The sequence below is a fragment of the Acinetobacter sp. V110_1 genome (genome assembly GCF_031798975.1).
In the GTDB taxonomy this organism is placed as follows: Bacteria; Pseudomonadota; Gammaproteobacteria; order Pseudomonadales; family Moraxellaceae; genus Acinetobacter; species Acinetobacter nosocomialis_A.
In genome coordinates this window covers 173,015-403,700 of the sequence record NZ_JAVQNN010000030.1, presented here as the reverse complement: position 1 = coordinate 403,700, position 230,686 = coordinate 173,015, and the positions used below count along the sequence as shown (strand labels likewise).

220 protein-coding genes and 3 pseudogenes (1 of these 223 only partly in view) are annotated in these 230,686 nt (G+C 38.0%); 89 read left to right on the top strand and 134 right to left on the bottom strand.

All coding sequences use genetic code 11. The features are described 5' to 3' along the window. A protein-coding gene (locus tag RMA95_RS12845) for a transcriptional repressor (protein WP_311071083.1) crosses the window boundary here: on the top strand, nt 1–10 show its final stretch. 392 nt of this gene lie to the left of the window's left edge; the window shows 10 of its 402 coding nt (coding positions 393–402); its start codon lies off the left edge, out of view; the stop codon is at nt 8–10. Between the two features lie 74 nt (nt 11–84). Here RMA95_RS12845 and RMA95_RS12840 read toward each other — a convergent pair whose 3' ends face one another. Further along, nucleotides 85–1,866, bottom strand: coding sequence for a bifunctional metallophosphatase/5'-nucleotidase (locus RMA95_RS12840; protein WP_311071081.1), 1,782 nt, complete (start codon nt 1,864–1,866; stop codon nt 85–87). A 307-nt stretch (nt 1,867–2,173) separates the two neighbouring features. Here RMA95_RS12840 and ppk1 point away from each other — a divergent pair, with 307 nt between their 5' ends. The 9 genes from ppk1 to RMA95_RS12795 all read left to right on the top strand — a co-directional run bounded on the left by ppk1 (nt 2,174) and on the right by RMA95_RS12795 (nt 10,048). After that, nucleotides 2,174–4,249, top strand: a complete 2,076-nt coding sequence (gene ppk1 / locus RMA95_RS12835; RefSeq protein WP_311071078.1) for a polyphosphate kinase 1 — start codon at nt 2,174–2,176, stop codon at nt 4,247–4,249. A gap of 223 nt (nt 4,250–4,472) precedes the next feature. Continuing rightward, nucleotides 4,473–4,547: a pyrroloquinoline quinone precursor peptide PqqA gene (pqqA, locus tag RMA95_RS12830; RefSeq protein WP_001982218.1), complete on the top strand. Its 75-nt coding sequence runs from the start codon at nt 4,473–4,475 to the stop codon at nt 4,545–4,547. A gap of 75 nt (nt 4,548–4,622) precedes the next feature. After that, the gene (pqqB, locus tag RMA95_RS12825) at nt 4,623–5,534 is read left to right on the top strand and encodes a pyrroloquinoline quinone biosynthesis protein PqqB (RefSeq protein WP_263613723.1); all 912 of its coding nucleotides are present in this window, start codon (nt 4,623–4,625) and stop codon (nt 5,532–5,534) included. A gap of 8 nt (nt 5,535–5,542) precedes the next feature. Next, on the top strand, nt 5,543–6,301 hold the full coding sequence (gene pqqC, locus RMA95_RS12820) for a pyrroloquinoline-quinone synthase PqqC (RefSeq protein WP_311071076.1): 759 nt from the start codon (nt 5,543–5,545) through the stop codon (nt 6,299–6,301). Further along, the gene (gene pqqD, locus RMA95_RS12815) at nt 6,298–6,582 is read left to right on the top strand and encodes a pyrroloquinoline quinone biosynthesis peptide chaperone PqqD (RefSeq protein ID WP_200002390.1); all 285 of its coding nucleotides are present in this window, start codon (nt 6,298–6,300) and stop codon (nt 6,580–6,582) included. The genes pqqC and pqqD overlap by 4 nt, the downstream gene beginning before the upstream one ends. Continuing rightward, nucleotides 6,579–7,733, top strand: a complete 1,155-nt coding sequence (gene pqqE, locus RMA95_RS12810; RefSeq protein ID WP_200002391.1) for a pyrroloquinoline quinone biosynthesis protein PqqE — start codon at nt 6,579–6,581, stop codon at nt 7,731–7,733. Before pqqD ends, pqqE begins: the two co-directional genes overlap by 4 nt. 16 nt (nt 7,734–7,749) lie before the next feature. Beyond that, nucleotides 7,750–8,802, top strand: a complete 1,053-nt coding sequence (locus tag RMA95_RS12805) for a dipeptidase (protein ID WP_311071074.1) — start codon at nt 7,750–7,752, stop codon at nt 8,800–8,802. A gap of 580 nt (nt 8,803–9,382) precedes the next feature. Beyond that, complete coding sequence (locus tag RMA95_RS12800; RefSeq protein WP_311071072.1) at nt 9,383–9,559, top strand: hypothetical protein; 177 nt, start codon at nt 9,383–9,385, stop codon at nt 9,557–9,559. A gap of 252 nt (nt 9,560–9,811) precedes the next feature. Continuing rightward, a complete protein-coding gene (locus tag RMA95_RS12795) occupies nt 9,812–10,048 on the top strand; it encodes a hypothetical protein (RefSeq protein WP_311071070.1) in 237 nt (78 codons plus the stop codon). Nucleotides 10,049–10,121: 73 nt separating this feature from the next. Here the strand turns inward: RMA95_RS12795 and RMA95_RS12790 are convergent, their stop codons facing one another. After that, nucleotides 10,122–13,229, bottom strand: coding sequence for an efflux RND transporter permease subunit (locus tag RMA95_RS12790; protein ID WP_311071068.1), 3,108 nt, complete (start codon nt 13,227–13,229; stop codon nt 10,122–10,124). Beyond that, a complete protein-coding gene (locus tag RMA95_RS12785) occupies nt 13,226–14,392 on the bottom strand; it encodes an efflux RND transporter periplasmic adaptor subunit (protein WP_311071066.1) in 1,167 nt (388 codons plus the stop codon). Before RMA95_RS12785 ends, RMA95_RS12790 begins: the two co-directional genes overlap by 4 nt. 142 nt (nt 14,393–14,534) lie before the next feature. On the opposite strand from RMA95_RS12785, the gene adeR reads away from it, so the two are divergent. The 3 genes from adeR to RMA95_RS12770 all read left to right on the top strand — a co-directional run bounded on the left by adeR (nt 14,535) and on the right by RMA95_RS12770 (nt 17,024). After that, nucleotides 14,535–15,266 (top strand): efflux system response regulator transcription factor AdeR, encoded by a 732-nt coding sequence (gene adeR, locus RMA95_RS12780; protein WP_311071065.1) that lies wholly within the window; start codon nt 14,535–14,537, stop codon nt 15,264–15,266. Then, nucleotides 15,256–16,341, top strand: a complete 1,086-nt coding sequence (gene adeS, locus RMA95_RS12775; protein WP_311071063.1) for a two-component sensor histidine kinase AdeS — start codon at nt 15,256–15,258, stop codon at nt 16,339–16,341. The genes adeR and adeS overlap by 11 nt, the downstream gene beginning before the upstream one ends. A gap of 95 nt (nt 16,342–16,436) precedes the next feature. Next, nucleotides 16,437–17,024 (top strand): uracil-DNA glycosylase family protein, encoded by a 588-nt coding sequence (locus tag RMA95_RS12770; protein WP_311071061.1) that lies wholly within the window; start codon nt 16,437–16,439, stop codon nt 17,022–17,024. Nucleotides 17,025–17,033: 9 nt separating this feature from the next. Here RMA95_RS12770 and RMA95_RS12765 read toward each other — a convergent pair whose 3' ends face one another. Further along, the gene (locus RMA95_RS12765) at nt 17,034–18,593 is read right to left on the bottom strand and encodes a phospholipase D family protein (RefSeq protein ID WP_311071059.1); all 1,560 of its coding nucleotides are present in this window, start codon (nt 18,591–18,593) and stop codon (nt 17,034–17,036) included. Nucleotides 18,594–19,028: 435 nt separating this feature from the next. Here RMA95_RS12765 and RMA95_RS12760 point away from each other — a divergent pair, with 435 nt between their 5' ends. After that, complete coding sequence (locus RMA95_RS12760; RefSeq protein ID WP_311071057.1) at nt 19,029–19,496, top strand: hypothetical protein; 468 nt, start codon at nt 19,029–19,031, stop codon at nt 19,494–19,496. Between the two features lie 785 nt (nt 19,497–20,281). Further along, the gene (locus tag RMA95_RS12755; RefSeq protein ID WP_311071054.1) at nt 20,282–20,647 is read left to right on the top strand and encodes a hypothetical protein; all 366 of its coding nucleotides are present in this window, start codon (nt 20,282–20,284) and stop codon (nt 20,645–20,647) included. A 92-nt stretch (nt 20,648–20,739) separates the two neighbouring features. Here the strand turns inward: RMA95_RS12755 and RMA95_RS12750 are convergent, their stop codons facing one another. Beyond that, complete coding sequence (locus RMA95_RS12750; protein ID WP_311071053.1) at nt 20,740–21,900, bottom strand: catalase family protein; 1,161 nt, start codon at nt 21,898–21,900, stop codon at nt 20,740–20,742. Nucleotides 21,901–22,083: 183 nt separating this feature from the next. Between RMA95_RS12750 and RMA95_RS12745 the strand changes: the two genes are divergently transcribed. Next, nucleotides 22,084–23,955, top strand: coding sequence for a phage capsid protein (locus tag RMA95_RS12745; protein WP_311071052.1), 1,872 nt, complete (start codon nt 22,084–22,086; stop codon nt 23,953–23,955). 228 nt (nt 23,956–24,183) lie between these two features. Further along, the gene (locus RMA95_RS12740) at nt 24,184–25,293 is read left to right on the top strand and encodes an S-(hydroxymethyl)glutathione dehydrogenase/class III alcohol dehydrogenase (protein WP_311071050.1); all 1,110 of its coding nucleotides are present in this window, start codon (nt 24,184–24,186) and stop codon (nt 25,291–25,293) included. A gap of 55 nt (nt 25,294–25,348) precedes the next feature. On the opposite strand, the gene RMA95_RS12735 is transcribed toward RMA95_RS12740, so the two are convergent. The 6 genes from RMA95_RS12735 to RMA95_RS12710 form a co-directional block, all read right to left on the bottom strand. Further along, nucleotides 25,349–26,317 carry a DUF4882 family protein gene (locus tag RMA95_RS12735; RefSeq protein ID WP_311071049.1) on the bottom strand — a complete coding sequence of 323 codons (969 nt, stop codon included), beginning with the start codon at nt 26,315–26,317 and terminating at the stop codon, nt 25,349–25,351. Nucleotides 26,318–26,425: 108 nt separating this feature from the next. After that, nucleotides 26,426–27,436 (bottom strand): fimbrial protein, encoded by a 1,011-nt coding sequence (locus RMA95_RS12730; RefSeq protein ID WP_311071047.1) that lies wholly within the window; start codon nt 27,434–27,436, stop codon nt 26,426–26,428. Continuing rightward, nucleotides 27,433–29,991 (bottom strand): fimbria/pilus outer membrane usher protein, encoded by a 2,559-nt coding sequence (locus RMA95_RS12725; protein ID WP_311071046.1) that lies wholly within the window; start codon nt 29,989–29,991, stop codon nt 27,433–27,435. The genes RMA95_RS12730 and RMA95_RS12725 overlap by 4 nt, the downstream gene beginning before the upstream one ends. Before the next feature lie 59 nt (nt 29,992–30,050). After that, a complete protein-coding gene (locus tag RMA95_RS12720; protein WP_311071044.1) occupies nt 30,051–30,785 on the bottom strand; it encodes a fimbria/pilus periplasmic chaperone in 735 nt (244 codons plus the stop codon). Between the two features lie 87 nt (nt 30,786–30,872). Beyond that, the gene (locus RMA95_RS12715; protein ID WP_000731816.1) at nt 30,873–31,406 is read right to left on the bottom strand and encodes a fimbrial protein; all 534 of its coding nucleotides are present in this window, start codon (nt 31,404–31,406) and stop codon (nt 30,873–30,875) included. 463 nt (nt 31,407–31,869) lie between these two features. Further along, a complete protein-coding gene (locus RMA95_RS12710) occupies nt 31,870–32,160 on the bottom strand; it encodes a hypothetical protein (protein WP_311071042.1) in 291 nt (96 codons plus the stop codon). A gap of 672 nt (nt 32,161–32,832) precedes the next feature. Between RMA95_RS12710 and RMA95_RS12705 the strand changes: the two genes are divergently transcribed. The 3 genes from RMA95_RS12705 to RMA95_RS12695 all read left to right on the top strand — a co-directional run bounded on the left by RMA95_RS12705 (nt 32,833) and on the right by RMA95_RS12695 (nt 36,006). Then, nucleotides 32,833–33,207, top strand: coding sequence for a hypothetical protein (locus RMA95_RS12705; RefSeq protein WP_263613742.1), 375 nt, complete (start codon nt 32,833–32,835; stop codon nt 33,205–33,207). A 751-nt stretch (nt 33,208–33,958) separates the two neighbouring features. Continuing rightward, entirely contained in the window at nt 33,959–34,954 is a 996-nt protein-coding gene (gene adeT1 / locus RMA95_RS12700) for a putative multidrug efflux protein AdeT1 (RefSeq protein WP_311071038.1), read from the top strand. A gap of 161 nt (nt 34,955–35,115) precedes the next feature. Beyond that, nucleotides 35,116–36,006 (top strand): alpha/beta fold hydrolase, encoded by an 891-nt coding sequence (locus RMA95_RS12695; protein ID WP_311071037.1) that lies wholly within the window; start codon nt 35,116–35,118, stop codon nt 36,004–36,006. A gap of 25 nt (nt 36,007–36,031) precedes the next feature. Here the strand turns inward: RMA95_RS12695 and RMA95_RS12690 are convergent, their stop codons facing one another. The 3 genes from RMA95_RS12690 to RMA95_RS12680 all read right to left on the bottom strand — a co-directional run bounded on the left by RMA95_RS12690 (nt 36,032) and on the right by RMA95_RS12680 (nt 39,138). Next, nucleotides 36,032–36,550 (bottom strand): GNAT family N-acetyltransferase, encoded by a 519-nt coding sequence (locus RMA95_RS12690; RefSeq protein WP_311071034.1) that lies wholly within the window; start codon nt 36,548–36,550, stop codon nt 36,032–36,034. 37 nt (nt 36,551–36,587) lie between these two features. After that, entirely contained in the window at nt 36,588–38,279 is a 1,692-nt protein-coding gene (locus tag RMA95_RS12685; RefSeq protein WP_311071032.1) for a hypothetical protein, read from the bottom strand. A gap of 298 nt (nt 38,280–38,577) precedes the next feature. After that, nucleotides 38,578–39,138: a TetR/AcrR family transcriptional regulator gene (locus RMA95_RS12680; RefSeq protein WP_311071031.1), complete on the bottom strand. Its 561-nt coding sequence runs from the start codon at nt 39,136–39,138 to the stop codon at nt 38,578–38,580. 134 nt (nt 39,139–39,272) lie between these two features. On the opposite strand from RMA95_RS12680, the gene RMA95_RS12675 reads away from it, so the two are divergent. Next, nucleotides 39,273–39,404 carry a hypothetical protein gene (locus tag RMA95_RS12675; RefSeq protein WP_311071029.1) on the top strand — a complete coding sequence of 44 codons (132 nt, stop codon included), beginning with the start codon at nt 39,273–39,275 and terminating at the stop codon, nt 39,402–39,404. 541 nt (nt 39,405–39,945) lie between these two features. On the opposite strand, the gene RMA95_RS12670 is transcribed toward RMA95_RS12675, so the two are convergent. Beyond that, the gene (locus RMA95_RS12670; protein WP_272374729.1) at nt 39,946–42,933 is read right to left on the bottom strand and encodes a DEAD/DEAH box helicase family protein; all 2,988 of its coding nucleotides are present in this window, start codon (nt 42,931–42,933) and stop codon (nt 39,946–39,948) included. A 401-nt stretch (nt 42,934–43,334) separates the two neighbouring features. Here RMA95_RS12670 and RMA95_RS12665 point away from each other — a divergent pair, with 401 nt between their 5' ends. Beyond that, nucleotides 43,335–43,775 (top strand): HD domain-containing protein, encoded by a 441-nt coding sequence (locus tag RMA95_RS12665; protein WP_049065179.1) that lies wholly within the window; start codon nt 43,335–43,337, stop codon nt 43,773–43,775. Nucleotides 43,776–43,973: 198 nt separating this feature from the next. Here the strand turns inward: RMA95_RS12665 and RMA95_RS12660 are convergent, their stop codons facing one another. The 19 genes and pseudogenes from RMA95_RS12660 to RMA95_RS12570 form a co-directional block, all read right to left on the bottom strand. Beyond that, on the bottom strand, nt 43,974–45,137 hold the full coding sequence (locus tag RMA95_RS12660; RefSeq protein ID WP_311071026.1) for a hypothetical protein: 1,164 nt from the start codon (nt 45,135–45,137) through the stop codon (nt 43,974–43,976). Beyond that, nucleotides 45,130–46,458, bottom strand: coding sequence for a TolC family protein (locus RMA95_RS12655; RefSeq protein ID WP_223857221.1), 1,329 nt, complete (start codon nt 46,456–46,458; stop codon nt 45,130–45,132). Before RMA95_RS12655 ends, RMA95_RS12660 begins: the two co-directional genes overlap by 8 nt. Further along, nucleotides 46,455–48,041 (bottom strand): GH3 auxin-responsive promoter family protein, encoded by a 1,587-nt coding sequence (locus RMA95_RS12650; protein ID WP_311071023.1) that lies wholly within the window; start codon nt 48,039–48,041, stop codon nt 46,455–46,457. Before RMA95_RS12650 ends, RMA95_RS12655 begins: the two co-directional genes overlap by 4 nt. Next, on the bottom strand, nt 48,038–48,826 hold the full coding sequence (locus RMA95_RS12645; RefSeq protein ID WP_171057761.1) for a hypothetical protein: 789 nt from the start codon (nt 48,824–48,826) through the stop codon (nt 48,038–48,040). Before RMA95_RS12645 ends, RMA95_RS12650 begins: the two co-directional genes overlap by 4 nt. A 188-nt stretch (nt 48,827–49,014) precedes the next feature. Continuing rightward, entirely contained in the window at nt 49,015–50,562 is a 1,548-nt protein-coding gene (locus RMA95_RS12640; protein ID WP_311071021.1) for a DHA2 family efflux MFS transporter permease subunit, read from the bottom strand. Between the two features lie 25 nt (nt 50,563–50,587). Then, entirely contained in the window at nt 50,588–51,649 is a 1,062-nt protein-coding gene (locus RMA95_RS12635; protein WP_311071019.1) for an HlyD family secretion protein, read from the bottom strand. Nucleotides 51,650–52,332: 683 nt separating this feature from the next. Continuing rightward, nucleotides 52,333–53,793: an indoleacetamide hydrolase gene (gene iaaH / locus RMA95_RS12630; protein WP_311071017.1), complete on the bottom strand. Its 1,461-nt coding sequence runs from the start codon at nt 53,791–53,793 to the stop codon at nt 52,333–52,335. Between the two features lie 92 nt (nt 53,794–53,885). Further along, nucleotides 53,886–54,605: a response regulator transcription factor gene (locus RMA95_RS12625; protein ID WP_263613758.1), complete on the bottom strand. Its 720-nt coding sequence runs from the start codon at nt 54,603–54,605 to the stop codon at nt 53,886–53,888. Between the two features lie 244 nt (nt 54,606–54,849). Continuing rightward, nucleotides 54,850–55,113 carry a hypothetical protein gene (locus RMA95_RS12620; RefSeq protein ID WP_025469128.1) on the bottom strand — a complete coding sequence of 88 codons (264 nt, stop codon included), beginning with the start codon at nt 55,111–55,113 and terminating at the stop codon, nt 54,850–54,852. A gap of 81 nt (nt 55,114–55,194) precedes the next feature. Then, complete coding sequence (locus RMA95_RS12615) at nt 55,195–55,995, bottom strand: hypothetical protein (RefSeq protein WP_311071015.1); 801 nt, start codon at nt 55,993–55,995, stop codon at nt 55,195–55,197. Nucleotides 55,996–56,094: 99 nt separating this feature from the next. After that, entirely contained in the window at nt 56,095–56,649 is a 555-nt protein-coding gene (locus RMA95_RS12610) for a hypothetical protein (RefSeq protein WP_311071013.1), read from the bottom strand. A 211-nt stretch (nt 56,650–56,860) separates the two neighbouring features. Next, nucleotides 56,861–57,160: a hypothetical protein gene (locus RMA95_RS12605; RefSeq protein WP_311071011.1), complete on the bottom strand. Its 300-nt coding sequence runs from the start codon at nt 57,158–57,160 to the stop codon at nt 56,861–56,863. Between the two features lie 67 nt (nt 57,161–57,227). Then, on the bottom strand, nt 57,228–57,419 hold the full coding sequence (locus tag RMA95_RS12600) for a hypothetical protein (RefSeq protein ID WP_311071009.1): 192 nt from the start codon (nt 57,417–57,419) through the stop codon (nt 57,228–57,230). 62 nt (nt 57,420–57,481) lie between these two features. Beyond that, nucleotides 57,482–58,876: a methylenetetrahydrofolate reductase C-terminal domain-containing protein gene (locus RMA95_RS12595; protein ID WP_311071007.1), complete on the bottom strand. Its 1,395-nt coding sequence runs from the start codon at nt 58,874–58,876 to the stop codon at nt 57,482–57,484. 72 nt (nt 58,877–58,948) lie between these two features. After that, the gene (locus RMA95_RS12590; protein WP_311071005.1) at nt 58,949–59,716 is read right to left on the bottom strand and encodes an NrtR DNA-binding winged helix domain-containing protein; all 768 of its coding nucleotides are present in this window, start codon (nt 59,714–59,716) and stop codon (nt 58,949–58,951) included. Nucleotides 59,717–59,776: 60 nt separating this feature from the next. Next, entirely contained in the window at nt 59,777–61,270 is a 1,494-nt protein-coding gene (locus tag RMA95_RS12585) for a nicotinate phosphoribosyltransferase (protein ID WP_311071003.1), read from the bottom strand. 11 nt (nt 61,271–61,281) lie between these two features. Further along, nucleotides 61,282–62,166 carry a phosphoribosyltransferase family protein gene (locus tag RMA95_RS12580; RefSeq protein WP_311071001.1) on the bottom strand — a complete coding sequence of 295 codons (885 nt, stop codon included), beginning with the start codon at nt 62,164–62,166 and terminating at the stop codon, nt 61,282–61,284. Between the two features lie 182 nt (nt 62,167–62,348). Continuing rightward, nucleotides 62,349–62,453, bottom strand: a pseudogene (locus RMA95_RS12575) (sulfite exporter TauE/SafE family protein); the annotation flags it as partial. Between the two features lie 77 nt (nt 62,454–62,530). Further along, nucleotides 62,531–63,127 carry a TetR/AcrR family transcriptional regulator gene (locus RMA95_RS12570; RefSeq protein WP_311070999.1) on the bottom strand — a complete coding sequence of 199 codons (597 nt, stop codon included), beginning with the start codon at nt 63,125–63,127 and terminating at the stop codon, nt 62,531–62,533. A 180-nt stretch (nt 63,128–63,307) separates the two neighbouring features. Between RMA95_RS12570 and RMA95_RS12565 the strand changes: the two genes are divergently transcribed. Genes RMA95_RS12565 through RMA95_RS12555 form a run of 3 tightly spaced genes read left to right on the top strand, consistent with a single transcriptional unit; the run spans nt 63,308 to nt 66,176 of the window. Then, the gene (locus tag RMA95_RS12565; RefSeq protein ID WP_311070997.1) at nt 63,308–64,360 is read left to right on the top strand and encodes a sugar phosphate isomerase/epimerase family protein; all 1,053 of its coding nucleotides are present in this window, start codon (nt 63,308–63,310) and stop codon (nt 64,358–64,360) included. A gap of 21 nt (nt 64,361–64,381) precedes the next feature. Further along, nucleotides 64,382–65,281 (top strand): alpha/beta hydrolase, encoded by a 900-nt coding sequence (locus RMA95_RS12560; RefSeq protein ID WP_311070995.1) that lies wholly within the window; start codon nt 64,382–64,384, stop codon nt 65,279–65,281. Continuing rightward, a complete protein-coding gene (locus tag RMA95_RS12555) occupies nt 65,265–66,176 on the top strand; it encodes an alpha/beta hydrolase (protein WP_311070993.1) in 912 nt (303 codons plus the stop codon). Before RMA95_RS12560 ends, RMA95_RS12555 begins: the two co-directional genes overlap by 17 nt. A gap of 78 nt (nt 66,177–66,254) precedes the next feature. Here RMA95_RS12555 and RMA95_RS12550 read toward each other — a convergent pair whose 3' ends face one another. Beyond that, on the bottom strand, nt 66,255–67,064 hold the full coding sequence (locus RMA95_RS12550; RefSeq protein WP_311070991.1) for a sulfite exporter TauE/SafE family protein: 810 nt from the start codon (nt 67,062–67,064) through the stop codon (nt 66,255–66,257). A 97-nt stretch (nt 67,065–67,161) separates the two neighbouring features. Here RMA95_RS12550 and RMA95_RS12545 point away from each other — a divergent pair, with 97 nt between their 5' ends. Further along, nucleotides 67,162–67,950: a helix-turn-helix transcriptional regulator gene (locus RMA95_RS12545; RefSeq protein ID WP_311070989.1), complete on the top strand. Its 789-nt coding sequence runs from the start codon at nt 67,162–67,164 to the stop codon at nt 67,948–67,950. On the opposite strand, the gene RMA95_RS12540 is transcribed toward RMA95_RS12545, so the two are convergent. From RMA95_RS12540 to RMA95_RS12525, 4 genes are read right to left on the bottom strand one after another with little or no spacing between them, the layout of a single operon-like run. Further along, the gene (locus tag RMA95_RS12540) at nt 67,945–68,433 is read right to left on the bottom strand and encodes a GNAT family N-acetyltransferase (RefSeq protein ID WP_409187560.1); all 489 of its coding nucleotides are present in this window, start codon (nt 68,431–68,433) and stop codon (nt 67,945–67,947) included. The genes RMA95_RS12545 and RMA95_RS12540 overlap by 6 nt on opposite strands. A gap of 2 nt (nt 68,434–68,435) precedes the next feature. Further along, on the bottom strand, nt 68,436–69,200 hold the full coding sequence (locus RMA95_RS12535) for an ABC transporter ATP-binding protein (protein ID WP_311070988.1): 765 nt from the start codon (nt 69,198–69,200) through the stop codon (nt 68,436–68,438). Further along, the gene (locus RMA95_RS12530; protein WP_311070986.1) at nt 69,197–70,207 is read right to left on the bottom strand and encodes an iron ABC transporter permease; all 1,011 of its coding nucleotides are present in this window, start codon (nt 70,205–70,207) and stop codon (nt 69,197–69,199) included. Before RMA95_RS12530 ends, RMA95_RS12535 begins: the two co-directional genes overlap by 4 nt. A 2-nt stretch (nt 70,208–70,209) precedes the next feature. Continuing rightward, nucleotides 70,210–71,229, bottom strand: coding sequence for an ABC transporter substrate-binding protein (locus RMA95_RS12525; protein WP_311070984.1), 1,020 nt, complete (start codon nt 71,227–71,229; stop codon nt 70,210–70,212). 641 nt (nt 71,230–71,870) lie between these two features. On the opposite strand from RMA95_RS12525, the gene RMA95_RS12520 reads away from it, so the two are divergent. After that, nucleotides 71,871–73,418 carry a tyrosinase family protein gene (locus RMA95_RS12520; protein WP_311070982.1) on the top strand — a complete coding sequence of 516 codons (1,548 nt, stop codon included), beginning with the start codon at nt 71,871–71,873 and terminating at the stop codon, nt 73,416–73,418. 143 nt (nt 73,419–73,561) lie between these two features. Then, nucleotides 73,562–75,424, top strand: coding sequence for a multicopper oxidase family protein (locus RMA95_RS12515; protein WP_409187559.1), 1,863 nt, complete (start codon nt 73,562–73,564; stop codon nt 75,422–75,424). Between the two features lie 64 nt (nt 75,425–75,488). Here the strand turns inward: RMA95_RS12515 and RMA95_RS12510 are convergent, their stop codons facing one another. Next, on the bottom strand, nt 75,489–76,121 hold the full coding sequence (locus RMA95_RS12510) for a TetR/AcrR family transcriptional regulator (RefSeq protein ID WP_311070977.1): 633 nt from the start codon (nt 76,119–76,121) through the stop codon (nt 75,489–75,491). Between the two features lie 166 nt (nt 76,122–76,287). On the opposite strand from RMA95_RS12510, the gene RMA95_RS12505 reads away from it, so the two are divergent. Further along, a complete protein-coding gene (locus tag RMA95_RS12505; RefSeq protein ID WP_311070976.1) occupies nt 76,288–77,865 on the top strand; it encodes an MFS transporter in 1,578 nt (525 codons plus the stop codon). After that, a complete protein-coding gene (locus tag RMA95_RS12500; RefSeq protein ID WP_311070974.1) occupies nt 77,862–78,950 on the top strand; it encodes an HlyD family secretion protein in 1,089 nt (362 codons plus the stop codon). The genes RMA95_RS12505 and RMA95_RS12500 overlap by 4 nt, the downstream gene beginning before the upstream one ends. A 130-nt stretch (nt 78,951–79,080) precedes the next feature. On the opposite strand, the gene RMA95_RS12495 is transcribed toward RMA95_RS12500, so the two are convergent. Then, nucleotides 79,081–79,812 (bottom strand): GntR family transcriptional regulator, encoded by a 732-nt coding sequence (locus RMA95_RS12495; RefSeq protein ID WP_311070972.1) that lies wholly within the window; start codon nt 79,810–79,812, stop codon nt 79,081–79,083. Between the two features lie 111 nt (nt 79,813–79,923). Here RMA95_RS12495 and RMA95_RS12490 point away from each other — a divergent pair, with 111 nt between their 5' ends. From RMA95_RS12490 to RMA95_RS12480, 3 genes are read left to right on the top strand one after another with little or no spacing between them, the layout of a single operon-like run. Then, a complete protein-coding gene (locus tag RMA95_RS12490; RefSeq protein WP_311070970.1) occupies nt 79,924–81,213 on the top strand; it encodes an SLC13 family permease in 1,290 nt (429 codons plus the stop codon). Between the two features lie 7 nt (nt 81,214–81,220). Beyond that, nucleotides 81,221–82,033 (top strand): amidohydrolase family protein, encoded by an 813-nt coding sequence (locus RMA95_RS12485; RefSeq protein ID WP_311070968.1) that lies wholly within the window; start codon nt 81,221–81,223, stop codon nt 82,031–82,033. Between the two features lie 9 nt (nt 82,034–82,042). Further along, entirely contained in the window at nt 82,043–83,383 is a 1,341-nt protein-coding gene (locus RMA95_RS12480; protein ID WP_311070965.1) for an MFS transporter, read from the top strand. Nucleotides 83,384–83,578: 195 nt separating this feature from the next. On the opposite strand, the gene RMA95_RS12475 is transcribed toward RMA95_RS12480, so the two are convergent. Further along, nucleotides 83,579–83,719, bottom strand: coding sequence for a hypothetical protein (locus RMA95_RS12475; RefSeq protein ID WP_016654037.1), 141 nt, complete (start codon nt 83,717–83,719; stop codon nt 83,579–83,581). Between the two features lie 347 nt (nt 83,720–84,066). On the opposite strand from RMA95_RS12475, the gene RMA95_RS12470 reads away from it, so the two are divergent. From RMA95_RS12470 to RMA95_RS12455, 4 genes are read left to right on the top strand one after another with little or no spacing between them, the layout of a single operon-like run. Continuing rightward, a complete protein-coding gene (locus tag RMA95_RS12470; RefSeq protein ID WP_311070962.1) occupies nt 84,067–84,801 on the top strand; it encodes a hypothetical protein in 735 nt (244 codons plus the stop codon). A gap of 23 nt (nt 84,802–84,824) precedes the next feature. Next, the gene (locus tag RMA95_RS12465; protein WP_311070960.1) at nt 84,825–85,358 is read left to right on the top strand and encodes a PAAR domain-containing protein; all 534 of its coding nucleotides are present in this window, start codon (nt 84,825–84,827) and stop codon (nt 85,356–85,358) included. 5 nt (nt 85,359–85,363) lie between these two features. Further along, entirely contained in the window at nt 85,364–85,975 is a 612-nt protein-coding gene (locus RMA95_RS12460) for a hypothetical protein (protein WP_311070958.1), read from the top strand. Nucleotide 85,976: 1 nt separating this feature from the next. Next, entirely contained in the window at nt 85,977–86,429 is a 453-nt protein-coding gene (locus tag RMA95_RS12455) for a hypothetical protein (protein WP_262750135.1), read from the top strand. A 90-nt stretch (nt 86,430–86,519) separates the two neighbouring features. Here RMA95_RS12455 and RMA95_RS12450 read toward each other — a convergent pair whose 3' ends face one another. From RMA95_RS12450 to RMA95_RS12430, 5 genes are all read right to left on the bottom strand, one after another. Further along, the gene (locus RMA95_RS12450) at nt 86,520–87,317 is read right to left on the bottom strand and encodes a hypothetical protein (protein ID WP_311070955.1); all 798 of its coding nucleotides are present in this window, start codon (nt 87,315–87,317) and stop codon (nt 86,520–86,522) included. 179 nt (nt 87,318–87,496) lie between these two features. Beyond that, nucleotides 87,497–89,896, bottom strand: coding sequence for a membrane-bound PQQ-dependent dehydrogenase, glucose/quinate/shikimate family (locus RMA95_RS12445; protein ID WP_311070953.1), 2,400 nt, complete (start codon nt 89,894–89,896; stop codon nt 87,497–87,499). A gap of 313 nt (nt 89,897–90,209) precedes the next feature. Beyond that, complete coding sequence (locus RMA95_RS12440; protein WP_262750125.1) at nt 90,210–90,821, bottom strand: glutathione S-transferase family protein; 612 nt, start codon at nt 90,819–90,821, stop codon at nt 90,210–90,212. 68 nt (nt 90,822–90,889) lie between these two features. Further along, entirely contained in the window at nt 90,890–91,309 is a 420-nt protein-coding gene (locus RMA95_RS12435) for a DoxX family protein (protein WP_017403364.1), read from the bottom strand. Nucleotides 91,310–91,321: 12 nt separating this feature from the next. Then, the gene (locus tag RMA95_RS12430) at nt 91,322–91,894 is read right to left on the bottom strand and encodes an FMN-dependent NADH-azoreductase (RefSeq protein WP_017403365.1); all 573 of its coding nucleotides are present in this window, start codon (nt 91,892–91,894) and stop codon (nt 91,322–91,324) included. 158 nt (nt 91,895–92,052) lie between these two features. Between RMA95_RS12430 and RMA95_RS12425 the strand changes: the two genes are divergently transcribed. Beyond that, the gene (locus RMA95_RS12425) at nt 92,053–92,970 is read left to right on the top strand and encodes a LysR substrate-binding domain-containing protein (protein WP_000654049.1); all 918 of its coding nucleotides are present in this window, start codon (nt 92,053–92,055) and stop codon (nt 92,968–92,970) included. Nucleotides 92,971–93,024: 54 nt separating this feature from the next. Here RMA95_RS12425 and RMA95_RS12420 read toward each other — a convergent pair whose 3' ends face one another. The 3 genes from RMA95_RS12420 to RMA95_RS12410 form a co-directional block, all read right to left on the bottom strand. Beyond that, nucleotides 93,025–94,086, bottom strand: a complete 1,062-nt coding sequence (locus tag RMA95_RS12420; protein WP_262750115.1) for an MBL fold metallo-hydrolase — start codon at nt 94,084–94,086, stop codon at nt 93,025–93,027. A gap of 193 nt (nt 94,087–94,279) precedes the next feature. Further along, on the bottom strand, nt 94,280–94,456 hold the full coding sequence (locus RMA95_RS12415) for a hypothetical protein (protein WP_262750112.1): 177 nt from the start codon (nt 94,454–94,456) through the stop codon (nt 94,280–94,282). Nucleotides 94,457–94,559: 103 nt separating this feature from the next. Further along, entirely contained in the window at nt 94,560–95,111 is a 552-nt protein-coding gene (locus RMA95_RS12410) for a TetR/AcrR family transcriptional regulator (RefSeq protein WP_311070946.1), read from the bottom strand. Nucleotides 95,112–95,823: 712 nt separating this feature from the next. Between RMA95_RS12410 and RMA95_RS12405 the strand changes: the two genes are divergently transcribed. Further along, nucleotides 95,824–96,258, top strand: coding sequence for a helix-turn-helix domain-containing protein (locus RMA95_RS12405; protein WP_311070945.1), 435 nt, complete (start codon nt 95,824–95,826; stop codon nt 96,256–96,258). Nucleotides 96,259–96,340: 82 nt separating this feature from the next. Here RMA95_RS12405 and RMA95_RS12400 read toward each other — a convergent pair whose 3' ends face one another. From RMA95_RS12400 to RMA95_RS12390, 3 genes are read right to left on the bottom strand one after another with little or no spacing between them, the layout of a single operon-like run. Continuing rightward, the gene (locus RMA95_RS12400) at nt 96,341–97,051 is read right to left on the bottom strand and encodes an SDR family oxidoreductase (protein WP_200001523.1); all 711 of its coding nucleotides are present in this window, start codon (nt 97,049–97,051) and stop codon (nt 96,341–96,343) included. Nucleotides 97,052–97,078: 27 nt separating this feature from the next. Next, a complete protein-coding gene (locus RMA95_RS12395) occupies nt 97,079–97,375 on the bottom strand; it encodes a YciI family protein (RefSeq protein ID WP_005040298.1) in 297 nt (98 codons plus the stop codon). Nucleotides 97,376–97,423: 48 nt separating this feature from the next. Next, nucleotides 97,424–98,230 (bottom strand): SDR family NAD(P)-dependent oxidoreductase, encoded by an 807-nt coding sequence (locus RMA95_RS12390; protein ID WP_005040297.1) that lies wholly within the window; start codon nt 98,228–98,230, stop codon nt 97,424–97,426. A gap of 176 nt (nt 98,231–98,406) precedes the next feature. Here RMA95_RS12390 and RMA95_RS12385 point away from each other — a divergent pair, with 176 nt between their 5' ends. After that, nucleotides 98,407–99,453 carry an AraC family transcriptional regulator gene (locus RMA95_RS12385; protein WP_228253392.1) on the top strand — a complete coding sequence of 349 codons (1,047 nt, stop codon included), beginning with the start codon at nt 98,407–98,409 and terminating at the stop codon, nt 99,451–99,453. A 14-nt stretch (nt 99,454–99,467) separates the two neighbouring features. Here the strand turns inward: RMA95_RS12385 and RMA95_RS12380 are convergent, their stop codons facing one another. Genes RMA95_RS12380 through RMA95_RS12365 form a run of 4 tightly spaced genes read right to left on the bottom strand, consistent with a single transcriptional unit; the run spans nt 99,468 to nt 103,062 of the window. Continuing rightward, the gene (locus RMA95_RS12380) at nt 99,468–100,718 is read right to left on the bottom strand and encodes an NADH:flavin oxidoreductase/NADH oxidase family protein (protein WP_263613785.1); all 1,251 of its coding nucleotides are present in this window, start codon (nt 100,716–100,718) and stop codon (nt 99,468–99,470) included. 8 nt (nt 100,719–100,726) lie between these two features. Continuing rightward, on the bottom strand, nt 100,727–101,113 hold the full coding sequence (locus RMA95_RS12375) for a helicase (RefSeq protein WP_288102378.1): 387 nt from the start codon (nt 101,111–101,113) through the stop codon (nt 100,727–100,729). A gap of 47 nt (nt 101,114–101,160) precedes the next feature. After that, nucleotides 101,161–102,024 carry an alpha/beta hydrolase gene (locus RMA95_RS12370; protein WP_311070937.1) on the bottom strand — a complete coding sequence of 288 codons (864 nt, stop codon included), beginning with the start codon at nt 102,022–102,024 and terminating at the stop codon, nt 101,161–101,163. Between the two features lie 24 nt (nt 102,025–102,048). Next, entirely contained in the window at nt 102,049–103,062 is a 1,014-nt protein-coding gene (locus RMA95_RS12365; RefSeq protein WP_151988262.1) for an alpha/beta fold hydrolase, read from the bottom strand. A gap of 236 nt (nt 103,063–103,298) precedes the next feature. Here RMA95_RS12365 and RMA95_RS12360 point away from each other — a divergent pair, with 236 nt between their 5' ends. Next, complete coding sequence (locus tag RMA95_RS12360) at nt 103,299–104,102, top strand: oxidoreductase (protein WP_282496607.1); 804 nt, start codon at nt 103,299–103,301, stop codon at nt 104,100–104,102. A gap of 54 nt (nt 104,103–104,156) precedes the next feature. Next, nucleotides 104,157–105,155 carry an NADP-dependent oxidoreductase gene (locus RMA95_RS12355; RefSeq protein WP_311070933.1) on the top strand — a complete coding sequence of 333 codons (999 nt, stop codon included), beginning with the start codon at nt 104,157–104,159 and terminating at the stop codon, nt 105,153–105,155. Nucleotides 105,156–105,307: 152 nt separating this feature from the next. Here the strand turns inward: RMA95_RS12355 and RMA95_RS12350 are convergent, their stop codons facing one another. Genes RMA95_RS12350 through RMA95_RS12330 form a run of 5 tightly spaced genes read right to left on the bottom strand, consistent with a single transcriptional unit; the run spans nt 105,308 to nt 109,881 of the window. Then, on the bottom strand, nt 105,308–106,177 hold the full coding sequence (locus RMA95_RS12350) for a metal-dependent hydrolase (protein WP_311070931.1): 870 nt from the start codon (nt 106,175–106,177) through the stop codon (nt 105,308–105,310). A gap of 35 nt (nt 106,178–106,212) precedes the next feature. Continuing rightward, complete coding sequence (locus tag RMA95_RS12345; RefSeq protein WP_311070930.1) at nt 106,213–107,439, bottom strand: NADH:flavin oxidoreductase/NADH oxidase family protein; 1,227 nt, start codon at nt 107,437–107,439, stop codon at nt 106,213–106,215. Nucleotides 107,440–107,463: 24 nt separating this feature from the next. After that, entirely contained in the window at nt 107,464–108,321 is an 858-nt protein-coding gene (locus RMA95_RS12340; protein ID WP_311070929.1) for a metal-dependent hydrolase, read from the bottom strand. A gap of 13 nt (nt 108,322–108,334) precedes the next feature. Continuing rightward, on the bottom strand, nt 108,335–109,081 hold the full coding sequence (locus tag RMA95_RS12335; protein WP_311070927.1) for an acetoacetate decarboxylase family protein: 747 nt from the start codon (nt 109,079–109,081) through the stop codon (nt 108,335–108,337). Further along, nucleotides 109,078–109,881 carry an SDR family oxidoreductase gene (locus RMA95_RS12330; RefSeq protein ID WP_134263095.1) on the bottom strand — a complete coding sequence of 268 codons (804 nt, stop codon included), beginning with the start codon at nt 109,879–109,881 and terminating at the stop codon, nt 109,078–109,080. The genes RMA95_RS12335 and RMA95_RS12330 overlap by 4 nt, the downstream gene beginning before the upstream one ends. Nucleotides 109,882–109,988: 107 nt before the next feature. On the opposite strand from RMA95_RS12330, the gene RMA95_RS12325 reads away from it, so the two are divergent. The 3 genes from RMA95_RS12325 to RMA95_RS12315 all read left to right on the top strand — a co-directional run bounded on the left by RMA95_RS12325 (nt 109,989) and on the right by RMA95_RS12315 (nt 112,845). Next, entirely contained in the window at nt 109,989–111,035 is a 1,047-nt protein-coding gene (locus RMA95_RS12325) for an AraC family transcriptional regulator ligand-binding domain-containing protein (RefSeq protein ID WP_311070924.1), read from the top strand. 80 nt (nt 111,036–111,115) lie between these two features. Further along, nucleotides 111,116–111,685: a TetR/AcrR family transcriptional regulator gene (locus RMA95_RS12320; RefSeq protein ID WP_077169814.1), complete on the top strand. Its 570-nt coding sequence runs from the start codon at nt 111,116–111,118 to the stop codon at nt 111,683–111,685. 140 nt (nt 111,686–111,825) lie between these two features. Further along, nucleotides 111,826–112,845 carry an MBL fold metallo-hydrolase gene (locus tag RMA95_RS12315; RefSeq protein ID WP_311070922.1) on the top strand — a complete coding sequence of 340 codons (1,020 nt, stop codon included), beginning with the start codon at nt 111,826–111,828 and terminating at the stop codon, nt 112,843–112,845. Nucleotides 112,846–112,914: 69 nt separating this feature from the next. Here the strand turns inward: RMA95_RS12315 and RMA95_RS12310 are convergent, their stop codons facing one another. Next, nucleotides 112,915–113,613, bottom strand: coding sequence for a type 1 glutamine amidotransferase domain-containing protein (locus tag RMA95_RS12310; protein WP_311070920.1), 699 nt, complete (start codon nt 113,611–113,613; stop codon nt 112,915–112,917). Between the two features lie 156 nt (nt 113,614–113,769). Between RMA95_RS12310 and RMA95_RS12305 the strand changes: the two genes are divergently transcribed. Further along, nucleotides 113,770–114,186 carry a MerR family transcriptional regulator gene (locus RMA95_RS12305; protein WP_263613800.1) on the top strand — a complete coding sequence of 139 codons (417 nt, stop codon included), beginning with the start codon at nt 113,770–113,772 and terminating at the stop codon, nt 114,184–114,186. Nucleotides 114,187–114,277: 91 nt separating this feature from the next. On the opposite strand, the gene RMA95_RS12300 is transcribed toward RMA95_RS12305, so the two are convergent. The 4 genes from RMA95_RS12300 to RMA95_RS12285 all read right to left on the bottom strand — a co-directional run bounded on the left by RMA95_RS12300 (nt 114,278) and on the right by RMA95_RS12285 (nt 118,365). Beyond that, the gene (locus RMA95_RS12300) at nt 114,278–114,853 is read right to left on the bottom strand and encodes a dihydrofolate reductase family protein (protein WP_311070916.1); all 576 of its coding nucleotides are present in this window, start codon (nt 114,851–114,853) and stop codon (nt 114,278–114,280) included. 200 nt (nt 114,854–115,053) lie between these two features. Next, complete coding sequence (locus RMA95_RS12295; protein ID WP_311070914.1) at nt 115,054–116,121, bottom strand: saccharopine dehydrogenase NADP-binding domain-containing protein; 1,068 nt, start codon at nt 116,119–116,121, stop codon at nt 115,054–115,056. Between the two features lie 15 nt (nt 116,122–116,136). Further along, nucleotides 116,137–117,375 carry an NADH:flavin oxidoreductase/NADH oxidase family protein gene (locus RMA95_RS12290; protein WP_311070912.1) on the bottom strand — a complete coding sequence of 413 codons (1,239 nt, stop codon included), beginning with the start codon at nt 117,373–117,375 and terminating at the stop codon, nt 116,137–116,139. A gap of 159 nt (nt 117,376–117,534) precedes the next feature. Beyond that, nucleotides 117,535–118,365, bottom strand: a complete 831-nt coding sequence (locus tag RMA95_RS12285; protein ID WP_263613805.1) for an alpha/beta fold hydrolase — start codon at nt 118,363–118,365, stop codon at nt 117,535–117,537. A gap of 319 nt (nt 118,366–118,684) precedes the next feature. Here RMA95_RS12285 and RMA95_RS12280 point away from each other — a divergent pair, with 319 nt between their 5' ends. Continuing rightward, entirely contained in the window at nt 118,685–119,593 is a 909-nt protein-coding gene (locus tag RMA95_RS12280) for an acetoacetate decarboxylase (RefSeq protein ID WP_263613806.1), read from the top strand. A 91-nt stretch (nt 119,594–119,684) separates the two neighbouring features. Here RMA95_RS12280 and RMA95_RS12275 read toward each other — a convergent pair whose 3' ends face one another. Beyond that, a complete protein-coding gene (locus RMA95_RS12275; RefSeq protein WP_311070909.1) occupies nt 119,685–120,479 on the bottom strand; it encodes a TorF family putative porin in 795 nt (264 codons plus the stop codon). 81 nt (nt 120,480–120,560) lie between these two features. Further along, nucleotides 120,561–121,475: a LysR family transcriptional regulator gene (locus RMA95_RS12270; RefSeq protein WP_311070907.1), complete on the bottom strand. Its 915-nt coding sequence runs from the start codon at nt 121,473–121,475 to the stop codon at nt 120,561–120,563. Nucleotides 121,476–121,575: 100 nt separating this feature from the next. Between RMA95_RS12270 and RMA95_RS12265 the strand changes: the two genes are divergently transcribed. The 7 genes from RMA95_RS12265 (at nt 121,576) to pcaD (RMA95_RS12235) (ending at nt 127,980) form a co-directional block, all read left to right on the top strand. Then, nucleotides 121,576–122,682 (top strand): muconate/chloromuconate family cycloisomerase, encoded by a 1,107-nt coding sequence (locus RMA95_RS12265; RefSeq protein WP_311070906.1) that lies wholly within the window; start codon nt 121,576–121,578, stop codon nt 122,680–122,682. Between the two features lie 23 nt (nt 122,683–122,705). Next, nucleotides 122,706–122,996 (top strand): muconolactone Delta-isomerase, encoded by a 291-nt coding sequence (catC, locus tag RMA95_RS12260; protein ID WP_000897236.1) that lies wholly within the window; start codon nt 122,706–122,708, stop codon nt 122,994–122,996. A gap of 161 nt (nt 122,997–123,157) precedes the next feature. Next, nucleotides 123,158–124,078 carry a catechol 1,2-dioxygenase gene (catA, locus tag RMA95_RS12255; protein ID WP_013197704.1) on the top strand — a complete coding sequence of 307 codons (921 nt, stop codon included), beginning with the start codon at nt 123,158–123,160 and terminating at the stop codon, nt 124,076–124,078. Between the two features lie 135 nt (nt 124,079–124,213). After that, on the top strand, nt 124,214–124,885 hold the full coding sequence (locus RMA95_RS12250; protein ID WP_016137994.1) for a 3-oxoacid CoA-transferase subunit A: 672 nt from the start codon (nt 124,214–124,216) through the stop codon (nt 124,883–124,885). An 18-nt stretch (nt 124,886–124,903) separates the two neighbouring features. Next, nucleotides 124,904–125,557: a 3-oxoacid CoA-transferase subunit B gene (locus RMA95_RS12245; RefSeq protein WP_004792017.1), complete on the top strand. Its 654-nt coding sequence runs from the start codon at nt 124,904–124,906 to the stop codon at nt 125,555–125,557. 418 nt (nt 125,558–125,975) lie between these two features. Next, entirely contained in the window at nt 125,976–127,190 is a 1,215-nt protein-coding gene (gene pcaF, locus RMA95_RS12240; RefSeq protein ID WP_311070900.1) for a 3-oxoadipyl-CoA thiolase, read from the top strand. A 10-nt stretch (nt 127,191–127,200) separates the two neighbouring features. Continuing rightward, nucleotides 127,201–127,980, top strand: coding sequence for a 3-oxoadipate enol-lactonase (gene pcaD / locus RMA95_RS12235; RefSeq protein WP_311070898.1), 780 nt, complete (start codon nt 127,201–127,203; stop codon nt 127,978–127,980). Between the two features lie 65 nt (nt 127,981–128,045). Here pcaD (RMA95_RS12235) and RMA95_RS12230 read toward each other — a convergent pair whose 3' ends face one another. From RMA95_RS12230 to RMA95_RS12170, 13 genes are all read right to left on the bottom strand, one after another. After that, nucleotides 128,046–129,533 carry an NAD-dependent phenylacetaldehyde dehydrogenase gene (locus RMA95_RS12230; protein WP_311070897.1) on the bottom strand — a complete coding sequence of 496 codons (1,488 nt, stop codon included), beginning with the start codon at nt 129,531–129,533 and terminating at the stop codon, nt 128,046–128,048. Nucleotides 129,534–129,565: 32 nt separating this feature from the next. After that, nucleotides 129,566–130,783 (bottom strand): hypothetical protein, encoded by a 1,218-nt coding sequence (locus RMA95_RS12225; RefSeq protein WP_311072267.1) that lies wholly within the window; start codon nt 130,781–130,783, stop codon nt 129,566–129,568. 145 nt (nt 130,784–130,928) lie between these two features. Continuing rightward, nucleotides 130,929–133,244 carry a primary-amine oxidase gene (tynA, locus tag RMA95_RS12220; RefSeq protein WP_311070895.1) on the bottom strand — a complete coding sequence of 772 codons (2,316 nt, stop codon included), beginning with the start codon at nt 133,242–133,244 and terminating at the stop codon, nt 130,929–130,931. Between the two features lie 208 nt (nt 133,245–133,452). Further along, nucleotides 133,453–134,367, bottom strand: a complete 915-nt coding sequence (feaR, locus tag RMA95_RS12215) for a transcriptional regulator FeaR (RefSeq protein WP_004708584.1) — start codon at nt 134,365–134,367, stop codon at nt 133,453–133,455. A gap of 198 nt (nt 134,368–134,565) precedes the next feature. Further along, on the bottom strand, nt 134,566–135,522 hold the full coding sequence (locus RMA95_RS12210) for a p-hydroxyphenylacetate 3-hydroxylase reductase component (protein WP_003651976.1): 957 nt from the start codon (nt 135,520–135,522) through the stop codon (nt 134,566–134,568). A gap of 45 nt (nt 135,523–135,567) precedes the next feature. Beyond that, entirely contained in the window at nt 135,568–136,521 is a 954-nt protein-coding gene (locus RMA95_RS12205) for a PDR/VanB family oxidoreductase (protein ID WP_267530519.1), read from the bottom strand. Nucleotides 136,522–136,555: 34 nt separating this feature from the next. Then, nucleotides 136,556–137,293, bottom strand: a complete 738-nt coding sequence (locus RMA95_RS12200; protein ID WP_311070889.1) for an SDR family oxidoreductase — start codon at nt 137,291–137,293, stop codon at nt 136,556–136,558. 10 nt (nt 137,294–137,303) lie between these two features. After that, entirely contained in the window at nt 137,304–137,789 is a 486-nt protein-coding gene (locus RMA95_RS12195) for an aromatic-ring-hydroxylating dioxygenase subunit beta (RefSeq protein ID WP_311070887.1), read from the bottom strand. Nucleotides 137,790–137,799: 10 nt separating this feature from the next. After that, nucleotides 137,800–139,077: a Rieske 2Fe-2S domain-containing protein gene (locus tag RMA95_RS12190; RefSeq protein WP_009392122.1), complete on the bottom strand. Its 1,278-nt coding sequence runs from the start codon at nt 139,075–139,077 to the stop codon at nt 137,800–137,802. A 29-nt stretch (nt 139,078–139,106) separates the two neighbouring features. Beyond that, nucleotides 139,107–139,640, bottom strand: coding sequence for a nuclear transport factor 2 family protein (locus tag RMA95_RS12185; protein ID WP_311070884.1), 534 nt, complete (start codon nt 139,638–139,640; stop codon nt 139,107–139,109). A gap of 4 nt (nt 139,641–139,644) precedes the next feature. Continuing rightward, on the bottom strand, nt 139,645–140,004 hold the full coding sequence (locus RMA95_RS12180; protein WP_013197688.1) for a hypothetical protein: 360 nt from the start codon (nt 140,002–140,004) through the stop codon (nt 139,645–139,647). A gap of 29 nt (nt 140,005–140,033) precedes the next feature. Beyond that, nucleotides 140,034–141,182, bottom strand: coding sequence for an acyl-CoA dehydrogenase family protein (locus tag RMA95_RS12175; RefSeq protein WP_311072266.1), 1,149 nt, complete (start codon nt 141,180–141,182; stop codon nt 140,034–140,036). 36 nt (nt 141,183–141,218) lie between these two features. Further along, on the bottom strand, nt 141,219–142,328 hold the full coding sequence (locus RMA95_RS12170; RefSeq protein WP_311070882.1) for an amidase: 1,110 nt from the start codon (nt 142,326–142,328) through the stop codon (nt 141,219–141,221). Nucleotides 142,329–142,477: 149 nt separating this feature from the next. Between RMA95_RS12170 and RMA95_RS12165 the strand changes: the two genes are divergently transcribed. From RMA95_RS12165 to RMA95_RS12155, 3 genes are all read left to right on the top strand, one after another. Next, a complete protein-coding gene (locus RMA95_RS12165) occupies nt 142,478–142,945 on the top strand; it encodes a MarR family winged helix-turn-helix transcriptional regulator (RefSeq protein ID WP_004701395.1) in 468 nt (155 codons plus the stop codon). Between the two features lie 415 nt (nt 142,946–143,360). Continuing rightward, nucleotides 143,361–144,710 (top strand): MFS transporter, encoded by a 1,350-nt coding sequence (locus RMA95_RS12160; protein WP_311070879.1) that lies wholly within the window; start codon nt 143,361–143,363, stop codon nt 144,708–144,710. Between the two features lie 109 nt (nt 144,711–144,819). Beyond that, a complete protein-coding gene (locus tag RMA95_RS12155; RefSeq protein WP_311070877.1) occupies nt 144,820–146,076 on the top strand; it encodes an OprD family outer membrane porin in 1,257 nt (418 codons plus the stop codon). A 35-nt stretch (nt 146,077–146,111) separates the two neighbouring features. Here the strand turns inward: RMA95_RS12155 and RMA95_RS12150 are convergent, their stop codons facing one another. From RMA95_RS12150 to RMA95_RS12135, 4 genes are read right to left on the bottom strand one after another with little or no spacing between them, the layout of a single operon-like run. Continuing rightward, complete coding sequence (locus RMA95_RS12150; protein ID WP_001140456.1) at nt 146,112–146,855, bottom strand: SDR family oxidoreductase; 744 nt, start codon at nt 146,853–146,855, stop codon at nt 146,112–146,114. A gap of 15 nt (nt 146,856–146,870) precedes the next feature. After that, complete coding sequence (locus RMA95_RS12145; RefSeq protein WP_311070875.1) at nt 146,871–147,569, bottom strand: histidine phosphatase family protein; 699 nt, start codon at nt 147,567–147,569, stop codon at nt 146,871–146,873. Continuing rightward, nucleotides 147,566–148,687 (bottom strand): phosphotransferase family protein, encoded by a 1,122-nt coding sequence (locus tag RMA95_RS12140; protein ID WP_311070874.1) that lies wholly within the window; start codon nt 148,685–148,687, stop codon nt 147,566–147,568. Before RMA95_RS12140 ends, RMA95_RS12145 begins: the two co-directional genes overlap by 4 nt. Nucleotides 148,688–148,704: 17 nt before the next feature. Next, complete coding sequence (locus RMA95_RS12135; protein ID WP_311070872.1) at nt 148,705–149,949, bottom strand: acyl-CoA dehydrogenase family protein; 1,245 nt, start codon at nt 149,947–149,949, stop codon at nt 148,705–148,707. A gap of 88 nt (nt 149,950–150,037) precedes the next feature. Here RMA95_RS12135 and RMA95_RS12130 point away from each other — a divergent pair, with 88 nt between their 5' ends. Together RMA95_RS12130 and pcaU are read left to right on the top strand one after the other, a co-directional pair. Next, nucleotides 150,038–150,958: a LysR family transcriptional regulator gene (locus RMA95_RS12130; protein WP_013197679.1), complete on the top strand. Its 921-nt coding sequence runs from the start codon at nt 150,038–150,040 to the stop codon at nt 150,956–150,958. 42 nt (nt 150,959–151,000) lie between these two features. Further along, complete coding sequence (gene pcaU / locus RMA95_RS12125; RefSeq protein WP_004701378.1) at nt 151,001–151,813, top strand: IclR family transcriptional regulator PcaU; 813 nt, start codon at nt 151,001–151,003, stop codon at nt 151,811–151,813. A gap of 93 nt (nt 151,814–151,906) precedes the next feature. Here the strand turns inward: pcaU and RMA95_RS12120 are convergent, their stop codons facing one another. The 20 genes from RMA95_RS12120 to RMA95_RS12025 all read right to left on the bottom strand — a co-directional run bounded on the left by RMA95_RS12120 (nt 151,907) and on the right by RMA95_RS12025 (nt 171,393). Continuing rightward, nucleotides 151,907–152,773: an MBL fold metallo-hydrolase gene (locus tag RMA95_RS12120; protein WP_191011714.1), complete on the bottom strand. Its 867-nt coding sequence runs from the start codon at nt 152,771–152,773 to the stop codon at nt 151,907–151,909. A 4-nt stretch (nt 152,774–152,777) separates the two neighbouring features. Beyond that, a complete protein-coding gene (locus RMA95_RS12115; protein ID WP_039252260.1) occupies nt 152,778–153,191 on the bottom strand; it encodes a DUF6691 family protein in 414 nt (137 codons plus the stop codon). 4 nt (nt 153,192–153,195) lie between these two features. Further along, the gene (locus RMA95_RS12110; protein WP_151749351.1) at nt 153,196–153,609 is read right to left on the bottom strand and encodes a YeeE/YedE family protein; all 414 of its coding nucleotides are present in this window, start codon (nt 153,607–153,609) and stop codon (nt 153,196–153,198) included. Nucleotides 153,610–153,742: 133 nt separating this feature from the next. Next, a complete protein-coding gene (locus RMA95_RS12105) occupies nt 153,743–154,210 on the bottom strand; it encodes a DUF6438 domain-containing protein (protein WP_004701369.1) in 468 nt (155 codons plus the stop codon). A gap of 629 nt (nt 154,211–154,839) precedes the next feature. Next, nucleotides 154,840–157,269: a glucose/quinate/shikimate family membrane-bound PQQ-dependent dehydrogenase gene (locus tag RMA95_RS12100; protein WP_311070862.1), complete on the bottom strand. Its 2,430-nt coding sequence runs from the start codon at nt 157,267–157,269 to the stop codon at nt 154,840–154,842. 82 nt (nt 157,270–157,351) lie between these two features. Further along, nucleotides 157,352–158,671 carry a carbohydrate porin gene (locus RMA95_RS12095; protein ID WP_311070860.1) on the bottom strand — a complete coding sequence of 440 codons (1,320 nt, stop codon included), beginning with the start codon at nt 158,669–158,671 and terminating at the stop codon, nt 157,352–157,354. 56 nt (nt 158,672–158,727) lie between these two features. Further along, nucleotides 158,728–160,179: a right-handed parallel beta-helix repeat-containing protein gene (locus RMA95_RS12090; protein WP_311070858.1), complete on the bottom strand. Its 1,452-nt coding sequence runs from the start codon at nt 160,177–160,179 to the stop codon at nt 158,728–158,730. 19 nt (nt 160,180–160,198) lie between these two features. After that, nucleotides 160,199–161,026 (bottom strand): type I 3-dehydroquinate dehydratase, encoded by an 828-nt coding sequence (gene aroD, locus RMA95_RS12085; RefSeq protein WP_191017706.1) that lies wholly within the window; start codon nt 161,024–161,026, stop codon nt 160,199–160,201. 69 nt (nt 161,027–161,095) lie between these two features. Beyond that, nucleotides 161,096–161,725, bottom strand: a complete 630-nt coding sequence (gene pcaG, locus RMA95_RS12080) for a protocatechuate 3,4-dioxygenase subunit alpha (RefSeq protein ID WP_311070856.1) — start codon at nt 161,723–161,725, stop codon at nt 161,096–161,098. A 14-nt stretch (nt 161,726–161,739) separates the two neighbouring features. Next, entirely contained in the window at nt 161,740–162,465 is a 726-nt protein-coding gene (gene pcaH, locus RMA95_RS12075; RefSeq protein ID WP_000077913.1) for a protocatechuate 3,4-dioxygenase subunit beta, read from the bottom strand. 10 nt (nt 162,466–162,475) lie between these two features. Then, nucleotides 162,476–162,889: a 4-carboxymuconolactone decarboxylase gene (gene pcaC, locus RMA95_RS12070; protein WP_004701356.1), complete on the bottom strand. Its 414-nt coding sequence runs from the start codon at nt 162,887–162,889 to the stop codon at nt 162,476–162,478. 15 nt (nt 162,890–162,904) lie between these two features. Beyond that, nucleotides 162,905–164,260 (bottom strand): MFS transporter, encoded by a 1,356-nt coding sequence (locus RMA95_RS12065; RefSeq protein WP_019458798.1) that lies wholly within the window; start codon nt 164,258–164,260, stop codon nt 162,905–162,907. A 42-nt stretch (nt 164,261–164,302) separates the two neighbouring features. Continuing rightward, nucleotides 164,303–165,088, bottom strand: a complete 786-nt coding sequence (pcaD, locus tag RMA95_RS12060; RefSeq protein ID WP_311070852.1) for a 3-oxoadipate enol-lactonase — start codon at nt 165,086–165,088, stop codon at nt 164,303–164,305. Further along, nucleotides 165,085–166,443, bottom strand: a complete 1,359-nt coding sequence (gene pcaB / locus RMA95_RS12055; protein WP_311070850.1) for a 3-carboxy-cis,cis-muconate cycloisomerase — start codon at nt 166,441–166,443, stop codon at nt 165,085–165,087. The genes pcaD (RMA95_RS12060) and pcaB overlap by 4 nt, the downstream gene beginning before the upstream one ends. 2 nt (nt 166,444–166,445) lie before the next feature. Next, nucleotides 166,446–167,657 carry a 3-oxoadipyl-CoA thiolase gene (pcaF, locus tag RMA95_RS12050; RefSeq protein ID WP_311070847.1) on the bottom strand — a complete coding sequence of 404 codons (1,212 nt, stop codon included), beginning with the start codon at nt 167,655–167,657 and terminating at the stop codon, nt 166,446–166,448. A 12-nt stretch (nt 167,658–167,669) separates the two neighbouring features. Then, nucleotides 167,670–168,323, bottom strand: a complete 654-nt coding sequence (locus RMA95_RS12045; RefSeq protein ID WP_311070846.1) for a 3-oxoacid CoA-transferase subunit B — start codon at nt 168,321–168,323, stop codon at nt 167,670–167,672. An 18-nt stretch (nt 168,324–168,341) separates the two neighbouring features. Beyond that, a complete protein-coding gene (locus tag RMA95_RS12040) occupies nt 168,342–169,013 on the bottom strand; it encodes a 3-oxoacid CoA-transferase subunit A (RefSeq protein WP_013197703.1) in 672 nt (223 codons plus the stop codon). Between the two features lie 347 nt (nt 169,014–169,360). After that, a complete protein-coding gene (ispD, locus tag RMA95_RS12035) occupies nt 169,361–170,077 on the bottom strand; it encodes a 2-C-methyl-D-erythritol 4-phosphate cytidylyltransferase (RefSeq protein WP_311070842.1) in 717 nt (238 codons plus the stop codon). Beyond that, on the bottom strand, nt 170,043–170,432 hold the full coding sequence (gene ftsB, locus RMA95_RS12030) for a cell division protein FtsB (protein ID WP_004701341.1): 390 nt from the start codon (nt 170,430–170,432) through the stop codon (nt 170,043–170,045). Before ftsB ends, ispD begins: the two co-directional genes overlap by 35 nt. Before the next feature lie 232 nt (nt 170,433–170,664). After that, nucleotides 170,665–171,393: a sulfite exporter TauE/SafE family protein gene (locus tag RMA95_RS12025; RefSeq protein ID WP_311070838.1), complete on the bottom strand. Its 729-nt coding sequence runs from the start codon at nt 171,391–171,393 to the stop codon at nt 170,665–170,667. 265 nt (nt 171,394–171,658) lie between these two features. On the opposite strand from RMA95_RS12025, the gene RMA95_RS12020 reads away from it, so the two are divergent. Continuing rightward, nucleotides 171,659–172,336 (top strand): YetF domain-containing protein, encoded by a 678-nt coding sequence (locus RMA95_RS12020; RefSeq protein WP_311070836.1) that lies wholly within the window; start codon nt 171,659–171,661, stop codon nt 172,334–172,336. Between the two features lie 98 nt (nt 172,337–172,434). On the opposite strand, the gene eno is transcribed toward RMA95_RS12020, so the two are convergent. From eno to RMA95_RS12005, 3 genes are read right to left on the bottom strand one after another with little or no spacing between them, the layout of a single operon-like run. Beyond that, entirely contained in the window at nt 172,435–173,724 is a 1,290-nt protein-coding gene (gene eno, locus RMA95_RS12015; protein WP_004701335.1) for a phosphopyruvate hydratase, read from the bottom strand. Between the two features lie 45 nt (nt 173,725–173,769). Beyond that, nucleotides 173,770–174,627 (bottom strand): 3-deoxy-8-phosphooctulonate synthase, encoded by an 858-nt coding sequence (kdsA, locus tag RMA95_RS12010; protein WP_000080538.1) that lies wholly within the window; start codon nt 174,625–174,627, stop codon nt 173,770–173,772. A 30-nt stretch (nt 174,628–174,657) separates the two neighbouring features. Continuing rightward, entirely contained in the window at nt 174,658–176,295 is a 1,638-nt protein-coding gene (locus tag RMA95_RS12005) for a CTP synthase (protein WP_263613838.1), read from the bottom strand. A 223-nt stretch (nt 176,296–176,518) separates the two neighbouring features. Here RMA95_RS12005 and RMA95_RS12000 point away from each other — a divergent pair, with 223 nt between their 5' ends. Together RMA95_RS12000 and RMA95_RS11995 are read left to right on the top strand one after the other, a co-directional pair. After that, nucleotides 176,519–177,007: an internalin gene (locus RMA95_RS12000; protein ID WP_311070831.1), complete on the top strand. Its 489-nt coding sequence runs from the start codon at nt 176,519–176,521 to the stop codon at nt 177,005–177,007. Nucleotides 177,008–177,240: 233 nt separating this feature from the next. Then, entirely contained in the window at nt 177,241–178,086 is an 846-nt protein-coding gene (locus tag RMA95_RS11995; protein WP_311070828.1) for a metal-dependent hydrolase, read from the top strand. A gap of 54 nt (nt 178,087–178,140) precedes the next feature. Here RMA95_RS11995 and RMA95_RS11990 read toward each other — a convergent pair whose 3' ends face one another. The 4 genes from RMA95_RS11990 to RMA95_RS11975 form a co-directional block, all read right to left on the bottom strand. Next, nucleotides 178,141–179,235, bottom strand: coding sequence for an alpha/beta fold hydrolase (locus RMA95_RS11990; RefSeq protein WP_311070826.1), 1,095 nt, complete (start codon nt 179,233–179,235; stop codon nt 178,141–178,143). 19 nt (nt 179,236–179,254) lie between these two features. Further along, a complete protein-coding gene (locus RMA95_RS11985; protein ID WP_311070825.1) occupies nt 179,255–179,971 on the bottom strand; it encodes an SGNH/GDSL hydrolase family protein in 717 nt (238 codons plus the stop codon). A gap of 37 nt (nt 179,972–180,008) precedes the next feature. Beyond that, nucleotides 180,009–180,416 (bottom strand): nuclear transport factor 2 family protein, encoded by a 408-nt coding sequence (locus tag RMA95_RS11980; protein ID WP_240061649.1) that lies wholly within the window; start codon nt 180,414–180,416, stop codon nt 180,009–180,011. Between the two features lie 71 nt (nt 180,417–180,487). Continuing rightward, nucleotides 180,488–182,512, bottom strand: a complete 2,025-nt coding sequence (locus RMA95_RS11975) for an NADPH-dependent 2,4-dienoyl-CoA reductase (protein WP_311070821.1) — start codon at nt 182,510–182,512, stop codon at nt 180,488–180,490. 135 nt (nt 182,513–182,647) lie between these two features. Between RMA95_RS11975 and RMA95_RS11970 the strand changes: the two genes are divergently transcribed. Further along, nucleotides 182,648–183,208 (top strand): PadR family transcriptional regulator, encoded by a 561-nt coding sequence (locus RMA95_RS11970; protein WP_000056573.1) that lies wholly within the window; start codon nt 182,648–182,650, stop codon nt 183,206–183,208. A 2-nt stretch (nt 183,209–183,210) separates the two neighbouring features. After that, complete coding sequence (locus RMA95_RS11965) at nt 183,211–184,128, top strand: alpha/beta hydrolase (protein WP_311070819.1); 918 nt, start codon at nt 183,211–183,213, stop codon at nt 184,126–184,128. Nucleotides 184,129–184,177: 49 nt separating this feature from the next. Here the strand turns inward: RMA95_RS11965 and RMA95_RS11960 are convergent, their stop codons facing one another. The 6 genes from RMA95_RS11960 to argC all read right to left on the bottom strand — a co-directional run bounded on the left by RMA95_RS11960 (nt 184,178) and on the right by argC (nt 190,624). Continuing rightward, nucleotides 184,178–185,233 (bottom strand): 3-deoxy-7-phosphoheptulonate synthase, encoded by a 1,056-nt coding sequence (locus RMA95_RS11960; RefSeq protein ID WP_263613846.1) that lies wholly within the window; start codon nt 185,231–185,233, stop codon nt 184,178–184,180. Between the two features lie 426 nt (nt 185,234–185,659). Continuing rightward, nucleotides 185,660–186,022, bottom strand: a complete 363-nt coding sequence (locus RMA95_RS11955) for a YnfA family protein (RefSeq protein ID WP_107972808.1) — start codon at nt 186,020–186,022, stop codon at nt 185,660–185,662. A gap of 3 nt (nt 186,023–186,025) precedes the next feature. After that, the gene (gene clpA / locus RMA95_RS11950) at nt 186,026–188,302 is read right to left on the bottom strand and encodes an ATP-dependent Clp protease ATP-binding subunit ClpA (protein ID WP_263613848.1); all 2,277 of its coding nucleotides are present in this window, start codon (nt 188,300–188,302) and stop codon (nt 186,026–186,028) included. 9 nt (nt 188,303–188,311) lie between these two features. After that, nucleotides 188,312–188,725: an ATP-dependent Clp protease adapter ClpS gene (gene clpS / locus RMA95_RS11945; RefSeq protein ID WP_001260033.1), complete on the bottom strand. Its 414-nt coding sequence runs from the start codon at nt 188,723–188,725 to the stop codon at nt 188,312–188,314. A 9-nt stretch (nt 188,726–188,734) separates the two neighbouring features. Continuing rightward, a complete protein-coding gene (locus tag RMA95_RS11940) occupies nt 188,735–189,493 on the bottom strand; it encodes a DUF6776 family protein (protein WP_311072262.1) in 759 nt (252 codons plus the stop codon). A 75-nt stretch (nt 189,494–189,568) separates the two neighbouring features. Beyond that, nucleotides 189,569–190,624 carry an N-acetyl-gamma-glutamyl-phosphate reductase gene (gene argC / locus RMA95_RS11935; RefSeq protein ID WP_311070813.1) on the bottom strand — a complete coding sequence of 352 codons (1,056 nt, stop codon included), beginning with the start codon at nt 190,622–190,624 and terminating at the stop codon, nt 189,569–189,571. A 182-nt stretch (nt 190,625–190,806) separates the two neighbouring features. Here argC and RMA95_RS11930 point away from each other — a divergent pair, with 182 nt between their 5' ends. Continuing rightward, nucleotides 190,807–192,327: a hypothetical protein gene (locus RMA95_RS11930; RefSeq protein WP_311070811.1), complete on the top strand. Its 1,521-nt coding sequence runs from the start codon at nt 190,807–190,809 to the stop codon at nt 192,325–192,327. Here the strand turns inward: RMA95_RS11930 and RMA95_RS11925 are convergent. Together RMA95_RS11925 and rpiA are read right to left on the bottom strand one after the other, a co-directional pair. Next, a complete protein-coding gene (locus tag RMA95_RS11925) occupies nt 192,324–193,004 on the bottom strand; it encodes a SprT family zinc-dependent metalloprotease (RefSeq protein WP_311070809.1) in 681 nt (226 codons plus the stop codon). The two genes, RMA95_RS11930 and RMA95_RS11925, sit on opposite strands and share 4 nt — an antisense overlap. Continuing rightward, nucleotides 193,004–193,675, bottom strand: coding sequence for a ribose-5-phosphate isomerase RpiA (gene rpiA / locus RMA95_RS11920; RefSeq protein WP_000061060.1), 672 nt, complete (start codon nt 193,673–193,675; stop codon nt 193,004–193,006). The genes RMA95_RS11925 and rpiA overlap by 1 nt, the downstream gene beginning before the upstream one ends. Nucleotides 193,676–193,776: 101 nt before the next feature. Between rpiA and ilvA the strand changes: the two genes are divergently transcribed. From ilvA to RMA95_RS11905, 3 genes are all read left to right on the top strand, one after another. Further along, nucleotides 193,777–195,324, top strand: a complete 1,548-nt coding sequence (ilvA, locus tag RMA95_RS11915; RefSeq protein ID WP_171063662.1) for a threonine ammonia-lyase, biosynthetic — start codon at nt 193,777–193,779, stop codon at nt 195,322–195,324. Nucleotides 195,325–195,468: 144 nt separating this feature from the next. Continuing rightward, nucleotides 195,469–196,119 (top strand): TrkA family potassium uptake protein, encoded by a 651-nt coding sequence (locus RMA95_RS11910; protein ID WP_311070804.1) that lies wholly within the window; start codon nt 195,469–195,471, stop codon nt 196,117–196,119. Nucleotides 196,120–196,134: 15 nt separating this feature from the next. Next, entirely contained in the window at nt 196,135–197,472 is a 1,338-nt protein-coding gene (locus RMA95_RS11905) for a TrkH family potassium uptake protein (protein ID WP_311070802.1), read from the top strand. Nucleotides 197,473–197,514: 42 nt separating this feature from the next. Here RMA95_RS11905 and RMA95_RS11900 read toward each other — a convergent pair whose 3' ends face one another. The 3 genes from RMA95_RS11900 to RMA95_RS11890 form a co-directional block, all read right to left on the bottom strand. After that, nucleotides 197,515–198,666, bottom strand: coding sequence for a phospholipase A (locus tag RMA95_RS11900; protein WP_311070800.1), 1,152 nt, complete (start codon nt 198,664–198,666; stop codon nt 197,515–197,517). A 20-nt stretch (nt 198,667–198,686) separates the two neighbouring features. Next, nucleotides 198,687–201,626, bottom strand: a complete 2,940-nt coding sequence (locus tag RMA95_RS11895) for an insulinase family protein (RefSeq protein WP_311070798.1) — start codon at nt 201,624–201,626, stop codon at nt 198,687–198,689. A gap of 252 nt (nt 201,627–201,878) precedes the next feature. Further along, nucleotides 201,879–203,969, bottom strand: a complete 2,091-nt coding sequence (locus tag RMA95_RS11890) for a TonB-dependent siderophore receptor (RefSeq protein WP_311070797.1) — start codon at nt 203,967–203,969, stop codon at nt 201,879–201,881. Nucleotides 203,970–204,206: 237 nt separating this feature from the next. Here RMA95_RS11890 and RMA95_RS11885 point away from each other — a divergent pair, with 237 nt between their 5' ends. From RMA95_RS11885 to RMA95_RS11850, 8 genes are all read left to right on the top strand, one after another. Then, complete coding sequence (locus RMA95_RS11885) at nt 204,207–205,211, top strand: adenosine kinase (RefSeq protein ID WP_233929883.1); 1,005 nt, start codon at nt 204,207–204,209, stop codon at nt 205,209–205,211. A gap of 16 nt (nt 205,212–205,227) precedes the next feature. Further along, a complete protein-coding gene (locus tag RMA95_RS11880; protein ID WP_002050689.1) occupies nt 205,228–205,536 on the top strand; it encodes a Rieske (2Fe-2S) protein in 309 nt (102 codons plus the stop codon). Between the two features lie 25 nt (nt 205,537–205,561). Continuing rightward, nucleotides 205,562–206,170, top strand: a complete 609-nt coding sequence (locus RMA95_RS11875; RefSeq protein ID WP_086377691.1) for an OB-fold-containig protein — start codon at nt 205,562–205,564, stop codon at nt 206,168–206,170. A 382-nt stretch (nt 206,171–206,552) separates the two neighbouring features. Next, on the top strand, nt 206,553–206,747 hold the full coding sequence (gene cydP, locus RMA95_RS11870) for a cytochrome oxidase putative small subunit CydP (RefSeq protein WP_004701293.1): 195 nt from the start codon (nt 206,553–206,555) through the stop codon (nt 206,745–206,747). Next, complete coding sequence (locus RMA95_RS11865) at nt 206,747–208,333, top strand: cytochrome ubiquinol oxidase subunit I (RefSeq protein ID WP_263613858.1); 1,587 nt, start codon at nt 206,747–206,749, stop codon at nt 208,331–208,333. The genes cydP and RMA95_RS11865 overlap by 1 nt, the downstream gene beginning before the upstream one ends. Continuing rightward, nucleotides 208,330–209,475 carry a cytochrome d ubiquinol oxidase subunit II gene (gene cydB / locus RMA95_RS11860; protein ID WP_311070791.1) on the top strand — a complete coding sequence of 382 codons (1,146 nt, stop codon included), beginning with the start codon at nt 208,330–208,332 and terminating at the stop codon, nt 209,473–209,475. Before RMA95_RS11865 ends, cydB begins: the two co-directional genes overlap by 4 nt. A 13-nt stretch (nt 209,476–209,488) precedes the next feature. After that, on the top strand, nt 209,489–209,590 hold the full coding sequence (gene cydX / locus RMA95_RS11855) for a cytochrome bd-I oxidase subunit CydX (protein ID WP_000270276.1): 102 nt from the start codon (nt 209,489–209,491) through the stop codon (nt 209,588–209,590). Further along, nucleotides 209,591–209,890: a cyd operon YbgE family protein gene (locus tag RMA95_RS11850; protein ID WP_263614983.1), complete on the top strand. Its 300-nt coding sequence runs from the start codon at nt 209,591–209,593 to the stop codon at nt 209,888–209,890. Between the two features lie 12 nt (nt 209,891–209,902). On the opposite strand, the gene RMA95_RS11845 is transcribed toward RMA95_RS11850, so the two are convergent. From RMA95_RS11845 to RMA95_RS11820, 6 genes are all read right to left on the bottom strand, one after another. Next, complete coding sequence (locus RMA95_RS11845) at nt 209,903–210,427, bottom strand: GNAT family N-acetyltransferase (protein WP_263613860.1); 525 nt, start codon at nt 210,425–210,427, stop codon at nt 209,903–209,905. 77 nt (nt 210,428–210,504) lie between these two features. Further along, a complete protein-coding gene (locus RMA95_RS11840; RefSeq protein WP_039250578.1) occupies nt 210,505–211,176 on the bottom strand; it encodes a DUF2057 family protein in 672 nt (223 codons plus the stop codon). 223 nt (nt 211,177–211,399) lie between these two features. Beyond that, entirely contained in the window at nt 211,400–211,996 is a 597-nt protein-coding gene (locus tag RMA95_RS11835) for a nitroreductase family protein (protein WP_004701282.1), read from the bottom strand. Between the two features lie 187 nt (nt 211,997–212,183). Then, nucleotides 212,184–213,290 carry a signal recognition particle-docking protein FtsY gene (gene ftsY, locus RMA95_RS11830; RefSeq protein ID WP_019458763.1) on the bottom strand — a complete coding sequence of 369 codons (1,107 nt, stop codon included), beginning with the start codon at nt 213,288–213,290 and terminating at the stop codon, nt 212,184–212,186. Between the two features lie 107 nt (nt 213,291–213,397). Further along, complete coding sequence (locus RMA95_RS11825) at nt 213,398–213,724, bottom strand: hypothetical protein (protein ID WP_151683343.1); 327 nt, start codon at nt 213,722–213,724, stop codon at nt 213,398–213,400. A gap of 100 nt (nt 213,725–213,824) precedes the next feature. Next, nucleotides 213,825–214,184: a hypothetical protein gene (locus tag RMA95_RS11820; RefSeq protein ID WP_004701275.1), complete on the bottom strand. Its 360-nt coding sequence runs from the start codon at nt 214,182–214,184 to the stop codon at nt 213,825–213,827. Between the two features lie 215 nt (nt 214,185–214,399). Between RMA95_RS11820 and RMA95_RS11815 the strand changes: the two genes are divergently transcribed. The 3 genes from RMA95_RS11815 (at nt 214,400) to RMA95_RS11805 (ending at nt 215,898) form a co-directional block, all read left to right on the top strand. After that, nucleotides 214,400–214,633, top strand: coding sequence for a hypothetical protein (locus RMA95_RS11815; RefSeq protein WP_002121063.1), 234 nt, complete (start codon nt 214,400–214,402; stop codon nt 214,631–214,633). A 322-nt stretch (nt 214,634–214,955) separates the two neighbouring features. Further along, nucleotides 214,956–215,330, top strand: coding sequence for a DUF2750 domain-containing protein (locus RMA95_RS11810; protein ID WP_004701273.1), 375 nt, complete (start codon nt 214,956–214,958; stop codon nt 215,328–215,330). A 136-nt stretch (nt 215,331–215,466) separates the two neighbouring features. Beyond that, nucleotides 215,467–215,898: a CBS domain-containing protein gene (locus RMA95_RS11805; RefSeq protein ID WP_004701271.1), complete on the top strand. Its 432-nt coding sequence runs from the start codon at nt 215,467–215,469 to the stop codon at nt 215,896–215,898. A 52-nt stretch (nt 215,899–215,950) separates the two neighbouring features. Here the strand turns inward: RMA95_RS11805 and RMA95_RS11800 are convergent, their stop codons facing one another. Beyond that, entirely contained in the window at nt 215,951–217,159 is a 1,209-nt protein-coding gene (locus RMA95_RS11800; protein WP_311070783.1) for an aspartate aminotransferase family protein, read from the bottom strand. Between the two features lie 227 nt (nt 217,160–217,386). Between RMA95_RS11800 and grxD the strand changes: the two genes are divergently transcribed. After that, nucleotides 217,387–217,728, top strand: a complete 342-nt coding sequence (grxD, locus tag RMA95_RS11795; protein WP_000138830.1) for a Grx4 family monothiol glutaredoxin — start codon at nt 217,387–217,389, stop codon at nt 217,726–217,728. Between the two features lie 46 nt (nt 217,729–217,774). Here grxD and RMA95_RS11790 read toward each other — a convergent pair whose 3' ends face one another. Continuing rightward, nucleotides 217,775–218,098: a hypothetical protein gene (locus RMA95_RS11790; RefSeq protein ID WP_311070779.1), complete on the bottom strand. Its 324-nt coding sequence runs from the start codon at nt 218,096–218,098 to the stop codon at nt 217,775–217,777. 246 nt (nt 218,099–218,344) lie between these two features. On the opposite strand from RMA95_RS11790, the gene RMA95_RS11785 reads away from it, so the two are divergent. Continuing rightward, entirely contained in the window at nt 218,345–219,244 is a 900-nt protein-coding gene (locus RMA95_RS11785) for a LysR family transcriptional regulator (RefSeq protein WP_311070777.1), read from the top strand. A 54-nt stretch (nt 219,245–219,298) separates the two neighbouring features. On the opposite strand, the gene map is transcribed toward RMA95_RS11785, so the two are convergent. After that, the gene (gene map / locus RMA95_RS11780; protein WP_311070775.1) at nt 219,299–220,093 is read right to left on the bottom strand and encodes a type I methionyl aminopeptidase; all 795 of its coding nucleotides are present in this window, start codon (nt 220,091–220,093) and stop codon (nt 219,299–219,301) included. Nucleotides 220,094–220,445: 352 nt separating this feature from the next. Here map and brnQ point away from each other — a divergent pair, with 352 nt between their 5' ends. From brnQ to RMA95_RS11765, 3 genes are all read left to right on the top strand, one after another. Beyond that, complete coding sequence (gene brnQ / locus RMA95_RS11775) at nt 220,446–221,747, top strand: branched-chain amino acid transport system II carrier protein (protein ID WP_311070773.1); 1,302 nt, start codon at nt 220,446–220,448, stop codon at nt 221,745–221,747. 191 nt (nt 221,748–221,938) lie between these two features. After that, the gene (locus tag RMA95_RS11770; protein ID WP_212283806.1) at nt 221,939–222,358 is read left to right on the top strand and encodes a heme-binding protein; all 420 of its coding nucleotides are present in this window, start codon (nt 221,939–221,941) and stop codon (nt 222,356–222,358) included. Between the two features lie 258 nt (nt 222,359–222,616). Further along, entirely contained in the window at nt 222,617–222,862 is a 246-nt protein-coding gene (locus tag RMA95_RS11765; protein ID WP_311070769.1) for a hypothetical protein, read from the top strand. A gap of 38 nt (nt 222,863–222,900) precedes the next feature. Here the strand turns inward: RMA95_RS11765 and RMA95_RS11760 are convergent, their stop codons facing one another. Beyond that, nucleotides 222,901–223,356: a hypothetical protein gene (locus RMA95_RS11760; RefSeq protein ID WP_311070767.1), complete on the bottom strand. Its 456-nt coding sequence runs from the start codon at nt 223,354–223,356 to the stop codon at nt 222,901–222,903. A 137-nt stretch (nt 223,357–223,493) separates the two neighbouring features. On the opposite strand from RMA95_RS11760, the gene RMA95_RS11755 reads away from it, so the two are divergent. The 5 genes and pseudogenes from RMA95_RS11755 (at nt 223,494) to RMA95_RS11740 (ending at nt 230,105) form a co-directional block, all read left to right on the top strand. Then, nucleotides 223,494–224,354 carry an alpha/beta fold hydrolase gene (locus tag RMA95_RS11755; protein ID WP_311070765.1) on the top strand — a complete coding sequence of 287 codons (861 nt, stop codon included), beginning with the start codon at nt 223,494–223,496 and terminating at the stop codon, nt 224,352–224,354. A gap of 222 nt (nt 224,355–224,576) precedes the next feature. Beyond that, nucleotides 224,577–225,701, top strand: a pseudogene (fruB, locus tag RMA95_RS17660) (fused PTS fructose transporter subunit IIA/HPr protein); the annotation flags it as partial. Between the two features lie 63 nt (nt 225,702–225,764). Next, a pseudogene (gene ptsP, locus RMA95_RS17655) lies at nt 225,765–227,438 on the top strand (phosphoenolpyruvate--protein phosphotransferase); the annotation flags it as partial. A 14-nt stretch (nt 227,439–227,452) separates the two neighbouring features. Beyond that, nucleotides 227,453–228,400, top strand: coding sequence for a 1-phosphofructokinase (gene pfkB, locus RMA95_RS11745; protein WP_311070761.1), 948 nt, complete (start codon nt 227,453–227,455; stop codon nt 228,398–228,400). Beyond that, nucleotides 228,387–230,105, top strand: a complete 1,719-nt coding sequence (locus RMA95_RS11740; RefSeq protein WP_311070759.1) for a fructose-specific PTS transporter subunit EIIC — start codon at nt 228,387–228,389, stop codon at nt 230,103–230,105. Before pfkB ends, RMA95_RS11740 begins: the two co-directional genes overlap by 14 nt. Nucleotides 230,106–230,686 lie beyond the last annotated feature (581 nt).

Sequence of the window (230,686 nt, the reverse complement as noted above, 5' to 3'; positions counted from 1 at the left end):
TACTGAATAAAGAATCCCTTTTAAATTTTCATATAAAAAAATAAAGGACAGCTTCGTACTGTCCTTTATACGTCACTCAATCAATTACTTGATGACTTTAATTCGGGTTGTAGCCGGAATAATTAACGGTGAATTTTTAGCAACATAGCTCTCAAAGGCATCAATATCTTGACCACCACCAACACGGTTCTGGCCATCCTTTAACACCGTAAAGTTGTCACCACCATCTGCCAAGAAGCTATTGACTGTTACACGGTATACCTTGGTGTCAACCAATGGGGAACCAGCAATCATAATATTGCTTGCTCTCGGTGAAGCTGTTGTATTTGCTGAATATTGATAACTTAGCTCTTTAGAAGGCTGTAAAATTTTAGGTGAGTTTGCATTTCCACCAGTCCATTGCTGCTCAAGGACATCTCGAATTTGTTTACCGGTCAAACTCAGCGTCACAATCGAATTACCAAAAGGCTGAACTGCAAAAATATCACCAAAGGTAATTTGGTTATTTGTATTAATCAGTAAATCGGCACGTACACCACCTGGGTTCATGAGTGTAAAGTCTGAACCTTGGTCGCTTGCTTTAAGAGCAGAGGCTTGCTGTGCATCAGCAATCATATCGCCTAACGGACTTTCACCACTTTCGACTTGAGTACGGCTCACAACGGCAGTAGACGTTCCAACCACGCGCCCAGAAATAGTCGTTACTGCTTGACGGTATTTGTCTAAAATCGCTTCGATACTTGGTGTCTTACTAAATTTTTGATAAAGATCTGTAAGGCTTACAGTGGTGGTACCTGAAGTATAGGCCTCACTTTGAACCGGAACTTGTTTAGCATCTTTTTTAATGATGTCGCCGGTTTTACCATCTAGCTCAATCTTAATATCGGTAATCAGTGTGCCATATTGACCAGCTGAAGTCAGTAAGAATGGTTTAGCCGGATTTTTAGTTGCATAGTCACAAATATAAGATTGATGCGTGTGACCTGAAACAACAATATCAACTGCCGGATTTAAGCGATCTAAAATACCTAAAATAGGCCCACTTAAACCATCACATGTTTTTTGATTAAGCTTAGTACTTGGTGCTGCACCTTCATGGACAACCACCACAAAAGCCTGAATGCCTTGTTTTTGTAGTTCAGGAATTAGGGCATTTACCGTATCGGCTTCATCACGAAACTCAACGTCTTTAATGCCAGCAGCAGACACAATGCTTGGAGTCGCTTTAAGCGTTAAACCAATAAATGCAACCGGAATTCCGCCATAAGTTTTGACTTTATAGGCTGGAAAAATGGTTTTGCTTGCATCGTTTTTCATTGCGACGTTAGCGGCAAGGAAATTAAATTTTGCACCACTAAAGTTTTTATTAATTTGGCAGGGTGCTGTGCTTGTATATTGTTGACAGCCACCATTTTGCAAACGGCGTAACTCATCTGTACCGCGGTCAAACTCATGGTTACCCACAGCATTAAAGTCAATTTGAATATCATTCATGACATCAATGGTAGGTTCATCTAAAAATAGTGAAGAAGTCAGTGGGGAAGCGCTAATTAAGTCACCCGCTGAAACAACAGTATTATTGGGATTTTGAGCTCTAAGTTTCTTAATTGCGTCTGCAAAGTAACTCACACCCCCAACTGGAATACGTACTGTCTGAGATGCATCATTTGGGTTAGCTGCATCAACGTAGCGTTTAGGCGGTTCTAAATTTCCATGAAAGTCATTAAAAGCTAAAATATCGACAGTCTGATTACTTCGTGGTGCAGATGTATTTGAATCATTGTCATTGTTATCATTACAACCGGCTAATAAAGCCATCGCCAGACATAAAGATGTTGTCTTAAATAATATATTTAAAGTCGTCATTTTTTATCAATTGGTGAATTAAGATGCATAAAAAATACGCATACTGTGTGAATATTTGATGAAAACTAAATCTTAATCAAAATCAGATGATCTTTAAAAAAATAATGCTAAGATGGTGGTAGATAAGCATGATCAAAAGGAAATAGATAAGGCGCTAAAACAGACCGTAATTTTTAAGGTTTTCATAAAAAATTCATGAATTTGCAATAAAACAGTTACAAAATGTCCGGTGAATAAAATCGGTTATACATTATTAAATTAATCTTTTTTATTCATGTTCACTTTTTATCAATTATAAGAGTCAAGAATGACATCATTACCAACTTTATCTAGCTCAAACCAGCATAATTTAGAGACATATATTAATAGAGAACTCTCTTTATTAGAGTTTCATAAGCGAGTGCTTGCTCAGGCCAAAGATATTGAACACCCATTACTTGAACGTTTAAATTTTTTAATCATTTTTTCGCGCAATCTGGATGAGTTTTTCGAAATCCGTGTGGCAAGTTTAATCCAGAAAATTAGCTTAATGAGTCAAGCAACTGGGCCAGAAGGTTTGCCATTAGTAGAAGTATTAAAGCAAATTTCGAAAAATGCGCATGAAGCCGTTGAAGAGCAATATAACATTTTAAATTATACGTTGTTGCCACAGCTACAAGGTTATGGCGTTCACTTTATTCAGCACGGCGATATATTAGAAAAGCATAAAGACTGGATTAAAGAGTACTTTTTTAAAGAAGTACAACCTGTAGTTACTCCAATTAGTTTAGACCCTGCGCATCCATTTCCAAGATTGGTCAATAAAAGCCTTAATTTTATTGTGACTTTGGAAGGTAAAGACGCTTTCGGACGCCAAATTGATTTAGCTATTGTACCGGCACCGCGTTCGTTACCAAGACTTGTTAAAATTCCAGAACATATTTCTGGTGGTGCAGAGCATTACATTCTGCTCTCGGCTATTATTCATCAGCACATTTCCGATTTATTCCCCGGCATGAAAGCGACAGGCTGCCACCAATTTCGTGTAACCAGAAATGCCGATTTAACAGTTTCTGAAGATGTAGAAGACTTGGCAGCAGCTTTAAAGGGTGAATTGTCTTCACGCCGTTTTGGCCAAGCGGTTCGTTTGGAAGTAGCAAAAAAATGTCCTGAAGAAATTGCTAACTATTTATTAGAACAATTTGATTTAGATGCTGAACATCTTTATTACGTCGATGGTCCTGTCAACTTAGCCCGTTTTATTTCAAACTTTGATTTGCCAGATTTACGCTATAAACCGTATCAACAAGTTTTACCAAAACTTCTCTATAGCAAAAAGCCAATTTTTGATGTGTTAAAAGCAGGCGATGTTTTACTTCATCATCCATTTGACTCTTTTGCACCTGTTATCAAGTTCCTTCGTGAGGCTGCACAAGATCCAAATGTCTTGGCAATTAAACAAACCTTATACCGGAGTGGCGCCAACTCGGAAATCGTTCAACTTCTTGCAGAAGCTGCGCGTAATGGAAAAGAAGTTACTGCGGTCATTGAGTTACGGGCACGTTTTGACGAAGAGTCCAATATTGAAGTAGCCAACGTATTGCAAGAAGCGGGCGCGGTTGTGGTGTATGGCATTGTTGGCTATAAAACTCACGCTAAAATGATTTTGGTCGTTCGCCGTGAACAAGACAAAATGAAAAGATATGTCCACTTAGGTACAGGCAATTATCATGCGGTGAATGCCAAAATTTATACCGATTTTGGCCTGCTTACCAGTGATGCTGAAATTTGTGAAGATGTACATAAGATTTTCCAAGAACTGACTGGTATGGGCAAAATGGCGAAGCTTAAAAAACTTTTTCATGCACCTTTTACCTTGCACTCTCAGTTGCTAGAGCTTATTGAACAAGAAATTAAAAATAGCCTTGCTGGCAAAAAAGCACACATCATCATTAAAGTGAATGCGCTTACTGAACCACAGCTCATTAGCGCGCTTTATAAAGCTTCCCAAGCGGGTGTACAAATTGATTTAATTATTCGCTCAATTTGCTGTTTAAGACCACAAGTTGCAGGGTTGTCCGATAATATTCGAGTACGTTCAATTGTTGGACGCTATTTAGAACATACTCGGGTTTACTATTTTTATAATGATGGTGATACAAAAGTGTTTTGCGCTAGTGCAGACTGGATGGAACGTAATTTATTCTCGCGTATCGAAACCTGCTTCCCAATTGAAAGTAAAAAATTAAAGAAACAAGTGATTGAAGATGGGCTAAACAATTATCTAAAAGATAATCGTCAAGCGTGGGAACTACAAGCCGATGGAACTTGGGTGCAATGTCAGCCTAAAGAGGGGCAAGAGCTTTATATTGCGCAGCAACACTTAATGAACTTAGCCGTGTAAAACATCTGTCATAGCAGAATATACATCTGCTATGACCTTTTAATCGCCTTTGATTGATAAGGAGTTATTAAAATTTGGACAAAAAACACAATTATCGAACAATATCTTGTACCAAGCTTATCTACAAACGTGACATTTTTAATTAGAATAAATTTTTAATTGCTTTATAAGATTTGATCAAGTGATTCATTTCACAAGATTAATCCTGACTGGAGAAAAATTTATGCAATGGACAAAACCAGCTTTCACTGATTTACGTATTGGTTTTGAAGTAACAATGTACTTTGAAGCACGTTAATTATTTCTATTCAAATCTGTCATAAGCCCTAGTTTTGTTCTAGGGCTTATGTCTTTCTAATAAGATATTAATTTTATGTATATTTATATTTTAGGTTCAGCGGCTGGAGGCGGCTTCCCTCAGTGGAACTGTAATTGTCCTAATTGTCATGGTGTGCGTACAGGTACGATTAATGCCAAAGTACGTACTCAATCTTCAATTGCGATTTCAGAAAATGGCGTAGACTGGATTTTATTAAACGCATCACCAGATATCCGCCAGCAATTATTTGATTTTAAAGCAGCTCAACCTGCGCGTAAATTACGTGACACGGGCATTACCAACGTTATTTTAATGGATAGCCAGCTTGACCATACCACTGGACTGTTAACTTTACGCGAAGGCTGTCCAATGAATGTGTGGTGTACTGAAATGGTCTATCAAGACCTGACCACAGGTTTTCCAGTCTTTAACATGTTGAAGCATTGGAATGGCGGTCTTCAATACAATGAAATTAATCCTAAACAAGCTTTTAAAATTGATGGTTTCGAAAATTTAGAATTTTTACCTTTAATTATTCAAAGCGCTGCGCCGCCATATTCACCACATCGCCATGACCCGCATGAAGGCGACAATATTGCTTTAATCATCAAAGATCATAAAACGCAAAAACAGTTGTTTTATGCGCCAGGGCTTGGAAAGATTGACGATCAAATCATGCAGATTATGCAAAGTTCTGATTGTGTCATGATTGACGGTACACTTTGGACCGATGATGAAATGCAACAAACGGGTGTAGGTAAAAAAACTGGCCGTGAAATGGGGCATTTATATATTAGTGGTGAAGGTGGTTCACTGTCTTATTTGAACCAACTCAATACACCGAAAAAAGTGCTGATTCATATTAACAATACCAATCCGATTTTAAATGAAGACTCCGCTCAGTTTGCCGAACTAAAGGCAAATGGTGTAGAGGTTGCCTATGATGGCATGCAGATCGAACTCTAAGGTGAAACATGACACAGACACCTGAAGCTTTAACGACCGAACAATTTAAACAGGCCATTATTGATAAAGGTCAGTATTATCATATCTATCATCCATTTCATGTGATGATGTATGAAGGAAAAGCCACTCAACAACAAATTCAGGCTTGGGTTGCAAACCGCTATTATTATCAGATCAATATTCCGCTAAAAGATGCCGCGATCATGGCAAATTGCCCAGACCAACGCATGCGTCAGGAATGGATTCAGCGCATGATTGACCAAGATGGTGAATATCCTGACGGTGGTGGTCGAGAGGCATGGCTACGCTTGGCAGAATCTGTAGGTTTGAGTCGTGAGCAAGTGATTTCCGAAGAATTGGTGTTACCGGGTGTTCGCTTTGCTGTAGATGCCTATGTAAATTTTGCACGCCGTGCATCATGGCGTGAGGCTGCAAGTAGCTCTTTAACCGAATTATTTGCGCCTCAAATTCATCAGTCACGACTTGAATCATGGCCACAGCATTACTCTTGGATTGATGACAAGGGCTATGAATATTTCCGCTCTCGTTTAAGTCAAGCACGCCGTGATGTTGAGCATGGTTTAACAATCACGCTTGATTCATTTACTACCCATGAACAACAACAAAGAATGCTAGAAATATTACAGTTTAAACTGGATATTCTATGGAGCATTTTAGATGCCTTAACACTGGCATATGTACACAATGAAGCACCTTATCATAGCGTGACCAAAGAACGGGTATGGCACAAAGGACTATTTAAATGAATAAAGAACAATTTGATGTAAATCTTGTGCCGACATGGCGACAAGGTTATCGTTTCCAATTTGAACCCGCTCAAAATGGCTTTGTGATTTTATATCCTGAAGGCATGATCAAGTTAAATGAAAGTGCAGGAGCCATTGGACAATATATTGATGGGAAAAATAATGTCTCTGCCATTATTGCCCAGATCAAGCAACAATTTGGCGATATAGCTGAAATTGACAACGATGTTATTGATTACATGTTAGTTGCCCAGCAACAGCACTGGATTGATTTAGTATGACCAATGGTGTTGGTTTACCACTATGGCTACTAGCGGAGCTAACGTATCGTTGTCCGCTACAATGTCCATATTGTTCAAACCCTTTAGACTATGCACAGCATAAAAATGAACTGACCACGCAAGAGTGGTTTGACGTTTTCGATCAAGCGCGTCAAATGGGTGCTGTACAACTCGGTTTTTCGGGTGGTGAACCTTTAGTGCGTCAAGATCTGGAACAGCTTGTGGCGCACGCACACCAACTGGGGTTTTATACCAACCTCATTACCTCAGGTATGGGCCTTACCGAACAGCGTATTTCCCATTTAAAGCAAGCTGGTCTAGACCATATTCAAATTAGCTTTCAAGCAAGTGATCCTGTCGTTAATGATGCTTTGGCAGGATCAAAACATGCTTTTGAACAAAAGTATGAAATGTGCCGACTTGTTAAGAAATATGATTATCCGATGGTTCTTAATTTTGTGATTCATCGACATAACATTGACCAGATTGATAAGATTATCGAGCTTTGCCTTGAACTTAATGCAGATACAGTCGAGTTAGCAATTTGTCAGTTTTATGGTTGGGCATTTTTAAACCGTCAAGGTTTATTACCAACACAAGAACAACTCATACGTGCAGAGCGTATTACCAATGAATATCGCGACCAGTTAAAAGCACAAAATCATCCTTGCAAACTTATTTTTGTGGTGCCTGACTATTACGAAGAAAGACCAAAAGCCTGTATGAATGGCTGGGGCAAAATTTTCTTTACAGTAGCACCTGATGGTATGGCTTTGCCTTGTCACGCCGCTAGACAGTTGCCTATTTCTTTCCCAAATGTTCGTGAGCAAAGCCTTTCCAATATTTGGTATGAATCTACAGGTTTTAACCACTTCCGTGGCGATGCATGGATGCCAGAAGGTTGCCGTAGTTGCCCAGATAAAGACCGCGACTTTGGCGGGTGTCGTTGCCAAGCCTATATGTTAACAGGCGATGCAAGCAATGCAGACCCTGTCTGCGGTAAATCACCATATCATCAGCTGATTGAACAGGCACGTGCCGAGAGTGAGCTCGATTCCTCTCTAGAAAAACTAGTGTTCCGTAATACTAAAAATTCAAAGCAATTTACGGTTCAGCAAAACATTCCTGTTCAAAATATTGCAGATGAATAGTGGTGAGAACGTAAATATGAACCATAGCTCAATTCCTGTTTTTGATGGTCATAATGATGTACTAACGCGCCTTTGGTTAAGCGATCATCGCAATCCTGCTCAAGCTTTTATTCAGGAACGTTTAGCAGGGCATCTCGATTTAAAACGCTGTCAAGAAGCAGGCTTTGTTGGCGGTATGTTTGCTATTTTCTTACCACCTTTTGCCTATGTTCAGCAGCATCATCCCAACAAACTATTTGACCAAAACACATCTGACTTCACACAACATCAAATTGAACAAATTTGTCTGGAACAACTCGATTTAGCAAAACACCTCGCCGAGTATTCTAATGACATTCAAATTTGCACAACTGTTCAGGATATTCAGCACTGTTTAGCAAAACAAAAGTTAGCCATTGTATTGCATATGGAAGGCGCCGAAGCATTACAGCACAATCCAGATTTACTCGATGTATTTTATGATGCAGGGCTTCGTAGCATTGGACCGCTTTGGAATAGACCCAGTCGTTTTGGACATGGTTTAAATGCTAAATTTCCCCATTCACCCGATACGGGAGCTGGCCTTACACACGAGGGCAAAGCATTTATAAAGCGTTGTGCTGATAAAAAAATGGTGATTGATGTTTCCCATATGAATGAACGAGCTTTTTGGGATACAGCTCACATTCTTCAACAGCCCATTGTCGCGACTCATTCGAATGTCCATGCTTTATGTCCACAAGCCAGAAACCTAACAAATGACCAACTCAAAGCGATCAGAGACTCTAAAGGCATAGTTGGGGTAAATTTTGATGTGGCGTTTTTACGTAAAGACGGGCAACGTGATGCCAACACATCCATTGATGTACTTATTGAGCATCTTGAATATTTAATAGATCAAATGGGGGAAGATCATGTCGGTTTTGGTTCCGACTTTGATGGAGCACTCATTAGCCATGAAATTGAAGATGTGAGGGGGCTACAACTACTCATTGAAGCAATGCAAAATCGACATTATTCAAATGAAACTATAGAAAAAATTTGTTTTTCTAACTGGTTAACCGTACTAAATCGCATTCTAAGTAAATAATTTATTGCTAAACATATTGAAAATAGCGAATTATTTTGCATTTTTTATTGGCCGAAATGACTAAAAAAAGTACAAGTAGTTTAATTGTCAACCATTCGGTAAATTAATTAGAATCAGTTTTACTAAATGTAAGAACATTTGGTATTTCAGGTCTTTAGTGGTTTTCACGTGCGCCCATTTCTTTATGAGAAGTAGAAATGGGCGTTTTTTATTGCTCACTTGTAAAATGTGAATCTCATCACAAGAATGACCAATTAATTGCAAATGATCCCTTTCCCATCTTGACTAAAAGTTCAGCATTAAATACATTGGAATTGTATTTAAAGATAAATAAGATTGCTTAAAGCAATTAATAATACTGCTTAATCCTGAAATACAGTAGAAAGCCTATTCTATTTTTTAGAATAGGCTTTTTGCTTTGTATCAAAATTGATTTATGAAACTATTACACTCTTCAATTAACATAAAAATTAAATACCTTACAAAAGCGACTCAAATCAAAGCCCTTAAATAACAAAGAATATGCTATTAATTTAAGTTGATTTCTCAAAAGTTTCTCCGTCAACTGAAGAGGTGCAAAATGTTAAAATCAATTTTAGTGCTAGGAACAGGTATTGCTATTGGCATGTGCGTGTACAAGAAGAAGCAAAAAAACAGTAAGAGCTTTAATACCGATAGCGATACTGACTCTTTGATTAGTAAGGATAATAATAAAAATAAAGATGATAGTTCACTCGACAATGCTGTACAGGTTTAAAGCTAAATAAAGGGGTTCATACGTGGACCCTTTAAATATAGTCTTATAAATTAAATTTACTTAAAATAATTAAGCTTTTTTATAAGCTAATTTAATAATAACTCCTATTTTAAATAATTATTTCACTATTCATTTAATTATTAAATAAATATGTTTAAAACAAAAAAAACACTTCAAATGTTAAATTTTACATGTTGTAGCAAAACACCCTTTATTATTTTTAACGTTAAGAATAAAAAAATGGAGACTAAAATGTCTAAACGTCATATTTTAAAAGAAGTTAATGCAAAAAGTATGTGTGGTATGGAAATCGTGGTAGAGCAAATTTTTGAAAATGCACTTGAAAAAAATTTGGCTTCAACTGCAATAGAACAAAACTGGTTACCGCTTTCCAAGATTGTGATTTCAGACAAAGTCATCAATTTAGATCAAGACAATACTTTTGCTCATCCAAGAACAGGTAAAGTCTTTAAGGTCTTAAACTCTTAAACAATTTGGTTTTAGCATGAATATAAAAGAAATGATTGAGGCGAAACACTTAACTGTTTCGCCTCAATCAGTTTTATGGATTAGTTTTCTTCTTTAAAAATAGTTTTTCTGCGGCTCCCAATACAAAAATAAAGAAGACCGGCACGAAAAATACAGCCAGAATAGTCGCAGAGATCATACCTCCAAATACACCAGTCCCTAGAGCATGCTGAGTTTCTGAACTCGCACCACTTGCAATTACCAACGGAATCACACCACAAGTAAAGGCAAGGGAAGTCATTAAAATTGGACGTAAACGTAACTTCGCTGCCGCAACCGCTGCTTCAATTAAGCTCATACCTTCTTCTTTAAGCATTTTTGCAAACTCAACAATTAAGATCGCGTTTTTGGCAGATAAACCAATAATGGTAATCAGACCAATTTTGAAGAAAATATCATTTGGCATTCCTCTTAACATAATGGCCAAAATAGCTCCAAAAATACCTAAAGGAACAACCAACATAACGGAGAGTGGAATTGACCAACTTTCATAAAGTGCAGCTAACACTAAGAATACGACCAACATCGATAAAGCAATGAGAAATGCCATTTGCGATTCAGACTGTTTTTCCTGCAAAGAAATACCTGTCCATTCATAGCCAATTCCTTGAGGAAGTTTAGCAATCAATTTTTCCATTTCTCGCATTGCATCGCCTGAAGAAACTCCAATATTAGGAACCCCAGCAATACTTAATGAAGGACGGCCATTATATCGATTATATTGCTGCGGCAACTTGTTCCACTGTGGAGTAACCACCTCAGATAAAGACACCAGTTGTCCATTTGCGCCTGCAACCTTCAAGTTCAAAATATCTTTTAAATGCATGCGCGATTGTGCATTGGCTTGAACAATAACTTGCTGCATACGACCCTGATTTGGGAAGTCATTGATATACATTGACCCCATAGAAGTCGAAATAATATCTGAAACAGAAGCAAAGCTAACACCTAAGGTATTTAACTTCTCACGGTCTATTTTCAAACTAATATTGTCACCTTGTGGCAAGCCTTCTGGATAAACCATATAAAACTTTTTGTTTTGAGCGGCCATTTCCATGAGTTTTGTTTGCGCCGAAATTAAAGCTGGCATTCCTAAATTGGCCTTATCTTGTAAACGCAAGCTAAAACCTGAAGAGGTACCTAACTCATCAATGGCTGGAGGAAGTACCGACATCGTTGTACCTTCCTTACTTTTCGCCATTTCTGCATTAACAAAGTTGGTATAGTCAGTTGTAGATTTATCACGTTCACCAAAATCTTTTAAGGTTGTAAAAGCGAGCGCGACGTTTTGGCCAGCGCCACTAAATCCCCAACCCATAATTGAAATATTGCTTTTTACATCGGATTGTTCATTTAAATGACCTTCAAACTCTTTGACAATTTTTTGAGTTCGTTCTGCAGTTGCATCAGAAGGCAATTGGAACGAAGTTAAAAACCAGCCTTGATCTTCTTCAGGCATAAAGGCAGTTGGCCAATATTTCATACCGGCAAAAGTTAGGCCTGTAATCACCACAAAAATGATGAATGTAGGAATCGTATGTTTAACAACTTTTAAAAGAATAACTTCATACTTTTTTGTGACCTTATCAAAGCTTCGATCAAACCATGCATAAAATCCTTTCTTTTGATGGTGCGCATCAATTGGTTTTAGCAAGGTTGCACAAAGTGCAGGAGTTAGGGTTAAAGCTAAAAATGCCGAGAATAAAATTGAAACCGACATGGTAATCGTAAATTGGCGATAGATAATACCAACCGAACCACTTGCCAAAGCCATTGGTAAAAATACAGCCGCTAACACCAAGGTAATACCAATAATTGGGCTGGTAATCTCGGTCATGGCCTTAGAAGTCGCTTCTTTAGGCGATAAGCCTTCAGTTGCCATAATCCGTTCAACATTCTCGACCACCACAATCGCGTCATCAACAATAATCCCGATTGCAAGCACCATACCGAACATGGTCAACACATTAATTGAGTAACCTGTCAAAAGCATGATGGTAAAGGTGCCGAGCAGGGCAATTGGTGCCACGATCGCAGGAATTAAGGTATAGCGAACATTATGAAGAAATACATACATCACAATAAAAACCAGCACCATGGCTTCAAGTAAGGTATGAACTACTTTTTCTATCGAGATTTTAACGAAAGGTGCAGTGTCATAAGGAATACTAAATTGCATTCCTTCGGGTAGGTTTACTTTTAATTCATCGAGTTTCTGCTTTACCGCATCGGCTGTTTTTACTGCATTTGCACCAGGGCTAAGCTGAATTGCCGCAGCCGTTGCAGGTTTACCATTTTCTAAAATTGCAAAGCTATACGATTGCGCACCCATTTCTACATCGGCTACATCCGATAACTTAATATGAGCACCGCTAATATTGCTCTTTAAGCTAATATTCTTAAACTGCTCAACTGTTTCGAGTTGCCCTTGAGCAGATAAAGGTACTGTAATTAGCTGCCCGTTAACTAAAGGGCGGTCACCAAGCCGACCTGGTGCAATATCAATATTATTGCTGCGAATCGCATTGTTTACGTCACTAATCGATAGACCATAAGAAATCAATTTATTGGGGTCAACCCAAATCCGCATTGCTTTTTCAGCACCAAAAGACTGAATTTTTCCGACACCCTCAACACGTTTAAGCTCTTCGACCACATTACGAACTAAGTAATCACTTAAATCGACTTCTGAATAACGATGGTTAGGTGAGTTTAAACCAACCAGCATTAAAAAGCCCGAGGATGATGCTTCGACTGCTAAACCTTGTTGACGAACAACTTGGGGTAAGCGGGCTTCAACCGCTTTAATCTTGTTTTGTACGTCGACCTGAGCCATATCGACATCAGTGCCGGGTTTAAACGTTGCAGTAATTTCAGCGGTTCCTGACGAATCGGTTGTCGCGCTATAGTAGAGTAAGTTTTTTACTCCCGACATTTCCCGTTCAATGAGGGTAATAACGCTATCATTAATCGTTTTGGGAGTAGCGCCAGGATAGCTTGCAGTAATGTTCACCTGAGGCGGCGCAACACTCGGAAAGCGTGCAATAGGCAACTTTGGAATACTCAGTACACCAAATAAAATAATAAAAATCGCAATTACCCACGCAAAAACAGGGCGGCGAATAAAGAATTGAGACATCATTTAGCATCTCCTTGCTTCACCGTATTTTCTGCCGAGGCGACTTTCCATGCTGAAATCGCTAGCTTTTGGTTAGGCTGAATACGTTCTATTCCTTCAACGACAACTTTATCTCCAGCTTTCAAGCCCTTATTGATGAGATAAAATTGTTGATATTGTTGGCCCAGCTCTACAGGGCGTATATCTGCACCACCTTTGGCATTTACAACATAAACTTGTGGGTCGCCGTTCATATTGCGCTGAATAGCTTGTTCCGGAACAAGTAAAGCTTGTGGAACAGAAGCGCGTTCAATATTGACGCGAACATACATGCCCGGTAGTAATTTTCTTTCAGGATTGGTCACTTCAATACGGATGGTGACATCACCCGTTTCAGGGTCAACATTAATATCTTCAAAAAGCATTTTTGCCGACACGTTATAAGGTTGTCCCAAACTATTTAAAATTTGCACACCTTTTTGATTGTTGGCAGATAATTCTCCACTTTGTAAGGCTGCCTTTAAGCGCTCATATTCACCAATAGACTGTTTTACGTCGACATAAACTCGGTCAATTTGTTGAATGGTAGCCATCGTATTGCTATCAGCTTGGCTGACTAGAGCACCTTCGGTCACAAATGATTTACCAATACGACCCGAAATTGGCGCTCGCACTGTGGCGTACTGTAAATTAAGATTTTGGCGAGCAAGCAAAGCTTTCATTTGAGCAACATCTGCGATCGCTTGGCGATACTGCGCCTCAGCATTACTTACTTCTTGCTTACTAATTGCATTGCTTGGTAAGAGTTGCTGGTAGCGTTCTAGTTGTATTTTTAAACGATTAACTTCTGCTTCAGCTTTATTTAGACCAGCTCGATTACTATTTACATCAGCTTCAAAAATTTCCGAGTTTATTTTATATAAAGGTTGTCCAGCCTTGACTTCACTACCTTGGGTGAACAGAACTTTTTCAACAATACCGCCTACCTGAGGACGAATTTCGGCTGTACGGAAAGCCTGAACACGTGCAGGTAGATTTTCACTAAAGTTCACAGACTTCGGTTGAATTGCTAAAACAGTGACTTTAGCTTCTGGTGCTTGAGCTTGATCTGTCGTTTGTTCTTTACCACAGCCATGTAAAACAAGACTAATTGAGAATATGAATGGAACTAAAAAATGCTTCTGCACTTTTGTAACACCTAATGGATTTCTAGATGCTGGCATTATTTTTGATGTGTGTGTAACAAAAATTACTAATGTGTGGAAAAAGTGTGGAGATTTACGGAAAAATGCGCGTATCATAAATCAAATTTTCTTGCGTTTTATTGCTATGTTCGAGTCAACCTTTACGTTTAATTGTCAAGATAAGCTTATTCTTGTGGTAGAAGATGACTATGATATTGGCGATATTATCGAGCATTATTTAAAACGCGAAGGCATGCGTGTCGTACGTGCCATGAATGGTAAACAGGCCATTGAAATACATGCAACTCAGCCTATTGATTTGGTCATACTCGATATAAAAATGCCCGAATTAAGTGGGTGGGAAGTTCTAAATAAAATTCGGCAAAAAGCAGCTACACCTGTAATTATGCTGACTGCTTTAGATCAAGAAATTGATAAAGTTATGGCTCTAAGAATTGGGGCAGATGACTTTGTTGTAAAACCATTTAATCCCAATGAAGTGGTTGCACGCGTACAAGCAGTATTACGGCGCACCCAACAAAATCAGCAAATGTCTAACCGAAATCTGATTTATAAAAGTATTGAGGTTAATACCGAAATTCATACTGCTTATATATATTTAGGTAACAAGCAACAAGCACTTAATTTGACCCTGACCGAATACAAAATTTTGCTATTGATGCTACCCCATCCACATAAAGTTTTTACCCGTTCTGAACTGATGAATCATTGCTTACCAGATCGTGATGCGCTTGAGCGTACAGTTGATAGCCATGTCAGTAAGCTACGAAAGAAAATGGAAGAGCTAGGTTTAGAGAACATGCTAATTAATGTTCGTGGGGTAGGCTACCGTTTGGATAATCCGCATGAAAAATAAAACCGGCATTAGTAAACAACTGATTATTGCACTTAGCTTTACCAGTCTAATTGTTACGTTGAGTTCGCTCATATTAGGTTATGGTACCTATTATGTTGCGATCGAAGTTGGTCTTATTTCTCTAGAAAAATTAAAAGAGAGCGATGAGTTTTTCCACTATTTAGACGGCGTATGGTTATTCGCCGTGCTTCTATTTGGTACGGCATTTTCAATTATTTTAGGTATCAAACTTGCTCAACGTTTTATTGTGCCGATTAATCTATTAGCAGATGCAGCAAAAAAAATTAGTCAGGGTGATTTATCTGCACGTGTGGACAGTCCTATGCATCATACTTCCGAAATTGCTGAACTGATGCATAATTTTAATGATATGGCTCAAAAGCTTGAAACTTCTGTACAAAACGCTCATGTCTGGAATGCTGCCATTGCCCATGAGCTAAGAACACCTGTCACAATTTTACAAGGACGGCTACAAGGTATTATTGATGGTGTCTTTAAACCCGAGCCGGCTTTATTTAAAAATTTACTGAGTCAAGTTGAAGGATTATCGAACCTTGTGGAAGACTTACGTACTCTAAGTCTTTTTGAAAACCAGCAGCTCAGACTTAATATTGAAACGATAAATTTTAATGAGATTGCCTATAAAGTTGTGCATATGTTTCAAGAAAAACTACAGACTGCTCAACTTAAAGTAACTTTCAATATTCAAGCACCAGAAGTGAAGTGCGATCATAGACGAATAGAACAAGTTTTAATTGCTTTACTTGATAATGCCACGCGATATGCAAATCCGGGCAAGTTAAAAATTTCAACCCAATATCATCAACATGATTGGGTTTTAGAAATAGAAGATGAAGGGCCAGGTATTTCAGCTGAGCACCATAAAGAATTATTTAATCCTTTTTTTCGGCTTGAACAGTCAAGAAATAAAGAGCTAGGCGGAACTGGCTTAGGACTTCCAGTTGTACAGGCACTGGTGATTGCGCATAAAGGACAGGTTGATTACATCAATCAAAACTCACACAGTATTTTTAAAATTAGCATTCCTCAACAAGAGGAAAATGAAATAACTTAACGCTTTGATTAACAGAATTTGCATTTCTTGACTCGTGATTAACCTAAAAATGCGTTAAGTTACTTATAAATTTTTAAAGTAAATACTGATTTTTTATGATAATTGAGATAGAAACCCATCCACTACAGCCATTTTTACCTGAAAATGCCCGTTTATTAATGCTAGGGAGTTTTCCACCACCCCGTAATAAATGGAAGATGGACTTTTACTATCCAAACTTTCAAAATGACATGTGGAGAATTTTTGGCTTAATCTTCTTCCAAGATAAAACCTATTTTTTAAGTGAAAATCAGAAAACATTTAATGAAGAACGTATCCGAAATTTCTTAACTGAAACAGGAATAGCCATTTTCGATACGGCTTATCAAATTAAACGCCTCAAGGGTAATGCTTCCGATAAATTTCTGGAAATTGTGACTCCAACAGATTTAGCTGCTTTACTTCAGCAAATTCCTTTATGTCAGACGATTATGACGACAGGCGACAAAGCCACTGATACCTTAATTTCGGTTTTACCTGAAAACACTGAAAAACCTTTAATTGGGACATCGACATCAACTTACTTTGCAGACCGTAATATTCATTTATATCGGTTACCATCCTCTTCTAGAGCATATCCATTAGCTCTTGAGAAGAAAGCAGAAGCCTATCAAAAATTCTTTAGTGAAATTGGATTCTTGTAATATTCAAAATTACATCATCCATTCAATGGGCAGGTAAGAAACAGCTTTAATCATTGTTCTTTGAAAGCGACTAGTTCCCGGGTCTTTATCATATTCAATAACTTGCCCATTTGACTGATAATCTAGCCAGATAATTTGCCCTTGGCTATTTAGTTTTAGTTGATAGGCTACTTGCGGCAAATACCGATCTAACATGACCGAAATTTGGGTCTGTAGCTGGCTAGATTCGATTACTAAGCCAACTTCGGTATTTAAGTAAGTAGAGCGGGGGTCAAAGTTAAAAGAACCAATAAATACTTTGCCGTCTACATCAAAAAATTTAGCATGCAAACTTGATTTGTTTTTATCTTTTGCTGGTATAACGCTCCCCGTTACAATTTCGTACCAAGTTCTACGCCGCCGTTCTAGCACAGGTTTAAACTCATAAAGCTCAATGCCATTTTTAAGCATTTCTACGCGGTATTGGCTATAAAAAGCATGTACGATCGCAACATCATTTGCAGCAAAAGAGTTGGTTAAAGCACGAACTTTGATTCCTTCAACTCGCAGTTGCTTTAAATAATAAGTACCTTGTTGTGTCGGTACAAAATAAGCCGAAGCGAGTTCTAAGTGCTGCTTAGGTTTACCCATAATAGACATGACTTGCCCATAAAGCATTTCATGTTCGGTTGCAGTACCCAAAATCTTCTTGGGCGAGTCTGCTACAAAGTGTGCTTTAGACCACTGAATAGGGTTATGCTCTAAAAGCTCTTTTAAATAGCTCTGCGCATCATAAAGCTTATCTTCAGTAAGGCTATGGTCTTCATGGTGTAATTGTTCATAATGCTCTCTTAAAGCTTTTAAATGATGCTCAGCACAAGTTCCAATAATGTCAGTTGCATTTACACTTAAGGTACTTTCCCAAAAATCGGCAAATACAGCTTGGCCATGTCTTACGGCGTCTCCATAGAACAAAATATCCATATCTGTAAATTGAAACTTACTGCTTGCTTCAAAATATTCACTACTAATATTTCTACCGCCTGTTACTGCAATCGAAGCATCTGCAATAATGAGCTTGTTATGCATACGGTGATTTACTTTTTTGAAGCGAAAAATATAGTCAAAAATGCGTAGATATCGAAACTTATAAGGATTAAATAATCTAATTTCAAAATTGGTATGCTGTGAGAGACTTCTTAATATGCCATCAAGTTTTATGCCGTTTTGATCATCAATTAAAAGTCGAACTTTAATACCTCGATCTGCCGCCTTGAGCAATTCATGCAAAATGAGGTTACCCACAAAATCATTGGTCCAAATATAATATTGTAGATCTATCGTTTCCTTGGCATTTCTAATTAAATAGATACGTGAGGCAATACTCATAAATGCATCATCAAGGGCTACAAAGGCGGTAAGACCCTGACGCGTTTTTTCTTCTGCTGCATCATCATTCCACCAGTTATTTGTCTTTATCACTATATCTTTCTCATTAGGATCGTATCTATCTGTATAAGAAGGTAAATCAGTAAAACCCCAAGCACTTAAGGCCATATTACTATACTGTTGATATAGCTGATTGATCATGTAAGCATTTAATTCGCATCCAAGTTAGAGCTATCTGAGCATTCTTATATTCAATTTATATGTCAAAAATCACAATAACTGTATGATTTTGTTGTACTCTAAAAAAACCATAAAATTAAAATTTATATAAAACAATGTATTAAATGATATTTTTAAAACATCACAAGAGGTCTATTCAATGATCATTTTGCCAATGTGAGCTGCATTTTACTGCAAGAAATTATTTCGATAATTTAGGAGTTTTAGCGATAAAATAGTGTCGTAATTCTCATTATTTTTATAAGTTGTGCTTTAATAAATAATCGAGCTGCACAAATTCACATTACTTACAATGAGGTCACTAACAACTACATTAAAACACATGATTTCTATCATACTTCCTTAAAAAGCTGAGTAAGCAACCTCCCAAGAATAGGAAGGAAAAGGAGATAGGAAATGCCACAATATTTAATGATTGCTGAAAAGGTACATAAGAAAATTGAAGAACAAGATCTTTTCTCGGATAGTCCCACGGAACACCTGAATAACTTAATAGGCGTAATCCGTAAAGAAATTAAAGACACTAAATTTAAGCTTAAATATAACTTTATCGACTTCGAAGAATATCTGACAAAACCACTAGATGAATGCGCCGTTAAGATTGATATTAGTCTAATGCCTAGTCATAAAAATAAGGATGAATATATTTTATGGTTAGCAGGATTTATAGAAAGAATGACTACAGGTGGGGAGACACAAATTCCGCCTATTTCAAAATTTATTCCTCCAGATTTTAAATTTAATAGTGAGTTTGATAACTTTAAAAGTTCATCAGTGACGGCACAGACAAGTGATGATGGTGAACTCATCATCAACTACTTTAAATCAGAAGCTTTTATAAAAATGATAAAAGAAGAAAAATAACTTAAAGAATATAGAAGTGTTTCCACCACACTTCTATGTATCGCTGTCAAAATTCAGCGACCGCCTTCTGGGGCGGTTTTTTTTGACCTTAACAATCTATGTTGATATGGATCTATTCACATAAGTTTTCACTGTGAACATAACTTGCTTGTTCGCTATAAAAACAGATACAGAAATCAATGTTAGTTTTTAATTATCTTCACTCATGAAGGAGATATAGAAATTTTAAAATACATTTTTTTCCATTGAACCCGAGCTTTTCTCGTATTTTTCAAATAAAGATAGGGTAAAAGGCTCTCTTGTAGACAGTTTAGTCTAGATGTATTCTGAACCTAAAGAACTTTCATATGTGTTGGTTTTTTAAAAGGAGGTGTCTATGCTCCATAATTTTAGACAGTTTTTCTGTATGCACATCTGGGAATACGACTTTGATATTTCACATGATGAAGTAAGAGAATGCAGGAAATGTGGGAAAATTCATAAGATGAAGAATTCCCATAAAATGACTTAAGATTAAAGTATTATACTTTTAATCATATTAAGTAAATTAAAGATAAGCTCAATAATTAAAAAATATTGAGCTTATTTATGATTCATATAAAACCTATTAATTTACTTGGAATATAAATTAAAGTAGATCACAATTTAAAATAATAAATGGTTTCAACTTACATAATTTTATATTAAATTTAAAAATAAATAACATTTTAATAAAAACTAAAAACTTATTTTTATAACTTTGATTTTATACTCATATTTTATAAGAAATTAATAAGGAGATAGAAATGCCAAAATACTTACTATTAGCAGAAAAAATTTCTAAAAATATTAAACAAGATTACACGAACAATCATCTGAAAAACTTAAATAATTTAATTATAGAAATAAAAAAAGCTATTACGGGTACTGAGTTGAAGTTTTTATATAATTTTTTTGATTTCGGAGGTGCTCTTCTTAACTTTCAAGAGGAACTACCTTTTAAGTTTGATATTAGTTTGCTTCCCAACTATAAAAGCGAAGAAGATTTTATTTTATGGTTAGCAGATTTCATTGATCGAATCACTATCGATACAAGTAAAGGAGATTACACAATAAAAAAGAGGTTAGCCATTCCCAGCTCTATTGTTGAAAAACTGATATGTAGACCTTAACCATATAGCTATTTCTAATAAATAAAAATATAAAAAGAACTGCCTTACTTATCGGCAGTTCTTTTTATATTTAAGTGATGACTACTTGATTTCTAAGGTTCTTGTCGAGGTGCAGAGTTCATGTCATGTCTGACTTTACTTATATTTTCATAAATAACTTTACGCATTCTATTTATTGCACCTAAAGGTTTATGTTCAGGTAAAGCATGCCAAGGCGTAAAGGTAAGATTTTCACAAAATTGATTTTGTTCAGGCGTATCAAAGTTTTGCTTTGGAATACGAATAGTCGCAACTTGATAAAAAGGTGCTTCTTTTTCTTTCCATTCTGTCATTGCATCTTCAACTTGCATTTGAGTTGAAGTTCTTGGTTGTATTAAAAATTCCATACAAATCTCTTGCTTCTGCAAGCTATCTTTTAAAGCCTCTCTTAAAAAATTATGGTTTGGATGATCAGGTAGAGCTGTAGACACCGTTGAGCAATTTCTTACAGAGTACTTAACAGCTTGACGGTCACTACCCAAACCGAGTTGATAGGGCACCATAGACCAGTAACGTGCATATAAAGGATTAGAAATTTTAGAATTACGCGCTCCTAAGGCATTCATTGTTCCTTTAAGTCCTAAAGCAAACGGAATATGAAGCTTTCTAAAAGTACTTTTACTATTAATATCGTGCATAAAAGAAAGATATCTTTGTCCATCATTCACAAAAAAGACTGGGTGATTGATCATAATAAAATCTTGAGTTGTGGCTTCTTTTTCACTTTCTAAAATTTTCTCGCCGGGTACACCTAAAACTTTTATAGCCATGCCACGGGCATCTTTTTCAATATCCGCTTGAGAAGCATCCTTGGAAGCATTCGAAAAGCGAATCCATGCCTCATAGCTTTTATCGGGAACAAATACACCTTTTGCGAGTTGAGTTGGAATATTTTTAAGTACATGAAACTCGGCACGAACACAGCCATGTGCTTTAGGATGTGCATCTCTTAAGGCTTGTCCTGATGAGTATTCTTTTCGGATAGATTCTTCAATAACTGTCGATATTTGTTGTGCTGTCAGCTTTTCATTTGGCTGAAGTTTTTCACCCAAATATGTGTCTGGCTCTGAGTAAGATTTTGCAATACTAGAAGAAATAACAGTAGGTTTAGTATTCTTATAAAATGCGTTATCACTGCAACCACTTAATAATGATAGCGCTGGAGTAAAAATAAGTAATACTCTAAAGTGCCTTAACTGAGAAAAATTTGGCATTCATTGCTCCTTATTGCAAAGTCCACTTTAGAATTAAAATAATGTGTTATTTTCATATTATTTTAAAGACAATAAGAATTATCTACTGTTAATAGATTAAACTCAATTGTTACTTATCTGAACAATATAATTAAAATTATTATTTAATATAAAGCTTCTTAAAACCATTAAGAGCAATATGACATGATAAATAATTCAGAAAATGTACAAAATAATTCTACTGTTTCACCTTATCCCATTACTCAAAATATACTTATTGATCGGTTCAGCCCAAGCTATTGGAGAATAGATGGCCCACAAAGCATGTCTTTTGCCATTACCAATTATGGCAATGGTTTTGAAGCATCTTTCCGCTCACGCATGACCACAGACTTAGCTGGTATTAGTTGGGACTCTTACGACTCTAAAGATCATAAATTGCTAGCTTATGAAACCAAGTATAGCTATTCGGGTGTGATTTGGGACTTTGACATTGAGCTGTCATCGTCTATGCCTGTTTTAAATAATGAGTCATTAACCCCAACTTTAACGGTTTACTATAACGATAATGGGGTAGATAAAATTGCGTATATTGTTTTGTTCAACTATGCGAATACTCCATCTTCAAGATCTGCCCATATTCATATTAATTGGGATACAGTCAAAGCAGGTTTTTCGGCCACAGATAGCTTTCCTGTGACCAATATTCAGCGAATTTCATTTTCAGCGTTTACAAGTAGCTATAACGCACATTCGTCATTGCCTTTAAGTCAGGCGGAAGATGGTTATATTCGCATTACTAATTCAGTCGTGACAGGTGCAAATGCAAAATTAAATCTAAGCCGAGTGGTTGTACCTCAGCATAATTATGGTTTGTGTACCAGCTATGACGACCATTACGATCTGAATCCACAACGAATCGTCGATAACATGGCTGCTTTGGGATATCACGGTTTTATTAACCATTATTGTGGTATGTCGCACTATCCTGAAATGATCTGGAGAAGTGATATTAATAGATTTCAGATTCCAGATACCTTAGTGACCGGACAAGATGTTGTTAACCCATGTACCCGTAAATGGCATGAGAAATATGCCCAAGCTCTGCATAATGCAAATATGCAACCCGTTTTTGGGGTAAGTTTTGAAATGTATTCGCTAGGAGCAAATGAGTTCTGGGCACAGCGCGACTGGAATAGTAATTTGGGTAAAACAGGCTACCAGCCTCCAAGTTATTTCTTCAGTTTAAGCGATCAAAATGCTTTGGCATACTTACATAAAGTTTTTATTGAGTTTGCAGATACCATGGTGACGGGTGGATGTGATGTCAACATGCAAATTGGTGAGCCTTGGTGGTGGTATAACACTGATACAAACTTACCATGTGTCTATGACTATCCAACTAAGTTAGCTTTTAATGCAGATACAGGCTTATATGCGCCAGACTTAGGAACAATCTATGAGGCGATGAATAAAACAGGAACACCGTATGATGAATTTAAAACATGGTTAAGAAATAAGTTAGGGCAGACCTGCCAAGATATCCGAACAGCGATTAAAGCAAAATATGCAAATGCCCAAGTGTGTCCATTAATCTTTTTCCCATCTATTCGTTCTCCAATACAAACTCTTGCAACTTATATCAACTATCCAAGTGAACACTATTCTTATCCAAATTTTGATTACATCATGACTGAAGCCTATGATTGGCTTTTAGAGGCTAAATTAGATTTAGCTCATCAGGCTGTTTCACAAATACCAACTCAAGATTTAGGCTATCCTGTAAATAAAGTGGCTTATTTATCAGGCTTCGTACCAGATGCATCTATTGCTTATATCTACGGGTTCGATAAAAACAAACCGTATCGCACACCAATCTGGCAACGGATTTTTGGGGATATGAAAAACAATGTGTCTCTAGGGCTAATGAAGCAATTTATCTGGGCATACCCGCAAGTGATGTTTGATTCGATTACAATCGATACTACTCAAGCTCCAGACGGCTTCTTTGTTGAAAATACGCTCTATACACCTATTAGCGATAACACACCATATCCACCGGATATTTACCTATAAGTCAATATAAAGTGTTTAATATAAATGATTTGATCAGAGAAGCTTCTTAACATAAGAGGCTTCTTCTTTTTGAAACACGGGCTTGCTTAGACGTATCTGACTGGCTATGCTGTGATGGATTGCGATGAAAGCCAATTTTAATTCAAGCAAAATTAAGCTCTTGTATTACAGTTACATTATCTAATTTGCTCGACTATAAATACCGAATGATATAAAGGAAACCCAAAGATGAAATCTCGTGCAGCTGTCGCCTTTGCTCCAGGAAAACCTTTAGAAATTGTTGAAATTGATGTTGCACCACCCAAAGCGGGAGAGGTTTTAATCAAGATTACCCATACTGGTGTATGTCATACCGATGCTTTTACACTGTCTGGTGATGATCCTGAAGGTGTTTTCCCAGCAATTTTAGGTCATGAAGGTGCAGGTGTGGTTGTTGAAGTCGGTGAAGGTGTAACGAGTGTTCAACCGGGTGATCATGTTATTCCGCTTTATACAGCAGAATGTAAAGAATGCTTATTCTGTAAATCTGGAAAAACTAACCTGTGTGTTGCTGTACGTGCCACTCAAGGTAAAGGCGTTATGCCGGATGGCACCACACGTTTTTCATATAATGGTGAGCCGATTTACCACTATATGGGTTGTTCAACCTTTAGTGAATATACGGTAGTAGCCGAAGTATCTTTAGCTAAGATCAATCCTGAGGCAAATCACGAGCAAGTATGCTTGCTGGGCTGTGGTGTGACGACTGGTATTGGCGCCGTGCATAACACAGCTAAAGTACAAGAAGGTGATTCAGTTGCGGTATTTGGCTTAGGTGGTATTGGTTTAGCTGTTGTACAAGGTGCGCGTCAGGCAAAAGCAGGACGTATTATTGTAGTAGACACTAACCCAGATAAATTTGAACTTGCTAAACAGTTTGGTGCTACAGATTTCTTAAATCCAAAAGATTATGATCAACCTATTCAACAAGTCATTGTAGAAATGACAGGCTGGGGGGTAGATCACTCATTTGAATGTATTGGTAACGTCAATGTTATGCGCTCGGCTCTAGAGTGTGCACATCGTGGTTGGGGACAATCTGTCATTATTGGTGTAGCGGGTGCAGGCCAAGAAATTTCAACTCGTCCGTTCCAGCTAGTTACAGGCCGTAAATGGTTAGGTACTGCGTTTGGTGGGGTAAAAGGCCGCTCACAACTTCCTAAAATGGTCGAAGATGCTATGAAAGGTGAAATTCAACTCGAACCTTTTGTGACTCATACCATGCCTTTACAAGACATTAATACCGCTTTTGATTTAATGCACGAAGGTAAATCAATTCGCACAGTCATTCATTTCTAAATGAAATAAAAAAGGGCTGTGATTCAGCCCTTTTTACGCTTAATAGTTTTACATTTTAAATGGCATTACCACATATGTCAGTTGTACCCTGAGGGTAGTTAAACTGTAGCGCATTACGGTCAGTAATGAGTTCAGCAGTTAACTCTTGTCCAAAGAAGTTCGTAGAAAAGATTCCTACACTTTCATAAAGTGTAAAACCCGCATTCTGAAGTGTAGAAGGTAATGTAAATTGATATCCTTCATCGACCCCATTAAAGATAAAACCAACTTTTTTAGTATCTTGGTTAATATATATTCCTAAGCGTTGATACTCATTAGAATTATTTACCATATTCTTATTTTTGTAATACATATTTGTTGGACCATTATTATCACTAACTCGAGATGTTAAGTAATAATTTAAACTAGCGGGATTCTCACCAAAATCAGGATCATAAGTTCCAATATTAAAATTATAAAATGAACTAATCGTATAATTATTATTTGTTGTACCTGTAAAAGTGATATGGGATATATACGACGAGTTCCCAAATGATGAGCTACCCGGTGCTATTGTTGGCACCTTAAGCTCCATCTCTAAAGCAATTATGCCTGTTTGAGGCAATAAGAAATCTCCCATCTCACTTTTTGAAGTCAATTTTGCTTTACTTTTTGCTATATACGCTAAGTAATCGTAATTATCTTCTGCAATCGGATTTATTTTAAAACCGAACTTTTGTCCCTCAATAAGTGGAAACTTCTTCATTGGTAATTCATCAGAATGTTCACTATTCCATAAATCATAATCTTCTTGAGTTGCATCAAAATTATATTGGCAGACTGGGGCAGAATTAAGGGAGTTAGTTTGAGCCAATAGCATTTGAGTTGCCAGCTTTTCATTATTTGTATTGGCTGTAACTTTTTTAGGTGTTACTTTTTGGCCGGGTTCATTACGCAGTGTTGTATTGGTCTTATCAGAAGATACTTCATACATGGCCCAGCATAATGTAATTGCACTAACTGCAACGATACCTATTTTTTTCATAGATGTTCCTATAAAGTTAAGTATTAAGTTCTTAGAAAGTATTGATAAAAAGTTATTATTAGTTTTTAAATATCTGATATTTTTGAGTTTATAAACTATTGAATATGATTAATCATATTCAATAGTTACAGTTGCCATAGCACGAACTTTACCAGGTGTAACATTCGTTGCTGTTTGATAGTAGCGGGCAGTCATTGGTACGTTATATTGAAGTGTCTGGTTAGAAGACAATGTACCTAAAGCGAGCTTGTCTCCTTTTTTGATAACCTGATTTTTATTTTGATAATTCCAAAGTAACTGTACGCCCACACCATTTGCTTTTTCAGAAGCTGCAGCTGTATTCGCTAAAACCTGATTGTTTGTACCATCTTGAGTAAAGTCATAAGTCAAACTAATGAGGTTTTTCTCTTCATAACCAGTAGGGTTGATACCACCATTACACAGAATGTTCATATCAAAGGTTTGTTCGCCCTGCGTTGAACCCACACCTTTGAAGCCAGCCTTTGTAACAGTAGGAAGCTGTACAACTTTATTGATATTACCTTGTATTTCACATGAAGAAGATGCAATGGTAATCGCATTGGCATTAACAGTACTTGTTAAGAAAGGTTTATCTGGAAAGCCGCGAATATAATAACTACTATATCTACCAGGAACTAAAGTCCCTGAACCTGTTTGTGAGGCAATCTTAATGATTTCCACAACAAAATAGCCATCTGCTAAGTAACGATTACCTGAGATTCCACCACGCTGATAAGGGTAATAACCAGAAAAATTGGTATTATTATCTGCTTCACGATATAGGCGAATACCAATACCCGGAATATTCGTGGTATAGATGCTATTGCCTAAAGAACTTAATGGATAAGCTTGCGTTAATTCCGCGACTGCAACATCTCGACTATCACAATTATTCGCTTGTGTTCTAGTGCGCGTAATAGGAAAAGTCGCTTTTCTTAAAATAGCACCGACTTGATCACTAGGACGTACAACAACACGTCCCACCGCCATAAGTACATCATTTGCTTCATAATTAACTATATAGCACGCGGCATTAGCTTCACCATACACGCCAAAGCCAGCAGCAAATAGAGCACCCGTTAATAATATTCTTTTCATTTGCAGACAGCCTCCGTCATTACCACGCTTTGTTGCTTATTTTGTAGCTGGTTACTTACATTGTACTCAACCGAACAACGCTCATTACTTTCATCACCCCATTTTACATAGAGACTGTCTTGAGCTTGCGGGGTACGTAAATAAATCATACTACCTTGTGCAACAATACCTACAGCTTCGTCTTTTTGGTTAAAGACTTGTGCAGCAAACGGTAGACTGTTGCCATCTACAGTTTTACTTTTAATATAAACCGCATAACCAGTTTTGGTTGCAAAGTCTACTTTAGCAATTGCACCAGCAAATGGAGCAATACGTTGACTCGTTTCTTCAAGTTCTACTTTGCTAGACATTTCTTGAGGGTCAAGCGTAATGTCATTAAGACGGTATGGAGTAACATAAGGAACTACCGCATAACCTGCTTTGTTGACACTTAGACCAACCGTATTATTTACTTTTGCGCCAGCTGCATCAGGTGCATGTACAAGTACCATTGTTTGACCTTGTTCAGGGCCAAATAAGACACCTTCTGAGTGAGCAACAATACTACCGCTTAAGCTCACCATTGCTTGCTGATAAGAATCAGCTACGCTATAAGAACCACCAACAGTTGTATAGTTAGTACGATAACGACCATTGACGTTAAACGATGGGTTTGTATAGTCTTGATGCGACATAGAAGCACCATAACTAAAGCGATCACCCACCATACCACTTGCACCCACTGTACGACTATCTTCAGATGCAGTAATGTTGACATTGACTGAGTTCTTCTTGAAGTTCATTGGGAAAGACAATGTCATTAAGTACTGAGTATCACGTGATTGAGTGTTTGAACCATATTCAACTTGACGGTTAATCGCAGACAAGCCATAAGTTAAACCATGGTAATTGTTGCTATAACCAATTTGATACTGTTTAGTCGTTTCGCTACGATTCCAATAATCAACCCATGAACCTACCATGTAGAAGTTACCCCAACCCTCAGGAAGGCCTTGGTTTAAGGTAATTTGGAATTCACTACGTTGACGACCGGCAGAATAGGTATTTATGCCTTTGTCTTCTAAATCACGAATAAGAAGAGCATCACGCAATCTATAGAAGTTTTCAGTTGAGTAGCGATAAGCAGCAAGTGTTAAGTTCGTATTGGTTGGGGTAATTAATTTACTATAACTCAAACGGAAACTTTGCCCTGACTGAGAAGCTTGCTTTTCAAAGTCAGCTTCAGAGTGGGTAACGTCAAATGCAATTGCACCAACAGGTGTTGCAAAAGCGGCACCTAACAATAAAGCTGTATAATTTTCAGAAGCCTGAATTCCGGTATAACCTGTTAAATAGTTGTTAATACCTTGTTGATATTTACCCTGAACCACCCAAGGATTAAGATCAATATCACGGTCACGGAATTGACCTACAGTTAAAGAATAACGGTTCATACCAGGACGTAACATCTGTACAACAGATGCATAAGGCACGGCAAATTTTTGAATCTCACCATTTGCTTCAATAACAGTAACTTCAATCTCACCACCAAAACCAGTAGGGTATAGGTCGTTAATTTCAAAGTTACCTGGTGCTACTGTTGTTTGATAAATAAGTTGACCTTGCTGGCGAACTTCAATTTTTGCATTGGTTTTAGCATTACCACGAATACGTGGAGCATAGCCAAGCATACTATTCGGTAACATTCGATCATCACTTGAGAAATCGATACCGCGATAGCCATAAGAGTCAAATACTTCGCCGTTGGTAAAGCTATCCCCAAGTGTTAACACACCACGATATTTTGGAAATGCTCGCTGCAGGTAAGTACTTGTTTCTTCGTAACTTGATTTAGACTGATTTTCAGCAGGTGTATCTTGCCACTGCCACTGACCGTTATGACGTAATTGCCAGCCACCTAAATTTAGTCCGGCAGTGATTCCCATAAATGCATTTGACGTTTCACTTCTATCATTAGAATGAGTAAACGTCTTATAAGCACTACCACTATAAGATAAAAAGCCTGCATTAATACCACGATCCCACACACTTGGATCGACATAACCTTGCGCATTTTTTTGTAATGCGACTTGAGGAATTGAAATATCTACACGTAAGCGAGAGTTATCAAACTCATAAAATGCGTTTTCTACCCATTCTTCAATTTTGTAGCAAGTATTATTTTCTTTTTGAAGGGGAGCATGCTTAGTCAAAATCTCTTGTTTTACGCCGTATTCAAGAAGATTCATTCCTGTAAAGCAAGTCACCGCATTTTGCGTTGGATCTACAGCTTTAAAAACCATGCGGCGTTTACCAAACCATTGACCATTTACATATACGTCAACGTTGTATTCGCCAGGTAAAACAGGATTGCCATATTTAAAGCGAGAAATATCAACTTTTTTTGCATCGCCAATTAAAAAAGCAGAATCAAACTCAGCTTCCACAGGAGCACTCGCAGCTGTTTCTTCAGCGTGCACGAATACAGGCATTGTCATTGTAACAACACCAGAAGCCAAGTAATAACAAATATGGCGTTTTAATAATTTATAAGATTCTTGCCGTTTTTTTGGCATAGCTAAGTCCGCCTACTCACATAATAGGTGCTTAAAATTTATTAAAAATATAAATCTGATTATTGAAGTTTTATTGAGTGTTCGACTCGACCACCGTAGTCATTCACATTAATAAAACTCATATCCTGAAGATTGCCGTTCTTAAGCTGAACAGATGCATCAGAAAAAGGCTTAACCATGAGCCCTTCAGGTAATAAATCAACTTTTTTATCACCCACTTTCTGAAAAATAGAAGTCATCGTGATATGAAAAGGTGTTGGATTTCTTACCGTTAAGTTTTGACCAGATTTAACCCATTGAAGCTTATCTGCTGCTAAGTTCGCGTCATCTTTAATCGAAGCTGGACGATAGAAGAATTTAATACGTGAGCGAATGGCTAATTGCAGAAAATTATCAGGTGTCGTATCTGAACTCTTTGAAGTTGGTCTTGGAGGAATATCCAAAACGTTTAACCACAAAACAGTTTCTTGCTTCTGATTTAACTGAGAAGCAGTGGGTAAAGCAGTGATACGGAAAGTCTGACTTTTTGTTGCTTCAACACGAGAAATTGGAGGAGCAATCATAAAAGGAACTTTTGATTGATCCGGAGTACTTTTTGGGTCGCCTTCATCAATCCAAGCTTGGACAAGAGCTGGTTTTGAACCGTTATTGCTAACTTGTAGCGTAACTTCTCGGGCATCTGATGGATAAATTACACGAGTGCCATGAATTACAATTTCTGCATGAGAGGCAGGTGCGGCTACCGCTGAAGCAAATGCCAAACCTAACAAAAAATTATAACTGTTCAATTTCATTTCAGGAGTCTCAACCAAGGAAGTTCGGGAAAGCGTTACACAAAAATAGGGTCCCTATAGGAATATAGAAACCCTACCATCCATCAATTATTGATAGATAATTGTGTATTGAACAGAAGTGTTCACTTTACCAGCAGTAGAAGCGCCAGTTGCATAGTATTCAGCATAGTAGTTAAGGTCTGCACTACCAGCTTTAGCAACGTCAACCCACTGAGAGTTTGCTTGAGCGCCATTTGCACCAGCAGCAAGAACTGGAATTACTTGGTTGTTGCTACCTAAAAGTTGAACGTTAACGTTTTTAGCACCAGTAGCGTCTTGGTTAAGTAAACGACCAGTATTGAAGTCAACCGTTGCACCTGGTTCGAAGTAAGTCGCAACTTTACCTTCTGAACAGTTAGCTAATTTGATTTGGAAAGGAGTACGGCCAGCAACGTTACCAGCAGCAGCTAAAGTTTGTTTAGAAACAGTTGGAAGAGTAACTGTGAAGTCTTTACCAGCAGGTGTAACGATGTCACAAGTTTTGTCTGTTACTAAACCATTAATTGTAATTGTACCATCAGCAGCTTGAGCGTTCGCAATCCCTACAACTGAAAGAGCAGCGATCAAAGCAAGTTTTTTCATAGTGTTTTCTCAAAAGTCTGGATAAAAGTTTAATCTGTTACTTTTCCAGAAGTTGGCATCTTGAAAAGTAATGCGGCGATACTAACACTTTTTAAACAAAATGCAAACTTCATCACACTATTTTTCCGTAATAAGAAAAATTTTTGATCATTTGATTTACAATAATGAATACTATTTTTAATATAAACTACTGTTTTTAATATAAAAATTAAATAATATCTGGCTATAAAAACAACTGTAAAAGAAGCAATACAATTAAGGGAAATTATTTTAAGGAAAATTTAATGAAGTGATTATATAGAACTATTTATCTTTGTGTTTGAAAAAACGTGAATAATTTAACATTTTTTGGAGAAAAGAGCGAATTTTTAATTTCGGCTAGATTGCCATATGAAAATCGGAAATTCGCTCTTGAGCTATACCTATCTATTAAAGAGAAATAAGACTTAGTTGATGTGAGCTATCAATGATAGTTAACAAGAACAACCTTTTTATTAGCACTTATGGTTTCGATACTCGTATCCATTTTTTCAGTATGTCTTGCTAAGTTGAATACATTATCTTTGCTTAAATATTGAGTATCAATAGTCGTATTCAGAGTATTGATTTGAGCACACTCTTTTTCAACATTTATTGTAGAACAAGTATCTTCAACAATATTTCCTTTAATCATTATTGTGTTATTCGCATAACAAAATAGTGGGGAAGTGGAAAGTACCGCTAAAACTACCATTTTAAATATATTATTTTTCATTTTATATATACCTATTTATTAAATAGTTAATATAAGAGATACAATATTTTTTATTTAAAAACAATATGCAAATTCATTTTAATAAAAAATAAATAAATAACATGTGACCTATATCTCATTAATTATTTTATTTATATAAATAGTTATTATTTTACAGGTATTTTATTAAAAATGATAATCAAATCACATTTTGCAGTAATAATGAATCTTGGTTGATATAAAATTAAATTACTGATAATAAATACTTTAATTAAAATATTCTTAATTTTTATAAAATTAAGGGGTGGATCGAAATAATTTAACAATTAATATTATTTAATATAACAATATATAGTTGCCATAAGTTAATTATATAATTATAATTTCATCTCCAAGTTTTTTGATAATTATATAAATTAAAATAAAAGGCTTTAATTAATAAAAATAATATTGAATACATTTTAAACAATAACTAAAGCTAGTTAGTATTATTAAATAAATTGTCATTGTATAGTGTTAAGCTGTAATGCTGCCTAAGGTTATACAGTTTGATTTTTAAATAAGTACATTAAGTGAAACTAAGACAAGATTAGTGCAATGAGATTCACAAAAAGAAAAATTATTCAGTTGTCAATAAAATTTTTATTTAATTGTGTTATAATAAAAGTCTATATACTTTACAAGAACTTATAAATGAAACGCATACTAATTAGCTTGATTGGTCTATCATTATTTAACTTGGCTCAAGCGCAGGATTATCCAAATTATGAGGATGAAAAGAAATATCTGCAAATGTTAGAAAAAGTTTATCCACGGTTATCGGTGATTGTACATGGAAAACTGATACTAAATAGTGTAGAAAACGATATAAAAAGTCTCTCAGAAAAAGACAAAAGATATGTTTGTGATATGGCAAATGCAGCTATAACTGTTGATAAGATAGTTATAAATACACCAGTTCATGAATATTATTTTGAGTCAACAAACTATCTGCAAAATTTCATTACAACTGATTCAGCAAAAATTCTTAAAGCAGAATTACAACTAACAGGATATAACTGTGTTTAAATTTAAGTTTCAATTTTAATCGAAAGCATTGCATGACTAGATTCCCATCTAGTCATTAAAATCAAAGATCTAAGTGTAAATCATACAATAGTTCGTATAATGTATATTATGTTAAATAAGATATGTAGAAACCTACCTATATATGACTTTGGCTACTCTACGTTGCTACTGCACCGTTTATTCTTAACTGTGGTCAATTATTAAGCTTGCACCACTGTCTGCTGGGCCTTAGCGCTTTTAATTACTTTGGCAACCCTATTTCTAGTTTTAGCCAGAATAATTCTCTAGGCAGCCTTCTATAAAATGTAATTACACTTTATATTTGCCCTAGCAAGCTGAGTTACTCATTACATCCTAAAGATGCTTTTACGAGCTTGTATTCTGGTTTACTAGCCACCGTAAAGATTTCTTTTACTAGATTGCCTTTTGGCTACTAGAGTTATTAATTTGCTTAGGCTAAATTGCAATACACAAAATTTTCTCTATCTTATTGAATTTTATATAAATATTTATATAAACCCTCTTTACATGCTCTTAAAAACTGATATAGTACGTGTGTGCAGCTATTCTTTAAATTTAACTCACTGATAGTGCTCAAATTATATAAGCCATAGCTAAATCACAAAAAAATTAGATCCAACTCAAAGCTGTCTTTTGACTTTTTCTCTTTAAATTTTTATTGAAGTGTCATATCTAATCTAAGCCAGATTCATAAAATAATTTTTATAATTTAAATAATGGATAATTAAATATGGATCGTTTGAAAGTTATTTTATTTATTACAAGTACCTGTTTAACAACAACACTTTATGCCAAGCAACAAGTCGTCTGTGTGTTTGACCCAATTGGTAAATCTGGAGAAGCTTTTGCTTTAGCAAAGGATTATGCACTTGAAGCTAAAAATTGGGGAGCTGATCTATCTTTAAAAGCATATGTTGATGAACGTGTTGCGGCTGAAGATTTAAAAGTTGGAAAATGTGATGGAGCAATTATTAGTGGTTTACGTGGGCGCCAATTTAATAAATACACAGGATCTTTAGATGCTGTTGGCGCATTAACAAATATGAAAACGGCAATTAATGCCTATAAGCTGTTGTCATCACCCATGGCCGCCAAAAACATGGTGGTAGGCCCTTACGAAATTGCAGGTTTAGGGACTATTGGCCCTGCATATTTATTTGTAAATGATAGAAGTATCAATACTCTCGCTAAAGCTGCCGGTAAGAAAATTGGGGTATTTAAATATGATGAAGCTCAACCAAAGCTTGTGCAACAGGTTGGCGGTCAGGCTGTATCGGTAGACGTGACCAACGCTGGCGCAAAGTTTAATAATCATGAAATTGATATTGTGCCCGCTCCTATTGTGGCATTTAAACCTTTTGAACTACACAAAGGTTTGGGGGAGAAAGGAGCAATCATTCGTTTTCCTTTAACTCAAATTTCAGCAAACTTCATTATTCGTAAATACCAGTTTCCAGCAGGTTTTGGGCAAAAGTCACGGACTTGGGTAGCCAGCCAACTCAATAGAACGTTTGGCGTTATTGCTAAATATGAAAGTGATATTCCTTCAAAATATTGGATGGATATTCCTAAAAATGAACAATTAAACTATATGAAAATGATGCGCGAGGCACGTATACAGCTAACCAAAGCAGGTATTTACGACCCCAAAATGATGAATTTTTTGAAAAAAGTAAGATGTAAAGAAAACCCAAGTAATTTTGAATGTGCATTAAATGATGAATAAATTAAGCAAACTTCTTCTTTCATCATTAACTTAAACCAATTTTCTTACACGGATGTTTTTAGATATCCGTGTTTATTTAATTAAGTAATTTATATATTGATTTCCAATTTCAATAGTTAGAGAATCACTCGCAATCATAAATAACTACAATAGAGTTTTATATGCTTTCTAAGCAGAAAAAGAATATAGCCCTTTACTACATCTTTCCTTTAATTTTAGTGATTGGCTTCTATGCCTTTTTTCGTGTATCTATTCTGCCTTATATTTATACCAAGCAAGCGCAGCATCAACTTTTAACAGCAAATAATCAAACAACTGAGATTTACTGGAAAGAACCAGCCCTCTTAGCCGATAAAAAGTATCCAGCAATTATCTTTTTACATGGCATTCAGAAAGATAAACAAGGTGCTATAGCCTTTGTACGCTCAGGCTTGTTAAATGAATATAGTAAAAAGAACTTTTTTAGTTTTGCTGTATCTATGAGTGGATATGGTAAGTCATCTGGAAAATCAGACTTTTGTGCTAAAGCTTCACAAAATAATCTTGTACAAGCCATTAATTTTGCCCGATCACAGCCACATGTTGACCCAAACAAAGTTGCAGTCGTTGGTATTAGCTGTGGTGCTTCCATAGCAAATGTTGTGGCAAATTCTGGAAAGATAAATGCTTTGATTTTGGTATCGGGATTTTATGATTTTAAAGGTATGTATGCCGAGTGGAGTTCTAACACTAGAACACTACCGTCAAATGTAATGAATGAAATAAACCAAACCATTGCTGCTGAAAAAAATATAGAAACTGCATCTGCTGCTAGATCATCGCTACCAATTTCATCTCAATATCCACCTACTCTTATATTGGTTAGCACTAAAGACCCTATTGTTGACCCAAAGCAAAGTATTCAGCTACATCAATTACTTGATAGTAAAGGTATTCCAAACACCTTAGAACTTATTCAAGATGCCAAACATCCTGCGCCTGCTAATGTCTGGAAAACTAAAAGTGATTCATTTTTAGAAAAAACTTTGAATATAGAATTAAGTGATCAATGAGTTGCTCGATAGATACTTATAGCAACTAAACAAGCCTTTTATAATAAATCGCTGTTCCGTCATAGTTCCCGTTTGAACTTAATGCAAAACTTGGAATTACACCCACACGAACAAATCCAATCTTGCTATATAAAAGTTCGGACACATCGCCTTCACGCGTATCTAAGACAAGTAAGCGAAGACCTTTTTCTTTTGAAAAATTTTCTAGCTCATTCATTAGTAATGTTGCTATTCCTTGTTTTCTTGCTGCTGTAAGCACCATGAGTTTTTCAACTTCGGCTCTATGAACGCCGTTCTTTTTACTTACTAAGGATAATTGGACACTACCTACGATTTTTCCTTGTTGAATGGCAATCCATAGACGGCTATTACCTTGTGCTAATTTATTATTGACCTCACGCCAATAATTTAAGACTTGGTTCTTTTCTATAGGAGCTAAGAAACCTATTGAAGCTCCGCTATTGATAGAATCTTCTAACAATAGTGATAGGCCTTCTTCATAATCACCAATTTCATTGATCTCTAAAATTTCAATATCTTTCATATTTTTTCTCAAACTTCTTAAATTATATTAAATAAATTTATTCTAAAGATAACTGATCTATTGAGATATTTTCATTGTATATAGTTTCTGGAGATAAATTAAAGAGTTCATGAAGCAACGTTTCTATAGTTAAAACTGGAGCTTTATAAAAGCGAGGTTTAGAATAGTCAGCCTCACCGTTTTCTATAAAATCTAGATATTTATTTATATTATAAAGTAAAGTATTTTGAGTATGTCTATTTCCAGTACTTTGTAATTCATGAAAAGCAACTGTTGCACTTACAGCACTATAAGCAGTAAAAGAAAGCCTTCTAGCTGTAGATTGTATTGTTTCTATTCGCTCTATAACATTCTGATTAAGCTCAAAGTCATCTACCCAGCTATCTGAAACTTTAGCCAAATAATACTCATAAGTACTGTAGAAGTATCCTATATTAATCATTTTCCAAACTGATAAAATAGATTCTTTGACATCATTTCTATTTATGATTTCCTCTTTTATCAAAGATAAAGAAATTACTTTACTGTCTACAATTCCATTAATATTTAAATGAAATCTATTATTATTTATCAATTTATTAAAATCATACAATTCATCATCATTAATTTTATTAAAATCTTTTAAAGATATTTTTAAATAATCTTTTAAAATTAAATTTTTAAGAATTCTATAAACTAATTCTTTAGATGGAAAAATATACTTAATTCTACTCTCATTTAAAAGTACTCCCCAATCCTCCCCACTGTTTGAGACAACACTTGCTAAGAGAATAAGATCATCTGTTCTTATATTTTCTAACTCAATTTTTTGTATATTTTGAGGATGCAAAGGATGATCTAGTCTTTCTCTCTCTTTAAGGTATTTTGTTTCACCCTCCTCAAAAATTTTTAAAAAATCTTGACTTGAGCTTATTGGTTTACCACTAACGATAGATTTGAAATAAAAGAAATCATCCCATGCTGAAGCTCTAATTGCTGCTCTCAAAGTATTTGAATAAAGTGCATTATCATAAGAATATGTATTAGCTAAGTTATCAGAATAAATAAATATTTTTGCATATTCTATAGCTTTAGAGTCATTTCTTAACAAGTTATACAAGGATAAGAAAAACCACATAGTTTGGGTTATTCTATTCTTATCAACATTATCAAAGGCAAATTGAGTGAATCCTTCTAAATTTCTTGTTTTTGATTTAATAACTTCATGAAAGTATTCATAAAAATATAGCAAAACTTCTTGATTATTATAAGTTCCATATATTTTCTTAAATGCATTAACATATGTCTCTATTTTTTTATTGGAATCTATATTAAGTAAATAAGAAATAAATTTAAAGTATGGGTGAGCTACCTCTATTTCTACATTATCAATTGGCTTAATAATTTCATTAATATTGTCTTTAACCTTAAAGAAATCAGAAATATGGTTGATTAAATTTAATAATAAAACTGGTATACCTTCATCTTTTTTAAACAAAAGTTTTATTGTATTTTCACGCTGCCTACTATAATCTTTATTCATGACTGCTAAAACTGCACTAGCAAATAAAAATTCAGAAGATTGTTCTAAGTCATAATTATTATTGGTAATAGTATTAATTTGAACGCACATATCTATAAGTGAATTAGTACAAACTATTTTCTTTTCATAAAAGTAATGGCAGCTTCTAAAAGGTATAACTGATTCTCTTTTAATTAAGAAATTATCAATATCATATATATTAAGCATTTAAATATCTCTATAAAGTTTAATTAGATCCAAGTGTTTTCATTTCACTGTCATGAGTAGGTATCTGAATTAATCATGAATCTAATAACTGATATGCTCGAATAGTTTCAGACCTCGTCAAGATCTAAGTTTACTAGTTATAAAAAATCGTTAACTTATGTAACTATAACATTTTAAGTAACTTTTTTTAGATCTTTTATCATTTTTCCTTTACGTATGCCAGACAAAACTAACTCTTCACTACAGTCTACGTTAACCTTATGACTAGACTTAAAATATCTAAAAACTGCTCTACAACTTAAATCTTAATTGCCGACATCCCCCTCAAAAACACCTCCAACACCCTTTCATCAACTTCATCTGAACTTAAACGCTGAATGATTGCACCATCAATCATATATAAAAAGAGTTTGGCATCGGTAAAGGAAGCATCGGAGTTAAGTGTTCTAAACTGGCTATATATTTCGTTGGTGAGCCATGTTCTATATCTCACGGCGATTGTGTACGCGTTTGGGTAGTTATTTTTAGTTTCAAAAATGGCTTTAAATAACAAGTAATACAGCCCGTCTATGTCTGCGTGTAAGTCATAGAGCTTTTTGAGTTTATCGGCTGCGCTGGTGTATTCGTCGTATTCGACCATAGAAACTACTTTTTCTTGGAGTCGTTCTTTTTGTACGACTAGGCAAATATCAATAAAGCGTTCTTTAGAGTGAAAGTAGCGATAAAACGTCATTTTGGTTATTTCGGACTCGCTCGTAAGTCTGTCGATACCGACCAAATGAAAGCCGTGGTAATGGAACAGCTCAATTGCTTTATTTACGACGTTAAAAGCACGTGTTGGGAGAGTTAAATTTTGCATATTTTTACCGTTATAAATTAAATTTTTGTTGTATATAAATGAGATATAAAACCCTTCCACTTTTCTAAAGGTGAAAAAAAGGCGTAGCAAAGCCGTAAAGACTGTGCCGAGCACATCTCAAGTTTTAATTGTTGATGAAAGTTTTAAGTAATAACGAGCAAAAGCCTGAAAAGCCTTACGGCGATCAAGCTGCGTTAAATGTTTTAAGCTGTGTTGTTATAGCTTTTGGCAAAGGTTGCCAAGAAATACTGGATACGCAAAGCTAACTCCTTATATATGGAGTTCTGCCAGAGCATAAGATTTATGGTGGCAGAACGGAAGAGGGTTAGCAGACTTGGTAATACACAAGCACACCCGAAGGTGTCCCTCTCCCGTCCTACCGCTACGGGAGGAGACTAGGAGCTTACACACAAAACTATCCCTCAGAAAGGAATAATTCTGATGCGGTATTACAGGCGGTCTGCTAAAACCGACTGGCAATGTGGCCAGCAAGCAAATGGTAATCTTCAATATTTGAGGTGTCAATGTGAAATTGGCTAGAAATTATTTAAATAGTTATTATTTTTCATTTAATTAGATAATTAAGGAAACTCTTAAGTAATATTTACAATCATCTTTTATATCATTAAGTTAAAGTTTAAAAACTTAAGAGATAAAAATGAAATCTTAACTTTCATTCACCTCCACTGTATTTAATGCCTCTCTAACAAATCGAAAATTAATAGTTGCCTCACACAATGAAGGAATTAACTTTTAAACTGAAGAGGTTGTACAGATATAATTGTAAAATTATATCTGTACAATTTATTATCTATTAATAATCACCCTTAGTTTTACACCACTAATTTCATCTATATATGCAGCAGTAGCCCCGATCACTGTTAATTGATCATCAGACATTTTCACTTTGGAAATAGCAGGTTGAACAATAGCAATACCTAGCTGAAAGTCAGCATATCTAGCAATTTTCGCTAAATTGATTAAGTCCTCGAATTTTCCTTTATCAATTCTAGAAGCTTTCCCTTGTTTCAAACGTTCCCTCTCTCTTTCCATTAAACGCAAAATTAATCTTTCTTTATCTGCGAACCACTTAACACTTTTTTCTGCTTGACCTACAACTTGATATACATCATCGATTCTAGCACCAGGCGTAGCTACTCCATCTTTTTTGGAACAATATTTACAATGGAATAAGTCTATGATTAGTTTATTATCATCAATGTTTTTTATTGCGACGATATCAGCAACTTCACCCGCACCATCATCATCAAAAATAAAATCATAATCATTCATAATTTTTTTAATGGTAAAATATTGAATTGAATGTTTTAGCTTACTTGTTGTTTGTGATTCAACGGATATATCAACATCCTGCCAATCCCAGTCTTCTGTATTATTAATGTCATACTTATAAACATAATTATCAGTAGGGTAATATCTAAAACCACCATCGATTATTGAAGTATCTCTCAAAAAGAGCGTTGGAGGATTTTCCTCAAAGAACTCAGCAATTAAATATGATTGTTCACCAATTTTGATCTCTAGGTTATCTTCTGAATGAAAGATCACCTCTCCACGGCCTTTAATCTTCATGGAGATTTTACTAAGTCCATATTGTGTTCGTAGAGAGAACTGAAGCTCTTTCATATCTAGAGTCTGTTCATCACTAAAAATTAAATCACAATTTATTAATGGCTCTTCCCATTTAGTTGCTTTAACAGTTATTTTTGATTCATTTTTTCGAAGAATCTCTATTGGCCATTCAACGGCAAGTACCTGAATATTTGGAAACGCCTCCAACTCTTCGGTTTGCATGGCAGTTTTCATAACATCATTTGTATTAATAGTATCGTCTAGTATTTTAGTACCCACTCCTTTACACCATACTACCCATTGGTCTAAAGAATCACTATCCATAGCCCAAACTTTACCTTTATATGAACAGCCAATACTTACAAGCTGACCATTTTCATACCCTTTACCAAAAATATTCGATTTAGTTGCTCTATTTGCCTCTATGTCAGGAATTTGATCATTAATTTCTGTTCCAGTATGCATAGAATAACGTAGTCCCTTCTTATTTTTATTAAGGCCGACGTTTTGAAGTTTTAATCTTTTTAAATTAGCCAATGCTCTAAATATGTATTCACCTTTGACCTGAATAGCATCTTTAGCAATTAGTTGCATTAATCTTTTGACCAAACCATCTTTTGAAGAAGAATGAATAAAAAGTAAATCCGTTTCCTTATCATAGAAAGCAATATATAAATCCCATGATTCATCGTAAAGCTCTTTAGAACTTGTCCAACCTACAGGCAAATATGACTTAACAGAAAAAATCAATGTATCCTGTTCGTCATTAATTACTGAATCTACGATCTGAAACTGTTTATTTCCAAAATCACTAAACTGCTCTGGCTTCCATTTAGCAAACTTCATTCTATAAATAGTAGTGCTTATACTTGGAGTTAATCCCAAATCTAATAATTTACTAGGTTCAGAAAATTCCTCTCGAAATGCTTGATACTCTTTTTCATTTTTAATTTTTCTAGAGCTAATGCTGCTAATTACTGTATTCCAATCTGAATCTTCTTTATAAAGTTCTTCCAAACTTTCATTAACACTAGGGTTGGCAATGTTTGCAATAAACTTGGCATCACCAACATTCTTGGTCGTTCTTGTAAACCTACCCGTAAATTGGAGCATTACATTTATACTTTTATGAGGATCATGAATGGCTGAAATTTTTAGCTGCGGAAGATCGAATCCCTCTCCAAGCATATTTACACATACAATTATCTTATGTTCTCTATTTCTAATTGCATTAAGAACTTCTGCTTTCTTCTTAGTTGCACTATCTATTAATACAGGGTTAAGATCTTTTTCTTTCGAATATATATTGAAGATATCTCTGGCTCGCTTCATAGATGAAGCTCTAGCCATAACTATATGATCTAACCCCTGCTCTAAATCTTCTCTTAATAACAATATAGCTTGCTTAGCTATCGCCTCATCTGACTTTTCTTCAACAAACTCTCGTACAGGGTGAAATACGATAGGTTTGAAATATCCTTCCTCTTGTGCCCGTTTCAAAGGATAATTGAAGATTATTTTTCCCTCTACTCTTGAACCATCACTTCGAAATGGAGTAGCTGTAAATTGAAAGACAGATTTATCTCTAAATTGTGATTTAATCCTTGCCCAAGTAGAAGCCGTTACATGATGAGCTTCATCAACTATTAAATGTGTACATTCACCAGTAAGCTTATCAAAAAATTCCTTTGAAAATTTTGATAGAGATGCCGCAGATGCTATTAAAATATTAGCATTTAATATTTTTGATAATTCTTCCGCATTAGTAATCCCATGTTTGATGGTTGAAACTACAGGATTGAGAATATCCGGCCTAACCAAGCCTAACTCTCTCAATAAACCAAGTTCAACAAACTTTTTTTTTGTTTGCTCTCGTAATGCATCTGATGGAACAATGACTAAAGTTTTTTTAAACTTCCCTGCTACTACAATTGATAGAATAGTTTCAGTTTTACCTGTACCTGTTGGCATAACAATTGTTGCTGCATTTTTTTCATCTGATCTTTCATAACCCAATGCTGCAAATATTCCACCTAATTGTGGTGGTCTAAGTCCATTGACTCCCAAAACTTGATTTTCTTCAATAAAAAAGAAATTAGACTTTAACCATGATTCAAAGACTAAATCAGGTGAGAGTTCATGGTCATTAAGTAACAGCTTAGTTATCGTACTTTTCCCTATTTTAATCTCTTTCGATTGCATTATTTAAACACCTTTTAAAATTATACTTTTCATATCATGAAAATTTTTATCCTATGAAAGGAGAACCATCCCACCATATAAGTATTTTTAAGTAGCTATAGATTTCTTTATAAGATCATAGATTACATCATCAGCTAATTGAATCTTTAACTCGACTTTTATATCTGCAACTTTAGTACAGTAGATAATATTAGATATCAAACTTTTCCAAGACTAAATATTTTCTATATAAATTTATAAGAACTTACTGAATAAATAATTATTAAATTTGCCGATACCGAATTTTTATATAGTTAATTAAGAAGTATTCGTATGAGTCACTATTCAGTATAAAATTATGACCTAAGCGACCATCTTACAAATTAGGCCGCGTCATATACTTAAAGTGATAAGAGCAAAAAATGACTCAAAATCAAGTTGAACTCGCAGAGACATTGTCAAAAGAATCTCATCAAGGTCAAAAGTATGGCCCTCATGATTACTTTGAGTACCATATTAAAGGTGTGGTCAATTCATTAATCGAGCATCAATTTTCAGAAATTTACATTATTACCGCCCTTCTCCACGATAGTGTTGAAGACACGCCTCTTACGCTAGACAAAATCGAAAGTTTATTTGGAAAAGAAATCCGCGATGCCGTCGATGCACTAACTAAACGTGAAGATGAAACACGCGAAGAATATTTACTCCGTTGTGGTTTAAATCCAATTGCTCGAGTGGTGAAACTTCATGATGCAGCCTTTAATGCGCATAACTCACATAAAGACAATAATCACTCACGTGTCGATTATTACCTTCAAACCATGTTAGCTGTTTCAACGGCGCAAGATAAGTTAGGCTAAAGGGTCAAATTCGCTAGGTTTATTAAATCCCAAACGAGTTATCTTGATTTTGTAACGTAATCAAAATCACTATTAAAAAGTCTCTTGCTCTAGCCGACATTCATCATTTTGCGCATATATTTGCTCAAATCTATTTAATTTACCTAAAACTGAGCAAATATTTGCGCATTCATGACCTACGGTGAAGCTATATAAGGGTTAAATACGCCCAACTTCTAAGTATGGAATCAGGTTTTTATCAAAATTTGGTCTTGGGTCGCCCTCATAACTAATAAAACCATGCATACCCGTTAAACGCTCACCTTTATAAAACTGGTTTAGCTGATAACGCGGGTCTTTATGGGAAAGCGTAAAACTCACCACACCAACGCCCTGTTGTTTTGACTGGTTATAGGCATCTTCGAGCATTTTATGATGCAAAGCTAAATCTTCGGGATGACACATAAGCGTATGCAATACATGGTACTGAATAGAGTCACCCAGTTTAGGCAAGCGCATACCTTTAGTAATTGGGGTTAACAAGTTATAAACGGGTCTAAGCACACCTATAGCCGAACTATAATTTAGAATCTTGGTTTGCTTAATACTATGCTGATCCCACAAGCCAAACATACCCACCAGTTTTTCGCCCTTAAAGTAAAGTGAAAAGTCTGAGAGTTTCATACCTGAAAAATACTGATGACCTTGGGCAAGTTCTTCGAAGTTATAGGCAGGTATAAAGTTGTAAAACTCAGCCATATCGGCAATAAACTGATTCATGGCTTCCACATGTTCGGCTTCGGCTATACAACTACGAATCACTTGAATGTCACTCTGTTTATTAGCTTGCTTTAAAAAAGCCGTGATTTTTCGTTTTGCACCTGTACTCGTCAGGCTGAGTGTCTCTATAAGTCCTTCATCATAATAATCGGGCATTCCCGTTTTACCCGTTTGTATAGCGGCGCGTGCGGCGTGGTTATCATCAAAAATAATCATTTGGCTAAAGTTAGGTGCATGCATGGTCTGTTTTACATGCTTGGCTAATACCTTCACCAGTGATTTACCCCGATAGCTATGATCTACCCGTAAGTCTCCAGCGTAGCGTAAGTTCTGAATGCTCCGATCGACATAACAAGGACGGTAGCCATTGCTATAACAAGCGAGTTTCTTTTGACTCTCTAGGTCTTCAATCACCACATGCAGTTTATGCCGATACACAATGTCGGACGCCTTAAAATAACTCGGTTCACGCTGAAAGCTAATTTGTATGCCTTTGGTGGTCATGGGAACAGCAATTAGGTCTCGTAAAGCCTCATCATCTGCCAAAGTTGCTTCACGGGTAATCAGGGTATTTTCTACGAGTGGTGTATTTGTTTTATTCATTATTCACCTGTTGTGCGGTCTGCATAGGAACCAAACTATTTAAACGTCCCATTTGGTCGAGTAACTGATAGACAAATACCACTTCGTCTTGGTCATTTACGGTTTTTTGGGTTTGAGCATCGAGTAGCTTCTGCTCGGTATTAAGCAAGTCAAAGGTAGTTTTGGTGCCGACATCAAACTCTTTACGTGTATAGACAAAGGCAATAGACGCTGCCTCTATGGCATTTGCCAATGCGTCTTTATTTTGTCGGATGGTTTGAAGCTGTGCATAGGTGGTACGGGTACGCTTATTTAAGTCCAGTTCAAGGCTTCGTATTTTCTGATGAGCCAAATCGATATCAGCCTGCGCTTTTTTGACATTGGCGCGATTTAAACCATCGTCATAGAGCGGTACATTAAGCTGTAACCCGACCATATAGTTATTACTTTCAGAACCAATATAGCTCGCTTCATCTTGCTTTCCGGCACGACTGGTCAGCATAACTGTTGGCCAGAGTTCCCGTTTAGTTAAAGCGTATTGTTTCTCGGCGGCTTGCATTTCATATTTAGCGCGCATTAAAGCCGGATGATTCTTGGTTTGAGCCAAAATTTCATCTAACCCATTCGGTATAGCAGGCAATTGTTTAATTGCAACAAGGTTGTCAGGTGTTGTACCTGTTACTTGGTAAAACTGTGCTTCGCTTACAGTCAAGTTAGACTGCGCCTGTGTAATATCGGCTTGACCTTGCGCGACTTGGGCCAAAACCTGAGCCAAGTCTGCACGAGTAATCATACCAACATCAAAACGGCGCTTTGACTCATATAAAGACCGTTGCAGATTTGCCATAGTCTTTTGTCTAAGTTCTAAAATGGCTTTCTTTTTTAATACGTCGGTATAGACCATGACGGTATTTAAAATGGTTTCCGACCGTTGATCTGATAAACCTTGATGTTGGGCAGAAAGCTGACTTTCGGCAATATCTACACCCAAACGATGCCGCCCAGAGGTATAAATCGGATAATCTGCCTGTAACTGCAAACTTCGTCCTTTACGGTTTCCTTCGGTTGGAAACATGACTTTTGGTGGCGTATCTATTCTTTCATAGTCAAGTTGCCCAACTAAATTGACTTTGAGTCCATCGCGCTGTTTAGCCTGTTCAAGCATAGCAGTAGACTGGTTTACGCTTAAACGGCTGACTTCAAGCTGACTTTCATGTCTTAAACTGGCAGACAACGCCTCGTCTAAAGTCATGGCCTGTGTATTCGACACAACCAACACGCCTAAATACAAGGCGTGTCGAAGTGTTAAAAATCGAGTATTAAATGACTTCATCCCTTTCATAGTTGTTCCAAACTATTGAGGGTGACTTTTTTAAGTGGCTCAGGCTTGATATTGCCTTCGATAATGCCATCAAACATGACCAGTTGCTTATACGCATTCCAGCCGTTATTGGCTTGACGAATTTGAGGTTGGTCGAGCTGTCCCAAGTTTCGTGCAAGTTCATAATGGAAGTTTTGACGTAAAATACTGTCGATATATTCATTGTTAATGCTGTGATGAATTTCACCTTCAAAAAGCACGCAATAAAATGGTTTAACTTGTTGTTGGGTATCAATCGCCAGTAAAGAAATCGCTTTCGATTCTGTTTCATTTAACTGTGACAACAACTGTTGTGCGGTTTCAGGTGCAAGTTTCTCACCGACCAGATCTACCCCAAAACGACGGCCTTGGAACTCAAAACACGGAATTTGCTCTATAAAGCCAGTCACTTTTAAGCAGTCATCCAGACAGTAACGCAGTAAGCCATTCCCCGAAGTAATGAGTGGGCTGACCACATCACCTTGTTTAAGCTGCCATGAAGGAACAATTTCACCTTGTTTCTCACCTTCTAAATATTCAAACTCATAGAAATGACTTTGGTAGGCCAATGGGTATTGGTTGTTATAGGGAATAGTCACTACACCTTCGGTTGCCCATAACCCTTTGCCTTCAAACTGAACACTGGGCAATTTCTCTTTTAATTTCTCGGCCCAAGCTTTTGAGCCTGCGGTATCCCAACTCGACACTAAACTTAACTTTGGCCAAAGTTTTTTAAAGTCGATCTGTGCGCCGTTTAAACTTGCAATTAAAGCTTGAGCACTTGCAGGGCTATGCGGTGCGGTAACTTCTTTTAAGGAAGCCTCACGATTTCCCCATTTGCCACTGTTAAGCACTTCAACCACATCTTTTTGCAATGACTCCAAACGCTCAAGCAATTGCAGCGCAAAAGTCGGACTCCACACCGAAATCATGGCTAAGTTACGGTTTGCAACCAAATAACAAATGGTGGCAAACAGTGCATCGTCAGCATTGGCTGCAAATGCAACGTTACTTGGAACCGCTTGGGTAAACTTAGACAATATACGTTTACCTACGCCAAGTAGCGCACTGTCATCATTTAAGTTTTTATCTTTTAAAACTTCACGCTGGCTTTCAGGCAACCATGACACCGACCAGTAATGTGTACCCGAACTCAGCTCTGGACACTTACGATATAAACTTGCCATCCACGGCGCAATCGCATGGTCAAGTTCATCTAAAAACAGCTTGGTGTATGGAATAAACTTGATTTGTTCACTCGAACCACTGGTCGGCTGGAAACGAACCAACTTACTACTAGACAGTGAAAGCTGTTGTTCACGGTAACGTTGAATATCTTCTCGCCATGCGCTATAGCGAGTCGCAGGAAAGGCTTTTACAAACTGCTCATAGTTTTGAACCTTTTTATCTTTGGCAAAGGTAGAAGTCTGTAATATCGAATGCAAAATTTGACGTTGTGTGGTTTCTAAAGCATTAAACTGTTTTTGGAAATTACGGTCAGATGCATCACACCATTTTTTTAAAATAAGATGCGAGCCTAGAGTCAGCCATTCATTAGATTTCATTGGATAGCCTCTCTACGTTTTGTTTTATGGGTTACACAAGCTTCAAACTTTCCTTTACTGGTCGGCTTCGTCATGAGCTTCACAGGGAAACGAGCAATATCTTTCCAGCCCAGACGGCCTATACACGGCAGTTCTGTGCCTGCTTTCCAAGTTGGATTTTTTTGTTCAAAGAAATGAATGTTTGGATTCTTTTCTCTCATTTCGGCGGTAATGGGTGCAACTTCGCCTTTTAGTGGCTGATAGTCATCACCAAAGTTGAGTAAACCTGCTTCACGGTCGTAATATTCGCCAAAGAATTTTTCACAGTAGTGCTCAACCACTTCCGAAAGATGTTGGTTTTCATCTTTAATGTTTGGGTAATACACATAGTAATTATTGGCAAGTAATAGATAGGTCTTATAGCCCTTAGAAATGAGTAACCAATAGAGTTCGTTAAAAGGATATTTGATGCGAAGCTTAATCATAAGTTTGAGCATGGTACTTTGTAAGCTACGCGTACCCCAGAACTTCTTCAAAATAACCGTGTCACCGCTAAACAACACGGTGTAGTCTTTACCGTTTAAGTAGAAGTGCTGCACCACTACAGTCGAGAAACCCACAATCTCATCTGTTTCTGAGTCAAAAATTAAGATCGCACCGCTTTTATTTTTAAAATCGTCTACAAAAATAGAAAATCTGGTATTTTCATAATACTGTTCGTAAATGGAATACATCACTTTTAGTCGATCAGTATCAATTTGCTCTCTTTCAAAATATTGCCCATAAGTTGTGTTTTTCAGGTTCAATTTTGAAATCAGTTTATATGTTGTATTAATCATAATACTTTAATCTCCCACATCCAGATCTGTGAGTTCCGCTCGCTCATAAGGCGATGTTGGAAACTCGTATAAATGTTCTTTTTCTAAGAAGGGATACGTTTTGATATGCCCTATTGTTTTTCATTCTTTAAAAGCTGCCCTCTACTGCTAAAAATTTACATATTCATTTTCTTCCCCCTGTCCATAAAGATGGTTAAAAATGCGGTCACAAACATAATGATTGCGAGCATGCGTAATAAGTCATTAAAGCTAGATGTCAGTGCCTGAAAATGAATGTCGCGATAAATCACACTGAGCGCGATTTGCTGGGCATTTGCACCGACTTCTTGATATTGCGCCGTGAGCTGGTCGAGTCGTTCTGTAAATATCCAGTTTTGCGGTGTCATCGCCTGATTAATCTGGGTAACATGCATGGCTGTTAGCCAGTCTAAAGATGAGTTAATAAGAGCCAGTCCAACCGCGCCGCCGATATTACGCATGAGGTTATAAATACCACTGGCATCGGCTACTTTACTGAGTGGCAAAGTACTCATAGCCAAATGCGAAACCACAATTAGGCAGATCATAAGACCAATACCACGGTAAATTTGCGGCCAAAACATAAAGTCATAATCGCTGTGAATGCTGAGGTGCGAATTGAGCCAAACACCAAAACCAGCCAGAACCATTCCAACAAATACGGTTTTGCGGGTATCAAAATTAGGAATAAGCCATGCAAGGAACGGCGCAAAACAGAACATGACAATACCTGTCACCATCATGACATGACCAATTTGGCTACTGTTCATTTCACGGACTTGCCCAAGGAACACGGGAATCATGTAACCCAAGCCATACAGCGCCATACCGATCACAAACGTTGTGATGGCACTTAAGGTAAAGTTTTTGTTTTTAAATACCGATAAATCGAGCAAAGGTTTAGGCTGGGTAAAACTTCGAGAGAAGAAAATCATGCCGCCTACAACGCAGACCATAAATGCAATACGAACGCCTGTGTCTGCAAGCCAGTCATGACGCGCGCCTTCATCGAGGAAATATTCAAGCCCACCCAAAAACATCGCCATACCAATAAGACTAAACCAGTCCATGCTTTTGATGAGTGAATAATTGGCACGGTCGATATTTGGGCCTGAGTAAATGACCGTGGCAATGATAATGCCCGGAATAATATTAATCAGGAACATCCAGTGCCATGAGAAGTTATTGGTGAGCCAACCTCCAATGGTGGGGCCAATCGCTGGGCCTAAAGTACTGATCATACCAAACATGACCAAAGGCAATGAGCGTTTTGGCTCGGGGAACAGTAAGTACAACGCCGTCATGGAAGTCGGAATCATCCCGCCGCCCATAAAGCCTTGAATCCCACGGAACACCAGTAAACTTTCCAAGTTCCACGACAATGCACATAGTAAAGAACTTACCGTAAAACCAATTGCACACATGGTGTAATACACCCGTGTCGAAAGCACCCGCGAGACAATACTCGACATTGGAATCGCAATAATTTCGGCTATTAAATAAACCGTTTGTACCCAAGTGACTTCATAACGACTTGCACTCATACCGGCTTGTACTTCGTTTAGAGAACTCGCCACAATCTGAATATCAAGAATCGCCATGAAGTTGCCAAAAATCATGGCAGCAAAAATTGCCCATGCAGTTTTTGCAGGAAACCTCCACTCGGCTTCAACATGCTTATTCATTTTCTTATTACCTAAATTTTTTTTATTAAGTTCTTAGGTCAACGGTGGCACTCACCGACATTCCAGGTTTAATCAAATCAATATGCGGGCTTGAATCTATGGCAATACGTACAGGAATACGCTGTACAACTTTGTTAAAGTTGCCTGTTGCATTGTCTGGTGGCATGAGTGAGAAAGTTGCACCTGAAGCTGGTGAAAAACTCTCAATTGTTCCGGTATAGGTGAGGCTCGGATAGGCATCAAGTTTTAACTTTACCTTCTGACCAACATGCATTTTTTCAATTTGGGTTTCTTTGAAGTTCGCTTGTACATACAAACTATTTTCAGGAATGATTGCCATTAAGCGGGTTTGTGGAGAAACACGTGAGCCTTTTTGAATTGCAAGGCTACCGATCTTGCCCGAAACAGGACTCACCACTTTTGAGGAAGCCAGATCGACCTGATACAGGTTTAAATTTGCATTGGCACTTTGGATATCTGCTAAAAGCTGTGCTCGACTGGCTTGTAAGCTCCCCAACTGAGCTTCTGCTGCATTTACTGCGGCTTGTGCTTTACTGAGCTGTGCTTGAGCGGTTAAATATTGAGACTGAACCCCTTCAAAGTTTTGACGGGTAATTACGCCATCTTTTAATAAGTCTTGATAACGCTCGAACTCTTTTTTCAAACGAGATAGGTCGGCTTGTGCTGCTACTACACCACTATTTGCTTCAGTAATTGACGACTTGGCAGACTTTTCATTTTGTTGTTGTACGCCCAGTGCGGCTTCTTTTAAGCTGACCACAGAACGGGCTTGGTCATAACGAGCTTGGTAATCACGATGGTCTAATACTGCTAAAGTTTCCCCTTTTTTTACCACCTGATTATCGTTAATTAATAACTCCATCACTTCGCCTGAAATCTTTGGCATAACCCAAGTCACATCGGCTTGCACATAAGCATTATCAGTAGATTGATAGAATCGATATACCAAAAAATAATATACGATACCGGCAACTAAAAATAACAGCAGGACACTAAAAACACCCCAAGTTATTTTCTTTCGACTTTGGAAATTAGTATCAGTTTCTAGCTGAGCTACGTTATCCATATTCATTCCGCTTATTTGTAATATTCGATTTTTTATTTAAGCCAATAAAATTATTGGTTTCTTTTTTACGTAACTTTTCACTTGGTTTTATTCAATGAATCGTGACAGCGTAAAATTTGGTGCAAATTATGGTTCTGAAGTGAATTAAATATCATTGACCTCTTAGCCATATATTTTTTCTATTTATGTCAATAAAGCATATTATATAAACTATGTTTAAAAATTATGTAATTCGAACTAGTGTAGATTTCTCGTAATAAATCCATTTAAAAATTAAATCTAATTTATTGTTAATAAACAAATTAATTTTAAATAATTTCTAATCAGATAATCTTCTAACACAGAAAATTATTGCAAAAATATTAAGAATAAATTTTATTGTGTAATATTTAAGTATTATTAATTAAAATAATATGTAATTTTAAAATGATTTAATAATTAAAAATTTTATCGTTATACAAATAAGATACATATAAGTTATAAATATTATATTTTCTCAAATTAACAACAGTAAAACTGACAGGATACATAAACCTAATAAGTAATGATTGTTTAATAAATAAGCCATTATAACAAGTAAAATGGCTTATAATTTTCCAGATAAAAACAGACTTACCAATAAGCTTCAATCTATTATTAAAAGATAAACAAACCTTTAAAAATAGTGATTTAAGTGGTTTTGTTTATTGATTTAAATCCTTAAAAATTTCTTCTAAAGTTATTCCTATCGCAAGCAGTTCACTATCTTGATGAGCTAAGCCATCTATTTCAAATCCAACTGGTAGTTTTGATTTCGCGCCCTTCCCAATAGGTAAACTCAGTCCCGGTATTCCAATATTACTGCCGGGGTCTGTATTTCGCATAAGTGTCTGGAAAGTTTCAATTGAATAAACTTGTTCGTTTGCTAGTGGTGCAACAATCGGTGATGTCGGAAATAATAAAGCATGTAAGTTATGCGCTTTAAATGTGTTTTGGTAGAGTTCAAGCAATTGTGGCCGAGCTTCGCTAATCGCTTTTTCATACAAAGGTAAAACTGGAACAAGTTGCCCCGTCGGATCTAGAGTTAGCTCAGGAAGAATATTCAATTTAAAAATTGCCTGTACATCTGGGCTTGAGATCTGATCGACTACAGCCTCTATGGTCAAATTTACATGATGATCTTTCAAATATTGAATTAGGTCATATTTGCCTTCATAGATGGCCACAGGAAATGAAATAGCTTGATTGAGTTGTTCTAAATTTGGCATATCGACAGGAATAATTTCGACTCCAGCATTCTTTAACATTTCAAGCGCAATATGAGCCTGCTCATGAACATCTTCATCTAAATGATTCCAAAAGTATGAATTGATACCGAGACGAATTTGATGAGGCTGTAATGGTTCTTTTCTTGGTTCTTGAGTAATAAGCTCATCAACTAAGATAATGTCAGATACGGTATGTGCTATAGGGCCAGCGGTATCCCGAGTATGTGAAATTGGGGTAATACCGTTTTGTGAATACCGTCCTACTGTTGGACGAAAGCCGACACAGCCATTTAAGGCACTTGGCAAACGAATAGAAGCGCCTGTGTCTGTACCCATAGCAATCGGAACCATACCCGCCGCAACAGCCACCGCACTACCCGAAGAAGACCCGCCCGCAATGTGTAACGGGTTTACGGCATTTCGTATACCCACCACACTTTCTATATGCATGGCAGTATTATAACCAGTTACCCCAAAGGCCAATTCGTGCATATTGGCTTTACCAACAATGATTGCACCTTGCTCAATGAGTTTTTGAATAACAGGTGCAGAAGCTTGAGGTCTAAATTGAGCTAAAGCTGGTGTACCTGCACTATTTGGAAAACCTGCAACATGAATATTATCTTTAACCGCAATTAAAATACCCATCAAAGCTGGGCACGGTTTTCCACTCAGTAGATATTTATCCCAATATTGAGCTTGCTGAATTGCCGAAGCTTTATCTGTGCTAATAAATGCATTTAAAGATTGCTGTTTTTCAATAGTATCGAAGTAATGATGCACAAGCTCTTCACAAGATACTTTTCTTTCATGAATGAGTTTAGTAAGGATATCTACTGAAGCATTTGATAGATCAAGTGATTCGATCCAATTATTTTTTTCATTTGTATTTAACATAGTAATTTTTAATCCATTTAAGTTGTAATTTTAGAAACTTAGTACAAATTGCTCATTCATTCGCATCCTCAAAATTGAGGATTGCTTAAACTTTAATATCGAATGAGCAAGGCCATTTCAGTGCGATTATTGCAACCGATTTTTCTCATAGAATTGTTCAAATGAGTTCTTAATGTAGTAAAGCTAATATCCAGTAAATTGGCCACATCTTTATCACTTAAACCTTTAGATACCAAGCGAACCACTTCTTGTTCACGCGAAGTCAAACCGTATTGGCTTGATAAATCAGTGGGTAAGGCTTGAGTAAAATAAGGTTCAAGCAGATTTAATATTCTTTTTTCACGCTCACCAAACATGTCAGCGTCTTTTGCACGCCAAATACGTAAATCGCCAATATCTATACCATTTCGGACAAAATAAATATTTATGCCGTGATACAAACCATAGGCTCTTAAAAACTCATTGTAATAGGGTGTTTTTTTCAGGTCTGCGAGAGGCATGACTTCATTTACAAAGGTTGATTTTTGACGTTTGCGAAGCTGTGCCGTAATCGGATCATCAAATTGCCAAACACACTCATAGTCCTTCATGGCTTTTGGGTCGATTTTCCATATAACGCCTTCTCTCGATAAGTTATTGGTTGAGTCCCAAATGTAAGATGCAGCGAAATCAGCCCGTAATAAAATGGCAATATCTGCAAGAATATTTTCACGTAAATTGTATTGCCCTTTCCCTGAGCCAAGTTTCCATAATATTTCGGAGAACAAGGTGAACTCAGATGGACTGAAATCCTTTTCTAAAAGTGCGGTCATCGTTTACCTATATAACGAAATCCATCGAATTTTAAGAAGATCGGTTAAGTGCTTCCTTTGAACTTATTCTTATTATTAACTCCATCCTTTTCTATAACATTTATATGCAAATATTAAAATAATTTTAAAGCATACTGCCTACTTAAAAATATTTCTTTCTTAAAAGCGGCTATTAGAGTAAAACCCTGAAAACTCAGGGCTTTGAAAGCCTTAAATACATAAAAATAAATTTAGCTCAAATGTATTATTTTTTACATTCAGATAGATACTTTTCAATCATGAAATTGACTATATCTGTTTCACCACGAGCCTCCCTAGTTTTTTCAGTATTGTAAGTTTTCCAAACTTCATCCCAATGGTCTTTAATATATTTGACCATACATTCCTTGTAAGGATTTGGTGTATTTTCATGAATATGCGCTAAGAATTTGTCTTGATGCTTAGCGGTGGAATTGGCACAACCAAATAATGAAATCATAAGAACTAATCCTATACTTAAATTCTTCATTTTTTAATAATATATCCTTTTAAAAAAACACCTAAAGGCAATTTAACCTGTACTGAGTTTTAACATTAATTTAAATTAAAATTACTTCAACTCATCTTCTTTTTTTGGAAGTTGAGACTGATAATTTATTGATAATTTTTTATCAAGATGAATATCCGTCTTAGCCCCTATTTCCTTCCTTAATAAATAAATTACTTCAGTAACTCCTTCATTAAGTTCATTTGTAAATTTTTTAATATTTTCGGCAATTTCTTCATGCTTTTCTTCAAGCTCTTTTTCTTTTTCTGATATAGGTTGTATTAACCTCTCTGATTGTTTAAGTTTAAAATCTATTAATTTAAATATATTTTTAGATCGCTCATCTTCAGGGTTATCAATATGTAATTCATCTAATTTTAGATAAAACCTATCTAAGCTTTCTAAACTTTCCTGATGATCTTTTACTAAAACTTCTAAACTTTGAGATAAATCGAAATAACTTGCGATTTCAAATATGATTAATTCAATCTTTGGTAAAATATTATTTAAATAGCAAATAACTTCTTTTTTAGTTTTTGTATTACAGACAAACATAACCTTGTCTGTACAAGTTGAGAAATTAGAAAAACTACTAAAAAGCTCACTTTGATATTTATGCTTTTCGATTTGAATTAATTGTAAACCAGCTATTAACTTAGAATATGCTTCAGCAAACTCTAAATAAACAGTTTTTCTCGTTTCTGCTAAACGAGATACTTTTTGTAAATGTAAAGCGGTATACCAAGAAAGTATAATACCAACTACTATGCCAACTGCTCCTACACATGATGCTATTAATGTGTAATAAGCTTGAATTTGTGCACCCTTAATTGTAGCAATTGCCGAAATAATCTCTTCACTCATAAAACTTCAAATAAACAACTAATTATCTTGAAAATTATTATAAAACAAATGCCTTGCCAATAATCGATATTTAGCGGGGCTTCTTGAAGCTTATACAGTTTATCGTGGAAGATATCTTTTTGAACCTGTGCTATTAAGGCAGTAATGTCCACCCCTCGGCCCAACACAATATGTTCCAGATGTACAATAACAAGAACTATTGGTCGTTTGACTATAGCTTCTTGAAGTACGAGTGTTAGTAGATGTGCTTCTAGTCTTGGTATTGTTATATCTTTTAGGCTCACGTTGTTGAACTGAGTAAATAGGTTGCTGGTTATCCAAGCCCCTTTTAGTGTTTCTATAAACAATTGGTGGAGTATAACAACCAGCAAAACCACATAAATATCTAGAGTTAATCCATTGTTGTTTATCAGAGGCAGGAGTCAATAATGCCCATTCATCTTGATATCTGAATACATAAACTTCACTACCTCCTTTCAATTTAAAGATTTCATTACCATTAGGCATATCTTTAACTGAAGCAGAATCTACACTAATCCAATTCTTAACTGGATTAAATCGTTCAACTTTTGGCTGTGAATAGTCGATGTTTGGTAATACCACACATCCAGTTAAACCTAAAGCAATAACTAACCCTATTAAATAATTTTTCATTTTATTAACTTCTTAAAAGGAATATTTTTCCAGCGAAGTAAACAATAAGCTATGTGATAAAAGCAATATATACTTTCATCTAATACATATACATAAATACGAAATTAAAGAACCCGCTTCTAATCAGAAACGGGCCATAAAAAAACAAAAAACTTTCAGCGCAGTATTTGATAGTGATACTACAAGTTAAAATATGTATTTACAATATATTTTAAGAATATAAATGTTGAGATAGGATATTAGCAAACCAAGTATTAAATGCTTGCTTTGATACGAAAGATGGAGCTTGGAATAGATCGATATCAACATTTAAATCATGATGACCAACAACTTTATATCGACCACCACCTAAAGTAATGATGTTCGTATAAGGGTATTTCAATGTTGTTAATACATGGCCTAAAAATCTAGCTTGCTTTTCTTTATCGTGCTGATACGTCTTAAATTCGTGTGAATTTACGAAGAGATCATATTCTCGATCTATTGTTACCTTAATTTGCGTAAGTTCCACTTCGATCTCCTTATTATGGGAAATCTTTTTATAACATATAAAAACTCACTATTCGGGAGCTCTTAAGTTAAAAATTGATATCGATGTTATCGAAAACAGATGATGCAAAATCAACTATATCTTTCCCGATCTCAATAATTAAATCTGTTACTTCAACTGGATCAGGATTTACAGAATTAAGCACAGAGTTTTCCTGCTTTTGCTCATCCTCGACATCTAATTGTTCTATATTATTAATTGGATCATTTTGATTTTGCATTAATTTAAGTCAGTAAAATTCAGTTGAACATACTTTAACTGAATCCAGTATGGTTTTAAATCTTAAGCTTCAACTCCTAAATACCAATTTTTCCAAGAACTGGTTCCTCTAATTTCAAGAGGCACTGTTGGAATCAGTTTTTCTTTTAATATTTCAGTTTGTTTAAGGGCTTTAGCAAGCCTTGCTTTAACGGAATGAATACATTCACGGTCACCAAATTCGCAGCGGTCTAACGTTGTACCGCCACAAGGCCCATTGGCTAAACCTTTTGGACACGTTTCAGGGCAAATATATAAAGTATCGCTTAGCCGACACTGACCACAGCTTTCACAGCCCACTAAGCTGTGTTTACTCAGTACTTCTGTTTTAAGTAATACCTTAGCGACTAAGGAATTTTCCCAAAATGATGCTTTAAAAATAAACCGTCCAATACCTTTAGCAATTTTTGATCCAAACATTGCTTCATGCATAACATGTAGCTGGCGATATTTAATTAATTGTTTAGACGTTGGCTGACGCGAAAACCGAGCAATTTCAGGCGAAAACTCTTTGCCTGTAGTGACTTGCCAAAGTGAATTCCAAAGCTCTTCTAAAGCTTTAAGCTCCAGATGTCTGTATTGCTCGACGTAGCTTTCAAGCAGCATTTGCTCCTCTGGCTTATGACAAGCAGATAAATGAATACCCGCAAATCCTAAGTGTTTACATATCAAAATCTGTAAAGCACAGCGCAAATAAACACGGTCTGTATGCCCTGCCTGTTTTTCCTCTGCCAAGACTTTTAGCATGTGTGGAGTAATCACAATACCCGCAACTTTATGCTTTACCATGTAGTTAGCACGGCCTAAAGTCAGTGGCATGACGCAAGCCAGTATTTGCTGCGAATAATCATGCTTGGTTAAAAATGATTTGGCTTGTTTTAAGGCTTCAATGTCATAGCCCAATTGGGTAATGATAAAGTCAGCGCCTGCTTTAATTTTCTTATGTAGTTTTAAATACTGTGCATCACGCTCAGCTTCGACATATTTAAATGGATTAAAGGCAACGCCAATACGAAACCCGCCGTGTTGCTTAGCTGCCATTACGGCGTTTACCGACTCTAGGTAACGACTACGAGGCTGTCCATCTCGACCATTATGATGTTCTTTGAGTTTATCGCCTGTCAGCAATAACAAGTTTTGAATATTGGCTGATTGAGCTTGTTGTAAAAATTGCTCGAAGTCTTGTATGTCTCGGGCCTTACCTGAAAAGTGTAAGACTTTATCGATTGAGTCAGGGTAGCTTTTGCTGGCTTCAAGTGGCGCGATATCATGATCTGAATGTACGCGATCTGCCAATGTCATTGCAGCCGGATATCCTGCAAACTCATGTTTCACAGGATAAATTTCATGTAGTGAAGTGAGATATTCCACCAACACAAAAAACTGGTTTTGCTGGAAGCAGGGAGAAACGTGTGACATAGGCAAAGTGCTGATCAAAACATGACATCAATCATAAGCGCGGCATTATAAATCAAAGTGCATCAAGATGCGCTAGTCAGAAAGCTCATTGTTTTGCTTATCTTCACTCTCTTTATTTCTAGGTAATTCGAGTGAGCGAGGAAATATAAAATCGAAAGAATCGAGTGCATAGCGGTAAAGCTGAGCTGGCCGTTTGCCTACAATTTTACTGTGGTTGGTTTCTTCAACTGCGCCCGCTTCTATCATACGGCGTCTAAACGCTTTTTTATCTAAAGATTGCCCAAGAATAATTTCATAAATAGTTTGTAGCTCGGTTAGCGTAAATAACTCAGGCATTAGACTAGCTGGCAATGCGGTATAGCGAGTTTTACTGGTTAAACGCTCTAAAGCCAAGCTGAGCAATTCATTATGATCAAACGCCAATGCTAAATCTTTTGCTTTTGCTACAGGCACCCATTCACTGTATTCAGCCAATGCTTGGTGTTGATAGGCATTAAAATCGATTAATGCAAAATACAAAATCGTCACAGCCCAGCCACGCGGGTCACGTTTGGCATTGCCGACAGAGGCAACTTGTTCCAAGTAAGGTGAACTAATTCCTGTTTTTTCGACCAGCTTACGATAAGCCGTTGCCATCAAGTCTTGATCATGGGTTAAATCGGCAAAACCACCGGGTAAGGCCCATTGGTCTTTGGCTGGAAAGTTGGGCCGCTTAATGAGTAATACCTGCAACTGACCATTCAATACCGAGAAAATAGCCATGTCTACAGTGAGTAAAGGTGCGTCATAATCTCGGCGATCATAACTGGCAAGGAATTCTTGTTCAGTTTGAATAGTCACGTTCAGTCTCTCAATGAAAATGATGAGCCGATACTTATGCAACGGCTCATCTAAACTCAGTTATGCGATGGATAAACGCTCACGAATTTGATCCAAAGTACACTCATATTGAAGTTTACCATTTTCAAAGACGGTTTTTAGTGCTCCACCTTGTTCTTGTTCGGCTGTTTGCTCATCAAACAAGGTAAAACCATTTTCACTTTCTTCGATGCGTAAAAGACCTTTCGCAGATTTTTTCACACCTGAGTCAGTAATTGGGTCTTTGAACAGCTCTCGGCCTACACCATTCACTTGTCCCCAAGTCGCTTTCACAGCAAATCCAAAAGTATCGCGAGTTAAGTAGTTATAGGTAAAGCTGCCGATCCCAAACACCAAGTTGTTTGAAGCAAAGCCTTTGGCTTCAAGTCCTTCTAAAATGCGCTGTGCACGCTCTAGAGTAATCGAGTCACCATAAATTAAACCAACACGTTCATTCAGTACTTTATAGCCTTGGTCTGTGGTTGTACCGCCAAACACTTCCCATAAACATTCAACTGCGCCTTTGTAGGCTGGGCTGCCGACTTCAGCGTCTGGGTCACCACAAATAATTTTAACAGGGTCGCCAGAGTCTGGACGGAAAACCAATTTAGCCAAGCCTAAAGCATTGGGTTGTCTTGCCAGAATTTCAGGTTTTAAAGTCACCGTAAACTCGGTAATCACTCGCCAAAAATCCCAAGTGTCAGATACAACACTGACAACACCCGACGGATAAAGCTCGCAAATTAAACGCTTAAATGTTTCTAGCTCACTGTCTTCTGTACCCATACACATCACACTGTGTTCAGTCGCTGGTACAGAAACTCCAATGACACCTGTGGCATTGTAATATTCTTCTGCGTAGTCAATTGAAGCAACAGAGTCTGTTCCAATAAAACTGGTTAAGTGGCCCACACCAGATTGCGCCGCATCATAAATTCCGCTCATACCACGGCTACTAAAATCGTGTCCTTGCACAGGTACAAAATCGAGTGGTGCACCAGTTTTTACGGCATATTGTGTTAATAAACGTTTGTACTCGTAGGCAATTGTGGCCGTAGTACAGCTTTTCCAAAGCTCAGCACTTAACACGGTTTCAATATAGTTCGTTAACCAAAAGAAACGCGGGTCGGTATTAATTACGGTGAGCACAGGTACGCGCATATTGACGCGACTACCTTCTGGCAATGCTTTAATACGTAATGGTAAATAGCCCAAGTCGTGTAACGCTTCAATGTGGTCAACCGGTACAGCACCGTCACCTAATGAGCTATCCATACGGCGTTTATAAGCAGCCACCACTTTGTCTTTAGGTTGCTTATAAAAGCCTTCATTCCACGTATCGATTAAAAAGTGTTTAATAAAACCCTGAAGCCCAAAGAACACCACTTTATCGTCAAAGTCTGGCAACATTTTAGCGAGTCGAGATGAACGCGGCGTAAAATTTGCGTACACGTACTCTGTACCTGCTGGATACTGACGTCTGTGATCAGCTTTATAAAAATCGATAGCATTTAAAGGATTAAGTTTAATCGTCATCTTTATTCTCTTTATTTTGCTGCAAAAGCAATTACTGAAATTTTGTCTGATGGTTGTTGTGGAAAGCTGTCCGAGGTAAATAGTTGGTCAAGCAATCCATCAAAAACCTCTATTCCTTTACTGAAAATACCGTGGGTCACGTATAGAACGAACTTATGGCAATTGAGACGACGGAGTTCTTTGGCAATACCAATAAAAGTCGCACCGCCATCGCAAATGTCATCGGTAATGACAGCTGTTAGGCCTGATAAATCAGTCGCATGTACATGTGTACCTAAAATTTTTCCAGTTACAGGGTCACGTTTTTTATCGCACTGAACAATAGTAATGGGTTGTTTGCGCTCAACATTAAAAGCGTCTGCAACCATTTTTGTGCGTGCTTTTGCGCCTTTGTCTGGGCAAATCAGCACGGTTTTTTCATTTTTTAATAATGTGCTTAGCGCTTCACTCTTTGCGATGATGTCGACTGAACTAACATTTACAACTTCGTTAAAAGAAGTATTTGCAGCAAGCAATGCTGTTGTTACTTCACTATGGCAGTCCCAAACAGTTACCTTGCCTTGTTTACCCGCTTTTTTGTCGGCATTGATGTTGAGTAGTTTTGTCATCACATCAAGTGAGAATGCTTGGCCTACTGCACAAATACGATCCTGACGTGCGTATGGAAAATACGGAATTTCTAGGTCAACGGTTAAACCTTGAGTCAGCAATATATTTTCAAGTAACAAATAGTCCATCACATCGTGACTTGAGATCATTTGCGCACGCACCAATACCTTGCCAGATAGTGAACCTAACGTTGTCTCATCAATCTGAACATGACGCTCTCCACCAGAAAACTGCGTGAATTTCACTGGAATTTCATTTCTTGCCGCATCTAAAAGCTGGATAGCCATATCATCCTCTTTTTTGTCTGATGACCTTCGATGAATATATAGTGGCATAAAGCCACTATATATTTCAAGTCTATTTTTCAACCTTTTTTCAAAGCCCTTTAAGACATAAAATTTGCAGTTTTAGAGCATTTAGAGATTTGTTATTTAAGAAAAGTTATTCTTCAAACAATTGAAATAAAAAATTAATTTACGAAAAGCATGACGAGTAGAACTATTATTAAAAGTAGCGGATACAACTTTGCCCGCCATAAATCAGGTAGTTTTGAAATAAATTTTTCAATAAAAAAAGGAAACCATTTAGGTCTCCTCATACTCTACACAGATTGGTTAACCCGAATCAGAGACTTGTTAATATGCTTCTGAATTAGGTTGCCAAATATCGATCAAGGTTCTGTAAAGCAAAGCTGATTACTGTCGCTAACTCTTCTTTGGAATATCCATCTCTTGCCTGAACAGATAAACCATGGAGAACAAGCGCGTAATATTGCCCTAAAGTTTTAGGGTCTGCATCTGCGATCAATTGACCATCTGATTTTGCCTGAACAAATCGTTCGACCAGACTCTGTCCCCGTGCAATACGCTGTGCTTTCATCCATTCCAAAACAGCTTGGTTTTCTTCGCCTAGCACACTGGCTGCCGACACGACCATGCACCCATAGGAATGGTTGGTTTGCGTGTAAAGCGCTAGTGCATCTTGAAATAATTGGTTGATTGCATCCTTAATATTTTTTTGCTTTAAAGCATTTAGCGCAAAATTACCTTCGTTCTTTTCATAGTGATTTACGGCCTCTCTAAACAAGGCCTCTTTTGAGCCAAATGCTTTATAAATTCGAGCTGAGGCAATCCCCAAAACTTCAACTAAATCTGACATTGATGTGCCTTCATAGCCGTGAAGCCAGAAGAAATCTCTCGCTTTTACGAGGGCTTCTTCTCGATCAAACTCTCTTGGTCTGCCAGCCATAATGACCCTTTATCAAACTTAGTACGTGTTTTCATTATTATTCGAAAAAAATATTTTCACAAATAAATCAAAGAGATTTATTCAAAATAGTCCAGTTTTGTTTTGATTTTCAAATAAAAAGTTGTTTTTATCCAAAATTCAGCCTATTGTTTGTCGATCGACAACTAATTAGGTTTTATTATGAAAACCATCAAAGGCCCTAGTATTCATCTTGCTCAATTTAGTGATGATGTTTTCCCTTTTAACCGTCTAGAAGATATTGCTGCTTGGGTAGCAAACCAAGGCTTTGAAGCTGTACAACTCCCTGCTTGGGATAAGCGTTTATTTGATGTCAATTTGGCAGCAGAAAGCCAAGATTATTGCGATGAAATATTAGATACTTTAAGCAATCATGGCTTAAAAATTAGTGAGTTAACGACTCATATTTTTGGGCAGTTAATGGCTGTGCACCCTGCTTATGACTCAATGTGCGATAACTTTGCCCCATCTCATTTGCATGGCAATTCAGCGGCTAGAACCGAGTGGGCAAAACAACAAATGCTCGCTTCAATTCAGGCATCTGCCCGTTTAGGTCTTAAAGACATGGGGACATTTTCAGGCTCTTTGGCGTGGCCTTATGTATTTCCATTTCCTCAAAGACCGTCAGGACTCATCGAAACGGCGTTTGATGAATTAGCGCGTCGCTGGCTTCCTATTTTGAATGCTTGTGATGAACAAGACGTCAACCTTTGCTACGAAATTCACCCCGGTGAAGATTTGCATGACGGCATTACATTTGAAATGTTTTTAGAGCGAACTCATAACCACCCACGTTGCAATATTCTTTTTGACCCAAGCCATTTTGTTTTGCAGCAACTGAACTATGTGGAATATATCGATATCTATAAAGATTTCATTCGCATGTTTCATGTTAAAGATGCCGAATTTAATCCAACAGGTCGCCAAGGAATGTATAGCGGCTATCAAAGCTGGGGAAATCGAGCGGGTCGATTCCGTTCTACGGGTGATGGTCAAGTTGATTTTAAAGCGATTTTTTCAAAGTTAGCACATTACGACTACGAAGGCTGGGCAACGTTGGAGTGGGAATGCTGCCTCAAAAATAAAGACGATGGCGCACGCGAAGGTGCCGAGTTTATTAAGCAAAATATTATTCATGTTACCGATAAAGTGTTTGATGACTTTGCTGCTGCCCCTGTGAATCAGACTCAAATTAATCAGTTATTAGGTATTTAAGGAATCGTAAGAGAACTCAACATGAAAACTCAATTATTCAATGAAAACTCACATAACGAATTCCAACATCATTACACTCACATCGAAAGTAAAAAATTACACTACGTGACCTTAGGTGAAGGTCCCGTTGTATTGCTTATTCCAGGCTGGCCGCAAACATGGTACGCGTGGCACAAAGTCATGCTTGAATTGGCGAAACAGGGTTATCAAGCAATCGCTGTTGATTTACCCGGAACAGGAAATTCAGCTCCACTGGATGGAAGTTACGATACGGGGCGTATTGCTAAAATTTTATCAATGCTCATGACTGAACTTGAATATCCAACTTATTCGGTTGTTGGTCACGACATTGGCATGTGGGTTGCCTATGCGATTGCATCAGACTTTCCTGAATCAGTGACTCGTCTTGCGGTAACAGAAGCAGTGATTCCCGGTTTAGCACACGCACCTCCTATTTTTGTTGAACCGAGTGAAAATATCTTTCTTTGGCATTTCATGTTTAATCAGACCTTAGATTTACCCGAAGCTTTAATCGCAGGCCGCGAAGGTACTTATTTAAATTACATGTTTGATAAATGGTCGTGGCACAAAGACAAAGTAGCGACTGAAACCTATATTGAAGCCTATAAAATTCCGGGTCGTTTAACGGCGGGTTTTAATTATTATCGCTCTATTCCAGAGACCATACGTCAAAATAAAATCAGAGAAACGAAAAGCTTAGACATGCCAGTTTTAGCCATAGGCGCTGAACATGCCACAAACAATGCCCCTTATGAAACCATGAAAAAGGTTTCACCGCATTTAACCAGTGCGATTGTAAAAGACTGCGGTCATTTCATTATGGAAGAACAGTCAGAAACATTCAGTTCACTTATTTTAGAGTTCTTGCAGCAGGAAAAAAGCGATGCCTCTACTTGCTGAAATTGAAAGCTGGCTTAAGTCCAGACCAACCACACAGGCTGTAAACTCGTTACAAGAACTTAGGGAGCAAGTAAATAAAGACATTATTGATCAGCAAGGCATTCAGCATGATGCAAGCTATCAACAAAGTTTTTGTGTTGCTGTGTCAGATGGTGCCGAAATTGAAGTGCGTGTTTATGTTCCCTATTCGCTCGAAAATGTTGAGCAACGGCCTGCTTTAGTTTTTGCACATGGTGGCGGTTGGTGTCTCGGAAGCTTAGATGCATGGAACCGCACTTGTAGGTTGTTAGCAGAATCTATTCAACACGTTGTATTTTCTGTGGACTATCGTTTGGCTCCAGAGTTTAAGTTTCCAACACCTTTAAATGATTTTTTTACAGCATTTCGCTATATCCATAAGCATGCTTCACTATTTGGAATTGATCAAAACTGTATAGCTGTAGGTGGTGATAGTGCGGGCGCAAATATAGCTGCCGCCGCATGTTTAAAGGCAAAACAACACCCAGAAATTATGGTGAGCCATCAACTTCTTTTCTACCCAGCTTTAGATGCCACAATGAGTAGCAAATCTTATGACCAATATGCCGAAGGTTATGGTTTAGAGTCATCCACAATGGTTTATTGCTGGGATCAATATGTGCAAGATGAAAGTGAAAAACAGAATGAACTTGTAAGTCCGTTACTCGCTCAGTCTTTAGATGGACTGCCAGATGCGACCATTTTTGTTTGTGAATATGACCCGGTTCGAGATGATGGTGAAAGATATGCTCAAAAACTGTGGGATGCAGGTATTCAGGTGAACTTTCATTTGTTAGACGGAATGATTCACGGCGCGATTCACATGACAGCAATTACCTCAGAAGCAAAAGCTATCTATAGTAAAATTGCACTATAACCATCTATTCATAGCTAGCATTTATAAATACGTAGTATGTTGATTTATATGTGCTAGCTACGGTAGTTAAATCAATAATTAACTGCCAACAAGCATCACGAACAAAACCAGCATTAAAAGTAGCGGATACAATCTTGCCCGCCATAAATCAGGTAGTTTTGAGATAAATTTTTCTGAAAAATATAGCCCGATCCATGTTCCAGCAACCAAGAATAAAGCAGCTTCTAACCAGATTAGACCGATAAATCCACTAGGTGCCCATGTAGATTGCCAAAGTGACAACACACAATAAGTTAGCGTTGCAGTTAAAGACAAAGGCAGCGTGAGAATATTTGCAATAGCCGCAGCCTCTGCCATAGAACTACCCCGCCGCCGCAACAAAGGAACTGTCATTACACTGCCACCCACACCTAAAAGTGCTGCAACCCAACCAATTATTCCACCTTTAATGAGTTCACTGTTTTGACCATAGTTTTGCGTTTGTCTTGATGCAACCATAAAGCCTGGTCGGTAATAACAATCAATAATGGTTATGAACACATAACCCATAAATATCCAGCGAAGCCAATTTCCATTAAATAATGAAGCCATGACCGCACCGACAACTCCACCCAATGCGATACCACTCCATAAAAAGCGGATTTTTTGCCAATCTATATGTCCAGACCGATAGTGTCGAAAAGTTGCAAAACTTGCCGAACACAGCATTACAAAAGCTGATGTAGCTACGGCGATTTGCATCGCATGTATCCCAACCATACTTTCGTTACTGTACTTTTGAATAATGACTGTATAAAGCAAAGGTACAGCAACAAAACCGCCGCCAAAACCAAATAACCAAGTGGTAACACCGGAAAGTAGTCCAAATAAAAATAGCTCATATAGCATCGTTATCTTCCTCACGTTTATAGAGGCATGATATAAAATAGACCTATGGCAAACTAACGTAGAAAAGCCATATTTTTAATTATTTCAGACAAAATATATGCGTAATATTCCAATTAACGATGTAGACCATCTACCGCAAGCGGTTTTAGCGTTAGGATCGGACTATCCTGCTGATACCTTGTTAGATACGCATAGCCATCGCCGTGCTCAGTTCTTATATGCACCCGAAGGGCTTATGAAAGTTGAAACTGAAGATGGACAATGGCTCGTGTTACCGTACAGTGGTGTATGGATACCCCCAGGCAAACCACATCAGGTATGGCTATCTAAAGTCAGTACTTATAGTTTGTATATAGAAGTAAGTAATGCCCCAAGACAGGCAAACTATTGCGAGGTCGTGCAAGTTTCACCGTTAATGCATCAGTTGCTGATTCAAGCAAATCAACTGCCTGTTGACTACCAACGTGTAGGCCGAGACGGCGCTGTTATCGATTTATTGTTATATGAATTAGAAGCTGCACCAGCCCTGCCTCTGTTTATTCCATTGCCTCACAACACATTACTATCAAAACATTGTGCTGAGTTTATGGAGCACCCCGATATTCATAGCAGCCCTAAAGATTGGGCACATGTCCATAATAAAAGTGAACGAACTTTTCATCGTTGGTTTAAGTCAGAAACGGGCATGTCATTTCAGGCTTGGCGTAATCGAGTCTGCATCATCTATGCTTTAAATGCATTAAAAGCAGATATCTCGATTACTGAAATTGCCTTTAGTTTGGGCTATGAGCACTCGGCAGCATTTACTGCAATGTTCAGTAAAATTATGGGTTATCCGCCTACCCATTTTCAAAAAAGATTTCATACGCACAATAAAGCGCTATAAAGATTTACTCATATGAATGGTGTCATAGGTCTCGATCCACTCACGGTTAATGACATCAAAGCCTTGTAGACGCCAAAACTTTTCAGCCGCTGGCAAAAATGGATGAGTGTGCAAATACAAAGTGGTAATTTCATTGTTTTTTGCATGGCTAAACAACATGTCACATAGTTGAGTTGCGATACCATTACGGCGGTATTCAGGCAATACAAACAACTTAACCACTTCCACTGTATTAAATGGCAAATTTAAATCAAAACGATGGTCATACGCCCGATATGCAATAGTGCCAATAATACGGTTTTTATCTTTTACCGTAATAAAGCAACCTAATGGATCATTAACATAATATTGCCCAAAATTTTTTAAATCTTTGGGAACTTGCCCATGATAGATTTCTGGGAATAATAAATGTCTTGTATAAAGTGCAAACTCTACAGCAGATGCATAGTCTGATTTGTCAGCTAGATGATAGTGAAAAGTCATATTTATAGCCAAGAATGGTCAGGGATAACAATGGTTTTGTCTTGAATCATGGCTTCATGGAACTCAACATCATAGACACTTTTTAAAAACTTCGGATCGGTGATTCGTGTTTTAGACTCAGGCTTAACTACTTCGTGTTGGCGCATAAAAAACAAATGATCTGCAAATAAAAAAGCCAAATTAGGATCATGCATAATTGCAATCACCGTAAAATTTTGCCGCGACAACTGACGCAATTTTTTCATTAAATAAGACTGGTAATAAACATCGAGATGATTGGTTGGCTCATCAAGCAAAATCACTTTGGGTGCTTGCACTAAAATTCGGGCAATCATAACCAATTGCCTTTCACCACCCGATAGTTCGGTATAAGGACGGTCACGTAAATGCTCAATATCTAAATCAAGCAAAGCTTGGTCTACACGCTCCCAGTCTGATTTTGAAGGTCTATATCTGCTAAAAGCGGCACGTCCCGTAATTACTACATCCTTAACTAAAAATGGAAATACGGTTTTATGAAACTGCGGTAAAAAGCCAAGTAACGCAGCCCGATCTTTACCTTTAAAGTCTGATAATGGTTTTCTAGAGTAACGGATCAACCCATCTTTTACAGGTTCTAAGCCCGCCATCAATTTAAAAAGTGTCGATTTGCCACAGCCATTGCGCCCTAAAATGACGGAGAACTGATTTTCAGGAAAATCCAAGTGAATATTTTTGAGAACCTGTTTAGGCCCATAGGCATAATTTAACTGATCAATTTGAATCATGCCCAATGAGTCCTCTGTGTTTTCATTAACAATAAGAAAAATGGCGCACCAAGTAACATGGTAAAAATACCAATTGGTATTTCAAACGTTAGTAAAACTCGAGAAAAGTTATCAATCATGAGTAGGAAACTACCGCCCAACACCATGTTGGCAGGAATACTGTAGCGGTGATCTGGCCCAACCAACATTCTCACAATATGCGGCATAAAGAGTCCATATAAACTAATAATGCCAGCAGCAGCCACAGAAGTTGATGTACATACAGTCACTAAAACAATTAAAAGAAACTGTTCCCACCTTGGGTTAACACCAACCGCCTGCGCTTCTTCAGCACCGAGTGCCATTAAGTTTAAACGCCAACGCATTGCAAATAATCCAGCAAGCCCAATACAAATAGGAAGCACGGCGTATTGAACCTTTTGCCAAGATGCCTGATGTAAGTTGCCCATCGTCCATTGCACAATGGCTTGTAATTTAAATGGATCACTTAGATATTGAATAACTGTAAGTCCTGCCAAAAACAGCCCCGACACAATCATGCCGGATAAAATTACCATCACTAAAGACGTCTGGTTTTCATGTTTTTGATGTGCAAATAAATACGTTAAGGCAACAGCACAAACGCCAAAAATAAAGGCGGATAGATTTGGTGAAAGCCAACTTAGAGAAAGTGCCAAAGCTGCACCAAACGCCGCACCAGAAGAAATACCGAGTACATACGAGTCAACCAAAGGGTTACGAAACAATGCCTGTAAACCGTTACCCGCGGTTGCTAATGCAGCTCCCACCATAAAGGTCAGTAAAATTCTGGGTAATCTGACATTTACTAAAATGTTCTGCATCAGCCTAAATTGTTCAGCATCAAAATATGGCGTACCAAAGACTGCTTGCACACCCCACCGCAAATAATCCCATGCACTCAAGGTTTGCGTAGGCCCAATGACCAGCGAGATAAAAATCATGACGAACGGTAAAGGATAAAACCAGTAATATTTCAGTTTTTCCATATTCATTGCACCAACGCTTTGGCGAGGTGCTCACCATACAACTTGGTTAAAATACGCTGTTGTAAAGCACTTACTGGTAAATCGGACTGTTCAGGGTAAATGCTGTGGTTCAAATAAATCGCCGTAATAATGATTTTGATGGTATGTGGGTTATAAATAAATGCAGGGCTCAAATTAAATACCTTACGGTTTTGTACGGCACTTAAGCCTTGTAATTCTTTGCGTTCATAAATCAGTTTTGGGTTGGTGTTCCAAAGCACAATATTGTCAGGATTCCATTCTATAAGAGTCTCGGGATTTACATTCGGTTGGTTAGCATTGGTCTGAACAATGTTGTAAGCACCTGCCAGCTCAATAAAGTCATTCGTAATTGACTCCCGTCCCGAAGTGGAAAAAATTCGCCCACCTGACCACGCATAGTAAATCGATTGCTTATTTGGCTGACGTGCTGTTTTGCCTGAGACTTCTGCCATAATTTCATCAGAAAACCTCAAAATTTCTTGAGCTCGCTTTTGAGCTCCACTTAGAACAGCAATTTCAGATAGCTCTTCTTTCACTTGCTGGTAAGTGCCAGACTCCATTACATATACAGCGATACCAAACTGTCGTAATAATGCGATCGTTTGGGTCTGCCCGCTCCCCAAAATTACTAAATCGGGTTTCAACAACACAAGACTTTCAATATTGGTTGCATTGGCACCTTGTGAAGGCGTTGCAAGCTGTTTATTGGCAATGCGTTGATCTATTTTTGAATAGGCGTTAAATAATAAAGGTTGAATGTATACTTCGGCTGGTATGCCAATCACTTTATGACCTTGCCCTAGCATATATAAGCCATCTAAACCTGACTCAAATAGAGAAACAATTCTTTGCGCTGGCTTGGCTACACACACTTTTGTATTTGTACTATCAAAAACGCATATCGAATGAACTGCTAAGTTTTCTTTAGTTTTTCTACTTTGTTCAGATGAAGAACATCCACATAGAATGAGTAAAGTGAGTATTGAAGCCCAAAACCTCATTACACCTCTCCATGCACAAATATGGTGCAAAATAAAAAGATGTATTTATTTGGTGCAATTTTCATGTGAAAAAAACACCATAAGAGAGCAAAACGGTTTGAATCATCATTTATATGAGGTGCAAATTAAATGTTTAATTGAAGATATGAATAATTAAGCAATAAAAATGCCAGAATTAAAAAATAAATTTACTCATCAATCGGTTGTCATATTTGTTTCAAGCCAGAAAAAATATTTATGGGCTTTCACACTTCTCTAATAATGAGTTAACTAATACCAGTTATTCTTTAAATATAATTGAGTGAAATATTACAAAATAATGAGATCTAAAAACATAAAAATTAAAAAAACGAAACACAATACTCAAAAACATAGTTATTTTCTCATTTTAAATTTTATCAATTAAATAAAAATTAATAATAAACAAAATCTTAGTTAAAATAATAAAATTAAGTTTTTCTAAAAAATTACAACTTTAAAAAGTAAATTAATCTAAAGTTAATATTAAATATAAATCTTTAATAATGACTATTTCATGTGCTAGATTAATGTGCAAGAATTATCCAATTATTTGGAAATTTCTCATACTACAAATAACTTACGAACTATAAGAATATTAAACACGACAAGGATTTTAAACCATGAAAAGAAATTATTATATATTAGGCACTCTTTTATGTGGCATGAGCTTAGCAACACATGCAGACTCACTACGAATGAGTGCCACGGAGTTTGCAAAAGACCCAGCCAAAGTAAGCGCACTGCAAAAAGGTCTCGAAAAAATGCGAGCAAATAATAATGCAAATCCATTATCTCCGGAGTTTCGTACAAGCTTTAATTATTGGGCAAATACTCACGGCTATTTTGGTACGGGTACACATGGCACTGATAAAACTACATATCTTAAAAACCGTATGGCAGGTTGCTTACAAGATAATAGTCAAGCCTTATGTGATAGTTACTATAAACATATTCAAAATTCTACAGTTCCAAACGATGGCTTTACCGATGAAGTTTGGGGTACATGCCAACATGGCAATCTAAACTTCTTACCTTGGCACCGTATGATGCTTTATTTTTACGAGCGAACAGTGCGTAAATATGTTGGGCAAGATTACTCTCTTCCTTATTGGGACTATTACCAAGAAAAAGCGGCTAATGGGAAAGGACTAGCGCTGCCTCAATTGGTTCGAGGTAAACAAGCAGGTAGTTTATATGACCAGTTCCGTACACCAGGTTTAAATGAGAATATCAGCGCTATAGATCCAGACGATGCCAGCGCTGCCCAAGCATTTAAATGGAATGACTTCACATCATTTTCCAACCAGTTACAGTCTCAGCCTCATGGTGTAATGCACTGCGCGGTAGGTAAAAACTGTGTGCTACCGGATATGGGATTTGTACCAATTGCAGGTTTAGACCCTGTATTTTATATGCACCATGCCAATATCGACCGCTTATGGCAATGTTGGCTAAATAAAAAAGCCAATGGACAACCCATCACACTTGAGTGGGCAAAGAAAAACTTAGGTATGCCAGATAGCTGGTATAACACTCGATACACCTTTGCAGACGAAAACGGCAATAAAGTCACCATGACCATTGCTGATGTATTTACCCCTGGTAAAATTCCGGTGCGTTATACAAATGAAAACGCTTGTAAAGTTCAAGCACCAGTTATGAGTAGTCAAGCAGGAAAAGTAAATCTATTCAAAAAGGCGCATAAACCAGTCAGCAGTAATAAAACCATTCAACTGATGGGTGTAAGTCAAAAAGTAGCTTTAGCACCTCAAACCACAACCTTCTTAAAAAGTGCTAGTCAACTTTCTCAAACCACACTTTCATCAGGACAAACTTATTTAATCTTAGATAATGTACAAATGGTAGGTAATCCAAATCTAACTTATAAGATTTATTTATCTCCTAAAAATAAACCTGACCAAAAAATTTATGTTGCCACAATTAACTATTTCGGTGTGTTAGATCATAGCCACGGCGGGCATGCGAGCAATGGTGCTATGGGTCAATTGGTCTATCAAGTCAGCGATCAAGTTAATCAATTAGGCATACCTGCTGAAGACTTAGAGGTTCAGTTTGTTGCTACCGATTTAACCCTTAACCCAGTGAAGCAAAAGGTAAGTTCTCAAGGACTGAGCATTTCTCAAGTTCGCTTAGAAACTTCAAAATAATAATTAAGGGAGAGGCCTGATTTTTCAGGCCTATATTTATTATGAAAATAGCTCATTTAATATTATGTACCCCTCTAACTTTGGTTTTCGGATATGCGTCGGCGAATGATTCTTCTGAACGCATACTAGAAGACCCGCCCCATATGAATGTTACGCGTAAACATGTCGCTTTATTCGCCGTACCCAACCCAACGACTGCATCAACAAATGCACCGCAAATGCAATCTTCAAATGAAGCCTTATTTACTTGGGAACTTAAAAAAACTAAAAATCAACTCTGGAACCCAGCCACAAAAAGTTATGACACAGTCATTTTACGAAGTTACCAAGGCACAGATACACAGCCCAATACGCCATATATTGCACCGACCATTGAAGTCTTTCCCGGTGAAACCGTACGGGCAAATCTAGATAATCAACTGGATATAGACCCAATTACTCACCAGAAACCCACTAAGGATTTAAGCTGTACCAGTGAACATACTGATGTGAATAAACCACATTGTTTTGATGGTACCAACATGCACACGCATGGTTTATGGATTAACCCGGCGGGAAATAGTGATAACGTTTTAGTTTCGATTAATCCGGGCGTTAATTTCCAATATGAGTACAACATACCGCCTGACCATCCAGTCGGAACATTTTGGTATCACCCGCATCGACATGGTTCAACCGCTATTCAAGTTGCAAGTGGTATGGCCGGTGCTTTAATTATTCGTGGATATCGTCAGCCTACCCCAAATAAAACAGGTGATCTCGATTTACTTACCTATGGTTTTAAAGAAAGAACTCTGGTTTTCCAGCAAATTCAATATGCTTGTTATGATGCTAACGGAAACATCAAAACTGATAGCAATGGCAGCTATATTTGCCCAAACAATCAAATTGGTGAAATTAGAGATTATCAGGGCTTTGGCCCCGGTGAGTGGGGAAAATCAGGACGCTATACGAGCATTAATGGTGAAGTTCAACCTTTCATTACCCAAGCTGTAGCTGGGCAAGTCGAACGTTGGAGAATAGTCCATGCAGGTATACGAGACAGTATTAACCTGAGCATTCGGCAAATGCAAAATATCCCTTCTCGACTCGATTTAACACCAACGGGGGAAAAGAAATTATTAAGCGAAAGCTGTACAGGACCAATTGTAAGTCAGCATCTTATTGCAGCAGATGGCTTAACCCTCAAACAGGTTATGGACAAAACAGTCACTGTTTTTCAACCGGGTTACCGTTACGACGCATTAATGCAATTTCCTCAAGAAGGTCGTTATTGCTTAATTGATGAAGCAGCTTCCGCTTCTGCTAACGTGGACCGTGCATTTTCAGAGAGACATTTACTGGGCATTATTCAAGTAGATAAAGCCACTTCAGCACCTCAGTCTTTAACAATGGCGTTAAGCAATAATGCAAAACAAAATATTGCGCCAGATATGCTTCCCGCGGTACTTCAAGATTTACAACAAAATCTAAAACTTAGCCATTTTGTTCCTCATCATGACTTACCAGCTACACCGTATAAACAATTTTTAGAATTTAATATTGATACAAATGCTGATCCAGTTCAGTTTCAGGTCAATGGAAAACCGTATCAACCAGACCGAATTGACCGTACGCTCGAGTTAGGTAAAACCGATGAATGGATACTTACCTCTAAATTGGCCAGCCATCCTTTCCACATTCACGTGAATCCGTTTCAAGTCGTAGCCGTGTATGACCCTAATGGAAAAGATGTCAGTGATATCAACGCCGTTGATGACTACGACAAATCGACTACTCCTGATCCACAATACCGTGGTCTCAAAGGTACATGGAAAGACACCATCTGGGTTAAAAATGTAAAAGGAGCCAGTTATAAAGTCGTTGTCAGAACCAAGTACGAACGCTACATCGGTGACTTTGTATTGCACTGTCATATTTTAGATCATGAAGATCAAGGCATGATGCAAAATATTCGAATTAGCCTTCCAGATGGAAATGGTGGCATCACACAAGGACATCACTAATCCTAAGATTTCATCTTTAGACCTAATCAAAAGGCCGCTTCGCGCGGCCTTAGCTTTATCAATTTTATATAGAACTCTTATTTTCTTGATAATTGATATGTTTTAAAAATAAATCGACAGCATATTCAACCCAAACACTAATTTGTTGGTCTGATATTAAATATTCAGGATGAGTTAAACATTTTAGATGGGCATCACTTCTTAACAGTGATAAAAAGATATTCGCCGCAACTTCCGAAGAAGACGTTAATTTAATTTCTCCTTGTTGAACAAATTTATCAAGATAACCCGCAATCATATTTGCCAACCGTTGTGGCCCCACTTCAAAGAACTTTTCAGATAACTCAGGAAACCTTACTGCTTCTGCAATACAAACCCTAAAAAATGCCAAACCTGAATGCGACAAAATAAAACAAAGGTAGGTTTTCCCAATTTCGGTTAAAGCTGAACGTAAATTTTTAGCTTTTGTCTCGACCGACATAATTTGTTTTTGCATGTTGGAACATTGACGTTCAATAACCGCAGCAAACATTGCTTCTTTATTTTTAAAACAACCGTACATGGTGGCTTTTGAAACACCAGCTTCTTTTTGAATCATATCTGTCGTTGTGCCACTAAAACCGTGGATCAGAAAAAACTTTGTTGCTGCATCCAGAATTTTTTGATCTTTTTCATTGGCTTTAATGCAATCTGACATACGGACCTACAAACATATTTAGCAATTTCATGATTAGTGTAACCCATCGAAAAGTTCAAAATCGAGAATTGACGTAAATTTAATAAGATAGTAGAGTACCGATCGGTACAGTTGAGCTCAATAACTGCTCTATGCAATGAGTTCATTTTAAAATTTAAGGTAAAAGATGAATATACGACCACTCATCGGTTTGGCGGGTGCAATATTTGCAGCAATGACCGTCGAATTTAATAACCGAATTACCAGCATTACTTTGGTCGATATTCGCGGTGCAATGGGCATTAGTGTCGACTCAGGCTATTGGGTCAGCAGCATTTATGCCAGTACCATGATTATTGGAATGATTCTGTCTACCAGTTGGGCCGTTATTTTTTCCATGCGTAGAGTTCTTCTTTTTGCCATCGGACTTTGCCTTGTCTCTAGCGTTTTAATTCCTTTTAGCCCCAATATTGAAATATTTTATTTATTACGAGGCTTACAAGGTCTCGCCAATGGTTTAACCATTCCTTTACTCATGGCCTGTGCACTTAGATTTCTAGGCCCAGAAATCCGTTTATGGGGTTTAGCCTGCTATGCGCTAACAGCAACTTTCTTTCCCAACTTAAGTGCTGCACTCTCTGCATTTTATTTAGATGTGATTGGTTGGAAAATGATATTTTTCCAGACCATTCCTTTTTGTGCGTTAAGTGCTGCGCTGGTTTACTTTGGTATTCCGCAAGATCCGTTAAATTATTCAAGAATAAAAACTTACGATTGGACTGGCGCGATTTTAGCCATTATTGGCTTGGCAAGCTTAAGTACCATGCTTTTACATGGCAATCATTTAGACTGGTTCCATTCAAAATTGATTTGTGTTTTGGCTTTAATCAGTGCCATTACCCTACCTTTATTTTTAATACATGAATGGCGCTATCCAACGCCATTAATTAAACCGCAAATGCTCGAAATACGAAACTTTGCTTACGCTGTTATTGCCCTGTTTTGCTTTGTAATTATTGGCATGTCAACCAGTACATTACCACTCAATTACTTAAGCGCTGTCCATGGTTATAAGCCCACTCAAACCATGTGGATTGGTTTACAAATCGCGGCTCTGCAATTTATCTATATTCCGATTGTCATTAAGATTTTAAACCAAGCTTGGGTCGATAGCCGTTATGTACATGGGTTTGGTTTACTTCTAGTGATGGCTGGCTGCTTAGGTGCAAGCCAACTGGATACCACTTGGAATCAAGATCAGTTTTATTTTTGGCATGCCATTTCATGTTTAGGCCAAACCTGTGTTGTGCTGTCATTGCTCATGATGGGTACAAACAGTGTCCATCCTACTATGGCAATTTACGCCTCACCAATGATTAATACTCCGCGTGCCATTAGCGGTGTACTGGGTGTGTGTATATTGGATTGGGTCAATCGAGTACGTGGTGAATACCATTCAACACGGCTGATTGAAAATACAGCCCAACATGTTTTTCAAAATATTCAAGGCCCTGTGATTAACCCGGTTACTCCACCTGTACTCACAGCAGATGGTGCAAATCGTGTTTCAGGCGGTTTATCTGCCTTAAATTCTGCTATTCAGGCACAACAATCTGTGCTGGTCATTAGTGACCAATATCTGATTTTAGCGGGTCTTACCGCAATTTTATTTATCGTTATGCTGATTTTACCAGTTCGAACTTATCCGCCACGTATTGCTCTCATTAAGTTAATGAATAGTCATAACTCAGGAAAATCTTTATGAGTACTCTAGAAGCCCAAGATCACTCTGCGACCGAGTCAGCCAAATTAACAAAGGTGCAATATCTCAAAAAGCATTGGGTTATGGTTATTGCGTTCATTATTGTTTTAGTCTCTATTTTATGGGTTTTAAAACTTATATTTTTACCATCTTCGACTATTGAAACAGACGATGCACGTGTAGATGTAGAGTACTCAACCATTGCTCCTAAAGTCTCTGGAAATATCGAAGAAATTTATATTAAAGATCATCAGACCGTAAAAAAAGGCCAGCTTTTGGCACGGATTGATGCAAGAGATTATGAAGCTGCTTTAGCTGAAGCAGAATCTAATTATGCTAAAGCGGAAGCTGATCTAAATGAAGCAAAGCTGGCAGTAGAAAGACAACCGACTGTTATTCGAGAAACAGAGGCTCAGCTTAGAAAAGTAGAAGCTGGAATTAAACTCACCAAAGATAATACAGCGCGTTATGAGCAACTACAGGCACTTGGTGCTGAGTCTAGATTAATTACACAACAGTCAAAAACTACATTGACTGAGCAATATGCTGACTTAGACAGCAGTAAAGAAAAAGTTACCGATGCACAGTATCAGCTCAACCAATATAAAATTCAGGTTCAAGCCAAACAAGCTGTTTTAAAACAAGCTCAAGCGGCACTTGATAAAGCAAAGTTGAATTTGAGTTACACAGAAGTTCGAGCACCTATTGATGGCATGATTGGTCAAAAGTCAGCTAACGTAGGTAACTTTGTGAGTGCCGGTAATCCACTCATGGTGGTTGTTCCTTTAGATCAGGTTTATGTAGAAGCAAACTTCCGTGAAATTGAGCTAAAACAAATTAAAATCGGTCAGCCTGTCACTGTCTATGTTGACGCTTACAATGTTGAGCTAAAAGGTATAGTAGACAGCTTCTCTCCATCTACTGGCGCATTTTTCTCTCCGATCTCTGCGACCAATGCGACAGGTAACTTTACCAAGATTGTCCAGCGTTTACCTTTACGAATCAAGCTTATTGAAAACCAAAAAGATATTAAGTTGTTGCGCCCAGGTCTATCTGTTGTAGTTTCTGTGGATACGACTAAAAAATAAGAGCTTTTAAATAAAATCTTTAAAATAATTCAGCCGGTGGGTACTGTGGCTTTGCACTAGCCCACCGGAACCTAAGTCTAACTTCAAACTTCTAATGCAATTTGTATTTATCGAAGTTCATTTCAAAATACTAATTAATCGATATTTCATAATGAAAATTATCGGCCAAACCATAAGACTCACGGTATTCGACTGCCACACCTTCAAGGTTTTTTGCAATACGGCATACCTTAACCAAAGGATCTCCAAGCTTATTATTTAAATGGCTATCTTTAATATTTTTCTCAAAAGTTAACCGTTCTGTTGCAGAAGAAATAAATTGACCACAGTGCTGATAATAAAAAGGATAAAGTAGATTCCCAAACTCAGCGATTGGAATTTCTTCCAGATTTTTAAATAATTGTTCAGGCAACCAAATTCTTTCGCTTAACACAACGGCGTCTTCATCTTTACGGACACGCTCGATATAAAGCAATTTTTCGTTAAGCCCAAGTTCCAGCTCTGCATTCACTTCTGGTATTGCATTACATACTTCTACTTTTTTAATTTGTCCTTGTGGCTGAATGAACTCGCCTTTTTTATTACGCAATCTAAAAAAACGAATAAGTGATTTTTCAAAGTTAGGTTGCTTAAGGAAAGTACCTTTGCCCTGCTGTTTAACTAACAAACCGTCTTCAACTAGTCCTTCAACCGCCTTTCTAACGGTTCCTACCGATACGCTATACATTTGAGCAAGCTCTTGTTCACTTGGAATAGGCTCTTCAACTGTCCATTTTGACTGGATCAGTAGCTTTTGAAGCTCCCAACGGACCTTTTCATATCGTGGCAATTTAAAATTTTTAAATGCAGTCTCATCAAGCATTTGCGTTAAACATTATGAAATCGATTTGACAATATTAGCATAGTTATATGTAATACAAAAAACCAAACATATATATGTTTAGATGTTTATATATTTATCAAGGAAGATAATATGGCTGCATTGATGCTTATAGCTTTAGCCGTATCTATAGGGTTGGGTTATAAAACCAAAATCAATATTGGATTTTTTGCAATAGCATTCGCCTACCTCATTGGCTGCTTTGGGATGGGTTTGAAGCCTTCAGAAGTTATTGAGTTATGGCCTGTCAAAATTTTCTTTATTATTTTATCGGTCACTCTTTTTTATAACTTTGCTCTAGCAAATGGCGCTTTAGAAAAACTTGCCAGCCATCTTTTATATAAATGCCGTAAGTTTCCTCAGTTTTTACCCTTAGCGATTTTTTTTGCAGCAACTATTATCGCAAGTCTAGGGGCTGGTTTTTATACCGTACTCGCATTTATGGCACCCATTACGCTACTGCTTTGTAGAAAGACCAATATGAATATGATTATTGGTGGAATGGCTGCAAATTATGGCGCTTTAGCTGGCGCAAATTTTATGACATCACAAAGCGGCATTATTTTCCGAAGCTTAATGGAAAATACTGGTATTAGCTCACAAACCGCTTTTTCATATAGCAGTGGAATTTTTATTATCACTTTGATTATTCCAATTATGGTGTTGGGAATTTATACACTGTGGAATAGAAAAAGCAGTTCTATCGTTATTGAAGATCAAAAGCCTGAGCCATTCGATCAAAAGCAGAAACAGTCCATCTTCCTTATAGTTTTAATGATGTCGATTGTTTTAGTTTTTCCAATATTGCACCTTGTTTTCCCAGATGCAAAAACCATCAGCTTTTTAAACTCTAAAATTGATATAGCTTTCCTTGCTATTACTTTTTCACTCATCAGTTTACTCATGAAACTTGCCGATGAAAAAAAGGTGGTTGCACTTGTGCCTTGGGGAACACTGATCATGATTTGCGGTGTCGGTATGCTCATCTCATTAGGTGTAAAACTTGGCATTATTACGACACTTTCAGAATGGTTAGCACACAACGTTCCTGTCTGGGTCATTCCATTACTTTTATGTCTGATCAGTGCCGTTATGTCTGTATTTTCAAGCACTCTCGGCGTGGTTGCTCCGACTTTATTCCCCATTGTTCCAGCTCTTGCTTTGAGTTCTGGCCTAAATCCACTAATGCTCTTTATTTGTATTGTGGTTGGCGCGCAATCCACAGCAATTTCTCCTTTCTCGTCTGGCGGTAGCCTCATTATGGCTTCAGCTCCAGCAGACATCGACAAAACTAAATTTTTTAATCAACTGTTATTTAAAGCAATTCCCGTAGGAGTCATTGCCGCTTTAATCGCTATTTTCGCTTTAAAAATTGTAATGTGAGATAAAAATGAACTGTATAGATACACATGCACATGTTTTTTCGGTACAGGACCACAGTATCGAAACAGCGCGCTATATACCTAATTATGATGCAACTGTGCAAGGTTTTATCTCTCATCTTGATCAACACAAATTCACGCATGGTGTTTTAGTTCAACCTAGCTTTTTGGGAACCAATAACCAAACAATGCTAAATGCGATCCAGCAGTACCCTGAGCGGTTAAAAGGGATTGCCGTCGTTCAACATACCACTGCTTTTGACGAGTTAGTACAACTCAAAGAGCAAGGCATCGTTGGTGTTCGTTTAAACCTATTCGGTCTTAACCCTCCTACGTTAAATACGCCTGAATGGCAAATGTTTTTACGAAATGTGGAAAGCCTCAACTGGCAAGTTGAAGTACATGCACCACCGAAATATTTAGTTCAGCTTTTACCTCAATTAAGTGAATACAACTTTGATGTGGTGATTGACCATTTTGGTCGCATTGACCGTATTAAAGGGATTAATGATCCAGATTATCAAAAGTTTTTAAGCTTGCTTAATGTCAAGCAGCACTGGATTAAAGTGTCTGGTTTCTATCGTTTGGGTACTACTCCAAACAACATAAATACTGCCCAACAAGCCTATAACATTTTCAAAGACAAAGGTTTTTTACATAAGCTCGTTTGGGGAAGTGACTGGCCCCATACCCAACATGAATCATATATGACTTATGAAGATGCGATTCATGCCTTTAAAAAAATTGTGTTTGATAAACATGAGCAATGTTTAATTTTAAATCAGAACCCGACCAAGCTGTTTGGTTTCTCACGTACATAAGGAGTATGTATGAAAAATGATATCGCTATATCGGAAGTAGAAAAGTCAACAATCCGTAAACTTTCTTTTCGTATTCTTCCCTTCCTCATTCTTTGTTATTTCATTGCCTATATTGATCGGGTAAATATTGGTTTTGCCGCATTAACCATGAACCAAGAAATTGGTTTAACTGCTACCGCCTTTGGTTTTGGTGCCACCTTATTTTTTATTGCATATGTCATATTTGAAATTCCAAGTAATATCGCCATGGAAAAGCTAGGCGCACGTATCTGGATTGCCAGAATCATGATTACTTGGGGTATTGTCGGTTGCTGTACTGCCTTTATTACTGGCCCTATTTCATATGCAATTTCACGGTTTTTACTCGGCGCTGCCGAAGCTGGATTTTTCCCAGGCGTATTACTGTATTTAACGTTATGGTTCCCTAAACGATATATGGCCCGAATTGTTGCCGTATTTATGGTTGCCATTCCTTTATCTAACTTTATTGGCTCACCTTTATCTGCCTTACTATTAGGCTTACATGGTTTAGTTGGTTTAAGTGGATGGCAAGTTCTTTTAATTTTTGAGGCATTACCTGCAATTTTGCTTGGTATATTGTGTTTAGTTTGGCTTCCAAATACCCCGAATCAAGTAAAATGGTTAAGTTCCGAACAAAGAGAATGGCTATCGAACACCTTAACTTTTGAAAAGAACCAATTATTAAATACTGAAAAACAAGACACTGCCGAGCAGAAAAAAAGTAAGTTTAAGCTTCTAATTACCAATAAATATTTATGGTTCTTCGCGATTATTTATGCAGGAAGTTCAGCAACCAGCAATATTTTATCGTTATGGATGCCTCAGATTTTAAAAGCCTTCCATCTAACTGCCATGCAGACGGGTCTTTTAAATATGATTCCGTTTGGTTTAGCTGCCGCTTTCATGATTGTTTGGGGCGTACATGCCGATAAAAGTGGCAATAAAAGTCTCAACACAGCTATTCCATTGTTTGTGACGAGTTTTGGTTTACTTCTTACTCTTTTCACATCATCTTTAACATTGAGCTTGCTTTTATTCTCACTCGTTTTGATGGGTAACTATGCCATTAAAGGTCCTTTCTGGGCATTGGTTTCTGAACGTTTACCACCTACTTTAGTTGCTGTAGGTATTGCAGCGGTAAATACCATCGCACATGTGGGTACTGGGCTTATGAACTCTATTATGGGTATAGTCAAAGATTATTCGGGTAGTTTCCCTGTGTCACTTTTACCGCTCTGCATTCTGACATTTATTGGCGCCGTGATTGCGTTGTATTTAGGAAGAAAACCGACTTTACCGAAAGCACAGAAGGTCCAAAAAGTGGTTTAGCTTTTAGAAATAAAAAATTTAATCAAAAGAGACCCATTAATGGTCTCTTTTTTATTTATAACAAATATATAGACGCTAAGATGTATCAATATTTTCCTATTCTTATACGAAAACTATAAGTTTGTCTGTCTTTACTCCAACAAAAAAGCCCATCTTCCGATGAGCTTTTTATTTAATTATGGCTATTAATATGTATTAAACTTTAAATTCTGCTATTACAAAGTTTTTTACTATTTCATCAAAATTTGGTTTCAGAAGAGTTGGCTTGCTATCTTTTATAGTTTTATACCAATAACTTGCTGCAACTCCCATGCTAATTAAAGCTAACAATTTCATTGCTCACCTCACTTATTGGGAAGAGTGGACTTCAACTTAACATCCGCGTTTGTAGCGTTCCAATTCGTTTTAGAGAGGTTTCTGTATATTTTTTAAGCAATGTGTATAAAGAAAGCTCACTTTTTTAAGAGCTTTTTCCTTTAACACCACGTATTTATATTAAGAATAATTAATAATCGTCATTAAATTTTAAAATAAATTTAAATTCTTTAAATATTCTTTATTTTAAATAATAAGTAAAAAACCACAAAATACACTTAAAATTTTAAATAAGTCTCATTTTGCTATTGCTGATCTTTATATCATTTGTCAATATAAAGACATTTCAAATATTAATAATTTTTGGTATGTCAAATCAATTAAATAGTTTTGTAGAATTATTAGATAGTCTCGGTTTGCCTGAAGAAATTAAGAAAACTTGTATAATCATAATCGCAGCTATTATAATTTTCTCAATGCTGGTTACAATTTTAGAAAAGATTGGAATTTTCAAACTTTTAAAAATATTTTTTTCTAAAATTTTTTCTGCCCCAAATACGAATGAAGAAGATATTAAGGTTTTAAATGAGCTAATAAACTTTGAGCCATTAAATCTAACCCAGATCAAAAATAAACCATATGCTTTGAATGCTAATTCACTAAAAGAACTAGCTCTTTTAAATAGTTATTTTAAAAGTAATTTAACAGATATATTTACTCTAAGATTTTTATTTACACGCGAAGAACCTAAACGAGCTAAAAGACTTTATTCTTCTAAAATTGATAAATTCATAGAAAAATCTGGAGACAGATATATTCTAAGAAAATGGGTAAATTTCTGGGTAGTATATATTCCATTCTGTATTTGGCTATTCATTTATTGTTATTTAGCATTTATCTTATTAAGAGCCTTATTTTATTCAAAAGAATTTCAAAACCATGAAACCATTGCTTTGTGGTATTACTTCTTAATTGTTGTTGTAGTTCTTGGAACAGGATGGTTAACGAGTTTTCTGCTACGACCTTGGCAAGCCAAAACTTTTACCAAACTTAAAAGTAGTAATCCGAAATTAAGATTACAAAGAAAAAATTATAAAAAATAAACATTTATTTTAGGAATTATTAAATGAAACCAGCTATCGTTATTGGTAATGTTACCGACCATGGTGGAATAGTCAGTACTGGCGATAGTACATATTTAATTGATGGTAAAGCTGCTCATCTGGAAGGAATGACTCACTTCTGTCCCAAGTGCAAAGTTACGGTTACTGCTCTCTCAAGCAGTCCGCTTGTAGTTATTAATGGTCGGTCAATAATTGTTGCAGGTGATAAAGCCAGCTGTGGCGCAACTTTCTTACCAAGTCAAAGTTTATGGGTACGTGATCAGGGCAGTTCCAGTGGCTCTGGAAATTCTAAAACAAACGATAGTTTTGTTCAAAATACAGAAAAAGAAAACAGTGTAATTTTTCAGTTTAATGACCTCAAAACTGGTAAACCATTACCCGATTTTCCATACGAGTTGACCCTTCCAACTGGTGAAAAAATTCAAGGTAAAACAAATAATGCTGGAAAGACTGAACTTGCAGTTACGGGCGTTAAACCTGAACAAGTCAAAATCGAAACCTTAGATCTTTCAGAACCAATGCCACCTCTGGAGTAAGAATTATGGGTAATCAACCAATTACTAAAAATATTCCCCCTAATAGCAAAGCTTGGGATGGTTATCCTTCTAAAGTTGAAAGCTGTAATGTCCCTAAACCATTTTGCTATTTACAATTTGATCGCCCACTTGCAATGCCTTACACCTTTATGATGTCTGCACAACAGTGGGAATATGTTGAAAAAAGAAATAAGTTAGAATTTTTATTAGCTGTTAGATTCGGCATGGAATACGATATTGCTAAATTAAATGAGGATGTTTTGATCTCTACAGGTTTCCATACGGGCATGTATGTTAAGTTTCAAAACTATTTAAGGAAACACTATCAAAAAGATGCTGTTGTATTAATGGGTGTTTTTCAAAGTAATGCTTTTACCACAAGATTTGGAACAACTTTTGCGATTGAAGATTTAGTAGGCCTAAAAGGTGCTATCGATGATTTGAGGATAGACGATATCATGACTGGGGCACATATGATTTCACGAAAAAATGGTCATGCTACACAAATTAATAGAAAGATGTATCGACAAAACTTTAACCAAGACTACAATCCAACTATGTTAAAAACCTTAGCTGCTCAAGGATTGTATCCTGATGAAATCGAAGGAATCTTCTAGAATGAAGAAATATTTATTAATTTGCCTTTTACCTATTTTTGCTACTGCTTGTAGTGCTAAACCAACCCCACAAGAAGAACTAGATATTCAAGCTACCTTTTTGCCTACTGTATTCAATCTTGATGCTGGTACTTATGCTTTAGCACCGAAAGAAGCTCCTACTGCTTTAACTAAACAATTGTATGATGATGCATTATTTAAGCTTGGTTTATTAAAAAGATATGATGACCAAGCAAGTGCGGAGTCCAAACTTGAAAAGTCTGTGAGACCTGTTGCTTTAAATACTTTATGTTTAATGAGTAAGTTTGTTAATAACCCAACTTATATAAAAGCTGTAAAGCATAGTATTGAGCAAGAGCCTGATTTAAATAAATGGCTCAAGGAACAACAACCAAAGTGGCAAGAAGCTTTGAAAAAAGAGGACAAGGAAATTTTTGATCATCCTTGTTTATAAAAAGTAGATTTCTAAAGAAAAGAAGCGTAACTACTAGTTATTCTTCTTTCTATTACTTACCATTAGTTGTTTGACAATAAACTGCTAAAGTTAGTTACATACTTTTGCCACTTTAAAAAAGTCTTTTGTATTATAAAACATACTAATTTCTCCCCATTTTACGTTATCTTTCTCTCTATAAATTATATCTTTAACAACAGTGCCATCCGAGTTAATGACAGCATCCGCTACCAATGCCGCTTGTTGAGTATTACAGTTTATTTTCATTTTAATAAATCTTTTACCTAACCAAGTGGGACGACCATTGGGCTTCATAACTCCAGTAAACATCATAGAAATTATGGGGTATCCATCACTATAATGTTCACGTACACCAGGCCTAATATACGTAGCATCTGAATTGTTTTTAGTTAAAAATACCCATGTAATATCATTTTCGATAATATTTTTTTCTTCAACTTTATTTGTCGAAAGATAAGTTGCAATAGACTCATTCTTAATATGCTGTGGGACAAGATCTGTTTTGGAATGAGCTACTTCTCTACTATCTTTTTTTAAATTCTCATCTACAGCTTGTTTTGGAACTTCATTTTGATTGCTAGAAGATGACTGATCATAAATTGTATTTGGTTGAGAATAATTATAAGGATAACTGCCACTTGAAGATGTAGTTTTTGTACCTACCTTTCCATTATATGGATTGACGTTACCAACTGTACTCCAATTATTATAAAGTCGTCCATCTGGTTTAGAACGGATGTGTGGACTTACATAGGTTCCATTTTTGCGATAATATCCCCGTACTGCTACACCTGCATGAACAAAAGATATATAGAAATTGCTAGCCAGAAGTAAACCGACAAATGTAAAAGTAGTTTTAATGGTCATATTAATGCTCAAGAATATTTTAGTTTATTCATCAATAATACAGTTTTATTTAAAAAATGACTTTAAGTAATCCGATATTGCCTAATTATGCCACTACACCTCAAGCAGTAAAACTAAGAAAAAGAGACCTTTTATGGCCTCTTTTTCTAAAAAATAGAACTTGGTAAAAGCTTTTAAATTTATTTTTTCATTAGTTTAAAAGCAACTACATAGTCACCGGGCGGTGTTTGCATAAAGTAATGGCCACCTGCAACAATGACAACATACTGCTCTCCATCAATAGAATAAGTCATAGGTGTTGCTTGTCCACCCGCAGGTAATTTGGCACTCCAGATCGACTTACCAGTTTTACTGTCAAAGGCATGCAAACGGTTATCAGTTGCAGCAGCAACGAATACAACTCCACCATCTGTAATAATAGGCCCACCATTATTAGGTGTACCAATATTAATAGGTAAATATGTTGGCAATCCAAATGGACCATTGTGCTCTGCAGTTCCCAAAGGTTTTTGCCAAATCACTTTCTTGGTGTTCATATTAATAGCGGTAACCATTCCATATGGTGGTTCATTGCATAATACATTTGTAATTGGAGCATAGAATGGTTGAACATTTACTGCATAAGGAGATTCAGCCATTGCCGCAATTGAGCCATTTTTCTTAGCACTAAATTTCGGATCATCCATCGGTAAAATACCTTCTTGATCTGCTTTAGCTCTTGCAACCAACTGGTTGTACATTGGGGTATTACTCCAGTTAGCGATCAAAATGCCATTTTTAGGGTTATAAGCTATGCTTCCCCAATCACTACCACCATTAAATCCAGGATATTGAATCCATGGTTTATTAACCGTAGGAGGCGTAAATTCACCAACATAATATGCTTGTCTATATTTAATACGACAAAGCATTTGATCAATTGGTGATATGCCCCACATTTTTGATTCTATTAAATCTGAAAACCCTAACCGAGGAATATCTACAGACCATGGTTGTGTAGGCGAACGCACGTCATCTGGAATAACAGATTCAGGAGCTTGGCGCTCGACAACTTTTGAAATAGGTTTGCCTGTAATTCGGTTTAATACAAATGTTTGTCCTCTTTTTGTTGGCATAATGAGCGCTGGAACAATCTTTCCTGATTGATCTTTATAATCAAGTAGAGTTGCTTGTGATCCTAAATCATAATCCCATGCGTCCTTATGAACAGTTTGAAAACTCCATTTTTTTACACCTGTTTGAGCATCTAATGCGACAACTGCGGTAGAAACTTGATTTTCTTCTTCTGTACGTAAAGCACTATAGTAGTCAGGTGCTGAACTTCCTGTTGGAACATAGACTGTACTTAATTTTTCATCAACAGTCATGACTGTCCAAGAGTTAGGCGTACCACGGCTATAAGTTTCACCTTTGGGAGGTAATCCATGTTGATTTGGTTGTCTTACATCCCAAGCCCATTTAAGAGAACCAGTATCAACATCATATGCACGTATTACACCAGAAGGAGCTGTACGGCGTTGGTTATCTTGAACTTTATGGTTGACTACAATTATCCCATTTACTACAGGGGGTGGCGATGTAACAGCCATGAATCCTGGAACTGTATGACCAATTCCTTCTAGCAAGTTCACATGTCCGTTTGTACCAAATTGGGGACATGCCTTTCCTGTTTTTGCATCTACCGCTATAAGTTGCATATCTAGCGTGCCTTCAATCACCTTTTCATGACATATTTGATTGTCAGGAATTACTTTTGAAGTATAGAACGTGACACCGCGACACACTGCTGTCGACGGTAATTTCTCGTAAGCTAAATTGTGTTTATATTCCCAAATTTTCTTACCAGTACGCGCATCTAATTTCAGCATGTTATTAGTAGCAGTACACAAGTAAAGAGAATCATTGACTTTAATTGGTGTTGTTTGTGCAGCCCACTTATTTTTTTTATCTACAGGAGGCATATCTCCTGTACGTGTTATCCAGACTTGTTTTAATTGATTAATATTTTCAGGGGTAATTTGATTAGTGGGTGAAAAACGGGTTCCCTGCGCATCTCTTCCATAATACCGCCAATCTTCAGTAGGCTGTTGATTATCCGAATGGTATTGAGTAAGAGCTGTATTTGGAATTTGGTTTTGATCAAATATAGAGTAATGTGGAAACCAAGCTAATGCACCGGCTATAATAAAACATAAAATGATTAGACCTGTTAAAATACGAGAGATTCTTTTGCTAACGCCTTGTTCAATATAAGGTAAAAGCAAAGTTAAAAACAAAGTAAAAATAGCAATTGTTGCAACCCTAGGTATCCACCCCCAGTATCGATCACCTACCTCCCACATTGTCCATATTAAAGTATAAATAAAGACGCCAGCAAAAATTTTAGCTCCTAGCAATTTATTTCTGAATAAATAAAAACTTGAGACTAAAAGTAAAAGCCCTGTTATCAGATAATAACTAGATCCATTCAGATAGATTAAATACGCACCCCCACAGTACAATATAAGGGCAAATATCATTTGAAATAGTGCATAGGTTTTTATAAAAAAAATATGCATATTAGTAGGTGCATCTTTCATTAATACCTCTTTAATTTTTATAGAACATGAGAGTGCTAATGAATAGTTAACTAACCTCTTTAAATATGATTTTTTCAATACTTAAAGACTCATTTTTAATTCACGCTTTCTTATTATATTTTTTTTAACGCAAATCTTTGTTGCCAAATTCACAACTTTAAATTTCACTTTTGACAACATAATTTATCTTTAAGGTATAATTTTAATTATTTATTTAAATTTCATGCTACAAAATACGTTATTTCTATAATCTATTTTATGACTATAAAATATAAAAGAGGAACACCCGTATGTTCCTCTTTCTACATAAAATTTATTCAGAAAAACTTGATTCAAACTTTAGAACTTCTTGTATAGAACTTCTTTTTTCCAAGTTATATTTCAAATTGAGAATCTTAGGCCATTTCTCTAAGTCTATAGAAAAATAGTCACACCAATGAAGCATTACAAAGAAATAGAAATCTGAGATTGAGATTTCATTGCCGTTTAAATACCGATTTGACTGAAGTTTATTTTCAAGAAAATCAAAACTTCTTGACAACTTGTGTTTGGATACTTCAATCCAAGACTCAATCTTTTCTTTGTAGAAAAAAGCAGAGAAATTTTTATGTATATCCATACTAATAAATGACAATAGACTCATCATTTCATAACGTTCAAAAGAACTAGATTTGGGTATTAGATTTTTCTCTGGAACCAAGTCAGCTAAATAAGTCAGTATTGTTGTAACTTCAGTTATGACTTTACCATTTTCAAGTCCCAGTGCTGGAACTGCACCTTTAGGATTAATCTTTAAATAATCCAATCCGGATCCAGTGACTTTTGTTGATAAGTCTACAAACTCTGTATCAAATACTTGCCCTGTTTCTTTTAAAGCAATATGAATTGCCATTGAACAGGCATAAGGATAAAAAAATAATCTCATTGATAACAACCATTATTTAAATAGAAAAAAAAGGTAAAAATACAAATATGTACCTTTACCTTTTGAAATTATTTAAGTTTCTTATCTACACTCAGGCCACCTGCGCCAAAGATAACAAGAGCCAGTAGACCTCCAGCCATTGAAATGTTTTTCATAAACATAATTTGGCTGTTCATATCAGAACCACTGTGAAATAGCACTGCTGCCACTAACGAGAAACCAAACAATAGAAATGCTGCAAGTCGCGTTTGAAGACCAATCAATACAAGGAAACCACCTCCAAACTCAACCAGAATTGCTAATGGCAATAATGCAGACGACACTCCCATAGACTCCATATATCCAGCATTACTCGAATATTGAAATATCTTTCCTAATCCGGATAAGACAAAAATTACAGATATCATTACCCGCATTAGAAGTGATGCAAATCCAAATACTTTTGGATGTTGGATAATTTTTTCGATTGCGTTATTAATTCTAGTCATGATTATTCTCTCTCAGTTTGGAGCAGGAATAGCAAACATTTGTGGAATACTATTAATTGCTTTACTAATTGATTGAGAACGAGTTGGAAAAGCCATTCCTTCAGCACGTACTACAAATACGTCTTGTATACCTAAGAAATTAAAAATATCTTTTAAATAAGATTCTTGATGATCCATAGGAAATTGATCACCATAAGCACTACCGCGAGCACTTACAATAATAACTTTCTTACCAGAAACTAAGCCTTGTGGCCCATTCTCTGTATATCTGAAAGTCCGACCTGCAATTAAAATTCGGTCAATCCATGCTTTCAAAGTGGTGGGAATACTCAAGTTGTACATCGGTGCCCCTAGTACAAAAATATCCGTTTCTTCAAATTGTTGAAGAATACGTTCATCAACTTGGGCTTCTTCACTCAAACTATCAAAGTGTTTTGAAAAATGTGGAAGTGGTTCTACATGCAAATCGCGATAGGTTACCTCTAAAGGACCATGTTTTTTTAACTCTTGAACTACTGCTTGCCCAATCTCCCGAGTAGCCGAGAATTCACCGAGAGCACTTGAGTCTAAATGTAAAAGTTTCATTTCATACCTATAAGGGTTTTAAGTCGTGAAATGAGTTTATTCGTTTTATATTTGCCACTTAAGCCCTATAATCGGGAACATATGTTGCAAAAAATGCAACCAACAAAGATAAAGTTCGAAGTAAGATAAATTATTGGTTCATTAAGGTTAAAACACCGATGAAAGATTTAAATGATTTATATATTTTTGCTTTAATTGTCGAACATGGTGGTCTAAGTAAAGTAGAACAAAAAACAGGTATATCTAAATCAAAATTAAGCCGAAGACTCTCAAATTTAGAGAAAAATTTAAACGTTAAATTATTACAACGAGATTCTAGACAAATTAAGCTTACGGCAATCGGTGAGCAGATTTATCAATATGTACAATCAATGCTTTTAGAAGCGCAAACTGTTTATGACTTAATAGATCAGTTGCGCGGCGAGCCGATTGGATCAATTACTGTAAGCATTCCTATAGATGTTGCAGAAAGAATTATGCCTCTCATTCTTCCTGAATTTATGGATAGATACCCCAAAGTAGAAATTAAATTTATTGTCACTAACAAGAGAGTTGATATCCTTAAAGAATCTGTCGATATTGGGATCCGTATTCGACAGAACTTAGATAGCGATCACAATTTAGTGATGAGACATCTTGGTTATACACAATCAGTATTAGTCGCCAGTCCACAATATCTCAACCAATATGGTACACCTACGCATCCTAGCGATTTAAGTAAGCATAAATTGTTAAGTAATATCGAAAATGAAAATCAAACTTGGTTCTTTAGCAATCAAACTATTAATGAAAATGTAAGTTTGCCTATAAAACCATTTATCAAAGCTGCAAGTTTAACTTTGCTTAATTGTTTAGCTACCGATGGAAAAGGTATCGCTTTGCTGCCTTTGTTAAAATGCAAAAGCCTGATATTAGAAAAGAAACTTATCGTCGTTTTACCTGAATGGGAACTTCCAACTGGAAATTTTCATTTAATCTTTCCATCTCGAAGCGGTGCTTTACCAGCATCAAAGGTTTTTCTTGATTTCTTAATCGAAAAAATTCCTCCTCTACTCAAAGAAATGCAGGATATCTAATTAAAATCAATATATAAAAAGTCTATACCTGATTTTAGGTATAGACTTTTTTTACTATTGATAGGCATACATTAATAAAGCTGTGATTTCACCATTCTTTGGAACTGAAGTTTCAAACCCATAATATTGTCCATATTTTGGTCGCAAATATTCAGTTGCCTGATTACCTATTGCATCAAGATATGCTGGTAGCTGGGCCATATGTGAATTTGTTTTCTGAGGATCAGGAGCTCCTACTCCCCACTGCACTACGCCATATGATTGGCCCACTGCTTGTTTCATATCTTTTAGGAACTCTAAATAGAAATCTACATCAGCTTTAGATCCAACATTTCCATGGCCACCACTCAGAAATACCCAATTTAAACTTTTTAATTCTTTTAAATTTTCTTCAAAATAAAGAGGAACTTCAGCACCAGCGAAACCCCAATAAGGTAATTGGTCGGCATTTATTAGATCGGGAATATGTGCAACTTTCTCACTTGGAATTAACCAAACACCTGTATCGGCAGTATGTGCTGCATATTTGAAACCATGTACTTGAACATTCACCCCTTCAAAATTAAAACTACCATTTTTAAAAGCAATTGTTTCCGTAGGTTTTGGTAATTTACTTTTAATTCGGTTTAAAAGCTCTGCTGTAGCATCAGATGAAATAATACGTACTTTGACACCTGCCTTTTTAGAAGCTTCAACAATTACTGGAGCTGAGCTGATATGATCAGCGTGCGCATGCGAATAGACAATTGTTGTAACAGGTAGTTTTGTTACTTCTGAGATCGCTTTTAAAATCTTTTCTCCAGCATTTTCAACTGGGTCAAATAACAGTACTCCTTTTTCACCTACATAAAACATCGTTCCATAAAATTGAGATTGAAAAAAATAAGTATGTTCTGTCATACGTTGCAGTACATACTCTTGTTGAAGATTTCGGTTATATAGCCGATCAATTTTTTCCGATGGATTTAAAGCTTTTTTACTCGATTGGGAAACATAAACCGCATTTACAGTAGACGGAGCTTCTGGAATATCTATCGTACTTTGAGCATTGGCTCCATGACTTATGCTCAAATACATTAAGCCTAGTAGTGTTGTATTTAAAAAGATCTTTTTCATTCGAAACCTCAGATATACAATTAAATTAAATGTTCTATACTTGATAAAAACATTCTTATATTTCTGATTTCGAAAGATTAAAACAAGCTACTAAAATAAGAACTTAAGTTGCAAAAATAAGAACAGTCAGCAGTTATTTTTTAACTTAATATTCTCGTATTAATAAATTTTTTTTAAATATAAATGCTCAACGCTATTTTCTAGATTCGTAACAAGCTTTTTTTAAGTTTTCCATTGCTTCTACTGGCATAGGCGCTGTCATCATTGCATGATAATTCATACATTCTGGAGTTTCTTCCTTTTGCACATTCTGATTAGTAACGCAGGCAGAGATAATAAAAGGGATAGATAATATTCCTAACAATTTCATAAGCAAACTCCCAAATTATGATGAAATAATTCTAAATAATTTTATTTTAATATATGTTTGATTTTGTTAAATATACTCAAAAACCAAACAACTAAAAACATGTTCAATTAATAGTAAAAAACCTCTCCACCACCATATCCCTTTCATCCAAACTATTTGAGCTTAAAATCTGGAACATCAAGCCATCTATTAGGTTTAAAACCATATCTGCACTTGGTTTTAACTCATGGGTTTCTAAATTAAAAATGAGGTCAAAAATCTCATGAAGTAGCCATTTTCTATATTCTATTGCCATACGGTAAGCCTGTGGGTAAGGGATTTTAATTTCAAAAAAGGCTTTTAGTAAAAGGTAGTACAGGCTATTAAAGTTGGCATGTAAGACAATTATTTCTTTGAGTTTATCTTTTGAAGTGCGGTAATGGCCTGAGTAAATAATGGCAAGCACTTCTTCTCTGAGCAAGCTTTTTTGAAAGGCAATGCAAATTTCGATCAGGCCTTCTTTTGAGCCAAAATATTTATAAAAGGTGGATTTGGTAATTTTGGCTTCTTTAGCAATCAGGTCTACGCCCGCTGTGTGAAACCCGTAAGTTGTAAATAGGTGTATAGCAGTTTGAATAACATGTAGTTTTTTCGAAGATATTTCTAAATTTGACATAGTTTTGCCGTTATAAATTCTTGTTGTTTCTAAATGAGATTAAAAAGCCTGTGCCTTTTCTGGGAGAAAAAAAGGCACAGCAAAGCCGTAAAGACTGTGCTTGGCACATCTCAAGTTTTATTGTTGCTAAGTTTTAGACGTAATGATTTAAAGCCTAAAAAGCCTATAGGCAATCAAGCTGCTTTAAATTGATTTAAGTGGTGTCGAGATAGTTTTTGACAGTGACTGCCAATAATTTATGAATATGCATAGCCAACTCCTTCTTTTGGGAGTTCTGCCAAAGCATTATAAATTATGGTGGCAGAACGGAAGCGGGTTGACGGACTGGTTTCAACTCCAGCACACTCGAAAGTGTCCCACTCCCGTCCTACCGCTACGGGAGGGAACGAGGTGTGCACACAAAACTATTCCTCAGAAGAAATAGTCCTGAAGTGGTTGAAATAGCGGTCCGTCAAAACCGACTGGCAATGTAGGCCAGCCCGCAAATGGTAATCTTGAACAATTAAGGTGTCAATGTGAAATTGGCTAGAAATTATTTAATTAATTATTGTTTTTCATTAGATTACATAATTAACTAAAACTATAAATATCAACTTAATAATATCTTATAAATACAATCATTTTCTTAGACTAATACAAACCCTTAATAGCTTATTAAGTGGAATTGTGTTACTATTTTTTTAGTAGTCACCATTAAGTTGATTAATTTGATATGAGTAAAAATAGCAATCTTGAAGTCTGCCCAATCGCCAGAACACTTTCAGTTTTAGGTGATGCGTGGAGCATGTTGATATTACGAGATGCTCATGCAGGTTTTACACGTTTTGATCAGTTTCGTAAAAGCTTAGGCATTGCACCAACCATGCTAACAAAACGGTTAGCTGTTTTAGTAGAAGAAGGCTTACTCGAAAAAAGACAATATTCTGAACACCCACCACGTGAAGAGTATGTATTAACTCAAGCAGGTAAAGATTTTTTACCAGCTTTATTTGTGATTGGTGCATGGGGTCGAAAATATAAACCCTTTGAGCAACCTGAGAAAATGGTAACTTTCATTGATGCAGAACAAGGCACTGAAATCAAACCTATTGTAATTGACCAAGTGACGGGAGCCGAAATTGGTACTCGCCCGATCAGTCAAAAGTAATGAATGATTTAAATATAAAAGCACTCAATTGGAGTGCTTTTTACAGATCAGAGCTTTTTATATTTATTCATTCATTATTAATTTACTCAAACATGCCTAGATAAACTGGCGTTTCGGCTGTCAGTCCAGCATGCACGTTTTGGGTAATCTCATCTGCTAAGAGTTCAGATTCCCCTCTCTCTAAAGCAGCTATTGTCATTTGTGCAATAACATCAGGTGAAGTTTTATTTCCAGCTAATCCTTGAGCCATGTCTGTGTCTATGAAAGCAACATGCAGCGACAAAACCTCTGTTCCCTGTGCTTTTAACTCTTGTCGCATAGCATTGCTCAAAGCCCAAGCTGCTGCTTTTGAAGCACTATAACTACCTGTAACTCCAGGTAAAGTAGCCCAGCTTAACGCTGAGATCACATTAATTACAGCGCTGCAATTGTGAGTAGCCAGAATTGGTGCAAATGCCTGAGTTACCCGCAGTGGCCCAACTGCATTTGTTTCGAACTGATCCCGAAGTAAATCGATAGATGAAGGAGAAAGAATAGACCCAGATCCACCGATACCTGCATTGTTTATTAATAAATTTACGTCGCCCAGTTTTCGTGCTAACTCTTCAGCCTCATCTGGACTGGTGACATCCAAACGAACAGGTACTATACCTGACTCAATTGTTATGCTCGATGGATTGCGCGCTGCCGCATAGACCTTGCTGGCACCGGCAGCGAGTAATGCACGTACAAAAGCTGCACCCAACCCTCTATTTGCACCTGTAACAAGTGCGACTGAACCTTTAATATTCATAATAATATCTTCTATAAATTTAAGAAATTAGACGTGTGAAGCCAAATGAAGCATGACGTAGTGCTCATAATGGCCGACACCATTTTTTACGATTGGATCTTGTGACGTGAAGCTAGCGATATCCTCTTCATCTGCAATCTGGTAAAGCGAAAGGCCATACCCATTCCCATCATTAATAACAGGACCATGGGCGACAATAACGCCTTGATCGAGAAGTTTATTTAAAAAATCGCCATGCTGTCCCATCCATTTCTTCTCATCATCAGACATCGTTCCGAGAAAATCTGCACGTGGTGGGATCCATTTACATAAGTAATTTTTCATTTCATATCCTTAAAAAAGAATGAGTAAATTGCGTAAATATTTAAGTATCTATTTGGCAGTTTTGACACTTTTAAGAATCGAACTTTCGAACATGCAGGGAGCATAGCTCTGTAAGAAAAGAATTAAGCCCGTCATCTTTCCAACTGGATTACTGAATTTAGGTTCTTTAGTTTGGATAAGCTTGGTGATAGTTGATACTACGGCGTCTGGCTCTTCCGCCTCATCCATACCTTTTTGTGTGGCGGCTTGTACGAGTTGGCGATAACTATCATAGTCAGGAATAGTACGTTCCAATGTTGAAACTGAGCTGTTCCCTAAATTCGTTTTGAACCACACTGGTTCAACCATACTGACCTTAATATTAAAATGATCTAATTCAAAACGCAGAGATTTAAAATAACCTTCAACCGCATGTTTTGAAGCAGTGTAATAAGACAGATTAGGTGGGCCAATCAAACCGACAATTGAGCTGACTGTGATAATTTGACCTTTCTTCTGTTTGCGAAAATACGGTAGTAAAGCATTTGTAACTTTAATAGTGCCCCAGAAATTAGTTTCAAACTGTGCGCGCCCAACTTCAATTGGGGTTTCTTCTGCAATGCCAGTAACCATATAGCCTGCGTTGTTGACGAGTACATCAAGTTGCTCAGTAAAAGAAAATAACTCTTTTATAAACGTCTGAATGGAACTGTCATCATCAATATCGAGTCGTAATAGTTTGAAAGGTACCTTATTCTCATATTGCTCGGGCTGGCGGCTAGTACCAATAACATTGAATCCCGCCTTATGTAGTTGGTTGGCTAGCATCAGTCCAAAACCAGATGAAGCGCCTGTAATCAAAATTGTCTTTTTCATTTTTTACCGACCTCAAGATTTTAAATCATTAATCTCAGGGTGTATTTTGTCGACAATTATAGTGACCATCACTAGCGTAGCACGCCAATATAATCGCTAAATACGCCAATATAAATGAAGGTTAATTGGCGCGTTTCGCTATTGAGATGGCGTCATCTCCTCTCTAGAATGAAGAGATGACTATCAAAAAAAATATTCATCGAAACAACGGTATGCAAGACTATTCAATCTGGCCAGGCTGGCGCCTGTTGATGCAAGATGCGGGTATTGAAGCCTCGCCAGTTTTACGTCGTGCGCAACTTCCTGGCGACCTTTTTGCTCGCCAAAATGTTCGCTTGAATCCTGAAAGTTTTTTCAAACTCTGGAATGCTATTGAAGACGAGGCCATGTCTGTTAATGCCGACATTCCTGCTGCTTTACAAATAGCAAAAGTAATGTCATCAGACTGGTTTGATCCTGAGCTTTTTGCTGCTCTGTGTAGTGCCAATATGAGCTGTGCTCTTGAACGAATGGCAAAGTACGTCAGACTCATTGCCCCAATGATCTTCAAGATAAACCGCACCGTAATGCACACTACTGTCTCAATTGGCTTTATGGACAATACCAGACAACCACCAGATGTATTTCTTATTTTTAAGCTCGTTTTTTTTGTACAGCTTGTACGTTTGGCAACCCGCTCCCCTGTGAAACCATTACGAGTTAGTTGGCCATCGGCATCAGATTTAAGAGATGATTTTACGATCGCCTATGAAGCTTTTTTTGGTACGTCCCTCACTAATAGCCCTGTAGCGACTTTAGTTTTTTTAACTGAAGATATGGAGCGGCCCTTTCTGACTGAAAATCACAAAATGTGGCTTTTCTTTGAACCTTCTTTGCGCCAGAGATTGGCTGACTTGGATAAAAAGTCCGGTATGTCAGAAAGAGTACATAGCACGCTACTGGAAACCATACCGGCTGGAGAAGTATCAATGCAGGTAGTGAGTCGAAAGCTGGCAGTGAGCACACGCACACTTCAACGTAAACTTCAAAATGAAGGTACATCATTCCAGCAAATTCTCAATAATGTACGTGAATCTCTTGCATATCACTATTTACGCAATACCGATATGTCGAGTTCTGAAATATCTTTTCTATTAGGATTTGAGGACTCAAACTCTTTTGCCCGAGCGTTTCAGGCTTGGACTGGAAAGACGCCGCAAGCCCATCGCAGCAATTTATCTTAATAAAAATAAATTGGTTATTTTGCTCGGCTACGTTGGGTTGCATAAGTTCCCCAACCACTGAGTAAAACTGATTTAATAAATGCCCATAAGCCACTTTCTTTAGGTTTCGGCTCTTTACCTTTACCAATCCGTTTGAGTTGTTGGGTATACCAAAGTACTTCCATAATCCCCAGACTATCAATTTTTTTGATGCCAGTTTTGATGGGTTGCACTGACTGAAAACCATTTTTTCCTGCCAGTAAAGATTTGGGTACATCAGGTTCAATTGCCATAAGTCTTGCAATTCCAATAACATCACATGCATGTGACTGCAAAGCTTGATCCATACCTTCTACAGTTCGGAATCCACCTGTTACCATCAACGGCGTTTTAACAAGTGTTCTCACCTTTTCTGCGAAATCAATAAAGAAAGCTTCGCGTGCAATTGTCGATGCTTTTTGTGGAGCTTTGGCTACTCCAGATTCGTAGGTGCCACCCGATATTTCAATCAGGTCAATGCCTGCATTCGCTAATGCCTGAATGGTTTCTAAGGAGTCTTGCTCGGTAAACCCGCCTTTTTGAAAGTCTGCCGAGTTAAGCTTAATCGCGATAGGAAACTCTTTACCGACTTGTTTTCTGATCTCTGTATAAACTTCCATTAAGAAACGGCGACGTTTTTCTGGTGTACCGCCCCACTCATCATTTCTTAAATTGTGCAAAGGTGACAAAAACTGGTTAATCAGATAACCATGAGCAGCGTGAATCTCAACTCCACTAAAGCCAGCCTTTTTACATATCGCAGCGCTACGCCCAAAACGCTGAATAATTTCTAAAATCTCTTCGTGTGTTGCTTCATCAGGTGTTGCAAATAAAGACTGCATTTCTGCACCAAATGGCACTGCCGATGCAGAAATGTTACGTACATTTAATCCTTTCGGTGATTGTTTTCCCGGATGATTTAACTGTGCCCACAATTGAGAACCTTGTTCGGTCACGGTTTTTGCCCATTTCTGTAAAATTGCAAAATCACGCTCATCCTCAACCACCACATTGCCAGCCTCACCTAAGGCTTTACGGTCAATCATAATGTTGCCAGTTATGATCATCCCAATCCCTGATGCCGCCCAACGCTGATATAGCCGAACATGTTTTTCGTTTGGATTATTTGAATAGCTGGCTAAAGTTTCACTGGTTGCAGCCTTCGCTAACCGGTTTGGAATGATGACACCATTCGGTAAAGTTAAAGGCTGATTCAAAAGATTCGTTTTTAATTGCAGATGAGTCATGGCTTATCTCACACAGTTAAAGAGGATTTTGAATGAGGTTGAATAAAGTCCACTAAACTTTGAAACCACATCACATCCACAAAATTTCCGGTAATGACAAGATCTTGTGTTTTAAGTGCAGTTAAAAAAGTGTTTACACTGTCTTTCGCTGACAACACAGCAAAACCTTTGCTACCCGTTTTAAACGTAAAGGTAAAACTTGGTGACTTGGTTAGCCCTGAATAAGAGTTAATCTTGCCATTTTTTACTTCGAAATAGCGGCCTTCACCACTTGCTGTTTGAATCTGAAAGATGACATTTTTATCTTTCACATAAGCTGCGCATTTCGGGTTCTTTTTTACAGCACGCTGCATGAGCTTGGTCAGCATCCACAGCAATAATTTAAATTTCATCATTTTTATCTTCTTGATTCATCAAATTGAATGGACCGAACTCATGGGCATTATTCATCTAAAAACTGGATTGCATGTTTTACGAAGCGTTCAGGGTACTGAAATTGGGCACCATGACCTGCATCGGGATAAATAAATAGCTGAGCGTTTGGAATGTTAAGTGCCATGTGATATGCATTGATGGTTGGAATCATCACATCATCGACACCATTTAAAATGAAAGTAGGTTGTTTAATCTCACGTAAATGTGCAAAAGGATCTTGTTCATCAAGTTTAGGTAAAAAATGCATATTGGCTTCTATCTGTGCCTGCATGACTTCAACTGAGCTTGCTGGATCTTGGTTTTTACGCTCATGGCGACGTTGCCAAAATTCATGACCCACCTGAATAGCAGCTTCAGATCGGCCAAAAAATAAAAAGAGGAAGTCTTCTTCAGATGGCACAGCAGTTGTTGCATGTTTCAATACCAATGCAGCTACTTCTGGGTCATCACCGCGTGGTTTACCCCCTCTTGGCCCTGTACCTAAAAGCATCAATTTTCTGACGAGTTCAGGATGGCGGCGTACTAAATCTTGTGCCTGAAACCCGCCCAGTGAAAAGCCTAATAGGTCAACCTGCTTTAAGCCTAGTGCACGAATAACTGCTGCCGCGTCGTCTGCCATATCTTCAATGCGAGTACGGGGCTGGCCAGTAGATGAAGCAATGCCGCGACCGTTAAATAAAATGACTTCACGTCCTTGCGCTAAACCATCAGTAATCAGTGGATCCCAATTGTCTAAACCGCCTCGGAAATGCTGAAGAAAAAATAGCGGTGGTTGCTCTGTATTTGCATTACCCCATCGACGATAGGCAAAATTTGCTCCATCTACTTCAATGAATTGGGTCTCGGCTGTTTGGTGTGTAATTGTTGTCATGGTCATAGTCCTAAATTTAAGTTCTTATTTCGCTAAGAATGTAAGTGACTGTTTTACAAAATCTTCATTAAACTGAAATATTCCCCCATGACCTGCATCTGGATAGATTACAAGTGAGCTATTCGGTAAACGCTTTGCTAAATCATAAGTATTTACTGTTGGCACCATTCGGTCATGATCACCGTTGGCAACAAGAACAGGTTGTTGAATCACAGAAAGGTCAGCAGGTTTTTTACTTCCCCATTTTTTTAATGCTTTAAGCTGGGCACGATAGGCAGAAATAGTGATTTCTTTATCACGGTTTTCAGTACGTTCATTAATACGTTGAATAAAGGCTTTTGCAGAAGCTTTACCATTTTCTGTACGAGTGAAGAAAAGATAAACCTTAGGGTCTTGACCAGTCACCATTCCACGAACTAAATCCCAATTAGAAACTCGCCCGACTGTACTAATTCCAGTACCGCCCGCAGGGCCAGTTCCCGATAAAATCATTTTTCGAACTAAATTTGGCTGCTTCAAAACAATCTCTTGTGAAATCATGCCGCCCATCGAGAAGCCGAATAAATCAACCTGTTTAAACCCTTTTGCTTGAATGAAAGTAATCGCATCATCTGCCATTTGTTCAATTGACTTTGCTGGTTCACCAGTCGAAGCACCAACGCCGCGATTATCAAACACCACAACATGATGTTTAGCCGCAATTCCATCAATAATTCGTGGGTCCCAGTTATCTAGTACAGCAGCTAAATGGTTTAAGAAAATGACAGGTGTTCCACCGTTTTGTTGACCATATTCTCGGTAAGCGAAGTTAACGCCACCTGCACTAATAAATTGAGTTGGTACATTCTTCCAATTTGTATCTTGCTCGGCGTGTTGCCCTGCTTGCGGATTGCTAACAGCACTTGATGACACTTTATGTGCCTGAATTGATGGTTCATTAAAAGAAACCGATGGCACAACTTCTGCCTGAGTTAAGGGAGCGCTAAAAACAGATAATGCCGTCAAACTCATAGCAACTGTATTTAATAAAAATTTCATTTCTCTGATCCTCAAATTTAATTCATTGATCTGATTCATCTGTTTTTATGAGTGATCTTTCAAAGAGAGAAAAGATAAAAACAGAGTTAATATCGATTTAGTACTAACTATACATAGACAAAAAAGCATTGTCACTATCTTTTTAGTAGTAACTATTTTATTTTTAGATTATGATTAAAAAATCAAGTCGAAATTCATTCGTGAATTGACTACAAAATTTAAGTGAGGAACATGATATGTCTAGCAAAGTAGTTTTGATTACAGGCGCATCTTCGGGTATTGGATTGGCAACGGCCGAGCTTTTACATGAGGCAGGTTTTGTTGTTTATGGCACAAGCCGACGAGCAAAAGATTCATCAAATCATAAGTTTCATCTTATTGAGTTGGATGTAAATCAAGAAGATTCCGTTGCCCACGCCGTTGAAAAAGTAATTGCGAAAGAAGGCCGAATTGATGTCTTAATTAATAACGCAGGATTTGCAATCGCACCTGCTGGTGCCGAAGAAAGTTCAATGCAGCAAGCACAGGCTATTTTTGATACCAACTTTTTCGGTGCAGTTCGCATGACTCGTGCGGTAATTCCGCACATGCGTCAGAAAGAATCAGGATTGATCTTAAATATCAGTTCAATTCTTGGGCTTTTACCTCTGCCTTTTGGCGCACTATATGCTGCATCAAAACATGCACTTGAAGGTTACTCTGAATCTTTAGATCACGAATTAAGATCTCAAGGCATACGTGTGTCACTTATTGAACCTGCTTATACCAACACTTCTTTAGGTGTGAATTTACTTGAAGCAGATAATAAAATTTCTTTTTACGATCAAACTCGTGAAAAGCTACATAAACAAATGATTAATTCAATTAATAAGTCAGATGACCCGAGTGTCGTTGCCAATACAATTTTAGCGGTCATTCAAAGTCAACATGTTGTGCCACGCTACACAGCAGGAAAAACTGCAAAAAATTTAAAAGCGTTAAGACGATTTGCACCTGCAAATATCTTTGACAAATTAATACACCGCAGCTTGAAAGTTTAGAACAAACCCACGCTTATAAAACTTTAAAATAATTTTGAGAAATAGAGGTTTCAAATGAAAGCAGCCTACATTAGCCACTATGGCAATATTGATAATGTACAATTCGATGAACAAACCAAGCCTTCTGTAACTAACGATACAGTGCTTGTTAAAGTTCATGCAGCAAGCATCAACCCTCTCGACTTAAGAGTTTTAGAGGGCGAATTTAAAGCAATTCTTCCAGTGAAGTTCCCCTTTATATTAGGGAATGATTTTGCAGGTACAGTGGTAGAAGTAGGCTCGAAGGTTACCCAGTTTAAAGTGGGTGATGAAGTTTATGCCAAGACCGATCTAAACGGCGCATTTGCTGAATATACTGTGGTTCAACAGTCTTCACTTGCACTTAAACCGCAAAATATTTCGATGGAACAGGCAGCCGCCCTGCCTTTGGTTGCCCTAACTTCATGGCAAGCACTGGTTGAAATTGCAAAAGTTAAAGCTGGCCAAAAAGTGCTGATTCATGCAGGTTCTGGGGGTGTGGGTTCAATTGCAATTCAACTTGCCAAGTCTCTTGGCGCTACGGTTGCAACCACAACCAGTGCCAAAAACAGTGGTTGGGTAAAAGAGCTAGGTGCTGACATTATCATTGACTATAAAACAATGGACTTTGAGCAAGAGCTTAAAGACTACGACGTAGTTTTAGATACACAAGGCGGAAAAACCTTAGAAAAATCACTAAACGTTCTTAGACGTGGTGGACGTCTTATTAGTATTTCAGGGCCACCTGACCATGCTTTTGCAGAGGTAATTAATCCAAACTGGTTCCTAAAATGTGTTATTCCGATGTTAAGCTGGTCAATTCGACATAAAGCAAAAAAACTCGGCATTACTTACTCATTTTTATTTATGCAACCCAATGGTCAATACCTCTCAAAAATTACTGAACTGGTAGAAGCTGGAAAAATTAAACCCGTAGTTGACCAAACCTATGACTTTATTCAAATTAAAGAAGCGCTCCAATATGTAAATACTGGACGAGCAAAAGGGAAAGTTGTTTTACAATTTGATGAATAAGGTACATAGCTCAAATATTATCTAGATTACGCAAGGGTTCGAAAATTATATAGCCGCTCATATGGCGGCTATAGACTATTAATAAGATGAATTAAAAGGTCTTATTCATTATTTTTGAGCCTAAAAGAAGCAATATTCGTACAAGCTTTTATTTAGTTAAGTTCTTTTATTGTAGATAAAAAAGTTAAGGCTTGCTCAGTTGACCCTTCATTTAAAGGGCTGTGGTTGGGGTTAAAGTATCGCAAACATGCAAATATTATATTATCAACTTTAGGCACACGGTCTTGTCGAGCTGCTCGGAAATAATCTTTGAAACGAAAACGATGTGGTAATTGCGCATCTTGTTCTACTAGATTTTCGACAGCAACATAAGCCAAAACAATAAATAGAGGGAACGTGAAAACCGCTGCCCCCACTCGAAGTACATTACTATTGCTAAAATATCTAAACATTGCATCGGCTACTTCACGGTGCTCAACCTCTTCAGCCCCATGCCATTGCAATAAACGTAACATTTCCAAATCGACAGGTGCTTGTTGTAGCCCCTCTGCATTGAGAACCCAATCCCCTAATACTCCAGTCAGATGCTCAGCCGCGGCCACCATTGCTAATCGGGTCGTTAGCCACATCGACTTTAAGCGTGGATGCTTCAATTCATAGCCTAATGGTTTTGGGCCAATCATGTCATTAAATATCCAATTCGTCATCTTGGTATAACGACTTAAATCAATCCCTAACGCCTCTATATGCCGAGTTCCGAGAGTGTGCCCATAACTATGAGCACCCTCTTGTTTAATGAAAGCAATTGCTGCCTCTTTCAGTTTTTCATCTTTAATATAAGGCAATGCATCTCTAAACGTCTCACAAAACCAACGTTCTGGTGCAGGTGTAATTGGGTTAATTGAATTTAATATTTGTGAAACTATTGGATCGTCATAAATCCAATGCGTTGGCGTTTCAGTAAAATTAAATACAGGACGCCGCGGAACAATCACATGGTTTTGTCTGATTAAACTATTCATGATAATAAATCCTTATATATCAAAAGCGCTTACCATTAATCCTGAGTCAAAATGTTAAAACCCATACGTGGACCAAAGGCAATCAATGTTCGCACTAAGCCCTTAATCGCTTTGGGTTGTTGCCCACTGCTAATACGGCGAAATTGCGAAGCATGCCAAGCGAGTTGTAAATAGGCATCTACGGGTTTGTATCCAATGGCTGGAATTTTTGCTGGTTTTAATACCGATTTTCCTGCTAACAGTTGTTTGGCTAAATCTGGCTGTACTGCAAAAGGCCGAGCCAATCCAACCAAATCGACCGTACCATTGGCAACAATATGGTTCATAAAATCTACATCGCGCAGTCCACCTGTTAACATGAGTGGTAATTTGCTTTGTTTACGAAGTGCAGTGGCATAGTCAATAAAATATGCATCACGCTGAGCAGAACGATCTGGCGCATAGCCTAACTGTGCAGGGGATTCATAATTCCCGCCTGAAATCTCTAATAGGTCGATCCCTTCTGCTTCTAAAGCTAATGCAATGTCTATCGATTCTTCCTGACTTAATCCGCCTTTTTGAAAATCGGCAGAGTTGAGTTTTACACTTAATATTTTGTCTTTGCCTATTGCAGCTCGCACAGCCTGAACTGTTTCAATGAGCATACGGCGTCGGTTTTCAGGACTACCGCCCCACTTATCTGTCCGAACATTGGCTAGAGGTGATAAAAATTGTGAGAGTAAATAGCCATGTGCTGCATGAACCTGTACTCCATCAAAACCAGCTTCAATAGCCAGCCTCGCAGTTTGAGCAAATCGATTGATCTGCTCATATATTTCTCCTTCGGTCATCGCACGAGGAATGCGAATAATATTCATAGCAGGTAAATCAAGCCCAACTGCTGAAGGGGCTATTGGCTTTTTCAAAAGTGGTAAAACTGCAACACGGCCGGGATGGTTAATTTGCATAATAATTTTGCTGCCATTGGCCTTAGCAGCCTGAGCCCATAACTTATTTGCTTGCAGAAATTCTGCTGACTCTAAAACCACATTTCTTGGTTCAACAAAAGCACGATGGTCAATCATGACATTGCCAGTAATTAACAACCCTGCTCCACCTCTAGCCCAAGCTGCATAGAGTTGCTGTAAGTCAGTGGTCGGTGAACCATGCCGATCAGCAAGTTGTTCACTCATTGCAGATTTGGCAATTCGGTTTGGAATGCTAATGCCACAGGCTAACGTTAAAGGACTTGCTAATGTGGGTTTTGAATTAGGTTTTGTCATTTTGTTTCTTCCTAAATTTAAAAATCATTCATTAAGATATAGGTCTTTTAATTTCATCATTTGCTCACGGTTATCATGTTGCCAAGGATGAAAATCTTTAGAATAAAAATCTAAGTAACTGCGGCTAATTTTTCGGATCACACCTTGACCACCAAGCAAATATTTCAAACCCACAAATAGGCTTTTAAAATCTCTATTTTTGCCAGAAGCCTTTAAAAGCTCTTTTGTTCCTCTGGTGGTAATTATGAGAAAAGAAAGCGTGGTTTCTAACATCACCAACCGTAAGAAATAAGGTCTATTCACTAAAGATTGATAGACATCAAACGCCACAGCTTTATGCTCTGTTTCTTCAATGGCATGCCAAGCCCAAATTTTTCGCAAATGAACATCAAACAACGCTAAGTCTTCGGGTGCAATACTAATAAAATAGTCCGCTAAAATTGCCGTTAAATGTTCCATACATACCGTGCAAGCCAACTGATGCTCTAAAGAAAATCGTTGCTGCAACATACGGTTCATCTTTTTAAAACGTTTATAAATACGTTCAACGGGATAACCTTTTTTAAGCATGACAGCATTAAGCGCATCGTGCTCTTTGCCGTGATGAGCTTCTTGGCCAATAAAAGCTCGGACTTGTTTAAGCAAAATAGGATCGCTAATTTTGTCCTGATAATTACGCACACTATAAATAAACTGCCGTTCACCATCTGGAAACGCACTTGATAAGGCAGTAAATAACATGGTCAGCAAAGGATTATCTTTAAACCAAAACTCTGGTATTTCATCTGGAAAAGATAAGTCTAACTGGCGCACAGTAATGTCAATTGATGCGGAAATTTTAAAAAAATCTTGTGCTGGCTTTGACTCAAAAACTGCATTCATCTTTATTCTCCAGCTATAAAACGCGTGGATTAAACTGACGTAATAAAAATAACGGCGTACGTAACCGAGGTATTTGAATCGGTGGAATTAACCCTCCCGACAAATCAACGCGATGTAGTCTGGCCTCTATAACTTCGCCTAACCCCATATCATGTAAAGGATCGTTTGCTGTGCCTGTAAAACGTAAGTTCATTTCAACCTGACGCACTTCAACTGGATGCTCTTTCGGGGTAAATCGAACTTCACGTGGTAAACCAATTCCTAACCCACCCGTAATATTCCGATGCGGCAATCCTAAGATTGGAGGTGCATCATGAATAACTTCACCCAGCTTGGCTTCCATTTCAATGAGTGTTGTACCTCGGCGTGAAGCTTTGCTTAAAATGCGTTTGCCATCATTTTCCCAGCTAATTTCCCCCATCTTTTTAGGGTAGCCTAACAATTCACGGCCAATAATCATGGCGCGGTCATCGTCCAAAATCATCCAAGGACAAAAGATTCCTGTTTTATTGCCAACTTTAATATGAACAAATAAACCCGCTTCGTGGTAAGCGCCCGTATAGACATTTTCGGGAAAATAAGCACAAAACAAATCAGCTCTGGCAGGTTTAACCAGCGTCATTCCAGACGGTAACCAGCGCGCCATTGCTTTTTCATCAACTTCAACGACAGCAGTCAAATATTGAGCATTGTGATAAAGCTTATTGCCCAGATTGGCTAAACCCATAGGCACACGTAAGTCATTAATCAACTGTTTCATGGGCTTAATCTCGAAAATACTTGTTTAAGAATGGGCAGTAAAATAATGCGTGGTGTATAACGCCCTCCAAACGTTTGAGCCTGTGCCACGAAACCCGGAATCACAATTCGACAATTCCGATCCATTCCTTGAATGGCTTCTTTGGCGACGCGTTCTGCTGTTACCCAAACGAGACCGCCACCTACACCATCAATTTTTGTAATGCCTGCAACTTCGTTAAAACCAGTTTTCGTTGGCCCTGGAGCCAGTAGCGTACAGCTAACCCCTGTCCCTTTAAGTTCGCTATGTAATGACTCGGCAAAAGAATTGGCAAATGCCTTGGTTGCTGCATAAGTTGCATTTGCTGGAGTCGGCTGATGACCAGAAGTAGAACCCACAATGAGTATTGCCCCAGCTTTTCTTTTAATCATTTGTGGCAACACAGCTAAAGTCAGGTCATGAATTGCCACTGAATTAACTTCAACTTCTTCTCGCTCTCTGTCTGCATCTAAGTCTTGTAGGCAACCAAAAGTCGCAAATCCAGCGTTATTACAAAGAATGGCTACTTCAATATTTTCTAAATAATCACGAAATTTAGCTCGCGCCGCCCGATCACCCAAATCACATGGATATAAATCTACGGATATTTGATATTCGGCTTTTAATTTTTCAGCAAGTGCCTCTAATTTTTCTACACGGCGAGCCACCAAAACTAACGAATAACCGCGCATAGCAAACTGTTTTGCTAGCTGTTCACCAATGCCCGATGAAGCGCCAGTAATCACAACTCGAGAGGAAGCTTGTGGAATAGGTAAGCTCATAATTGATGCTCAAAATATAGTAAATTGATTATTCCGAACTTTTAACTTGAGCGTGAGATGTGGATCAGACATACTGATAATCATTTTCGGCCATAATAAAAAACAATATGAAAGATCCTTATGGGCTTTCCAAAGCCAGCATTCCTATTTCTTATGCGCATTTGTTACTAGAAATCATGGTCGACAAAGGATTTTCTGCGCTTGAAATTTTGAAGAAAAGTAAAATTCCCTTAAACCTTTTAGATCAACTAGATGCGCGAATTACTCCTGTGCAGTGGTCTAAACTGGCATGGGAAAGCTTGTTATTGTCGAAAGATTCTGGCTTAGGATATGAATATGGGCTAAAACTGCGTTTAACTGCTCATGGCCCGATGGGATATGCGTTAATGAGTAGCCCAAACTTACATCAGGCTCTCGATGTTTCAACGCAATTCTTCAATATGCGATTAAAAGATTACCGCATTGCTCTGCTAGACGATCATGAATTTTCTATTATTGAAATTAAAGAAACTCATCCTGTTGTCAGCAATCAGCCCGCGCAAGTGGAAAAGCTTAGACGATTTTTTTATGAATGTTTGATGATTGGGGTGATTCAAGCTGGTCAGTTTTTGATAGAGCATGACTTTACTGAAATTGAGTTATGGGTGGATTGGCCAGAACCTACCTATCACAAAGCCTATCAGCATTTATTGCCACCTATTCGATTTAACCAAGCAACTAATCAAATTCGATATAAAAAACAGCTTCTAGATTTACCCATTAAAATGGCAGATCCGATTGCCTTTAAACAAGCTCTGGTGCAGTGTGAAGCTGAACAAATCCGTTTTTCCGAGCAAATTAAAGATATATGCCTGACCGTAAAGGCCGAACTAAACTTAAAACCGCAGGTGGGTTATCCCTCATTTGATGAAATTGCGACTCGCTTAAACATGTCTAGCCGAACATTACGGCGCCATTTGAACCAAGTCGGTTCTTCATATCTGCAACTGCTTGAAGAAGCTCAACAAAAAGAAGCTGAACATTTGTTACTTCATAGTGATATGGATATACAAGAAATTGCGCTTTATCTGGGCTATATACAACCTACAAATTTCACACGAGCTTTTAAGAAATGGACAGGTCAAACACCCATTACATTTAGAACGAATCAATAATGTAGATCTAACAAAATATATCTTGCTGTCTTGCTATTTTTATGTATGATTGAGTAATCACTCAATTAATGTGTTTATATATGGCTCGTCCACGCAGTGAAGATAAACGTAATGCAATTTTAAGTGCTGCTATTGAAACATTAGCAGAGCTTGGTGAACGTGCGTCTACCTCAAAAATTGCAAAAGTCGCTGGTGTCGCGGAAGGTACTTTATTTACCTATTTTAGCAACAAAGAAGAACTGCTGAACCAGTTATATCTTTCACTAAAGGCTGAACTACGTCAGGTCATGATGCTTGGTTACCCTGCTGATTCTGACCTGCAAACACAAATGTCACATATTTGGCAAAGCTATTTGGACTGGAGTTTAGAAGCTCCTCTTAAACGAAAAGTCATGGCACAGCTTTCAACCTCAGAACAGATTACTGAGCAAAGCAAACAAATTGGTATGCAAACCTTTTGTGACCTCACCCAAAATATTCAAGAACGCATTAACGATGGCAAATTAAGAGATTATCCACCGTTATTTATTGCTTCAATTTTAGGTGCGCTTGCAGAAGTTACACTTAATTTTATTGCCCAAGACCCTTCTCAGGCCGAGCGTTATCGTAAATCTGGTTTTGAAGCGTTTTGGCATGCAGTTTCAATTTAGATAAAAGTTAAGGATGCACAGCGTCCTTATTTTTAAACCAATTAATGAGTGAGTAAATACTTATTTAAATAAATCAAAATAAGCACTTAGCCCAAGTTCTTATTTGCACATATAGGTTTGTTCCAATAAGGAAAAACAAGATGACTATTTCAAACACAACAGACTTGCCTTCTCCCTTAATGCCATCTCAACAGCAGAATGGCAAATTTAGAAATACGCGTCCCAACCAACACAAGCCTTCTTTTGGCAAAACGCTCCAGCTCATGTGGAAGTTTCTATTTAACAAACCAAAAGACACTGTTCCAAACAGAGAAATTCCTGTTTTAAGTTTGTCGAAAGAACAGTTGTTAAGTGCACCCGATCGCTCTCTATTTCGTTTGGGCCACTCAACCATCTTGTTAAAACTACAAAATGAGTTTTGGTTAACTGACCCAGTTTTTTCAGAGCGTGCATCACCTTTTCAGTGGCTTGGACCAAAACGTTTCCATCAGCCCCCAATTAGCATTGCCGAATTACCACCCATTAAAGGCGTGATTTTGTCACATAACCACTACGACCACCTCGACTACCATGCAGTCATGCAGCTTAACGATAAGGTTGAGCATTTCTTAACACCGCTTGGTGTGGGTGACACACTTATTAAATGGGGAATTCCAGCAGAAAAAGTTCAACAACTTGATTGGTGGGATACTACTCATGTGGATGGACTAAAATTGGTAGCTACCCCTGCTCATCATTTTTCAGGCCGTGGTATGGGCGATAGCAATACGACGCTTTGGGCTTCGTGGGTGATTATTGATAATGACTTACGTGTATTTTTTAGCGGTGACACAGGCTATTTCGATGGATTTAAAGAGATTGGACATCGCTATGGCCCTTTCGATCTCACCATGTTAGAAACTGGTGCTTACGACCCCGAATGGCCTGATGTTCACATGCAACCAGAGCAAACTTTACAAGCACATATCGATTTAAAAGGTCGTCATTTGTTACCTGTACATAACGGTACTTTTGATTTGGCACTTCATGCTTGGGATGACCCGTTCGAACGTATTGTCGGTTTAGCTAAAGAAAAAGCGTTAGCGATTAGTACACCGCAAATGGGAGAACTCTTAAACTTAAACGAACCAAATGTCGAAAATTATTGGTGGCGCTCATAGTTTGATATAAATAAGCCGAACACTCATTTTAAGCGCTCGGCTTATCTTATTTATAACTTTGAGTGATTTTCACGAAGCACTCTTTTCAAGCGTTTCTATAATCGCTAAAGCTGTCTTTCTAGCTGAAAAAGGGTTTTGTCCGGTAATTAAGTTGCCGTCTTGAACCACATACGGAGCAAAAGGAATAAAAGCCTTTTCATAACGAGCACCATATTCTTTCGCTAGCTCTTCGGCGCTGTATGGGACTTTTTTCGCTACCCCTGCCAAAACCTCTTCACTCCATGCAAAGCCAGTTAACTTTTTGTCTTCTATGAGTCGTTTACCATTTGAAAGCCGTACATTGAGCAAGCCACAATAGCCATGACAAACACTCGAAACAATCCCACCTTTTTCATAAATGTTTTTGGTGATTTCTTGCAGTTCAGGGTTATCTAAAAAATCCCACATCACACCATGACCACCTGTGTAGTAAATCACGTCATAGTCTTGCCAATTGATATCTGAAGGCTTAAATGTATTTGCCAGCAGCATTATAAAAGATTGATCTTTTTCTCGATCTTTAACAGACTTATCTGCAACTAAAGGCAAAAGTGACTTAGGTTCAATCGGTGTTTTACCACCATTTGGGCTAACAATATCTTGTATATAACCTTGCTTTTCAAACTCATCATAGGCATGGGTAAGTTCGCCTAACCATAGCCCTGTTGGTTCATCAACATCCTTATAGCGTGAAATATTAGTCACGACATGTAATATGCGTTTAGACATTTTTTTCACCTCATTTCCATATTTATAATTCTATTCTTTCATCTATCAAAGCATAGAAAGCTGTTACTGAAAGTGTGTGCTTGGTAAAGTTATGAACCTTGCTTTTAAGTGACTATAAGTCTAAAGTTAACTTGAATGTCAATAGAGTCTGTAGCTATGAATATTAGCGAGTTATCGAAATTAAGCGGCTTAAGCACCCCTACAATTCGTTATTACGAGCAGATCAAACTCTTGCCTAAAGCAAAAAGAAAATCGAATGGTTATCGTGAATATACCGATAACGACTTGAAGCAACTTTCTCTCATTCAACAAGCCCAGCAAGTCGGGTTTTCTTTAGCAGAAATTAAAGCTTTTTTGCCTTCAAAAGTTGCCACTTGGAACCATGATGCACTCATCCAAACCATTGAATTAAAAATTCAGGAAATAGAACTTTTAGAACAAAAGCTAAAGGTGAGTAAGCAAAACTTACGTACCATGATTAATGCCATTAATGACAAACCCGATGAAATTACGTGTGAGCAAAATGCAGAACGGCTTATGACCCTCTATTTCGACAAAGTAAATACACCGTAGTTTTAAACTTTAAATAGAACTTTTCTTGAAAAAAACCAATTATAGGCCAACGCTGTAATTGGTTTTTTTCATATAAATATTATAGAAAAAATTAGCTTATCTTTTGATAGTGAAGCCCGAGAGCTCCTGAAGCAAACGTTTTATTTTCAATGAGTTTAAGATTGGTCTTTTGCTGAATACCTTGGAATAGTGGTAAGCCACTACCAATTAAAACGGGCGAAACCGTAATTTTATATTCATCAATTAAACCAAGTTGCATGAGATAGTGCGCGAACCGTGGACTTCCTAAAATCACCATATCCTTACCCGCTTGCTGTTTCAGCTTATTAATTTCTTCTTCGACATGGTCTTTTACAAGACGGGAATTATTCCATTCAACCGTATCTAATGTGGTTGAAAAAACGATTTTTTCAGTCTTTTCAATCCACTCAGCATGATTGCGTTCATGCTCTGAAGCTTCTGGATTTGAAAGCATGGTTGGCCAATAATTATGCATCATTTGGTAAGTCGCACGTCCCCAAATCACCGTATCAGCAGTGCTCAAAATTTCTTTGGCATGGTTAGCCAAATCGGCATCGTAAGCAATCCAGCCTATGTCCATTGCCCCATTTGGACCTTCGACAAAACTGTCTAGCGATGCATGTAGAAATAGTATGAGTTTTCTCATTATTTTCATTCCTTTGTTATAAAAAAATTTTATCGCTTTTTAGTATATTCAATTTAAATTATTTCTTATGGAGTGTTTTGTTTTCTATTTTCTTTTCATCTATAGAAAGCTATATTTACTTGAAATATTTAAAAATAACCCGAACAAGAATGACTCCTTGTTCGGGACTATCTATAAACATGCTGTTTTAATAAAAGCTTTTAATTAATGACCAGTGGACCAGAACCCGGCAGCTCAGTCACTAGCTTATAGCCCATCAGCTTTGCTGGCGTATATGTACCGCCTTTCACGGTATTTTTGAGTAAATAATTCACCACAGTCAGTGAACCATTTACGGTAAGGCTATAAGCATTTTCCGTTTGGATGCGGGCAGTTTTGATTTCCCCACGTGAATTTCTGGCTTCACCCCAAACATAAGTAGGTACTTTCGCGCGGAGTTCCTCATTTGGCCCAACAACCGTTTTTTCAATACGTGACTTAATAAACTTCTGCACAGCATTGATTTTTAATATTGGGCGTAAATAGTTCATCATTTTCGCGCCAAAAATCATTTTAGGGAATGCAGGTACAAACACTTCAATGTTTGGAATGCCTGTTGTATAGAACGCTGTAGATACGTCTCCCCACGGAACACTCATGGCACTTTTTTTACTGTCACCAAAATCAATGGTCCGAACATAATGTGCTAATGGAACGGTGGTAATTTTTCCGTTTTTACGAATTTTTCCGCCTTCAGCCATGCCTTCTGTACTTGTTTTGGCTGTACCCGGCGAAAACCCTGTTCGAGAGTCAAAACCAAGTGCTAAATGGGTCGCATCTGGCAATGCTTCTTTGAGCGCAGCAGCGACACAATCTGTCGGAATTACATCGAAGCCAACACCCGGACAAAGCACAATATCGGCTTTTTCAGCTTGGCTGTTCAGTGACTGTGCCAATTCAAATACAGCGATTTCACCCGTAATATCTAAATAGTGAGCGCCGACATTTATACAAGCTTCCATCATGGGTTTTGAGGTTGCTGAAAATGGCCCTGCACAGTGCATAACCAGTTTAAAACCTTGGAGTTGCTCACTGACCGCATTTACGTTATCGAGCCCAAAAGCTTTATAGTCGAGTCCCAACTCTTGAGCGAGTGTTTCAACCTTAGCTTTGTTACGACCAGCCAAAGTTGGTTTTAGACCTTGGCGTACAGCTTCACGAGCGATTAACTCGCCCGTGTAACCATTTGCTCCATAAATTATCCAGTTTGAATCATTCGGATTTGTCATAACACAACTCACTTATTAAGAAGCAAATGAATAGTCACGCATACCTTTTTTGTATTGGCGGGTACGGCATGACATCGCTGATTGTTGCAAAATTAAAGCCCAAGCTGGTGAAACATTTGGTTTTGTTTTTTTACCAGCGCTTACATTACGTAACTGGAATTTGACCACAGCCATATTGGCAAGTGAAGCCAATGTTTTATTTTCCCATGTAATTGGCTTGAGTTCAGGTGAAATATTTTGGCCTTGTTTCCAAGCATTTGGCAAATTGGGTTCAATCGCTAAAGCTGTGGCAATGCCAACCATATCGACACCGCTTTCAACCACTTTGTCTGCGACTTGTTTACGGCGTATGCCACCTGTGACCATAACAGGCATTTTGGCAACTTTACGAATTTCTTGTGCAAATTCTAAAAAGTAAGCTTCGCGAGCAAGTGTACGACCATCACATGCTTGACCTTGCATGGCTGGCGCTTCATAGCTACCGCCTGAAAGTTCAACCAAATCGACTGCATGTTCATTTAGCATTTTAACCACTTGCTGAGCATCTTCAGCGCTAAAACCGCCACGCTGGAAATCGGCCGAATTTAATTTCACTGCAACCGTAAACTGTGGTGAAACTACTTTACGAACTGCTTCAACAATCTCAATTAAAATACGAGCGCGGTTTTCTAAAGAACCACCCCAACGATCTTGGCGTTTATTGCTCAGTGGTGAAAGAAACTGGCTTAATAAATACCCATGCGCTGCATGAATTTCCACACCAGTAAATCCTGCTTTTTCACCTAATCGTGCCGTGTTTGCAAAACGCTGAATCACTTCTGCAATCATGGATTCAGTCATTTCGTTTGGCGTATTAAAGCGATTTGACATTTTTCCTAAATCTAAAGCAACAGCAGAAGGCGCCCATGTTTGTTGCCCTAAATTTGATTGCATTTGACGCCCCGGATGGTTAATTTGAAGCCAAATCTGAGCACCTTTTGAGCGACCAATTTGTGCCCATTTTTTAAAAGTATCCAGATGCTTTTCATCTTCAAGCACTACACCGCCCGGTCCAGTCATCGCTCGGCGATCTACCATCACATTTCCGGTAATAATTAGACCTACGCCACCATTTGCCCAAGCCTGATATAAACGCATTAATTCTTCTGATGGTGCATGGTTTAAATCAGCCATATTTTCTTCCATTGCCGCTTTAGCAATACGGTTAGGAACATATGAGCCATTTGGGAATACTAATTTTTCGAACACTTTCATTGGAATGACCTCATTCAGTATGGCTTTACTTTAAGGTTAAAGCTAACTTTAATGTCAATACATTTTAGCATTTCTATATTTATTACTTTCAATTTCATTTACTTATAAATAAAAAAGAGGCACTTAATAGGCCTCTTTTTTAAAGTTTAAAGCTTTAAATTATTCACGAATAAACGCCAACAAGTCAGCATTAATCACTTCATGATTGACAGTTAACATACCGTGAGAAAAACCTGGGTAGATTTTGAGTTGGCTATTTTGAAGTAACTCAGCAGATTTTACGCCAGACGTTTTATAAGGCACGATCTGGTCGTCATCGCCATGCAACACCAAAACAGGAATGGTGATTTTCTTTAAATCTTCGGTGAAGTCAGTTTGTGAGAACGCCACAATACCATCGTAATGTGCTTTTGCACTGCCTGTCATACCCTGACGCCACCAGTTAGCAATAATACCTTCAGATGGTTTCGCATCTGGTCGGTTAAAACCATAGAACGGGCCAGAGGGCAAGTCACGGAAAAATTGCGCACGGTTGGTGAGAACCTGATTTTGCAGATCGTCAAAAACTTCTTTTGGTAAACCTTCAGGATTATTTTCAGTTTTAACCATCAATGGTGGTACTGCACTGACAAGAACAGCTTTCTTAACGTTTTCTTGACCATGGCGAGCAATATAGTGAGCCACTTCACCACCACCTGTTGAGTGGCCAATATGAATTGCATTTTTAATATTCAGATATTTAACCACTTCTGCAACGTCATCTGCATAATGGTCCATATCGTGACCATCCCACACCTGACTCGAACGTCCATGTCCACGTCTGTCATGAGCAACTACACGAAAACCTTCTTTAAGAAAAAAAAGCAATTGTGTGTCCCAATCATCTGAACTTAAAGGCCAGCCATGATGAAAAAATAAAACTTGGGCATCGCGTGGCCCCCAATCTTTATAGAAAATTTCTACGCCGTCTTTTGTGGTTACATATCCCATCTTTATTCTCCTGATGAAAAACTGCTTGTTGATTCGTTATAAGGGTTTAGATAGTTATACTAAGCTTAAAGTTAACTTTAAGGTCAATCACCTTAATTGTATTTTTTAAAATAAAATTTATATGAAAGTACCGCCTTAAATTCTTCTCATCTTTCCCCTTTTTTATTTCATTTAAATGTCAAAGATTTTCATCATCAAAATTAAAATCTTGACTTTAAAGTTAACTTTAAACTTATAGTTTCTGAACTGGTTCTAAATTAACACGTCTTGAAATATACAGCATTAGCTACTCGGTCAATTAATGTAAAGGTGAACTTTCATGAATACAAAACAACAGTTTACTGAAGTTGAATTTGGGCAACAAAAAGTCAAAGTACCCCAAGGTGGTTATTATGACCGTTTCAGAATGAACCCCGATTTAGATGAAGTCGCTCAAGACCCTGCTGTCAGTAATATCGACTTTTTCCGTCATATTCCTAAAAAAATTGTGGAATCACGTGTAGGTCCTGTCTGGGCACCTAACTTTTATTATCGTAGTGCAAATGTGCAACTGCTCATGCTTGCACCTATTAAGCAAATTAAAGCAAAACTTCCCGCTGAGTTAACGCCATTACAACCATTTCCGGGTTACGGGTTGGTCGCTGTCACATTCTTTAGCTATTCAGTTTGTGACAATGACCCTTATAACGAAGTGTCGATTGCGATTGTTGTACGTCAACCTAATGCTCGTGGGCCACATATCGTAGAGTTAATAAAATCGATGCGTCAACGTCATTTTTATGCTCATGTTTTGGCGTTACCTGTCGATACAGAAATTGCCAGAGTGCGTGGTGTATATGGTTACCAGCTACCAAAATGGTTAACTAAAATTAATGTTGAGATTAACTCAAAAGAAGTACAAGCCAATATTTTTGATCTTGATGGAAAATTAGATTTAAGTTTAAAAACTGCTGTTCCTACTTTAAAACGTGTCGATTCTGAAACACATATTAATAAAGCAACTATGCTCCATGTAGTTGATGGCAAATGGCACCAGACGGAGGTTCAATCAAACATTCTTTCTTTCGCACAAAAGCTTTTTCCAAAGAAAGTAAGATTAGTGAAAAATGAAGGCCCTTTAACAAAGCTATTAAATGAACTAGGTGCTTCAAAAATTTTGCGTTTAGATGTTATAGAAGATGCGCAAGTCGTCCTTAATTTGCCTACCGTAATTAATTTAAAAGCATAAATAAAAAGGCCGTTTTTAACTACGTTTGAAAGTTTGAATTTATAGGCATCTTTTCAAGCGTAGTTAATTAGCCATTACTCATAAGTTTAACTTAGAACACCTTTTTTACAGACATTGTAAAAGTCGAATCGATCGGATTTGAAACAGGTGCGCCTACCTCACCATTGCTATACTTTTTATAATAAGCGTTTTTATCCCATGCCTTGGTATAAGCGAGTCCTGTACTCCAACCATCACCTAAATCTTTAATAAGTTCGGCTTTAACATCCTGAAAGTTTGACTCTGAAAAGTTTTTGATTCTTTCATAGCCATAGTGAGCGCCAAAAGTCCAAGTTTCACTGATCGGCTGGGTAAAGTTCAGATCTAAATAACTTGAACCTCTCGACCTTTTACCAGCAGGTCCACCCATGGTCTTAGAGTTATAACCGGCATAATCTGGTGTGTAGGTAACAAAGTATTTAAGGCTTAAAGGACCATAGCCAATTTGAGGTACGATTTCACCATAGTTATAACTGCTGCTCCCCGTTTCTGGTGTACTTTTTGCGCCTGGATAGTAGTAGTAAAAAACCGACATCCCAATTGAAAATTTATCGATTGTTTTTAAATAACCTGTATAAAAATCCCATTCAACCGAGGCATCTCGCAGATAGTTAGAGCTGACACTTGATGCCCAAGTCCCTACAAAAAAACCATTCGGATTGGCATAATCTAGTCCACCTTGCAAAGCAGGTTTACCCCAAGTTTGTTGAAACCCACGTGAAATATATTGGCTAGCAAAAGTAACATTCGCGCTATATGGAGAAGTTTTTTCTTGTTCATTTAATTGTTCAGCATGTACAACACAGGTAGACATAATGAGAGAAGCTGCACCTAAAATTTTTCTCATCTACTAATTCCTTTTAAATATTACCTATAATCTTAAAGTTTTAAAATAACATGATAATTCAATTTAAAACGTATTAAAAAGTTATAAATTTAGATTTCTCGACACTTCTTCTTGGCTATAGATCTCTTCAATACAATCTAAAATTTTAGGAATATAAGAACTTTGGTCCATGTTTCGCATAGATAGAGAAATGGGACTATAAGCTTCTAAATCTAAGATATTTAAATAAGTTAGATTCTTCATTCCAATATCACAGGCACTTTCCGGAATAATACAAATACCTTCGCCAGATGCCACTAGTCCAAGTGCCATATGAATTTCTCGGACTTCTGTCAGTTTGGCTGGAACTAGACCTAATTTGGTAAATAAAGCTTGAATAGTGGTCGAAAAATTAGGCTTAGGTGTCGTTGGGTAAGAAAAAATCGTCTCATTGATAATTTGAGATAGGTAAATTCCTGAATCTTGAAATTCACTTAATGGATGCTTTTTATGAATCGCGAGTTTTAATTTTTCTTTGCGAAGTAAAAGCCTTTTTATCGCTGGATCACTAATGGGTAAGCGACCAAAACCTAAATCAATTTTACCTAACTTTAAAGCCTCGACCTGATCTCGTGTGCCACATTCAATAAGCTCGACATGAATGTCAGGATTTTTTTGTCTAAATAGATAAATGACCTGTGGTAAACGCCCATACAGAAGTGAACTGACATAGCCAACTTTCACAATGTTCTCTACCAACTTCATTTTTTTAGCCATCGAAGCAGCTTGAGCGGTATGCGTTAAAATTTGAACGGCATGTTGGTAAAAAAACAGCCCTGCTTCTGTCACTTTTAATGGACGTGACCCTTTCACAAACAAATCAATGCCTAATTCTTCTTCTAGTTTTTTGATTTGACGCGTGAGTGGTGGCTGGGCAATAAAAAGCTTCTCAGCCGCTTTAGTCAGACTTTGTTCTTCCACAACGGTAACAAAATAACGTAGATGTCTTAATTCCATTAATATACCTTTTTAGTATCTTAAAATACCGTTCTATATCTATTTTAGGCTATTACATTCTTCTATGGTATGTAAACAAGTTCGTAATAGTTGAAACTTCATGTATAGAACCATAGAAACCATACTTATGGATATTCCAACTATCCGTCCTCACCAGTTGTCTGTGACTACAATGCGTACTCAGACTTTGGTGCTCGTTAAAATTACGACCACGGATGGTATTGTAGGTTGGGGTGAAGCGACCACCATTGGTGGACTGAACTATGGTGAAGAAAGTCCTGAAAGTGTCAAAGCCAATATTGATACTTACTTTGCACCATTACTCGCATCAGTTAAAGATTTAAATGTGGCTCAAACACTAAAACTGATTCGTAAGAATATTAATGGTAACCGTTTCGCGAAATGTGCCATTCAAACCGCTCTACTTGATATTCAGGCAAAACGTTTAGGCGTGCCGTTAAGTGAAGTTTTAGGTGGCCGTCTGCGTAATAGTTTACCTGTGCTTTGGACGCTTGCGTCTGGTGACACGGAAAAAGATATTGCTGAAGCTCGCAAAATGATTGAGCTAAAGCGCCATAACACGTTCAAGCTTAAAATTGGTGCACGTCCTTTACAGCAAGATGTTGACCATGTGATTGCGATTAAAAAAGCATTAGGTGCTGATGTTAGTGTACGTGTAGATGTAAACCGTGCATGGTCAGAGCTGGAATGTATTCATGGTATTCAACAGCTCCAAGATGGTGGAATCGATTTAATTGAACAGCCATGTGCAATTCAAAATACCGAAGCACTTGCTCGCCTCACCCATCGTTTTGATGTAGCCATTATGGCGGATGAAGCTTTAACTGGACCTGACAGTGCATATCGTATTGCAAAAAATCATGGTGCAGATGTATTTGCCGTGAAGATTGAACAATCAGGTGGCCTGATCGAGGCATGTGAAGTTGCCAAAATTGCAGGTTTGGCTGGAATCGATCTTTATGGCGGCACTATGCTTGAAGGCCCTGTAGGTAGCATTGCTTCTGCTCATGCGTTTGCAACCTTTGAAACATTAGCATTTGGTACTGAATTATTTGGTCCGTTGTTACTTACCGAAGAAATTTTGAAAGAACCGCTACGTTACGAAAACTTTGAATTGCACTTGCCAACGGCTCCAGGCTTAGGCATTGAAATTGATGAAGAGAAAGTCGAGAAGTTACGTCGTTAAGGCAACAGGATAAGGAGTTTCCCATGTTATTTCATGTACGTATGGATGTGCATATCCCACTTGATATGCCAGCCGACAAAGCAAATGAAATTAAGGCCGTTGAAAAGGCTTATTCGCAAGATTTACAACGCCAAGGCAAATGGCGTCACATCTGGCGTATTACAGGCCAGTACTCAAACATCAGTATTTTTGATGTCGAGAGCAATGAAGAATTGCACAATATTTTACAGGGATTACCACTTTATCCTTACATGAACATCGAAGTGATGGCACTTAATCGTCACCCTTCATCTGTTCGTGATGATGATTCGTAATCTAAGAAAATAGTTTGAGTGTGTGGTCTGAAGCGCATTCAAAAACTAAATATATTTATTCAGAAGGTAACAAGGAACGTGGCGGCACTTATTCGCTAGCAAAACAACATGCCCGCAGCGCTGCCACCCAAAACCGTATTGCATACTTAAGGAGTTTTAGTATGAACCGTCAACAAATTGATGCGCTTGTAAAACAAATGAATGTCGACACTGCAAAAGGCGAAGTTGATGCACGTGTTCAACAAATTGTAGTGCGCCTTCTCGGGGATTTATTTCAAGCCATCGAAGATTTAGACATCCAACCTTCAGAAGTATGGAAAGGTTTGGAATATTTCACAGACGCAGGTCAAGCAAACGAACTTGGACTTTTAGCAGCTGGCTTAGGTTTAGAGCACTATCTTGATTTACGTGCAGATGAAGCTGATGCAAAAGCTGGCGTTACGGGTGGCACACCGCGTACCATTGAAGGCCCACTTTATGTAGCTGGCGCGCCTGAAACCGTTGGTTTTGCTCGTATGGATGATGGTACTGAGTCTGGCAAAATCGATACCTTAATTATTGAAGGTACCGTGACTGATACTGATGGCAATATCATTGAAAATGCTAAAGTTGAAGTATGGCATGCCAACAGTTTGGGTAACTACTCATTCTTTGATAAGTCTCAATCTGACTTTAACTTACGTCGTAGTATTTTGACTGATGCTGATGGTAAATATGTTGCATTAACGACGATGCCAGTTGGGTATGGTTGCCCTCCTGAAGGTACAACTCAGGCCCTTCTTAACAAATTAGGCCGTCATGGTAACCGTCCATCTCACGTTCACTACTTTGTTTCTGCACCAGGTTTCCGCAAGCTTACAACTCAATTTAACATTGAGGGTGATGAGTACTTATGGGATGACTTTGCTTTCGCAACCCGTGATGGCTTAGTGGCAACAGCAGTTGATGTAACTGACCCAGCTGAAATCCAACGCCGTGGTTTAGATCACGCTTTCAAACACATCACATTTAACATCGAACTTGTTAAAGATGCCGCTGCTGCTCCTTCAACTGAAGTTGAACGTCGTCGCGCTAGCGCTTAATTGAAAGTGTATGTGAGTTAAAAGTTCGCTTTTGGCTCACAAAATTTATTCCATTTATTACTACCATTAAGAATTTAAATAAATTTTTAGCGGTAGTAATAACATCACGTTACCTCATGCTCTAAGGTTTCTCACATGATTGACAAAAGTAAGTCCTCTCTTAGCGAGGTACTATCGCAGATTAAAGATGGCGCGACCATTCTGATTGGTGGTTTTGGTACCGCAGGACAACCCGCTGAACTCATTGATGGACTGATTGAACTCGGTATTAAAGATTTAACGATTGTTAGCAATAACGCCGGTAATGGCGATTATGGTCTGGCTAAACTGCTTAAAGCTGGTTCGGTTAAAAAAGTAATCTGTTCTTTTCCACGTCAGTCAGACTCTTATGTGTTTGATGAATTGTACCGTGCTGGAAAGGTTGAGCTTGAAGTGGTTCCACAAGGTAATCTGGCTTGCCGTATTCAAGCTGCTGGTATGGGCCTAGGCGCTGTATTTACCCCAACAGGCTTTGGAACACTTTTAGCTGAAGGCAAAGAAACCCGCCAGATCGATGGTAAAGATTACGTACTTGAATATCCAATTAAGGCGGACTTTGCCTTGATTAAAGCTTACAAAGGCGACCGCTGGGGCAATCTCGTTTACCGTAAATCTGCACGTAACTTTGGCCCGATTATGGCCATGGCTGCTGATGTCACCATTGTTCAGGTGTCTGAGGTGGTTGAGCTAGGTGGCCTAGATCCAGAGCACATCATTACACCAGGTATTTTTGTACAGCACGTTGTACAAGTAGCGCCAGCACAGTGAGCAATAAGGAGAAATAACATGAGCTACCAGAAACTCAGCCGTGACCAGATTGCAAAACGTGTGGCACAAGATATTCCAGATGGCGCCTATGTAAACCTAGGCATTGGTTTACCAACCAAGATTGCAAGCTACTTACCTAACGATAAAGATATTTTCCTTCATTCTGAAAATGGCCTGTTGGCTTTTGGCCCACCGCCAGCGGCAGGTGAAGAAGACCCAGAACTGATTAATGCAGGTAAAGAGTTTGTGACCATGCTTGAAGGCGGCAGCTTTTTTCATCATGGCGACTCATTTGCGATGATGCGTGGTGGTCACCTTGATATTGCAGTGCTTGGTGCATTTCAGGTGGCAGCGAATGGTGATTTGGCAAATTGGCACACAGGTGCACCGGATGCGATTCCTGCGGTAGGTGGTGCGATGGATTTAGCGGTTGGTGCTAAAAAAGTATTTATCACTACCGACCATGTGACCAAGCAAGGTGAACCGAAAATTGTGGCTGAGCTAAGCTATCCGGTTACGGGTAAACACTGTGTTGACCGTATTTACACCGACCTTTGTGTGATTGATGTGACTAAAGATGGTTTAAAGGTGATTGAGAAAGTGGAAGGTCTTAGCTTCGATGAGTTACAGGCTTTGACTGGTGCAACTTTGATTGATGCGACTCAAGGGTAAGGTTTGCATAGCAAAACTCTATTACAGAATTCACTATTGTGACAAGCGACATGGATGTCGCCTGTTGGACAGGGAGGCAAGGAAGCCTTCTCTGTTCAACAAAGGTTTTTGTTACTTTTGACCTTTCAAAAGTAAGGTATCGCTTATACAACAGACCTACGGATATCACAGTAGATTACAGCCGTGATGTTATCCGTTGATATGAAAATTTATAAATCATCACAACGGGGGTCTTATGTGTTTAAGCCAGATGCCACCAGCTAATTCGTGTCACTTTTTTAAAAAAGTAACCAAAAACCTTTGTTACTCAGACACAACCTCCCTGTTGTGCTGAGCAACGAGGCGACATCCATGTCGCCACCGTGAAATATCTACGGAGAATGGCTAAAAAGGCCTGAAGTAAAGGACAAAAGTTAGAATGAAAAACGCTTATATCATCGATGCCATCCGTACTCCATTCGGCCGTTATGCCGGTGGTCTTGCTCCTGTCCGTGCCGATGACCTTGGTGCTGTGCCGATTAAAGCGCTCATCCAACGCAACCCAGATGTAGATTGGGAACAGGTCGATGATGTGATCTATGGCTGTGCCAACCAAGCCGGTGAAGATAACCGTAATGTTGGTCGTATGTCAGCACTACTTGCAGGTTTACCATATCAAGTGCCGGCAAACACCATTAACCGTTTGTGTGGTTCTTCACTCGATGCCGTTGCTATTGCTGCCCGCGCCATTAAAGCAGGTGAAGCGAGCCTGGTGATTGCCGGTGGTGTGGAAAGCATGAGCCGTGCACCCTATGTGATGGGTAAGTCGGACAGTGCTTTTGGCCGTGGCCAGAAGATTGAAGACACCACCATGGGATGGCGTTTCATTAACCCTAAACTTAAAGAATTGTATGGTGTAGACACCATGCCCCAGACTGCCGAAAACGTGGCTGAACAGTTCAACGTTAATCGTGCAGATCAGGACCAGTTTGCCTTGGTGAGCCAACAACGCACCGCAAGCGCGCAAGCCAAAGGCTTTTTTTCTAAAGAAATCGTGGCAGTTGAAATCCCTCAGCGTAAGGGTGATGCTGTTGTGATTGATACCGATGAACATCCACGTGCATCAACCACGCTTGAAGGTTTAAGCAAACTTAAGCCTGTTGTCAAAGCAGATGGGTCTGTGACTGCGGGGAATGCTTCAGGTATTAACGATGGTGCAGCAGCTCTGCTGATTGCTTCTGATGATGCAGTTCAAGCTTACAACTTAAAACCGCGTGCCAAGATTATTGCTTCAACAGCAGTCGGTGTAGAACCACGCATTATGGGTTTTGCCCCAGCACCAGCCATTAAAAAATTACTTAAACAAGCCAACCTGACTTTAGAGCAGATGGATGTGATTGAGCTAAATGAAGCCTTTGCTGCACAGGCTTTAGCAGTGACCCGTGATTTAGGTTTACCAGATGATTCTGACAAGGTAAATCCAAATGGTGGTGCCATCGCTTTGGGTCATCCACTTGGTGCTTCAGGTGCGCGCCTTGTGACTACAGCTTTAAACCAGCTTGAACAAACAGGTGGTCATTACGCTTTGTGTTCAATGTGTATTGGTGTGGGACAAGGCATTGCTTTGATTATTGAACGTGTTGAAGCACTTTAAGGAGAAACAAATGCCATCTTTTCAATCTGCCGATGCACAAATTAACTATCAAACTTTTGGTGAGTCGTCGTCCCCTGCTCTGGTGTTTTCCAATTCTTTGGGCACCAATTATGGCATGTGGCAAAAACAGTTTAATGAGTTAAAAGATCAATTTTTTGTGATCTGCTATGACACACGTGGTCACGGTTCATCATCTACGTCTGACGGTCCATATACTGTAGAGCAATTAGGTGAAGATGTTGTCCGTTTACTCGACCATTTGAATATTAGCAAAGCTGCTTTTTGTGGTATTTCAATGGGCGGTTTAACCGGTCAATGGCTTGCAATTCACTACCCTGACCGTTTTAGTCATGTCATTGTGGCAAATACTGCCCCTAAAATTGGACAAGAACAGGCATGGCTTGACCGTGCAAAATTAGTACGTGAGCAAGGTTTACAACCGATCGCAGCTACAGCAGCTTCGCGATGGTTTACAGATCCCTTTATCCAAAGTCATCCTTCAATTGTCAACAACCTATGTAACGACTTAAGTGCTGGCAGCGCAATGGGTTATGCCAATTGTTGTGAGGCTTTGGCTAAAGCGGATGTCCGTGAGCAGTTAAAAGACATCAAAGTTCCAGTATTAGTGATTGCTGGAACTCAAGACCCTGTAACGACTGTTGCAGATGGTGAATTTATGCAGCAACAGATTCCGCAATCAAAACTTGCAGAAATAGATACCTCTCATATTTCCAATGTAGAGCAACCAGAAGCTTTTAATAAAATCCTAAAGGATTTTTTATTAGGTTAATTTTAATGACTAGAAAAATGGCCTTTGTAGGCCATTTTTTATATCTTAGTTTTCATATTAAAAAATTAATACCGAATCATGACCGATTTTAATTCAGTGTAATCTTCAATAAATGCATCAGAAAACTCTCTACCAATGCCTGAAGCTTTTACCCCGCCAAATGGAACTGATGGATCTAAGAACGTATGCATATTGACCCACAAGGTCCCTGCTTCAATTTTAGGAATTAAACGTAAAGCTTTAGATAAGTCATTTGTCCAGATACTAGCGGTTAAACCAAAGCGAGATTGATTCATAAGCTGAATAAGTTCTTCATCAGTTTCGAATGGCATTACCCCGACCACTGGACCAAAAGTTTCCTCTGAAAATAAAGGATCATCCGTATTTTTGAAGGAAATCAAAGTCGGCTGTACAAAATATCCTGATCGATCAAGAGTCTCACCACCAGCAATAATCTGATTGTTGGCTTTAGCCATATCTAAATAATGTTTCACTTTATTAAAATGTGGCTGATTAGAGAGCGGACCAAACATACTTCCTTCATCCATAGCCGATCCAATTTTGAACTGCGAGAGTGCTTTCGAGAGTTTCTCGACAAGTTCATCATGTTTTGTACGGTGTACAAAAAAACGCTCTGGAGATGCGCAAACTTGACCTTGATGTACAAAAGTTGCTTGCAACAAAGTCGGTAAAATCTCATCAATATTTGCATCGGCCAGAACGGCTATTGCATTTTTACCACCCAGCTCCAGACTTACACGGGTTAAATCGCTGCTCATCGCGAGTTTACCAATGGCAATGCCTGTTGGTACTGAACCTGTAAACGAGATTTTCTTAACGAGTGGCGACTCAATTAAATATTGCCCTGTATCGCCCTTACCTGTCACTACATTAATTACACCAGCCGGAATACCTGCCTCAATGGCAAGTTCAGCTAAACGTAATAAAGATAAGCTGGCAAATTCACTTGGTTTAAGCACAATGGTACAGCCAGTTGTTAAAGCTGAACCGATTTTCCAAACGCCAATCATGAGTGAAAAATTCCAAGGCACAATCCCTGCAACCACACCAATCGGTTGTCTTAAAGTAAAGGCCGTATATTTTTCACCTTGCATAGAAGGAATAGAGGGCTGCATAGTTTGACCATTAATTTTGGTTGCCCAACCAGCAAAATATCTTAAGAAAATAACAGATTGTGCGACTTCAAGATGGCGGGAAATATTGATAAGTTTTCCAGTAGACAACGATTCGAGCTGTGCAAGTTCTTCACCATATTGCTCAATTAAATCTGCGAGTTTATTCAGTTTAACGCCACGTTCATACGGCGTCGTTTCAGCCCAAGCATTTTGAAAAGCATGTTCAGCACTTTTTACCGCATTATCTACATCTTGTTGACTACCAATACTAATTTGAGCAACAACTTGTTCAGTCGATGGATTTACAATATCTACTTTATCTAAAAGCTCGGCAGCAACTAATTTTCCATCAATAAAATGTCCATGTTGACGTGCCATAAATTGCTGTACACTTTCTAAAATCTGAACTTCACTCATTTTATTTCTCTCAATTCATTAAAAAGGATCTATTAATAGATGTATTGCAGAATCAACTGCGCATATACATTGGTCTTGTCATCGTAGTTTTGAGTACCACCACTATGGATATCGTGTTTTGGTTTATAGAGTCCCACTAAAGGAATAACGTTGAATTTTTTATTGACGGACCAGACGGAAAACACATCTAACTCATGTCCGTCTACATTAGTTAAAGACTTATTTACTGTTTTGAACTTATAGGCCAAAGCACCCAACATAAAGTTTTCTTTCAAATTCATCATGTAAGAAACTTGGTGAATATCTGCATTTTTATTGAATGGACCAGCATAGTTTCCGGCCACCTCTCCCTGAAACCACGTACCAAAGCCGACTGTATTTCCATAAAACATAGGGTCGTATTGGTCTGAAAAATGACTAAAACGGTAGCCTAATGAGGGCGTATATTTTGAAGATAAAAAGTTATAGTTCAGCGCTAAGTAGCCAGCATTTTCGTGGACATCTTTTTTATCTTGAACTACAAACTCAGTTTTAACTTGCAGCTCTGGTAAAGGTTGATAATTCAAACGTAAAGCATAATTTTTTAGATCTTCTCGCCCTGAAACCTGTTCAGCATCTTCTAGGTCTAATACATTTAAGTAAGTGAACCCAACGCCCTTATATTTAAGCTGATACATCAGATCAGTCACAAACAGTTCAGGTGAAAATTGTGCTTTATTGTTTGACTTTAAATAAGCCAGCTTTAGCGTTGTATTTTCTTGCGGTTTGTATTGAAGCAAACTTGTAAAATCAAAGCTTCGACGGGCTGCCAAATAATATGCTCCGCCCCGATCTAGGGTGCCATCCGCAGGCGCTTTACCAAGATTTAACGCATCACCCGCAATGAAGAACCCATCACCAATCATAATATTTTGTCGACCGATACTTAAATCATAGGTCGTTAACTCATCTTTATTGGTGCCGTCTTTAAAACCAATGATCCATTCATTCACATCTGTTTTACGTTCTTTGCCATTACTATTTTGGCCGGCGTCACCATCACCAAATGTTGCCGAGCTAATACCGCTCAAGCTTGCATAGAGCTGATTGTTTTTAAAGGTATATTGACCCTTAGCACCATATTTAAGATGGCCTTCTTGCCAATTTATTCTTTCGTCATCTAGGTTTTCGCCGTTATAGCTTTTACCGCTACTAAAAGCCCCAAAAGTTGCTTCAAAAGTTGGCTTAATTTCAAGCTCACCAGCATGCACAGTTGAAAAGAATGAGACAAAGAGAGTCCCTCTCATAACCTGAGAAAATAAATTTTTCATTGAGAAATTCCTTTTTTTGCGAACAGCTTAACCGTGCTCAAGTGTGGGTAACCAATTCATTACCCACTCTAGATCATTTACCCGTTTAGTGATGGTCGTGCTGTGTGTTTTGCTCTTCTTCACCCAAGTTTAAAGTCGGGGTGCTGTCAAAGAAGTTCCAAGGTTTGATGAGTGTATTCACCCATTCTGTTGGCATGATTGGCCACTCTTCAGCTCGTGCCACATGGGTTGTCCCTGTTGTCATCCACACCACAAGGTCTTTATTTTCAATATTCTCATTGTTGCCAATGAACTGTCCTAACCCTGTATCATGAGTCGAACGGTTTGAATATTTCCCTTCAGGGTAACGTTCGTCTGGATTGTACTGAGTCACCCAAATTTGCTTATCCATAAAGTTCAAACGTTTAAATAACCATTCATCTTTAGAAAAATTGGCTCCTTTTGCCACAGGGTGTGTTCCACCTGCAAATGGAATCAATTGATAAGAAACCGGATTGCCTAATTTATTTTCCTTGTTGAAATTCGTGAGTAAGCGAATAGTGGAAGGATCAAACTTTTCAGCTGCATTTTGCTCATTCGTAATGACTTTACTGTCAATTTGCATTGAGCTTGTACGAACACCACCTTTGTCATTGGCTTTCACCACAGGGTCCATATGCATAAAGCTGTTGTTTTCCCCATCTACATCCATGTCTAAGCGGAAGTTATAAATATGTTGGTGCGTTGTACCCACAATATTATGGTCAATTAAAGTTCCATATTTTGTGTCTTCTTTTGCGGTACTGTCATGCATGGTGCGTGATTTAACGCCTTTAACAGCTTCAATACCCGTTGCACCCGCATTAATCCCAATTACACCATTTTGGGCAAATACCCAGTCAAACATGTAATCGTAGTTTCCAACCGTACTAATCCAGCGCACCACAAGTTCACGGCGGGCTTCACTCGCATCTTGGTTACCAAAAATTTCATGATGTTTATATTCAGGTCCAGCATAACGTTCAAATACAGCAATGGCATTTGGAATCACTTGAGGCTGGCCTTTATAGTCTGCAATCACAGCATCAAGTAAAACAGCGTTGTCGGGTGCATCTGTTCCAGGAAGAATAGATGAGGTAAGTGTTCCCATTCCATATTCGCCAGAGTCCAAATAAGATTTGAAGTACCAACCAATATCAGGGTCGCCATATGGAACCACCATTCCACCCAAGTTCCCTTCATACATGACTTTTCGCTTCACCCCTTTATCTTTATAGGTCACGGTTGAAAGTTGTAAGCCAACACGAGAGTCTAAGGCCACATGCAAACACCAATTCCCCCAATGTATGGTTTGGCCAGTAATGCTAAAGTTTTTGCCCTCAGGTTCAGAAATATTGAGTGGTTTTAGCTTACTTGCTACGGGCTTATTCGACATATAAGGTCGATTTGCCATCGGCACAGGAATGATCGCACCTTCTTCAATCTTGATAATTTTTTCTTTATCTAAATCGACTACAGCAACTAAATTTTCAATTGGATGCGCCCAATAATTGCCATCGCCGACATCGAGGTAAGCAACAACTTTTAATATATTGAGTTGTTTGTCTAGACCATCTTTACCGCCAAAATATCCAACAGTTAGTGGAGTAGCAATCACTTTCTTCACATCGGAAATGCCGCGTTTGCGTAACGCGTCTTGATATTCTTTACTTGTCTCAATTACGCGCTGTACAGCTTCAAAATTATCAAGCAATACCATACCGTGAGTATCTTTAAGTACATTCCATTTTGTGATTTGTTGAGTATTAAGATTAACTTCACCTTCAATCGCTTGACTCCCCTTTAACAAAATAAATGAGGCAATACGATCTTCTTTAAATTCTTTGTGATTAATAAAGTAATCCCAGACTTTGGCTTTTTCTGGTTCTTTTAACTTTAACTCGGCAAAACGCATATTTTTATAGGCGTATTTCGAGCGATTAATCACATCAAAGGTCTTTTTAATTTCGTCAGAGTTTAGGCTATTGAGCGGGTGAAACGTATTTTCAATTTTAAAAGTTTGATCTAACCCAGACTGGAAGACTTCATTAAAAAAATCTTTTCCAATAACAGGCTTACCATCTTTGATTAGTAAAGGGACACTGAGCTTGAAAGGTTTGCCGTTCACCAAAACCTGATCTGAATTGGGTTTGGCTCGAACCACCATAGAACCCTTGGTAATCATATAAGTATTGGTAAAATCATCTTTTACAACTTTGGCGCCTTGCTCACTCATGTTTTGATAAAGTGACACCATTTCGGCCTTGCCACCATGCGCAAACGCTTGAGTATTGAGTCCCCAAAAGCTTGCAGCGATTGATAAGTTAAGTGCCAGTATTTTTTGTATGTCATTCAATAATCGTTGTTTACGCATTGGGTTCATCCTTTTCATCTATCCCTGAACTATCTGAATCAGATAGTTAAAATGCACTTCCTGTGAGTGAAATTTATTAGACCAACTTAATAGTTTTATGGTTATTAAGCTTATCTAACCTGCTCTAATGAATTTAATTTCAACACAGTTACATAGGGCTAGCTTGTTCAAGAATGACGTCGAACTTGTCTAAAAATGACATTGTGAGATGAAAGATTTAAACCGACATACCCTCTCTAAATTCTTTAGGGGAGATACCATAAGTCTTTTTAAAAATTTTTGAGAAATGAGCGCCATCCCAAAAACCCCATTTCAAGGCAACTTGGGTAATTGAGCTTTGTTTATTTCTTTTATCAAGCAAATCTGCTTTGACTTTTTCTAGGCGTTTGAGCTGTATATATTTGTTAATAGATAAATTTTCTTGAAGAAATAGACGGTAAAGATGACGCAGCGATACCCCAATATGTTCTGCAATTAATTTAGGTGTTAAATCGGGTTTTGCTAAGTTTTCTATAATATATCGCTCGGCTTTTTCCATTAGATTATTGGAGCTATTTATATTTTTATAATTAATTGTCGGTTTGATTAAGGCAATCAGTGCATCTTCAAAAGCATTACCATCTTCGGTTGCGTACCAAAGTTTGATGTTTTCAGCAGACATGTTTTTCAAAATATTTTTGAGTAAAAAACCACTCATATTTTGAGTAATCAGTTTTCCAAAATATTCGGTACTAATATTTTCTTTCAGTAATTTTTCACGCGACAGATGCACTGAAATTTGACTTACCAAACCTTGCGGATACATCGAAATTGTTTCGACTGGGTCGACCAACACAATATCGCCTTCATTTAGGCTTAAGGTTTCATTTTTATACTCAAGCAGCATTTTTCCCGAATACTGCAAAATCAAAAAACAAAAACGATTATTCACTCGATCAATTTCATCGGCTTTTCGGACAATTTTATTGGCATTGTTTTTAATAAAAGCAATTTCGGTATCGCCCAATAAAAAGCACTGAACTTCACCAATGAATAAATTACGGGTTCCGTCAAAATCGGTTTCAAAATTGCCGCACACACTTTTAATATGGTGCGTCCATGTGAGTAATGCATCGCTTACATATTGGTTCATCCCTTACCTCTCTATACATGTGCAACCGCTCAAAATTTTGCGTTTGTGGTGGTGCACTGTCTTGGCTTATTTGCAATCTTGTTTTATTGATAAACAAATTGTGTGCCAAAAATTCCTTATCCTTGGAATTGTTTTGATGATAGTCAGCTAGATGTAAAGAAGCTGATAAATCAATTCAATTTATCAGCTTAATGGGACTTATGCTACTCCTGCAAAATCTCGCAGCATGGTAATAAAAATATCCTTTTGTTCCTCAGAATACTTTTTAAACACCTCATTTTGGTGGCTATCGGCAATATCAAACAAATACTGCGCCGTTTGTTTACCTTTCTCAGTCAGTGCGTACAAATTATCGTGATCGACCAGCAACCCTTCAAATTTTAGAATTTCAGCCGATCTTTCAACTTCCTGCATTGGCATAGCAATATCGCGCGGTAAATCTTCCTTACTTGAAGCAGTACCACTAGCCAAAACAAGTAAGAGACGTGATTCACTAGTACGGAACCCAGAAGCCATTTGCTTAGGAATATAGTCGGTTTGATAGGCTTTAAAAGCACGACTCATTAAATAGCAGACATTGTTATATAAGTGTCCATAATGTGTTTGGTCTACGCCGTTCTGTTCAGTTTGCTTAACTTGAAGGCTCGGATGCGGCATGACACAAGAATATGCGCCTTGATGGTAGACCAACGGGCTTCGGCCTTGGTCATGGAAACGAACCACTTTACCAACAATAATCCAGTGGTCACCACCTTCAATCACTTGATAGCGTTCGCACTCAAACACAGCAGAACAATTTTCTAAGATTGGTGCACGTCCTGCACCAAGTTGAAAATTGGTGTCTGCAAATTTATCAATATTTCGTCTCGAAAACTTATTAGACAACTCAATTTGGGTACCCGATAAAATATTGACTGCAAAATGTGTCGCCTCTTCAAACACTGAAAAACTTGAAGACTTTTTATCAATACTCCACAAAATAAGCGGTGGATCGAGTGACACCGAGTTAAAACTATTTGCGGTTACACCGACTTTCTCACCTTGTGCATTTTGTGCGGTAACAATAGTAACGCCTGTTGCAAAATTTCCTAATGCTCGTCGGAACTGTAATGGATCGACCGTAAACTCATCTATTTGTTGTAATACATTCATCATCTTTCTCCTAAACCTTCTCTTACATCCATATAAATCGCGAGAGCATTAGATATCTAAAACTAATCTCGGTGTTTTAGAGCGCGAACAGCACACCAATATTTGTTCATTGCTGGCTTTTTCTTCATCAGTAAAATAAACATCTCGATGATCAGGTTCGCCTTCAATTACATCGCACATACAGGTTCCGCATACGCCTTGCTCGCAAGACATTTCAATGTCGATGCCTTCTTTAGCCAAAGCCTGCAAAATGGTTTCACCAGCTTCAACCATAATGATTTTTCCACTACGCTCAGCCACCACCTCAAATGAATCTCCAGAAGTATCAGTTTCAACTTGGAAATATTCTTTGTGGATTTGCTGTTCAGGAAAATCGTGAGTCGTGGCAAGGTTAATCACCCAGTCCATGAAACCGACTGGACCACACGTGTAAATATGGCTTTCCGAGTCAATATCTTTAATGGCAGATTCAAAAAATGCTCGGTGGCTTGCACCTTCGGATTTAAAATGGAAGGTTGTATATTTTGCTAACTCACCATTTTTAATTTCATCAACAAAAGCACAGTTCTCAGCGCTAGCACCACAGTAATGAAGCTCAAATGATTCGCCTTCGTGTGCAAGTTGATAGGCCATCGTGATTAACGGTGTAATCCCGATACCACCGCCAATCAATACACTGTGTTTGGCTTTTAAAAGTGGAAATAAATTTTTTGGTTCACTGACCTGAATTTGCATGCCATCTTTAATTTCATCAAAAGCCGAGACTGAGCCACCACGTGATTCAGGGTCACGTAAAATTCCAAGGCGGAACTTTCCTTCGTCATTTGGATTTTGACAAAGTGAATATTGGCGCACCATGCCATTCGGTAAGTGCACATCAATATGCGCACCCGCTTCAACTTTTGGCAAGGTTGTAGAAGTTGCAGATTCAAATTCCATGACTGCAATATTTCCACCTTCCACATGGCGATTTTTAACGACAACATCATAAAGTGTAGTCATGATTTAACTCCCTTTTCACGCGTAGCCTATTGGCTTAACGCATGAATAAACCACCGTTAATATCCCATGTTGCACCAGTCACAAACCCCGCATTTGGACTCGCGAGCAACCCACAAGTTTCAGCAATAAAATGCATACTTCCTAAGGATTTAACCGGAATATTCTGGATGAACTGTTCCATTTTCTCGTCAGACACCACACTATGAACGATTGGAGATTCCATCGGTCCTGGTGCAACCGCATTAACCGTCACCCCTTTTGCCGCAAATTCTTTGGCAAAAATTTTGGTTAACGTCACAATCGCACCTTTGGTTGCAGCATAGTGTGCACCCGTTGCAGTACCGCCATTTTGTCCTGCTAACGAGGCCATATTAATGATGCGTCCATAGCCTTTTTTAGCCATATATTGACCAATAATTTGACAAGCTTGAAAGGTGCCACGTTGGTTAACTTGGGTCACCCAATCAAAATCGGCTGCAGTAATTTCTAATACGGGCGTTGCTTTGGTAACGGTGGCATTGTTAATTAACACATCAAGTTTAGAAAATTTCTCTTCAATCCATTGCACCGCAGCATGAAAATCTGCTTCAACCGAAATATCTAATTTCACGGGAAACATATTTTGTGCATATTGACTTTGTACCTTGGCATTTTCGGCTTTTTCAAGCGTACTTGCTGACAAAATCACTTGATGGCCTTGGCTCGCAAAATATTCAGCAATCACATTACCGAGTCCAGAAGCAGCACCTGTCACTAAAACAACTTGTTTCATGTTACCGCTCCTAAAGAATGTAGCTAATACCAGCTAAGGTATCAGTTGAGTTAACCAAGTTAATGATTTTACGGTTAATCTTAAAGCCTGTAGCCGCATCACGCGTCAAATGGTAAGTAATATCTGCGGTGTAATGCTTGAGATTTTCTTTACGAAATTCACGTAAGCTTTGAGCACAACGCAAAACGATTTCATTATCTTGGTCTTGAATAACACGTACACGAGAAACACTACGCACAGTATTTGCTTTAGGCGCTGTAGAAATCGCTTCACCATTTTCCAGACGCTCTACACGCAAAGTACGCATATGATTATCGTCATAGGCATAATTTAAGTTGTTTTCGTAGTCAGTGAGGTTTGGGTCAATTGGAATGATATAGACACCTTTTTCATTCCATAAATTGAGCCATTCACGGTATTCACTGTGGTCTAACATGTCTGCTTCAGCCCAGATGAAAGCAGTGACTTCATTTAATAATTGCAGATTCATATTCATTGCTCTCTCCTTAAGCCTTCATCATCTTTTTCCACTGCTGATATGCTGCACGCATACCTGTTTCAGCACTGACATCACTTTTTAAGCCATCTTCAGTTTTGACTTCGCCCGGTAAACCACGGTTCAACATGATCCATAAATCATTACCCGCATTGGCGCCGTGTTGTACGCGTTCCCAAGCTTCTGAGTCATCTGGAGTACCAAAACCAAATGGACCTTGGAAATGTTCATGCAAACGTAGGCGATATTGGTTGGCAATTTGCGGACCACCGTCCATCGTAATTACCGAGTGATGAATTTCTGTTTCAGCAACTGAAATTGGCTGTAATACACGGAAGAAGGCCATCGAACATGCGATGTTCGGGAATAAATTTAAGTTAAAGCCAGAACCACCGACTGCACGAACAATACGGCGTACTTCTAATTCTTCATGGCCTTCATCACGCAAAGCTTGAGCCAAGTCTTCAAAACGTTCTTGTATTGGACGCTCCATGAGCTCTTCGTCTAAATCAACCAGTTCAGGAATCATCACCATTACACTGTGACCATTACCTAAATCTTCAACAAAGCCCGGTTGGTTTTCAAAGTTAAAGAGTTCTTCTGTTTTTTCATCTACAGAACTTAAGAATGACTTATGTACCAACGGGAAGTGATATGCATCGGTAGTATTTTCAAGCTGGATTTTCCAGTTACCCGGGAAACGGAAACGGTGTTCACCCAACACCTTAATTGGATAACCCGCACCTTGTTTCATAAACAGGTCAATCCATTTTTTCGCGGGCCCAAGGAACTCTTCAAGCGGTTGAATGTCTTCTTTAAATGAAGCGAAGATCATGCCGTTATATTCTTCTACCCGTAGACTCACCAGTGGTAATTCTGATTTATCTAAACAATCACCGTAGCTTTCTGGAGATGGCACACCACGTAAACTACCGTCAAGTGCATAACTCCAACCGTGGTACGGACATACAAAACTATTGGTTTTTCCTTTTTTATGTTCACATACGGTTGCTGCACGGTGACGGCAACGGTTTAAAAGTACATGGACTTTCTTTTTACGGTCACGCACCACAACCACAGGCTGTTTACCAATGTTAATGGTTTTATAGCTTCCACCTTCCGGAATTTCGCTGGCATGTGCAACCCACACCCAAGTGCTATAAAAGATTTTTTCCATTTCTTCATCAAAAATGCGTTCATCTTTATAAAGAGAAGTATGGGCACGGTCACTTTGAACCAAAGTATCGTAATCAGTGCCAATGTTATGCGTCGGGATAATACTGTTCATATCAATAGTCCTTTTAAATATGTCCTGGGTCATTCCTGGGAAGGTACCGGTAATTCGGCTTCACTGTGCCAATGCGATACGGGACGACTGAAAATATTCTGTGTTTGGAAATGTTTAATTTTCCATGTTCCATCTGCTTGCTTTTGGAACTTCACGTTGAGCTTTGCTGTATTCAGATGACTACGGCCATCTTTAAACGTTGAAGTCTGCAACATCAGCCATGAAGCATTTGCATCATTTTGATTTACATAAATTTGTTCTGAATTTACAAAGTGTGCATTCATAACAAAGTGAGATTCTTTTTGGGTATAGCTTTTAAACATGTCGTAAATCGACTGCCAAGAATCATAACGGCCAAAGGATTTGGCATATTTCTCGCCAATACCTTCCCAAATACAGTCTTGATCAAAAAGATTCATCAGCTCTTCAAGGTCTGTATTTGCATTGAGCTCGTCGCAGATTTCCATATAACGGTTCAGGCAGTTGCGAATGGCGTTGTGCGCTTCTAACTGTTCTAGTCGCTCTAAGATTTCTGCAATATTCACTTTGTCATTCATCGCCATCGCCCTAACGTTGGATAATTAATTCGCGTCCAACACGAGCTTCAACTTTGCAATATTTCCAAAGCTTGTATGGACCTTCACCCACCACCGTCGTTCTAAACAAATTACAAGCCGCATGTACTGTTTCAATATCCGGAACATCTGCAAGCAAGTACGTGGTCCAAGGCCAGCCAGCACTTGGGCCAACCATGCTTTGGTCATCATCAAGATTTCCAAAAACATGTACACCCGGTAAGTCATGAATGCCATTCCACATTTCACCAAACGCGGCCCAAACTGCTTTTGCTTCAGCAGGTTCCGCATCAAAAAAGTTTTGGTTAATCCCCATGCAGAACAAAACGCGTAATGATTTTTTAACTTCCATCTCAATATTCCTTTTTTAAAAATTAAAACTTATAGATAACCTGGGGTTGGCTTTAACCCGAAACTGATTGAGCCTGCATTTTGTAAAGTCGCATCGCCCATAAAGGCATGCTGAGTCACCACATTGGTGTCATTTACAAAACGGCTAAATGGATTGTTGGTATAGATCGCTGTCATGCCCGCGAGCATTTGCATTTTTCGGGTCACTTTGGCACAAACTCGCGCTGCATGGGTACATGCCAGACGCATATCACTAATTTGTTCAGCAGTGGCTTCACGACCAGCAATAATTTCATGCCAGACAATGTCCATGGTTTGATAAAACCAAGACTTTGCTGCCTGAAATTCCGCATCTGCTTGAGCAAACTCATATTGAGTTACTGGTCGGTTAGCAATTTCTGACCCACCCGTAATAGATGCTTTACCCGGTGCTAATTTTTCAAATTCTTCTAATGCGGCAGCTGCAACCCCAATACCCACTACGGTTAATACTTGAGTCGCTAAAGACAGTGATGGATATTTAAAAAATGGCTCACTTAGTTTTGAAGGTTCACCCCGTACAAAAGTCCATTTCTTTTCAACCAATACGTCTTCGACGACTAAGTCATGGCTTCCTGTACCTTTTAGGCCAACGGTGTCCCAAGTCATTTCAATTTTGGCTTTTTTTGCAGGCATCACTGCCATACGTGGTAAGCCTTGCATTTCATTATTTTTAAGCGGTGAAATCCCCACGCCGACAATGTCAGCTCCCATACAGCCACTTGAGAATTTCCAACGTCCACGAACCACGACACCTTCATCGGTAATTTCGGCAGGTTGTGGTGGAAAAATACCTCCAGCAAACACCACATCTGGTCCGTTTTGGTACAATTCTTTAAGTGTATCTTCAGGCAAACTTCCCAAATACGCAGGGCTCATACCGAAACTTGCCACCCAACCGACTGAACCATCAGCTTTAGATAGGGTTTCAATCAATTCACAAAACTGTCGTGGTGACCATTCTTCACCACCAAAACGTTTAGGCACCAAGGCACGATAAACACCAATCTGTTTAAGTTTTTCGATAACGTCTTGGCTCACATATGCCTGATTATCAAATTCACCTGTACAGGCACGTTCACGAATTTCTTGACACAAAGCGTCTAAGTCAACTGCTTTGTCTTGAGAAGCAAACTCCATTTTAGACAACTTATTCATCATCTAACTCCTTGTAATTTATTGCATTGCATCAACACAAAATTTAGCTATTGCGCATAATTGCTCATCTTTTTGATGCTTCGATACGATCTGTAAGCCCACTGGTAAACCTTCACTGGTTTTAAGTGGCACTGAAATAACGGGATGACCTGATAAATTAAATGGTCGAACTAAACCGGTAAGATTCAGAAAAGCGACTGTGTTTTCAGCTTCAGAAACTTTTGGTGGAATTTGCGGAAGTGTCGGTAGAACCAAGGCATCATATTTGTCTAATAAAGCATCGAGTTCTTGGGTGAGCTGCTCTTTTACAGCTTCCGCTTGTTTTACTTGCTCTAAAGTGGTGTGTGCCGCTTTTAATAAACGACCATTTACATCAGAACCAATTAAGCCAGTTTGGGTTAATTCACCAAAAGCTTGCCAATTTTCATAATTAATAATCTGCATGCCTGCATCATAAGCTGCTTCAAAATGTTCAACTTTTTCTGAAGTGGTCTGTAAATTTGCTTTTTGAAGTGCTTGATGAATACAGCTCCAAACAACCTCATCTGCTTTGACATCTAAAACAGCAATTTTTGGTGCACTAATAAATTCAGTAGGTTTGAAAGTTGGATCAATAATTTGCATGGCCTTTTCAATCATCTCGACTGAATTTGCAAAAGGACCAACACAATCTAAAGAACTTGACGGCGGATATACGCCTTTTCTGCTCACACGACCAAAAGTTGGTTTTAAACCAAAAACTCCGCAGCACGCAGCGGGCATACGGATAGAGCCGCCAGTGTCGGTACCTAAAGTAAAATCAGCTTGTTTTGCTGCAACTGCCGCAGCCGAACCACTCGAAGATCCGCCTGGAATAAGTTCAGGATATTTAGGGTTGATGGGTGTACCAAAAGCATGGTTAATGCCTGTAATACCAAAAGCCAATTCGTGCAAATTTGTTTTGGCAATAATTTCACAGTCTGCTTTTAAAATGTTTTTAACCACCTCAGCATCATCTTGAGCAGGTTCAACATTTAATAAAGCTCGACTACCAGCAATGGTTTTTAGACCTTGAATATCAATTGTGTCCTTGACCATCACCTTGAGCTTGCCACTTCCTTTGTGCACGCTTTGGCTAACAATATTCATTCACTTTTCCATGTATTTTTATTCATCAATCAAAATATCGGAAAATTTAATGGAATTGTCAAGTATTTTTTATAATTTGTTCTCAAGGAAATATCCAAAATTTTGTTTATAATAGGATTACCCTTTTTTCACTAAGTTATTGCTTAGCTATGCTTGATCATTTAGAACAATTTCTTCCTAATAAAGAACCGTCGAGTATTCAAAACTTCCCTTTTTTTTGGGTTTCCCAAGTTAACGGAAAATATTCACAACTCATTGAAAAATCAATAAAAAAACTAGGTATTGATAATACACGCCGTAAAATCATTTTAAGTACTAATGCTTTGGGTGAAGCCAGTATCACCGATATCGCTAATCTTTCTACCTTAAAGTTAACTACGGCAACAAAAGCTGTATATCGCTTAGTAGAAGATGGAATTGTTGAGGTCTACTCTTCTACCACCGATGAACGCATCTCGATGGTGAAATTAACTCCCAAAGGTGTCGAGCTGGTTGAACAGATTAATCAAATTAGTGTGGTTACCTTGGCAGGCATCCTAAATGCTTTTTCAGAAGATGAGCTTCACAATTTAAATCACCAGTTAAAAAAATTATTTGACCTCATGCCATCAAGTTAATTATTTGACTTGATATCGGGTTCAATGCGCTCAAGAGCAGCATGAAACAGTTCTTCTTTTCTCGCTGCTCTTTATCAAAATAAGTTTTAATATTAAAAAATAAATAAAAATCAGTTTCTTAATTCAATAAATTATTACTATCTGTTTACTTAACATACTTTTTAGGTATTCTAACATACTCAACAAGTAATGGAATTTTACATATAAAAAGAAAATAATAATTCCATGATCTTTAAAATCCCATTAACTCCTAATTGGGTTTAGACGCACTCTTCCGGTCTGAACGAGACCAAATTACTCATTTCTAGCCTATTTATTATTCTTATCTAAAAGGGGGAAATATCGAAAACTTCAGAGGAATAATAAAAGTTAGATATCAATTTCTTTAAGCGTTTTATACATAAGGATTAAGTGTATGAACCAAAGTAATATCGCTGTTGAAAGGACACAAAAGAAAAGCAATGCTTATGCATGGTATGTCGTAACACTTTGTATGTTGGCATATATATTTTCATTTATTGATCGCCAAATTCTAGCGTTGATGATTGAACCCATCAAAGCAGACCTTCAACTTTCAGATACTCAATTTAGCTTGTTACATGGCCTTGCCTTTTCACTATTCTACGCTGTGATGGGCTTACCATTAGCCTATATTGCCGACCGTTTTTCCCGACCAAAACTGATTTCAATCGGGATTATTGTTTGGAGTTTAGCAACGGCAACTTGTGGTTTAAGTAAAAACTTTATTCAACTGTTCTTGAGCCGCATGGCAGTTGGTGTGGGAGAAGCTGCGTTATCTCCAGCCGCTTATTCAATGTTTAGCGATATGTTTAGTAAGGACAAACTAGGCCGCGCGGTCGGGATTTATTCAATTGGCGCTTTTTTAGGTGGTGGTATCGCCTTTTTAGTTGGCGGTTATGTCATTAACTTGCTTAAAGGCGTGACACTCATTGAGGTTCCTTTATTGGGTGCGCTTAAAGCATGGCAAATTGCCTTTTTTGTAGTAGGTTTACCCGGCATCATTATTGGTCTGCTATTTATTCTGACCGTTAAAGACCCTACACGTAAAGGCCAACAGCTCAACCAAAATGGACAAGTTGACCAAGTCAAATTTTCACAATGCCTTCAGTTTATAAAAAAGCATTCGAAAACATTTGCTTGTCATTATTTAGGTTTTACCTTTTATGCAATGGCACTCTACAGCCTTACCAGTTGGACACCAGCATTTTATATTCGAAAGTTTCAACTCGCGCCGACTGAAACAGGTTACATGCTTGGTACGATTCTATTAATTGCAAATACATTAGGCGTGTTTTGTGCAGGTTGGCTAAACGACTGGTTTATTAAAAAAGGTCGTCAAGATGCACCGATGTTTACAGGTGTGATTGGGATTGTTGGCCTGATTATTCCAATTGCATTTTTTACCCAAACAGATCAATTCTGGCTTTCAGTCAGCTTACTGATTCCTGCAATGTTTTTCGCATCTTTCCCTTTAGTGATTTCAGCAACTGCTTTGCAAATGTTAGCCCCAAACCAATTTAGAGCACGTCTTTCTGCCCTATTCCTTTTGGTGAGTAACTTAATTGGACTCGGTATTGGTACAACATTGGTGGCCATTATCACAGATAAAGTTTTTGGTAGTCCGTTAATGGTGGGTTCTTCTTTATCTATTGTGGGCGGCCTTTCGTGTGTACTGGCTTTGGTCCTACTTTTTAAAGGCTGCAAATTCTTTAGTGAAAGTATGAAGCTTGAAAAATTAAATTAATAGGTCTCATCAATTGCCAAAATGTACTCTCTAATTAAACGCTTAGAGAGTACCGAAATATTCAAAATTACGTAGTGCCGAGGACTGGCATACATCTGGGAAATGGATTATGGAATTATTTCACCGTTTTAAACCACACACTTTAGCCGTTGCCACTTTATTACTGATGTGCAGCAACTCATGGGCCGCAAATCCAAATCAGCAAACTGAAGATGAATGGAAATTCACTTTAAAAAACGCCTATATCAACCGTGATTTTGATAATGATGCCTTAAAAGATACTGGTAGTTGGTCTCAGGCAGCGTCATTATTTTATAAATCGAAAATGCATGACACTCCACTGCAAATTGCAGACAAGCCTATTACGATTGGTGCCGATGCTTCTGTTCAATATGCTGTGCGCTTAAGTTCAGACAAACATGTCGCAGATACTATTCTGCCTTTTAATAAAGAAACGCAATCTCAGGCTTCAGACTATTTAAAATACGGCGCGACTTTAAAGCTGGGCTATGACAAAACCTTGCTGAGTGTCGGTGAACTCTGGCTAGATTTACCTGTAACGGCAGTCGATGCTAGTCGTCAGTTACTCACATCGTATTGGGGAACCAACTTAAAGTCTCAACTTTCAGATCAGCTCTATGCTGAAATTGGTCGGGTTGAAAAAGTGTCGCCACGAAATGAAGAAGACTTTAAAAAGTTTTCTTTCACATCAAATGGAATTACCAAAGAATCTGATGGTTTGAACTACATTGACTTGCGCTATCAATTCACGCCGTCTTTAAAGGGCGAATATTATTTTGGCAATTTGGAAGATCTGTATAACAAGCATTATGTAGGGCTTGAGCATACGTGGAAACAACCAACTTTTGCCCTGACCTCCAAATTTAAATATTTTAATGCGAAAGATGATGGCAATACCTTTGATATTGATGCCCAGAACATTGGTTTACTTGAAACCGTCAAAGTAAAAAACCATACCTTTGGTTTGGGTTACCAACAAATTATTGGAGAGTCGGCTTACCCATTACCAGATGGCTTCTTACCAGAAACTTATTTCATTAACTGGAATGCCACAGGCTTTTTCAAAGAAGATGAAAAGTCTTACCATGTCATGTATGGCTATGACTTTAAAGATTATGTGCCAGGCCTAAATGCGATGGTGAAATATGTTTACGGTCATGACTTTAAAGCAGCTAATGGTGAGAAAAACCACGAAACTGAGTCTAATGTGATTTTAAACTATGCATTTCAGCAGCCGCTCTTAAAAGGCTTTGCCCTGCAATATATTCGTATTGACTACAACGTTAAACACGGCAATGACTTTGGCGAAGACCGTTTATTCGTCAATTACACCAAAAAATTCTAAATAAAAATTACCCCCTAATTTTAGGGGGTAATTTTTTATCCTAATTTATTAACCAATCTCAAAGGTAAAACCTTCATGGCAATACTCATTGGTAACCACGGCCACTGCGGTACATAAGCTTTTACAGGTTGTTTTTCGATCGCTTTGACTAAAGCTTTACACCCTGTTTTGGCGTCGACTTCAAAAGGTAGATGTTTAGCACCTTCATTCATTTCAGTTCGGATGTAACCTGGGAAAATGGTTGAGACTTTAATTGGAGTATCTAGTAATTCAGCACGAATACCCTCGGCCAAGTGAGCGACCGCAGCTTTACTTGCCGCATAGGTCGATAAATGTTTTGGTAATCCGCGCATCGCACTCATAGACGACATGACCACCAAATGACCTGCATTTTGCGCTCTAAAAATTTCAATCGCTGCCTCACACTGTGCTAAAGCAGAGATAAAGTTTGTTTCGGCCGTGGCTCTATTAATTTCAAAATTACCTTTACCAATACGGCGACCATTTCCGACTCCCGCATTTACAATAATTCGGTCTAAATAGCCAAATTCTTGTTTAAATGCGCGAAATACTTCAAAAACCTGATCGTAATTGGTGACGTCCAGACTTTTTGCAATGACTTTAATACCGTACTGATTTTCAAGTTCAGTTTTTAAAGTTTCCAATCTGTCTAAACGGCGTGCACAAATCGCTAAGTTATAGCCTTTGGCAGCAAATTCATGCGCCATACCTGCGCCCAATCCAGAACTCGCACCTGTAATTAAAATTGTCTTCGCCATGCTTTTATCCTTATTTTAAATCCATGTCAGTAAATCTGGACGCTCAGCTTTTATAAAATGATGTTCATTTAAACTTAAAACCTGAGCTTCATTTCCAACCAAACGCAAAGTCGTGAGGCTTGTATTCGCAATTGCCCAATTCAAAGCAAAAGTTCGATTGGGGCTCAGTTCAAGCAATTTTCCAATTGCTACAGAAATCACACCACCAGAGGTAAAAACGACTGCATAACGAGGCTTGGTTTTTGCTAACTCATCACAAAGTTGCTGCAATGCTGTTTCGACTCTTTCTTTAAAATGTGGCCAAGACTCATCATATTCATGATGAAAATCGCCATCGGTCCATCGTCCAATTGCGCCTTCAAATATTTTGGCAAGATATGCACGTGGGTTCTGTTCTTGCGCCACGTCAGCTTTTAACAGTTCAGGCTGTTCAAAACGCGGTTCATAACGGGCAAAAACCTGTTGGTGGTTAAACTCATTCCATAAATTATTATGATGAATTATCGCATCTGGAAAGCATTCATTTAGTGCGAGCTTTGCAGTCTGCTCATGACGCTGCATAGTTCCTGCAACCACATAAGGTTGTTCTTTCAATATTTGCTTAAAATAATGACCTAACAAAGTCGCCTGAGCCTCACCATTTTCAGACAGTTCATCATAGTTACTTTTACCAAACGAGGCCTGTCCGTGTCTTACCAGATAAATTGTGGTCATCTTTTTAAAATACCCTGTATTTTCTGTAGAGATTGCTGAGCAAATTCTGAGTCTTGCAGTTTTTGCTGCGCGATAAGTTTTAAAGCTCGGATATGTAGCGCATGAATCACGATCCAGAAATCTTTAAATGCAGGATTTCGGGTTTGTTTATGGTAATAACGGTAATAGATTTGCTGAGCAATCACTGCTAAACGGAATACACCAAACACTTCATAAAAAGCCCAGTTTTGAGGCTCCAATCCTGTTTTTTGCAAATAATATTCAACGACTTCCTTACGAGAGAACATTCCCTTTAAGTGAGTAGGCTGACGGCGTGTTGATCTAAAAATCATATTATCCGTTGACTCAACCCAATAAGCCAAAGCGCTACCCAAATCCATTAATGGATCACCTAAGGTCGCCATTTCCCAATCCAGCACCCCAATCACTTCTGTTGGATGCTGTGGATCTAAAATCACATTATCAAAACGCCAATCATTGTGAATAATGCAAGTCGTAGAGTCTTGAGGGACATTATCTTTCAACCATTTTCGGACATATTTAAATGAAGGAACATTAATTGTGCGGACTTTTTCATAGCGCTTATCCCAACCTTCAACTTGTCTACGGCAATATCCTGTTCCTTTGCCTAGTTCAGCTAAAGGCGTGTTCTCATAAGGAACTTGATGTAGCTCAATCAAATTATCAATAACATTTACACAAAGTTGATGAACATCTTCTTCATTAAAACCAAGTTCAGGCGGTAATTTTGCACGAGGAATAATGCCTTCAATGCGTTCCATGACATAAAAATCACAGCCAATGACCGATTCATCCTGACAAAGTGCCACCATTTTAGGAAGCACGGGATAATAAGGCACAAGATTTTTCTGCACCATATATTCACGGGCCATATCGTGGGCCGATTTCGCTTTTGTTCCTTTTGGAGGACGGCGCAAAATTAAATCGGTATTTTCATACTTTAAACGATAAGTCCAATTCGACGCCCCGCCCGTATATTGAGTAACCACTGCTGGGCCAACCAACTCAACACCTTGGTTCTTTATCCAGTTTTCAACTGCCCCAATATCAAGCTCTTCACCTTCACGTACTTCACCGCCTATATCAATTACCGACATCTTCATTTCCTTTAAACTTATACTTTCTTATGACGACCGAAATAACCACGTTTGGCCAACTCTAATTTGGCAATCATGCCTTTATGTACTTCATCTGGACCATCAGCTAAACGTAAACTGCGTGCTTGGGCAAAGAAACCCGTTAATGGCGTATCTCTTGAAACGCCCGCACCGCCATGTAGCTGAATCGCCATATCGACTACTTTTTCTAATACACTTGGAGCGACTACTTTAATTGCAGATATTTCTGTTAAAGCAGCCATATTTCCTAAAGTATCCATTTTATAAGCAGCATACAAGGTTAAAAGTCTGGCTTGATCTATGGCTACCCTTGCATCAGCTACGCGTTCGAGGTTCCCACCAAGTTTTAAAATTTCTTTGCCAAACGCCGTTCTAGACATGCCTCGATCAATCATAAGCTCTAAAGCTTTTTCAGCAGCTCCAATACAACGCATGCAATGGTGAATACGCCCTGGTCCTAAACGACCTTGTGCAATCTCAAAACCTTGGCCCGCTCCACCAATAAAGTTTTCAAGAGGTACTCGAACATTATTAAAATGGACTTCACCGTGTCCATGCGGGGCATCGTAGTCACCAAACACAGGTAACATACGCTGAATTTCAACGCCCGCCGTGTCAATCGGTACTAAAACCATAGAGTGTTGATGATGACGGTCTTTGGTTTCATCTGGGGTATGTGCCATAAAAATAATGACTTTAGCATTTGGGTCACCTAAGCCAGACGACCACCACTTTTTGCCATTTAAAACAATTTCATTACCATCGATGAGTGCAGTTGCTTGCATATTAGTTGCATCGCTTGATGCAACATCAGGTTCAGTCATGCAAAAAACCGAACGAATTTTTCCGTCCAATAAAGGTTCTAACCATTGTTGTTTTTGCTGTTCACTGCCATAGCGCCATAACAATTCCATATTTCCTGTATCTGGTGCATTACAGTTAAAAACGGTTGGTGCCAATAAACTACGACCAGTTAATTCGGCTATATGCGCATATTCTTGAACAGTTAACCCAGCACCCAGCTTTTCATCGGGTAAAAACATATTCCAAAGACCGGTTTGCTTAGCTTTAGATTTCAGAGTTTCTAAAAGCTCGGGCCACTGCCACTTTTTCCAGTTTCCATCTGGATTTAACTCGTGAACTTCTTCCCAAAATTTTGCTTCGACAGGTTCTATTTCTTCTAAAATAAATTTTCTTGTTCGCTCTGCAAAATCCTGAGCTTTCTTGGAGAGTTCAAACATTCTTTTTCCTTTACATCATTATCTGGTCTTTACATCAACATAACTTGAAACTTAATATGAATGAAATGATTTTATTAAATAACGCCTCATGAATAATATTCATAACCTGCATGGCCTAGACTTAAGTTTTTTCCATCGAATTGATATCAATTTATATCCGCTATTTATCGCGATATATGAGCAAAAAAGTATTTCAAATGCGGCAAGCAGTCTCAATATTACGCAGTCGGCAGCTAGTCATGCTTTACAACGATTACGCCAGCAACTTGAAGATGATGTGTTTATACGAGTAGGCAATAAAATGTCTGCAACGCCTTTTGCAGAACAGATTTATCCAACTGTTAAGCAAGCGCTTTTAACCATTCAAAATATTAGCCAACAGAAACATGTCTTTGATCCAACCAGTTTAAAAAGCTTAAAAATCGCCGTGCATGATGAGATTGAACCGATTATTCTTCCAAGGCTTGCTCAACATTTTCAAAATCTTAATTTAGATTTGCAGTTTGTCAGTATGAAGCTAGATCGAAAACATATTATGGCGGACTTGGCGACGCAGCAGCTCGATTTCGTGATTGACCTAGAACAATATTTATCTCCAAAAATTACCTTTGATCATTTGGTAACAGATGAGTTCGTCATTTGCAGCCAACTTAAAGAAGTCGATTTATCTCGCTATATTAATGGACGCCACATTGGTGTTTCATCACGCCGTACGGGTGCTTTGCTTGAAGATATTTATTTAAACCAACATCAAAAAATATCAAGAAATGTATTTATGCGCTGTCAAAACTACTCAACGGCGTTACAAGTTCTGGCGGCTCAAGCCAACGCAATATTGACCATGCCCCGTATGATTTTGCAGCATTTATCTTATAGTCCTGAAATTTGCTTACATTCTCTGCCTTTTGAGATAACCAATATTAAAATGGGTATGTTTTGGCACGAAGATTTAAGGGATAATTTAAGACATCAATTTTTGCGACATGAAATTATTAAACTTTTTCAGTAAAGCAAATTGATCTACTAAGCTTCTATCGTACAAGGACCAGTAATGAGTAAAGATGAACGGATAATCCAAAATCAGGACAACAAAAAAACGATTCGTCATGAAGATTACATTGCTGGCATCGGTAAAGGCATGGCGATTTTAGATAGCTTTAGCAGCAATCAACATCGTTTAAACATTTCTATGGCGGCTGAAAAAACCGGACTCACCCGAGCGGCAGCAAGACGACACTTATTAACATTAGAATATTTAGGTTATCTTGAGTCAGATGGCCACTATTACTATTTAACTCCCAAAGTTCTTAAATTTTCAGGAGCTTATTTAGGTGCAGCTCAACTTCCAAAAGTGTCTCAGCCCTTATTAAATTTGTTAACTAACCAAACTTCTCTCATTTATTCAGTGATGGTGCTTGATGGTTATGAGGCCATTACCATTGCCCGTAGTGCTGCCCACCAACAAACCGACCGTGTAAATCCATATGGTTTACATTTGGGTAACCGCTTACCTGCTCATGCGACATCGGCGGGTAAAATATTACTGGCACATTTAAGCCAGCAAGAACAATTGGACTGGCTTCAAAAATATCCTCTTCAGCGTCTAACCAAATATACGCATGTCGAAAATGATAAATTTTTAGAGTTACTAAAAGAAATTCGAGAGCAAGATTGGTGTTATTCACGTGAAGAACACGAATTAGGTGTTCATGCGCTCGCCGTACCCATTTATGGACAAGACTTTAAAGTGGTTGCAGCTTTAAATATTGTTTCTCCAACTATGAAAACAACTGAAGAATATTTAATACAACACATTTTGCCGTTATTGCAAGAGACTTCGCGGGATTTGAGACAAGTTCTTTAAATCTTTCTTAGGCTATTTTACAGAGTTAATTTTATTAGTTTCTTAGGCTATTCGAACACTTAAACGATCTAAATGAATCTGCTTAGGCTATTTTTAGAAGTAGTTGAAAGGTATTTTCAAATAACGGATGCCATTTGATTCTGGTTCCGGAAAGTTTCCACCGTTCATATTAATTTGAATGGAAGGCAGAATTAATTTTGGCATTGCCAAAGTAGCATCTCTTTCTTGACGCATTTTTATAAATGAGTCTTTGGAAACTCTTTGGTTTAAATGAATATTGCTTTGCTTTTGAGTTCTAATATCTGTTTGACAGACATATTCATCACGGCCTTCGGGTTTATAGTCATGGCATAAAAACATGCGCATGTTGTTAGGAAGTGTATAAAGTTCTTGTACCGAATCATAAAGTGCAGCGGCACTTCCTTTAGGAAAATCGCATCTAGCAGAACCATAATCAGGCATAAATAAAGTATCGCCGACAAAAACAGCATCACCAATCACATAGCTCAAGCAAGCAGGTGTATGCCCTGGTGTAGGAATGTTATAGGCATCTAACTCTCCTATTTTAAAATGTTCATGATCTTCAAATAAATAATCAAAAGGCTGATTTTCATTAAATTTCTTAAAATCAAAATTATAAATAGCAGAAAATGTTTCTTGGACGATTGAAATCTTTTGACTAATCGCAATTGTACCACCCAATTGAGACTTTAAATATTGAGCCGCGGTCATATGGTCGGCGTGGACGTGAGTTTCTAAAATCCATTGTACTTTGAAGTTTTGCGCCAAGACATAATCGATAATTAAATCAGCGTTGGTTGTTTTTGTAGTTGCTGAAGCTGCGTCGTAGTCAAGCACACTATCAATAATCGCGCATTGACGAGTCGCTAAATCTGCAACAACATAGCTAAAAGTATTGGTGTTTTCATCAAAAAAATCTTTTACTAGAGGTTGTTGCATAAGTTTAATTTCCTTTATTTAAAACTCGGTAAATAAACATTCCTAATAACATTGCGACAATAAAATAAAGCGCTTCAAAATGTCCTAATCCGATAAGTGTTAAAGCTGGCGCTGGACATATTCCAGCTATTCCCCAGCCTATCCCGAAAATAAAAGCACCAGCAATTAGCCTTTGGTCAATCTGTGTATTCATTGGTAATTGAATTTGTTCATTAAAGATTGTTTTAGGACTTTTTATAGCCTTTTGAAATGGAATAAATGCCACAGCAATCGCGCCTAACATCACAAACATTAAGCTAATATCCCACTGCCCAAAGATATCTAAAAAACCTAATACTTTTTCAGGATTAGACATGCCCGAAATCATTAAACCTAATGAAAACAGACTACCAAATATAAAAGCCAAAATGTTTTTCATGACATTACCCCAAAACATGACGAACGATATAAACAGTTAACATGCCAGCGAACATAAAAACTGCTGTTGCTATCATGGAGCGTTTTGACAACCTGCTCATTCCACAAATACCATGACCACTTGTACAACCTGACCCAAGCCGAGTACCAAAACCAACCAATAAACCTGCTAAGATAAGAGCAAACATATTCGCTTTAATTTCAATTTCGGGTTGAAAAAAATAACCATAAATAAAGGGTGTAATAATTAATCCAGCAATAAACCAGAATGCAGAGCCTTTAAAGATATCTTTAGACGGATTAATGATTTGAGCAAGCAAACCACTAATTCCAGCGACGCGACCGTTTATATATAAATAACCGACTGTTGCAATGCCCAGTAGCAAACCACCTAAGAAAGCATAAACAATATTTGACATGTACTTACCCAAACAATATATATTTTTATAATATGTATTATACGCTTATTTATTTAGAAATACTTAAAATAAAACTCTTAAGTCTATAAATATCCTTAACAAGAAAAAGCCCCAAATTATGGGGCTTTTATCGTTAGATTAAATCTTTGATGCCTAATTGTTCAGGTAACTTTTCCATAACTTTATTTAGTCTGTTGTTTGCTGGAGAAATACAACCTGTGTAATGGCTTAATTTTGTTTCCGTGCCATTAGGTTTAATCCAAGTAATGTAATAGCTAGACATGTCAGTTGCAGTTTGCTGGCAACCCGCAGTTTTTGATTGAGTTCCTGTTTGAGGACGATAAGTTTTTAATTCACTGGCAAGTTTTTGATAATCTTTTACGCTACCTTGGATTTCTTTAACACCAAGTGTTTTTGTATATTGTTTACCTTCAAATCGAATTAAACCAGTAGGTGTTACTTCTACAGAGTATATTGGACATGCACCAAAACATGGACTAGAAGCATAACGAATTGTTTCTTGTGTATTAGGTGCTTGCTGAACAGAAGCACAACCCATTAAAGCTAAACCAGATAAAGTTGCAAGAACTAAAAATCTCATTACATCACCTATTATTATCAAGTGGCTTTAATCTAACAAATCATATCTAAATTGTCATTAAAGACTCATTTTTCGTCTCTTCATTTAGTAATGCTTAGGCTATTTTCAGATTTTTATAAAATTAGGATAGAATGCACATAAAAAAAGGCCCATCTTTCGATGAGCCTTAAGCCAATTAAAGCTTAAATTCCTGAAATACAAATTATTACTGGGTAGTAATAACCTGCGCCGACCATTCTAGCGTAATGCAATAAATTATATAAATATAATATAAATATATATTTACGCTCGTTTTTCCAACAAAAAAAACTGGTTTTTGATGATTAAAAACTGAATAATGTTTATTTTTAATTAAAATTCACGATCTTAAGTTAAACAAAACTTAATAAATTTTTAAAGTTTATTTATAGTTAAAACATTATAAAAAATTGCTTAATAGTTAGGCTATGACTAGTGTTCGTGTCGAATCGTTTATAAGAATTTTCTAAGTTTAGTAATAACTTCAAGCACTTTTTTACTATTTGGTAAAGCTATCTAACTAAAAATATAGAATTTCCATAAATACCTTAATATAAAAAAGATATAAAAAAATAAGGGCAAAAGAAAATTTATCCTTTTGCCCTCTTTAATCACTTCTCTAAGCTATATGCGATTACATAATCACCGTGGTCAGGAGACTGACGTGCTCCTCCCGCAGAAACAACCACATACTGTTTACCTGTTTTAGGTGAAACATAGCTGATAGGTGTTCCTTGGCTACCAACAGGCATACGTGACTTCCAAAGTTCTTTACCTGTAGAAGAATCAAAAGCACGTAAATAGTAATCTTGAGTTGCAGCAAAGAATACTAAACCACCCTGAGTTGCCATTGGGCCACCAATAGTCGGCATTCCAATTGGTGCTTTCAAGCCCATCTTAATACCCATAGGTCCCGTGTCTTCAACTGTACCCAATGGTACTTGCCATGCAACTTGACGAGTTTTCATGTCAATTGCAGTCATGGTACCAAATGGTGGTTTTTGACAAGGAATACTTAAAGCAGACATAAAGCGGTTTTTATTCACTTTATAAGGTGTACCTTTCATTGGTACCGCGCCCATACCTGTATTTACTTTTTCACCGCCACTCGCCTGAATCTTAATATCTTCAGGGGTTTGTTTAAGAAGTTGAACCCACAAACCAAGACGCATATCGTTTACAAACATGTAACGATGTGTTGGATCGAAAGCAATACTACCCCAGTTCATACCACCTAAAGAACCTGGGAAACTTAATGAAATATCAGTACCCGGTGCAGTGAATAGACCTTCGTAACGCATTGACTTAAAGTTAATACGACACATAAGTTGGTCAAACGGCGTTGCGCCCCACATATCTGACTCAGTCAAAGTCTGATTACCAATTTGAGGCATTTCAACAGAACGAGGTTGAGTCAAACTATATTGTTCACCCGGAATATTTGCAGCTTTAACAGGCTGCTCAATCACTTTAGTCAGTGGTTTGCCTGTAACTCGGTCAAGAACAAAGAATTGTCCCGACTTGGTCCCAATCACAACAGCTGATTTAGTCGTACCATCTTTTAATGGGAAGTCGACTAGACTCGGTTGCATTGGTAAGTCAAAGTCCCATAAGTCGTTGTGAACAGTTTGATATACCCACTTCTCTTTACCTGTTGTCGCATCAAGTGCTAAAACTGAAGTGTTGTATTTATGGTCTAATGGATTACGGTTACCACCCCAAATATCAACAGATGAACTACCCATAGGTAAGAAAACTGTATTCATTTGCGGGTCATAAGACATAGCAGCCCAAGAGTTTGCCGAGCTACGTTTATACGTTTCACCCGGTTTTAGAACATGATTAGGATCAGGATTACGAGGGTCAAATGCCCAGCGGAGTTTACCTGTAATCACATCATAACCACGGATAACACCACCCGGCATATCCGCTGCTACGTTATCAGCAATACGGCTACCCACCACAATGGTGGTACCTGCAATCGTTGGTGCAGAAGTGACTTCAAAACGTGGAGCTTTTGTTCCATCGCCTAAGCCTTCGAGTAGATTAACTGTTCCATTCACACCAAAGTCTGCACAGCGCTCCCCAGTATCCGCATTCACTGCAATTAAACGAGCATCTGGAGTATTGGTATATATACGGCGTGGACATGCTGTATTGGTCGCAACCGTAGTTACTGCATTCGCACCAGCCAAAGTTGGTTGAACAAGTGGTTTAGTCGAATCAAAGTATGCAACACCACGGCAACGTTCCCATGCATCGGCTTTAGAGTTTACTTCAGCTTTCCAGAGTTGCTTGCCCGAATCAGCATCGATTGCAAAAATGTTGTTATGTGGCGTACATAAAAAGACTTTATTTCCAACTTGTAGTGGGGTCATTTGGTCTTCAGCACCATTACCACTACCCGTTGTAAAATCACCCGTTCTAAAACGCCATGCTTCTTTTAGTTTATGAACGTTATCTCGGTTAATTTGATCGAGAGCAACAAAACGGCTACCACCCGTATCATTTCCATAATTTTCCCAATTCACCTGCTTTTTAGCTGGATCAACTGGTACTAAAGGTAGCTTTTCACCTGAACTTGCTACTGTTGGGTGCGGCTGGAACATTTGATAGAGCGCAATCAACATACCAATAACGACTAGACCACCAACAGCATACGCTGGAGCCGCTGAACCATTTTGAAATTGATAACGTCGAATTGAAGGTAAGGTAAACAGTAACGCAGCAAAAAGACCAGCAGGAAACATTAAGCGTGAGAATAACGGCCAAAACTCCCAGCCGGCATCAACAAATGACCAGATTACCGTACCAACAAAAACAGCAGCAAAAATCCCAACACCTAGTGCTTTTTTACGGAAAATGCTAATTGCTGAAACCGTTATAAATAATCCTGAGATAAGGAAATACCAAGAACCACCAAGAGATACTAGCTTCCCACCACCTACAATGTAAAAAACACCGGTAGCTAATAAAACTAGGCCTAATATAAAACACCATATTTTGAATAAGATATGAAACTTAGAATCTGACTCAGACATAGATCCTACTCCACATATACTGAACACAAATAGTTCAAGCATTTGGGCCAGTTAAACCATGTCTAACCAGCCATCATCATTGTTAAAAATTGACTTTCACACTCAGGCCCGCCACCCAAGCATCGTCAACCTCTTTTACACCAGCAGGTTGATGGATATATTGAATATTTGGACGCAACATGACAGCTGGAGACCATTGATAGGTATAGTTCAGCTCAATATTTAATTCGTCGTCTTGAATTGGAATATAGTTCGATGCGATCGGATCATAGCTATAATATCCACGGCTTTCGTTTGTTGCGATTTGCTTATCTTTAGCACGATCATTGACTACATAGTTGGCGATACCAAATCCAATCGAATCATTTGGACGGCTGTCAAATGGCCCTTTATACCAAAGTGCAAGTTGTTGAGTACTTTGAACAAAAGTCGTTGCTTTATCATTTACAACGCCATTAAAACTTACATATAAACCGCGTTTCGGATCTTGGCCGGCATGGCTAAGTTGTTGCTGAGCATTAATCCAGAAACTTTGTTTCCCGTCATGAACCTTACCCGCAGTTTTAACATCATTCGCCTCCGCGGTTGAGTACAGTGCACCAACTTTATATTCACCCGGTAAACCATTAAATAGAGCAAGTTTTGGTTTCCATGCAAGCTCAACTGGTATGGTTGCACCTTTCACATTATTCATATCCAGATTAAAACCATCACTATTTGATGCTGTTTTAATATTGTCTGGATTGACCTCATACGCACCAATTCCAAAAGTCCACTCGGGTGCAAACTGATATTTAACGTTTGCACCCCAAATACCAACTGGTGAGTTATACCAAATTGAACCAATTGATTTTCCTAACTGTCCACCACAAAGCAATAAGTTCTGAAACTCACATTGAGAACTATTAAAATCCTCTGACATACCCATACGGCCAACTTTGACTTGTACGGTATTATCCGCAAAACCTTTTTTGATCCATGCTTGAGATAAGCGCCAGATTTTTCCACGACCATAAATTTCTTGCGCGTTGCCTAGTTGGCTAGAGCGTGGGTCTTTAATACGCTCTAAAGTAAGCGCATTACCATCACGTTTAGTCACAACAAGACTCGCTGTTGTATCTTTCCATCCAGCGATTTTTTCTAAATCAAAGTTTGCACCTAAAGAAAGCTGTGCAGCGTTTTCAAAAGTATTATTGTCGTTGTAGCCACCATCTAAGTTTGTAGCAGCTTGGCTCATGATAGAAGCTGTAAATTTATAGCCTTGTTGCTCTAGCTGTTGGCGCTCGCCATTCCAATCACCAAGTAACCATTGACGGTCTTGCGACCACGGTTCATTTGCAAGAGCAAATTGACTGCCCATCACAGCAATCGTTAACACACTCAGTTTCATTAAATTTGGCATTTTAAATCCTTTTATCTTTTCTAAATGCGCCCCTGTTTGAGGCGCTTTATTTGTTGTTATTTAATTTGCGTAAAGCCAAGCTCAGAAGTGGCGCCAAAGTGATCTGTTACATTCGCTGTAATTGATGCAACTTTGACACTTGGTTTCCAATTGGCTTTTGCGTTGCCATGTGTATCTGTAGCAACTGTTATTGTTCCTAAATATTGCTCAGCTTCTTTTGAAGTCGCTTTTTGGTTGCCAAAAAACTCAACTTGATAGCGCTGGTTTGGTAAACCATTAACTTCGATATTAACTGAACCATTATTTGCTGTTAACTTAGGTGCTTTAATACCCTGATTAGGTTGAGGGTTACAGCCTTGTTCATTTGGTTGAGTACAAGTTTTTTGTAGTTTAGATGGCTCAATCACTACACCGCCACCACGTGAACCAACAAAACCTTCATGTTCAAGTGCAGGTACACCAAATACTATTGCACCTAAACGCTGATTTGGTACACATGATCCACCAGCTTCACAGCGTTTAATATCTTTAGAATTGTCCCAAATTAAGTTTTTAGTCAATGTAATTCTTGCATTTGCATCTTTTTCTGAGCGAATGGCAACACCAATACGGTTACCATGAACTTTATTGCTATCAAGAATGTTGCCATCACCAGTCATATTTAGACCAATCGAGTTATTGGTCATTTCGTTGTAGGCAATATAGTTACGCTTGCCCCAATTAATCTGTAAGCCATCCGAATAATTTTCAAACTTATTACCAACTACAGCATTGTCATTGCCCCACAAGATTTCAATGCCTTGTGAAGGCTCAGGGTTTACTTTAGTAGAAATAAAATGGTTATTTGCAATCAGGTTAAAAGCAGCGCCACGTGTTAGCTCTAAACCATCACCATTGTCTTGGAAAATGTTATCTAAAACTTTGTTGTTATTTGTAGTGGTTGCTGTCGGATTACCTTTACCATCATCTCCCGTAATCATGACACCAGCACCACCATAGTTATTACTAATACGGTTATGCTGAATAAGGTTATTGCTTGAACGGTTAACCAATACCCCAATACAGAAGCGATGGATATCTAATCCTTTTAAAGTCACGTTATTGACATCACGTAGTACAAAACCCGGTAAAGTCATAGTACGGACATTGGTACCATACTGCTCAGGGTTTGCACCTGGGCATGCTTTTGCTCCTTCGCCTTTAATGTAATTTGATCCATCAATTGCGATGTATTCACCAGTTTTATCCCACTCTGTACCAATAATTTTGACAGGTGCTTTAATTTCAGGTAGTGCGCTATTTAATTTAATCGCATAAGGTGCTTTGCCTACCGCCTGAATCAAGATCTCGCTCGATTCACTTGGGTTAGCATTAGCTTGCTCAATTGCCCAGCGTAAAGAACCTTTGTTGCTATCATCTTGATAACGGTCAACAACATAAGTTTGTGCTGCGGTTATTCCTGAAACCATTAAACCTAATGCAAGAGTAGTTAAACGTAATGTATTCATTTCATCATATCCTTATGATTTATGGGTTTGTTGGTTGAACGGTTTGTAAAATCTGTTTGAGCTTAGTCACATCGATTTGACCCGGCGCAGAAGCCTGACCAATCATGCCAAAGCTATAACTTCCGCCCATATTGGCAGTTGCAACACGAGAAATCGTACCTAATTGCCCCATCGACATTGTCAATAATGGCTTAGTGGTTTGCTGACTTACTTTTAAAGTGGCATTCATTAAAGTGAAGACGTCTTGTTTAGATTTCGGCATAACCGCAATTTTGAGAATATCTGCACCCATCTGATCTTGTTTTAACAAGCGTTTTTCAATTTCATCTTGGCTTGGTGTTTTTTGGAAGTCATGATTAGACATAACAATCAGCACTTTCTTTTGATGTGCTTTTTGAACAATTTCTGAAACTACTTTTTGATCACGGAACATTTCAACATCTAACCAGTCCATGAACGGATTTTTTAAATAAGCTTGATAAGTCTTCCCATAATCAGCATCGCTAATTTCGAGCTGACCACCTTCATTTTTAGTACGAATGGTGGCGATCATTGGCTTATGACCTAAAATCTTTTTTAATTCATGCCCCAATGCAATCACTTGTTTTGTATCACTTGCAAAACTGAGTAAATCGATACGAAACTCAGCTAAATCAGCATCCGCTGTATTTGCAATAACTTGAGCTTGAGCTAAAGCTTGCTCTTTAGTTTTTGCAGTGATCGGAACAATTGTTTTAACTGTTGTCATAGCAGGTTGTGTCTGGGCAGCCAAAGCAACAGGTTCAGCATTCACCTGTGCTACAAAAAATGGGAGTGTAAGCAAACTTAAGCTTAATAATGTTTTCATTTTCATATCATTCATCCTTAAAAAGGCTACACATATCCATGAATAATCAGGTGTAGCCTTAGGTGTTCCTTAAATATCAAAAAATACAGTTTCGTCATCGCCTTGAATACGAATATCAAAACGGTAAACAACTTCACCATTCTCTTCAGAACGTTTAGCAACAAGAGTTTGGCGACGCGGTGCCCACTCAATGCTATTTAAGATCGGATCATTAGCATTTGCCTCAGCTTCATCGTCAAAATAAACACGTGTATGAAGACCTAAGTTAATACCGCGAGCGAAAATGACTAATGCAATATGTGGTGCCTGAGTTGAACCTTTACGGCCTGCTGTCGCACCTGGCTTAATTGTATTAAAGCTCCAAACACCCGTTTCAAAGTCTGCACCTGTACGGCCCCAGCCCTGAAATGCTGGATCAACTTTTTGCTCACGTGTATCTGCCTGACTTGGGTAAATACCATTTGCATCAGCCTGCCAAATCTCGATCAGCACATCGCGTAGGGGTAAACCTAATCCGTCAAACACTTGACCTTCAAGACGAATACGCTCGCCTTTGGTTTGGTCTTGCACCAACTGGTTATTAAAGTTGTTTTCAAACACTTCAATATTTGCTTGTTGTGGCAATAACCCAATATGAACGTAAGGACCACCTGTTTGAGATGGAGTTTCTTTTAATTCCTGAAAATTCCAGTTGTTCATGCTCGTGCTCCTGATTAAGTCAATTCATTTTCGAAGTAAGTCGCTCGACGACCACGCAAAGTGATGTCAAAACGGTAACAACGGCTATCGGCTTCGATAAAGTTGTTTTTATCTTCTAGCGCAATCAAGGCACGACGTTGATCTTCAGAAGGAATTGTTTTTAAAATCGGGCAAGTGTCGATAAGAGTGTCGCCTTCAAAATAAAATTGCGAAATTAAACGCTGAGCCCAACCATCAGCAATTAAAGAGAAATGGATATGGGCAGGACGCCATTCATTAATACGGTTACGCCATGGATATGGACCTGGTTTAATGGTACGGAAAATATAAAAACCGTTTTCATCAGTTAAGGTACGACCACAACCACCAAAGTTAGGATCCATTGCACCAATAAACTTGTCGTTTGGATGGCGATAACGACCAGAAGCATTGGCTTGCCATACTTCTAGAAGTGCATTTTTTACAGGACGACCAAATTGATCACGAACATAACCATGCACAATGACACGCTCACCAATTGGTAAACCATCTTTGGCATAGTTCAAAATCAAGTCGTTATCTTTTGGACCGAACAAGTTTGAAGAAAAATGCGGCGCAGTAACTTCGGTTAGAGTCTCGTTAATAGAGATCAATGCATTTTTTGGCGAACGCAATACACTTGTTTTATAACCTGGCGTATACGCTGGTGGATGATCATCTGTATTACGTTGGGCGTAAGCACCCCAGCTATGTTGTGACATCTTTATCTCCTTAATCCTGTTCTTTCGCTGCAATTGGGTTTACTTCTATTCCCAACTCTTTAAAGACTTCTTCAGCCATATGCATTGCAGCGTTTGCCGCAGGTAAACCTGCATAGAGTGAACTATGTAAGATCAACTCTTTTAAATCTTCTTTAGTTACACCATTGTTGAAACAAGCGCGTAAATGCATGCGTAGCTCATCTTCACGACCAAGCGACAATAAAATTGCGATAGTGACTAAACTACGTGTATGACGCGGTAGGCCCGGACGAGACCACACCTCACCCCATGCGTAACGGCTAATAAAGTTTTGAAAATCTTGGTTAAAGTCATTTAAGTTTTGCAAAGATCGACCAACATGCTTTTCACCCAAAACTTCCGTCCGCACCTCAATGCCTTGTTTATAGCGTTGTTCATCATTCATCGTGATAGACCTCTATTAAGTTGCATCGGTATGCGCAACAAGTGATTTAACAAATACAGCAACAGCCGCAGCAGACGCCGGAATTAGTAATAAGCTAAGAATGGCAGTAAATGACCAATCATTACCAAGTAATACAGCCCCAATCCAAGCACCAAATACCGCACCGAAACGACCAATACCTGTCATCCAAGACACGCCCGTAGCACGGCATTGTGTTGGATAGAAACGAGCACTCAAAGCTGGCATTGAAGATTGTGCACCGTTAATTGCGATACCAGCACAAAGAACCAATACAGCAAGTAATGTTGAGTTTCCTAAGCTTTGACCAACAGCAATCGCAAATAGACCTGCAGCAAAGTAGAAAATGGCAATGACTCGGTTCGGGTTGAATTTGTCCATCGCCCAACCAATGAACAATGCACTTACCACACCACCGAACTGGAACAATCCACCGATAAATGCAGCACGTTCCATTGAAGCACCCGTTTCACGCATCAATGTTGGTAACCAGCTTGTAAGCAAGTAAACTACTACTAAGCCCATGAAATAGGTCAACCAAAGTAAAAGTGTTCCTTTCGCATAAGGTTTAGAAAACATAATCCCAAAGACATTTTTCTTTTGAGCTGTTTCAGTTTTCTCTTCAGGTACATGAAATGCAGTTGCATCTTGAACCTGAGTAGGTGCTATATGATTTAAAATTTTGCGTACTTTTTCTGGGTTTTTACCTTTAACAATTAAAAAGCGGTAAGACTCAGGTAAAACTAAAACCACTAGAACCATTAAAATTAAAGGTGACCAACCACCAAGTAAGAATAGACTGTGCCAACCGTAGGTCGGAATGAGCCAACTGCTAATAAAACCACCTGTTGCCATACCTAGGTTGTAACCACAGAACATACATGTCACGAGCAGTGAACGAATGCGAGTTGGACAGTATTCAGAAAACAATGTAGTGGCATTTGGCATCGCTGCGCCCAAACCAATACCTGTCAAAAAACGTAAAACAACAAGGCTATCTAAGTTGGTTGCATAAGCAGAAGCTAAGGTAAAACCACCAAATACAAGCATTGAAATAGCTAGAACAATTTTTCTGCCAAAGCGGTCAGCTGTTGGGCCCGAAACCAAAGCTCCAATAATCATTCCACCAAGTGCAGCACTCATTACTGGACCTAACTGAGAGCGGTCAACACCCCAGTCCTGAGCCAATGCTGGTGCAATAAAACCCATTGCAGCTGTATCGATACCATCAGTAAAAATAATTAAGAAACAAATGATTGCGATCATCCACTGATACTTACTGAGTGGTGCATCATTAATTAGTGCTTGAGCATCGATACTTTTGTTTGGTGTAGCGTAATCCTGAGACGCCATATTTGCCTCCTTAAGGCCAATTCCTTTTAAACTACTAAGCTATTAGATTTGCTGAATAAACCTAGTCAATTCCTGAGTAAATCTTTGCGGTTGCTCAATATTAGAAAGATGAGATGCTTCCAATTTAGCAAGCTGACTATTCTTAATAGCCTTCTGCATGAACTCAGCATCGACTACTGTAGTTACTGGATCTTCTGTTCCTGCAATCAGCAACACTGGAATTTGAATTTCTCCAATTTCATCTCTCAAATCAGCATGTGCTAAAGCACGACACGCATTGGCATAACCTTGTGCTGGTGTGTTTGCCAGACTTTGAATCGTCGTTTGTGCAACTACATTATGTTGATAGTCGAATTTTTCGCTAAACCAACGTGTATGTGTGGTTTTTACCAACTCAGCGAGTCCATTTTGTTCTACTGATTCAGCACGACTTAACCACGCTTCAGCCTGTCCAATTTTGGCTGCCGAGTTCGCAACCGTAATACTTAGAAAGTGCTCTGGATAATGAATACCCAACCAAAGCCCTGTAATTCCGCCCATTGAAATGCCACAAAAATGAGCTTTTTCAATATCTAAGGCATCTAAAATATCAACCACATCTTCAGCTAAGTTTTGCAATGTGGTGTCAATAATTACATCACTTTCGCCATGACCACGTGTGTCGTATGTAATGACATTAAAATGACTTTTAAGCTCATTTACTTGCGGCTGCCACATTCCATGATCTGTTCCTAACGAGTTAGATAGCACAAGTACTGGAGCATCTTTTAATCCATCGGTATATACAGCGAGCTGCTTACCTTGTCGATTGGTTATAAGCTGTTTCACTTTATGTCTCCTCCTTGTGCTTCTTGCAGAACAGCATCAATTTGAGCTTGAATGTTGCCCAAATAGTTTTCTGCTTTAAATATTTCCAAAATTTCTGTTTGACTAAAATGTTCTTTTACTTCATCTAACTGACTAACAACCTCAGATAAATGCTGCTTTTGAGCCACGGCTGTTTTACAAGCTGCTTCAACCAAGTGATGAGCATTTAAACGGCCAATCTTGGGAGCAAGTGCCATCATCACAGCTTCTGCCATAATTAATCCGTTGGTACACTCAAGGTTCTGTTGCATATGCTCAGCATTAACTTCAAAACCTTGTAAAACTTCACCAGTACGACTTAATGCGCCAGCGCAAAGCTGAAAGATTTCAGGAACAGCTAACCATTCTGCATGCCATGCGCCTAAGCTACGCTCATGTTCCTGAACCATGCTTTGATAGATGCTCGACATAAGTGCTGGTACACGATTTGATGCTGCAAGTACTGAAGCAGCTGCAACTGGATTACGCTTATGAGGCATAGTCGATGAACCACCACGACCCTTTGCAGTTGGCTCAAACAACTCTGCAATTTCAGTTTGCATCATGAGCGACCAATCACGTGCCATCTTGCCCGTATTCCCAACAATCATGCCAAGCACACTTGCGATTTCTACAATACGATCGCGCTCACCATGCCATGTACTTGTCGGTACAGTCAGATTTAGTTTTTTGGCAAATGCACTGACCACAGATGAACCTTGATCTTGCAAAGAAGCTAAAGAACCCACAGCCCCACCTAACTGAGCAGTAAACACACGTGATTTCATTGCATTTATACGATCTAAATCACGCTTAAATGCAGAAGCCCAACGAGCAAGCTTGTGTCCCAAGGTAATAGGCAAAGCTTGCTGTAACCATGTACGCCCAATCATGACTTGATAGCGATATTGCTTGGCTTGTTCTAATGCAGTCGCATAGCAGTGTTGAAGTTGAGCTTCTACAATATTCAACGCATCACGGCATTGCAAAATACAAGCTGTATCTAAAATATCCTGACTTGTTGCGCCCCAATGCACATAACGTGAAGCATCTTCATCAACATCTTTAACAATTGCCGTTAGTTGTTTTACGAACGGAATTGCAATGTTTCCAGCTAAGCCAGTTGCCACGGCTAAGGCTGAAAAGTCAAACTTTTCTATTGCTTGCTCAGCTACTTGGGTAATGGTGTTAGCCGCATTTTGAGGAATCACGCCAACTTGTGCCTGTGCTTGAGCTAACGCGACTTCAACCTCAATCATATATTTGATTAAAGATGAGTCACTAAAGATGTCGGTGACATCTTTTTGATAAAACAAACTGGCATATAACTGGCTCATGATTAGACTCTCTCAATAATCAAAGCAATACCTTGGCCTACACCAATACACATTGAACATAAGGCATAACGACCACCTGTTTGTTCAAGCTGGTTTAATGCTGTAGTAACTAAGCGTGCACCTGATGCACCAAGTGGATGGCCCAATGCAATGGCACCACCGTTTGGATTTACCTTGTTGCTCTCGTCTGACAAACCTAAATCACGAGTCACTGCTAAAGCCTGTGCAGCAAAAGCTTCATTCAGCTCAATCACATCCATCTGATCTAAAGTCAGGTTGGCATGTTTAAGTAGTTTTTTAATGGCTGGCGCTGGAGCAAAGCCCATAATGCGTGGTTCTACACCCACCGCTGTTGAAGCAATGATCTTGGCACGTGGTTTGAGGTTATAAGCTTGAACCGCTTCATCAGAAGCAATCAGCAATGCGGCTGCACCATCGTTAATGCCTGAAGCATTCCCCGCAGTAACTGTGCCATCTGCTTTAACCACAGGTTTAAGTTTGCTTAAAGCTTCAAGGGTCGTTGATGCACGTGGATGTTCATCGGTATCAATCACAACAGCATCACCCTTACGCTGAGGGATTTCAACTGCCACGATTTCTTTAGAAAAAAAGCCTTTGGCTTGCGCGCTTGCGGTGCGTTGTTGGCTCACCAAGGCAAACTGGTCCTGATCTGCACGATTCACGCTAAACTGTTCAGCGACGTTTTCGGCAGTCTGGGGCATGGTGTCTACACCATACAATTCTTTAAGTTTAGGGTTAATGAAGCGCCAACCCATGGTGGTGTCTTCAATCTTCTGGCTACGGCCAAAGGCACTGTCAGACTTACCCATCACATAAGGTGCACGGCTCATGCTTTCTACACCACCTGCAATTACTAGATTTGCTTCACCTGCTTTAATAGCACGGGCAGCAATAGCAATCGCATCGAGTGAAGAACCGCACAAACGGTTAATAGTGGTTGCCGGCACTTGATACGGTAGACCTGCAAGCAGTGCTGACATACGACTGACATTACGGTTGTCTTCACCGGCTTGGTTAGCACAGCCATAAATCACATCATCGACCTGTTCCCAATCTACATTTGGGTTACGCTGCATGAGCGCCTTAATCGGCACAGCGCCAAGGTCATCGGCACGGACAGGTGCAAGGCCACCGGCATAACGGCCAAATGGAGTACGGATGGCATCGATGATATAAGCGTTTTTTAATGTCATTTCCCTACTTCCTTACCCTTGAGTCGCATCAATTAAAGTTGCACCCGTCAAAGCTTGTAACTCATCAAAGCTAAGACCTTCTACTTTCTCAATCACCTTTAAACCTTCTTTGGTCACGTCAATCACACACAGGTCGGTGTAAATACGGTCAACACAGTGTTTACCCGTAACCGGATAAGTGAGCTCAGCCACAATCTTCGGCTCACCTTGCTTGGTCACATGATCTGTGGTGATAAATACTTTTTTAGCACCTACAGCCAGATCCATCGCACCACCTACCGCAGGAATCGCATCCGGTGCACCCGTGTGCCAGTTCGCCAAGTCACCATTCGCAGCAACCTGAAATGCCCCAAGTACTGCAATATCAAGGTGTCCACCACGCATCATCGCAAATGAGTCACCATGGTGAAAAAAACTGCCGCCTTCAAGCATGGTCACAAACTCTTTACCCGCATTAATCAGTTCAGGGTCTTCTTCACCTGCCGCTGGCGGAGGACCAAAAGCCAATAAGCCATTTTCAGAATGAAGGAAAATATCTTTATCGTTAGGTAAGTAACTTGCAATCTTGGTTGGTAAACCAATGCCCAAGTTCACATAGGCACCATCTGGAATATCTTGTGCCACACGTTTTGCAATCTGGTCACGGCTGAGTTTCTGGTAGCTCATGTTATTTCTCCTTATTGCTTACTGTGCGGGCTGTACTTGAACAACGTGCTGTACAAAGATACCTGGGGTGATGATGTGCTCTGGATCTAAACCACCTAGCTCAACCACTTCAGAAACCTGAACAATCGTGACATCAGCAGCCATGGCCATAATCGGGCCAAAGTTACGTGCAGATTTACGGTAAACCAGATTGCCCCAGCGATCGCCTTTGTATGCTTTAATCAAGGCAAAGTCAGCTTTAATCGGATATTCGAGTACGTAATCTTTACCATCGATCTGACGGGTTTCTTTACCTTCAGCCAAAAGAGTTCCAAAGCCTGTTGGGGTAAACACAGCACCTAAACCCATACCAGCTGCCTGAATACGACAAGCTAGATTACCTTGCGGAACAACTTCAAGTTCTACTTTCCCGGCACGGTACAGTTCATCAAACACATAAGAGTCTGACTGACGTGGGAAAGAACAAATCACTTTTTTAACTGAACCAGCTTTCAGCAGTTTAGCTAGACCGTAATCCCCATTACCGGCATTGTTGCTGACAATAGTTAGGTCTTTAACACCAAGTTCAATCAGTCCGTCAATGAGTTCAGCGGGTTGTCCTGCGGTACCGAAACCACCAATCAGAATGGTCGCGCCATCTTTAATCTGCGATAGTACCTCGCTTAGAGAGGACTTACTTTTGTCAATCATTAGACAACTCCATTGTGCTCATTGAAGAAGAGAGGTAAGAGAGTTAGGCACACTGAGGTGAGAAGAATAGATAAATATTTCACTCAATCCCGAGTGTTTCCCTTAGATTTCCCTTTTAAACATTTTTGATAATTTTCGTATTTTGATCTAGTAAGCTATATATAGTTTTGTTCGATTTAGGATTTTTTTGTTCGATTATCGAACATTATCTAAGTAAATCACTTATTCAATCTTACAAATTCAAGTTGTAAAAAAATACTAATTATTTTGAACAGATATGTAGAAATACCATACCTACTTAGGCTATTTTAAAGGTAAAAATTACCACCTATTCTGTACATAAAATCTTAAGTTTGTGATTGTAAAATCAAGCGAGCAAGTTCTAAATCATCGGGGTAAGTAATTTTTATATTGTCAGAACGCCCCATGACCACCTGTACACTTTCTCCCATAGACTCAAGTGCACTCGCCTCATCAGTAATAGTCAAATTATTTTTTAGGGCTATTTCTATTGCTTTTTTAAGGGTTCCAATTTTAGCAATTTGAGGAGTTTGAGCCTGCCACAACAACTCTCGACTCACAGTTTTGTCAATCTGCTGTTCTTTATTTACTTGTTTTAGCGTATCGCGCACAGGAATTGCCAAAATAGCACTCTGGTTTGTTTCAACTGCAGTTTTAACGAGAGCGTTAAGGCATTCAAAGGTCACACAAGGCCTTGCAGCATCATGTACTAATACCCAATCATTCTCATCCGCAATCTGCAGCAGATAACTCAAAGCATTTAATACCGAGTGCACACGTTCAGCACCACCATTACAAAAATGCGCTTTATGTTTATATTGAAAAGCTAAAGTCGAGGCAAAATTATCCTGTGCACCAATTGCCAAGACATAGCCACTTAGTGGAAGTTGACTTAAACGTTTAACTGTATGCTCTAAAACAGTAGCTTCTTGAATGTATTGATATTGCTTTAATTCAGTTTTGGAAAACCGACTTCCCGAACCAGCAGCAGGGATAACCGCCCATAATTTAATCTGGGATGTCTGGGGATGGAGGTGTCTCATTAGTTTCCAAATCTACTTTAGCGTTCGGGTCAATATAAATAGGCTTATAATTGGTACTAATTGTACTCATTTGCACAAATGTTTCATGAGGCTTAACTAGACCAAGATCAAGACGAGCATGCTCTTCTATTGCTTCTGTACCATTTTTTAGGTCAAAAACCTCAGCTGCCAAAATGCGGTTTCGCTCTTTAAGCTCATCATTTACTTCAGCTTGTTGTTGGATCTGTTGCATAAGCGCTTGATGAGGAAAATAACCACCCTCACCTAACCAGAACTGATATTGCAATATAGCTACTAAAACAATAACCAGTAGCAATATAAGTTTGCTTGAAGTGGATCGAAATACTTCTAACATAGCATTAAGAGCTTTAATTAAAAACTTTTATTAAGTTTTTGTATTGTATGACAATTTACAAGCGACATGCAAAATACCTGCAAAATTCCTGCAAAACTATGAATGGTCATATTACTTTAAATTGACCATTGTGACATGTTTCATTTTGTCAAAATTAAACTCAATTGGAAAGGAAAATAATGTTTATAAACACAACTGTTTATAAATCAATCTATGGATATAAAAGTTACTCTTAAGAATGAGTAAAAACAGCAAATATCATAGAAAAACCAGCAACTACTAACATACAATCCAGCAATAAATTAAAAGTTTTCTCAGACATCTTTATTACAAAAGTTTTGCCAATATAGTTACCAATAATTAGAGAAAAACCGACAGCAACTCCCGCAATTAAAATATTTTGTTGTAAAACGCCTAGAGCACCAAAAGTTAAGCTTTTCGTTACGTAAATACCAAATGAAGCGGCTGCCTCTGTCGCCAAGAGAGCTCCTTTCGTTAAACCGAAACCATTAAAAACTGGGAGTAATAAGGGGCCTGTCGAGAAAACAACGCCTGTAATATAGCCAAGCACACCACCTGCAATAACCATTTGCCATGAACTAAATTTAAAACTATGGCGTTTGGCATAATGCCTAATCGGTATTAAACAGAAGAAAAATATACCTATACATAAGTTAGACAATACAGGTGACATGATCCATAAGGTATTGGCCCCTAGTATCGTTGCTGGTATGCCCAAACTAGTAAATAAAAGAAATGCTTTAATATTAAGTTCTTTACGCCACATCACTACACGTGAAATATTCCCCATGATTGCAGCAATCGCCATAATAGGTACCGCAAGTTTCGCCCCAAAAATATAAGAAAGAATAGGCAATAAAATAATAGATGACCCAGTCCCTACTACCCCACTAATCAGTCCTGATAAAACCCCAATAAGAGCAAGTGCTACATAGATCATAGGTCTAACCAAAATAATTATTCTTAAGTATCTACAATAGTCTAGGTTTTAAAATCGTACTATAGCTCTCTTCTATTTTTGGCATTTAAAAATTTTTCAAAAATAATTAAATACCTATGAGCTTAGATGAATAATGCTTTTATAAAAACACATATTTCTTATACTTTTAACCAATAACCACCTAAAAAGTATAGTTTTTTAATTTTTATTTTGATAAGAATTTTAAATGTATTTTTGATACATATTTTAAATAAGTGAGAAAAAGATGGATCTTTCTAATATTTTTATAGGTGACACGACGTGGCCCTTTGTTTTAGAAATATTAATTCGCTGTACTGTCATGTTCATTATCATTATTAGTTTTTTAAGACTATCTGGTAAACGCGGTATACGGCAACTCTCCTTATTCGAACTGGCTATCATTTTATGTTTAGGATCTGCTGCTGGCGATCCTATGTTTACTAAAGATTTACCCATTGCCCACGCATTCGTAGCTTTTATAGTTATTCTTTCATTATATCGTTTTGTTACATGGGGTATGGTAAAGCACAAAAAAATTGAAAACTTGTTAGAAGGAAGAGCTCTTTGCGTTGTCAAAGATGGCCTTCTCGTCTATAAAGACTTCCAAAAACAGACATATTCTCATGACGAATTTTTCTCAGAAATGCGCCAGCAAAACGTAGAACATTTAGGTCAAGTCAGAACAGCACTGCTTGAATCCGATGGCATTTTGAGCTTACTTTATTATGAGGATGAAGATGTTAAATGGGGACTTCCTTTATTCCCAGATGCCTATCGTAAAGCTGATGTACTTAAAATTAATACTTTTTATTCTTGTATGAAATGTGGCGAGACTAAGGTTTTAAATAAACTCGATCAAGAATGCTCTCGTTGTCATCATCATAGTTGGGCTGAATCTTTAAAAACTCGGCGTTTAGGATAAATAAAAAAGTGCTATTTCTAAGAAGTAGAAATAGCACTTTTATTTTTAAATATTAATTTTTCATCAATATTTAAATAAGCAAAGCATTATTCAAAAGATTAGTTTAAACCTTTGAACTCAGCTTTACCGCGGTAAGCCGCTTTAGTCATTTCTTCAATACGAAGCAATTGATTGTATTTAGCAACACGGTCAGAACGGCAAAGTGAACCAGTCTTGATTTGACCTGCTGCTGTACCAACTGCTAAATCAGCAATAGTTGAATCTTCTGTTTCACCAGAACGGTGAGAAATAACAGTTGAGTAACCATTTGCTTTAGCAAGGTAGATTGCATCTAAAGTTTCAGTCAATGTACCGATCTGGTTATATTTGATCAGAATTGAGTTACCCACTTTCTCATCAATACCGCGTTGTAAAATCTTAGGGTTAGTTACGAATAAATCGTCACCAACTAATTGGATTTTGTCACCAAGAATTGAAGTTAAGTAGCTCCAACCTTCCCAATCAGACTCGTCAAGACCATCTTCAATCGAGATAATTGGATATTGATTTACAAGACCAGCTAAGTAGTCTGCAAACTGATGGCTTGTAAATGCACGGTTGCCTTCGCCTTCTAAAACGTATTGACCGTTTTTGTAGAATTCTGAAGACGCACAGTCAAGTGCAAGCATCATGTCTGAACCAGCTTTATAACCAGTTTGCTCAATTGCTTGAAGAATTACAGTAATTGCTTCTTCGTTTGAACGAAGGTTAGGGGCAAAACCGCCTTCATCACCTACAGCAGTGTTCAAACCTTGTTTCTTTAAAACTGATTTTAAAGAATGGAATACTTCAGCACCAGCACGTAAAGCTTCAGCAAATGAAGTGAAACCTACAGGCTCAATCATGAACTCTTGAATATCAACAGTGTTATCTGCATGCTCACCGCCGTTCAAGATGTTCATCATTGGAACAGGCATAGTCAAAATTGTTTGACCACGAAGATCTGCGATATATTGGAAAAGAGGGAGTTTCTTTTCTTCAGCAGCAGCGCGTGCAGCAGCCAATGACACAGCCAAAGTTGCATTAGCACCTAATTTTTCTTTGTTTTCAGTGCCATCAAGCGCGATCATTGTGTTATCAATGTCTTTTTGCTCAAAAACTGATTTACCCAACAAAGCATCACGAATCAACGTATTTACGTTGTTAACTGCTGTACGAACGCCTTTACCTAAGTAACGTGATTTGTCACCGTCACGAAGTTCTAAAGCTTCACGAGAACCAGTTGAAGCACCAGATGGTGCACATGCACGACCAACCACCCCAGATTCTAAGATGACGTCTGCTTCGATGGTTGGGTTACCACGAGAGTCCAAAATTTCACGTGCACGAATGTCAACGATTTGGCTCATGAACAATTCCTCTGTTGAATGAATAACGCGATGCAAGTTCCTGCATCAATGAGTATCTAACTTTTTGAATCCTTTAACTAAAGTATCCAATTCTTTTAGTTGTGCCAAGAATGGCTCAAGCTGCGACAGGCGCAATGCAGATGGACCATCACATTTTGCTTTGTCTGGATCTGGATGAGACTCTAGGAATAATCCCGCTAAACCTGTTGCCATACCTGCGCGCGCTAAAGTTGTAATTTGAGCACGACGACCACCAGCTGAGTCAGAACGACCACCTGGAGTTTGTAAAGCATGAGTCACGTCAAAGAATACAGGTACATTCATTTCTTTCATGATGTCAAAGCCAAGCATATCTACAACTAAATTGTTATAGCCAAATGCTGAGCCACGCTCACAAAGAATAAGTTTGTCATTTCCAGCTTCTAAACATTTATGCAAAATATGGCGCATTTCATGAGGAGCCAAGAACTGTGCTTTTTTAATGTTGATAATAGCTTGTGTTTTCGCCATTGCTTCAACAAGATCAGTTTGACGGCTTAAGAAAGCTGGAAGCTGGATAATATCAGCGACTTCGGCAACTGGTGCTGCCTGATATGGTTCATGAACGTCAGTAATAATTGGCACATTAAAATGTTTTTTAATGTCGCCTAACCATTCAATACCTTTTTCAAGTCCAGGACCACGGAATGAATGCAAACTAGAACGGTTTGCTTTATCAAAACTCGCCTTAAATACATAAGGAATATCTAGGCGTTTACAAATATCAATATAAGTTTCAGCAATTTCAAAAGCTAAATCTTTTGACTCAAGTACGTTCATTCCGCCAAATAATACAAATGGCAAATGATTTGCCATTTGTATATCGCCTAAACGTACAACTTCTTGTGGTTTTAATTGTGACATTTAAACTTTCCCAGTTTATTTAAAATCGCATTACTTACTTTTTTGATGCTGTGTTTTCGCAGCGTCAATAAAACTAGCAAATAATGGATGTCCATCACGTGGTGAACTTGTAAATTCCGGGTGGAATTGTACAGCAATAAACCAAGGATGATCAGGAATTTCTACAGTTTCAACTAAATGTTGTGCTGAAGAATAACCTGAAATCTTCATGCCCGCTTGTTCAATCGCCTCAATGAAACGATTATTCATTTCATAACGGTGACGATGACGTTCAGTGATCTCAGCTTTTCCATAGACTTCACGTGTTTTTGTGCCTTCAACCAATTCAGATTTTTGTGCACCTAAACGCATTGTTCCGCCTAAGTCAGACTCAAGACTACGTTGTTGTAATTCACCACGCTCATCTAACCATTCAGTAATTAAACCAATGAGTGGATATTTTGTAGAGCGGTTAAATTCTGTAGAAGAAGCTTCTGGCATACCTGCAACATGGCGAGCATATTCAATAACAGCCAATTGCATACCTAAACAGATTCCTAAGAAAGGAATGCGATTTTCACGTGCGTATTGAATAGCTTTCATTTTGCCTTCAGTACCACGTTCACCAAAACCACCTGGAACTAAAATTGCGTCAGCTGTACTTAAAATAGATACGTCTTGGCTTTCAAGCTCTTCAGCATTGACATAATCAATTTGTACTTTTACGCGATTTTTAATACCTGCGTGCAACAATGCTTCGTTTACAGACTTATAAGCATCTGGTAATTCAACATATTTACCAACCATAGCGACACGTAAAGTGTATTCAGGGTTCAATAATGCTTCAACTACATTGTCCCAATCTTCTAGATTTGCTTCTGGAAGATCATTAAATCCAAAACGCTCACAGATCAAGTCATCAACGTTTTGTTCATAGAATGTACGTGGAATTTGATAAATCGTTTTCGCATCTTTACATACCACTACAGCGCGTGCTTCTACGTTAGTGAACAATGCAATTTTGCGTTTAGTATCAACATCAACATCATATTCTGTACGGCAGATCAGAATATCTGGCTGAATACCAATTGAAAGTAACTCTTTTACAGAGTGCTGAGTTGGCTTAGTTTTTAACTCTGCTGCTGACTTAATATATGGCAACAAAGTTAAATGCATAAGCATGGTACGTTTATGACCAAGCTCAACCATTAACTGACGAACCGACTCCATGAACGGTAATGATTCGATATCACCTACGGTGCCACCAATCTCTACGATAGCAACATCATAGCCTTCACCTGCGCGAAGAACACGTTCTTTAATATTGTCGGTAATATGAGGAATAACCTGAACTGTACCACCTAAGTAATCACCACGACGTTCTTTATTTAAAACGTCTTGATATACACGACCACTCGTAAAGTTGTTTAGTTTGGTCATTTTCGCGCGACGTAAGAAACGTTCGTAATAACCCAGATCCAGATCGGTTTCTGCACCATCTTCGGTAACAAAAACTTCACCATGCTGGAATGGGCTCATTGTCCCTGGATCGACATTAATATAAGGATCCATTTTAACCATTGTGACTTTTAAGCCACGAGCTTCCAAAAGTGCAGCAACAGAAGCAGCAGAAATACCTTTACCTAGCGATGAAACCACACCACCAGTGACAAAAATAAAATGGGTCATTAAGTTTCTCGTACAATCAAGCCGAAATCGGCCTACAATGTTTGGCAATTTTACTGTACTCTGCCCCTATAAAGCAAAGTCAAACCGCATCAATTCAAAGAACAATAAACAACTGGTTATTCTATCAGCATTTTTAACAAAAAATTAGCTCAATCTGACATGATTTTTTCATTGCTATTTACTGTTATAATGCCAACTCCTCAATTAAATGTTGTTTTGGGCAATGGCAAATAAAAAACTTTTAATCTGTGCTGCAATTGCGGCTGGACTATTGTTAACCGCATGCGTTAAAAAAGAGACACCGAAAGAAGAAGAGCAAGACAAGGTTGAAACTGCTGTTTCAGAACCTCAACCAGCGAAACCTGCAAAATTTGAATCTTTAGAGAGTGTAGACACTCACCAAGAAGCTCAAATTCCAGCGCAACCACAAGTTGAAGTTCAGCGTGAAGAAACAACCAATACTACAACTGAAATTCGTCGCGAAACTCGTCCTGCGCATTCTGCTGAATCTTCACAGACACAAGTTGCTGAACAACCTAAATCTGAGACACCTAAAGTAGAACCAAAACCTGAAAAAAAACCTGAGCCTAAAGCAGAACCAAAACCTGAAAAAGCTCAGTCAAAACCTGCTAAGGCAACTGAGCCTGCGAAGACAGAAGATGACGCAGTTGCTGCTGCAATTGCTGCTGCAACACCAGCACTTAAAAACTAAGCTTCTGTTCAATAATGCCCAAATTAACTATTTAATTTGGGCATTTATATAATCTTCATAATATAAATAAATTTAATCCCTTTCTTTTTTATCTTTAAAGCTCCCCTGTCTGTCATTTTAGGACAATCTATTTTCAATCATTCAAAAATCATTGACTCAAATCTTGTCTGCTTATACTTTTTATATCAAGTTCCTTTTTGGAACTTAAATTAAAAGAAGATTGGAGCAAGAAAATGAATACAGCTTTAAACCGTATGCCGGCCTCTTTTCCTGTACGCCGCATGGACTACAATTTTGAAAATATTCCACGTTATTGGTGCAATGATGAGCCTTCACTTACCCACTATTTCACAGGTCTTTCTACTTTGTTTCCCGAAGGAGAATCGTATTTTGTTAGATCTGTGCGTGCTTTACGTGCTAAAGCTAAAGAAAATAAAATTTTAGACAGAGAAATAGGTGCATTTATTGGTCAAGAAGCAATGCATTCTAAAGAACATCATGCTTTTCATGTCAGTGCGCAGCAATATGGTTTAAATCCAGAGTCATTAGAAAAAGCGACAGGCATTGTTCTTAAAGCTATTGAGAAAGTTTTTAGTAAAAAATGGAATTTGCTTGTAACAGTAGGCTTGGAACATTACACAGCAGTACTCGTAGTCAGCATGATGCAATCGGTAAATGAGCTTATGACTGATACAACTATTCGTAACTTATGGTTATGGCACAGTGTAGAAGAAACCGAGCATAAAGCTGTTGCATTCGACTTATATCAGCATTTATATGGCAACGGATTAGGTGCTTATATTCCTCGTATTTCAGTTTTTACTTTTAGCTTAATTCTGATCACTGCTTTTTCAACCGTTTACCAATTTATTTTAATGAAACGGGATAAGCAACTGGCCAACTTCAAATCTTGGCGCAACTTTTTTAGCTTTGCTAGCAAACAATATAAAGTTTTGATTCCTAAATTTCTTGAATATTATCGTTTTGATTTCCATCCTAACCAAACAGATGAAAAAGCTTTAGTTGCTGCCACTAAAATAAAAATTGGTATAAATGATAAAACTCCACTCTTATCTTAAGAGGTAAAAAATAAAGCCCAGACTTTGGGCTTTATTTATGCATTTGATGATTGTCTATTTATTACGTTCAATTAAAAAATAATCAGACATCAGACGTGCAGCCCATGACGTACTACGCCATCCTTCATAAAATGCGCAATGACTTCCTTTTTTAGTTGTCACTACAGCCACCGTACTCATTTGCTGAATTGGCTCTTTGTAAGGCTCTAAATTTTTAATAGAACAAACAGGGTCATCTTCCGCGTTCAGAATCATTAATGGAATTTTAATATTCTCAAAAACATAAATCGGGTTAATAGATTTACAGTAAGTCTCGTAATCTTGAAAACCAGCCATTTCGAAGTATTCTTTTTCAAATTCTTCTAAATTGGTTGTCGATAAGACTTTTTCTAAAGATGCTATTTTGCTCCACGTATTTTGATACGGATAAATAAAATACTTAAAGAGCTTTTTAGTCATCATTTTACTGTAAAAAGGATGAACATTTTTAAAACCAATTTCAGTGTTATAACCCGGGCACATCGCAAAAGCAGCTTTAAAAGGTGTATCTTCGCCTTGTTCACCCAAATAGCGAACAAGCAGACCTGTACCTGCTGATGAACCTACCGCATATAAGTCCGATGCCGGAAATAGACTTTGAATATGATTAAGCTGTTCTTTTAGATCACGCGTAGATCCAAAAAGAGAAATTTGCGGCACAGGCATTGGCAAACCAGCGTGACCACGGCGTAGACACAGTGCAATTCGCCAGCCTGTATATTGATTTAAATCACGTACCAACTCACGCATACTTTCAGGCGTACCTGTAATGGTATGCATAATTACAACCGTTGGTGTATCTGCTGGTAAATTGTAACCATACCAAGCAATTGCTGTAACACCACCATCATTCATAGTGAGTTGATCAATACGGTCATATTCCAGCTTTATTGTCTGTTTTCTAATAAGATCAAAATAAAGTAAATGGACATGACTATTCGTTAACCAAGGCGCAGGACGGTATTTCTGTTTAAGTTGAGGGAGCTTATCCAAAATATCTTTTATTTTTCCTTGAGGATGATAATAGACTTTTGGATGCTCAGCGCCCAAAACTAAATCGAACAGCTCCGAACCGAAATCTTTAATTTTATTAAAAACAGATATGCCCATATCCAATAACTACCTATGACTATGAGTTAAATGATTGCCGCACTATGGCTGCAACCTGCCGTCCCCAAACTGCGTAAACTTCTTTACTTGGATGAAAACCGTCACTTGCCATAGGCAAGTTCATGGCTTGAAAAGTTTCAATATCGTATTGAAGAAACTCAAATTGGCTCTGTGGCGCCAACCATTGTTGTAATTTTTGATTCATTTGCTCTGCATATTGCCCAAACAACCAAGCCAATGGATTAGGTAAAGCTGAGAAATGTTGCATTGGAGGCACGCCAGAAACAATTATCAGCTTTGGTTGAAATCGTTTCTGAATATAATCAAATAATTGCTTCTGTTGTTTAATCCATGATTTAGCAGAAGTCAGCTTTGTGACATCATTTACACCAATAGATGTCACAATCACATCATACTTCTGCTCTTCTAGATGCTGCAAAGCATGAAAAACTTGTCGAGTCGTATCACCCGTTTTAGCATGAAGTTTCCATTGTAGGGAAAATTCATTCTGCAGCTCTTGGATAATTGCACCAGACAAGGCATCTTTTTGTGTTTCTACACCCACACCTGCTGCAGCAGAATCTCCTAAAATAAGCAGAGATAAAGGCTTGCCTTGACCAATGCTACCTTCTCGCTCACCTTTGGCTTCTGCTAAACGTGGCGTGTTCTTTCGAACTTTGCTGCCTTGTACAAATAATACGGGCAATAAAAGCAATGTTGAAAGTTTTAACCACATTTTATACACCTCAAAACTCTTAGGCTATTTAACAAAATTATTGAGGTTTGAATTGAGCAATTCTTATACCCATTTGCTCAGCCAATGCAGCTAAACCACTCATTGGGCGAATCATTACTTCAAAATCAATAATTTTACCGTGCTCATTAAAACGGATCATATCAATCCCTTTCAATGATTTATCGCCTACATTCGCACTAAACTCTAGCACTACATTTTCGCCATCTTCCGTGTAAAACTCACGATGATATGTAAAGTTTTCGAATACCTGAATCACGTTAGTAAGAATAAAGAAAACAACCTGTCTCCCTTCATACGGTTTATAAGCAACTGGTGAACGGAAAACAACTTCATCTGCCAGCAAATCATTTAAGTTCGATAAGTCATTTGATTGAATCATGTCGTGCCATTTTTCTAATGACTGTTTAGTTGTTTCGAGTGTCATTTTTTATTTTTCCTTCAAACTGGTTTTAGTAATGAGCACTCTCTTACCCAAGACAGTGCTCACTCCACTCATTAAAGAACCGCTGCTAATTCAGCGCCTTGACGAATTGCACGTTTAGCATCCAACTCGCCTGCTTCTTTAGCACCACCAATCAAATGAACATTCTTACCATCTGCTTTCAATTGGTCATACATAGCAGTAAATGATTCTTGGCCCGCACAAATCACCACGTTATCAACCTCAAGTACTGTTGGTTTTCCATCAACAGTAATATGAAGACCTTGATCATCGACTTTGTCGTACTGTACACCTGCCAACATTTTCACATTTCTGTTCTTAAGCCCTGTACGGTGAATCCAACCTGTTGTTTTACCTAGTCCCGCACCGACTGAAGAAGCTTTACGCTGTAACAAATAGATTTCTCGTTCAGAAGCCTCAACTTTCGGCTGCTTTAAACCACCAACGTGCTCATAGTGAGTATCAATCCCCCATTCTTCATAGAACTTTTCAGGATTTAAACTGCCACTTTCACCCTCATGGGTTAGGTACTCAGCTGTATCAAAACCAATACCTCCTGCACCAATAATGGCAACACGCTGACCTACAGGTACACGCTCTTTAAGTACTTGTAAGTAGCTCAACACTTTTGGATGATCAATACCTTCAAATTGCAATTGACGAGGCGTTACACCAGTTGCAACTACAATTTCATCGAAGCCTGATTGACTTAATTCTTCATAAGTTGCTTTATGATTTAATACGAGCTCAATGTTTGGGCGTAATTCAATTTGACGATTAAAATAACGTAGTGTTTCGTAGAACTCTTCTTTACCTGGTACAGTTTTAGCGATATTAAACTGACCACCAATTTGATGACTTGCTTCAAAGATTTTAACTTGATGTCCGCGATCAGCTGCATATACAGCAAAACTGAGACCAGCTGGCCCTGCACCAATGACAGCGATATTCTTCTGATTTTGAGTTTCTTTAAAAATCAGTTCAGTTTCATAACATGCACGAGGGTTAACTAGACATGTTGCGATTTTCATAGAGAAAATATGGTCGAGACAGGCTTGGTTACAACCAATACACGTATTGATTTCATCACTACGGCCTTCACTGGCTTTTAAAACAAACTCGGGATCTGCAAGCATTGGACGTGCCATTGAAACCATATCAGCATGACCCGATGCTAATACATGCTCAGCCATTTCAGGTGTATTAATACGGTTTGAGGTAATTAATGGAACTGAAACTTCGCCTTTTAATTTTTCGGTGACCCAAGTAAATGCAGCTCTTGGTACTTTGGTGGCAATTGTTGGAATACGAGCTTCATGCCAGCCAATACCCGTGTTAATGATCGTAGCACCAGCTTTTTCAATCGCTTTAGCAAGTTGAATCACTTCTTCTAAAGTAGAACCACCTTCAACTAAATCAAGCATTGATAAACGGTAAATAATAATAAAGTTTTCACCGACTATTTCACGTGTGCGTTTTACGATCTCGATAGGAAAACGAATGCGGTTTTCATAGCTACCACCCCATTCATCGTCACGATGATTTGTTCTGGCTGCAATAAATTCGTTAATTAAATACCCTTCAGAGCCCATAATTTCAACGCCGTCATAGCCGGCATATTGAGCAAGCTTCGCACAGTTTGCAAAGTCATCAATGGTTTGTTGAACCTCAGTAGAAGTCATTGCTTTAGGTTTAATTGGGTTAATTGGTGCTTGAATTGCCGAAGGTGCGACAATTTCTGGCTGATAAGAATATCGGCCTGTATGTAATATTTGTAATGCAATCTTCCCGCCAGCAGCATGGACGGCTTCGGTAATGACTTTATGTTTTTCGGCTTCTTCTGTGCTATCCAACTTAGAAGCATGAGCAAAGGTTAAACCTGCTTCATTTGGCGCAATACCACCCGTTACGATTAATCCCACATCCCCTTTAGCACGTTCCGCATAAAAAGCCGCCATGCGCTCATAACCACCGGGTGCCTCTTCTAGCCCAACGTGCATAGACCCCATCAATACGCGATTTTTTAATGTCGTAAAACCTAAATCTAATGGTTTTAATAAATGTGGATATAACGACATAACAACTCCTTGGCTTGCTAATCTGCTTGCTTAATGCAACTTGTTGCACAAATTTATAATCAAATTTTGACTTTTATGCAACATGTTGCATAATCTTATGAGTCACACTTTACTTTTGCTTACAAACGGATTGCCATGTCACTTCCTCATGTTTTACTGACCAGCTTATTAGAACGACCAAGTACAGGCTTTGAACTTGCCCGCCGTTTTGACCGTTCTATGGGCTTTTTCTGGAATGCCACACATCAGCAAATTTATCGTGAACTCAATAACATGCTTAAAAAAGGCTGGGTCTCTACTTTAGAAAATGAGATGGATAGTGGCCGAAAAAAAACTTATCAGGTCGAACAACTTGGCCGTATAGAACTCGCTTCATGGATGACACAGCAAAGTGAACCTGCACAGCTTAGAGATGACTTAATGGTAAGATTGCGTGCTGAGGCGCAATTGAGCAATAATCAAATATTACCCGAACTGTTACGACATCTTGGTTTACACCAAGAAAAACTCAAGCTTTACCAAAGTATTTACGATAAAGATTTTAAAGATAGCGATGACTTGAATGATCGAGTGCTATATATCCACAAAATGATTTTGGAACTCGGTATTACCATGGAAACTGAGTGGATTAAATGGTTAGAACAAGTCATTCCTCAATTAAAACTTTTTGCTCAAGATAACGTATCTGGAGAATAACCATGCCGTATTACACCATGCTCGATCAGGAAAGTTTATTTGTACGCCGTGTTGGTCGTGGTGAACCGGTATTAGTATTATCTGGCTTAGGTATGCAGAGTTGGCAATGGCTACCGTTTATCTATGCAAATCGCAAAGAATATGAGTTCATTATTCCTGACTGGCGTGGTTTTGGTGGGTCAAAAAACTGTGCAATTCCCGACCAAGATGCCATATCAAGTCACTGGCAAGATGTTGCTCATTTAATTGAACAGCTAAAACTTGAGAACTTTATTTTAATGGGTTACTCAATGGGTGCCACCACTGCAATGCACGGTATGAAGCATGCCCATCTCGCACAGCAGTTAAAAGCGTATTTACACATAGATCAAACACCAAAAATATCTGTAGATTCGACATGGCAATATGGTTTATTCGGCCCTTTACATGCCCAATTCAAACAACTACTCAATGATATTTATCAATTATTATCAAAGCACAAAAATGCTAAGTATCTTTATGAATTAGCGCTTCCAGACCGCCAAGAACTAGTACGTTTATGGGTAGATTTTATTGAATTGCAAAGTAGCAATCCATTTAGTCCTTTTGTTTTTAAAACTGCATTAAAACAACCATTTTTACAGAAGTATTTATTACCGATTCAACGTTTAGATTATTTATTTTGGTATGTCGAAAATTATCTTTTCCACAATGAAGATTATCGTGAAGCGCTTCAGCAACTACAGTGCCCAACAACTTTCTTTATCGGACGTAATTCGACACTTTACCCAGAAACTGGTCAAACACTTATTGCACACAGCGTTGAACATGCAAAAGCAATTTATTTCGAACGATCAGGCCACACGCCATTACTAACCGAACCGAAAAAGTTCGGTCATGAAATCACGACGTTCTTGTCTGAGCTTAAACAAGCTTCTTAAAATAAAAAAGGATCTGCTAAAACAGATCCTTTTTTAAACCAATAAATCATTAAGCAGAATGAGCTAACTCATTTGCTTTTAATTGTTCAGCAACACTTAATAAAAGTTGTTCAGTTTTATCCCATCCTAAACAACCATCTGTCACTGACTGACCATAAGTCATTTCACATGAAATCTTCTGATTACCATCAACTAAATGGCTTTCAATCATGACACCCTTCACCTGAGTTTTTAAGCGTTCAGCAACGATTTGCTGCAAAACCTCTGGCTGACGTAAAGGGTCTTTACCACTGTTGCCATGACTACAGTCAATGACTAAGGCAGGAAGATTTTGTTTATGTTTTTCACGTATTGCCTGAATTGAAGCTAAATCATAATTAGGACCATGATTGGCTCCACGCAAAATTAAGTGTGGCAATGGATTACCAGCACTCTGAATGACAGAAGGTAAACCTTGCTGATTCATACCAAGAAACTGATGCTCATTTTGTGCCGACTGAATAGCATCTAAAGCAATTTGAATTGAGCCATCTGTACCATTCTTGAAACCGATGCTGTATGGCATGTGACTTGAGATTTCACGGTGAATTTGAGACTCGCTGGTACGAGCACCAATTGCACCCCAAGCCAATAAATCATCAAAATAACCCGTGGCCATTGGGCTTAGAATTTCACTCGCAATTGGCAAACCCTTTTCAATAATTTGTAAATAAAGCTCACGTGATTTTTCTAAACCTAATTGCAGATTAGATGATCCATCAAGATTTGGATCATACATATAACCCTTCCAACCTACAGTTGTACGTGGTTTTTCAATATAAGCACGCATTACAATGAATATTTGATCTTTAACTTTTTCTTGTAATTTTTGCAGTTTTTCTGCGTATTCAAGAACCGCAACTGGGTCATGAATTGAACATGGTCCTGTAATAACCATTAAACGCTGATCTTTACCAGCAAGAATATTTTGAATAATTTGACGGTGTTCTGCAATTTGACGTGCGAAGGTCTGAACAAGCGGATATTTAGCTTTTAACTGGACAGGCAAACTAACTGGTGTTTCTTTTGTATTACTTTGAGTTAGTAGAGTATTTAAAGCATTCATTGGTCTTTTCCTTTGGACTGAAACCGAATCAGTCCGATCATTTATTTGAGCGTTTTGGATCTATTCGTTGGCAAAGGTAGGCAAAAGTAAAACCAATAAAAGTTGCTAAAGTATGAATAAGTCATGTTGTTCATTTTGAATTCCTCGATTTGAAAAAGATAAAGCATAAAAAAACCTGATCGGGGTTGCCGATCAGGTATTAACTGTGATGGGCAACTTTCGTGCCCGAATACGCTCAGGCAACTATCTAAATTGCCAGAAATAAAAGTAAGCGTTAGAATTCACAGATTGATTTAACATCTTTATCTCAAATATTAAAAAATGTTCCTTAAATCTAAAATACGCATTGTTGATGAGTTTGACAAGTATTTTTTGCGAAAATATTTCTTATTTTTTCACTTAAAACTTAACCGACCACTTTCATAATTAACGAATTAATCCTTGTGGCTGTAAAATAATCAAACTTGCACCACAAAGCACAATAAAGCCACCTAAAATATCCCATCTCGTTAAAGCAACCTGATCTACAAAACGAAGCCACATCAGCGCAGTAAAAATATAAATACCACCATAGGCCGCATAAATTCGTCCAGAGGCTGCTGGATGTAATGTAAGTAACCAAACAAAGACAGCTAAACTTAAGACTGTCGGCAACCACAACCAAGCGGACTTCCCTTCTTTTAGAATAAGATAAGGAAAGTAACATCCTAAAATCTCAGCGATTGCAGTAATAATAAATAACCCGAATACACTGAGTATTCGGGTTATAGAAAGACTATCAATTAACATAAATTAAGCTGGTTCTGCCGTATGGTGATCTTCAAAAACTTCAAGTTTTAGGCCAACTGCTTTGCCATCTTCTTTCTTCACTGATACCGCCACATTACCGCCATGATCTGCAAGTTCACCAAACAGAATCATTTCAGCTAATGGTTTCTTCAAGTGTTCTTGAATGAGACGTTGCATTGGACGAGCACCCATTAAACGGTCATAACCGTTGGTTGCTAACCAGTCACGCGCACTTTGATCTACATCTAGAACTACACGTTTTTCATCTAGCTGTGCTTGTAATTCTGTTAAGAACTTATCAACTACAGATTCAATCACTGTGGTTGGTAAAGCTTTAAACTGAATAACACTGTCTAAACGGTTACGGAACTCTGGTGAGAATGCACGTTTCATTGCTTCTTGGTTGTCCGAGCTATGGTCTTGCTCGGTAAATCCAATGCTTGCACGAGAAATACTTTCTGCACCAATGTTTGTAGTCAATACAATAATGACATTTCTGAAGTCTGACTTACGGCCATTATTGTCGGTCAACGCACCATGATCCATGATTTGCAACAACAGGTTAAACACATCAGGATGTGCTTTCTCAATTTCATCCAGCAATAAAACACAATGTGGATTTTTATGGATCGCATCTGTGAGCAAACCACCTTGGTCATAACCTACATAACCCGGAGGAGCACCAATTAAGCGAGAAACAGCATGACGTTCCATATATTCAGACATATCGAAACGAACAAGCTCAACGCCTAACAATTTCGCTAATTGCTTAGTGACTTCAGTTTTACCAACACCCGTTGGACCAGCAAACACAAAGCTACCAACAGGCTTGTCTGGTGATTTCAAACCAGCACGTGACAACTTGATTGCAGAAGCCAATGCAGTGATTGCTTCATCTTGACCAAAAACAACACGTTTTAGGTCACGCTCAAGATTTTCAAGTACTGATTTATCATCTTTAGACACAGTCTTAGGCGGAATACGCGCAATTTTAGAAACGATGTCTTCAATATTTTCAACAGTAATTAAGCTGTCTTCACTTTCTGCTTTTAAGCGGCGTTGTGCACCTGCTTCATCAATGACATCAATTGCTTTATCTGGCAAGAAACGATCATTAATAAATTTCGCAGAAAGCTCAACCGCAGAAACCAAAGCTTTGTCGTCATACTGTACGTGGTGGAAATCTTCAAACTTAGTTTTCAAGCCACGTAAAATATCAATAGTTTCAGAAATGCTTGGTTCATTTACGTCAATTTTTTGGAAACGACGAGATAACGCATGATCCTTCTCAAATACCTGACGATATTCTTGGAAAGTCGTTGAACCGATGCAACGTAAAGTACCATTTGCCAAAGCTGGTTTAATGAGATTCGATGCATCCATTGTGCTGCCCATACTTGAGCCAGCGCCAATGATCATATGAATTTCATCAATGAATAAAATCGCGTTTGGATTTTTCTTCAAAGCATTCAGCAATTGTTTTAAACGTTTTTCAAAATCACCACGGTATTTTGTACCCGCGACCAATGCACCAATGTCGAGGCTATAGACTTCTGCATTGCTCAGTGGTTTTGGTGCTTTACCATTTACAATGAGCCATGCAAGGCCTTCTGCAATTGAAGTTTTACCTACACCTGGATCACCCACTAGTAATGGGTTGTTTTTACGACGGCGGCAAAGAATTTGTGCTGTACGCTCAATTTCTTTTTCACGCCCAATGAGTGGGTCTGTTTTTCCTTTTTGCGCTTCAACATTTAAATTGAGCGTATAAAGTTCCAATGGCCCAGCATTGCCTGAGTTGCTTTCACCCTCAATGTCTTCAACTTCTTCTTCAACCTGAACTTCATCTTTACGTGTCCCATGAGACAAGTATTGAGTCAAAGTTAAACGATTAATTTGATGACGCTTAAGTAAATAAACAGCAAAAGAATCACGCTCTGAGTACATTGCGACCAAAACATCCGCACCTTCGACAGTACGATCACCACCACTTGATTGCACGTGGAAAATTGCACGTTGCAAAATGCGGTCAAAACTTTCTGTTGGATGTGGAGCTTGCTCGCTATTTTCGCCAAGCTTAGGAGTATGTTGTTCTACATATTCTTCTAATTCTTTACGTAAAGAAACAATATCAGCTCCGCATGCTTTTAATGCATTCACAGCCGAATCGTTATCGAGTAAGGCTAATAGTAAGTGTTCAACTGTAAGAAACTCATGTCTCTTTTGACGAGCCATGCTAACAGCCAAACGTAATGATACTTCTAATTGACGACTGAGCATGTGACCCCCTTATGCTTTAGGCTCAATCTGGCAAAGTAATGGATGACCTTGCGATCGAGCGTAATTATTAACAAGGTTTGCCTTGGTTTCCGCGATGTCTCTTGGATATACCCCGGCAGTACCTTTACCTTCATAGTGTACTGTTAGCATTACTTGAGTTGCTTGGTCAAGATTCATTGCAAAGTATTGTTGTAAAATTTCAATTACAAAGTCCATTGGCGTGTAATCGTCGTTCAATAATACTACTGCATATAAGGGTGGACGCTTGAGTTCGGGAGGTGCTGTTTGAACAACAACCTCTCCATCATGATCTTCGTTTTGCGAATCACTTAAGCGTGGATTGAAGTGCCAATCGACATAGCCAGACTGCTGAAAAGAAGCCTTAATATCTTTTAAATTTGTTTGACGCTTATTTGTTCGCATATGATGTTACTATTGTGAATTTGCTTCAGCTTGAGGAATTTCTGCAACAAAAGCAGAAGGTGTTTCGACAGGTTTGCCACGCTGCCAACTAAAACGTTTAATCACTGGTGTCTCAGAACCACCTGTTAGACGCACTTCAATATATTGAGGTGTAAAGCCCTTAGGCATTGTCCAACGGCCAGTCAAACGCTCAAAATCAGTGAAGTTAAAGTTCTTATCTTCAAGTGGCACAACCAAGACTTCAGTATCTTTAATCAGTCTTATTTCAACTGAACCTGAAGCACGGCGTTTACTTGGACTCACTTGTACCAGATCAAGCTGATATTCATAAGCATTTTCTGGTAGTGGTTTAATTGCCAAATCCTGAATGGTTAAGCTTAAACCACCACGTTGTCTTAAAATTTCACGGTAGATATTACTCATACCTTGTTGTTGTGTTTTATCAGCATTTGCTTGATTAAGTGCTGTAAACAAGTCATTCGCATTTGTAACAGCAACATCACGCTCTTGTACAGCTGCATTCAGGCTTTTGTTAACTGCATCTAACGCTGCTTTTTGTTTTTGCACTACTTCAACCAATTGCTCTGCATCTGCATCGTAACCTACAACAGTTAAACCTTGACGGTGCCCAATTGTATAGCCGAGCGCAAAACAACCACTCATTAAAATAGCAGCACCAATAAACAAAGGCTTATTGGTGTTTAAAAATTTTTTCTTTTGCAACGAACTTTCTACAGAAGTCGTCTGTTCCGAGTTTTGCATCGTCATCTCAGTGTTTAAGATCAGAGTCAAGACACACATTTAAATCGAAATTTAAATGTGTGTGAAGCAAAAAAGAGTTTTTTATGGTAATAAACCAATCCCTTGTAAGCCTTCGTCTTCATTAAAGCCAAACATAAGGTTCATATTTTGTACAGCTTGACCAGATGCACCTTTTACAAGATTATCCTGAGCCGCCAAAATAATGAGTTTATTTGGTTGTGGTTTATATAAAGCAATACGTAATTCATTTGCTCCACGCACACTGCGTGTTTCAGGTGAACTATTCGCAGGCATGACATCTACAAATTTTTCATTTGCATAGAAGTCTTCATACAAAGCTTGTAAGTCTGCTTGCTTACCTGCCTCAGTCAAGTCCACATAAATTGTACTCAACATACCGCGAATCATTGGTACCAAATGCGGTACAAATAAGAGCCCTTCAAAGCCACCTTTTTGCCCAGAAATATTTTCTAATGCTTCGACAATCTCTGGATGGTGACGGTGACCTGCAACACCATACGCTTTAAAGTTATCGGCATTTTCACTGTAAATCATGCCTAAGCTTGCTTTACGGCCAGCACCAGAAACCCCTGATTTTGCATCAATAATAATATTCTTGGTTTCAATCAATGCTTGTGCAGATTTTAAAAGTGGAGCCAAACCTAATTGAACAGTTGTTGGATAACAACCTGGATTACCAATGACTTGAGCCTGTTTAATTTTTTCACGATTTAACTCAGTTAAACCATAAACAGAATCTTTTAGTACGTCTGGGCACGCATGTTCCATGCCATACCATTTTTCAAACTGTTCAAGATTTTGCAAACGAAAGTCCGCTGCCAAATCAATAACTTTGGTCCCTGCTTCGATCAAATCTTTTGCATGCTGCATCGCAACACCATGTGGGGTCGCAAAGAATACAACATCACATTCTTTTAATGCATCAATGTTTAAATCTGAAAATTGAAGATCTGTATGCCCACGTAAGTTTGGGAACATATCAGCAACTGGTTTGCCTGCTTCTGTACGTGAAGTCAGAACTCGAACCTGCGCTTTTGGATGTCGTAATAAAATACGTAATAGTTCAACGCCTGTATAACCAGTTCCACCAACAATTCCGACAGAAATCACGTGCATTACCTCAAATATTGAATCTATACTTGCGGTAGTATGACAGGATGTCCAGGCTTACAAAACCATTTCATGCTTGGTAATTTTAATTTTTTTATTTTTTAGCGTTAATTACATAGCACTTGCTGGTCTGTCAGAACCAAACAAATATCAGTAAATAAATACCAGATTCATTTTGGAGAGCTAGGATGCTTGATCAATCAAAACAAACAAAGTTGTGCACTTATCTCGGCCTTAGTACTTTAATTTTAAGCGTAGCCCTTGTTGGATGTGGTGGTGGCAGTAGTAGCGGAGGCTCATCTAGTACCCCAACACCAACTGTGCCAACTCCTGAAGTCATGACAGATTTTACACTTAAAACCCCTGTCGAAATGCGCAATGTTCAACTCAAAGTTTATGACAATACCGACAATAGTATTTTGATTGATACCCAAGTTGCCAGTTTAACAAGTTATAATATTAAACTGCCAAGTACCAAGTTGAATCGGCTTTATCGAGTAGAAGTCACAACTCAAGCTTCATCTCAAGTATTTGATCCAATTAATTCTAAATATGAGAATATTTCTGGCGTCTATCACGCTTTTATTACCCCAAGCTCAATAAGTAATAAAACTCAACTGATTAGTCCAAGTTCAGAAGCAATTTATCAACGCGCTGTAATCCGATCAGGACAACTTCCACAAGAAACGATAGATCCAACCCGTATTGAACAATCACATGTTGATTTGGCTTCTCAAGATGTTTACAACGCCCTTATTAGCGCGTTTAAAGATGCTGCCATTCCAAGCTTAAGCCCAGCCAGCCCACTAACTGTGCTAAATTTATTACAGTATTCAACAAAGCAACCAAGTAGTTATGTTGATAGCTATCTGAGCTTTGGATATTTACAATATTGGAATACGATTCATGGCAATGTAAATACTTATCAAGAACTGACTAATAGCCTTGCAACCGATTTAAAAGATGGATATTTAGACGGCAAAAAACTTATTGGTGACAATACAAGCATGACACCTATTTTTAGTCCATCGCCAGATAATATTGACCCTGTAAAAAATACGCTTTTGGACATTGCAGCCAATCAAAAAGCAACTCGTGATTATTTTGCTACCAATTTAAAAACTGCAACATTGCAATTAGCAGATTCACAAAGTCAGTCTAGTTTAGATCAAACTGGATATGCTCTTTTGCAAAAAAAACTCTATTCTGGTGTTGTGCCTTCTGGAAATACGTCTGATTTTTTCCGTATAGATGGTGCTGGTGATTATCGACGTGCTGTTGGTTTTCGTGGTATTACGGCGACTTGTAATGGTTCAGCTTACCCGTGTAAACAAGGTTTAACCAGCATCAATATAGCTGACCCTAAACTCCCGGCCACAGACTATTTAGTCGGTCACTATGAAAACAGTGCATCGGGATGCCAACTTAATTTTCGTGCCAATGGTCAAATTGAGTTAATTCAAGGTTCACAAAGTTATCGTTCCGCCTTAAGCGCAGATAGTACAGATAACTTACTGCAAACAGACGCTGCAAGTTATAGCTACTTACTTAACTCAAGCTCATCTGAACCCAATAATTCAACACAGCAATATAATTTTATACAGCTACATATTAAAGCGAACAAAATTGTTAGTGCTCAAGCAGGCCTCGATAGCCGCAAAGCACCGGATGTATTACAGACAACACAATTAGAATGTAGCTTTAACTAAGCTGTGACATACCACCACGCAGGCAATGGATTACCTTTTAATTGTCTGCGATGCTGCATATAGTGAGGGTCGAACTTTGCAACTTCGGCCCAAAATGCAGGGCTATGATCGAAGTGTTTGGTGTGTGCTAACTCATGAATACAAACATAACGGGTAATTTGGGCTGGCATAAGAACCAGTCCTGCATGCAACATAATATTATGCTGACTACTACAACTTCCCCAACGTGTTTTAGGACGTCGAATTGCACATTCGGCATAACTCAGCCGAGTTTTTTGGCTAAGCTCTGACAAAAGAAGTGGTAACTCTTGTTTGGCATAAGCAATCACGGCATTTTGTAAAGCTTGGTAAGGTTGTTGTTCTTTAATGAATAAATAATTATTTTCCCAATCAAACTGAAAAATGCGATGTTGCTTTTGCACCACAACTTGAAAAGGCTGTTCTCTATTGAAAAAAGAAATTTCTGAAGGAATTTCAAACGACGTAGCCTGAACGTGTTGCTGTTTACTCCACGTCTCGATCAGCCATTGTTCAGACTGCGCCAAAAACTGCTGAATTTGTTTCTTACTACAAAATAACGGAACAGTCAGTCGTATAGACGCAGGCTCAACACGTAAGCGCAATTTTCTTGCCCTTACGTGACGAACAATTTTAATTTCTGGAATTTCCACAGACATTACTGTGCAGTACGCTCTTCAATACCATTATTTGTCGCAACAATAGCAATTGTTGCTGGGTTTAATGCAAAAATACCGTTAGTCACAACACCTGGGATATTATTGATGGTTTTTTCCAAGTCAATAGCGTTTAAGATGTTCAAATTAAATACATCTAAAATAACGTTTCCGTTATCTGTTACCACACCTTCACGATAAACTGGGTCACCACCTAAGCTGACCAATTTACGAGCTACAGCAGAGCGCGCCATTGGAATCACTTCTACTGGTAATGGGAAATCACGACCAAGTTGATCAACCCATTTCGAATCATCAACGATACATACAAATTTTTTAGCAATTGAAGCTACAATTTTTTCACGAGTTAATGCTGCGCCGCCGCCTTTAATCATATGCATGTGACGATCAATCTCATCTGCACCGTCAACATAAGCATCAAGGCTGCCTACATGGTTCATATCAACCACTTCAATACCTAATTTTTTAAGACGATCTGCTGTTGCTTGCGAACTTGCCACCGCTGCCTCTAATTGTAGTTCAGGTAATAAATCAATTAAAAAATTTACAGTACTTCCAGTTCCTACCCCCAAAATGCCACCTTTGGGTAAGTGTTTTAAAGCAGCTTTAGCAGCAGCTTGTTTCTTTTCATCTTGGGTTGCATATAGGCTCATTACATCACTCAACTATTTTTTGACATTTATGCGCCAATAAACGGCGCAAATGCACAAGGGTTTGCTACAATAATTTCCTATTTTAAACTGTTATAGGGAAGATGAACATGCTGTCTCGTGTGGTACGACAAATTTTACAAGCAACGGTTTATGATGTTGCAATTGAAACACCTCTCGAAGCAGCTCCACGAATTAGTCAAAAATTAAATAATACAATTCGTTTTAAGCGTGAAGATTTACAACCTGTTTTTTCTTTTAAATTACGCGGTGCTTATAACCGTATTAGTCAAATACCGAAAGACCAACTTGAGCGTGGTGTAATCTGTGCATCTGCGGGCAACCATGCGCAAGGCGTGGCATTGTCTGGTCAACGTTTAGGCATTCCTGCAATTATTGTTATGCCAAGTACAACTCCTGACATTAAAGTTCAAGCAGTTAAACGCTTGGGTGGTCAAGTTGTATTACACGGCGATAGCTTTGATGTAGCAAATAAATACGCTCAGCAACGTGCCGAAGTTGAAGGACTTGTATTCATTCCACCCTATGACGATGAACTTGTTATTGCTGGTCAAGGCACAATTGCAAATGAAATCTTACGTCAATGGCGTGATGTAGAATATGTGTTTGTTGCTGTAGGTGGTGGTGGCCTAATTTCAGGTGTAGCAGCTTACCTTGGTGAAGTTGCACCCCATGTGAAAATTATTGGCGTTGAATATGAAGAGTCTGCTTGCTTAAAAGCAGCACTAGAAGCAAATGAACGCGTAATCTTGCCACATGTAGGCTTATTTGCAGACGGTACTGCTGTTGCACAAATTGGTGCTTTGCCGTTTGATATTATTCGTCTTCGCAAATCTGATAACTCAGGTCCAATTGTTGACCCAGACATTGTGACTGTAAATACAGATGAAATCTGTGCTGCAATTAAAGATACTTTTGATGAAAACCGTAGCATTGTTGAACCATCAGGTGCAATGGCGTTAGCTGGTATTAAAAAATATGTAGCTGAGCATAAAATTAGCGGTAAAAACATGGTGTCGATTGTTTGTGGTGCCAACATGAACTTTGACCGCTTACGTTACATTGCAGAGCGTACTGAACTCGGTGAACAACGTGAAGCAATTTATGCAGTTACACTTTCTGAAGAAAAAGGTGCATTCTTAGGTTTCTGCCGCGCCCTACAAGGCCGCAATATTACCGAGTTTAACTACCGCGCAAATAACACAGAAGAAGCACAAGTTTTTGTGGGTATTAGCTTAAAAGGTGGTGATGCTGAACGCCATGAAATTTTAGAGCAGCTTAAACAGCAAAATTATGTTGTCGATGACTTATCTGATGATGAAGTTGCTAAATTGCATATTCGTTACTTAATTGGTGGTCATGCCAATCTGGATGATGAAAGATTATTCCGTGTTGAATTCCCTGAACGTCCGGGCGCATTACTCACCTTCTTAACTCGTTTAGGTCCAACCCACAATATTACCCTGTTCCATTACCGTAACCACGGTGCTGCTGAAGGTCGTGTATTGGTTGGCTTACAAGCCACAGATGCCAAACAAAATCCAGATGGCTTAATTGAAACCCTAGAGCAAATTAGTTATCCATATGCAGAAATTACTGACAATGTGGGCTATAAGCGCTTCTTGAAATAATCTTTGATTTTGATAAAAAAGCTGACAAATTTGTCGGCTTTTTTATTATTTAAGCCCAATATTTTCTATATTTACATTGCTTCTCTTTATCTCAAAGAAAATATCATTAAAAATAAAGCCCTAATTAAGTATAAAAGGTTATTTATGGCACAGTTCGCGGTCATCGGCTTGGGAAGTTTTGGAGCAACAGTTGCTCAAGAACTCACAAAATTAAATCATGATGTTATTGGCATTGATACAGTCAAAAAGAATGTAGAGAACCTTGCCGATGTTTTAACTCATGCTGTCATTGCTGATGCTACAGATGAACATGTACTGGATGAATTAAACATTCAAAATTGTGATGCGGTTGTTGTTGCAATTGGTGAAGATATTGAAGCCAGTATTTTATGTGTGCTGAATTTAAAAAATCTCGGTATCGATAAAATTTGGGTAAAAGCAAAAACCAAAGCCCACCACACAATTTTATCTCACCTTAATATCAACAAAATCATTCATCCTGAAGAAGATATGGGCGTACGTGTTGCTCAAGCACTCAATTATCCAATGGTAAGTCGTTACATGTCTTTAGATGATGATCACTATATTGTGAAAATTGATATTCCAGAGAAATTAAATGGCATTAACTTGTATGGGATTATGCAGCAAGCACCACAAGTTAAAACACTACTTGTAAAGCGAAAGCAGCAGATTTTATTTGAAACTGAAGAGACTTTTACCTTACAAACGCATGATATTCTTATTTTAGAAGGTCATTTACAGCAACTTAAAAAACTCTCTAATTGTTTCCTATAAAAACGAACCCCAAATATGTCTCTTAAGCCTAAACCACATAAAACACTAAATCTAAGTCCACCTTCACTTTTAGCGCTGGGCTTTCTAGGCTTTATTGTCTTTGGCACATTATTGCTTAAACTTCCAATTGCCAATAACGGTCATGTGAGCTGGATGGATGCACTATTTACAGCAACCTCAGCAGTTACGATTACAGGATTATCTATTTTAAATATTCATGAATCTTTTACGCTTTTTGGGCAAGTCATTATTTTATTACTAATTCAGTCCGGTGGTTTAGGCTTCATGACTTTTGCCATTTTAGCCGCACTAAGCCTTTCGCCTAAAATTGGTCTTAAGCAGCAAATGATGGCCCAAGACAGCCTTGGTCAAACCAGTTTATCAAAAGTAACTTTTGTGGCTAAAGGGGTGGTGACCTACACTCTCCTATTTGAACTCATTGGAATAGTCATTCTCACGTGCGCATTTACGCCTGCTTTTGGCTTCGCTCGTGGTTTGTATTATGCAATGTTTTATAGTATCTCTTCGTTTAATAATGCCGGTTTTTCATTATTTAATAACAGTTTAATGGGTTTTCAAAACAACTATGTGATCTGTCTTACGGTGAGTTTGCTTTATACAATAGGTGGACTTGGTTTTTTAGTTCTCATGGACATTAAACAAAATAAAAAATGGAAAAAACTTAGCCCAAACAGCAAACTGATTTTAACGACTATTGCCATTATTAATTTAGTCGCTTTTATTTTAATTTGGGCTATGGAAGCACAAAACGCTCATACATTAGGCATGCTAAGCGTAGGTGATCAAGCTTTACATGCTTGGTTTCAAGCGACTGTTCCACGATCTTCAGGGTTTAACACCATTGATACAGGAGCAATGACCAATAGTAGCTCTTTGCTTATGATGCTACTGATGTTCATTGGTGGTGGTTCATTAAGTACTGCTGGCGGTATAAAAGTGGGTACTTTTGTCATATTAGTTTTAAGTGTACTGTCTTTTTTAAGACGTACCGATGAAATCAGGGTTTTCAATCATTCTGTTTCCCACGACACCACTTATAAGGCCTTAGCAGTTACCGCGATTACCAGCATACTCATATTTATTGGGTTCTTTATACTTCTGCTTTTAGAACCGAAAGCCGACTTTATGAACTTATTATTTGAAGTGGTATCGGCAGCATGCACAGTTGGGCTGTCTCGAGGGATTACACCAGACTTACATAATGGTAGCTTGTTTATCTTAAGTCTACTTATGTTTGCAGGAAGACTTGGACCGTTAACGCTGGCATATTTAATCGCCACACCTAAAAAGAGTCGCCTCAAACATCCTCAGGCCAACATTCAAATTGGTTAATAAAAAAGCCGCTAAAAAGCGGCTTTTTTATAGGCTTCGAACTTAGTACCAGTTCATGAGTGAAACACCCAAACCTGCATAAGTTGCACGGTGGTTATAGTCAATTAAGCTTTCACCATATCCATTAAATAGCTGGAAGTGACCACGCAACTTACCACTGATTGGAAATGCCCAGTCAAACTGAACCGCACCATGAGAATCATCACCACCTTTTAAAGAGTGACGTAGCATTAGCGAGAAGTCATTGTCTTTCCACTTATAAAAAGCGGTTAAATCACCTCGACCAATATAATCTTCAATATCAGGGTTGTTATCATCTTTACTTGCTTCGTTAATACGTACCCAAGGACGAAGCATTACGGCAAAATTACCGCGCTCTAAGCCCACATTAAAGATGACACGGTTCCAGCTACGAGATAATGGATCTGAACGACCATTTGACTGGTGATTTAAAGTTACACCTAATAAACGACCATCCAAACCAAGCAACTCATAGTTTGTTCTAAACATTAAGCTTGCTTCAGGCTCATAATTCGTTTCACGGAAAGGACGAGATTCTTCAGAGTTAAATGTCTGCCAACGTGATGATTGAGTATAACCCACCCATAAATCACCATTGTTACCGAAAATATTTTCCCAAGCTTTCGTTTTTAAAGAAATTTGAAATTTAGTTTCCGTGGATTTCAAATCTTGAGCTTCTTTAACGGTGTTATTGGGATTTGGGCTACTTGGAAATTCATTTTTATCGCTGGTCCAAAATACAGGCAGCAAATAGACAGGCTGATAAGCTCGAATGTTCCAAACACCAAGTTTACTTTTTTCAGATAACTCCCAACGTTGATCTAATAAAGAAGTAGTAGGTTCAATTTTTGGAGCCTTCCCTATTACTTTAATATTACTAACTGTATCTACAACCTTCTCTTTAAATGTTTCAGGCTGAACAGCAGGTTTATCAATTTTTTTAACAGGCTCTGCTACTGCTGCAGCTTGAACAGCCGGTAAAGCTGAGGGCTTAAATACAGAGTCATAACAAGCTAGGCGATCAGCATTTGAAGCAAGGGCAACACATGCATCTACGGTCGCAGGTTCTACAGGGGCTAAGGTGTCAGCATATGCCACCGACGCACATAAACAGCTAAGCAGGGTTCCCATACTTAGCTGTAATGATGTGCGTTCAAATTGTCTGAACGCCATGTTCATCTCCAATTTTTATTTTAATTAACTTGTTTAATCGTAAAGCCCAGTTGTTGCAATTCATCACGTTTTGCAAAAGGTGCAACCACAGCTTTTACAGGTGTTTGTTCAATTAAATATTGACGCGCGACACGTTGTAAGTCTTCTAAAGTCACATGCAATAATCTTTCACGTAATGTACGACGGAAAGTTGGAGTTCTTGCATGTAACAGTGCATAACATGCTGTAATTGCTTCACCGGCTGGTGAACCAGGTTTGTCCATACTCGCCACCAAACCAAGAATTGCTTCTTCAAGCTGATGAGGTTGTTGCTCTGTATTTAACAACCATTGCACACTTGCTTCAAAGTCTTTAAACGTCTCAGCTAAACGTGGGTCACGGTAACTAAAGAAACGGAATGAACATGCATTTCCATCATAACTAGCACCGCCACCATAAGCACCACCTTTTTCACGAATAGCACTGTGCAAGAAACCATTCCGCAAGTAGGCTGCTAATACCATTAAAGGTGCTGCATCCGGATGAGATACGTCCACAGCTTGATATGCAGAGGCACAGAACTGAACATTGGTTTGAATTAACCAAGCTTCATGTTCATTATCATTTTCTTGCTCGACTTGGGTTAACTCAGCCGCTGCTGTATCAACGTTTAATTTATCCCAAACATTTTGAATTTCTTCAACTAAACGCTCTGACTGGTGCTCTTCACATACCAATAAGAACTGTTTAGGTGCTTGCAATAATTTGGTGTGGATATGCTTCAATTCAGCAATAAGTGCATCATAAGCGGCATCGTCTTGGGTAATTTTAGTAACAAGCTCACCTAACCAATTCAATGCACCTAAGCCAGTGTTTTGATAGTCACGTTGAGCTAATGCGCTCATGTTACGAGAAGCAATTTGCATCGCATAACTATGGCCCGCGCCCGACAAACGAGACTGCCAGCGTGTCTTACGTTGCTGTAACAACTCAATAATTCGCTCTTTCTCATCAAAACGAAGTTGTTCAAATGCTAATTTTAATAAATGAATCGCATCGAACTTCTGAGTTAAAGATTTAGTCGTTAAAGTTAACCAAGCACTAATTTTGTCTTTATCATCAACCTTACTGCGTAACGAAGCACCCATTCCCAAACCACCACTTACAGCTGTTTGTAAGTTTTGGAGTTCAAGATAATCGTACTCACCTGCACCAACCTCTCCCATTAAAATAGAGAGCAAATTGAAGTATGGTGATTTAACCACATCATCAGGAATCTGAATGAGGACTTGTTGATAGTAAATACCATTCGTTCCAGCATGATACAAATTCAACGGCGTATCCATTCGATTACAGATAATTTCACGCAATTGACCTTGTACAATATGCAAGTCAGCTGGAACGTCTTCTAAACCTACTTTTGGTAACAGCTCAAGATTGTCTGGTGTATCTTGACGCTCTTGTAACGCTTTGGTTTTAGCAATGATCTCTGCTTTGTCTTCTTCAGTAAGCTTTTCACCAATCGCGGCTAAACGTGCTTTTTCAGCTTCTTGCTCTTTTACTGACTTGGTTGCATCCGGTACTAAAGTCATTTGTACACGGTGCGGGTTATCTAACAAATGTGTTTGAATCAGATTAGATAACCACATTGGGTCTTGAAGTTCTTCTTTGACCTGAGCAATCGCACTGTCAACATCCCAAATCTGAATTGGGTCATTATGGTGAATAGCACCACTTAAACCGTTTAAGATCAGGCTTAAGCCATATGGTGTGCCGTCACCATTAATTTCACGTTGATGCAACTCAATTTGATGCAAAATCGCATCAACCAAAGCTGAATCAATTGGTTTTGCAGCCACTTCACGTAAAATGTTTAAAACACCATCTTTAAAGCTTTCTGCATACTCTGGGTTTGAACCTTGAACACCACAGTAGAATGTCATTTCAAAATTACTGTCATCTACGCCCATTAATGGACCAGTTGACTGAGCATAACCACAAGTTTCTAAATAATGACGTAGTGGTGACGCTGAGTTTTCAAGTAACACACCTTCGACCAAACGCATACCTAGACGTAGTTTGATATCACTCGCTTGTGGTAACAACCAAGACAATACATGGTAAGTTTTGTCTTTCAAATCATCACCATCAACAGCATAAGTTTCAGTGACTTCAACAGGTGCCGTTAAGCGTTTTTCTGGTTTTGAATATAAAGTTGTACCCGCAGCAAACTTATGTAGAGCTAGTTTTTCAAATTGCTCTTGTAACTCATACGCTGTTTGGTTACCGAAAGTCATAAATACCGCATTACTTGGATGGTAATGAGTTTTATAAAATTCGACTAACTGTTCATACGTTAAGTCAGGAATATCTTTAGGATCACCACCTGAGTTGTAGTGATATGTAGTTTCAGGGAATAGATGATGAGCCAACTGATGATAAAGCTGATCAGATGGCGCACTCATCGCACCTTTCATTTCATTGAAAACTACGCCTTTATATACAGGCTGATCATTTTCAAGTTCAATACGAATACCTTCTTGAGCAAAATCAAGAGGATTTAAATTTGCTGAAAAAGCAGCATCTAGATAAACAGAGAGTAAGTTTTGGAAATCTTTCTTATTTTGCGTTGCAAATGGATATGCTGTCCAATCTGCTGCTGTAAACGCGTTCATAAATGTATTTAATGAACGGCGAATCATTAAAAAGAATGGGTCACGTACAGGAAACTTTTCAGAACCACATAAAGCGGTATGCTCTAAAATATGTGCAGTTCCTTTAGAGTCCATAGGTTGTGTTCTGAACGCAACAAGGAATACATTTTCATCATAATCAGTTGCCAAGTGATAATGCACCGCACCTGTGACTTTATGCTTATATTCAGACACTAAAATATCTAATGCTTCAACATGGTGCTGACGTAGCAACTGAAACGCAGGGTGAACAGTTTGAGAAATGGTTTCAGTGACATCTACAGTCATGTGATCTCCTAACATATCGGATAAGTGAATAAGTCTCATTATAGCCTGAGTCGGCTTGAGATTGGCGAACAAAAGCCAAGTAAAATACTATGTTTTTGTTGAGTATTAGTTTTCATAGGCATAGCTTTGATATCAAGCACATAGCCCGCATCATTGTATCCTAGCAGAACAAAACCTTTTAATACTATCTATATCCTATACAACAAATAAAAAAGCTCATCATTTCGATGAGCTTTTTTGATATTTTTTTAATTAAAAACGATAGCGAAGAGCAACTTGTGCATTTAATGGGTCACCCATCATGTTTGAATCATTTGCTCCACTATGACCTGAAACAAAATAATCGCGATCAAACAAGTTATTTAAGTTCAAGTTCACATCATAACGTTCACTTTGATAACCTAAGGCCGCATTCACAACTGCATAACCTGGTAAAACGTTTTTGTTATCTGGTGCACTAAAGCGCGATGATTCACCACGACCACCTACAGCCGCATACCAATGATCATTAATTTGATATTTTAACCACAGGTTAGCAGTGTTGTTTGGTGTAAGCGCTGAGTGATTCCCCGTAAATCCAATAGTCGACTTTTCAATCTTACCATCCATATAAGAATAGCCAGCTAGCACTGACAACTGATCAGTCAACTGACCTGTTAACGAGAGTTCAACACCTTTAGTTTTTTGCTCACCCGCTAACAGTGCTTGATTTGGATTAGCCGGATCTTGGTTTTGAATATTAGTTTGGCTCATTTCAAACAAAGCCAATGTCACATTCAATTGATCATTTACATCCCACTTCGCACCCACCTCATAATTTTCAGTTTTTGTGGGACTTAAATCAGCACTATTTGTATATAAAACAAATGAATCAGCTAAAGGTTGGAAAGAACGGTTATAAGAAGTATAAAGTGAAAGATTGTTTACTGGCTGATAAACCAATCCGATTCGTGGAGAATAGGTGTTATCAGTTCTATTTAATATTTGAAACTTCACTTTATCATTGCGATCTTGAGATAGATTGTCATAACGTAAACCAACTAAAACTTTAAGCTGGTCTGTCACTGTCATTAAGTCTTGCAGATACACGCCGTAGTTTTCAAAGGTATTGCTATTGTTATTACGCGCAACTGTTGTTCCGGTATTAATAGGTGCCCAGTACTCTAATTTAGGATCATATAAATCAGTGGTTGTTTTAGCACCTTGCCAAAGTATCTCATCTTTATGCTGCTTACTATATTCAGCACCAATTAAGGTATTGTGCTTTAAGAAACCTGTATTAAATAAAGCGCTCAACTCTTGCTGAACATACACACCATCTTCATTACGCAAGCGTTTATTTTGAGTCAAAGTAATTTTTGATTTATCAGCAGGATGCGTATCAACACTATATTGACGGTCTAATGAGTAGTTATAGTGGCGAACTGCACCATGATATTTGAGTTGATCATTAAACTCATGATCCAAACTTATAGTTTGACTTGAGATTTCAGTGTCAACATCCCCGACTTCTTTACCGTTTAATGCACCATAAAAAGTTTTAGGATTTGTCTTAACAGGTTTACCTGTAATTGGATCTGTCGGGAAGCCTTGATCAGCTAAACGATCATCATGCAAATAGTCAGCCTGAAGTAAAAGTTTAGTTTTATCGCTAATATCCCACTGTACTGATGGAGCCACCGCCTGACGTTTTAAAAAGGCCTGATCACGATAACCATCTGAATCTTCAACTGCGCCAGTTAAACGAACCTTAACATTCTCTGCGACTTTTTCATTCACATCGACTTCTGCACGGCGTTGACCTGTAGTACCACCAATCAAGCTCACTTCACGCAAAGATTGATCCATTGGTTTTTTATTAATTTTATTGACCAAACCACCCGCTGAACCACGTCCATAAAGTACGGAAGCAGGTCCTTTTAGTACCTCAACTCGCTCAACATTCGACATATCACGAAAATACAATGCATCATCGCGAATACCATCTACATAATTATCTGTGATTGCTGAGAAACCGCGAATCATGACTTGATCACGCTGTCCATCACCGACACTAAAGCTCAAACCAGCAACGTTTTGCAAGGCACCTTGCATAGAGGTCACAGTCTGCTCTCTTAGAATTTGCTTAGGTACGACATTTACAATTTGAGGAACATCTTTTAATTGCATAAGTCCTTTAGTTGCACTTGATGCTTGTCCCACTTCTTGTTTTAAACTGATTTCCTTGTCAGCTTTGACTGAAATTGTTGGAAGGTTGGTTACCGCCTGAGAGTCTGTATCTGCAGCATATACTTGGCCTGTTATAACCCCAACTGATGAAATAAATAAAATAGAACGTTTCATGTAAGTTCGCTATGAATAATTTCAGGCGAAGTTTCAATGAAATACTATACGTTTGTAAATATTATCAAGAATCATTATTAATTGATAATATTTATTAAAAAGAATATTTCAATTGCTTAGGTAAACAATAAAACTCTGCTAGCCGCTGAATTACCTGAATTTTATTCAACAAACTACAGCAAATGTGAGCAATGGTGTAAACTTATCGATCTGATTTTTTATTCTGTGACAACACATATGGCAACTGTAGATCTTTTTGCAATTGGTAATGCATTAATCGACCAAGAATTTAAAGTGTCTGATGATTTTCTTAGTCAGCAAGGCTTACAAAAAGGCACAATGCAGTTGTCTGATGGTGAAACACAATCTGCTTTATATGAAAATTTAAAGCAAACTCAAGATTATAAAGGCCAAGCAAGTGGCGGCTCTGCTGCAAACACAACTGTAGCCTTTAGTGCATTAGGTGGTAGCGCTTTTTATGGGTGTCGTGTTGGTCATGATCAATTAGGTGAAATTTACCTACAAGGACTAAATGATGCAGGCATCCAAACTACCCCAAAGTCAATCAGTGAAGGTGTAACAGGTACCTGTATGGTACTTATTAGCCCAGACTCTGAGCGTACCATGCATACCTATTTAGGTATTACGGCTGAACTCTCTCAAGATCAAATCGATTTTGAGCCACTTAAAACAGCAAAATGGCTTTATATCGAAGGTTACCTTTCTACAAGTGAAACAGCTCGTAAAGCAGTAAAACAAGCTCGAGAAATTGCAAAAGCTAACGGTGTTAAAATCGCTTTATCTTTATCAGACCCAGCAATGGTTCAATATGCCCGTGAAGGCTTAGAAGAACTTATGGATGATGGTGTAGATTTATTGTTCTGTAATGAGCAAGAAGCTTTAATGTATACCAATACCGCTACAGTTGAAGATGCTCTCACTCAATTGCGTTTTAAAAACCATACTGTTGTGATTACACAAAGTGCAAAAGGTGCTCTAGTTGCAAACCCAACTCAACATTTCCATGTACCAGGCCGTCACGTCGAAGCTGTAGATACAAATGGTGCTGGTGATGCTTTTGCGGGTGCATTCCTTTATGCATTAAACCATCATGAAGACTTAACTGCTGCTGCACAGTTAGCCATCTTAATTTCTAGTGAAGTTGTGTCTCAATTTGGTCCTCGTTTAGCCATTAATGACTATGCTAAACTCCTCGAAAATTTTCAGAAGGAATGTGCTTGAAATGGAAAGGATCTGTATGACGGAAGAAGTTCCTGAGCGTGAAGCTAGAGCTTTTGACACTTTACAAGGAACGACTATTTTCATTACACAGCGTGATGGCTCATTCTATGCCTATCAGAATTTATGCCCACATTTACAAACCGAACTTGAATATTTAGAAAATCAATTTCTAGACCAAGACAAAGAATATATTCAATGCTCTACTCACGGTGCTTTATTCAACGTGGAAACAGGCGAATGTATTTCAGGTCCTTGTTTAGGTGATTTTTTAAATAAAGTTGAGATTAAAGTACATTCAGATGGCGGTATTTATATCGTAGACTGAGATCATCAACATTAGAGTTTCTACCATGGCTGATTTCTTTTTTAATTATTATCTTATGCCATTTCATTTAAGTGTTGTGGCTTTGATATTGCTCAGCGTGGTAGAAACCATTGGTATGTATATTGGGTTACGCCCAAGCCAACTACTAAAAAAAATTGCACCAGATTGGCTTACTAACTCGCCATTACTGAATGTTAAGTTTTCTAAAGCTCTAATTTTCGTTTTTTTACTTATTAATTTCAGCTTTGCAGGTTATTTCTTACAACTCTCTTTCTTTGCAATACAGCATTACTTTATTACTCCTTTTTATTTAATTATTCCTGCGCTGGTCATCGCAATCTTTTTTACAGTGTTTATGATCCACTGTCTTGACCAAGTGATTAAACCAAAGCTTACCCATACCAATTACAATCTGTTAGGACGACTAGCGACGATTTCCAGTGGTAGTGCCAGACCCGGTTTTTCAGCTCAAGCGCGTGTCCGTGATGAGTTCGGTCAATTACACTATGTACAAGTTGAACCAGAATTTGGTGAGTTAGAACTATATTCTCAAGTGATTCTTATTAAAGTTCATAAAAGCCATTACGTTGCCAAGAAAATTTCTCTCTCAAACGATCTTTTCGCTCCTGATTAATTATTTTTAATTTCTTTAGCCTTTTATCGCTTTTTACAGGCTTTATTACTTCTCTCTATCCTATTATTTTCTTTAATTAAAATTAATCCAACTATTTTAGTTTGAAATAAAAACACCTTTATTATATCCAACCATTTTAATCAGAATTAAATTTAACCATACTATTTTAATCAACTTAATATATTTATTTACAAGTGTTTTAGTTGGATTTAATAATCAATCCATACCATTTTAGTTAGATATTTTATTTAAAATTATTTAAATTTATAAGTTATTGTTTTGTATAAAAAAGATAATTAAGTTTTTATTTAAAATATATTTATTGTTTATTTTTAATATATTTTGATTAATAATGAAATTAATATGTATCGAGGTTTATTTTATGAGCCTTAAAAATCTAGATATTAATGCCAAATTAGTTAGAGAAATTACGATTATTCTAATAATTAAAGTCGTGCTTCTCTTAACAATCAAACATATTTGGTTTGATGCTCCCACTATCCCCAAAAATTTCGACAATCAAGTCGCTGAGCATATTGCAGGCGATAACACTTCCCACATTAAGGAGACACGTTGATGATTTCTGAAAGCGTGGTTGATCTTTCGCGGTTCCAATTTGCTATGACCGCAATGTATCACTTTCTTTTCGTACCTTTGACCCTAGGCCTTGCGTTTATTCTGGCCATTATGGAAACAACTTACGTGATATCTGGTAAAGAAATTTACAAAGATATGACTAAGTTTTGGGGAAAATTATTTGGTATTAACTTTGCCTTAGGTGTAACTACAGGCTTAACCATGGAGTTCCAATTCGGGACAAACTGGGCATATTACTCACACTATGTAGGTGATATTTTTGGTGCACCACTGGCAATTGAAGGCTTAATGGCATTCTTCCTTGAGTCGACATTTATCGGTTTATTCTTTTTCGGATGGGACCGTCTGAGCAAAGTACAACATTTAGGTGTAACTTGGTTAGTTGCTCTTGGCTCTAATATGTCAGCTCTCTGGATTTTGGTTGCCAATGGTTGGATGCAAAACCCTGTTGGCGCAGCATTTAACTTCGAAACCATGCGTATGGAGCTTGTCGATTTTGGCGCACTTATTTTCAACCCAGTTGCGCAAGTAAAATTTGTACATACTGTTTCTGCTGGATATGTAACAGGTGCGATTTTCGTACTCGCGATTTCAAGCTATTACTTGCTTAAAAAACGTGATCTTCCTTTTGCTCGCCGTTCATTTGCAATTGCCGCAATTTTCGGACTTGCTTCTACACTTTCAGTGATTTTGCTTGGTGATGAATCTGGTTATGAGCTAGGTGATGTGCAAAAAACTAAACTCGCTGCAATTGAAGCCGAGTGGGATACTCACCCTGCACCTGCGCCATTTACTTTATTTGGTGTACCAAATCATGAAGAAATGCGAACAGACTATGCAGTTAAAATTCCTTATGCATTAGGTTTAATTGCAACTCGCTCAACAACTAAAGAAGTTACTGGTCTTAAAGATCTCATGCAGCAGCATGAAGTTCGTATTCGCAACGGTATGCTTGCTTATGCTGAACTTGAAAAACTACGTGCTGGTGATCGCTCACCAGAGTTATTAGCTTCATTTGAGAAAAACCAAAAAGATTTAGGTTATGGCCTACTTCTTAAAAAATATGCACCAAATGTCGTAGATGCAAGTGAACAAAACATTCAAGCCGCTGTCAAAGACACTGTTCCAAATGTGACTGCATTGTTCTTCTCTTTCCGTGCAATGGTGGCCTCTGGTTTCTTAATGTTGCTTCTTTTCATTTTAGCCACTTGGGCTGTAGCAAAAAGAAATGCTGAAAATAAACCTTGGTTACTCAAATACGCATTGTTTGCGTTACCTCTTCCGTGGATTGCTGCACAAACAGGTTGGTATGTCGCTGAAGGAGGTCGTCAACCTTGGTCTATCGGTGAGATTTTACCGACACACTTATCAACTTCGAGTTTAAGTACAGGTGATGTATGGGGCTCTATCCTCGCATTAGCAGCGTTCTATACCGTCCTTTTAATTATTGAAATGTACTTAATGATTAAATTTGCTCGCTTAGGGCCAAGTTCTCTTCACACTGGTAAATATCATTTTGAAAAACAAGAGCCGAAAGCACCTGTTAATGGGGAGGTTTTATCATGATTGAATACGAACTCCTAAAAATCATATGGTGGGTGTTAGTTGGGGTCTTACTCATAGGGTTTGCTTTAACTGATGGCTTCGATATGGGCTCAATGGCACTCATGCCTTTTGTCGGCAAGACTGATAACGAACGTCGTGCTGCTATCAATACTATTGCACCGCACTGGGATGGTAATCAGGTCTGGTTTATTACCGCAGGTGGCGCCCTATTTGCAGCTTGGCCTATGGTTTACGCAGTTGCATTCTCCGGAATGTATTGGGCCTTATTACTTGTGCTATTTGCCCTATTCTTGCGCCCTGTAGGTTTTGACTATCGTTCTAAACTTGAAAATACAAAATGGCGCAACTCTTGGGACTGGGGCCTTTGTATTGGTGGTGCCGTGCCTGCTCTAGTTTTCGGTGTAGCATTCGGTAATTTATTCTTAGGTATTCCTTTTAGTTTAGATAGCACATTGCGCTCTGAATATTCGGGTAGCTTCTTTGCTCTTCTTAATCCGTTTGCTTTAGTTTGCGGTATCGTCAGTTTATCTATGCTGTGCGCGCACGGCGGTGCTTGGCTTATGCTGCGTACAGACGGCGCTTTAAAACAGCGTTCTGCTAAAGCCACCCAAATTATGGCAGCAGTATTCTTGGTTTGTTTCCTTGTAATTGGGGCATGGTTATACTTCGGTCAAGTTCCTGGTTATAGCTATGCTGCTATAATTGATCCAAATGCTGCTCTTAATCCTTTAGCTAAACAAGTCATCACAAATAACAACCCAGGTTGGATGAACAACTACACCAGCTATCCGATCACTAAGGTTGCTCCAGTTGTCGCAATTTTAGGGGCAATTCTTGCCTTCTTTACAGCATCAAAAGCAAAAGCAGGTTTAAGCTTTGCCGGTACAAGCTTAATGATTGTAGGTGCAATCTTAACTGCTGGGTTTGCTCTCTTCCCATTTTTATTGCCATCGAGTATTAACCCGAACTCTAGCTTAACAATGTGGGATGCTGTATCAAGTCACCGTACTTTAGGTGTTATGACTGTTGCTGCATGTATTTTTGTTCCAATCATTTTGCTCTATACAACTTGGTCGTATTACAAAATGTGGGGCGTGATTACCAACAAACATATCGAGTCAAACTCGCACAGCTTGTACTAATAAGGAGAAGCAAATGTGGTATTTCGCATGGATTCTTGGGATTTTGATGGCATGTTTTGCAGGTGTATTGAGTGCTCTTTATATCGAACATCATCAAAATTTAGATGAGGAATAAATCATGGCAAACGCAATGACAGCATCAAATCAACGAAAAGCTCAAGCATTTGCAATGGCCATTTCATTTCTGTTGGCATTGCCGCTTGCTGCAATTTTACTGGTTCATCCTTCACTAATGTTAGATGCAAACGGACACTACAATCATAGCCAGCTTATGCTGGTCATGGTGGGAATTTCTGGAGGCTTCATTTATGGTGTTGGTTTTGTACCCCACTTCTGGTTATGGAAATGGTTGTTTAGTCCATGGATAGCTTGGCCTCTCATGCTTTTAGGCTATTACATCTGGTTTCTAACCTAAACAAAAAGGACCTCATTTGAGGTCCTTTTTCATTTCAATCAGCTTAATAGGTACAAGTGGAACTCCAACATCTGCTTCAAGTGGATATGGTTCTTGATTGCCTGTTTTTGTATATCCGCGTCTCTCATAATAACTAATTAGCTCTGAACGCACATTCAAAACATACATGATGGCACTGTCCAATTCCGGTACTTTGTGCAAAGCAAACTGTTCAGCGTACTCCAGAACCGAACGACCTACTTTCATATTCTGTAAATTAGGATCGGTACAGAATGTTCCTATCTCAACCGCGTTGTTTTGAAATGTAAGGCCTATGCATGCAGCAATTTGTGAAGAATTTATTTCTGCAACCAATAATACTGAGTTAGGTAATTCTAATTGCTGTTTCAATTGCTCTTGACTAATACGTTGGCCTTTTACAAATTCAACTTCAGTTGTCCAGCTTCTACTTTGTTGCGCTCTATAGGCCTGATTAATCAAATCTACAAGTGAGGGAATATCACTCACTTTAGCTAAACGGAAATTTAAATTTATCATAAATATACTTAGGCTATTTAAAATATTCTAAAAAATAAAGCCGATATTAAATCGGCTTTATTTTGAATAGCAATTGATTAATTTGATTGTTCAGCTAACCAAGCCATAAATTTTTGACGCTCAGCTTTAGAAGATTTCTGCCACACTTCAACCAACCGTTGATCATTACTTTGCGCAGCACCTGTCGAAGGAACCGTTGCAGCAACAGATGTAGTAACTTGAGAAGTAGATGGCTTGGCAGCAGCATAAACAGCTTGAGGCTGAGGTTTAGAAGGTTTTGTTGTAAAATCAGCTACCTTACCCAACAAGCCAGTTGCAAACCAAGGTTTTGCTTCATTGTTTGCACCAGTTTGCTGAACAACTAGTTCATTATTTGAATTATATAAAGCCACTGTTGGTTGCTCAGCATATTTCTTTGCTTGCTCATATTTTTTTGGCACATCAACCATCGCCAGCTTATAAGTTTGGCCGTCTTTTAATGTTGGTGTTTGAATTGTAACCACGCCCGACTTAACGATATCGTGCTCACCATTTAAATGTTCAAAATATTCTTGATAACGTACACTTAAGTTTGTTTCGCCGGCATCGACTTTGTAACTATTTTTAGAAGAACGAAATAATCCAGAGTTGACTTCTTGACCATTCACCGCAAGGATTACAATTTCCTCTGGTGCTGTAATTGTAACTGCTGAAAATACTGAACCGCTGAGTAATAAACCAATCGCAGCAACACTTAATCTTAAAGTCATCTGTTCACGTCTCTATAATATTTAATAGTTTGTAAAAACATGAGCAATATGCAACATGATTATGACCATTTTATGACAAGCTTTATTTATACAAACTTAGCCTTAATTTTTTTAAAATATATTATTGAATTTTAGTCATTATCTATTTTAAAACAAAGTTACAACCCATTTTTCAAGCATAAAAAAAAGAGCACCTTCAAGGTGCTCTTTTCATCAACCAAACTTAGTTGAATGTTTTAAAACGATCTTCATCGCTAATAAATGCTTTCTCACCAGCAGGAGCTTCAACAGAACCAAATACTAGCTGAGCACGTAATTTCCAATTTGCAGGTACATCAAATGCAGCAGCAGCATCTGCGTCAACAATTGGGTTATAGTGCTGCAAAGAAGCACCTAAGCCTAGCTCTGAAAGTGCTGTCCAAGTTGCGAACTGAGCAATTGCAGTTGAATGTTCAGACCAAACTGGGAAGTTGTCTGCATATAATTCAAATTGCTCTTGTAAGCTTTTAATAACAGCTTGATCTTCATAAAATAATACTGTACCAACACCAGCAACAAAACTATCAATTTTTGCATTTGTACCAGCAAAAGAATCTGCAGGAACAATTTTACGTAATGCTTCACGAACTAAATTCCAAAATTTAGCATGTGATTCACCATAAAGTGTCACTACACGTGAAGATTGTGAGTTGAATGATGATGGACTATGTTTAACCGCTTCACGAATTGTTTCTTCAATTTTAGTGCGATCTAATGCAACATTTTTACCAATTGCATAAATAGTACGACGGTTTTTAATTTTATCTAAGAAAGTAGACATTTTGTTATTTCCTACCTATTTGATTGACCATTGGCCGTTGTTTGGGAATGAATATAGTCTATGAAACTCATTTCTTATAATCAGCATTAAAAATATGACAGTTCGTTTTATTTTCGCAACAATAAAAAAAGATATTAATATAAAAAAACCTCACTATTTCGTGAGGTCTTATCAACTTAACTAGACATTATTTTTCTGTTTCAAATAATGCTGCTACAAATGATTTCGCCGAGAACGGTCTTAAATCATCAATTTTTTCACCAACACCAATGAAACGAATTGGCACATGAGTACGGCTTGCAATATTGAACAGTACACCACCTTTAGCAGTACCATCTAACTTAGTAATAGTAATACCAGTTAATCCCACTGCTTGGTCAAATTCTTGTACTTGGTTAATTGCATTTTGCCCTGTACCAGCATCCACTACTAACATAATTTCATGCGGTGCGGTTGCATCAATTTTTTGCATAACACGCTTAACTTTCTTAAGCTCTTCCATCAAGTTGCTTTTGTTATGTAAACGACCTGCGGTATCCGCAATTAGTACATCAATACCTTTTGCACGTGCACTTTCAAAAGCATCAAAAATAACCGAAGCACTGTCCGCACCGTGTCCTTGAGCAACAACAGAAATATCGTTACGCTCACCCCAAATTTGCAATTGTTCAGTAGCAGCTGCTCGGAATGTATCACCTGCAGCTAGCATTACTTTTTTACCTTCGCCTTGTAAACGCTTAGCAAGTTTACCAATTGTCGTTGTTTTACCTACACCATTCACACCAACCATTAAAATCACATATGGCGATTTATTTGGGTCAATATGTAAAGGCTTAACACGAGGCGCAAGCAAAGCAACCAACTCTTCTTGTAAAGCTTTATAAAGTGAATGTGAATAAATCAAATCGCCACGAGCGGTACGTTCAGTCAAGTTGGTAATAATTGTTTTGGTTGCTTCAACACCAATATCAGCAACTAATAACTGCTCTTCTACTTCTTCAAGCAACTCATCATCAATTTCTTTACCACCAATTAAGATGTTGACCATACCATCAGTGAAATTACGACGGGTTTTAGTCAAACCATCCTTCATTCGTCCAAAGAAACCAGATTTTGGCTTTTCTGACTCTAAAGAAGGTGCAGTTTCAACAGCTTCTTCAACTTTTACTTCTTGCTTAACAGGTGATTCAACGATAGGAACATCGATAGCAGGTAAATTAGGCAATGTGACATCGTCATCCCCGATCTCAGCATCTATCAAGAATTTATTTTGCATATTCGATTGTTGTTGCATGCCGATTCCTTGAAAAGCAGCGTGTTAAAAAACGGAAAGTTTAGCATAAATTCAAGTTTTTGCCTGCTCCAATAGCGAGCAAAACCTTGTTGAAATAAAGACAATACTTATTGAGTATCTTCTTGCGCTAATGCTGGATATTCTTTGATATGATTGTGTTCAAATTGATAAGCATGCATTAATTTCAGATACTCTGCTCGATGAATCTCAGATTGAGTCATAATCAACTCAGCCATATCCTGAGTTCTAGGATAAGTCGCCTGTCGAGAAAGTTGTACAATTCTTTGGTATTGCTCTGAATTGACAGGACGAAGTAATGCTAAATAAGAAAGTACAAAAATACAGGCAATAATAATAATCACAACTAGATTAAAACATTGCTCTGCCTTTAACTCAGACTTTAATTTAAGTAAATTTTGTTTGAATGTGAGCATGACCTACCTCTAATTTATGTAGTGTAGGGTTCAATGCACTTCAGCACAAGATCAAAATCCAGTAAGGCTAATATTCTTTATCCTTACTGGATCGTAAACTTTAGCTGATTAGAGATCGAATTACAGAGAAGTATAAAATTGCAGCAATAATCACTAAAACAAGAAACATAGCAAAAATGCTCAAACCTTCTTCTGCATCTGCTGGGTGCAATTCATCTTCATCTGCAATTTTTCTAAGCTCACCATCATATATATTATAGAACTGAGCTTTTTGACTAGGATCTAATTGGCTAGCGTAATCAAAAACGCGTTTCCTTTGTGCCAAACAATAATCACCTAAATGTATTTCTTGATGAAAAATTGCTTCGTCTAATAATTTACGATGATAATGAGCAAGCTCTATTATTTGGTCCTCTTTAGGAGGAGTATCAAAAACAAAGCCATCGATTGTATTTGTCATAGTTATTCTCCTTGTCTTTTATTCTCATATTGATTTTACTCAAAATTATTTGCGAATAATGTTTAATCATGTATCCTAATAGTGAAATAAAGAAAGCTGATCAATAGTTGACAAATCAATTAATCTGTAATATTAGTTTAACAATTCTAAGTTAAATTAGATTAAAGGCAGCGACCTTTAGAAAAAGTAATCATAATTACAATAAGGAGTTTTATATGATTCAACGTATCTCTCATCATGATTTAGAACATGTATACGCAACTGCAGTTAACACAATTCACTCTCAAATGAATTTCCAAGATGCAGTTGCACAGTTAGAAGAAGTTGCTCGTGCTGGTCACGGTAAAGCTGCACTATTCTTAGCAGAATTATACTATCAAGGTTTCCGTGTTGAACGTGACTCCCTGAAAGCACAATATTGGCAGAAACTGGCCACCATGCAAGCATAAAGAAACGTCACTTAGGTGGCGTTTTTTTATGCCTATAAAAATTCAATATAGACAAACTAAATTGCTATTTTTCTTGCGCTTCACCAAAGCTTTAGTCGCTTTGTCTTGCTCAGGTGGCGTTTTTTACGTCTATAAAAAACAAAATGAATCATAAGCATAATAAGCTTCTTCAATAACTACGAAAACAATATTTTCATTTGGTATTTATCATTGATATTTCTAGTCATCAATATTTGTTTACGTTTTGACACCTGTTTAAACTGAAATGTCATCTGATTCTCTTATAATAAGCTAGATAAGTTAAAAACCTTTAAATTGAAAAATGAATAATTTAAGTAATCTACAACCGGTTTCTAAAGACTTGATGATCAAGATTTATATTTTAAGAACCATGATGTACTGCGGGGTTCTTTGGGGACTATTTGATGAAGGATGGGCCATTAAATCGGATCAGGAAGATTTCATTTTCCCATTTTGGCTAAATGGAGTTCAAGCGCATCGATATGCTAAAACTCACTGGCCTAATTACAAACCTAGAAAAATCACTCCAAAAGACTTCCATGAATCTCTACTACCAACCTTAACACGGTTAAAAGTTACCCCTGCTTTATTTAATTCATCTCACCGCAAGTTAAAGCTATCTACTCAGCAAATGCATCATTTCTTTTTTAATCATCCTAAATGGCAGGTAGCTTAATTTTTAAGCCACCAAATATAGAGTGCTTTTTGAACGCTTGAGCATAAAACTTGTATTTGAGTGACTATCGAGTCTTTGCAATTTTGTAAAATCAGGCTAATTTAAATCAAAATGATAAAACAACAGGACAGAAGAAATGACTATCGTTGCACAAGTAATTAAGAACAAATCACAACAAGCTATTTTCACAATCTCACCCGAAGCAACTGTCCTTGAAGCAATCACGATTATGGCTGAAAAAGGAATTGGAGCTTTAGTCGTAGCAGAGGGTGAAACAGTAGTTGGAATACTATCTGAGCGTGATTACACTCGAAAAGTAACTCTAATGGAACGCTCGTCTTATAGCACAACAGTTGCTGAAATTATGACAGCAAAAGTAATCACTGTAGGCCTAAACAATACAGTTGAAGAATGTTTACAGCTCATGACCGATCGTCATTTACGTCACTTACCTGTATTAGAAAATGGAAAACTAGTTGGTTTTATTTCAATCGGTGACTTAGTTAAAGCAGCAATGGAAGACCAAAAAGTTTTAATTGAACAATTAAAGCAATATATTTCTGGCTAAACGTACAAAATAAAAATGGGCGATTAACGCCCATTTTTATTGTCTTTAAAACTTAAAGATAATTGATAATTAAAGCAACTAAACGTTCTAGCAAAATATCAGCTTGAGCTTGAGTCATATTAATTGGAGGTAATAAACGAACTACAGAACCTGCTGTTACATTAATAATAAGCTTGTATTCATCACGAGCAATCGCAACAAGTTCAGCACAATCTTTAGGTAATTGAATACCAATCATCATACCAAAACCACGCACTTGTACGCCTTTATCTGCTAATTGAGCACGTAATTGATCAACAATATAGTTACCCACTACTGCTGCATTCTCTACTGCATTTTCCTTCTGGATCGTATCAATTACCGTATAAACCACACGAGAACCCAATACCGTACCACCATAAGTCGACCCATGGCTGCCAGGCCCTAATAAGCCTACAGCTTTACCTTGGGTCATTACAGCACCCACAGGAAAACCATTCCCTAATCCCTTAGCAGTGGTTAAAACATCTGGAATAATATTGGTATGTTGATATGCAAAGTATTTACCAGTACGACCATTACCAGTTTGAATTTCATCTAACATCATCAACCAGTTGTGCTGATTACAAAGGTGGCGAACTTCTTCTAAATAGCTAAATCCCTGTGGCGCAGTATTAATACCACCTTCACCTTGGATCGGCTCAATCAAAATAGCAACAATATCTGGATGTTGTAGAGCAGCTTCTTGAATCGCTTCGATATCACCAAATGGCACTCGAATAAAGCCTTCTACTAAAGGAGCAAAACCATCTTGTACTTTCTTGTTACCAGTTGCAGAAAGTGTCGCCAAAGTACGACCGTGAAATGATTGTTCAGCCACAATAATCTTTGGCAGACTTATACCTTGTTGAGTACCAAATTTACGAGCAATTTTGATTGCACCTTCATTTGACTCGGCACCACTATTTGAAAAGAAGATTTCTTCCATACCAGAAACTTCAGCAAGCTTCTGAGCAGCAGCAGTTTGCCAAGGAATTTCAAATAAATTACTGGTATGTACGAGTGTTGCTGCTTGTTCAGCAATAGCTTCAGCAATAGCAGGATGAGCATGTCCTAAACCACAGACAGCAATACCCGTTAATGCATCTAAATATTCTGTACCATCTTGTGTATAAAGATATGTCCCTCGGCCTCGGACAAAACTGATCGCTTGGCGACCATAAGTAGCCATTAAGTGTGTTGGTTGATCAGGTTGTACTGGAGCTAGGGTAATATCAGTCATCACGAACTCTGTCTGTATGAGGTTTTAAGAAGGGTTTATATAAACAAAAACTTGCGCTGATGAAAAGTCTCATCACTCATTTATCTAAAATTTCGTCTGCTTTTTACTATCACTTCGGTTTATACAATAAAATATTGAATATTCTATGCAACTTTAAGCAACAAGGTGGTTTGCAAAGCAATGTGAACACCCCCTATAATGCTGCAAGATTAGTTGAGGATCTACATATGACTGAACAAGCACGTGATACTGAAGCGTTAATTCGCGATCAAATTGCGAAGCATCCCGTTTTACTTTACATGAAAGGCACTCCACAGTTTCCACAATGTGGTTTCTCTGCACGTGCAGTAGAGGCGCTCAGTCAAATTGGTCGTCCATTTGCATATGTGAACATCTTAGAAAACCCTGATATTCGTGCAACTTTACCAAAAATTGCAAACTGGCCTACTTTCCCACAATTATGGGTAAATGGTGAGCTTATTGGTGGTAGTGATATCATGCTCGAAATGTTCCAAAATGGCGAATTAAAACCATTAATCGAACAATACAGCGCAGCTCCAGAAGCGTAATAATAAAAAAGCCAATCGAAAGATTGGCTTTTTTATACTCATGAATTTAACAATCACTTATACCCACATAACGAAATAAACCATCTACACCAAGATCTGCTTTTAAAATAGTTAGATTTTTATATGGTGTAGTCATTATCGCATCAAAAATATTCATATTCGGATCTTCATGTAACTCATCTACATTTTGAGTCATGCATTCTTCAAAACGGTCGGCTACAAATTCAAAGCCCAAATCCATCGCAATGAATAATGTATGTTGACAAGGTTGAACGTACTGCTCTTGTGTCCAATCAATAACCGCAAGCTTACAAATTGGGCAAAGAATATTAGCCTCTGCATTCTGTAATTCAACTAACTGGTAAGACATACTTTAAGAAAAAAATCGAGAAAAATATATTTTATGAAAATTAAGGCATGAACGCCATATTTGATTTTCAACTCCATATAATAAACGACAAACACATTCCAATGTAATTACATTTAAATTTCAAATTATCTAAATCCCCCTTTTTAAGTCATATTTATAAGCTTTTTACAAAAAATTAAAATCAAACTTTATCGTTGCAAAACTAATAATGTAAAATCTTTAGTGTTGCATAAATAGGATATTTTAATGCTCACAGATCTTGATGATTTTTATTGTTTTGCCCTTGTTGTTGAGCATGGTGGATTTAGTGCTGCCGAACGTGTTACCGACATTCCAAAATCAAAATTAAGTCGTCGTGTTTATAATTTAGAGGAAAATTTAGGGGTTCGCTTAATTCAGCGTAGTTCTCGTCATTTTGCTGTTACCGATATCGGGATGGATATCTATAGACACGCGCAAGTCATGATGAATGCTGCTCAAGCAGCCCATGATTTAGTTGATCACTTAAGTATTCAACCGAGAGGTGTAGTCAAAGTAAGTGTTCCGGTAGACATTGCACAAAACCAGCTACCTAAAATTTTACCGGCATTCTTAAAAAAATACCCTGAGATTCGTTTACAACTGATTGTAAGTAACCGCCGCGTTGATGTTATTAATGAAGGTATTGATGTCGCTCTACGCGTCAGATCAAAATTAGATGATGACCCTAGCCTAGTCCTTAGACAGTTTTCACTGATAGAACAAAGTCTCTTTGCGAGCCAAGCTTATTTAAATGAGTTTGGTAATATTAAGACACCTGAAGAATTAAGTGATCACCGAATTTTAAGTTTGTCTGAAGAACATTTAGATCAACAATTTATATTACACGGTCCAGATAACCAGCTAAAAAAAGTGAAAGTTAGTCCAACTGTAATGGGAACAAATATCTACATGCTCGCCCAACTTGCGAGTCAAAATTGTGGTATTGCGTTGTTACCTGACACAGCGGCTGAAGACTTTGTGAAATCGGGGCAACTTGTGCAAATCTTGCCGGATTGGAAAGCAGCTCACGGTATATTCCATGCTGTTTATCCTTCTCGTAGAGGATTACTCCCAGCAGTGCGTGTATTTATTGATTATCTTGTGGAACAACTTTCAGAACATTAATAAATTAAGCTCCATAAAAAAAGTTCGATAAATTATCGAACTTTTTTATAACTATTAAATTTCCGGATAGCTTCCCACACCTTCTGGCCATGGTGTCAGTAATTCAAAACCTGTATCTGTAACAGCAACCATATGTTCCCATTGAGCAGATAAAGAAAGATCTTGAGTAATAACCGTCCAACCATCATTTAATTCTTTAACTTGAGGTTTCCCTGCATTAACCATAGGTTCAATCGTAAAGACCATACCTTTCTTCAGAACTAAACCTTGGCCACGTTGCCCATAATGCAGAATATTAGGTTGCTCATGGTAAACTTTACCAATACCATGCCCACAGTATTCACGGACAATACTATATCCTTCGCGATGAGCAACTGATTGAATGGCATAACCTATATCACCTAAAGTAGCTCCTGGTTTAACCGTGTGAATACCAGCAACCATCGCCTCATAGGTCGTTTCAACTAATTTTTTCGCATGTGGATTTACGTTGCCCACATAATACATACGGCTCGTATCACCGAAGTAGCCATCTTTGATAATTGCTACGTCAATATTAATAATATCGCCATCTTTTAAAACTTTATTTGGCGAAGGTATACCATGACAAACAACTTCATTCACTGAGGTACAAATTGTTTTTGTAAACCCATGATAACCAACATTAGCAGGAATAACTTTTAAAGTATTTACGATGTAATCATTGCAAATATTATCTAAATATTCAGTTGTTACACCTGGCTTAACATACTTCCCTATCATTTCTAAAACTTGTGCAGCCAAACGCCCAGAAATTCTTAATTTTTCCAGATCTTGTTCAGTTTTAATTGTAACAGTAGAAGCTCTCATTCAATTTTATCCTCGTAGGGACTGTTTTTACCATGCCTACAAAAATGTTAGTTAATTTAGAGTATTTTAGAATGGATATAGGATAGGCGGAAAGCTTTAAATGCCCAAATATTCAACATTCATAATCGTATTTTATATTTTTATTTTTACATAATTTCCTTAAAAAGTCAGACTTAAAAACTGTTTTCTTTATTTCTTTCAATGATTTTTCAAATAGATAACTTAACCAATTGATATTTTTCATATCTCTGAATGATTTTCAAGTCCTGAAAAAAAGCTTTTTCACATAAAATAGCGCTTGATCATGATCTCTTTTGCTCTAAAATTCTTTCTTTTTTGTTAAATTTAATTTATGCAACATCTTCGTACCGGAGATATTATTGCCTTAGGTTTTATGACCTTTGCCCTCTTTATTGGGGCTGGCAATATTATCTTTCCTCCCATTGTGGCACAACAAGCCGGTGATCACGTATGGTTAGCTGCCATAGGCTTCTTGATTACTGCCGTTGGCTTACCCGTAATTACGATTATGGCACTCTCTCGTATGCAGGGTTCCATTGAAATCATTAGTTCACCTTTAGGTCGTATCGCAAGTCTGATTTTAACAGTAGTCTGTTATTTATCAGTTGGCCCTTTATTTGCTACGCCACGTACTGCAACAGTTTCTTATGAAATTGGTTTTTCGTCTTACTTTGGAACATCAAGCAGTAGTCTTCTAATTTACAGTGCGATTTACTTTGCATTTGTAACTATTGTTTCTTTATATCCAAACAAGCTTTTAGATACAGTTGGACATGTTCTAGCACCTCTAAAAATTATCGCTTTAGCAATTTTAGGTATTGCAGCGGTTATGATTCCTGCGGGTTATGTTCCTGCTCCAATTAATCATTATGTTAACTCTCCTGTTTCAGAAGGTTTCGTAAATGGTTATCTCACTATGGACACTTTAGGTGCCTTAGTATTTGGTATCGTCATTATTCAAGCAATTTATTCGCGTGGTGTTACTGATAAAAAACTAGTAACCAAGTATGCAATTATTGCCAGCCTTATCTCAGGTGTTGGTCTAACTTTAGTTTATTTAAGCTTATTTAAATTAGGTTTAGGTAGCCATGAAGTCGCACCAAATGCAGCGAATGGTGCTGTAATCCTACATGCATATGTTCAACATGCTTTTGGAAACATGGGTTCATTATTCTTAACTGGCCTCATTTTCTTAGCCTGTATGGTTACTGCAATTGGTTTAACTTGTGCATGTGGTGAATATTTTGCCCAACTCACTAAGTTACCGTATAAGCTTTTAGTTTTCATCTTAGTTGGTTTCTCTTTCATTATTTCTAATCTTGGATTAACCAAACTCATTGCCGTATCAGTACCGGTTTTAAGTGCAATTTACCCACCTGCTATTGTGGTTATTATGCTCAGTTTCTTCTGGAAATTTTGGCATAAGCCATCGTTTATTGTTGGTTCAGTAACAAGTATTGCTTTAATTTTCGGAATTATCGATGGGCTTAAAGTTGCTGGTTTTGGGGATAACCTTCCTACTTTCCTTCAACATTTACCATTAAATGAACAAAACTTGGCATGGTTGATCCCATCTTTAGTTGTTCTTGCGGTGACTACCCTTATCGACAAAGTTAAACATAAAAGCATTTAATCTGGTGTTTTTTTGAAATCGAGTTTTACCCAAACATGATTTTATATATCGAATAAAATGCTGCGTTTACCCAACCGGCATTTTATTTCCAACACCAGTATTTAATGACAATTCAACTATAGATATAATTAATTTTTACTGTAATATTACACTAAAATAATTTTTAGCTTACTCAGGAAAGAAGAGCATAAATGAAAACTAAATATTACCTAACATTAGCAGATGCAGAGTTTTTAATGGAAGAAGCTCAAAAATATGCAATCGAACATAATTTCAAAGTCAGTATAGCCATTGTTGATGAAACAAGCTCTTTATTACTTATGAAACGCCTAGATGGCGCTTCTCCTCTCAGTACACATATATGCCTAGAAAAGGCTAAATGCTCATCAATGAGCGGTCGCCCTTCAAAATTTTACGAAGAACTTCTTCAAAATGGCCGTCTTGGTTTCTTAAGTCTACCAAGTGCTAAAGGTATGCTAGAAGGCGGAAAAGCGATTATTTATGAAGGCCAGATTTTAGGCGCAATTGGTGTTTCTGGTGTCCAATCTTTTGAAGATGCTGAAATTGCACAACACGCAATTGATGTCTTCTTAAAGAAACAAAGCAACTAAATTAAAATGAGAGAAAAGAGAAATTATTACACTTTTCACCTAAAAATTTCTCTTTTCTAAAATATTAAGTATTTTATACAAAAATATTTAATATTTACCTTTCTTATACCTTAACTATTTATAAATATAGAGGTTTTCATAAAACTGTTCAAAATTTTTTCAATTGACTATTGAATTAAGCTAAAAATACAAGTACAACATTAAACTTATTCTTGACTAAAACATTCGGTTTTAGCGCAACCACAAGGAGGGATGGAGATGTTATCATTACATTTCAACAAACAAGTCTTCATTAACACTCTGAACAGTAAAGATTCAGTTGTTTATGGAGTAACAACGCTTGCTCTTATGCTGACTCTACTGTTTCAAGGTATGATTAAAGGGAATCTCAAACCCGAATACTTTATGTATGCCATGGTTGTTTCTTTCGTATTTTGTGTATGGGCCTTTGTCGACCACAAAATGCGAAAATTAGCTAAAAGACGACTGAGTCAGTCACAGTAATACAAAGATTAAAAATGGATGAGTGATCATCCATTTTTTTATTTGCTTAAGAACAACAAGATCGTTCCCATAACTAAAATAGCAGTTGCTAGTAGCTCAGTAACAATTAAACCGATCATCATGAAAGTCATCAACCATGTCGGTAAATTAAAGTGCCCTAACCTATGAGGTTTTTTAAACTGATTGGTCGTATCCTGCAAAAACCCGTGGATGATATAAACTAAAATTGAGAAGCTAAAAAATAGTATATTTGCCAATACACACCATAAAGCAATATCTTCATTTAAAACCGTAAAATAACTTAATACAGCCAAAATGAGTGTAGCTGCTGCATAAAGCAAACTGCTTCTATGTGCAATGTCTACATAATAATGTGCACGGCTTAATTCAGAATGGCGAATTTGCCAATATTTCCATACTCCTGTTAACATTCCTATCCATAAAAAGACACCGCTAAAGACTATAGCCAACTGTACAGCTTTCGATATTTCCATAATTTCCGTTATTCGTTTTATTAAAATTTGATGAGCTGTATAACATAAATCTTGACTTTGTAGTCACATTTTAATCAAGTACCTTTTCAGAACTCATGTACATTAAGGTAAATGATTAGACAATTCACTTTAACTCTATGGATAAGACTTTTGAATCTTTTTGGATAACCTGTAAAGATGGTTATCAGCTTGCAGCTCAATTTTATCCTGCTCAAGAAAAGAAAACTGAATACCCTGTCCTTATTTGTCCAGCAACAGGTATTACTAAAAACTTTTATCACTCCTTTGCAACTTGGCTAAGTCAACAAGGCCATGATGTATTGAGTTTCGATTTCCGTGGTATTGGCGAGTCTCTACATGGAGCTTTAAAACAAAGTACCGCAAGTATTACCGACTGGGGAACACTTGATATTCCTGCGGCAATTGATGCTTTATTAACAAAAACGAAAGCAAACCAAGTTATTCTTATTGGACACAGCGCGGGTGGACAATTACTAGGAGTCGTACCTAACTATAATAAAGTTGCAAAAGTAATAACGGTTGCAGGCTCAACTGGACATATTAAAGGCCTTAAAGGAAAAACCAAGTTTCTAGCGCCAGTTATGTTTAATCTTATCTTCCCTGTTTCTAGTGTTGTTAAAGGTTATGGTGCAACTCAATTTATTGGTATGGGAGAAAATCTACCTAAAAAAGTTGCTCAACAATGGCGAGAGTTTTGTAGCCGTCCCGGATATGTGAAAAATGCTATAGGCAAGACTATTTTTTATGATTTTCATTCAGATATTCAGTGTTCAATTACTGCTATTTGGGCTGATGATGATGAAATTGCAACTAAACGCAACGTACAAGAATTATTAAGTTTATATCCAAATGCAAATAAAAAAATGATTGAACTTAATCCAAAAGATTTAGGATATAAATCAATTGGCCATATGCTGTTATTTAAAAAATCACATCAAAAACTTTGGCCTATTTTAGAACAAGAAATAAATCATTAATCACCGCTTTTATTTTCGCCTCTAAGTCAGCAATCCGGCTTAGAGGTTTTTTTGTATTAAAAACGAGCAGCTTTTTACTTAAATGCGTCGATATACATTTAAAGTTCTGCTAAGGTAATTCATCTGAAGCTGTTGTCAAAACAGGTATATTTACTTGTTTAATGCAAACAGCTTCTTTTTTTCTGTTTTAGCTAAAGCCAAAGAAATTGTTCAAGGATAATTATGCTAGCACTAGAGCCTCAACATATTCATATGAATCAACGTGCTGTTGATAAAACACATGCATTAAAGTGTCTAGTAGATATATTGGAAAAAGATGGGTTAGTTACACCTGAATATATAACAGGACTCGTCAATCGTGAACAACAAAGCGCGACTTACTTAGGCCAAGGTATTGCTATTCCCCACGGTACTCCTCAATCACGTGAATATATTTTAAAAACAGGTATTCGCTTAGCCCATTTTCCTGAAGGCGTGATCTGGGATGGAGAAAATAAAATCTATTTAGCTGTCGTGATTGCAGCGAAATCTGATGAACATTTACAAGTTTTGCAAATTCTTACTCGGGCATTAATGCATGATGTAAGTGAACAAGTAAAAAATGCTTCTAAACCTGAACAAATTATAGAATTACTACAAGCTCAGCCATTATCTTTAGCGCTTCATGAAAATCTTATTCAAACCGAAATTGATGCGCAAGATATCGAAGACTTATTTTGGACAGCTTCTCAAACGCTAAAAAAACATAATTTTGTAAAATGTGGTTTTCTAAGTTCACTTGATCCACAACAAGCCATTCAACTGCAAGATCAAATTTGGTCCATTTCCAGCAATCACTTTGTTCAGCAACCGGCTATTAGCATTACTAAACCATCAAAGGTTTTAGAGCTAAATGGTAAAAAGCTAAATACACTCGTTTGTATTGCTGCTAATGATCAACTCGATAATGAAAGATTTAATCGTTTAATTGATATTTTATTTAACCCAGAGCAAGTTGCCGAGTTAGATAAAACTCAAACTCCAAACGAAATTGCAAAAATTATTGGGGCTGATGTTATTCCAGACTGGCCTCAACGCTCAGTGGTATTAGCAAATGCCCACGGTTTACATGCTCGACCAGCTACACATTTAGTCAATCTCACAAAAACTTTCCAAGGTGATATCCAAGTTGCTGTAGATGATGGTAGCTTTGTTTCTGCTAAAAGTTTAACTCGTCTTTTAGCCTTAGGTTGTAAACGTGGGCAAACTCTACGTTTTATTGCAGAACCAGAAACCGATGCAGTAGATGCCTTAGATAAAGTTGTCTTGGCAGTGCAGCAAGGTTTAGGTGAAGAAGTTGAAGTAATAGCAGTAGTAACCAGCGAATCACCTGAACAACTCCCTACCCAAACTGCAATATCAAATGCTACGACATTGGGAAACAATACAGGCATTGCGGCATCAAGTGGTTTAGCTTTTGGTCCAGTACATGTAATTAAGCCGAAGGTTTATCAATATGAACGCATGGGTTTAAGTGTAAAAGCCGAGAAAGAAAATTTAGATATTGCATTACATGCTGTAAAAAACAATATTCACCAAGTCATTGCCAAAGCGGATGCTTCTGAAATTAAACAAATCTTTCAAGCTCATTTAGAAATGCTTGATGACCCTGATTTAATTAATGGTGTCTATCAAAAAATTAATCAAAATTTATCAGCACCAGCTGCTTGGCATGAGCACATTGAAGCTGCTGCCAAAGCACAGGAAGCCCTACCAGACCGTTTACTCGCTGAACGTGCAACAGACTTACGCGATATTGGTGATCGAGTCTTAACACAGTTATGTGGTGAAGTGGTTATTGAAGAGCCTAAAGAGCCGTATATTTTAATTATGCATGATGTTGGGCCAAGCGATGTGGCTCGTCTTAACAAAGACCGCGTTGCAGGTATTTTAACTGCCATAGGCGGTGCAAGTGCTCATAGTGCAATTGTGGCACGTGCTTTAGGCATTCCAGCTATTGTTGGTGCTGGTGAACAAGTCTTGGAAATTGATCAGAAAAGTACCCTACTCATTAATGGTGACACGGGAACTTTTGTTTTAAATCCAGATACCTTTCAAATCGAACAAGCGAAGCAAGAGCGTGAGCAACAGCGTCAAATTCGTGAAGAAGCCGAACGTCATAGCCAAGAACCTGCTATTACTTTAGATCAACACCAAGTCGAAATTGCTGCCAATTTAGGTAAAGTTCAAGCAACAGCACAAGCAGTAGAATGTGGTGCAGAAGCGATTGGACTACTTCGTACAGAGCTGGTTTTCATGTCTCATAGCAGTGCACCGAGTGAAACTGTCCAAGAAGCTGACTACCGAGTAGTATTAGATGCACTTGCAGGCCGCCCACTTGTTGTACGAACATTAGACGTAGGTGGTGACAAACCCTTACCTTACCTACCAATTGCTGAAGAAGAAAATCCATTCTTAGGGTTACGGGGAATTCGTTTAACCTTAAGACGTCCTGAGCTTTTAAGACAGCAATTAACTGCTTTATTAAAAGCATCGGATAATCGTCCATTACGAATTATGTTCCCTATGATTGGACGCGTTGAAGAATGGCGTGCTGCAAAAGCGATTCTTGATGAAGTAAGAGCTCAACATCCATGTGACAATTTACAAGTTGGCATTATGATTGAAGTTCCTTCTGCAGCTTTACTTGCACCAATTCTTGCACAAGAAGTCGACTTTTTCAGTATCGGAACAAATGACCTAACTCAATATACTTTAGCGATTGACCGAGGTCACCCAATACTCTCAGCTGAAGCAGATGGATTGCACCCAAGTATTCTCAATTTGATTGATCAAACTGTTAAAGCTGCCCACAAACACGGCAAATGGGTGGGAATCTGTGGTGAGCTCGCAGCAGATCCGAAAGCTGTACCCATTCTCATGGGATTGGGCGTGGACGAACTGAGTATGTCGCCAAATAGCATTCCACTAGTAAAAGCTCAAATTCGTACGCTGAGCTATAGTCATGCTCAAAAACTTGCGCAACAAGCTTTATTGTGTGATAGCGCCCCTGCTGTACGCCAGCTCTCTGAACAAGACTTATAAAATTGGGAATAGTAATGGCTAAAATTTTAACAGTTACTTTAAACCCTGCAATTGATGTAACCATCCAACTAAATGAGTTACAGGTAGGTGAAGTGAACCGACAAGAGTCGGTAGAAATTCATGCGGCTGGTAAAGGCCTTAATGTTGCACAAGTATTAAAAGACTTAGGTCACGATGTAATCGTAACCGGTTTTTTAGGCGAGCATAATCGACAAATTTTCGATACACATTTTACCCAAGCTCAATTTCAACCCGAGTTCATTTATATTGACGGGGAAACACGCCAAAATATAAAAATTGCTGAGCATTCTGGGCGGATGACCGATTTAAACGGCAAAGGGTTCTTTGTTTCTGAAACAGACAAACAAAGCCTATTTAATAAGATTGAAGCTCTGTTACCACAAGTTGAGGTGGTTGCAATAGCTGGTAGCCTACCCCAAGGTTTTAGTATTGATGAGTTACAACAACTTATTCAACTGATCAAAAAACAAAATAAAAAAGTTGCATTAGATACCAGCGGTAAAGCTTTGGTTGCCGCAATTGCATGTCAACCTTGGATGATCAAGCCTAATACGGATGAGCTCGTAGAAAGTTATCAACGTCCTGCAACAAGCTACGCCGAACAAAGAAAACTTTTTGACAGCTTAGCCGACATTGAGCATGTGGTGATTTCAATGGGTGAAGATGGCGTAAATTGGCTGCATGCCACCCATTCCCTACATGCTCAAGCACCAAAAGTTATTGTAAAAAGTACAGTTGGTGCTGGTGATTCCCTCTTAGCGGGTATGATCCATGGACTTGTAAGCCAACTATCTCCTGAAGAAACTTTAAAAACTGCGACAGCAATTGCAAGCCATGCTGTAACACAAATTGGTTTTCGAATTCCTAGTCCAGAGGCTCTAGACCAATTAAAAGCACAAACTACTATCAATTCATTGAGTGAATCTGATGCAAACTGCTAAACATTTATTATTTGTCACTAATAGTCCGCAACAGCAAGTCAATGCTTTGATTTTAGCTCGTAAACTTGCTTTAGTCGCAACACAACATGGTTATAAACACAGCGTTATTTCACTCGATGAGTTTGAATCAGGTGATGACTTTAATCATGTGATTATTATTGGGCAACAACCTAAAAACCTAAATATTTTTGGTCAAAGTACTTTGTCTTTAGTATCTATTGAAGATATTAAAGAAGATGCAGATAAAGCACTTTTAACGGCGCTTGAACACTCGAAACCAGCAAATGAATGGGATCAAAAACCTAAGCAGACTTCAAATGCAGCAACTCACTTTGTTGCAATTACTGCTTGTCCAACTGGAGTTGCCCATACATTTATGGCAGCTGAAGCGTTACAGCAAGGTGCAGAGAGACTTGGATATCAAATCGATGTAGAAACTCAAGGTTCTGTGGGTGCGAAGAATATTTTATCAGCACAAGCGATTGCGGACGCCGATATTGTTATTCTTGCCACTGATATTGAGGTCAACACAGACCGTTTTGTAGGTAAACGTGTTTATCGATGCAGCACTGGGTTTGCCTTAAAACAAACCGACAAGGCCTTTGCCGAAGCAATTGCGAATGCACAAGTTTTAGAACAAGGTAAACAACAAGCTACAAGGGAAAATAAAGATAAAACTGAAAAAGCTGGTGTGTATAAACACTTATTAACTGGTGTTTCTTATATGCTGCCTATGGTTGTTGCAGGCGGCCTGTTAATTGCACTTTCTTTATGTTTTGGTCTAAATGCAGCCGAACAAGCAGGCAGCCTACCAGCCATATTAAAACAGATTGGTGCGGCAGCATTTACCCTAATGGTACCGATGCTGTCGGGTTATATTGCATATTCAATTGCAGATCGTCCTGGCCTTGCACCTGGTTTAATTGGTGGGTTATTAGCAGCACAGCTACAAGCGGGCTTTTTAGGTGGCATTGTTTCGGGCTTCCTTGCAGGTTATATCGCATTATTTATTGCCAAAAAACTTAAACTACCAACTAGCTTAGAATCTCTTAAACCTATTTTAATTATTCCATTATTAGGAACATTATTTGTCGGTCTCATTATGTTCTATGTGGTTGGCCAACCAGTAGCACATATTTTTGAGTTAATGAAAGATTTCCTTAACAACATGGGCACCACAAATGCCGTATTAATGGGAATTATTCTGGCAAGTATGATGTGTATTGATTTAGGTGGCCCAATCAACAAAGCTGCTTATGCTTTTACAGTCGGTTTACTTACAACCAATACTTACATGCCAATGGCAGCCACTATGGCCGGCGGAATGGTTCCTGCAATAGGTATGGCAATTGCGACCTTCCTTGCTAGAAATAAATTTAGTACAGGTGAGAAAGATGCCGGTAAAGCTGCTTTCGTGCTTGGTTTATGCTTTATTTCAGAAGGTGCAATTCCATTTGCAGCAAAAGATCCAATGCGTGTTATTCCAACTTGTATTTTAGGTGGTGCAGTAACTGGCGCATTAGTTGCTCTATTTCACTGTGAACTTGTTACTCCACACGGCGGTGTATTTGTACTTCTGATTCCAAATGCAATCAATCATGCTTGGTTATATCTAGCAGCAATTGCAGCTGGAAGCATCGTCACGGGTGTAAGTTATGCCATCCTTAAAAAGACCCAAGAAGAAAAATTATTAACAAATTCATAATTTAAGAAAAAGGAGAATATTGATTCTCCTTTTTTATTTCTATTTAATTTTATTGATTAATTTGAACTGCACGAGCCTTAACTTGCTCAGGATCTTGGGCTAATATCACTCCAAGAGTTAGCTTTTTATTAGATTCTTCTTTTAATTTCTGAGCTTCTAGCACTCTATTTACATATTTAAGTTCTAATTTGAAAGAATCACCCTATTTAAAAAAAATATTTTAATATTTAAAAATCAATAACATAAAAACAAATATTCAATAAAATTTATAGATTATTCATCAATCGTGTTAAATATATGGTAAATTTTTAGTATTTCAAACCAAAACAACTAGTTGATTATATTAAACATTTCTTTATTAAATGGATTGATTTTTTATAGTTATGACTTTACAGACAAAAAATTTTTATAGAAATGTCACGTTCAAAACAACTTTTTTTTTCTAGGATTCTCATGCAAACAGATATCGTTCATTTTACGAACAAGCGAGCAGCCAAGTTCAAATAAACGGTAAGAAATAAGTTTTATCAGATTAGCAAAATTTATAGTTTGGCCTTGTTAAATCAAATAATATAAATTTT

Coding starts and splice junctions, on each gene's coding strand:
- RMA95_RS12840 (WP_311071081.1), bottom strand. CDS start 1,866: ATGACGACTTTAAATATATTATTTAAGACAACATCTTTATGTCTGGCG.
- ppk1 (WP_311071078.1), top strand. CDS start 2,174: ATGACATCATTACCAACTTTATCTAGCTCAAACCAGCATAATTTAGAG.
- pqqB (WP_263613723.1), top strand. CDS start 4,623: ATGTATATTTATATTTTAGGTTCAGCGGCTGGAGGCGGCTTCCCTCAG.
- pqqC (WP_311071076.1), top strand. CDS start 5,543: ATGACACAGACACCTGAAGCTTTAACGACCGAACAATTTAAACAGGCC.
- pqqD (WP_200002390.1), top strand. CDS start 6,298: ATGAATAAAGAACAATTTGATGTAAATCTTGTGCCGACATGGCGACAA.
- pqqE (WP_200002391.1), top strand. CDS start 6,579: ATGACCAATGGTGTTGGTTTACCACTATGGCTACTAGCGGAGCTAACG.
- RMA95_RS12805 (WP_311071074.1), top strand. CDS start 7,750: ATGAACCATAGCTCAATTCCTGTTTTTGATGGTCATAATGATGTACTA.
- RMA95_RS12800 (WP_311071072.1), top strand. CDS start 9,383: ATGTTAAAATCAATTTTAGTGCTAGGAACAGGTATTGCTATTGGCATG.
- RMA95_RS12795 (WP_311071070.1), top strand. CDS start 9,812: ATGTCTAAACGTCATATTTTAAAAGAAGTTAATGCAAAAAGTATGTGT.
- RMA95_RS12790 (WP_311071068.1), bottom strand. CDS start 13,229: ATGATGTCTCAATTCTTTATTCGCCGCCCTGTTTTTGCGTGGGTAATT.
- adeR (WP_311071065.1), top strand. CDS start 14,535: ATGTTCGAGTCAACCTTTACGTTTAATTGTCAAGATAAGCTTATTCTT.
- adeS (WP_311071063.1), top strand. CDS start 15,256: ATGAAAAATAAAACCGGCATTAGTAAACAACTGATTATTGCACTTAGC.
- RMA95_RS12770 (WP_311071061.1), top strand. CDS start 16,437: ATGATAATTGAGATAGAAACCCATCCACTACAGCCATTTTTACCTGAA.
- RMA95_RS12765 (WP_311071059.1), bottom strand. CDS start 18,593: ATGATCAATCAGCTATATCAACAGTATAGTAATATGGCCTTAAGTGCT.
- RMA95_RS12760 (WP_311071057.1), top strand. CDS start 19,029: ATGCCACAATATTTAATGATTGCTGAAAAGGTACATAAGAAAATTGAA.
- RMA95_RS12755 (WP_311071054.1), top strand. CDS start 20,282: ATGCCAAAATACTTACTATTAGCAGAAAAAATTTCTAAAAATATTAAA.
- RMA95_RS12750 (WP_311071053.1), bottom strand. CDS start 21,900: ATGCCAAATTTTTCTCAGTTAAGGCACTTTAGAGTATTACTTATTTTT.
- RMA95_RS12745 (WP_311071052.1), top strand. CDS start 22,084: ATGATAAATAATTCAGAAAATGTACAAAATAATTCTACTGTTTCACCT.
- RMA95_RS12740 (WP_311071050.1), top strand. CDS start 24,184: ATGAAATCTCGTGCAGCTGTCGCCTTTGCTCCAGGAAAACCTTTAGAA.
- RMA95_RS12735 (WP_311071049.1), bottom strand. CDS start 26,317: ATGAAAAAAATAGGTATCGTTGCAGTTAGTGCAATTACATTATGCTGG.
- RMA95_RS12730 (WP_311071047.1), bottom strand. CDS start 27,436: ATGAAAAGAATATTATTAACGGGTGCTCTATTTGCTGCTGGCTTTGGC.
- RMA95_RS12725 (WP_311071046.1), bottom strand. CDS start 29,991: ATGCCAAAAAAACGGCAAGAATCTTATAAATTATTAAAACGCCATATT.
- RMA95_RS12720 (WP_311071044.1), bottom strand. CDS start 30,785: ATGAAATTGAACAGTTATAATTTTTTGTTAGGTTTGGCATTTGCTTCA.
- RMA95_RS12715 (WP_000731816.1), bottom strand. CDS start 31,406: ATGAAAAAACTTGCTTTGATCGCTGCTCTTTCAGTTGTAGGGATTGCG.
- RMA95_RS12710 (WP_311071042.1), bottom strand. CDS start 32,160: ATGAAAAATAATATATTTAAAATGGTAGTTTTAGCGGTACTTTCCACT.
- RMA95_RS12705 (WP_263613742.1), top strand. CDS start 32,833: ATGAAACGCATACTAATTAGCTTGATTGGTCTATCATTATTTAACTTG.
- adeT1 (WP_311071038.1), top strand. CDS start 33,959: ATGGATCGTTTGAAAGTTATTTTATTTATTACAAGTACCTGTTTAACA.
- RMA95_RS12695 (WP_311071037.1), top strand. CDS start 35,116: ATGCTTTCTAAGCAGAAAAAGAATATAGCCCTTTACTACATCTTTCCT.
- RMA95_RS12690 (WP_311071034.1), bottom strand. CDS start 36,550: ATGAAAGATATTGAAATTTTAGAGATCAATGAAATTGGTGATTATGAA.
- RMA95_RS12685 (WP_311071032.1), bottom strand. CDS start 38,279: ATGCTTAATATATATGATATTGATAATTTCTTAATTAAAAGAGAATCA.
- RMA95_RS12680 (WP_311071031.1), bottom strand. CDS start 39,138: ATGCAAAATTTAACTCTCCCAACACGTGCTTTTAACGTCGTAAATAAA.
- RMA95_RS12675 (WP_311071029.1), top strand. CDS start 39,273: ATGAAAGTTTTAAGTAATAACGAGCAAAAGCCTGAAAAGCCTTACGGC.
- RMA95_RS12670 (WP_272374729.1), bottom strand. CDS start 42,933: ATGCAATCGAAAGAGATTAAAATAGGGAAAAGTACGATAACTAAGCTG.
- RMA95_RS12665 (WP_049065179.1), top strand. CDS start 43,335: ATGACTCAAAATCAAGTTGAACTCGCAGAGACATTGTCAAAAGAATCT.
- RMA95_RS12660 (WP_311071026.1), bottom strand. CDS start 45,137: ATGAATAAAACAAATACACCACTCGTAGAAAATACCCTGATTACCCGT.
- RMA95_RS12655 (WP_223857221.1), bottom strand. CDS start 46,458: ATGAAAGGGATGAAGTCATTTAATACTCGATTTTTAACACTTCGACAC.
- RMA95_RS12650 (WP_311071023.1), bottom strand. CDS start 48,041: ATGAAATCTAATGAATGGCTGACTCTAGGCTCGCATCTTATTTTAAAA.
- RMA95_RS12640 (WP_311071021.1), bottom strand. CDS start 50,562: ATGAATAAGCATGTTGAAGCCGAGTGGAGGTTTCCTGCAAAAACTGCA.
- RMA95_RS12635 (WP_311071019.1), bottom strand. CDS start 51,649: ATGGATAACGTAGCTCAGCTAGAAACTGATACTAATTTCCAAAGTCGA.
- iaaH (WP_311071017.1), bottom strand. CDS start 53,793: ATGTTAAATACAAATGAAAAAAATAATTGGATCGAATCACTTGATCTA.
- RMA95_RS12625 (WP_263613758.1), bottom strand. CDS start 54,605: ATGACCGCACTTTTAGAAAAGGATTTCAGTCCATCTGAGTTCACCTTG.
- RMA95_RS12620 (WP_025469128.1), bottom strand. CDS start 55,113: ATGAAGAATTTAAGTATAGGATTAGTTCTTATGATTTCATTATTTGGT.
- RMA95_RS12615 (WP_311071015.1), bottom strand. CDS start 55,995: ATGAGTGAAGAGATTATTTCGGCAATTGCTACAATTAAGGGTGCACAA.
- RMA95_RS12610 (WP_311071013.1), bottom strand. CDS start 56,649: ATGAAAAATTATTTAATAGGGTTAGTTATTGCTTTAGGTTTAACTGGA.
- RMA95_RS12600 (WP_311071009.1), bottom strand. CDS start 57,419: ATGCAAAATCAAAATGATCCAATTAATAATATAGAACAATTAGATGTC.
- RMA95_RS12595 (WP_311071007.1), bottom strand. CDS start 58,876: ATGTCACACGTTTCTCCCTGCTTCCAGCAAAACCAGTTTTTTGTGTTG.
- RMA95_RS12585 (WP_311071003.1), bottom strand. CDS start 61,270: ATGACGATTAAACTTAATCCTTTAAATGCTATCGATTTTTATAAAGCT.
- RMA95_RS12580 (WP_311071001.1), bottom strand. CDS start 62,166: ATGGCTATCCAGCTTTTAGATGCGGCAAGAAATGAAATTCCAGTGAAA.
- RMA95_RS12570 (WP_311070999.1), bottom strand. CDS start 63,127: ATGGCTGGCAGACCAAGAGAGTTTGATCGAGAAGAAGCCCTCGTAAAA.
- RMA95_RS12565 (WP_311070997.1), top strand. CDS start 63,308: ATGAAAACCATCAAAGGCCCTAGTATTCATCTTGCTCAATTTAGTGAT.
- RMA95_RS12560 (WP_311070995.1), top strand. CDS start 64,382: ATGAAAACTCAATTATTCAATGAAAACTCACATAACGAATTCCAACAT.
- RMA95_RS12555 (WP_311070993.1), top strand. CDS start 65,265: ATGCCTCTACTTGCTGAAATTGAAAGCTGGCTTAAGTCCAGACCAACC.
- RMA95_RS12550 (WP_311070991.1), bottom strand. CDS start 67,064: ATGCTATATGAGCTATTTTTATTTGGACTACTTTCCGGTGTTACCACT.
- RMA95_RS12545 (WP_311070989.1), top strand. CDS start 67,162: ATGCGTAATATTCCAATTAACGATGTAGACCATCTACCGCAAGCGGTT.
- RMA95_RS12540 (WP_409187560.1), bottom strand. CDS start 68,433: ATGACTTTTCACTATCATCTAGCTGACAAATCAGACTATGCATCTGCT.
- RMA95_RS12535 (WP_311070988.1), bottom strand. CDS start 69,200: ATGATTCAAATTGATCAGTTAAATTATGCCTATGGGCCTAAACAGGTT.
- RMA95_RS12530 (WP_311070986.1), bottom strand. CDS start 70,207: ATGGAAAAACTGAAATATTACTGGTTTTATCCTTTACCGTTCGTCATG.
- RMA95_RS12525 (WP_311070984.1), bottom strand. CDS start 71,229: ATGAGGTTTTGGGCTTCAATACTCACTTTACTCATTCTATGTGGATGT.
- RMA95_RS12520 (WP_311070982.1), top strand. CDS start 71,871: ATGAAAAGAAATTATTATATATTAGGCACTCTTTTATGTGGCATGAGC.
- RMA95_RS12515 (WP_409187559.1), top strand. CDS start 73,562: ATGAATGTTACGCGTAAACATGTCGCTTTATTCGCCGTACCCAACCCA.
- RMA95_RS12510 (WP_311070977.1), bottom strand. CDS start 76,121: ATGTCAGATTGCATTAAAGCCAATGAAAAAGATCAAAAAATTCTGGAT.
- RMA95_RS12505 (WP_311070976.1), top strand. CDS start 76,288: ATGAATATACGACCACTCATCGGTTTGGCGGGTGCAATATTTGCAGCA.
- RMA95_RS12500 (WP_311070974.1), top strand. CDS start 77,862: ATGAGTACTCTAGAAGCCCAAGATCACTCTGCGACCGAGTCAGCCAAA.
- RMA95_RS12495 (WP_311070972.1), bottom strand. CDS start 79,812: ATGCTTGATGAGACTGCATTTAAAAATTTTAAATTGCCACGATATGAA.
- RMA95_RS12490 (WP_311070970.1), top strand. CDS start 79,924: ATGGCTGCATTGATGCTTATAGCTTTAGCCGTATCTATAGGGTTGGGT.
- RMA95_RS12485 (WP_311070968.1), top strand. CDS start 81,221: ATGAACTGTATAGATACACATGCACATGTTTTTTCGGTACAGGACCAC.
- RMA95_RS12480 (WP_311070965.1), top strand. CDS start 82,043: ATGAAAAATGATATCGCTATATCGGAAGTAGAAAAGTCAACAATCCGT.
- RMA95_RS12475 (WP_016654037.1), bottom strand. CDS start 83,719: ATGAAATTGTTAGCTTTAATTAGCATGGGAGTTGCAGCAAGTTATTGG.
- RMA95_RS12470 (WP_311070962.1), top strand. CDS start 84,067: ATGTCAAATCAATTAAATAGTTTTGTAGAATTATTAGATAGTCTCGGT.
- RMA95_RS12465 (WP_311070960.1), top strand. CDS start 84,825: ATGAAACCAGCTATCGTTATTGGTAATGTTACCGACCATGGTGGAATA.
- RMA95_RS12460 (WP_311070958.1), top strand. CDS start 85,364: ATGGGTAATCAACCAATTACTAAAAATATTCCCCCTAATAGCAAAGCT.
- RMA95_RS12455 (WP_262750135.1), top strand. CDS start 85,977: ATGAAGAAATATTTATTAATTTGCCTTTTACCTATTTTTGCTACTGCT.
- RMA95_RS12450 (WP_311070955.1), bottom strand. CDS start 87,317: ATGACCATTAAAACTACTTTTACATTTGTCGGTTTACTTCTGGCTAGC.
- RMA95_RS12445 (WP_311070953.1), bottom strand. CDS start 89,896: ATGAAAGATGCACCTACTAATATGCATATTTTTTTTATAAAAACCTAT.
- RMA95_RS12440 (WP_262750125.1), bottom strand. CDS start 90,821: ATGAGATTATTTTTTTATCCTTATGCCTGTTCAATGGCAATTCATATT.
- RMA95_RS12435 (WP_017403364.1), bottom strand. CDS start 91,309: ATGACTAGAATTAATAACGCAATCGAAAAAATTATCCAACATCCAAAA.
- RMA95_RS12430 (WP_017403365.1), bottom strand. CDS start 91,894: ATGAAACTTTTACATTTAGACTCAAGTGCTCTCGGTGAATTCTCGGCT.
- RMA95_RS12425 (WP_000654049.1), top strand. CDS start 92,053: ATGAAAGATTTAAATGATTTATATATTTTTGCTTTAATTGTCGAACAT.
- RMA95_RS12420 (WP_262750115.1), bottom strand. CDS start 94,086: ATGAAAAAGATCTTTTTAAATACAACACTACTAGGCTTAATGTATTTG.
- RMA95_RS12415 (WP_262750112.1), bottom strand. CDS start 94,456: ATGAAATTGTTAGGAATATTATCTATCCCTTTTATTATCTCTGCCTGC.
- RMA95_RS12410 (WP_311070946.1), bottom strand. CDS start 95,111: ATGTCAAATTTAGAAATATCTTCGAAAAAACTACATGTTATTCAAACT.
- RMA95_RS12405 (WP_311070945.1), top strand. CDS start 95,824: ATGAGTAAAAATAGCAATCTTGAAGTCTGCCCAATCGCCAGAACACTT.
- RMA95_RS12400 (WP_200001523.1), bottom strand. CDS start 97,051: ATGAATATTAAAGGTTCAGTCGCACTTGTTACAGGTGCAAATAGAGGG.
- RMA95_RS12395 (WP_005040298.1), bottom strand. CDS start 97,375: ATGAAAAATTACTTATGTAAATGGATCCCACCACGTGCAGATTTTCTC.
- RMA95_RS12390 (WP_005040297.1), bottom strand. CDS start 98,230: ATGAAAAAGACAATTTTGATTACAGGCGCTTCATCTGGTTTTGGACTG.
- RMA95_RS12385 (WP_228253392.1), top strand. CDS start 98,407: ATGACTATCAAAAAAAATATTCATCGAAACAACGGTATGCAAGACTAT.
- RMA95_RS12380 (WP_263613785.1), bottom strand. CDS start 100,718: ATGACTCATCTGCAATTAAAAACGAATCTTTTGAATCAGCCTTTAACT.
- RMA95_RS12375 (WP_288102378.1), bottom strand. CDS start 101,113: ATGATGAAATTTAAATTATTGCTGTGGATGCTGACCAAGCTCATGCAG.
- RMA95_RS12370 (WP_311070937.1), bottom strand. CDS start 102,024: ATGACAACAATTACACACCAAACAGCCGAGACCCAATTCATTGAAGTA.
- RMA95_RS12365 (WP_151988262.1), bottom strand. CDS start 103,062: ATGAAATTTTTATTAAATACAGTTGCTATGAGTTTGACGGCATTATCT.
- RMA95_RS12360 (WP_282496607.1), top strand. CDS start 103,299: ATGTCTAGCAAAGTAGTTTTGATTACAGGCGCATCTTCGGGTATTGGA.
- RMA95_RS12355 (WP_311070933.1), top strand. CDS start 104,157: ATGAAAGCAGCCTACATTAGCCACTATGGCAATATTGATAATGTACAA.
- RMA95_RS12350 (WP_311070931.1), bottom strand. CDS start 106,177: ATGAATAGTTTAATCAGACAAAACCATGTGATTGTTCCGCGGCGTCCT.
- RMA95_RS12345 (WP_311070930.1), bottom strand. CDS start 107,439: ATGACAAAACCTAATTCAAAACCCACATTAGCAAGTCCTTTAACGTTA.
- RMA95_RS12340 (WP_311070929.1), bottom strand. CDS start 108,321: ATGAATGCAGTTTTTGAGTCAAAGCCAGCACAAGATTTTTTTAAAATT.
- RMA95_RS12335 (WP_311070927.1), bottom strand. CDS start 109,081: ATGAAACAGTTGATTAATGACTTACGTGTGCCTATGGGTTTAGCCAAT.
- RMA95_RS12330 (WP_134263095.1), bottom strand. CDS start 109,881: ATGAGCTTACCTATTCCACAAGCTTCCTCTCGAGTTGTGATTACTGGC.
- RMA95_RS12325 (WP_311070924.1), top strand. CDS start 109,989: ATGAAAGATCCTTATGGGCTTTCCAAAGCCAGCATTCCTATTTCTTAT.
- RMA95_RS12320 (WP_077169814.1), top strand. CDS start 111,116: ATGGCTCGTCCACGCAGTGAAGATAAACGTAATGCAATTTTAAGTGCT.
- RMA95_RS12315 (WP_311070922.1), top strand. CDS start 111,826: ATGACTATTTCAAACACAACAGACTTGCCTTCTCCCTTAATGCCATCT.
- RMA95_RS12310 (WP_311070920.1), bottom strand. CDS start 113,613: ATGTCTAAACGCATATTACATGTCGTGACTAATATTTCACGCTATAAG.
- RMA95_RS12305 (WP_263613800.1), top strand. CDS start 113,770: ATGAATATTAGCGAGTTATCGAAATTAAGCGGCTTAAGCACCCCTACA.
- RMA95_RS12300 (WP_311070916.1), bottom strand. CDS start 114,853: ATGAGAAAACTCATACTATTTCTACATGCATCGCTAGACAGTTTTGTC.
- RMA95_RS12295 (WP_311070914.1), bottom strand. CDS start 116,121: ATGACAAATCCGAATGATTCAAACTGGATAATTTATGGAGCAAATGGT.
- RMA95_RS12290 (WP_311070912.1), bottom strand. CDS start 117,375: ATGAAAGTGTTCGAAAAATTAGTATTCCCAAATGGCTCATATGTTCCT.
- RMA95_RS12285 (WP_263613805.1), bottom strand. CDS start 118,365: ATGGGATATGTAACCACAAAAGACGGCGTAGAAATTTTCTATAAAGAT.
- RMA95_RS12280 (WP_263613806.1), top strand. CDS start 118,685: ATGAATACAAAACAACAGTTTACTGAAGTTGAATTTGGGCAACAAAAA.
- RMA95_RS12275 (WP_311070909.1), bottom strand. CDS start 120,479: ATGAGAAAAATTTTAGGTGCAGCTTCTCTCATTATGTCTACCTGTGTT.
- RMA95_RS12270 (WP_311070907.1), bottom strand. CDS start 121,475: ATGGAATTAAGACATCTACGTTATTTTGTTACCGTTGTGGAAGAACAA.
- RMA95_RS12265 (WP_311070906.1), top strand. CDS start 121,576: ATGTATAGAACCATAGAAACCATACTTATGGATATTCCAACTATCCGT.
- catC (WP_000897236.1), top strand. CDS start 122,706: ATGTTATTTCATGTACGTATGGATGTGCATATCCCACTTGATATGCCA.
- catA (WP_013197704.1), top strand. CDS start 123,158: ATGAACCGTCAACAAATTGATGCGCTTGTAAAACAAATGAATGTCGAC.
- RMA95_RS12250 (WP_016137994.1), top strand. CDS start 124,214: ATGATTGACAAAAGTAAGTCCTCTCTTAGCGAGGTACTATCGCAGATT.
- RMA95_RS12245 (WP_004792017.1), top strand. CDS start 124,904: ATGAGCTACCAGAAACTCAGCCGTGACCAGATTGCAAAACGTGTGGCA.
- pcaF (WP_311070900.1), top strand. CDS start 125,976: ATGAAAAACGCTTATATCATCGATGCCATCCGTACTCCATTCGGCCGT.
- pcaD (WP_311070898.1), top strand. CDS start 127,201: ATGCCATCTTTTCAATCTGCCGATGCACAAATTAACTATCAAACTTTT.
- RMA95_RS12230 (WP_311070897.1), bottom strand. CDS start 129,533: ATGAGTGAAGTTCAGATTTTAGAAAGTGTACAGCAATTTATGGCACGT.
- tynA (WP_311070895.1), bottom strand. CDS start 133,244: ATGAACCCAATGCGTAAACAACGATTATTGAATGACATACAAAAAATA.
- feaR (WP_004708584.1), bottom strand. CDS start 134,367: ATGAACCAATATGTAAGCGATGCATTACTCACATGGACGCACCATATT.
- RMA95_RS12210 (WP_003651976.1), bottom strand. CDS start 135,522: ATGATGAATGTATTACAACAAATAGATGAGTTTACGGTCGATCCATTA.
- RMA95_RS12205 (WP_267530519.1), bottom strand. CDS start 136,521: ATGACTACACTTTATGATGTTGTCGTTAAAAATCGCCATGTGGAAGGT.
- RMA95_RS12200 (WP_311070889.1), bottom strand. CDS start 137,293: ATGAAACAAGTTGTTTTAGTGACAGGTGCTGCTTCTGGACTCGGTAAT.
- RMA95_RS12195 (WP_311070887.1), bottom strand. CDS start 137,789: ATGAATATGAATCTGCAATTATTAAATGAAGTCACTGCTTTCATCTGG.
- RMA95_RS12190 (WP_009392122.1), bottom strand. CDS start 139,077: ATGAACAGTATTATCCCGACGCATAACATTGGCACTGATTACGATACT.
- RMA95_RS12185 (WP_311070884.1), bottom strand. CDS start 139,640: ATGGCGATGAATGACAAAGTGAATATTGCAGAAATCTTAGAGCGACTA.
- RMA95_RS12180 (WP_013197688.1), bottom strand. CDS start 140,004: ATGGAAGTTAAAAAATCATTACGCGTTTTGTTCTGCATGGGGATTAAC.
- RMA95_RS12175 (WP_311072266.1), bottom strand. CDS start 141,182: ATGGAGTTTGCTTCTCAAGACAAAGCAGTTGACTTAGACGCTTTGTGT.
- RMA95_RS12170 (WP_311070882.1), bottom strand. CDS start 142,328: ATGAATATTGTTAGCCAAAGCGTGCACAAAGGAAGTGGCAAGCTCAAG.
- RMA95_RS12165 (WP_004701395.1), top strand. CDS start 142,478: ATGCTTGATCATTTAGAACAATTTCTTCCTAATAAAGAACCGTCGAGT.
- RMA95_RS12160 (WP_311070879.1), top strand. CDS start 143,361: ATGAACCAAAGTAATATCGCTGTTGAAAGGACACAAAAGAAAAGCAAT.
- RMA95_RS12155 (WP_311070877.1), top strand. CDS start 144,820: ATGGAATTATTTCACCGTTTTAAACCACACACTTTAGCCGTTGCCACT.
- RMA95_RS12150 (WP_001140456.1), bottom strand. CDS start 146,855: ATGGCGAAGACAATTTTAATTACAGGTGCGAGTTCTGGATTGGGCGCA.
- RMA95_RS12145 (WP_311070875.1), bottom strand. CDS start 147,569: ATGACCACAATTTATCTGGTAAGACACGGACAGGCCTCGTTTGGTAAA.
- RMA95_RS12140 (WP_311070874.1), bottom strand. CDS start 148,687: ATGTCGGTAATTGATATAGGCGGTGAAGTACGTGAAGGTGAAGAGCTT.
- RMA95_RS12135 (WP_311070872.1), bottom strand. CDS start 149,949: ATGTTTGAACTCTCCAAGAAAGCTCAGGATTTTGCAGAGCGAACAAGA.
- RMA95_RS12130 (WP_013197679.1), top strand. CDS start 150,038: ATGAATAATATTCATAACCTGCATGGCCTAGACTTAAGTTTTTTCCAT.
- pcaU (WP_004701378.1), top strand. CDS start 151,001: ATGAGTAAAGATGAACGGATAATCCAAAATCAGGACAACAAAAAAACG.
- RMA95_RS12120 (WP_191011714.1), bottom strand. CDS start 152,773: ATGCAACAACCTCTAGTAAAAGATTTTTTTGATGAAAACACCAATACT.
- RMA95_RS12115 (WP_039252260.1), bottom strand. CDS start 153,191: ATGAAAAACATTTTGGCTTTTATATTTGGTAGTCTGTTTTCATTAGGT.
- RMA95_RS12110 (WP_151749351.1), bottom strand. CDS start 153,609: ATGTCAAATATTGTTTATGCTTTCTTAGGTGGTTTGCTACTGGGCATT.
- RMA95_RS12105 (WP_004701369.1), bottom strand. CDS start 154,210: ATGAGATTTTTAGTTCTTGCAACTTTATCTGGTTTAGCTTTAATGGGT.
- RMA95_RS12100 (WP_311070862.1), bottom strand. CDS start 157,269: ATGTCTGAGTCAGATTCTAAGTTTCATATCTTATTCAAAATATGGTGT.
- RMA95_RS12095 (WP_311070860.1), bottom strand. CDS start 158,671: ATGCCAAATTTAATGAAACTGAGTGTGTTAACGATTGCTGTGATGGGC.
- RMA95_RS12090 (WP_311070858.1), bottom strand. CDS start 160,179: ATGAATACATTACGTTTAACTACTCTTGCATTAGGTTTAATGGTTTCA.
- aroD (WP_191017706.1), bottom strand. CDS start 161,026: ATGAAAACATTATTAAGCTTAAGTTTGCTTACACTCCCATTTTTTGTA.
- pcaG (WP_311070856.1), bottom strand. CDS start 161,725: ATGAACAACTGGAATTTTCAGGAATTAAAAGAAACTCCATCTCAAACA.
- pcaH (WP_000077913.1), bottom strand. CDS start 162,465: ATGTCACAACATAGCTGGGGTGCTTACGCCCAACGTAATACAGATGAT.
- pcaC (WP_004701356.1), bottom strand. CDS start 162,889: ATGAATGATGAACAACGCTATAAACAAGGCATTGAGGTGCGGACGGAA.
- RMA95_RS12065 (WP_019458798.1), bottom strand. CDS start 164,260: ATGGCGTCTCAGGATTACGCTACACCAAACAAAAGTATCGATGCTCAA.
- pcaB (WP_311070850.1), bottom strand. CDS start 166,443: ATGAGCCAGTTATATGCCAGTTTGTTTTATCAAAAAGATGTCACCGAC.
- pcaF (WP_311070847.1), bottom strand. CDS start 167,657: ATGACATTAAAAAACGCTTATATCATCGATGCCATCCGTACTCCATTT.
- RMA95_RS12045 (WP_311070846.1), bottom strand. CDS start 168,323: ATGAGCTACCAGAAACTCAGCCGTGACCAGATTGCAAAACGTGTGGCA.
- RMA95_RS12040 (WP_013197703.1), bottom strand. CDS start 169,013: ATGATTGACAAAAGTAAGTCCTCTCTAAGCGAGGTACTATCGCAGATT.
- ispD (WP_311070842.1), bottom strand. CDS start 170,077: ATGAGACACCTCCATCCCCAGACATCCCAGATTAAATTATGGGCGGTT.
- ftsB (WP_004701341.1), bottom strand. CDS start 170,432: ATGTTAGAAGTATTTCGATCCACTTCAAGCAAACTTATATTGCTACTG.
- RMA95_RS12025 (WP_311070838.1), bottom strand. CDS start 171,393: ATGATCTATGTAGCACTTGCTCTTATTGGGGTTTTATCAGGACTGATT.
- RMA95_RS12020 (WP_311070836.1), top strand. CDS start 171,659: ATGGATCTTTCTAATATTTTTATAGGTGACACGACGTGGCCCTTTGTT.
- eno (WP_004701335.1), bottom strand. CDS start 173,724: ATGAGCCAAATCGTTGACATTCGTGCACGTGAAATTTTGGACTCTCGT.
- kdsA (WP_000080538.1), bottom strand. CDS start 174,627: ATGTCACAATTAAAACCACAAGAAGTTGTACGTTTAGGCGATATACAA.
- RMA95_RS12005 (WP_263613838.1), bottom strand. CDS start 176,295: ATGACCCATTTTATTTTTGTCACTGGTGGTGTGGTTTCATCGCTAGGT.
- RMA95_RS12000 (WP_311070831.1), top strand. CDS start 176,519: ATGGCAAATAAAAAACTTTTAATCTGTGCTGCAATTGCGGCTGGACTA.
- RMA95_RS11995 (WP_311070828.1), top strand. CDS start 177,241: ATGAATACAGCTTTAAACCGTATGCCGGCCTCTTTTCCTGTACGCCGC.
- RMA95_RS11990 (WP_311070826.1), bottom strand. CDS start 179,235: ATGGGCATATCTGTTTTTAATAAAATTAAAGATTTCGGTTCGGAGCTG.
- RMA95_RS11985 (WP_311070825.1), bottom strand. CDS start 179,971: ATGTGGTTAAAACTTTCAACATTGCTTTTATTGCCCGTATTATTTGTA.
- RMA95_RS11980 (WP_240061649.1), bottom strand. CDS start 180,416: ATGACACTCGAAACAACTAAACAGTCATTAGAAAAATGGCACGACATG.
- RMA95_RS11975 (WP_311070821.1), bottom strand. CDS start 182,512: ATGTCGTTATATCCACATTTATTAAAACCATTAGATTTAGGTTTTACG.
- RMA95_RS11970 (WP_000056573.1), top strand. CDS start 182,648: ATGTCACTTCCTCATGTTTTACTGACCAGCTTATTAGAACGACCAAGT.
- RMA95_RS11965 (WP_311070819.1), top strand. CDS start 183,211: ATGCCGTATTACACCATGCTCGATCAGGAAAGTTTATTTGTACGCCGT.
- RMA95_RS11960 (WP_263613846.1), bottom strand. CDS start 185,233: ATGAATGCTTTAAATACTCTACTAACTCAAAGTAATACAAAAGAAACA.
- RMA95_RS11955 (WP_107972808.1), bottom strand. CDS start 186,022: ATGTTAATTGATAGTCTTTCTATAACCCGAATACTCAGTGTATTCGGG.
- clpA (WP_263613848.1), bottom strand. CDS start 188,302: ATGCTCAGTCGTCAATTAGAAGTATCATTACGTTTGGCTGTTAGCATG.
- clpS (WP_001260033.1), bottom strand. CDS start 188,725: ATGCGAACAAATAAGCGTCAAACAAATTTAAAAGATATTAAGGCTTCT.
- RMA95_RS11940 (WP_311072262.1), bottom strand. CDS start 189,493: ATGACGATGCAAAACTCGGAACAGACGACTTCTGTAGAAAGTTCGTTG.
- argC (WP_311070813.1), bottom strand. CDS start 190,624: ATGCACGTGATTTCTGTCGGAATTGTTGGTGGAACTGGTTATACAGGC.
- RMA95_RS11930 (WP_311070811.1), top strand. CDS start 190,807: ATGCTTGATCAATCAAAACAAACAAAGTTGTGCACTTATCTCGGCCTT.
- RMA95_RS11925 (WP_311070809.1), bottom strand. CDS start 193,004: ATGTCTGTGGAAATTCCAGAAATTAAAATTGTTCGTCACGTAAGGGCA.
- rpiA (WP_000061060.1), bottom strand. CDS start 193,675: ATGAGCCTATATGCAACCCAAGATGAAAAGAAACAAGCTGCTGCTAAA.
- ilvA (WP_171063662.1), top strand. CDS start 193,777: ATGAACATGCTGTCTCGTGTGGTACGACAAATTTTACAAGCAACGGTT.
- RMA95_RS11910 (WP_311070804.1), top strand. CDS start 195,469: ATGGCACAGTTCGCGGTCATCGGCTTGGGAAGTTTTGGAGCAACAGTT.
- RMA95_RS11905 (WP_311070802.1), top strand. CDS start 196,135: ATGTCTCTTAAGCCTAAACCACATAAAACACTAAATCTAAGTCCACCT.
- RMA95_RS11900 (WP_311070800.1), bottom strand. CDS start 198,666: ATGGCGTTCAGACAATTTGAACGCACATCATTACAGCTAAGTATGGGA.
- RMA95_RS11895 (WP_311070798.1), bottom strand. CDS start 201,626: ATGACTGTAGATGTCACTGAAACCATTTCTCAAACTGTTCACCCTGCG.
- RMA95_RS11890 (WP_311070797.1), bottom strand. CDS start 203,969: ATGAAACGTTCTATTTTATTTATTTCATCAGTTGGGGTTATAACAGGC.
- RMA95_RS11885 (WP_233929883.1), top strand. CDS start 204,207: ATGGCAACTGTAGATCTTTTTGCAATTGGTAATGCATTAATCGACCAA.
- RMA95_RS11880 (WP_002050689.1), top strand. CDS start 205,228: ATGACGGAAGAAGTTCCTGAGCGTGAAGCTAGAGCTTTTGACACTTTA.
- RMA95_RS11875 (WP_086377691.1), top strand. CDS start 205,562: ATGGCTGATTTCTTTTTTAATTATTATCTTATGCCATTTCATTTAAGT.
- cydP (WP_004701293.1), top strand. CDS start 206,553: ATGAGCCTTAAAAATCTAGATATTAATGCCAAATTAGTTAGAGAAATT.
- RMA95_RS11865 (WP_263613858.1), top strand. CDS start 206,747: ATGATTTCTGAAAGCGTGGTTGATCTTTCGCGGTTCCAATTTGCTATG.
- cydB (WP_311070791.1), top strand. CDS start 208,330: ATGATTGAATACGAACTCCTAAAAATCATATGGTGGGTGTTAGTTGGG.
- cydX (WP_000270276.1), top strand. CDS start 209,489: ATGTGGTATTTCGCATGGATTCTTGGGATTTTGATGGCATGTTTTGCA.
- RMA95_RS11845 (WP_263613860.1), bottom strand. CDS start 210,427: ATGATAAATTTAAATTTCCGTTTAGCTAAAGTGAGTGATATTCCCTCA.
- RMA95_RS11840 (WP_039250578.1), bottom strand. CDS start 211,176: ATGACTTTAAGATTAAGTGTTGCTGCGATTGGTTTATTACTCAGCGGT.
- RMA95_RS11835 (WP_004701282.1), bottom strand. CDS start 211,996: ATGTCTACTTTCTTAGATAAAATTAAAAACCGTCGTACTATTTATGCA.
- ftsY (WP_019458763.1), bottom strand. CDS start 213,290: ATGCAACAACAATCGAATATGCAAAATAAATTCTTGATAGATGCTGAG.
- RMA95_RS11825 (WP_151683343.1), bottom strand. CDS start 213,724: ATGCTCACATTCAAACAAAATTTACTTAAATTAAAGTCTGAGTTAAAG.
- RMA95_RS11820 (WP_004701275.1), bottom strand. CDS start 214,184: ATGACAAATACAATCGATGGCTTTGTTTTTGATACTCCTCCTAAAGAG.
- RMA95_RS11815 (WP_002121063.1), top strand. CDS start 214,400: ATGATTCAACGTATCTCTCATCATGATTTAGAACATGTATACGCAACT.
- RMA95_RS11810 (WP_004701273.1), top strand. CDS start 214,956: ATGAATAATTTAAGTAATCTACAACCGGTTTCTAAAGACTTGATGATC.
- RMA95_RS11805 (WP_004701271.1), top strand. CDS start 215,467: ATGACTATCGTTGCACAAGTAATTAAGAACAAATCACAACAAGCTATT.
- RMA95_RS11800 (WP_311070783.1), bottom strand. CDS start 217,159: ATGACTGATATTACCCTAGCTCCAGTACAACCTGATCAACCAACACAC.
- grxD (WP_000138830.1), top strand. CDS start 217,387: ATGACTGAACAAGCACGTGATACTGAAGCGTTAATTCGCGATCAAATT.
- RMA95_RS11790 (WP_311070779.1), bottom strand. CDS start 218,098: ATGTCTTACCAGTTAGTTGAATTACAGAATGCAGAGGCTAATATTCTT.
- RMA95_RS11785 (WP_311070777.1), top strand. CDS start 218,345: ATGCTCACAGATCTTGATGATTTTTATTGTTTTGCCCTTGTTGTTGAG.
- map (WP_311070775.1), bottom strand. CDS start 220,093: ATGAGAGCTTCTACTGTTACAATTAAAACTGAACAAGATCTGGAAAAA.
- brnQ (WP_311070773.1), top strand. CDS start 220,446: ATGCAACATCTTCGTACCGGAGATATTATTGCCTTAGGTTTTATGACC.
- RMA95_RS11770 (WP_212283806.1), top strand. CDS start 221,939: ATGAAAACTAAATATTACCTAACATTAGCAGATGCAGAGTTTTTAATG.
- RMA95_RS11765 (WP_311070769.1), top strand. CDS start 222,617: ATGTTATCATTACATTTCAACAAACAAGTCTTCATTAACACTCTGAAC.
- RMA95_RS11760 (WP_311070767.1), bottom strand. CDS start 223,356: ATGGAAATATCGAAAGCTGTACAGTTGGCTATAGTCTTTAGCGGTGTC.
- RMA95_RS11755 (WP_311070765.1), top strand. CDS start 223,494: ATGGATAAGACTTTTGAATCTTTTTGGATAACCTGTAAAGATGGTTAT.
- pfkB (WP_311070761.1), top strand. CDS start 227,453: ATGGCTAAAATTTTAACAGTTACTTTAAACCCTGCAATTGATGTAACC.
- RMA95_RS11740 (WP_311070759.1), top strand. CDS start 228,387: ATGCAAACTGCTAAACATTTATTATTTGTCACTAATAGTCCGCAACAG.